This window comes from Xanthomonas campestris pv. campestris str. ATCC 33913 (genome assembly GCF_000007145.1).
Classification (GTDB): Bacteria; Pseudomonadota; Gammaproteobacteria; order Xanthomonadales; family Xanthomonadaceae; genus Xanthomonas; species Xanthomonas campestris.
This window is the reverse complement of record NC_003902.1, coordinates 3,566,114-3,796,799: the sequence shown is the minus strand read 5'-3', so window position 1 is coordinate 3,796,799 and position 230,686 is coordinate 3,566,114. Positions and strand designations below refer to the sequence as shown.

The window sequence follows — 230,686 nt, the reverse complement described above, 5'->3', positions numbered from 1 at the left end:
CGGCGTGCACCTCGATGCCGAGGTTGTTGCGCAGGAAATATTCGTAGGTGAACGACAGCGCGGGCGCGCCCTTGATTTCGCCGCGGACGCCAGCGAAGTCGCCGCTTTCGGACTTGGGCGAGACATATCCCGCGCCATAGCCGGTCGTCCAATGGCCGGCCGACTGGGCAAAAGCAGGAGTGGCCGAAGCGGCCAAAGCGATGGCGAGGGCGGTGCGGATAAGCGTGCTCATGGAATCCCCGGTAAGTCGGACAGGCGGTCGACGTGCACCTACCTGTCCGCAACTCCGGCGGTGGATTCACGTCCCTGGGCGTCAAGTGTGCCAGAGAAGCGCCACGCGCGTCGCCGTCCTCAGAACCGGTGCACGTACGCCACGCCGTAGACCAGCGGGTCGATGTTGACCGTGCCGATACGGTTGCCATTGAGGCTGGCGTCGCTGTCGATGTCGATCCAGCGCAGGTCCACGCGCAAAGCGCCGCGGTCGCTGATCTTCACGTCCAGGCCCGCATGTGCCGCCAGGCCCCAGGAGGCATCCAGGTGCAGGTCATTGCCGGCCAGTGCGCCGCTGGTTTCGGTGCTGAAAAAGCGCGTGTAGTTGATGCCCGCGCCGACAAATGGCGACACCTTGCCCTGGCTGTTGAAGTGGTACTGCAAGCTGACCACCGGCGGCAGGTGCTTGGTGCTGCCCACGCGGCCCAGGCCACGGATGTTGATGTCGTGCTCGAATGGCAGTGCCGCCAGCACCTCGATGCCCCAGTTGTCGGCGATGAAGTATTCGGCGGTGATGGTCGGGCGGATATCGGTGCCGACATCCACGTCGAGCGTACCGCCGGCCAGGCTGCCGTTGTCGGACTTGGGCGCCACCTGATGGGCGCCGACGCCCAGCAACCAGTCACCCTTGGATTGGGCCAGTGCGGGTGCGCTGACCGAGGCGGCAGCCAGGGCTGCGAACAGAAGAGTGGAACGCTTGCGCATGAGGGTCTCGTGTCGTTGTAGGAGTGAGCGAAGTCTTGAACGTGCGCGCCGTTGCTGCCTTGATCCTGATCAATCAGGTGCAGCGCATGCAGTGACGGCGCGGGTATCTGGTGCAGGAACGCAGGGCATGCGCGCTGCCTGCGCCGCGCGCAGCGTTCGGCGGGGAGGGGGCCGAACGCTGCGGCAATGACGCGGCGGGCCGCGTCGATCTGGCCGGCTTACTTGGTCTTGCTGACCGACGCGGTGGCGGTATCCACTTCCGGCATGGCCGAGCTGTGGTGGTTGATGATCAGCCACTTGCCGTCGCGCTTTTCGTACACGAAGGTGTAGCGGGCCTGCACATCGCTCTTCTTGCCGTTCTTGTCGGTGAGCGTGAAGGTGTACACACCCGCATCCACCGCGCTGTCGTCATCGAGCAGGCGCACGGTGCGGTAGTTGATGACGCCCTTCGGCTTTTTGGTCAGGAACATCTCGAAGTAGTTTTCGATCTGCTCGCGCGAGGCGCGCACTTCGTTGGAAACCGTCGGCAGCAGCACGCCGTCCGGGGCGTACAGGTCGGCCACCTTGTGCGGGTTGCCGGTGGCCAGGGCCGCGTTCCAGGTGTCGAACAGCGCAGCCACTTCGCGCGCTTCGCCATCGGCGGGCAGTGCGGCCTTGTCGGTGTAGTGCATCACGCCGCCAGCCAGCGCCGGGGTGGCAGCCAGAGCCAGAACCAGAGAGAAGAGGGTGCGACGCATGGGGTATCTCCGTTGAGTGATGGGGGTTGCCTCAGTGGGCGAGCCCAGTATCGAAATCCGCGGAGGGTGGAAATTCTGCTGTTCGGCATAGTCGTGAATATGCCGGGCGGCGTATTTTGGAGTGAGCCGTCCGTCTTGGTTGTGGGGCGAATCAGGCGGTTTCTGGGGTGTCGGTCGCAGGGTGGGCTTGGGCGTGGCGACGCGTCGGGTATGCGGCCTCAACTAAAGGACTTGGAATTGCCGCTCCCATCTGGCCTCGGCTGCCCGCACTCCCGCCGAGTCCGTTGGCGGCGCAGCGGTGCGTTCCGTCGTCCTGCGTCAGGCAATGGTGCGCACTGGGCGCGTGCCTGCCGGACCAAGGCTTGCGGCGTGCGCACCGGTGCCAGCAGAGCGTGTGTTCTGCGTGATGTGCCGCGGGTCGAACGGTGTGTCGCAGCGCCTGTCCGGGCACCGTCGCCGGTGTGGGACGCTGCTAGAATGAACGCCCCTTTCCATCCGCCGCGTTGTCGCGGCCGCAGGAGCTAGTGAACATGGCAATCAAGGTTGGCATCAACGGATTCGGTCGCATCGGACGCAACGTGCTGCGCTCTGCGGTGCAGAACTTCGCCAATGACATCGAGATCGTGGCCATCAATGACCTGCTCGAGCCCGACTACCTGGCGTACATGCTGCAGTACGACTCGGTGCACGGCCGCTTCAAGGCCGAGGTGTCGGTCGACGGCAACACGCTGATCGTCAACGGCAAGAAGATCCGCCTTACCCAGGAACGCGACCCTGCCAACCTGAAGTGGGATGCGGTCGGCGCCGAGGTGGTGATCGAGTCCACCGGCCTGTTCCTGACCAAGGAAACCGCGCAGAAGCACATCGACGCGGGCGCCAAGAAGGTGATCCTGTCGGCCCCGTCCAAGGACGACACGCCGATGTTCGTCTACGGTGTCAACGACAAGACCTACAAGGGCGAAGCGATCGTTTCCAACGCCTCGTGCACCACCAACTGCCTGGCGCCGTTGGCCAAGGTCATCAACGACAAGTGGGGCATCAAGCGTGGCCTGATGACCACCGTGCACGCCGCGACCGCGACCCAGAAGACCGTGGACGGCCCGTCGAACAAGGATTGGCGCGGTGGCCGCGGCATCCTGGAGAACATCATCCCGTCTTCCACTGGCGCGGCCAAGGCGGTTGGCGTGGTGATCCCGGAACTCAACAAGAAGCTCACCGGCATGAGCTTCCGCGTGCCGACCTCGGACGTGTCGGTGGTCGACTTGACGGTTGAACTGGAAAAGCCAGCCACCTACGCCGAGATCTGCGCCGAAGTGAAGGCGCAGAGCGAAGGCGCGCTGAAGGGCATCCTGGGCTATACCGAAGACAAGGTGGTGGCGACCGACTTCCGCGGCGAGACCTGCACCTCGGTGTTCGACGCCGACGCCGGCATCGCGCTGGATTCCACTTTCGTCAAGCTGGTGTCCTGGTACGACAACGAGTGGGGCTACTCCAACAAGTGCCTGGAAATGGTGCGGGTTGTGGCCAAGTAAGCACTCCCGTCTGATGCTGTCGCAAAGGCCCCAGCTTGCTGGGGCTTTTGTTTTTTGCATCTTTCTTTGCCGGCAGCGCTTGGTGCAGCGCACATATGTGGCCGCCCGAAGTGGACTTTATCGGCATCACGTGCGCTAATTTGCGGGCACGGCGGCCGTTCCCGTGTCGTGTTGAAGGATCGGGGAACTCCATGGATAGAGAGATACAGACATGAATAAGTTTCTTGCGGGCGCGCTGGCGTTCGGCGTTGTTATTGCGTGTGCGGTACCGTCCACCAGCTGGGCAGCCAAGAAGCAGACCGGTACGCCGGCCTGGATGAATGCCGATGGCGAAGTGATCAAGTCGTCCGATGTCGAGGCGGGCTACGGTGAGACCGTCAAGGGCGTCAACGATTACGAGGGCGAAATCACCGGTAAGCCTGCGCCGGGCAGCAAGTTCACGCAGTTGCAGATCGGCATGCCGATGAAGCAGGTCACCGATCTGATCGGTCAGCCGAACGACCAGGGTTCGTACGTGACTGGCAAGGCGTTCATTCCGTTCTTCTTCGGCGGCGACCGCTACCGGTACGAGATGGCCTACAAGGGCCAGGGCCGTCTGGTGTTTGCCGGCAAGTCGATGGATACCGGCGGCAACCTGATCTGGATCATCCATAACAAGAACGACAGCGGTTACCGCGAATAATCCTAAAAAAACGCCCGGTCATCCGGGCGTTTTTTTATGCGTGTGGCTGGCGTTTTATGGTGAGGCGCGCACTAAGACCCTGATGTCTCTACACCGCGTGCGGTGCTGCCAATGCGTGGCCGCAGCCTGTATGGTTCGCGCAGCCGGCCGGATGCCGGGGTGGGGGACAGGTGGAATCGATCATCGTAATGGTGGGCCTTGCGGTCCTGGCCCTGCCGGTTGGGCTGGTGATAGCGCTGGTGTGGGTGGGCAGACTGCAGCGGCGGGTCTGGGAGCTGGAGCAGCGGGTCGCACAGTGGCAAGGCGTTGCGGCGCCTGCAGCTGCGGCACGTGCAAGCGCGCAGGCAGCGCCCAACGCACCGGTTGACGATCAGCCGGTGCCCTCACAGGTCAGCATGCCGACAGAGGCAGTGGCGCCGGTACCGCGCGCCACCGCACCGGTCCCGTCACCGTCGCACAGCATGGATCCGTCGCTTGCCGCGCGCAGCAGTGCCAGTGTCTCCGAGGTTGCCGCGCGCACGCCGTCGCCGGTTGCTGCATCGGCGCAGCCAACACGGCCGCCATCCGCACCGACTCCACCACCGGCGCTAAATGCGATCGAGCGCGCCGCCAGTGCGCTGAAGCGCTGGTTCACCGAAGGCAATGTGCCGGTCAAGGTGGGCATGCTGGTGCTGCTGGCCGGCGTTGCGTCGCTGCTGAAATACGCCAGCGATCAGGGCTGGATGCGCATGCCGGTCGAGCTGCGCCTGGCTGGCATCAGTGCGGTGGCCTTGGCCGGCCTGGTCTTCGGTTGGCGGCAGCGCACGGTGCGGCCCGGCTTTGCGCTGGCGCTGCAGGGCGGTGCCATCGGTGGCCTGCTGTTGACCGTGTTCGCTGCGTTCAAGTTGTACGGGTTGCTCGGTGCCGGGCTTGCGATGGGCATCAGCGTGGTGTTGATTGCCGGCATGTGCGTGCTGGCCGTGCTGCAGGATTCGCGCACGTTGGCCGTTCTGGGCGTGCTGGCGGGCTTTTTGGCGCCGATCTGGTTGTCCAGTGGCAGCGGCAATCATGTTGCGTTGTTTAGTTACTACGCGGTGCTCAACGCCGGCATCGTGGCAGTTGCCTGGGTGCGCCCGTGGCGGGTGCTGAATCTGCTCGGATTCGCATTTACCTTCGGCATCGGCACGTTGTGGGGTGCGCTGCAGTACGCCCCGGTGAAGTTCGCCACGACCGAGCCGTTCCTGTTGTTGTTCTTCGCCATGTATGTGGCCATCCCGGTGCTGCACGCGCGGCGTGGCGATGGCAGTGCCGGCAAGTTGATCGATGGCAGCCTGTTGTTCGGCACGCCGCTGGTCGCGTTCGCGTTGCAGGCGCGCCTGCTGGAGGGCGACCGCCTGCCACTGGCGTTGTGCGCGCTGGCCGTGGCCGCGTTGTATGCGGCACTGGCCGCATGGTTGCTGCGCCGCCCGGCGACGCGTCTGCTGGGCGAGGCGCACGCAATGCTGGCCGTGGGCTTTGCCACGCTGGCGGTGCCGTTGGCGTTGTCGGCGCGTGCCACCGCCAGCGTGTTCGCACTGGAAGGCGTCGGCTTGCTGTGGCTGGGTTTGCGGCAGCAGCGGCGGTTCTCGCAGGTCAGCGGTGTGGGCTTGCAGATGCTGGCCGCGATCGGTGTGGCCTTCGGCGTGGATGCGTGGCGCTACGACAGCGTGGCGGTTGCCAATGCCACCTGCATGAGCACCTTGCTGCTGGCGCTGGCTGGCTGGGCCAGTGCCTGGTTCCTGCGCGATGCGGGGCACCCGCGCCGCGCGCTGGTGGCGTATCTGTGGGGCCTGGGCTGGTGGACGCTGTGCGGTGTGCACGAGATCCTGCGCTTTGCCGGCGACCTGCGTAGCGAGCCGGACCTGCTGCTGGGCTTCGTTGCGCTGACCGTCTGGCTGGCGGCCGAGGTGCATCGCCGCCGGCCTGCAGCGGCGTTGGTGTGGACGGTCATGGCCGGGCTGGCGCTGGCTGCGCCGCTGGCACTGTGGCAGAGCCATGCGCATACCCAACCGTTCGCGCACTGGGGCGCGCTGGCGTGGTTGGCGTTCGCCGTGGCCGGCGCGCGTGCGTTGTGGTGCCTGCGCATGCAGCATGGTGCCGGCGCGATCGCTGCGCAGTTCATCTGGTGGTTGCTGTGGCCCTTGGTGGTGTGGTTGGGCGCCGCCTGGTTGGCCGACGCCTTCCTGCTGGCCAATGGGTGGCGCTGCGCATTGCTCGCTGCGCCGTGGCTGATCGTGGCGGCGCTTGGCCTGCTGCATTGGTCCTGGATTGCCTGGCCGCAGGGGGCGAGCTTCGCCCCTGCCCGCACCGCACTGCTGAGTTGCGTGTTCGGCGTGCTGGGCGTTGGCTGGGTGCTGGTGCTGCTGGACCCGGTGAGCGCATCGCCGCTGCCGTGGCTGCCGCTGCTCAATCCGGCCGAATTGGCGCAGCTGGCGGTGCTGGCCTTGCTCGCACGCTGGGCCTGGTCGGCACAGTCGCCAGTGCTGCTGCAGCGTTGGCGCGTCACTGCGCTGGGCGTGCTGGGCTGGGCCTTGCTCACCGGCAGCACCTTGCACAGCGTGCATCACTGGGGCGGAGTTCCCTGGGATACGGAGCTGCTGGGCGCGACGCTGTCGCAGACCAGCCTGACCATCGTGTGGAGCGTGCTGGGCGTGCTGGGTTGGGTGATCGGCTCGCGTCGCGGGCAACGTGGCCTGTGGCTGGGTGGTGCGCTACTGATGGGACTGGTGCTGGCCAAGCTGGTGCTGGTGGACCGCCAGCATCTGGGCAATCTGCTGGGCATCGGCTCGTTCATGGCCTATGGCCTGTTGTGCACCGTGGTGGGTTATCTGGCACCGGCGCCGCCGCGTCAGGCGCCACTTGCCGAGGAGCGTGTGTGATGCGGATACGAGGGTGGCTGCCGTTGGCAGTGGCTGGCATTGCCGGGGTGGTGCAGGCCGGCGATCTGCGGAGTGATTTCGTCCAGCAATGGCCGCTGCAGGTCGCGCAGTCCGATGCCGGCATGTATCAGCTGACGCTGGATGGGGTGGTGTACCGGGCGGCGCGCGATGCGCAATTGCGCGACGTGGCCGTGCTCGATGCACGCGGCGACGAGATGCCCTCGGCGCTGCTACCCGCGGAAGTAGCGGCGCAGGCGGCGCCACGGCGGCAGCGCGTGCCGGTGTTTGCGTTGCCGGCCGGTGCCGAAGCGGCCAGGGGCGACCTGCAACTGATTGCCGAGCGCGATGCGTCCGGTGCGGTGCGCCGGCTCGAAGGCCGGGTGGCGACAGGCGCGTCCACGCGCGACGGTGCCGGCCCGGGCTGGCTGGTGGATGCCAACGGTGTGCGTGAGGCGCCACGCGCGCTGTGGCTCGACTGGGATGGCACCACGCCGGTGCAGGCGCAGCTGCGCGTGGAAGGCAGCGACGATCTGCGTGACTGGCGCGTGCTCGCAGCCGACGCCACGGTGATGGCGCTTGACAACAACGGCCAGCGTTTGCAGCAGCGGCGCATCGCGCTGGAACAGGGCGCGCGCTATCTGCGCCTGGTGCCGGTCTCCGGCGCGCTGCCTGCGTTGACGCAGGTGGAACTGGAGCTGGAAGGCGCCGCCGCGCCTGCGCAGTGGCAGCAACTCGACCTGCAGGGCACCGCGCAGGAAACGCGGGTGGTCTACACCTTGCCGGGGCGATTCCCGATTGCGCAGGTGGATGTGCAGGGCGCCCGTGCCGAGGCCGTGGAATGGGTCGTCGAAAGCCGCGATGGCGACCAGGCGCCCTGGTTGCAGCGTGCCGGGCCGTGGCTGGGCTATTGCCTGGGCAGCGCCGCGTCCGCCTCGCCGCCACAGCCAGTGTCCGGTGGCAGCGTCCGCGACCGCCAGTGGCGATTGCTTGCCGCGCAAGGCCGCCGGACCGGTGTGCCGACGCTGCGGGTGGGCTATCAGCCGGAGCGGCTAGTGTTTCTTACCCAAGGCCAAGCGCCGTACGCGCTGGTGGCCGGGAGTGCGCGTGCGCAGCGCACCGACGCGCCCTTGACCTCGATGCTTGTCGCCTTGCGCCAGGAACGCGGCGCGCAATGGCAGCCGGCCACCGCGCGCATCGCCGGCGCGGCGCAGCCACTGGCAGGCGCGGCGGCGCTGCAGCCGGCTGCGGTGCCGCGTGACTGGAAGCGCTGGCTACTGTGGGCGCTGTTGGTGGGGGGTGCCGTGGTGGTCGGTGGTTTTGCGGTGAGTCTGTTGCGCAGTGCCAGCGCCAACCGCGATGCCTGATGGCGAGGCGCCGTTGCGGGTTTGCCGCTGCGGCGCGAAGGTCCGACAATGGGCGTCCCCCGTCGCCAAGGCAGCCGCATTGCCCGTCGTGTTCGACCGACCACAGTTCGCGCCACCCGCATCTGCGGCGACGGCGTCTGTGAAACGCACCGCGCGTTCTGCGCGGTGGCGCACCGGCAGCCTGCAACGCGTCATCTGTTCCCTTGCCAGCACAGTGCGTGGTCGTCAGCGCGCTGCATGCCTGCAGCTGTTTCGATTCCCCATTCCCCATTCCCCATTCCCCATTCCCCATTCCCCCAACGACTTAGCGAGCTGAGCCCATGTCCATTGTCCGCATGACCGACCTCGATCTTTCCGGCAAGCGCGTGCTGATCCGCCAGGATCTCAACGTGCCGATCGACAACGGCCAGATCACCTCCGAACAGCGCATCACCGCCTCGGTGCCCACCATCAAGCTGGCGCTGGAAAAGGGCGCCGCGGTGATGGTGACCTCGCACCTGGGCCGCCCGAAGGAAGGCACCTGGAGCGAGGAAGATTCGCTGGCGCCGGTGGCCGCGCGACTGACCACCCTGCTGGGCTTGGACGTGCCGCTGGTGCGTGACTGGGTCGATGGCGTGGACGTGGCGCCGGGCCAGGTGGTGCTGCTGGAAAATTGCCGCATGAACGTGGGCGAGGGCAAGGATGACGAAGCGCTCGCGCGTAAGTACGCCGCGCTGTGCGATGTGTTTGTCATGGACGCCTTCGGCACCGCGCATCGTGCGCAGGCCTCCACGCATGGCGTGATCCGGTTCGCGCCGGTGGCAGCCGGTGGCCCGCTGCTGATGGCCGAGCTCGACGCGCTGGCCAAGGCGCTGGACAACCCGGCCAAGCCGCTGCTGGCGATCGTGGCCGGCAGCAAGGTTTCGACCAAGCTGGAACTGCTCTCCAACCTGGTCAACAAGGTCGACCAGTTGATCGTGGGCGGCGGCATCGCCAATACCTTCATCGCCGCGGCCGGCCACGACGTGGGCAAGTCGCTCAGCGAGCCGGACCTGATCCCGACCGCCAACCAGATCGTCGCCGATGCCAAGGCACGCGGCGCGGAGATTCCGTTGCCCACCGACGTGGTGGTGGCCAAGCAGTTCCTGCCCGATGCCGAGGCGAGCGTGAAGTCGCTCGACCAGGTGGATGCCGACGATCTGATCCTGGACATCGGCCCGCAGACCGCGGCGCACTATGCCGAACTGATTGCCAATGCCGGCACCGTGGTCTGGAACGGCCCGGTCGGCGTGTTCGAGTTCGAGCCCTTCAGCCATGGCACCGAGACCCTGGCGCGTGCCATTGCCGCGTCCAAGGCGTTCTCGATCGCCGGTGGTGGTGACACGTTGGCGGCCGTGGACAAATACGCCATCGCCAAGGACGTCACCTACATCTCCACCGGCGGCGGCGCGTTCCTGGAATTTCTGGAAGGCAAAACCTTGCCGGCGGTTGCCGCGCTCGAGGCCCGCGGGCAGTGAGTGCAGCCACACTGTTCTTTGATCTGGACGGCACGCTGGTCGACTCGGAACCCGGCATCGTTGGCAGCATCGTGCATGCCTTCGACGAGGTCGGTCAGCCTCGGCCCTCGCCGCAGACGTTGCGCGCCTGGATCGGCCCGCCGCTGCGCGACAGTTTCAGCGAGCGCTTCCCCGAGGATCCGGACCTGGTACAGCGCGCGCTTGCCGCCTATCGCGCCCGTTACGACGCGGTGGGCTGGACCGAGCTCAGCGTGTTCGACGGCATCGGCGATGTGGTCACCGGCCTGCACCGTGCCGGCCATCGACTGGCCGTAGTGACCTCCAAGAACGAGCGCTACGCGCGCCGCATCGTCGAGCACCTGCCGTTCGGGGTGTGTTTCGAAGACGTCATCGGTGCCAGCGAAGATGGTGCGCGCCGCTTCAAGCCGGACCTGATCGCCGAAGCGCTGCGTCGCCTGCAGATCGACAAGACCGGCTGCGTGATGATCGGCGACCGTCGCATGGATATCGACGGTGCCAACCACCACGGCATCCACAGCATCGGCGTGTTGTGGGGCTTCGGCGACGAAGCCGAACTGCGCGCTGCCGGCGCCGGTGCGCTTGCGCACACACCAGCCGAGTTGAGCGGGCTGATCCGCGCCTAGCGCGGCGCGTCTTCACTGCCACCGGCGTACGGTGGCGACCCGCAGTGTGCTGCCGTCCGCGGCAACACGCTGCGAAAGCGTACGTACTGTCCCGCACTGTCTGTAAGACATGCCGGAAAAGGAGGGAGGCTATGCCGCAATGCCATCCTCGGTACGTGACGCGTGTGTTAAGTTTCGCGGCTTTTACAGGGAGGCCATCATGAAAGAACGTCAACGCCGCACCAAGATCCTCGCCACGCTGGGACCGGCCACGGATCCGCCTGGTGTGCTGGACGCCTTGTTCAAGGCGGGCGTCAACGTGGTGCGCCTCAACTTCAGCCACGGCGACCCGTCCGGCCAGGCCAAGCGCGCTGCCGAAGTGCGTGCCGCCGCCGTCCGCGTCGGCGCCGAAGTGGGCATCCTGGCCGACCTGCCGGGCCCGAAGATCCGCATCGAGCGCTTTGCCGGAGGCAAGATCAAGCTGACCATGGGCGATCGTTTCGACCTGGTGGCCGATATCAATGCGCCGGCCGGCGATCAGCATCAGGTGGGCGTGAGCTACCTGGGCCTGCCGCAGGATGTCACCGCCGGTGACGTGCTGCTGCTCGACGATGGCCTGGTGCAGCTGCAGGTCACCGACGTGCAGGGCGCGCGCATCGTCACCACCGTGCTCAACGATGGTGTGTTGTCCGACCGCAAGGGCCTCAACAAGCAGGGCGGCGGTCTGTCGCTGGGCGCGTTGACCGAGCGCGACAAGGAGCTGATCGGCATCGTGGCCAAGATCGGCGTGGACTTCATCGCGGTGTCGTTCTGCCGTAACGCGCAGGACATGCACGACGCCCGCCAGATCGCCCAGCAGCACGGCTGCGATGCGCAGTTGGTGTCCAAGATCGAGCGCACCGAAGCGATCGAGAACCTGGTCGAAATCGTCGAAGCCTCCGACGTGGTGATGGTGGCGCGTGGCGATCTGGGCGTGGAAATCGGCGATGCCGAATTGCCGGGCCTGCAGAAGAAGATCATTCGCGAGTCGCTGGCGCAGAACAAGGTGGTGATCACGGCCACCCAGATGCTGCAGTCGATGGTGGAAAGCCCGATCCCGACCCGCGCCGAAGTACTCGACGTGGCCAACGCGGTCATCGACGGCACCGATGCGGTGATGCTCTCGGCCGAAACCGCTGCCGGTGCGTATCCGGTGCGTGCAGTGGAAGCGATGGCGCGCATCTGCCTGGGCGCCGAGCACCAGTTCGAGTTCGATACCGACTTCGAAGCGGCGCAACGCAACCTGCAGCGCGCCGACCAGGCGATCGCAATGGCGACCATGTTCCTGTCCGAGCACATCGGTCTGGGCGGCGTGGTGGCGTTGACCGAATCCGGCGGCACGCCGCGTTACCTGTCGCGCTTCCGTTCCAATATGCCGATCTATGCATTCACCCGTCATGACGGCGCGCGTCGCCAGATGGCGATGATGCGTGGCGTGTTCCCGATCGGTTTCGACAGCCGTGGCCTGACCCCACGCGAAGCCGCGCGCGCAGCGATCCGCCTGCTGGTGGAGAACGAGCGCATGGGGCCTGGCGACCGCGTGGTGTTCACCAGCGGCGAGCACATGGAAACCCATGGCGCCACCAACACGCTGCGTCTGCTGGAAGTGGGCGAAGACGGCCGCGCCAGCGGTCTGGGCGAGCTGTAGAACACCTGGCGGTGTAGGCGTCGTGCATGCAGACATGTGCGACGCGCCCCACGCAGCCTGCAGTGACACGACGGCGGCCATGTGCCGCCGTCGTGCTGTGTGGCCGATGCGCATGGCTCGCTTCCCATGCCGCACCCTGCGCTGTACGTCCCCGCAGCGTGGCTGACGGACATGTGCATGCAATCTCGCGGCCCAGCTGTGGTGAGGCTGCACACGGCATGGGCCGATCAGACGTAAACGCCGCGTTTAATACCCTTCCAGGCCATTGGCGTTTGCATGCCGCGCCCGCCGCATCGACGTGAGATGCGGCATGTGGCCAAAGCGCTGCACGCCACGATGCGAGCCCTGCCACAGATCGCGCAGCACGCTGCAAGGTGTAATCGGTTGCAGGCATTCCGTGAAGGAATGTCTACGACTTTCGTCGCTATACTTTCGTTCTCCCCCGCAGCTGCCACAGGAACTACATGAGCATCGAACAGCTTGCCGAAACCGCCCAGGCCATGGTCGCCCCGGGCAAGGGCATCATCGCCATCGACGAATCGACCAGCACGATCGCCAAGCGCTTTTCCGGCGTCGGCATCGAGAACACCGAAGAAAACCGTCGTGCCTACCGCGAACTGCTGCTGACCACGCCCAAGCTGAGCGATTACATCTCCGGCGCCATCCTGTTCGACGAAACCATCCGTCAGAAGACCAAGGACGGCGTGCCGTTTGCCAAGTACATGGCCGACCACGGCATCATCCCGGGCATCAAGGTCGACAAGGGCGCGCAGCCGCTGGCCGGCATGCCGGGCGAGCTGGTGACCGAAGGTCTGGACGGCCTGCGTGCGCGTCTGGAGGAGTACTACACCCTGGGTGCGCGCTTCGCCAAGTGGCGTGCGGTCATCAACATCGGCGAAGACATTCCGTCCGGCACCTGCATCGAGGCCAATGCGCATGCGCTGGCCCGCTATGCCGCGCTGTGCCAGGAACAAGGCCTGGTGCCGATGGTGGAGCCGGAAGTGATCATGGATGGCGACCACGACATCGAGACCTGCTACGAAGTCACCGAAGCCACGTTGCGTTCGCTGTTCGGTGCGCTGTATGAGCAGAACGTCGTGCTCGAAGGCACCATCCTGAAGGCCTCGATGGTCATCTCCGGCAAGGGCTGCGAAGAGCAGGCCAGCGTCGAAGAAGTGGCCGAGTCCACCGTGATGTGCCTGAAGTCGACCGTGCCGGCAATCCTGCCGGGCATCGTGTTCCTGTCCGGCGGCCAGACCGACGAGCAGTCCACCGCGCACCTCAACGAGATGCACCAGCTGGGCAACCTGCCGTGGCCGCTGAGCTTCTCGTATGGCCGCGCGATGCAGCAGGCCGCACTGAAGCTGTGGTCCAAGGACATGACCGGCAACTACGCCAAGGCGCAGCAGATCATTTACGAGCGCGCCAAGGAAAACGGCTTGGCTGCACTGGGCAAGTGGAAGGGCTGATCCGCCGCTGAGGCTGCATCACGCATACAAGACGCCGGCCGCGAGGCCGGCGTCTTGCGTTTGGGTTCGCCAGTTTGGATGGCCGGCAGCTTTTGTCGCGACGTTTGCATGTGCAGCGTGCGCCCGTCGTTGACGCGCGACCGTTGTCCGTACTGACAGACACGCGTGCGAACTACGGCACCTGCACGTGCACCTGCACATGCGCGCAAGGTACGTCTCAAGTAAGAAGGCGCCTGCACGACGCAAGACACACCACCGTGGCCCATCTTTGGGAAGCAGCTCGCTTGCACTCGTATCGCTCACGCTGCAGCTGTTTCCTGCACGCATGTGCATGGGCAGCACAAAGTGCATCACAAGCAAGACTGTGCCGTGCACAAAGCAAGACAGGCGCCCTGTGGCGCCTGTCTGAAAACCATCACGCTTGCAGTCGTTCAACTCAGGCAGCAGCGGTTTCCTGCGTGGCGAGCGCCTGGTGATAGGCCTTGTAGGTCGCTTCGTTATAGGCCACCAGCACGATGTGCTTGGGCACCTTGTGCGAGCGCTGCCAGTCGCGGGTTTCAGTGACGGCAATGCGTGCCGCCTGGTAAAGCGGATAACCGTAGATACCGCAGCTGATGGCCGGAAACGCAATCGAGTGCAGCATCATCTGCTCGGCCAACTTCAGCGACTGCCAATAGCAGTTGGCGAGCTGTTCCGGTTCGTTGTGCTTGCCGTCGCGCCATACCGGTCCCACTGTGTGGAAGATGTGCCGTGCTTTCAGGTCGAAGCCATCGGTGATGCGGATTTCGCCGGTGGGGCAACGCACGCCTGGGCGCACTTCCGGCAACGCCTCGCAGGCCTCCAACAGGCGCGGGCCTGCGGCGCGATGGATCGCGCCATCGACGCCACCACCGCCCAGCAGTGATTCGTTGGCCGCGTTGACGATGACGTCAACGTCGAGTTGGGTAATGTCGCCTTGCCAGACTTCGATTCTCATAGCGCGATAGTTATGGGATTTGCATGATGAGCGCGTGATGGATCAGGCGCTGCGGGACGCTCACGCTACGGGCCATTCATCTCACACGATGCGACCACATGGCGGGCTGCGCCGAAGGACCTGCAGCGTGCCAAACGCGCTGTCTGCAACGTGTCGCGATGACGATTGGTCTGGCCTATGACAGGCATCGAAGCGGCATGCTGAAAGGTGCCAAATACGACGGAAGGCAGGCTTTCAATGCGCCATGGGAACGTGCGAAGTTCAGGCGCTGAAAGCGTCCGATGCCGGAGGGCTTGTCGCGCGTCGACGGTCATCGCCGTCGCAAACAGCGCTGGCAATCGGTTCGCTCAATCGGAACCGGTTTGGCGTGCGCCCGCAGGTTCAAGGCCAATGGCGAATGCATGCGCAGTAATCGCCACAGACGCGGCCGAACTCGTCGCGTACGCGCGCCTCTTCGAATGGGATGACAACCACGCGAAGCCGCCGCGGCAACGTGTACCGTTAGGCTCAAAGCCAGCGGCGTACGCGGGCGCAATAATCGCTGTAGGCGCGACCGAATTCGTCGCGCAGGCGCGCTTTTTCGAACGGGATGACCAACCACTGCAAGGCCAGCCAAGGCAGCGGCACCAGCGCCACCGCCCACAGCAGGCCCAGTTGCAGGCACAGGCCGATGTAGCTGAGGACCAGCGCCAGATACATCGGGTTGCGGGTGAAGCGGTACGGGCCGTCCAGCACCAGCCGCGAGGGATGGCCGCTGGGCATGATGGTGGTGCGTCGGCGCGCGAACAGGATGAAGCAGCTCACCGCCAGCGCGAGCCCGGCGCAGGCGATGACGCCGCCGGCCAGTTCGATCCACGCCAGCGGTGTGGGGCCAGGCAGCGGCAGCGCAAAGGCCTGCTGTAGCCAGGCGCCCGCGCCCAGGGCAAGCGCGAAATGCGCCGGGGAGGTCATCTTCACCAGCCATGGCGCCCGCCCGCTGCGGGTATCGCTGTGTCCATACGGCCGGTTACTCACGCCTTCTCTCCCTGCAGAACAACCGCCATCGTAACGTTTCCTTGACATCGGCGGGAGGCGGCAGCGCCGCAGCGCGCCGCAAATCGCAGGACACTTCATGCCAAAGGCCGCGCTGGCGGGCGCGGCCTTTGGGAAGAAACGCTGACGTCACGCTGCCTGCGATCAGGGCAGGCCGGCCAGCCAATCGTCGTCCGAGCCTTCGTTGATGTCGGCGAACAATGGCGTGGAGAAGTAGCGCTCGCCGGTATCCGGCAGCATCGCAAGGATCACCGCGCCCGGCACCGCGGTTTCGGCCACCCGCAGGGCAGTGGAGACGGTGCCGCCGCCGGAGATGCCGGTGAAGATGCCTTCTTCCGCGGCAAGCCGCCGAGCCACGCTGATCGCGTCGGTGTCTTCCACGCTGAGGATTTCGTGGGCGACCTCGCGGTTGAGCACCTCCGGCACGAAGTCCGGCGTCCAGCCCTGGATCTTGTGCGGCTTCCAGTCCTGGCCTTGCAGCAGCGCAGCGCCGGCCGGCTCGGTGGCGGTGATGCGCACTTCCGGGCGGGCCACGCGCAGTACTTCGCCCACGCCGGTGAGGGTGCCGCCGGTGCCCCAGCCGGTGACGAAATGGTCCAGCCGGTGGCCGGCGAAGTCGCGCAGGATCTCGGCGGCGGTGGTGTTGCGGTGGTAGGCCGGATTGGCGGGGTTGGCGAACTGGCTGGCCAGGAACCAGCCGTGTTGTTCGGCCAGTTCCTTGGCCTTGCGCACCATGCCGCTGCCGCGCTCGGCGGCCGGGGTCAGGATCACCTTGGCGCCGTAGGCGCGCATGAGCTTGCGGCGCTCGATCGAGAAGGTTTCCACCATGGTGGCGACGAACTTGTAGCCACGCGCGGCAGCGACCATGGCCAGCGCCACGCCGGTGTTGCCGGAGGTGGCTTCCACGATGGTGTCGCCGGGCTTGAGCAGGCCGCGTTGTTCGGCGTCCAGGATGATGGCCAGCGCCAGCCGGTCCTTGACCGATCCGCCCGGGTTGAACGACTCGACCTTGACGTACAGGGACACGTGGTCCGGGGCGAGGCGGTTGAGTTTGACCACCGGGGTGCGGCCGATGGTGTCGAGGATGTTGTCGTACAGGGCCATGGGGTCTCCGTCGGAATCAGGCTGCGTGGGCGAGTGTGGGCGCGTGGGGCGTTGCGATGGGTGAGTGCGCGGGCTGGCCGGTGAGCGGCGCGGCGCCGAACCAGTGCAGCGACTGCGACAGCGCGGCGACGTCGCCCAGGATCAACAGTGCGGGCGAGCGCACCGCATGCAAGCGCGCGGTGGCGGCCAGCTGCGACAAGGTGCCGGTGACCACGCGCTGTTCCGGGCGCGAGCCATTTTCGACCAGCGCAAATGGCGTGTCCGCGGCGCGGCCGGCCTGCAGCAGGCGCTGCTGGATGCTATCCAGGCCGGCCACGCCCATGTAGAAGGCCAGCGTCTGCCGCTCCTGGCCCAATGCGTGCCAGTCCAGCGTGTCCAGCGAATCCTTGCAGTGCGCGGTGATCAGGCGCAGCGATTGCGCATGGTCGCGGTGGGTGAGCGGGATACCGGCGTAGGCGGCACAGGCCACTGCGGCAGTGATGCCGGGCACCACCTGGAAACCGATGCCGTGCGCGTGCAGGAATTCGAGCTCTTCGCCGCCGCGGCCAAACACGAACGGGTCGCCACCTTTCAGGCGCACCACGCGCCGCCCGGCGCGCGCATGTTCGAGCATCAGCGCATGGATCTGCTCCTGGCGCGTGCTGTGGCCTTGGGCGGATTTGCCCACTTCGATGCAGCGCGCTGCGCGCTGGGCCAGACGCAGGATCTGCGGGCTGACCAGGCGGTCGTACAGGATCACCTCGGCCTGCCGCAGCGCGCGCACCGCATTGCGGGTGAGCAGGCCGGGGTCGCCCGGGCCGGCACCGACCAGCGCCACGCTGCCGGGCGTGAGGGTGAGGCGGCTTGCTGGTGGCGGTGGTTCGCTGGCGATGGGCGGCAATGCTGCCGCTGCGGGAGCGGCCTCATGGGTCAGCAGCCGTTGTGCGCCGGCGACGCTGCGCAAGGCAGCGTTCACGGCCGGCACATCGCTGGCCGCAATGGTCAGCCAGACCGGCTGGTCCGGCAGCGCCAGCCACTGCGGGTCAAAGCTGCCCACCAGCCAGCGCACCTGACCGGACTGCGCCCAGCCGCGCAACGCCGGTGTCAGTTCCGGCGCGCCCACCAGCGGCACCGCGCCGGCCTGCAGCAGGCTGGCGGTGGCGCTTTCGGCAGCGCGGCCGCCGCCGACCACCAGGACGGCACGGCCACGCAGATCGGCAAGGAGCGGGAACAGGGCAGTCACGGACCGGGGCTTCGAGGGGAGGGCCAGACCGTAACGCCGGGCTTATAGCCGTCGGAAATGACTTCATGCGTCCTAAAAATAGCGTTCGGTTATAAGCTGGCCCGCCGAACTCCTCTACAGTCGAAGCCCTTGTAGCGCCTCGCGCTTTTTTGGACATAAGCCCATGACGCTGACCCAACTTCGCTACCTGGTGGCCATCGCCGATGCCGAGCTGAACATCACGCTGGCCGCGGCGCGTGTGCACGCGACCCAGCCGGGCCTGTCCAAACAGCTCAAACAGCTGGAGGACGAGCTGGGCTTTTTGCTGTTCGTGCGCAAGGGGCGCAGCCTGGATGCGGTGACCCCGGCCGGCGTGGAAGTGATCGAACGTGCCCGCGCGGTGCTGTCCGAAGCCAACAACATCCGCACCTACGCCGCCAACCAGCGCCGCGAAAGCCAGGGCCAGCTGACCTTGACCACCACCCATACCCAGGCGCGCTTCGTGTTGCCGCCTGCGGTGGCACAGATCAAGCAGGCCTACCCTCAGGTCAGCGTGCATCTGCAGCAGGCGGCCGAGAGCGCGGCGCTGGATCTGCTCAGCCAGGGCGATGCGGACATTGCCGTGGTCAGCACCGCGGGCGGCGAGCCCACGGCCGGCATCGCGGTGCCGCTGTACCGCTGGCGCCGGTTGGTAGTCGTGCCGCGCGGGCATGCACTGGACACGCGCGTGGCGCCGGACATGCAGGCGCTGTCTGCGCACCCGCTGATCAGTTACGAATCCTCCACGCGCGCCGGCTCCTCGCTGCAACGGGCGTTTGCGCAGGTGGGCCTGGAGCCGAGCATTGCGCTGACCGCGCTGGATGCGGACCTGATCAAGACCTACGTGCGTGCTGGCCTGGGCGTGGGGCTGGTGGCCGAAATGGCCGTCAGTGCCAACGACGAGGATCTGCGCGCGTGGCCGGCCCCGGCGCCGATCGCCGAGTGCATCGCCTGGGCGGTGCTGCCGCGCGACCGCGTGTTGCGCGATTACGCATTGGACCTGGTGCATGTGTTGGCACCACAGATCGACAAGCGCGACCTGCGCCGGGTGCTGGACGGCAACCAGGCGCCGAACTGGCCGCTGCCGCCGACCTGGGAAGCGCTGACCCAGACCATCACCAGCTGATGCTGGAACAAGGCCGTGTCGCTGCACGCGAACGCAGTGCGGCAGACGCGCGCGGCCGGTGGCATGCTGGCTGCCTCAACCAACGAGGTGCGCCATGACAGCAGTGCTTCGCCCGGCGCTCAGCCGTGTGTGGTCACCCGATGCGGACGGCGGCATGCAGCTGGAGCTGTGGGCCCACGTGGAAGGCCGCGACCAGACCGTGCTGACGGTGTTGGCCGATCCGCAGGACGAATCGCTGTGGGTGGGCGTGCAACTGAGCGAGACGCGCCTGCAACTGCCGTTGGTGGTCCTGCGCCAGGCACTGGAGGCCGCCGATGCCGAGGTGCATTCGGCGGCGTGGTTCGCACGCCAGGATGAGGGCGTGTCGGAGATCTAGCCGGCAAGCAGGAGGCGTTGCCTGCGGGTGTCGCGGCAGCGGGTGGAGTGATTGCGCGGCCAGTTGGCGACGATCGCATCAGGCCGCGGCGGTCCTTACGAATGCTGCACTGCAGCGCACTGGCGGATCGTAATGGCTTTCTAAATCAATGGCCTGCAAACACCGCGCTGGATCAGCACAGCCTTACTGTCGGTGATTTCCCCTCGCGCTGTCAGGGCCGCCAAGGCGGCGTCGGCCAGAGCCATCAAGTTGGGCCTGGCGATGTCGTAAACCCTTATAGCAACCATGCACGACACTCCAGGACGTCTAGGGGTGGACGGCGCAGGGCCGGCCCGGCATCCATCGCTTGGCCGGTCTGTTCGGAAGGTCGTAGAGGTTGCTGGCGCTGTCGTTCGCCATCGCGTGTTGCGCGACTTGAACGACTGGCGCACCCGGGTCCCTGGGGAGAGGCCTGGCGTGCTTGGTGGCGGATTCGGGACGGGAGCCCGGGTCCGCCATTTTTTGTTCAGGCCAGCGGAATGGTGACCGAAAAGCGCGTGCCGCCACTCGGGCGCGGGCGCACTTCGACCTGGCAGCCCAGCGTTTCGGCGGTGCGATGCACGATCCACAAGCCGATGCCCAGGCCGTCGCTGCCCGGGTCGGCCTGGCGGAACGCCTGGAACACGTCTTCGGGGTGCTCCAGATTCAAGCCGATGCCGCTGTCGATGACTTCCACCACCGCGTGGCCGGGACGGCGCCGGCAGCCCACCAGCACCTGGCCGCGTTCGGTGTACTTGACTGCATTGCCGACCAGATTGCCGATCAAGGTGGTCAGCAAGGTGGAATGGCTGCGCACGCGCAGGGAGGTGGGCACATGCCGCAGCGACAGGCACTTGTCCCTGGCCGGCTGGCGCCACACGCCGAGCACCGCGTGGATCACGTCTTCCAGCGCCAGCGGCTGCAGATCCGGGCTGGCCGACTTGCTGGCCGCCGCCAATGCGGCCAGTTCGTCCAGGCTGCGCGCCACGGTGCCGATCGCATCACGTGCGGTGACCAGGGTGGGAATGGTGTCCACGTTGGCATGCCGGCGCATCTTGTCGATGGCATAGGCGGCCGTGCGCAGGGGGGTCTTGAGATCGTGGCCGGCGATGGCCATCAGACGGCTGCGGTAACGGTTGGACTCTTCGGCGATCAACAACGCGCGGCGCAACTCCAGCTGGGCCATGGTCTGGCGCGCCAGCGCGCGCAGTGCATCGACCTGTTCGTCGGTGAGCTGGCGTGGTTGCCGGTCCAGCACGCAGACCGTGCCCAGCGGCAGGCCGTCCGGAGTCTTGAGCAGCGCACCGGCATAGAAATACAGCGGCGATTCGCCGGTCACCAGCGGGTTGCGCGAAAAGCGCGCGTCTTCGCGGGTGTCGGGCACCACCAGTACGTCGTTATCGAGCAGGGCGTGCGCGCACATCGACTTGAACAACGGTGTCTCGCGTTCGCCCATGCCACGCTCGCTCTTGAACCACTGCCGGTCCGCATCCACCAGGCTGATCAGCGCGATCGGGGTCTGGCAGATGATCGAGGCCAGCTTGGTGATGTCCTCGAAGGCGGCCTCGCGCGGGGTGTCGAGGATGCCGTAGCTGCGCAGGGCCTGCAGGCGCAAGGCCTCGCTCGGCGGCTTGGGCGCACACGGCAGGGGCTCGGCCGCTGGATCGGACAGGACAGTACTCATGCGCGCACGGGTCAAAGTGATAGGCGCCAAGCATAGGCTATGGCTGTGCCCGGATTGTGTGCACCGCAGCCCGTCCAGGCGATCGCTGCCGGTGGCGGCCGTGTGTGAAGGGTGCGACATCGCGTCGCGCACCGGCCGCGACCATCGCCGGTTGTGATGCACCGGCTTACACTCGCCGGATGCTCCGTTTTCTCCACCACCACCGCGTGTTGCAGTCGCTTGCCGTGCTGGCGGTTGCGCTGATGTTGGTGGCGCCGCTGATCAGCCGCTGGTGCCAGCTGCCACTGGCGCAGCCGATGTGCACCAGCCAGGCCGGTGACGCTGCGGCATCTGTGCATGGCGCGCACCACCCGATGCCGGGCATGGGCGCAGCGCAGCACCACGCCATGGACGCGCCCGCGTCTCATCACGCGGCGCCTGCGCAGGACGCCGGTGCGCATGCGGACGCGTGTGACTACTGCGTGCTGGCAGCGCGTCTGTTGGGCGCGCTCGCGCTGGTGGTGCTATGCCTGTTGCAACTGCGGCCAAGCAAACCCGCTGCCCCGACGCGGACGCATGCATGGCGCGCGCTGCGCTGGCCGGCGCTGGGCGCACGCGGGCCGCCGCTGCCCGCCTGAGGCTGGGCAACGCGCGAGCGCCCGCTGTTCTTTCCGTATTGGCGTGCGCCACCTGCTGGCGTGCGCGAGGCGTGCTGTGCACGCGATGGCGGCTGCCGCGCTTTCTCTTCCGTTGACCGTGCGGCCCTTGCGGGTGTCGCGTGCGGTGGCGTTGTCCGTGCACGCACGGCAAAGGGTGTGACATGCGAGTGTGGTGGTTGAAAGCGATGTGGTCCGCGCCGTCGTTGGCGATGGCATGCGGGATGGCGGGTCATGCACAGGCGCAGGACGCCGCATTGACCCTGGGCAAGGTGCAGGTGAACGCGCAGACCACGCGCGGGCAGAGTGCGGCGAGCGTGTTGAGTTCGGTGGACGTGATCGGCGGCGCGTTGCTGCACGATCAGCATGTGGACTACAGCTGGGAGCTGCTCATGCGTGCGCCCGGCGTACAGGTCACCCCGTTCCGCATGGGCACCGACGCAGGGCGGTTTTCGTTCCGCGGCTTCAATGGCGAGGGGCGGATCAATGCGGTCAAGCTGCTGATCGACGGGATTCCCAGTAACGACAATGCCGGCGGCATGCCGTACCTGGATGCGGTGTTTCCGCAGGATATTTCGGCTATCGAGATCGTGCGCGGCACCAACGATGCGCGCTACGGGCTGCATGCCATCGCCGGCAGTGTGGACGTGCTGACCCGCACCGGTGGCAACGACGGGCGACTGAGCGTGACCGCCGGCAGCTTCGGCGCGCGCGAAGTGCAGCTCGGCAAGGGTATCGAGCATGGCGCCTGGAGCCAGAATTACGTGCTGGCCTGGCGCGATTCCGACGGTTACCGCGATCACGCCGATGCACGCAAACGCAGCGTGGCCGGTAAATGGTTCTACACCGACCCGGGCGGCGCGTTTCGTGCCGGGCTGACCACCCGTTATTACGACAACCACGCACTGGAGGCCGGATATCTGGATGCGGCCAGCGCACGCGCCGCACCACGCAGCTCGCCCGCGTATGCGCAGGACGATCGCAGCGAGCGCACGTTGCGCCAGACCGCGCTGCATGCGGACGGCACGCTCGGCAGTGATGCGCAGTGGAGCGCCAAGGCCTACCGCAACGAATACCACAACCAGCGCTGGGTGCGTTTTTCCGAAGCCGGCCAGCAACAGGAACGCGACACCGACGAGACCCACCAGGGCATGCTGCTGCGCGGCAACTGGCAGCCGGGCTGGCAGGCGCTACCGACCACGCTGGAGGCCGGCCTGGACGCGCAATGGCAGGACAACCAGTCGCAGCGCTACCGCACCGTGGCACGCGTGCGCAGCGCGCAGTTGCGCGACTGGGATTACGACCTGCGCATGCGCGGCGCCTACGTGCAGGCGGTGCTGAAACCGACCGAGCGATTGCAGTTGGTGCCCGGCTACCGCATCGACCGCGTCGATGGCGAGCTGCGGGATCTGCGCGCCGGCATCACTGCGCCAAGCTACGACTACGGCACCATCAAGCAGCCCAAATTCAGTGCCAGTTACCGGCTTGCCGGGCAGAGCAGCGCCTATGCGAATTGGGGGCGCACCTTCCAGATCGGCACCGGTGATGGGGCGTACCGCCGGCAGCCGGGCAACCTGGGTCCGTCGATCAACGATGGCTGGGAAGCGGGCTTCAAGTTCGCGCCCACCGCCGTGCTCGATGGCCGGCTGGCGTATTGGGAACAACGCGCGTCCGGCGAGGTGGCCACCATTCTGGGTGTGAATGGTGTGGCCGGCGTGGGCGATGTGGCCAATGTCGGGCGTACGCTGCGGCGCGGCTGGGATGCGCAGCTCAACCTGCAGCCGGCCGAGCACTGGCGTGCGTGGTTGTCGTATTCGCGGCAGAAGGCGAGCATCGCCACGCCCGATCCCAGCGCGCCAGCCACGCGCGGCCGCGAGATCGAAAACGTGCCGCATTGGCTGGCCACCGCGGGCGTGGAGTGGCAGCTCACTCCGGCGGTGCAACTCAGTGCCTGGGGCAATGCGCAGGGCGACTATTACCTGGAGCGCACCAACACGCTGGGGCGCACTGGTGGCTATGCCCTGCTCAATCTCGGCGCGCGCTGGGCCGTGGATGCGCGCAATACGGTGTCGCTGCAACTGCGCAATGCCACCGACCGCAGCTATGTCTATGCCTGGTACGACAGCGGCAGTTCGGGCTATTCGCCGGGTGACGGCCGTGCACTGTCGCTGTCCTGGGATTGGAGTTTCTGATGTCGGTCTCTGCGACCCAGCACGTTGCCCCCGTGGCCGCTGCCGGCGAGATCGCGCAAGGGCGTCGTTGGCGCTTGTATCGCGCGGTGTGGCGCTGGCATTTCTATGCGGGATTGCTGGTGCTGCCGTTCATTGCCTGGCTGGCGCTGACCGGTGCGGCATTCCTGTATCACGATGCTATCGACCGCACGGCCCATCACGCATTGAAAGTGGTGCCGGTGGGCCCGGCGCGGTTGCCGGCGCAGCAGTTGGTGGATGCCGCGCAGCGTGCGCAGGCGGGGACGGTGTTTCGCTACACCACGCCCGACCGTGCCGATGCCAGCGCCGAGATCGGCGTGCTACGCACCGATGGTGCGCGCGAGGTGGTGTACGTGGACCCGTACAGCGGGCGTGCGCTGGGCATGCTGCCCGAGCATGGCACGCTGGCCTGGACCATTCGCCGGCTGCACAGCCTGGATCTGCTCGGTCCCCTCGCGCGTGGCCTGATCGAAATGGCCGCGGGGTGGGCGATTGTGCTGGTGCTGACCGGCGTGTACCTGTGGTGGCCGCGCGGCCGCCGCAGCGGGGTGGTGAGCGTGCGTGGCCGTCCCGCGCAGCGGGTGTTCTGGCGCGACCTGCACGCGGTCACCGGTGCCGGGGTTGGAGCGGTGCTGCTGTTTCTGGCCCTGACCGGCATGCCGTGGTCGTGGCTGTGGGGCGCACAGGTCAATCGCTGGGTCAACGGACACGACTTCGGTTACCCGGCCGGGCTGCGCGTGCAGTTGCCGATGTCGCAACAGCGGCTCACCGACAGCGGCGAGCCGAGCTGGTCATTGCGCCAGGCACGGCTGCCGCAATCGACGCTGCCACCTGACAGGCCGATGCCAATGCCGATGGCCATGGGCGCAGCGGATGCCATGGCACCGGCGATGGCGCATGCCGCTCATGCCGCGCATTCCGAACACAACGAACACGCTGCACATGCCGCACACGTTGCGCGTGCCTCACAAACCGATACCGCGCATGCCGAGCACGCCGCGCATGGTGGCGGCAGCGGTTTGGGCGAAGCGCCAGGTGTCGGTGCACTGGGGCTGGATGCGGCGCTGGCGCGTTTCGATGCGCGTGGCATCGCGGCCGGCTATAGCGTGGCGCTGCCGCGTGGTGCCAGCGGTGTGTATACCGCTTCGGTGTATCCGGACGATCTGCAGCGGCAGCGGGTGATCCACCTGGATCAATACAGCGGCGCGGTGTTGCTGGACATGCGCTACCGCGATTACGGACCGCTGGCGCAGGCGCTGGAATGGGGCATCAACGTGCACCTGGGCCAGCAATACGGCACCGCCAATCAACTGCTTTTGCTGCTGGCGTGTGCGGCCATCGTGTTGCTGTGTGTCAGCGCGGCGGTGATGTGGTGGAAGCGCCGCCCGGTTGGCGGTCTCGGTGTGCCGCCATTGCCGGCCGATCCGCGCACGCTGCGCGGCGTACTGGCGCTGTTGGTGCTGTGCGGGCTGCTGTTCCCGCTGATGGGCGCATCGTTACTGCTGTTGTGGGCGTTCGATCATTACTGGAGCGTGCGCAGGCTGCGGCGGTGAGGCGCTGGCCTGCGCACTGCTGCGCGCGGCTCAGATGTCTTCGTGGATGCCGCACTCGCGCTTGAGCCCAAAGAAGCGCGTGTCTTCTTCGCGCATGCCCGGCTCCCAGCGACGGGTGGTGTGGAAGTCACCAATCGACACATAGCCCTGTTCCCACAGCGGGTGATACGGCAGTGCGTGCGCCTGCAGGTATTGCCAGACGTCGCGGTCGGTCCAGTCGGCGATCGGGCTGATCTTGTAGCGGTCCCCGCGCTTCTGCACGATCGGCGTCTGCGCACGCCCACCGGACTGGCTGCGGCGTAGGCCGGTGAACCAGGTGCCGACGTTGAGTTCGTCCAGTGCGCGGCGCATCGGTTCGACCTTGCGCAGGTTGTTGTACTGGTCGATGCCCACCATGCCCTGTTCCCACAGACGGCCATGGCGTGCCTCCATCCAGGCGCGGCTGACCAGCGGGCGATACACCTGCAGGTTGAGCGAAAGGCGTTCGGTCAATGCATCGGCAAAGCGGTAGGTCTCCGGGAACAGGTAGCCGGTGTCGATCAGGATCACCGGGATGTCCGGGCGCTGCTGGGTGAGCAGGTGCAGCGTCACCGCCGACTGCGCGCCGAAGCTGGACGACAGCGCCGCCTGCTGCGGGCCGTGCTGCAGCGCCCAGGCAACGCGTTCGTCGGCGCGCAGCGTCTCCAGGTGCGCGTTGAGCGCGTCCAGGTCGTCCAGCGAAGGAGCGGCGATCGATGTGGCAGGCAGCGCGGTCATGCGAGCAATTCCAGGTCGAGATGACGGTGGGTGGGGTAGGGCGGCAGGGCGATCAGGCCGCTGCGATGCAGGAAGTCGCCGAAGCCTTCATCGGTGTGTCGGTCGCGCTCTGCTGCGTAACGGGCCAGCAGTGGCTCGAGCGCGGCGAGGATGTCGGCCTCGTTGATGTTTTCGCGGTACAGCGTGTTCAGGCGTTGGCCGCGGCGGTCGCCACCCAGCATGAGGTTGTAGCGGCCCGGTGCCTTGCCGACCAATGCGATTTCAGCCAGATACGGCCGCGAACAGCCGTTCGGGCAACCGGACAGGCGCAGCACGATCGGCGTCTGCGCCAGCCCGTGACGCTCCAGCAGCGGCTGCAGCGCTGCACTGAAATCCGGCAGATAGCGCTCGGCCTCGGCCATGGCCAGCCCGCAGGTTGGCAAGGCCACACAGGCCATCGCGCCGCGCGCCAACGCGGTGGGCGCCAGGTTGCCGGCATCCAGGCCGTACTGCGCCACCAGTTGGTCGATCTGCGCGCGCTGTTCGGCCGGGACGCCGGCAATCACCAGGTTCTGATTGGGCGTCATGCGGAACTCGCCCATCTGCAACTGCGCGATGGCGCGCAGCCCGCTCAGGTGCGCGGCGGTGTCGGTGTCGGCAATGCGCCCGGCCGGCAGCGACAGCGTCAGATGCCAATCGCCCTGTTCGCCCTCCACCCAGCCGTAGCGGTCGCCGTTATGCGCGAATGCAAACGGCTGCGCAGGTTGCAAGCTGAATCCCGCGCGGCGTTCGATCTCCGCCACGATGGTGTCCAGGCCGTGGTCGTCGATGGTGTACTTGAAGCGCGCGCGCTTACGCACGGCGCGATTGCCGAGGTCGCGCTGGGTGGTGACCACGGCCGTGGCGATATCCAGCAACTGATCGCCGGTGACGAAGCCGATCACGTTGGCCACGCGCGGCCAGGTCTCCGCATCGCCGTGGCTGGCGCCCATGCCGCCGCCGATGCTGACGTTGTAGCCGAGCAACTGGCCCTCGCGCAGGATGGCGATGAAGCCCAGGTCGTTGGCGAACACGTCCACATCGTTATGGGGTGGCGCGGCAAAGCCGATCTTGAATTTGCGCGGCAGGTAGCGGTCGCCATAGATCGGTTCGTCCTCGGCGCCCGAACCGGACACGCGCTCTTCATCCAGCCAGATCTCGTAATAGGCACGCGTGTTGGGCAGCAGATGCTCGGACACGCGCGCGGCATCGGCATACAGCGTGGCATGCGCCTGCGACCGCAGCGGGTTGGCCGCCACCTGCACATTGCGATTCACATCGCCGCAGGCGGCCAGCGTGTCGATCAAGGTGGCGTTGATCGCCTGCATCGTGGCCTTGAGCTCGCGCTTGATCACACCATGGAACTGGAACGCCTGGCGCGTGGTGATGCGCAGCGAATGGTTGGCATAGCGCGTGGCGATGCCATCCAGTGCCAGCCACTGGCTGGGCGAAATCACTCCACCTGGCGTGCGCGTGCGGATCATGAACTGATATGCCGGCTCGAGCTTTTGCCGCCGCCGCTCATCGCGGATGTCGCGGTCGTCCTGCTGGTAGCTGCCGTGGTATTTGATCAGCGTCTGATCGTCCTCGCGCAACGCCCCGGTGACCGGATCGGCCAGGCTCTGCTCCAGCGACCCGCGCAAGCGGCGGCTGGTGGATTTGATGTCTTCGACGGAGTGGGTCATGGGAATCGGGAATCGGGAAAGGGGAATCGTGAAAAGCGGCGTGGTCGCTCGCGACAATTCGGGTGCAGGCCGTACCCATTCCCGATTCCCCACTCCCGATTCCCGGCACTAGTAGACATCGCGCGCATAGCGTCCCTCCACCTGCAGGCGGGTGAGATACGCCGCGGCCGCTTCGGCATCGAGTGCGCCGTGGGTGGCGACGATGTCCAGCAGCGCGGCGTGCACGTCCTTGCCCATGCCGATCGCGCCGCACACATACACGTGCGCGCCGCCTTGCAGCCAGGCATAGACCTCGGCGCCGCGGGCGCGCAGGCGGTGTTGCACGTACATCTTCTCTGCCGCGTCGCGCGAGAACGCCAGTTCCAGTGCATGCAGCTCGCCGCGCTGCAGCGCCTGCTGCCATTCGGCCTGATACAGGAAGTCGGTGTTGAAATGCTGCGCGCCGAAGAACAGCCAGTTGCGTCCCTTGGCGCCGGTTTCGGCACGTTCCTGCACGAATGCGCGGAACGGTGCCACGCCGGTGCCCGGGCCGATCATCAGGATGTCGCGATCCGGATCTGCCGGCACGCGGAAGCGCTCGTTCGGTTCGATATACACCGGCGCGGTGTCGCCTTCGGCCAGTGCCGCCAGAAATCCGCTGGCCGAACCCACGTGCCCATGGCCGTGCGCCTGGTAATGCAGTTCATCCACCACCAGGTGTACTTCCTCGCCCACGCGCTTGCGGCTGGAGGCGATGGAATACAGGCGTGGGGTGAGCGGACGCAGGGCGGCCAGCAGGCCGCCGTGGTCCCAATCCGCCGGCCAGCGTCGCAACACGTCGATCAACTGGTGATCGGAGAGCAGCGACGCCAGGCCGGCAGTCTGGGTCTGGGTGAGCAGCGCCTGCAGATCGTCTGCATGGGCACGTTCGGCGTGCGCAGCCAGGAAGGGCCGCGAGAGCTTGGTCAGCTCGCGCCGCGTGGCAAGCCACTCGTTCAAGGCCAGAGTGTCCTCGCCGATGGTGACCGACGCATGACCATCCAGGCGCAGGCTTTCCAGCACCGCATCGACCAAGGCAGGCGGGTTGCGGTGACGGATGCCGAGCGCATCGCCGGGCTCGTAGCTGAGCCCGCTGCCGTCCAACGAGAACTCCAGGTGGCGCACCCGCTTGATCGCCGGGCCATAGACACGGAAGCCCGGGCCCTTGAAATCGCGCCCGCTGATGATCTGGTTGGCCAGCAACTCGGCGGCGAACGGGTGCTGCTGCGACCACACCGGCGCGGCCGGCTGGCTGCGCAGCGGCGTGACCGTGGCCGATGGCTGGGCACTCTTGAGCTGCTCGCGCGCATGCCGCAGCGCATGCGTGCGCCAGGGAGTGGCGACGCTGTCGATGTCCAGGTCGGCTTCGCCGCGCGGTTGCACGCGGCTGCCGCCGAGTTCGGCCAGGCGTTCGTCGATCCGCCGCGCAATGCCGCAGAAATCGGCGTAGCTGGAATCGCCCAGGCCCAGCACCGCGTACTTGAGCTCCGGCAGCTTGGGCGCGCGGCGCCCGCTCAGGAACTCGACCAGGCCAATCGCATCATCCGGCGGATCGCCTTCGCCCTGGGTGCTGATCACCACGTACAACAGGCGTTCGCTGGCCAGCTCGCGGGTGGGGTAGGCATCGGCACGCAGCAGGCGCACGCTCACTCCGGCGGCCTCGGCCTCGGCGGCCAGTTGCTCGGCCTGCCGCCGGGCATTGCCGGTCTGGCTGCCGTACAACACGGTCAGGCGCTGGCTCTCGTGCGCTACCGCATGCACCTGGCCACCCGGCAGTACCGCCAGCGAGCGCGGCGGGTGACCCTGCGCCAAGCCGGCGGTATACCCGGACAGCCACCACAGGGACGGGGCATCCAGACCGTCGACCAGACGCTCCAGCAGCGCCTTGCGCTCGTCGGGCAAGGGGCTGGGCGGCACGGCGGGGCTGGCGGCGGTCATTCGGTTCCAGGGAGGGCAATGGATGAACGATGTTAGGGAAGCGTTCGCTCCGCCAGAAAGGATCAGCCGTTATCGCGTTATGCCGGGTGCTTATTTCGGCCCGGCATGGGCCTGCCACACACTGCGCTGCCTTGCCCTTCCATCGGCTGGTCTCGCCGCCGATGCCAACGACACGCTGATGACCCTGCCACCCCTTTCCCATCTCGACCGTCTCGAGGCCGAGAGCATCCACATCCTGCGCGAGGTCGCCGCCGAGTTCCGTGCGCCGGTGATGCTGTATTCGGTCGGCAAGGACAGCTCGGTGCTGCTGCACCTGCTGCTCAAGGCCTTTGCCCCCTCGCCACCGCCGATCCCGCTGCTGCACGTGGATACGCGCTGGAAATTCCGCGAGATGATCGCCTTCCGCGACCGTCGCGCGGCCGAGACCGCGGTGGACCTGCGCGTGCACATCAACCCGGAAGGCGTCGCGCAGGACATCGGCCCGATCAGCCATGGCGCGGCGGTGCACACCGACGTGATGAAGACCCAGGGCCTGAAGCAGGCGCTGGAGCAGGGCGGCTTCGATGCGGCGATCGGCGGGGCGCGCCGGGACGAAGAGAAATCGCGCGCCAAGGAGCGCGTGTTCTCGTTCCGCAATGCACGCCATCGCTGGGACCCGAAGAATCAGCGCCCGGAGCTGTGGAATCTCTACAACGCGCGCACCAAGCCTGGCGAAAGCGTGCGCGTGTTTCCGCTGTCCAACTGGACCGAGCTGGATATCTGGCTGTACATCTACCGCGAACGCATTCCGGTGGTGCCGTTGTACTTCGCCGCGCCGCGCCCGGTGGTGCAGCGCGACGGCGCCTGGATCATGGTCGACGACGACCGCTTGCCGCTGCACCCCGGCGAAACCCCGCAACTGCGCTCGGTGCGCTTTCGCACGCTGGGCTGCTACCCGCTGACCGGCGCGATTGAATCCACCGCCGACACGCTGGAAGCGGTGATCGCCGAGATGCTGGTCAGCACCAGCTCCGAACGCCAGGGCCGCATGATCGACCACGCACCAGGCGCATCGATGGAGCAGAAGAAACTCGAGGGGTATTTCTGATGGGCAGTGAATCGGGAATCGGGAATGGGGAATCGCAACAGCAGTTCGCCGGGAACGAGATGAGGGAGGAGACCGCTTTTGCGATTCCCGATTCCCCACTCCCCAATCCCAGCGCCATCAGCACCTACCTCCAGCAGCACGAATCCAAACCGTTGCTGCGCTTCATCACCTGCGGCAGCGTGGACGATGGCAAGAGCACGCTTATCGGGCGGTTGTTGTACGACAGCAAGCGGCTGTTCGATGACCAGCTGGCCGCGCTGGAAAGCGACAGCAAGCGCCATGGCACGCAGGGCGAAGGCATCGATTACGCCTTGCTGGTGGATGGGCTGGCCGCCGAGCGTGAGCAGGGCATCACCATCGATGTGGCGTACCGCTACTTCGATACCGACCAACGCAAGTTCATCGTTGCCGATTGCCCCGGGCATGAGCAGTACACGCGCAATATGGCCACCGGCGCCTCCACCGCCGATGTGGCGGTGGTGCTGGTGGATGCGCGCAAGGGCGTGCTGGTGCAGACGCGGCGGCACAGCTACATCGTCTCGTTGCTGGGCATTCGCCACGTGGTGCTGGCGGTCAACAAGATGGACCTGGTGGACTACGACGCGCAGGTGTTCGCCACCATCGTCGACAGCTACCGCGCCCTGGCGGCGCAGTTGGGCATTGCCGATGTGCAGTGCATTCCGCTGTCTGCACTGGCCGGCGACAACCTGTCCAGCGCGTCCACGCGCATGCCGTGGTACCAGGGGCCGCATCTGCTGCAGCACCTGGACAGCGTGCAGCTGGAGACGCCCGACGCAGTGAGTGGATTGCGCCTGCCGGTGCAGTGGGTCAATCGGCCCAACGCGCAGTTCCGTGGCTATGCCGGCACCATTGCTGCCGGCCAGGTACGCAGCGGCGATGTGGTGGTGGTGGTGCCGTCCGGGCGCCGCGCGCATGTGGCGAGCGTGCTGGATGCCAATGGCGTGGTCGACAGCGCACGCGCCGGGCAGGCCGTGACGCTGACCTTGCGCGAAGAGATCGACATCAGCCGCGGCGACATCATCGCCGCCGTGGACGACCCGCCGGAAGTGGCCGACCAGTTCGCCGCGCACGTGCTGTGGATGGACGATGCCGCGTTGCTGCCGGGCCGCCCGTACTGGCTCAAGATCGGCACCCGCACCGTCGCCGCCAGCATCAGCGAGATCAAGCACAAGGTCGATGTGAACACGCAGGAGCGGCTGGCCGCCAAGCGGCTGGAGCTCAACGAGGTGGGCTACTGCAACCTGTCGCTGGACGAGCCGATCGCGTTTGCCCCGTATGCGCGCAACCGGGTGTTGGGCGGCTTCATCCTGATCGACCGGCAGACCAATGCCACGGTCGCGGCCGGTGCGCTGGAGTTCGCGTTGCGCCGCGCCGGCAATGTGCATTGGCAGCACCTGGATGTGGACCGCGCCGCGCGTGCGCGCATCAAGGGCCAGGCGCCACGTGTGCTGTGGTTCACAGGCCTGTCCGGTGCGGGCAAGTCCACGGTGGCCAACCTGGTGGACAAGCGCCTGCATGCGCTGGGCTATCACACCTTCATCCTGGACGGCGACAACGTGCGCCACGGGCTCAACCGCGATCTGGGCTTCACCGACGAGGACCGCGTGGAGAACATCCGCCGCGTGGCCGAGGTCGCACGGCTGATGGCCGATGCCGGGCTGATCGTGCTGGTGAGCTTCATTTCCCCGTTCCGTGCCGAACGCCAGCTGGCACGCGAGCGTTTTGACTCGGGTGAATTCGTCGAAGTGTTTGTGGACGTGCCTCTGGCGGTCGCCGAGGCACGCGACGTGAAAGGCCTCTACCGCAAGGCCCGCGCCGGGCAGATTCCCAATTTCACCGGGATCGATTCGCCGTACGAGGCGCCCGAGCGCCCGGAAATCCATCTTCACGCCGATGGTGAGAACGTAGAGGCGCTGGCGCGGCATGTCCTGGAATACCTGGGCCTGGAGCGCTGAGGGCAGGCTGCAACAACGCATTAAGCGGTGGTCAGACAGGGCAGCAGCAGGTGCATGGGCGCCGGCACGTACGCAGGTACGGGCCGCTCCGGTACCGGTGATGCCGGTCTGAGCGACGTGCGCGCGCTGTGGTGGCTGCCTGAGCACCGCATCGTGGCGACGAGGACAAGGGTCTTTGGTCATGGTGCAAAGCACGCCCTTTTCGTCAACCGCATGGCGGCTGGGTCGTTAAACTTTCGCCGTACCCCGCCAGGATGTTCTGATGCTTGTTCGACCCAGCGCACGTTTTTGCGTGGCGCTTTTGTTGGCCGTCGGGCTGACCAGTTGCGCCCGCCAGACCAGTGCGCCCGCCGCCAGCAAACCGATTCCGGTCGTCGTGCAAACGGTGAGCGTGCAGCCATGGAATTCGACCGTGCAGTCGATCGCGACCGTGCGTGCGCGCGAGTCGGTGGCGCTGACCGCCGCGGTGAGCGATGTGGTGGAGCAGGTGAACTTCGACAGTGGCGACGAGGTCAAGGCCGGGCAGCTGCTGCTGCGCCTGCGTGGCAATTCGCAGCAGGCCGCGTTGACCGCCGCCCAGGCCACCTTCGAGGAAACCGAGCAGCTGTATCGGCGCCAGCTGAGCCTGGTCGGCCAGCAACTGGTGGCCAAGTCCACCGTGGACACCCAACGCGCGCTGCGCGACGCCGCCGAGGCGCGCGTGCAGCAGATGCGCGCGGAGATCACCGACCGCGAGGTGCGCGCGCCGTTCTCCGGCGTGCTCGGCATCCGTCAGGTCAGCCCCGGGTCGCTGATCACCGCCAGCACCGTGATCACCACGCTCGATGATGTCGAGCGCATGTATGTGGATTTCCAGGTGCCCGAGTCGCAGCTCGGCCTGGTCGAGCTTGGCAACGCGGTCAACGGCAGTGCCGCCGCCTACCCGGGCGCGCAGTTCGAAGGTGAAGTGGCGGCGATCGATTCGCGCATCGATGAGACCACGCGGTCGGTCACCGTGCGGGCGGATTTCCCCAACGACGACCGCCGGCTGCGCCCGGGCATGTTGCTGGATGTGCGGCTGTTCCAGCCGGCGCGGCAGGCGCTGGTGATCCCGGAGATTGCGGTGGTGCAGGTGGGGCGCGAGTCGTATGTGTTCCGGGTCAAGCCGGACAGCAGCGTGGAGCGCGCCGACGTGCGGCTGGGCGAGCGCCGCGATGGCAAGGTGGAAATCCTCGAAGGCGTCAAAGCCGGTGAGCGCATCGTGGTGGATGGCGCCGGCAAGTTGCGCCCGGGCCTGAAGATCGACGCGCAGGCCGCGCCGGCAAACGCCAATGCGACCGCCACCGCCGGCAAGCAGGCCGTGCAATGAAGCTCTCCGACCTGTCCATTACCCGCCCGGTGATGGCGGTGGTGATGAGCCTGTTGCTGATCGTGCTGGGCGTGATGTCCTTCACCCGGCTCACGCTGCGTGAATTGCCGGCGATCGACCCGCCCATCGTCTCGGTGGACGTGGAGTACACCGGCGCCTCGGCGGCAGTGGTGGAAAGCCGCATCACCCAGGTGCTGGAAGACGCATTGGCCGGCATCGAGGGGATCGAAACCATCGAGGCACGCAGCCGCAATGGTTCGTCGGACATCAGCATCGAGTTCGTGCCGACGCGCGATGTGGAAGCGGCTGCCAACGACGTGCGCGACGCGGTCAGCCGCGTGTCCGACCGCATGCCGGATCAGGCGCGCCCGCCGGAGATTTCCAAGGTCGAATCCGACGCCGACCCCATTCTGTGGCTCAACATGAGCTCCAGCACGATGGACACGCTGCAGCTGTCCGACTACGCCGAACGCTATGTCGTTGACCGCTTCTCCAGCCTGGACGGCGTGGCGCAGGTGCGCATCGGCGGGCGGCAGCGCTACGCGATGCGCATCTGGCTGGACCGCGACCAATTGGCCGCGCGCGCACTCACCGTGGCCGATGTGGAAACCGCGCTGCAAAACGAAAACGTGGAGTTGCCGGCCGGCAGCATCGAATCGGCGCAGCGCGACTTCACCTTGCGCGTGGAGCGCAGCTATCTCAAACCGGAGGACTTCGCCAAGCTGCCGCTGAGCAAGGGCGAGGGCGGCTATGTGGTGCGGCTGGGCGACGTGGCCAAGGTGGAGCTCACCTCGGCCGAACGGCGCGCGTATTTCCAGAGCAATGGCGTACCCAACGTGGGCCTGGGCATCGTGCGCAACTCCACCGCCAACGCGCTGGACGTAGCACGCGAAGCACGCGCGCAGGCCGAAGAAATCCAGAAGACCCTGCCGCAGGGCACCAACATCTTCGTTGCCTTCGACACCACCACCTTCATCGATGCGGCGGTGGAGCGCGTCTATCACACGCTGATCGAAGCGGTGGTGCTGGTGCTGGTGGTGATCTGGGTGTTCTTGGGCAGCGCACGCGCGGCCTTGATTCCGGCCGTTACCGTGCCGGTGTGTCTGATCGCTGCGTTCATTGCGCTATACGCGTTCGACTTCTCGATCAACCTGCTCACCCTGCTCGCGTTGGTGCTGTGTATCGGCCTGGTGGTCGACGATGCGATTGTGGTGGTGGAAAACATCCAGCGCCGCATCGACCTCGGCGAGCCGCCGCTGGTGGCCGCCAAGCGCGGTACCGGCCAGGTGGCGTTCGCGGTGATTGCGACCACCGCGGTGCTGGTGGCGGTGTTTTTGCCGGTGGGCTTTCTGGAAGGCAATACCGGGCGGCTGTTCCGTGAGCTGGCGGTGGCACTGGCGGCAGCGGTGGCGATTTCGGCCTTCGTGGCGCTGACGCTCACGCCGATGATGTCGTCCAAGCTATTGCGCGCGCACGACCAGGCCAAGCCCAATCGTTTCCATCAGTGGTTCAACAGGCGCATGCAAGCGGTGTCGGCCGCCTACGGGCGATCGCTGGAGCGGCATGTGCAGCGCACCTGGATCTTCGCGCTACTGATGCTGTTGGCGCTGGGCGCCAGCGCGTGGTTGATGAGCCGCATTCCGTCCGAACTGGCTCCGGCCGAGGACCGCGGCAACTTCCAGATCATGATCGACGGCCCGGAAGGTGCGGGCTTCGATTACACGGTTGGCCAGATGCATCAGGTGGAAGACATCCTGCGCCCGTACGTGGGCGCGGACAAACCCATCGTGCGTGCCAATCCGCGCGTGCCCGGCGGGTTTGGCAGCAGCGAGGAAATGCACACCGGCCGCGTGAGTGTGTTCCTGCAGGATTGGGAAAAACGTGACCGCCCCACCACCGAGGTTGCCGACGAGCTGCAGCAGAAACTCAACGTGCTGACCGGCGTGCGTGCGCGCACCCAGGTGAGCGGCGGGCTGGTACGCAGCCGCGGCCAACCGTTCCAGATGGTGCTGGGCTGCCCGGATTACGCGGAGATCGCGCAATGGCGCGACCGCATCCTGCAGCGCATGGAATCCAATCCCGGCCTGGTGGGCGCGGATTCGGACTACAAGGAAACCCGCCCGCAGATGCGTGTGAATATCGATCGCCTGCGCGCGGCGGATCTGGGCGTGTCGGTCACTGCGATTGGCGGCGCGCTGGAAGCGTTGATGGGCTCGCGCCGCGTGACCACCTTCGTCGACAACGGCGAAGAATACGACGTGATGCTGCAGGCCGGCCGCGAAGGCCGCATGTCGCCCGAAGACCTCACCGCCATCCGCGTGCGCTCGATCCGTGGCGAGCTGATTCCGCTGTCCAACCTGGTCACGCTCAGCGAAGTGGCTGAAGCCGGTACGTTGAACCGCTTCAATCGGCTGCGCGCAATCACCATCAGTGCCGGCCTGGCGCCGGGCTATCCGCTGGGCGATGCCATCGCCTGGGCGCAGCAGACTGCGCAGGAAGAGTTGCCCGAGTACGCGCAGGTGGAATGGAAGGGCGAATCGCGTGAGTACCAGCAATCCGGCAGTGCGGTGCTGCTCACCTTCGGCATGGCCTTGCTGGTGGTGTATCTGGTGCTGGCCGCGCAGTTCGAGAGCTTCGCCCATCCGCTGGTGATCATGCTGACGGTGCCGCTGGCAGTGCTGGGCGCGCTGGTCGGCCTGTGGCTCACCGGCGGCACGCTCAATCTGTTCAGTCAGATCGGCATCGTGATGTTGGTGGGTTTGGCGGCCAAGAACGGCATTCTGATCGTGGAGTTTGCCAATCAGCTGCGCGACGAAGGCCGCAGTGTGCACGCGGCCATCGTCGAATCGGCATCGGTGCGCCTGCGCCCGATCCTGATGACCTCCATCGCCACGGTGGTCGGCGCGATTCCGTTAGTGGTGGCCGGCGGGCCCGGTTCGGCCAGCCGCGCCACCATCGGCGTGGTGGTGATCTTTGGTGTGTCGTTGTCCACGCTGCTGTCGCTGTACGTGGTGCCGGCGTTCTACAGCCTGATTGCCCCGTACACCAAGTCACCGGAAGCGCTGGCGCGCGAGCTGGATGCCTTGGAGGCACGCACGCCTTCGGTGGGTGGACACGCGTAATCCAGGTGCCGGCAGCGGTTTCGCTGCCGGCAACAACTGCGCTGCCGAGCGATCGTTTCGGCATCCTGTGACGTAACCGAACCAGTGACTGCGTATAGCCTGCTGCGCCGCGTGCGAGCAGGCGGCACGCGTGGTGCGCGCAGGCGCCCTGCAATGCATGCCATCCCATGCATGTGGCCAAGCTGCATGCAATGACTCATGAGCTGCGGCACTGCCCCGCGTGTGATGCACAACCGGCGCTGTGTCGCCCCCAGCCATCAGCCAACATGCCGACTTTGGCGGTGCGTGGCCGCGATTGCCTGCACCGCCCGTGCAATGACTATGGCCACATGACAGCACTGCCTGGCTGTGGTCGACTTCGGCGGTTACCTTGACCGGAATCGCCCATGCGTCGTCTTGCCTGCCTGCTTGCTCCCTCCGTCCTTGCGCTGTGCTGCGGGAGTGCCCTGGCGCAATCCGCCGGCGAGCTGGTGCCCAATGGCCGCCTGCCCACCTGGGCGGTGCCCGAGCACTACAGTCTGGCGATCAAGGTGGATCCGGAGCAGGCGCAGTTCAGCGGCCGCACCACCATCCGCGTGCAGCTCAAGCAGGCATCGGACCATCTCTGGCTGCACGGCAAGGAGCTGAAGGTCAGCAAGGCCACTGTGAAGCCGGCCAAGGGCAAGGCGCTCACCGCACGCTACGTCGATGCCGATGCGCAGGCCGGCGTGGTGCGCCTGGACTTCGGCCGCACGCTCAAACCGCAGACGCTCACCGTGGACATCACCTACAGCGCGCCGCTCAATCAGCAACTGCAGGGCCTGTATCAGGTGAAGTACCAGGGCAAGGCATATGCGATGACGCAGATGGAGCCGATCAGTGCGCGCTACGCGTTCCCCAGTTTCGATGAGCCCGCGTTCAAGACGCCCTTCGACCTGAGCCTGACCGTGCCCGCCGACGATCAGGCCTTGGCCAACACCATCGCCACCTCCACCAAGCCGGCTGGCAAGGGCTGGAAGACGGTGAGCTTCGCACCGACGCTGCCGCTGCCCACCTATCTGGTGGCCTACGCGGCCGGCCCGTGGGATGTGGTGGATGTGCCGGCCATGCCGGCCACCCCACAGCGCCCCACGTCCACACCGCTACGTGGCATCGCCGCCCAGGGCCAGGGCCCGCGCATCACCCCCGCGCTGGATCAGACTCCGGCGATTATTGCGGCGCTGGAGGACTACTACGCCTTCGGTTACCCGTTCGACAAACTCGACCTGGTTGCCGCACCGGACTTCAGCGCCGGCGCCATGGAAAACCCGGGGTTTGTGACCTTCCGCGACTGGCTGTTGCTGCTGGACAAGGACTCGCCGGCCGAAAACGTGCAGCGCTCCTTCAACACCAACGCGCACGAGCTGGCGCACCAATGGACCGGCGACACCGTCACCATGGCGTGGTGGGACGATTTGTGGTTGAACGAAGCGTTCGCCACCTGGATGCAGCAGAAGATCACCATGCAGCTGCACCCGGAATACCGCGCCAATCTGGATCGCATCGGCGGTGCGCAGCACGCGATGGATAACGACAGCCTGGTCAGCGCACGCAAGATCCGCCAGCCGATCACCGGCAATGGCGACATCGAAACCGCCTTCGACGGCATCACCTACCAGAAGGGCGCGGCGGTGCTGGCGATGTTCGAAGGCTTCGTCGGCGAGGACGTGTTCCGCGAGGGCATGCGCGCCTACATCGCCAAGCACAAGTTTGGCAGCGCCACCGCCGATGGCCTGGTCGATGCGATCGCCGAAGCCGCCGGCAAGGGCGAAAATTTCAAGGCCGCGTTCCGCAGCTTCCTGAATCAGCCGGGCGTGCCGTACCTGCAGACGCAGGTGGCGCGCGAAGGCGGCAAGACCGTGGTCAAACTGCAACAGCAGCGCTACCTGCCGCTGGGCTCATCCGGTTCCACCGCGCAGCAGTGGGGCGTGCCGGTGTGCGTGAAGTACGGCAAGGGCAAGAATCAGGTGGGCACCGCCTGCCAACTGCTGGAAAGCGGCAGCGGCAGCATCGTGCTGGAAGGTGCCGGCAAGAACACCTGGGTGTTCCCGAATGCGCGTGGCGCCGGCTACTACCGTTTCAGCCTGCCGAAGAAACAGCTGGCCGCGCTCGGCAAGCAGGTCGCCCAGCTCGACGACAACGAAAAGCTCTCCTACGCCGACGCCATCGATGCGGCGTATCGCCACGGCGATGCCGACACCGAGGTGGTGCTGGCGGCGATGAAGCAACTGGCCGGCGCCGAGTCTGCCGATGTGTCCACCGCGTTGGTGGACCGCTTTGTCTGGATCTGGCGCCACCAGGCCACCACCGATGCGCAGCGCGCCACCCTGCGCAAGGCGGCCGAGCAGGCCTACCTGCCGCGTCTGCGTCAGCTCGGCTACACCCGCCGCGCCAAGGAGTCGATCGACGAAACCACATTGCGTGCGTCCCTGGCCGGCCTGTTCGGCCTGCGGCTACAAACCCCGGAGGTGCGCAGCGCGCTGCTGGCCCAGGGCGATGCGGTGCTGGCAGGTGGCGGCAATGGCCTGAACTTCGCCGCGGCCAATCCCGACCTGCTCGGCACCGTGCTGGCGGTGACCGCGCAGGAGCGCGGCGCCGCGGCCGTGCAGACGCTGATCCAGGCGCTGCGCACGCATGCCGACCCGGCGCAGCGCAACGCGATGATCGCCGCGCTCGGCGCGGTGCAGGATCCGGCGCTGCTCACCCAGGTGCGCGACTTTGCATTGACCGATGCGATCAAGGTCGGCGAGATGAAGAGCCTGCTGACGCGTGGGCATAGCTATGACGCCTCGCATGCCTCGATGTGGCCGTGGTTCACCGCCAACTTCGACCGCATCGTGCAGCGCAGTGGCTCGTTCGATGGTGGCGGCCTGCCGTCGCTGGGCGCGTCCAACGGCTGCAGCGTGGAGGAAGCCGATCGTCTGGATGCGTTCTTCAAGCCGCGCCTGGCCACGCTCAGCGGCGCCGACCGCGGCCTGGCCCAGACCGGCGAGGCGATCCGCCTGTGCGCCGCGCTCAAGCAGGCGCAGACCGCCAAGCGCTGAGCCTGGCGTGCGGTAATGGTGCAGCAGCGTTGCGGCGCTGCTGCACGGCGAGGCCAGTGCATGTTCGATGATCTGCAATTGCAGGGCGAAGGGTTCGTGCTGCGACGCTGGCGCCAGGACGACCTGGACGCCTTGTTGATGCATGCCAACGACCCGTGGGTGCCGCGCGGGCTGAGCACGCGCTTTCCGCACCCGTATACGCGTGCCGATGGCGAGGCGTTTCTGGCCGGCAAAGTGGTGGATCTGCGCGACCCGGTGCTGGCCATCGTGATCGACGGCCAGGCCTGCGGCAGCATCGCGCTGCGTCGTGCGGGCGGTGGTGCAGACGCTGTCGCTGAACTGGGGTACTGGCTGGGCCGCGCGTATTGGGGGCGCGGCTGGATGACCCGCAGCGTGCAGACCTACCTCGCGTGGGCCTTGCACGCGTTGCCGCTCACACGCATCGATGCGACCGTACTGGACAGCAACCCGGCCTCTGCCCAGGTATTGCGCAAGAACGGGTTCGTGGCCCAGGGCGTGCGGCGCGGCGCACTGCTGCGCCCCGATGGCACGCACGATCTGCACGTTTTCAGCCGGTTCGCGGCCACACGCTGAGCCTGTGGCGCGTGCACGTCGCATCGTGCAGCGCTTTCGGCCAGAATCGGGGCACTCCCCACCTCGCTGGGGTCAACGGTCGGCGCGTCGGGGAGATTGCGTGGAAGCACTCATCAATGGCATCAACGGTATCGTCTGGAGCAAGGCACTGATCTTCATGTGTCTGGGCGCCGGCGTGTACTTCACCATCCGCACCCGCTTCATGCAGGTGCGCGGATTCGTGGAAATGGTCCGCCTCACCGTGGGCGGGCAGAAATCCGATGCCGGCGTGTCGTCGTTCCAGGCCCTGGCGATGTCGATGGCCGGGCGCATTGGCATTGGCAATATTGCCGGCGTGGCCACCGCCATCGCCTTCGGCGGGCCGGGCGCGATCTTCTGGATGTGGGTGATGGGCTTTCTGGGCGCATCCACCTCGTATGTGGAATCGACGCTGGCGCAGATCTACAAGATCAAGGATGCCGATGGCCGCTATCGCGGTGGCCCGGCCTACTACATCGAAAAGGCCATGGGCCTGAAGTGGTACGCGCTCACCTTCGCAGTGGCCACCATCATCGCCACCGGCTTTTTGATGCCCGGCGTGCAGGCCAATGCCATCGCCGATAGCGCCATCAACGCCTGCCGCGGCACCAGCCTGTGCGGCGCGATGGATGGGCAGTGGATGGGCCTGCCGATGCGCGATGCCGCCAAGCTGGGCATCGGCATCCTGGTGGCCTGCATGCTGGCGGTGATCATCTTCGGCGGCGTCAAGCGCATCGCCAACTTCGCCGAGGTCGTGGTGCCGTTCATGGCCATGGGCTACATCCTGATGGCGCTGGTCATCATGGTGCTCAACGCCGAACGCGTGCCGGACATGTTTGCCACCATCTTCAGCAGCGCCTTCGGCAGCCATGCCGCGTTCGGTGCGTTGCTGGGCCTGGCGGTGGAATGGGGCGTCAAGCGCGGCATCTACGCCAACGAAGCCGGGCAGGGCACCGGCCCGCACGCCGCCGCCGCGGCCGAGGTCTCGCACCCGGCCAAGCAGGGCTACGTACAGGCGTTTGCGATCTACTTCGACACCATGATGGTGTGCACCGCCACCGCCTTCCTGATCCTCACCACCGGCAAGTACAACGTGTATTCGCCCGATGGCGCCAAGCCGGGGCTGTATGCGGGCCTGGTCGGCGTGGAAGAGGGCCCGGGCTATGCGCAGGCCGCGGTGGAATCGGTGCTGCCGGGCTGGGGTGCGGGCTTCGTGGCGATCGCGCTGTTCTTCTTCGCCTTCACGACGATCATGGCCTATTACTACATGGCCGAAACCAATCTGAGCTACATCAACGGCAACCGCCGGCGTCCGCTCACCGTGCTGCTGCTGCGCCTGGGCATCCTGGGCATGGTGATCTTCGGCGCGTTTCATAATGCGCAGCTGGCATGGGCGCTGGGCGACATCGGCGTCGGCGTCATGGCCTGGCTCAACATCATCGCCATCCTGATCCTGCACAAGCCGGCGATGCTGGCCTTGAAGGATTACGAACGGCAGAAACGCCAGGGGCTGGATCCCGTGTTCGATCCTGTCTCGCTCGGCATCAAGAACGCGGATTTCTGGACACAACGATGAAACAGCATGATGGGCGTGGCGCACGGCCGCCGCGCGACACCGCCGGCAGCGGCGCAGCGCCGCTCAATCCGTGGGGCCGTGCGGCGCCACGCGCACCCGCGCCGTCTGCACCGGCGCCACGCACCAGCGCTGCGGCGCCGGCCGCGGCCAGCGCCAACAATGCGCGCGAGCTGCGGCTGTACGGCATCAATGCGATCCAGGCGGTGTTCAAGGCGCGCCCGCAGGCGCTGCGCAAGATCTACCTGACCGAAGCGCGTATCCCGCAGTTCAAGGCCTTGCTGGCCTGGTGCGTGGCGCAGCGCCTGGGCTACCGCGTGGTGGAAGAGGCCGACCTCACCAAGCTGGCGTCCAGCACGCATCACGAAGGCATCGTGGCCGAGGTGTTGCGGGTGCCGCCGCAGCCGCTGCAGGACTGGCTGGCGGCCTTGCCGCAAGGCCCGGTGCTGGCGCTGTGGCTGGATGGGGTGGGCAACCCGCACAACTTCGGCGCCATCCTGCGCTCGTCGGCGCACTTCGGTGTGGCCGGCCTGTTGTTGCCGGCCGGCTCCACGCTGGGGTTGTCCGGTGCCGCCGCGCGCGTGGCCGAGGGCGGCGCTGAAGCGGTGCCGCTGGTGCAGCTTCCCGACAACGCGCAGGCGATGGCGCAGCTGCGGCAGGCCGGCTTTGCGGTGGCCGCCACGCTGGTGGACGGCGGGCAGGATGTGTTTGCCACCGCGTTGCCGCAGCGCCTCGTCTACGTGATGGGGGCGGAAAGCGAAGGCATGGACCGGCAGTTCGCCAGCGCCTGCGATCTGCAGTTATCCATCCACGGCAGCGGCCTGGTGGAAAGCCTCAACGTGGCCTCCGCCACCGCTGTCTTCCAAGCCGCCTGGCGCGCACGCGCGCTGACAGGAGCGTAAGCATGCGCACGCGTGTCTGGATGTTTGCCGCAAGTTGCGCGTTGGCCGTTGCCGGCAACGCCGCTGCCCTCTCGCCGGTCGCGCCGCCGCAGGTGCAGACCGACCACGGCCCGGTGCGCGGCCAATGGCAGGACGATGGCAGCGCGGTGTTCCGCGCGATTCCGTTTGCCGCCCCGCCGTTGGGTGCGCTGCGCTGGCGGCCGCCGCAACCGGCACCGGCCTGGACAGAGGTGCGCGATGCCACAGTCGCCGCCACCCCGTGCGTGCAGCCTGCACTGGGCTGGAACAACGCCATGGCCAAGCGCGGCACCGAAGACTGCCTGTATGTAGAGGTGCAGACGCCCGCGTTGCAGCCAGCCAAACCGCTGCCGGTGTTCGTGTGGATCCATGGCGGCGCCAATGTGGCCGGTGGCGCCGATGGGCATCTGCCGACCAACCTGGTGGCGCAGGACATGCTGGTGGTGACGCTGCAATATCGCCTGGGTGCGTTCGGTTTTCTGTCGCTGCCGGAATTGCGCGATGGCGACAATGCTGCCGCCGGCAATTACGCCTTGCTCGACCAGATCGCCGCGTTGCAGTGGGTGCGCGACAACATCGCCCAGTTCGGTGGCGACCCGGCGCGTGTGACCATCGCCGGGCAATCGGCCGGCGGCCAGGACGTGGGCCTGCTGATGCTCAGCCCGTTGGCACGCGGCCTGTTTTCCGCGGCGATCGAACAGAGCGGCACCGCCGGCTTTGGCTTGCCGGCGCGGTCGCTGCAAGACAACCGCGCACTGGGTGTCAGCATCGCCGCACGTGCCGGTATCGACGATGCAGCGACGCGGCTGGCACAGCTGCGTGCGCTGCCGGCCGAGCGTGTGATCCAGGCCGCGCAAGGTGTGGACGTGCCCGCGCTGGATGACGATGGCTATCTCTGGTTGCAGGCGGTGGTGGACGGGCGCGTGTTGCCGCGTGCGCCAGCGGCGCTGCTGGCCGATGGCAAACAGGCCAAGGTGCCGCTGCTGATCGGGTATGTGGTGCAGGAGCTCACCTATGGCGGCGAGCAGGGCGCGCAGGCACGTGTACGCCGCGACTACCCGGCGCAGGCCCACGCCGTGCTGCAACGGCAGCAACGTGCGCAGGCAAAGCGCACCGCGCGCGAAGGCAGCCCCGCCGTGCAGCTGTCTACCGATCTCACCTTCCGCTGCCCTGCGGTCACCGTCGCGCAGCGGCAGGCAGCACTCGGCGCGCCGGTGTGGCATTACGTGTTCGATACCGCCGCACCCGGTGGCCAGGTGACCCATAGTGCCGAGTTGCCATTCCTGTTCAAGGGCCTGCCGATCGGTACGCCGCCGGTGAACCTGCAGCGTTATTGGGCAGCGTTCGTGCAGGGTGGCAATCCCAACGCGACCGGCTTGCCGGCCTGGCCGGCGTTCGCGCCGACACATGCGGCGCTGCGCTTCGATGCCAGCGGCGTGCAGCCCATCAAGGACGCACGCCCGGCAACGTGTGACGGGATCAATCTGCCGTAATCGGTCGCATCACCGCCTGCGCTGCGGGCGGTGATGTGCGGTTGTGCGGGTGAGGCTGCAGCCAGCCATGACGGCAAGCTGCATGTGGAACAAGACGAGCCATCGTGTTCTGCAACGTGCGGAAGCAACGATGCCACCGCGTTTTTCGCATGGTCGCAAACAGCGATCAGTGCCCACGTGTCCCGATGCGGTGTTCGTAAGCTTGCATCGGCGCCGAGGCCAATACACCGCTACAACGCTTGTCAGCGTCCGTTGCACTGAGAAAATTTCGCTCGTAGCTGACACGGCCGCGTCGCAATCCCTCGCGGCCGAAATCAGCGCGACAGCAATGCGGCCGCAATGCCGGCGCGCGCCAGCGTGCACGTGGCGAAGTGCGCACACGTGCCTGGTTCACGATAGTGCCGCGGCACGACTACTTCTTGTGCAGCCGGATCGCCGCGCCGCCGCTTGCCGCCAGCTGTAGCTGTAATGTGTCATTGCGAGTCAGCTTGCGTGTTTCGATGTTCACCTCGGTGGGCGCTGCGCCATCGGCATAGATCGTCGCTGTCCAGGTGCCCTTGTCCAGGAACGTCAACGGCACTTGCAGCGTGCGCGCCTGTTCGTTGGTCATCGCACCCACATACCAGTCCTTGCCGCTGCGGCGCGCCAGCACGATGTGCTCGCCAATCGCGCCTTCGATCGCGCGGGTTTCGTCCCAGCTGGCAGGCACATCGCGCAGAAATTGCGCTGCGGGCACGTTTTCGTATTGCTCGGGGCTGTCGGACACCACCGCAAACGGACTCTCGTACACCACATACATCGCCAGCTGCTGCGCGCGCGTGGTCATCACCTGTGGCGCGATGTGCTGCGGCTTGAACGCGGCCGGGCGCACGTTGCGGAAGCCGCCAGGGGTGTAGTCCATCGGCCCGAGCAACATGCGGGTGAAGGGCAGGGTGAGGTTGTGGGTGGCGGTGATGCGCGTGGTCCACTTGTTGTACTCGGCACCGAGCACGCCTTCCTGCGTAAGGTAGTTGGGATAGGTGCGGATGAGGCCGGTGGGGTGGTAGGCACCATGCAGATCCACCAGCAGTTTGTGTTCGGCGGCCTTGGCGAGCAGGCGGTGGTAGAAGTCCACCATCTGCTGGTCGTCGCGGTCCATGAAGTCGACCTTGATGCCTTTGATGCCGAGTTGCTGATACCACGCAAGCGCCTCGTCCATGTGCGCATCCAGTGCGCGCCAATGCGCCCATAGCCACAGGCCGACACCACGTTGGCGCCCATACGTCACCAGGCCGGGCAGGTCGAGTTGTTCCACCGGGCGGCGAATGTCCGCATCGCTGTTGTATTGCCCATCGCCGGTACTGCCGTGATACCAGCCGTCATCGATCAGCATGTACTCCAGCTTCAACTGATGCGCGTGGTCGATATAGCGCTGGATGGTGGCGGTATTCATGCCCGGCTGCGCAACGCCACTGGCCAGGCTGCCCGACCACCAATCCCACGCCGATTTACCGGGGCGCACCCAACTGGCATCGAAGGCAGGTGGCGGATTCAATAGCGTGATCAGATTGGAGTCGATCAGCGATGCCGGCGTGTCGCCGAGCATGATCACGCGCCACGGTGTGGCGAAGTCGCGGCCCTGCGCATCGATGCTCACCGCCAGCGCGGGTTGATCCAGCCGTGGCGACAGCTTTGCCGACACGCCCAGCCCGCCATCGGCACGGCCGGTGAGATACAAGCCGGCGTAATCGCGCAGATTGGCCTCGCCAATCGCCAGTGTCGTGCCCTGTGCATCGGTCTGGCACACCAGTGGCAGTTCGAGCAGGTTGTGCGGGCGCAGTTTCGACGCGGCAATGGCGTCGTATTCGCCCTCGTGGCTGGTGCCGAAGCGGCCCAGGTTCAAGGTCCAGCACGGGTAATCGCGTGGAAACGCGAAGCTGGTGAGTTCGTTGCGGATCTCGAGCTTGCCCGCCTTGGGCAGCACATAACGCAGTGCGACACCGTCATCGTAGGCGCGTAGTTCGATCTCAAGCCGGTGTTGTGCGGCGTCGACCAACTGCACACGCAGCTGCCGATAGTGGTCGCGTGCCTGGCGGGTTTTTCCCACCGTCAGCGTCACGCGGCTGTCGTGATCTTCGCTGCTGCTGCCCTGCACGGTCATGCCGTGGCCGAGCTTGTTGTTGCGGCCGAGATCCAGTCCAAGCGGTGCATCGTCGAGCACTACTTTGTTGCGATACAGCACGCGATAGGTGGGAACGCCGCCCTCGCTCAGCGTGAACTCCACTTGCGTGCGTGCAGTGGGTGATTGCACGCGCAATGGCTGCGCAACAGCAGGAATAACGCTCAAAGACAGCAGCAGCGCCGCTGCCGGTAATGCGGACTGGATCAGGTTTCGCATGATTCCCTCCTCCTGGGTGCGCCAACCCTAACGCAGAACGGTTGTTGTCGATATCCTCCTGGGGTAACGTTACCTCGCACCGTGGCAACCAAAACAGGGGCGGCAGTTACGGGCAACATCGCGTCAGCGATGTTCACCGTTGCTTGGCAGTAGAGCTTGGGAGAGGCCTCTAATGCTGATGGTTCGCAAGGCGTTCCGCCGTGGAGCGCTGTGGCTGTTGTGTGGTTGCGTGGGCTGGACTGCAGTGGAGGCTGCACCCGCCAAGGTCGATCCGCCCGGTCCTTATGACGTGCGCGTGCTCGCAGGCGGCGTTGGCTTGAGCAAGACGCTGGCCGCTGATGCACCGATGCTGGCGGCCGACGCAGACTGGAGTGTGTCCGGTTGGGTGCGTCCTGCCATGGACGTGCCCGGTACCGTGCGCATTGCAGGTCTAGGTGATGCGCGCGGCGACGGGCGCTTCTTCGTGATCGACAACGGCCGTCTTGGTTTTGCCCAAGGCGATAGCGTGCTGCGCAGCAAACAGGCGCTGCCGGTAGCTACGTGGACGCAGATTGCAGCGGTGGCGCAAGGTGCACGGCTGACGCTGTATGCCAATGGACGCCAGGTGGCCAGTGGCACGCGCGTGTCACGTGCGGTGGCGCCGGCGCTGGTCTTTGGCCCACGTGTGCCGGCCGATGCCGCGTCGCTGCACTTCGGTGGCGACATCGCCAATTTCACTGCGCGCGCCGGTGCGCTCGATGCAGCAGCTATTGCGCAGCAGGCACGGCACGCGCCGAATGAAATATTGCAGCGCTTCGAAGATGCGTCGCCAGGCTGGCGCGTGCAGACCAAACAGATGGCTGGGCAGCTCGAACCGCAACCGGCCGCCACGCTGCCACGCAGCGCCGCACCGTTCTCCGCACCGGTGGCCAAGCCCGTCACCAATGCGCCCGCATTGCAGCCGCTGGATGCGCTGTCATGGCGCGTGGGCGGCTGGCAGCTGGCCGCTGCGCCTGACCTCGGCACGCGTGGTGGTGCCGAGCTGTCGCGTGGCGCTGCACCTTCCAGTAGCGCATGGCATGTGGCCACCGTGCCGGGCACGGTACTCACCACGCTGGTCGATCGCGGTGTGTATCCAGATCCGGATATCGGCCTCAACAACATGGCCATTCCCGAATCGCTGAGCCGCCAGGACTGGTGGTACCGCAGCACCTTTGAGCTGCCTGCCAGCACACAGGGCAAGCGCCTGGAACTGGTGTTCAACGGCATCAATTACGCCGGCGAGATCTGGGTCAACGGCGTGCAGGTGGGGCGTACGCGTGGCGCATTCGCGCGTGGGCGGTTCGATGTCAGCAGCTACCTCACGCCCGGCCGCAATGCGATTGCCGTGCGTGTTTCGCCGCCGCCGCATCCGGGCATTGCGCACGAGCAGTCGATGACCGCCGGCGTTGGCGAGAACGGTGGCATGCAGGCACTGGATGGGCCCACCTTCATTGCCAGCGAAGGCTGGGACTGGATCCCGGCGGTGCGCGACCGTAATGCCGGGCTCTGGCAGGATGTACAGCTGCATGCCACCGGCCCGCTCGCGGTCGGCGACACGCACGTGGTCACCGCCAAACTGGCGCCCGGCCATCGCCGCGCCGAGCTGGAAATTGCCGTGCCATTGCGCAACACCAGCGGCACTGCGGTGCAGGGCACAGTGCAGCTTGCCTTCGGTGATGTGCGTATCCAGCGTGAGGTCAACGTGCCTGCGGGCGGCACCACGCTCACACTCACTGCCGCCGACACGCCGGAGCTGGTGGTGACCAATCCACGGCTGTGGTGGCCGAATGGGTATGGCGAGCCCTCGCTGTACACCTTGCAGGTCGGTGTCGCAGCGGGCGGTGTGCAGTCGGATCTGCAGCAACTGCGGTTCGGTATTCGCGAGGTCACTTACGAGCTGTCGTTGTTCGACGAACGTGGCGCACTGCGTCGTGTGCTGGTGGATCTCAATCAGGCCCGGCAGCGTGGCGAGCGCATCGTCGATGTGCGGCACGCCGCCATTCGCCCGGTGCCCGGTGGCAATGCGCAATCGCTGTATCCCGGCGCACTCGCGTCGCCAGCGGTGACGCAGCTGGATGACAGTACGTTGGCCCCGCATCTGGTGCTGCGCATCAACGGTGTGCGGATTGCGATCAAGGGCGGTAATTGGGGTATGGACGATTGGCGCAAGCGCGTCTCACGCGAGCGCCTGGAGCCGTACTTCCGCCTGCAGCGCGATGCGCACTTCAACGTGGTGCGCAATTGGGTGGGGCAGAACACCGGAGCGAGCTTCTTCGACCTGGCCGACGAATACGGCATGTTGGTGTTGAACGACTTCTGGCAATCCACGCAGAACTACAACATGGAGCCGGCCGACGCGGCGCTGTTCCTGGCCAATGCCGCCGAGGTCATCACGCGCTTCCGCAACCACCCTTCGATTGTGCTGTGGTTCGGCCGCAACGAAGGCGTTCCCGCGCCGATCCTCAACGAGGGCCTGGACGCGCTGGTCGCCGCGCTCGATGGCACACGCTGGTACACCGCCAGTTCCAACGAAGTGAATCTGCAAGGCAGCGGCCCGTACAACTATCGCGAGCCGGTGGCGTACTTCAACAAGCTGGCACAGGGCTTCTCGGTGGAAGTGGGTACACCGTCGTTCTCCACCCTGGAGTCCTTCAAGGCGTCGGTACCTGCGGTGCAGGATCAATGGCCGATCAGTGACAGCTGGGCGTATCACGACTGGCATCAGTCCGGCAACGGCGATACCGCCAGCTTCATGCGCTCACTCAGCGACAAGCTTGGCGCACCAACCAGTCTGGACGATTTCGAACGCAAGGCGCAGCTGCTCAATTACGAAACCTACCGCGCCATCTTCGAAGGGTTCAACGCGCAGTTGTGGACGAAGAACAGCGGCCGGCTGCTGTGGATGAGCCACCCGGCGTGGCCCAGCAACATGTGGCAGATCTACAGCCACGATTACGACACCCACGCCGCGTACTACGGCGTGCGCAATGCCGCCGAGCCACTGCATGTGCAGATGAATCTGCCCGGCCACGAAGTCGTGGTGGTCAACAACACGACCACAGCCGTGCGTGGCCTGCGTGTGCGGGCTGAGACCTATGCGGCCGACGGCCGCCTGCTGCAACAGCGCGAGCAGGCGGTGGATGCAGCAGCGGTGGCGGTGTCTGCACCCGTGCTTCAGCTGACGCCACTGCTGGCGAACGCAAAGGACCTGGGCTTTGTGCGGCTGCAGTTGCTGGAGCGCGACGGCACGGTGCGCTCGCGCAATTTCTACTGGGTGGCGCGCGACGCCGCTGCCATGCGCTGCTTGGACGCATTGGCGCCGGTGCCACTGGAGCTCACCACGCAGCTGCAGGCAGGCGATGCGCCGGTGTTGAGCGCCACTGTGCGGAACCCTTCGCAGCACGTGGCCCTGGGCGCCAAGCTCACCTTGGTGGATGCGCAAGGCCAGCGCATCTTGCCGGCCTACTACAGCGACAACTATCTCAATCTTGCGCCTGGCGAGAGCCGCACCGTGGAGATTCGCGGGCCGGCCGAGGCCAGCTTGCGCGCCGCGCGCGTGCAGTTGCGCGGGTGGAATCTTGCACCGTCTTCGGGCACCGCCAGCGGCAGTCCCTAGCGGCGTCCTTGCAGTTGCTATGCCGTGCCCCGCACGGAGCTCGCACTGGCGCGTTGAACGCGTCAGACACACCGTGCCGCCCCCCGGCGGCACCATTCGAAATGGTCGTGGAGTGTTGTCATCCCTGGGAGGGGACCATGAACAAGTTGCTGTCGAATACACGTCATACACCGCTGGCCGCCGCGCTCGCGGCCGCACTGACCTTGCTGGCTGGTGGCGCGCAAGCGCAGGACGCCAGTGCCGGCGCAGGTGTCACCGAGTTGGACAAGGTCATGGTCAAGGGTGTGCGTGGCGCGCAGGCCGAAGCCATCGAGAACAAGCGCACTGCCGCGCAAATCATCGATTCAATTTCGGCTGAAGACATCGGCAAGCTGCCCGACGTCACCATCACCGATTCGCTGCAGCGTGTACCCGGCGTACAGATCCGGCGCTCCGCCGGCGAGGGCTCACAGCTCAACATCCGCGGCATGCCGCAGGTGCAGACCACGATGAATGGCGAGCTGTATCTGAGCGCAGGTGGTGGCGATCAATTCGGCCAACCGAACATCGGCCGCGCACAGCCGGATTTCGTCGACATCCCGCCGACACTATTCAGCGGCGTGGACGTAATCAAGTCGCCCACTGCCGCCGATCTGGATGGCGGCATCAGCGGCACGGTCTCGCTGAAGACGCGTCGCCCGTTCGATCTGCCCGAAGGCTGGACCTTCAGCGGTCAGGCCGAAGGTTCCTACGGCGACCGCGTGGAAGAACTCAACGAGTTGTACTCGGGCCTGGCCAGCTTCCGCACCGAACGTTGGGGCGCCCTGCTGGCGGTGTCGTATTCCGATGCCACCCTGGAAAACAAGCACCCCAGCGTGTATTCCAACGGCGCGCAAAAATCCACCGAGCAGAACGTGGGCTTCGACTTCAACGGCGATGGCCGCATCGGCAGCAATACCGATCCGTCCAACCTGCCGCGTGATTATTTCTATAACTGGGTCGCCACCGAACTGGATAACCGCAGCACCGACCGCCAACGCACCGGCGTCAACGGCTCGTTTCAGTTCAACATCAACGACTCGTGGACGGTGCTGGCCGACGCGGCCTATACCAAGCTCGAAGACCAGGACACCTCGGTGGCCGCGCAGCTGCATACCGGCTGGGCCACCAATCAGCTGCAGCCGGGATCGGTGGTCGATTCCAACGGCGTGCTCGAATACGGCCAGTTCCGCTACAACCGCTTCCAGGCACATTCGATGGCCGGCGTGGCCGATTCGGATTCGCTCAACACCAACCTGGAGCTGCGCTTCGATGACGGCGGCCCGTTCCGTGCATCGTTCCGCTGGGTGCATGGCGATGCACAGCGCACCTACGACGAAGCGCGTGCCGATGCGGTGGTGACTCGCGGCGATCAGATCACCCGCGCTGGCGGCGTGACGCAATGGGCAAACGCCAATGGCTTGCCAACCGTGGATGCCTCGGTGGATTTCCGCGGCACCTACCCGGCGGTCAACCTCGGCACCGATGTGTCCAACCCGGACAACTGGCAGCTGATGTCGACCTGGGCGCAGGGCAACAAGATCGAAGCGACGATGGATGCATTCCGTGCCGATGGCACCTTCGAGTTCGACGAAGGTGTGGTACGCGGCTTCCAGTTCGGCATCCGCTACGGCGAGCGCGAGGTCAAGCTGGACACCTATCGCTACCTGTCGCCGGTGTCGACCACATGCGCAGACCCCAACCGCTCGCTGTACTACTTCAAGGACCCGCTGATCTCCGACACCTGCAGCGGCGTGTCCGAAGCGCGCCTGCTGCCGTTTAATTCCATCCCCGGCTACTGGGCGTACTTCAACGACTTCGATCCGCTCAAGGTTACCGGCCTGGGCAGCCAGGGGTTGCCGGCGATCAATCCGCAGGTCATGAAGGACCCGGTGGGGTATATCAACAGCCTGTATCCGGGCAACGTGGCCTACCAGCAGGCTGCCGATTCGTACAAGGTCACCGAAAAAAGCACGGCGGCGTATTTCCTGGCGAATCTGGAAGGCGGCACCGGCAGTGCGGTGCCGTGGACGGCCAATATCGGCGCACGCATCGTGCAGACCAAGCTGGCGATCGATCAGTATCTGAGCAGCGGCAACGTGTTTATCGGCAATGTCGAATGGAACGGTGTCAGCCCGGCGATTGGTACCAACCGTTTGAATCGCCAATACACCGACGTGCTGCCCACCGCCAACCTGTCGCTGGACATCACCGACGCGCAGAAACTGCGTTTCGCCTACAACAAGGCGGTGGCACGTCAGGATCTACCCGATCTCGGCCGCGGTCTGGTGAGCTTCTATGCGGTCAATGGCACGCCACCGCGTAACCCTGCGCTGCCCCCCGATGCGGTGCTGTTCCTCAATGGCCGTTCCGGCAACCCGGATCTGGATCCGTACCGCGCCACCAACTACAACGCGTCGTGGGAATGGTATTTCTCCGATGCGTCGTTGGTCAGCGTGGGCGCGTTCCTGATCGACGTGAAGTCGTTCCCCACCACGGTGACCAACATCGAGCCGCAGCCCGATGCCGACGGTGTGGTGCGGCTTGGCGGCCCGGTGGAGAGCATCGTCAATGGCGGTGGCGGCAAGATCAAGGGTTTCGAAATCGGCTATCAACAGGCCTTCGATTTCCTGCCCGGCTGGCTGAGCGGTTTCGGCACCAACATCAACTACACCTTCTCCGATGCCGATACCGACAACACCGATATCGAAGGCAACACGCTGCCGATCGGCGACAACTCCAAGCACCAGGCCAATGCGGTGCTGTGGTATCAAAAGGACAAGTTGCAGGCGCGCGTGGCCTACAACTGGCGCAGCAAGCGTTTCAGCCAGGTCAATAGCGGTGCGTGGGGCGATGAGCTGGCGATCTGGAACGACGACGTCGGTTATCTGGATGCCTCCTTCAGCTACGACGTCAACGACCACCTGACGCTGTACGCACAGGCCACCAACCTCACCGGCGAGAGCGAGCGGCGTTACGCGCAGTGGACCAACCACTATTACGACCAGAACATCTTCGAGCGTCGTTATTACGCGGGCCTGCGTTTGCGTTTCTGATCCGGCTGCACCCCATGCGGCATGGCGCGCATCCGCGTCGTGCTGCATGTTCTTCTAGCGAGACTCTCCACGCGATCATTGCGCGTTCTTCCCGTCGCCGTTTTCATGCGGCGCTGCAGTACGCCTGACGGAAACGTCGGGCACCCTCCCATTCGGCCGCATCGTCGGGAAGCGATGTGGCCGTTTTTTGTGCGTGCTGGCACATCCATTTGTGTCGTAATGCCTGGACTGCACCGATGGGTGTAGCGGGTATTCGGATCTGTGTCCGAACGCAATCTTTGGCGATTGCGCCGCTCACAGCTGCGGCGTAGTTTGCGCATGGCGAGCTTGGTCACGCCGCTCGCAAGCACAGCAGTCAATGCTGCTCGCTCACTCGCTCCCTGGAGATCATCCACTCATCACGCAAGTGCCGGAACGCGCTTATCGGCCCGGTACCCTGCCCCTGATACACGCTGAGCGTTATGCGTTTTCGTCTGGATCAAGGCCATCTGGCCCTGCCTCCTTGCGTACGCGTTGCTGATGTCTTGCCCTCGTACGCCGTTGCGGATGTGCGCTGGCGGAGCGTGTCCGATCGCCTTCCAAGGAGTCTTCGATGGGTGCCTTTACAGGAATGGGAGTAGGCCAATACCACCACGGTCGTGCTGAAAGAACATCCGCAATCCCTGAGAACCAACCACGGAAAAAGGTGAATACCATGCGTTCCAATCAAGGCATCCGTCGCAACATCAAGCGCACACTGGCGTTGTCATTGCTGGTTGCAAACCCTTTGCTGATCGCGGCGGTGTCCGCGCAATCGCATGTCGATAATCCCTTCGTAGGCGCAACCGGCTATGTGAATCCGGATTACGCAAAGAAGGTGGATGCATCGATTGCGAAAGTGAAAGTGTGCCGCTCAAGGCGAAAATGGGTGTGGTCAAAAATACTCCCACGGCGGTCTGGCTCGATCGCATCGATGCGATTGCCGGCGGCTCAAAGAACGCCGGGCGCCTCGGTTTGCGCGCGCATCTGGACGCGGCGCTGGCGCAAAAGAAAGCCAACACACCCATCACCGCCAGCTTCGTCATTTACGATCTGCCCGGGCGCGACTGCCATGCATTGGCATCCAATGGTGAACTGCCGCTCACTCCCGCAGCGCTGGAGCGCTACAAGAAAGACTACATCGACGTGATTGCCGGCATCTTTGCCGATCCGAAGTACAAGGACATCCGCATCGTCAATGTCATCGAGCCGGATAGCCTGCCCAACCTTGTCACCAACTTGAACGACATGCGCTGCGCGTTGGCCAATTCCACCGGCATCTACGAGGCCGGCATCAAGTATGCGATCGACAAGCTGCACGCAATTCCCAATACCTACAATTATCTGGATATCGGCCATTCCGGCTGGCTGGGTTGGGATAGCAATCGCGGCCCGACCATTGCGCTGTACACGCGCGTGGTGCAGGGCACTGCCGCGGGCCTGTCCAGCGTCGATGGCTTTGTGACCAACACCGCCAATACCACGCCGTTGAACGAGCCCAATTTGCCCAACCCCGAGTTGAGCGTGAATGGCCAGCCGATTAAATCGGCCAAGTACTACGAATGGAATCCGTATTTCGACGAGACCGATTTCACCCAGGCGCTGTATAGCGGATTCGTCGGTGCGGGCTGGCCGGGCACGATCGGCTTCATCATCGATACCGGGCGCAATGGCTGGGGCGGGCCGAATCGTCCGACTGCGGCAGTCGGCAGCGACATCACGACCTATGTGAATTCCGGGCGCATCGATCGCCGGCTCCATCGTGGCAATTGGTGCAATCAGAGCAACGCAGGGATCGGTATGCCGCCCGCTGCAGCGCCCGGTGCGCATCTGGATGCCTACGCATGGGTCAAGCCACCGGGTGAGTCGGATGGTTCCAGCACGCTGATTCCGAATAATGAAGGCAAGGGCTTCGACCGGATGTGCGACCCCACCTACACCACGGCCGACGGCGTGCTCAGTGGTGCGATGCCGGGCGCGCCGATTTCCGGCGCCTGGTTCCACAACCAGTTCGTTGCGCTGGTCAACAACGCCTATCCGGACATCGCGACCGCCAGCGCCGCATCTGTTGCACTGCCACCGCGCCAGGTACCGGCTGCAACCCGTGGGCTCACCGCTACGGTGGGAGATAGCACTGTCAAGCTGAGCTGGTCAGCCGTGAGCGGCGCAGCTAGCTACACGGTGCAGCGCCGCGCCGGCACCACGGGCGCATTGACGACGGTGAGCAGCAACGTCATCTCAACCGCCTATGTAGACCGCGCGGTCGTCAATGGTGCCGTGTACGTGGTGACGGCCAACAACGCGGCAGGTGCGAGCGCGCCATCGGCTTTGGTGATCGCCCGGCCGAACAAGTAGCCGTCTTGCTCTTCTCAGTGCAATGAGTTGATCGCAACGCAGTCTGCGGTGATGGCGGTCGTGAACACGACGGCCGCCATCAGTGAGCCCCGCAGCCCTACACATCGTGTCATGCAGCTGTTTTCGCGCTTTGCCTGCATGGGCGTCGTGTGTCAGTACGAAATTGCGAACTTCGCTCTGATCGTCTGAGCCGGATTGCTGTGCTTCCCATCACTGGCATAGGCCGGTGGCTGCAGTTCGCCCGGTCGCAAGCCCGGGCACCCTCCCATTTGGCCGCATCGGCGGGAAGCGATGCGGTTTTTTTTTGTGCGTTGCACGTGCAGCCATACGTTTGCAACCATCACCACATCACACCACCGGCGCCGCCGTCGAACCGCGTTTCACCAGCGTGTACTTCATCACCTGATGCACGCCTTGCACTGGTGCGCCCTTGCGTCGTTCGCGAATGGCTTCGGCCAGCAGTGAGACCGCTGCGCGGCCCATGGCGGTGACTGGCTGATGCACGGTGGTGAGTTCGGGCCAGATGGTGGTCGCCACCGGCGTGTCGTCGAAGCCCGCCACCGACACATCCTCGGGCACGCGTAGGCCCAGCCCGTGCGCCACCGCTACGGTGGCTGCTGCCATGTCGTCGTTGCTGCAGAAGATCGCCGTGGGCGGTGCGGGTTCTGCGAGCAATACGCGCGCGGCGAGCAGGCCCGAGTGATAGGTGAACAACCCCTCGGCGATCAGCGCCTCATCGATCTCCAGCCCCGCCGCTTGCAGGCTGTCGGCGTAGCCACTGGCACGCAGCGCGCTGGGTGTGTGTTTGGGGTCGCCCTTGATCAAGGCGATGCGGCGATGGCCAAGCGCGATCAGATGATCGACGAGCGCGCGCGCGGCCTGGTAGTCGTCGATGCGCACCGAGCTGATCTGCGCCATCGGTGCGCCACTGGCCACCGCCACCACCGGGATGCCGCGTGCATCGAGTTCGGCAATGGTCTGGCGTGAATCGCACAACGGTGGCGGCAGGATCACGCCATCCACGCCGGCGGCGAGCAGGCGTTCGGTGGCAGCGCGCTGGCTGCGGATGGCGCCGCATTTCTCCACCAGCACCTGGCTGCCATTGAGACTGCTCTGTTCGAGCAGGCCGAGCATGAATTGATTGAGGTACGCCGCACTCGGGTTGCTGTACAGCACGCCGATGCGCAGCAATCCACTGGTGCGCAGCGAGCGGCCGGCCAGATTCGGCCGGTAGCCCAAGGCCTGCACGGAGGCCTCCACCCGCACCCGCATGTCTTCGCCCACATGCGGGTGGCGGTTGATGACGCGCGAGGCCGTCATCGGCGAGACGCCTGCGTGTTTGGCGACATCCAGCAGGGTTGCTGCCGTGGTCGCAGTGCGTTGCCGCTTGGCCGCCATCGTGTGTGCTCGTCCTGGAGTTGAAGCGCACCGCTGGCAGTGCGCCTCAGCTTACTCGTTCGGCGGCTGCACAGACTTTGCGCGGCTGCCGAAATCGCCATCGGCTTCGGCGGCCAGATACGCGAACACGGTGTAGGCGGCCACGTTCTGCGCGAGCGCCTTCGGATCGATCTTGTCCAGCGTGTCGTCTGCGGTGTGGTGCAGATCGAAGTAGTCGGTGCCGTCCTGCGCCAGCCACGCCCAGGCACCGCCCTTGGCAGAGATCGGCCCCACATCCGGGCCAGGGCCGCCCTTGCTGGGCTCATACGCGATGCCCAGCGGCTTCAGCACTTCGGCAATCTGCTAGGTGGCCGCGCGCGATTGTTCCGGCGCCGCCGAACCGGTGTTGAAGGCGTAGATGCGCCCGGCACCGAAGTCGCTTTCAGCGCCAATCTGATGCAGCGCCATGTCCTTGGCGTCCTTGCCATGCGCAGCCGCATACGCCTTGCCGCCGTACAGGCCCTGCTCTTCGTTGGCGAAGGCCACCACGCGAATCGTGCGCTTGGGCGCCTGCTTGAGCTGGCCGATCAGATGGCCGGCGGCCATGGTGATCGCCACGCCCGCGCCGTCGTCAATGGCGCCGGTGCCCAGGTCCCACGAATCCAGATGCCCGCCGATCACCACCACTTCCTTCGGCTTGCTACGCCCGGTGATCTCACCGATCACGTTGTACGAAGTGGCCGTGCCATCCCAGCCGCAATCCAGCGCCAGCCGCACGCGGGTGCTACCCAGGGCTGCCAGGCGTGCCAACTGGTTGGCATCGGGCACTGACAATGCCGCTGCGGGTACCGGGGTCAGGCCTTCATCGAAACGGGTGATGCCGGTGTGCGGTACGCGATGCGAGTCGGTGCCGGCCGAGCGCATCACAAAGCCGATGGCGCCTTTGCGGATTGCTTCGGAAGGGCCCTTGCTGCGCACTGCGCCGCCGTTGCCGTAGTCCTTGCCGTCGCGCGCCTTGACCATCTGGTAGTCGACAAAGGCAATCTTGCCGGCCAGGGAACCCGCCGGCGCCGCCTGCAGTGCAGCCAGATTCTCGAAGCGCACGATCTCGCCTTCCACGGTGCCGCCCGGGCTGCCGCCCAGCGCAGTGATATGCAAGGGCTGCGCATGTGCGCCGATGACGGCGGCCTGCTCGCTGCGGCGCTCCCACTTGGGGAAAGTGACCGGCTCGGTCCAGACCTTGTCAAAGCCCAAGGACTTGAACTTCGCCTTGGCCCAGGCCACCGCGCGTGGATCCGCTTCACCGCCGGCAATGCGCGGGCCCACTTCGGTGGTCAACGATTCCACCACTGCAAAGCCGGTGCTGTCGGCCAGCGCCTGCTCGCGCAACTGCGCGGCGGTGCGCAACGCGCTATCGGGAATGCTGGTGGGCGCGGCAAGCGCTGCGGAGGTGGCAAGCAGGGCGGAGATGGCGACAGCGAGGCGACGCATGCAGGACGGCTCCAACGACAAGGGGGACTCCGAGCTTATCAGCGCGAGGTCCCCCGTCTGCGTGCGAAAAGTCATCCTCGTGTGCGAAGTGCGCGCAAGGATGTGGCCGCTTGTTTACGGCACGGTCGGATTCTTGAGCGTGTCGTTCTTGAGCGAGTCGCGGATCTCGCGCAGCAGCAGCACTTCTTCGCTCGGGCCCTTGGGAGCATCCGGCTTGCGCTGGCTGAGGCGGTTGATCAGTTTGACCACCAGGAAGATCGCAAAGGCAATGATCACGAACTGCACGACGGTGTTGATGAAGTCACCGTAGCCGATCACCACGGCAGGAATTTCCTTGCCGGTGGCATCCACGCCCGCCGGTTTGAGCACCCACGCCAGCCGCGAAAAATCCACGTTGCCGATGGCCCAGCCGATCGGCGGCATGATGATCTTTTCCACCAGCGCGGTGACGATCTTGCCGAACGCCGCGCCGATGACCACACCGACCGCCAGGTCGATGACATTGCCACGCATCGCGAATTGCTTGAATTCGCTGACCATTCCCATAGTGCACTCCAGATGGGGGACGCGGACCCACTGCCGCTGCAGCGATCGTAGCCCGGCCGATGTCAGTCCGCGATGATGCCGTGGCGTTCGGCCACGTTTTCCAGGCGCGCACTGAAGTGATCGCCCGGCAACAACGGGCCGACGCCGGCCGGCGTGCCCATGAAGATCAGATCGCCCGCGCGCAATGCATAGAGCTTGGACAGCTCATGCAGGATCTCCGGCACGTTCCAGATCATCTGGTCCAGCAACGATTGCTGGCGCACTTCGCCGTTGACTTCCAGCGACAGGTTCAATGCATCCAGTGCACCCACTTCGCCGGCATGCACCAGCTCGCTGATCGGTGCGGAATGATCGAAGCCCTTGGCGATGTCCCAGGGCAGGCCTTTGGCCTTGGCCGCGGCCTGCAGATCACGACGGGTCAGGTCCAGGCCCACGCCGTAGCCATAGATCAGGGCCTCGGCCTGGTCCACAGGCAGTTCACCGGCGGGTGCATCGCTGCCCAAGGCCACCACCAGCTCCACCTCGTGGTGCAGCTCCTTGGTGCCGGGCGGGTAGGGGATGTGGTCGCCATGACCCACCACGATGGCGTCGGCCGGTTTCATGAAGAACGTGGGCTGGCCACGTTCGGCCTTGGACGCCGGCGCGGTGGCACCCATTTCTCGGGCGTGATCTGCAAAGTTGCGGCCGACGCAGTAGATGCGGTGCACCGGAAAACTGCCGCCACCCACCACCGGAATGCGCGGGACATCGGCAGCGGGAATCACATCGTGGGTCATGCACGCATCCTCAAAGACAGGACGCGTGAGTCTAGCTGCTTGGCGGTGCAGGCGAAAACAACGCTCGCCTCAGGCGCGCTGCAGCGTGCGGCTCAGTGCGAGAGCGGAAGGGCCGGCTTGCGCACTACGTGGTACTCGGCCTCCACCACGCGGGCGTGCTGCGGCGCGCGGCGGTTGGACTTGCTCAACAATTTCCAGGCCACGCCACCAAGGATCATTGCAGCGCCCACGAACACGCTGAAGAAGATCAGCACGGCCAGGATAGCCAGGCCGGCGAGGCCAGCGGCAACGCGCACCAACGGGTGACGCGGCTTGCGCGGCGCAAACAGGTGGTGGAGGTTGCCGAATTGGAAGATGCGTGCGGGCATGGCGGTGGGCTGCCGGAGGAAACGAGGGGGCAGTATCGTTGCGGTTTCATGTCATTGAGTGAAAAGTTCGTTAAATCGAGTGCCGTTCTGTTAAGCCCATCACATTGGTTGTGTTGGGAACCACGCGCTTCGCGTGTTGTTGTTGGGCCTGCACGCGGTTGTGTCTGCTAACTGCGATGGCTTAGCTGTGATCGGCTAGTTGCAGTTGGTTGCGGAAGTTGCAGCGTGTAGTGGGGAAGTTGCCTTGCGGTCTGTCTGATAGCCAGGCGCGTTGGTTGTTAGGAATGCGCGATGGCCGAAGCCGCGCGGAGCCGCAGTGACGCGGACGCCGCCGCCTTGAAATGGCGCAATGCGCCTGGGCGCAGTCCCCAGGGAGCGGCATGGCACAATCAGGTCTGTTCGCAGCGATCGATCCCATGTCGTCACTACCGCCCACCGCGCCGATTCCGTTGGCGCAGATTCCCGATGCCGGATTTCTAGAAGTCGAAGCACTGTGGGATGGCGGGCCGGAATCGGTGGTGTTGTACCGCGACGGTGCACAGGTCCGCGCCTGGTTGAACGTGTGCCCGCACGCTGGCCGCCGGCTGGATTGGGCGCCCGGCCAGTTTCTCAAGACCAAGGAAGGCCAGCTGGTGTGCGCCGCGCACGGCGCGGCGTTCGAGCTGGATGCCGGCGAATGCGTCAGCGGGCCGTGTCGCGGTCAATCGCTGGTGGCGGTGCCGGTGCGCATCGATGGCGAGCAGGTGCTGCTGGGGTGAGCTGGCGTGGGCGTAGATGGGCTTCATGCGGCATCGCGAGGGCAGTCGTCGCTATGCTGCAGACCGCACGTTTCAAGACTGTTGGACTGCAAGACTGCTGGAGGTAGTGCGCGCAGTGCACCGGCATCCGCCACGCACTGCCAGTGCCAGTCACGCCTATCCGCGTGTTGCGATGCCGCCGCCGGTCAGATGCTCACTGCAAAGAGTGCCCATTGATCGCAGCGCCACTGCAATGGATTGCATGCATCGACCGCAGCGCACCGCACGTATTCGTAAAGTCGGCACGACGGCGCGCCATCACTCAGCGCAGAGGCGCGACGCTCCCCCTCTACCGCCACAACGCGCTCAGCGCGCCGCCCACCAGAACATCAGGTTGATCATCGTCACCATCACCACGATGTAGATCAGTGACAGCGGTGCGCCCACGCGCCACAGCTCGCGCGGCTGGTAGTTGGCCGGGCCGGTCACCATCGAGATCACCGGGTTGGAGGCGGTCATCAGGTTGTTGGATGCCGACAACGCTACGATCAAGGCGAACGCCGTGGGGTTGCCGTTGGCCGCGAGCGCCAGGTTGACCGCGATCGGCACCATCACGATGGTCGCGCCGACATGGCTGATCACCAGTGAAAAAGCGGTCGTCAACAAGGCCAGGCTGATCTCCAGCGCCCACACCGGCATGCCTTCCGGCAGGCGGTCGATGGTGTGGCCGGCCACCCACGCCGCGGTGCCGCTGCTGTCCATCGCCCAGCCGAGCGGAATCAGCCCGGCCATCATGAAGATGGTCTTCCAGTTGATCGAGGCGTAGGCCTCGTCCATGCGCAGCACGCCGGTCACCAGCATGCAGGCCACGCCGGTCATCAAGGTCAGTGCCACCGGCAACTTGGAGGTCAGCGCAATCAGGATGGTGAAGGCGAAGATCGCCATCGCGATCTTGAACTTGTGCGGGCGCTGTTCGCCCTTCGGGAAGTCGGTGACCGGCACGAAGTCGCGGCTTTCCGCGGCCTGCGCCAGGTCCTGCCAGATGCTGTGAAACACCAGCATGTCGCCGGCGCGCAGTGCCACGTTGCGCACGTCCTCGCGAATCACCTGCTTGTCGCGGTTGATCGCCAGCAGGCTGATGCCGCTTTGCTTGCGCAGCCGCAGCTCGGCGGCGTTCTTGCCGATCAGGCGCGAGTTGGGCGGAATCACCGCCTCGGAAATGCCGGCCAGGCTTGGGTTGAACAGATCGCCCAGGTTGCGCAGGCGCGAGGACATGCGCAGGAAATGGTTCTGCGCAAAGTCGGTCACGTCCTGGCGCTTGCCCATCGCACCCAGCACGCTGCCGACCCAGATGCGCATGTCGGCCGGCGGGGCCAGGCGGGTGTCGTTGCCGGTCTTCAGCGCCAACAGCAGCGGCGCATCGTGAATGGCTTCGGCCTCGCCCAGGGTCATGCCCACCAGTGGGCTTTCGGCGGTGACGGTGAGCTCGAACACATCGCCGTCGATGCCGTAGGTCTTGGCGAAATAGCTCTCGGTGCGCGAAGGCGTGACGCCCTCATTGATCAGGCGCTCTTCCTCGATCAACTTGCGGTCGCCGTAAAACCGGAAATACAGCAAGGCGGCAACCAGCAGCGCCAGGCCGATCGGCAGCGGCGCAAACATGGTCAACGGCTCGATGCTGGCCATGCCCGAGGGCAGATTGTTGTTGGCCGACACCAACAAATCGTTGAGCAGGATCAGCGGCGAATTGCCCACCATGGTGAGCGCACCGCCCATCACGATCGCCGCGGCGATCGGCAACAGCATGCGTTGCAAGGTGAGCCCGGTGCGTGCGGCCAGCCGCGAGGCGACCGGCAGGTAGAGCGCCATCACCGAGGGGTTCTGCATGAAAGACGAATTCAGGCCGGAGATCCCCAGCGTCATCATCATCAGCCTCTGCTCGCTGCCGTGCGAACGCCGCAGCAACCAGGTGGCCAGGCGGTTCAAGGCGCCGGTGCGCTCCAGCCCCGCACCCAGGATGGTGGTGGCGATGATGCTCATCACCGCGTTACCGGAGAAGCCGCCAAACAGTTCCTCCGGCGCCACCAGCCCGGTGACGCCCAACACCACCAACACGATCAACGCCACCACGTCGGCGCGGATGCGCTCGAACAGGAACATCGCCATCGTAAAGCCGACCAGCCCGAGGACGAGCTTCATGTCGTTGGTCAGCGTTAGCGCGGTGTCCATGAGGTGCCGGGAATGGGGAGTCGGGAATGGGGAATGGCAAGAACGGATGGCGCTGACGCGTGCAGGTTATCCGGGCGCCGCTGGCGCCTGCCCTGGCGATTCCCGATTCTCCATTCCCGATTCCCGGTCATACAGCAAATCCCACACGCCATGGCCCAGCTTCTGGCCACGGGTCTCGAAATGGGTTTGTGGGCGCCAGGCGGGGCGTGCGACGTGGCCGCGTGGGCCGGCGCGATTCACCAGGCCTTCTGTGGCGTCGAGCACGTCCCACATCTGTTCGGCGTAGTCGGCCCAGTCGGTGGCCGCGTGCAAGCGGCCGCCATCGCGCAGCTTGCGCACCAGCAACTGCGCGAACGCCGGCTGCACCAGGCGGCGCTTGTTGTGGCGCTTCTTGTGCCACGGGTCCGGGAAATAGATGCGCACTTCATCCAGCGCGCCGTCGGCGATCTCGCGCTCGAGCACTTCCACTGCATCGTGGTGATACAGGCGCACATGCGTGGCGCCGTCATCGTCCAGCGCATTGAGCAGCCGCCCGACACCGGGGGCATGCACCTCGATGCCGATGTAGTCGCGCGCAGGGTCGTGCTGGGCTGCGAAGCGCAAGGCCGCACCATTGCCGAAACCGATCTCCAGCACCTTGGGTGCGGGGCGGCCGAACACGGCGTCCAGGTCACGCGGGGCGCCGGTGTAGTCCAGACCGAAGCGCGGCCACAGCTCGTCGAACGCGCGCTGCTGCGCCGGCGTAAAGCGGCCCTGGCGCAACACGAAGCTGCGCACCTGGCGGCGACCTTCTTCGATGGTGAAGGGCTTGGGCGGCATCTTGGCGCCGTCGCTGGTGAAAGGATCAGTCATGAAAATCAGCCATCGGCAAACAACGCCACTGTCCCGCGGGGAGAGGGGCGTGAGTAAAGGAAAAATGGAAGCCAAGCAGGCGTCGCGCGCCGTGGCCCGCGCCAGGCGCAGGCCGCGCATGCAAGGCCATCTCGGCGCGCCTGCTCATCCGATCACGCCATCGACCGGGCTCGATGCCGAGGCGTAGCGCTTGCGTGGAATCCGGCCAGCCAGGAACGCCTCGCGGCCGGCTTCGATCGCCTTGCGCATCGCGCTGGCCATCAGGATCGGGTCGCGTGCACCGGCAATGGCGGTGTTCATCAGCACGCCGTCGCAGCCCAGTTCCATCGCAATGGCGGCATCGGAGGCGGTGCCCACGCCGGCGTCGACGATGATCGGCACCTTGGCGTTTTCGATGATTTCCAGCAGGTTGTACTTGTTCTGGATGCCCAGGCCCGAGCCGATCGGCGCGGCCAGCGGCATCACCGCCACGCAGCCGATTTCTTCCAGCCGCTTGGCCAGGATCGGGTCATCGGAGGTGTACACCATGACCTCGAAACCGTCGGCGACCAGTTGTTCGGCGGCCTTGAGCGTCTGCACCACGTCCGGATAGAGCGTGCGCTCGTCGCCCAGCACTTCCAGCTTGGTGAGGTTGTGGCCATCCAGCAGCTCACGGGCCAGCCGGCAGGTGCGCACCGCGTCTTCGGCGGTGTAGCAGCCGGCGGTATTGGGGAGCAGGGTGTAGCGGTCCGGCGGCAGCACATCGAGCAGGCTGGGCGCGTTGGGGTCCTGGCCAATGTTCACCCGGCGAATGGCCACGGTGACGATCTGCGCGGCAGCGGCCTCGGTGGCCAGGCGGGTTTCGTCCAGGTCCTTGAACTTGCCGGTGCCGGTCAGCAGGCGCGAACGGTAGGGCTTGCCGGCGATCACCAGCGCATCGGAGGGGGCGGAAAGTGTCATGCGGCGATTATCACCGATCGGGCGTGGATGCGCCGGCCATCACCGCGATCAACCGCCGCCCAGTGCATGCACGATTTCCACCACGTCGCCCTCGCGCAGCGCATGGGTGGCGTGCAACCCGCGCGAGACGATTTCGCCATTGACCTCCACCGCAACGCGGCGCTGCGACAGACCTTCAAGTTCCAGCAGCGCGGACAACAGCACGTCGTCGGGAAGCGTGCGTGGAGTGCCGTTGAGTTGAATGTTCATGTCATCATTGTTGCATCGCGTGCCGCCAGGGCGCGCGTTTTGCGTTATGCGGCAATGCAGCGTGAGCGTGGACGGCGAGGGTGAAACGATGTGCCATTCGCCGGCGTACGTATGCAGGCCGGTCCGGTTCCACTCTACCTTGAGCAGGCATTCCCATGGCTTCAACCCTTCGCCCGATCCGTTCCCTGATGGCCGTGGCCATCGCGCTGGCGGCCAGCCCGGCCATGGCCGACTCGGCCTTCGATCAAACCGTGTTCTTCGGTGACAGCCTCACCGACAGCGGTTACTACAACCCGCTGCTGCCGGCCGCCTCGCGCGCGGTCACCGGCAAGTTCACCACCAACCCGGGCTGGGTGTGGGCCGAATACGTGGGCGACCACTTCGGCACCAATGCGGCGCCCAACGGCAATGGCCAGACCGGCGACAACTACGCTGCCGGCGGCGCGCGCATCCAGGCCAGTTCGGTCAGCGCGCTCGGCGCAGCACCGTCGGTGACCAGCCAGGTCAATACCTATTTGGTGGCCAACGGTGGTCAGGCCAACCCGAATGCGCTGTACACCGTGTGGGGCGGCGCCAATGACCTGCTCGCTGCAGCCACCGCGCCTGCCCAGGCGCAGGCCATCATCGGCAGCGCCGTGACCGCGCAGGTGGGCGCGGTTGGCGCGCTGCAGGCCGCTGGCGCACGTTATGTGATGGTGCCGACCATTCCGGATGTGGGCATCACCCCGCGCTTCCGCGCCGGCGGTGCCGCCGCCATGGCGCAGGGCACGGCCGCTGCCACCGCCTACAACACCGCACTGTTCAACGGCCTGCAGTCGGCCGGCCTGCGGGTGATCCCGGTCGATACCTTCCACATCCTGCAGGAAGTGGTTGCCGACCCGGGCATCTACGGTTTCAGCAACGTCACCGGTACCGCCTGCAACCCGGCGCTCGCGCTGCCGGCCTGCAACCCGACCAGCCTGGTCGCCGCGAACGCGCCCAACACCTATGTGTTCGCCGACGGCATCCACCCCACCACGGCCACCCACCAGATCCTGGGCCAGTACGCCATCTCGCTGTTGGAAGCGCCGCGCCTGCAGCAGGTGCTGACGCGCTCCGCCCAGGCCGGCGGCCGCGCACGTGCCGACCAGGTGGCTTGGCACCTTGATGGGAAGCCCGAGGCCGATGGCCTGCGTTGGTGGGGGAGCGTGCGTGGCGACATTCAGCGTTATGACGATGCGGACCTGTACGACGGCATGGCGCCGGCCGGCCTGTTCGGCGTGGATTGGACCGCCGGTGACCTGGTGTTCGGCGGCTTTGCCGGCTTCGGCCGCATGGATGCCGACTTCGGCAACCGCAACGGCAGCTTCAAGCAGGATGACACCACGCTGGGCGGCTTCGTCGGCTGGTACACCGGCCCGGTCTGGGTCAACGCCCAGGTCAGCTACAGCTGGCTGAGCTACGACGTGGACCGCGAAGTCCAGCTGGGGCCAGCCACCCGCGTGCACAGTGGCTCGCCGGACGGCAGTAACCTCACTGCCGCGGTCAATGCCGGCTATTCGCTGGGCGAAGGCAACGTCAAGTACGGCCCGGTGGTCGGCCTGACCTGGCAGAAGCTCAAGCTCGACGGCTACACCGAAAGCAACGCAAGCTCCACCGCGCTGGGCTATGCCGACCAGGACATCGACTCGCTGGTGGGCCGCATCGGCTTCCAGGTGCGCCTGGATGGCGCGCCGGTCAAGCCGTACCTGCAGGCCACCTACGACCACGAGTTCAAGGACGGCACCGAAGCCAGCGCCTGGCTGCAGTCGATGCCGGAAGTGGGCATGTACACCGTCCCGGGCCAGAACTTCGACCGCAACTACGCGACCGTTGTGCTGGGCGCCCGCACCGGCATCTGGGGCCTGCAGAGCAACATCGGCCTGAGCACCACCACCGCCCAGCGCAGCGCCCGCGACGCCACCGTGTTCGTGAACTTCAGCGGCAACTTCTAACCGTACCCGCTGCACCCGCAGCGCTAAGGCTGTCTACGACAAGGGCCGGGTAACCGGCCCTTGTCATGTGCGCCACGCATTGCGCCCAAGGCCTGCCGGCGCATAAACTCTGCCCACGCCACGCGGGCGTAGCTCAATGGTAGAGCTGTAGCTTCCCAAGCTACTGACGTGGGTTCGATTCCCATCGCCCGCTCCACTTCGACTTTCCACTGACGTCCACCCAGCGCCAAGGAACGTTGTAAGTGACTGATCTGGTTCTGAATTACCCCTCTTCTTCAGTCCAGTGACGTCCAGCGAAATCCACTGACTACCGGTACAAATCGGTACGTTTTGCGGTACAAAATGCGGTGAACACCCGTTCCGCATTGTTGCTGGAAGAGCAGGCCACCTGAGAACAAACATCGCATCCAACTCGCAGCATCAGGAGTTGGTACGCATGCTCACAGATATGGTCGTCCGGCAAGCAAAGGCTTCCGACAAGCCCTACACCCTCGCAGACTTCGACGGTTTGTTCCTCTACGTCTCCCCTGTTGGCGGCAAAGCCTGGCACTTCCGCTACACCTGGGTTGGACAACGTGCCCGAATTTCGCTTGGCAGCTATCCCGAACTCTCTCTGCGCGACGCGCGCGAATTTCGTGACCAGGCCCGTGCCCTCGTCGCCAAGGGCATCAACCCGCGCACCGACCGAAAGCAAAAACGCCAAGCCATCCGGTTGGCTGGCGAAAACACCTTCATGGCGGTCTACGAAAAGTGGATGGAACACCGGCAACTGACCCTGGAAGAAGGTCGTCAAAGTTCGCTGGAACAGATCCGCCGCGTGTTCAAAAAAGATGTATTCCCTTACCTCAAACGCTACACCATCTACGAGATCACCCGTCCGGTGCTACTGGAGGTGATCGGCCGGATCGAGAAACGCGAGTCACTGTCCGTCGCCGAAAAGGTGCGCACCTGGCTCAAGCAACTCGCCGACTACGCCATGGTGGTCATTCCGGGCATGGTCGAGCACCCCGCCATCGATCTACACGTGGTCGCTGTTCCGTTGCCGCCCGTTGAGCACAACCCATTCCTGCGTATGCCCGAGCTCCCCCTGTTTCTGCAGACACTTCGCAAGTACCGCGGCATGCAGATGACCCAATTGGCCATTCGCCTGTTGCTGCTGACGGGTGTACGCACAGGCGAACTACGTTTGGCCACGCCGGACCAATTCGATCTGGAACAAGGTTTATGGATCATCCCGGTGATGTCGCTCAAGCAGCGCAAGATGCTGACCAAGAAGAAGCGAAAACGCGTAACTGACATCCCGCCCTACATCGTGCCGCTGCCCGTGCAAGCCATCGAGATCGTGCGGCACATGCTCGACCTGTTCAAACCAGCGCAGACCTACCTTTTCCCAGGCGTGAAGCGAATCACTGCCCGCATGAGCGAAAACACGGTCAACCGTGCGATCAAGCGGCTGGGCTATGACGGTCGTCTCACCGGTCACGGCATCAGGGCGACGATTTCAACCGCCCTCAATGAGCTGGGTTACCCCAAGGTCTGGGTCGACGCGCAACTCTCACATGCTGACCCCAATCGCATCAGCGCCACCTACAACCATGCCGAGTACGTTGAACAGCGTCGGCTAATGATGCAGGACTGGGCTGATCGGCTGGATCTGTTCGAGCAAAATCAGGTTCAGATTGCCAGCACGCACCTCACCATCCACCTTCAGGGCGTTCCCACAATTGCCGGTCAGAAAGTCACGCCGCTGCCGGCGTTGGGCCAACACGCTCCCATCATGCTGGTAGCACCCAATGAGCAAACGATGCCAGCTGTCGGCACCGGGACTCAGCGGCTCTCTGCAGTGCAAATGCCTGAATACGCTCTACCGAAGATCTCTGAGGTCCAGCGAGAGCGATTGGAGGTACTGGACATTTTTGAAGGGCCCGACAACCTGGTCGTCGCGGACTATGCCAAGCTCGCGGGCAAATCGCGGCGGTGGATTACTTACGAGATCCAGGCCCGCAACCTACTTTCAATTCAGTTGGGCAACAAGGGGCAGCGGGTTCCGGTGTGGCAACTCAACATGTTCAAGCGCCGCTTGGTGCAGGCGGTACTCAAGCGTCTGCACCGTGGCGTTGATACATGGGATATCTACTACGCCTTGACGCGACCTCGCGAGGAACTTGATGGCAAGTCGCCTATTGAGGCGCTCACTTCGGACAATCAGCAAGCGATGGTTGAGGCGGTTTGCCGGGCCGTATCTGAAGCAACGACGCCAGTCGTTGAGAAGCGAGTCCCCATAAACAGGATTGCCGAATGCATGTCTGAATTTTGAGGCGGGGATGAACGCCGAGCAAGGCGAATGGGGCTTCAAAAGTCATGTCTAAGTGCGAGGCCCCAAGTGCTCCTCTAATGGGTAGTCAAACCAACAAGCCTTACTGTTCCACTTACACTGGTGTTCCGTCACTCTCGCAGCATCGTCGAAGTGTGATGCGTTAAGCGCTTATCAGGAGAGCCACATGAAACCTCGGCTGAAAGTTTTCACTATCATTAGCTTGGCGATCTCCTCGCTGGGTGGATGCAACGCGTTCCTAGCCACCGGGAAGATCCCAACAGCTTCCGATCACTTGGCAATACCTCGTGATCTTCCGAACCAACGTCTGTTTGACTGCGCCGAACTCAGCATCAGCAAACTCTCCGCAACCGATAGTTCTTGGAGAGAAATCACGCGTAAGGACAGCATCAATGGTGTGCTTGAATCTGGGACCTTTGACGATAAGAACCGCACTGGTTTCCGCATGCGCATCGAACGTGCGCAAGGAGCTAACCAGGCGGATATAACGCTGAGAGGTGGCGGTCCCTACTTTATTGACCTAGGGGTGGCACAGGCGATGACCAACCTCAAGAGCTTGCTAGACTCGTGCGTCTCTAGCAAGTAGCAATAGCAAAGCATTCATGGATTGAACAGAGCATGCCGAAGTATACGATTGAAGCAAGATCACTCAATGTTCTTGGTGTAGCTGGACACGATTTCTGGGTTTTGCGCGATGAGCAGGGTAAAGCTCTAGCTGAGTTACACGGCCTGGCCACTGATCGACAAACCGGCGAAGCACTCACAATAGGTACTGACGAGGCTAGGCACTCCCTTCGTGCTTGGAACCTTGCGCTCGATGGTGCCTATGCAGCCTCAGTTGGCACCGACGTGAGTCGAAGTACCTTCATTGAGGATAACCAGCAATCACGCACCGTCGTCATCGGCGATAAGGATGAGATCCTGGCGCGTTGGAACACTGCAGTTAAAGCGATGCCAGAACTCAACGCACTGAATCTGAACTATCCCAAGTATGGCTTCAAGGTGTTTGGTGACACCGTTAATAGCAATTCCGCCTTCCGAACCTTTGGCGAATTGATGAGTTTACCGGTAGAGGGTTTCCCTGGCAGGGTCGAGCCGGGCCTTGGCAACCGTATGCTGTCAGAGGAACGTATAGAGGAACTGCGCTACCGCGAGCAACCAGCCCAGAACCGGGAGCTAGAACGTACCCCGGCCAACGATCCAATTCGCCAGGGTCATCCGGATCACGCTTTGATGCAGCAGATACGCGAGAAGATCGAAGGACTAAAAAATTCCGGTCACGTGCAAGCTGCAGACAGCGCCCGCATTACCGCCAGTGTGTATGCGCTCGCCAAGCAAAACAACTTCAGTAGCGTTGACGAAATCGCACTGAGCAAGCAGACCAATGCCGCAGCGCCCGGCGAAAAAATCTTCATTCTGCAGGGCGCTTCAGACAACCCTGCAACCCTGCGCGCATACATGCCGACTCAGGAGGCGATACAGACGCCAGTTGAGCAATCTTTCGAAAAGGTGCGAAAACTGCAAAGCAGTGAGTCGGTAACGGAGCGCGCGCAGCAGCAGCCTCCACACCAGATTCCGGAGCAAGAAGCTCGGCAGCGGCCGACTGTGCCCTCTCTGTAGCCTCTTTTTTGCCGATAGCAGCGATGCACGACAACGCCATAAACGGTCTATCAAAATCCCGCTCCAGTTTTCACCTGAAACGCTTGTTTTCCGTGGATATCGCTACCCGTGACGCTCGCTCGACAAACCTTTCAACTGCAGGTGAGAGAGCATTAGCCGATCGAAAAAGACAGGTGTAAACCCAACGAGGAGTGCCGAGGATCTGGCGCATGACGATACCTCGATTACGGGCACTGACTATGTAGCTCTTCGGCGCAATACCGATGCCATAGCCAGCCGCAACGAGTACCGTAAGCAGATCGAAGGATGTGACTGCAACCCGGCATAGATGAGCGCTTCGATCATCCGTTTCTGCCTCCGTATCAAGCCCTTCAACACAAGGATTCGGATGCCAACAAATCAATGGGTAACTGAGTGTTACCTGTAATGAAATAGCACGCTTTGCCAGCAGTGGGGAACGAGCGGGCAAAGCGACGGCTAATTGGTCGCGCCACAGTGGCAGGACGGCTAGGGCATCGGTGGCTACCGGCCAACCGATGCCTAGATCGTAGGTTCCTCCGAGGATGCTAGTCGTGAGCACGTCCTGGGTGACCTCTTGCAATAGCACAGGTGTTTCAGGCTCTTCTGTTCGCTGAAGCGCAAGGAGATCAGCCAACTCTGGGGACAGCACTGCTGGAGCGGCGGCAACTCTGATCAATCGCGAGCAACAATCCTGGTTCATGGTCTGCCCCTCCGGACTATGTAAGGGAAAAGTCACCAAACATCATGCAAAGAGTTAAGTTTAACGTGGTTTAGTTAAGCTTAATGCGTGACGCTTTTGCCGATGCAGAAGCGCACAATGAAACCAGGACGCCCAATGGGCGCCACCACCTATGAAGCTGAGCCAGCGATTGCGTTCGGGAAGGCTGTACGTGCCGCACGGACTGCGCGCGACATATCTCAAGAAGAGCTGGCAACCCTCGCCGGCATTGAGCGCTCTCACATGGGAAAGATCGAGCGGGGGCAACACATGCCTACACTAGCGTTGATTTTGCGGGTATCCATCGCATTAAACGACAGTGCAGCCAACCTGATGACTGCTACTGAAAGCATTCTTTACTCTGACTCAGAAGGGTGAAGTGTTCGATTTGATTGCAGCGATTATCTAATTTCTATCTTTCAAACGTGTTGTGAAGCGATCCACAGAGATTGAAGGCGCAGCATTGGCAGCTGTCAGCATGTACGTCGTAATCACCGCTGATTGATTTGCCAATGGACGGATGACGATATCAGAATGCTTGCACGGTTCCAGCTTCGCGCCAGATGCGAGGCCAATCCCGTAACCAGCCGCAACGAGAGCTAGCATAACGTCGAGCGAAGCTGCGCGCTCGATGACGTTTGGTTTCTCATCCAAGCCTCGCAACAGCTTGGTAAAGGCCTTATCGTAGCCCTCATAGGCTTGGTGGTTCCACATGATCAATGGGGCGCGGAGAAGTTCTTCGATAGGCACTTCTTTGAAAGCGAGTAGCGGATGACGGGCTGGTATCACTGCAACCATTCGTGCATGCCAAATGGGTTCAGCAACAATGCCATCGCCAACCTCTTCTGTGTGTGTGAACCCAATGGTGAAGTCTCCCGACCTTAGTCCATGGAGGAGCTCAGAGAGCGTGACTTCTGTGAGGCGAATTTCAACATCAGGCTCCTCCTCGCGACAACGTGCAAGAAGATCAGATAATCTGGAATCGATCGCTCCGTCTGATACTGCAATCCGCATACTTACCCGGAAGCCCGCGGAAACCGCCTTCACATTTTCTCGGGCTTGATCCAAAGTGGTAAATAAACGGCGTACGTCCAGAAGAAATGCTTTGCCGGCATCGGTCAGCCGCGTTCCTCTTCGATCACGGTTGAACAGTAAAGCGCCCAAGTCGTCTTCCAGTTCCTTGATAGTCCTGGATAAAGGAGATTGTTCGATATGGAGGCGTTCAGCTGCTCTTGTGAAGTGCAGTTCCTCGGCCAAAACCACAAAGCAGCGCAGATGTCGCAGCTCCATCCGCAAGACTCCTTAACAGTCACAATCATCTGTGCCAACAGCAGAGGGCAAGGCTGGTTCGGTTGCTGGCTCCTATAATCGCGTAGCTTAGCGATGAATTTCCTGACGCAATTCATGATATGTCGACGAAATGCGCATCAACTCAAGATAGGATATCTAGTATAAATACCATTGAAATGCTGGCACTGAGCAATCAAGCAAGTCGACATGCAAACTGCGCATTTCTCAATGTCTTCTAAACCCACTCACTTCGGAAGCTGAACTGCTTGATTAACATAGAGGGCTTGGCTCATGCTGCCCATAGCACATCCGTACTATTGAATCCAGCAAATCAGGTGGCTATTCTTTCGAAGATCCCGAGTTAAAAAAGTCACTGTGACACATGCGATGAGTCAGCTAAATTATGGATTATCAAAACAACCATTAGTGCTCATCGTACCGCCTAAGTTACTCTGCTGATATAAAGGAATGACTGTGTAAAAAATAGTGAACGCCGCTATCAAAAAAATTGCAACTTGACCAACTAACGTGGCGCGCTGCAAACAAACATCAAACTATTCATATCTGAGGCTCACCTGCTAGTTTAAAGCTATAGAGATCTCAGTAACGTTGAAGAGCCGATTACACAATCACCGCGAGCGCTTACTTTGGACCATTAGCCATTCATAAGTAGCAGCTAATGGCTCAAAGTGTACTGGATAGCGGGGTTAGTTCCGACATCAGAAGACTGACCCCGCACAGCTCAAGCCCACTCAGTGCCGAAGGCGTCGCCGAATACCTGCCTCCGCATCCTGCCGCTCCGCCTCATACTCGTAGGTCTCAACCATGGATGTAAGAAGAGACGAAGAAACGAACGGGTGGGAAAAGTTCAGGGCCTCTGCCCATCTGCGATACTTAGCTGCGAGCTCCCTCTCCTGACTTCCTCCTTCGCCTCGCCAATGCGCACCACGGGAGTTGTAGAGTCCAGTATGAGAGCCACGGGATATTTCTTCGGATTCCAGATCCTCCATAACATCGCGAACAACCTCATTAGGCCACACTCCATCCTTCCCCACAGGAGCGCATGCCAGAAACTTGCCAAGGCAAACGTCGGCTATCTCTGCGCGGTCGAGTTCGGAACAACGCCTTCGAACGATAGCTATCCACTCGGTCAGCTTCTGACGGGCCAGCTCTTCTGTGACCTCATCCTGTCCGGGAATGCGCTCTAGAGCATCTAACAAGCGATGGCCCTGTATAGCCAACCGCTCCCTAGCTTCTCCCGTACTGAACTCTGCAGGATCATCCCCGGGTGTCTTGCGCTTGTACGTCCAAACTATTGCCTGCACGAACATTTCGGGATGATCCTCGACGTAGCGTTCGAGGTTCGGAATTTGGTGCCCATCACCACCACGGTGCGAACGAGCTAAGACATCAATAAACATAAACTCCAACCCTGCCTTCTCCTCGAAAAGCACATCAGGATTCCGGTTTAAGAGCTTGAAAGCTTGCTGGATTTCGTAGCTTTGAAACTGGTATTCACCTTCCTTATCATTACTGTCTTTTGGTATTTCGGAAAGCATCCGAACCAGAAGTTCGGGACGCACCTCATCAAGCTTGAAGTGCACCGAGGAGAAGGCGGCACGCGGTCTTCCCACGCTAAGCAGATGTCCGATACTCTCGTTATTCTGGTCTGGCGCATCAAATATGAACTCTGGGGAGACATCGCGCCAATAGCTACGATTGGCCTCAGCTGAAAGCTGCCCTGCGAGTGCCCACGTCGCTCTACAATAGGGTGAGAGAAGAAGCATGCGAAGAGCATCCTGCTCAGACATTTGGTTGCGCAAGCTCATAAAGAGCGCGTTGTGCTGCTCTTGATCAAGCGCCCCCAAAACACCACTTGCGATGCTGTTATGAATGATATTCTCGTTGCCTTTGCTAAGGCACTGCAGTATCAACTCTTCGAGTTGCTGAGTGTTCAAGATTCCACGCGCCAGATACCAGCCGATTTGCCGGTGAGAGTTGCCCTTCATGGCAAGATTAAAAATTCCATTTAAACCATTGTTGGCGGCGATCTCGGTCAAGGCTTCGAATCGGAGTTTTTCAATCCGGCGTTCGCGAGCCTGAAAATCAAGCTCTTCACCCGAGAGTTCATCTGCAGACTCTTCGACCCAGCCCTGCCGGAACAACCATTCGTGCTTATTAACGGCGTCGGTCGGCTCCATCGACGCGTAAACTGCCCTTGCGATTTTCGAAAGGGTGGCTTGTTCGCACTCGTTAGCAGCTTTCCGGCCGCGTCGTGACAGTACGGTCACACGGATTTTTTCACGCACACGGGAGATGTCGGCGTCACTTGCTCCAGCCTTCCGCCATTCGTCGATGATCTTCCAGACTTTTTCTTGATCTTTGACAGACAGCGCATGGAGCCGCGCGATAAGATCGCAAATCATATTGACTGTGTAGAACGGCATCGTCAGCGCCATCTCTACCATTTCGCGAACAAAGTTGTTGATAGGTCCCCACGTGGAGAGGGGCTCGCCAAAGCCGTATCCATCTGGCCTCCATTTAGGCTTTTGGGTGTAATGGCCGATGCCGCGCCCAAAGTCGCCGAACTGCTGGAGGCAGATCTCCCAGCCTATTGGTGGATGCTTCTCCATTAGCATCCGCATGGCCTTCAACCGCGAGTCATGATCAGCTGCCGTCTGCGGCATCCATGCTCTGAAGATCGACTCCAGTGAGTTAACGGGCTTATTAGCCCAGTTGTCGTCAATCTTGACTTCGGAGAGTCGCCCCAGAATTTTGACAACGCGAGGAAAAGTTGAGGGATTCCAAGCCAGCCCTTCAAGCGCCCAGAGAAGACCTGTTCGTTTAGGTGAGGCAAAGACGCCTGCGGCGACAGGGCGCAGTAATCCCAGTGTGCAAGGACTCTCTGATCTGAGGTCACGCTCAATAATGCTCAAGAACTCCTTTGGGGCAGCTTCCGCATATAGAGGAAGATCGCGATCGTTCGCTTCCAGCTTCCGTGTTTCAAGCGGCTCTAGAAGTTCCCCTACCAGGCGGCCAGCAGCGAGTTCGCCATCAAAACCAAGACGTTTCCCAAAAAGATGCTTCCCATGAACTGCGAGCAAAACTAATGTTTCAGAAATGCCTTCGCGGAGAGCTGAGGAGAACTCGCGCTTCTTACCATGAATGGTCGCCGCCCAACGCTCTTTCTCTGGAAGATCAAGAGCGGGGTCGTCCTCGCCCAAAACGCTCTTTGCGATGTCGAAAAAGTGGTTGAGGTCACCTAGGGTGACAGCCCCAGCAATCGCAAATAAAGAGTCAATCTTGGAAATCACTCCGCGATAGTTGCCCAGGGACCACACGGGTGAATCGTTAAACTGTAGCAGTTCCTGCACTCGTCTTTCTAGCGCATCAAAGGAAAGGCCACCCGCAAGCAGCGAAAGAGTTGCCTGGTCCGCATTGTTACGCGTATCCCAAGTTCCTAAAAGTGCGAGCGGGACAAGGCTGGAAGCAGCTTGATGATTGGCCGCCCACACGGGAGTTTTGATTGCTGGGATTGTCGAAAGTATACGCCGCAGTACAGTGAGAGAGCGCCCTGAGGCATTGGCAAGCCTAGTTATTTCGTCGCGCCCCTTATCCATCGCCTCAAGTGCTTTGCCGAAAACCTCATAACCGAGTGGTTCTAAGATGATGTCTGGATTAGCATTAGAGGCGTTGCGCGGATAGACCACGATTGTACGCAACGACCTGCTATAGGACCCAAACTCCCGCTCGACATCTCTCGTATGAGCAACGGCAATGAAATTGGTTGTACTCTGGGCGAGTTTTGGTAGCACACCGCACTCGTCGAATACAAGCACGCGGTCTTTATGATGGCCAAGCTCCGGCTCGTTGAATACCTGGCTCAAGAACGCAACGGCTTCTTCTACTGAGTCGGCCGTTATAATGAGCGGCTCTGAATCACACTTCGACAAGAACAATTTTATACGGCTGCGCCAGACTTCGTTCGCGGTGCTGAAGAGCGACGGATGAAGGGGTGGTTCTGCAACATTCGCCCAATCAGTCCAGCATTTTTCTAGAGTTCGAACGCCCCTCGATGGCCGCTCAGTTTGATTAGCAAACCATGTCTGCGCTGCAATTGATGTCTCCATCCATTGCTCCAAGTCACTAACGTCGTAAGCGCGAACGTCCTTCCAAAGCCCCTTTGCTTGCATGGTGCTAAGCCACGTAGTCTTTCCAGGCCATCGTCGAGGAGTAACGAACACAAACGTGATATTTTGACGATCAGCCTTACTAGTCGCTTTCACACTTTTCGCAAAATCGCCGTCAGCTTTAGCTTTGATGTCAGCATTGACTCCAAACTCCCAGCCCGATACACCTGCAGGAATCCATGGCGTGCCTAAGGTACCTTCAATGAAGCCATCCCAACCAGGTCGCTCCGCATCGTCGTTTCCGGGGAAGTCAACTCTCTCCAGATTCTCTCCCGTCGAATTGATGAGCGTACGAAGGAGAACCGATAACCGGGTGCGGGCCAAGATTGTCTTTGTAAACCAATCAGTGATTTCATTGCCTGAAATGCCAAGAAACGGCGTTACGTAGGCACGCACACTTACAGAGGCAACTTCGGTCTTGGCAACTTGTGATTCAAAAAGGCTTTGGAGGTTGAGAATATCTTTCGCTGGTACACCAAACACTCGCTCCAGCCGCGCCGCCATATCAGGCGTCGCTGACACCTTTGCGTTGAGAAAATTTGAGACCCCGGGACGGCTTATGCCGATAAGCTTTGCCGCTTCGGTCACAGTGAGATTTCGGGGTTGAGGATGTTTTCTCGGACCCAATATCCTGGGTGCAAGGTATTAATTTCCTTTTCCATTCTATGGGCCCACCCTGTGTAATGTGTAATGTGTAAGGCTACACCTTACACCTCCATCACGGCTATTTCAATGCCCCGCTACTAAAAGAATACATCCAGGTTTTCGAAAGGGTTTAAAACGTGCATTGGCTATAAATTCGTTGATAGCTTTGAATGACTACTTTGGCTGATTCTGTTGAAAACAGTCGGCTTGCCCAAACGCTCAAATATTGATGGTGACCTGCCCCCACCGGCCATACCAGTGATTACTGATAAAGCCCGGGGTTGAAGGGTACTGCGTTGTTGCCGGTTTGTGCTCGGTGGTTGGAGGCAAACTGCGCTGGCGGGATGCGACCACAGCTGCTGTGCGGACGTACCTCGTTGAAGTCACGCCGCCAATCGGCGATGACCTCGCGAGCCTGGATCAGCGACGTGAACCAGTGTTCGTTGAGACATTCGTCGCGGAACTTGCCGTTGAAGCTCTCGATGTAGCCGTTCTGCATGGGTTTGCCGGGTTCGATCAGGATGTGTTCGATGCCACGCTGCTGTGCCCAAGTGATGAAGGCGCGGCTGGTGAACTCCGGGCCGTTGTCCGTGCGACGCCCCCCCGCCCTGAGTAGCGGCCTGGTTTAGAGTCCGGGGTTGATGATATCGGTGTTTGCCAGATGTTGGGCATACGCAGCCGGCGTCATGCCGCCGATTGCTTTCTTGGGTCGGTCCTCGTTGTATTCGCGTCGCCAGCGTTCGATTTCGGTGCGCGCGTGCAGTAACGTCGGGAACCAGTGCTCGTTGAGGCATTCGTCGCGCAGTCGGCCGTTGAAGGATTCAACATAGGCGTTCTGGTTCGGTTTGCCTGGCTGGATGAGCCGTAGTTGCACATTACGGGCATGCGCCCAAGCGACCATCGCCTTACCGCAAAACTCCTTGCCGTTGTCAGTGCGGATCACCTTCGGCAAACCGCGACTGTGCGCCAGTCGGTCCAGCACGCGCGTCACCCCGTGCCCGGAGATCGCGCGCTCCACTTCGATGGCGACCGCTTCGTGGGTTGCATCGTCCACGATCACCAGACACTTGATCACCCGGCCTTCCGCGGTGCGGTCGAACACAAAGTCCATCGACCACACCTGGTTGGCCTGCGATGGCCGCAGCAGCGGTTGACGCTCGCCTATTGGGACCTTCTTGCGCTTGCGGCGGCGCACTTGCAGCTGCTGCTCGCGATACAACCGTTCCACACGCTTGTAGTTCACGATGCGCCCTTCTTGCCGCAATTTGAGATAGATCATTCCCACGCCATAGCGGCGATGGCGATGTGCCAACGCACAGATGCGTTCGCGCAGTTCGCCATTGCGATCTTCGCGCGGGCAATACCGCAGTGCACTGGCGCTCATGCCGATCACTGCCAACGCACGACGCTCGCTGGCACCACGCCCGATCCATTCGCGCACCAGCGTACGACGCGCCGGTGCGCTTACCACTTTTTTCGCAGTGCATCCTTGATCAGGTCGTTCTCGAACAACTGCTCGGCCAGCAACTTCTTCAGCCGCGCGTTCTCGGACTCGAGGTCCTTGAGCCGCTTGGCATCGGGCACGCTCATCCCACCGAACTTGCTGCGCCACAGGTAGTACGAGGCCTCGCTGAAGCCATGCCGCCGGCACAGATCCTTGATGGCGACGCCGCTTTCGGCTTCGCGCAGAAAGCCGATGACCTGCTCGTCAGTAAAACGTTTCTTCACGTCCAATCTCCTCGGGGTAGGGAATTGGACTCCAAACTGAGGCGCTACTCAAAATTGGGGGGACGTCGCGTGCGCACCGCGCGGGGATAGCCGCGGAAGCAGGCGATCTGCTCCAGCACACGCACCACGTAAGCCCCGCTGATACCATGGTCCACCGCGATGTCCACGCATTCATGGGTGAAGTCGTCGGCGACGGTCAGGCATTTGATGCGGCGGCCACTGGCCAACTGATCAAAGACGAAGTCCATGCTGATTACCTCGTTGGGATGCCGCGCTGGCCGTAACGGCTGCCGCTGTGCCGCCGGGAACTTGGCCTTCTTGCGCCGGCGCACGCTCAGCTTCGCCTCGCGGTACAGACGGTAGATCTTCTTATGGTTCACCTGCGGAAACTCCGGGCGCAGCAGTGTCAGCCTCCCGTAAATTGATCCAGCCATAACTAGAGGTCTCCGGCACACTAGCCACCAAGGAGACCACCAATGCGCAAGAGCAAGTTCACCGAGAGCCAGATCGTCGCCACGCTGAAGCAGGTCGAGGGCGGTCGCCAGGTCAAGGATGTCTGTCGCGAGCTGGGCATTTCCGATGCGACGTACTACGTCTGGAAGTCCAAGTACGGCGGCATGGAGGCCGCTGACGTGCAACGCCTCCGCGACCTGGAGACTGAGCACAACAAGCTCAAACGCATGTACGCCGAGCTCGCGATGGAAAACCATGCATTGAAGGATGTCATCGCAAAAAAGCTGTAGACCCGGCGCATAAGCGCCCGCTTCTTGCCTGGCTCATCGAGCAGCATGGCTGGAGCGAGCGCCGGGCTTGTGCGGTGGTTGGCGTGGCTCGCTCGACAGCACGTTATCGGCGCCGTCCCGATCGGGATGAGGAGGTTATTGCGCTGTTGTCCGAGTTGGCCGAGCGTTTTCCCGAGCGCGGATTTGGAAAGCTTTTTCAGATCATCCGTCGTCGCGGACATCTGTGGAATCACAAGAGGGTCTGGCGCGTGTACTGCCTGATGAAACTCAATCAACGTCGCCGCAGCAAGCGCCGGGTACCGACGCGTCATCCACAGCCGCTGGCATGCGGTGATCGACCCAACGCTGGATGGTCGATCGATTTCATGTCTGATGCGCTATGGGATGGTCGACGGTTCCGCACGTTCAATATCATCGACGATTTCAGTCGGGAAGCCTTGGCCATCGATGTGGACCTGAATCTTCCGGCTGCCCGCGTCATCCGCACGTTGGAACGTATCGCAGCTTGGCGCGGCTATCCGAACAAGCTGCGTTTGGACAATGGCCCGGAATTTGTTGCATTGGCCTTGGCCGAGTGGGCTGAGCGCAAGGGTATCGCGTTGGATTTCATCGAGCCGGGGCGTCCGATGCAGAACGGTTTTATCGAACGCTTCAACGGCAGCTACCGGCGTGGCGTATTGGATATGCACATATTCCGCACGCTGAGCGAGGTCCGCGAACAGACCGAACAGTGGCTGGCCGACTACAACCAACAAATACCGCACGACAGCCTGGGCGGGCTAACGCCCGCCGAGTTCCGTGAGCAACATCAACCGCAGACCTCTAGCTTTATCTGGCATTGAATTGCGGGGAGTCGACAGCAGGTCGTGCAGGCGGCGATAGCCGAAGCGGCGACGCGCCTGCGCCAGTTCCACCAGTCTGGCCGACAGGGTTTGCGTCGCCGGCGTGGGTGTCGGCGCGTGGCGGAAAGCATCGCGGGAGATCCCCGCAAGGCGACAAGCCCGGCGCTCGCTGATCGACGTCAGCTCGCACATGCGCCGGATTGCCTCGCGCTTGCGTTGCGGGGCTAGCGTTTTACCCCGAACCCGACCTTCAGCGCCTCGATGTCCAGGTGCGCCTCGGCCAGCAACCGCTTGAGGCGGTTGTTCTCCTGCTCCAGCTCCTTCAGGCGCTTCGCGTCTTCGGCCTCCATGCCGCCGTACTTGGCCCGCCACTGGTAGAAGCTGGCCGGGCTGAAACCGTGCTGGCGGCACAGCTCAGCCACCGCCATCCCGGCATCCGCCTGCTTGATGAATCCGATGATCTGCTCGGTGGTGAAACGACTCTTCTTCATGTCCGTCCTCGTGGTTGACGGACTTTACAGCTTCACGTGGTACGGCTCAGCGGGGGCAGGTCAATGGATGAAAACATCTCGTTTGTACGCTGCTACCCCAAATCAGACTCTTGAACCTTCTGCGCAAAACTCAGATTTCAATCTCAGGCGTGTACTTTTCTGCCGTGGAATTCGAAGCCGACTCTTTCAACAGGCTCGGCCGATTTCTGCCGGTTAGGTTCGGCCAGCGGACTGGTCAAGTCGAATGCAAATGGGTGGTCAAGTCCATGCATTTACTCACAGTAAAGCGAAAAGTCCATCCCGCTATGCTGCTGTGAAAGCCCATTACTCGTGGGGCCGAATATCCTGAATCGGCAGTAGATCCATGACATCGCAAAACAGTGGTCGATGCTTCCAGTCATTTCTGTCGCCAATCACATAGAGGCGCCGCTTGGCGCGCGTCGCCGCCACGTTCAGCAGGTTTGGTTCCGAAACAGCCCAGTTGCGAGCGCCAGATCCTGCCGTGTTGCCCCCCAGTATGACTATGACGACCGATGCCTCTTTGCCCTGCATAGTGTGGATGGTGCCGGACACCATTTTGCCTGGGAGCATGCGCTTGAGGTTCTGCTGCACAGCCTTGAAAGGAGTGATGACCGAAATATCTTTCGCCTCTACGCCATCGCCATGTAGCCGCTTGAGCAGGTCTCGTAAGACTTGGCCTTCTGCAGGCACCCAATTTCCTTCGGATGTGCCACTGATATGTATCCACCCTGTCAGCAGACTGGCGCGGGTTTCTTTGTCGGCGCGCGGCGCGATCGTTCCATACACCATCGCTCCGTCGTAGGCGATACGGTTGGCGAGTGCATACATGGGCCTGTCGCAGCGGCGATGCACGACCAGTGGCAATCCTACCCAAGACTTGCCGCCGGCAGGCCCAGCCATGCGCCCCCAAGGGGTGGCTTCGTCGGCCAGTACCTGTGCAGATTTTTGGTTGGGAATCCAGTGCGCATCAACGCCGTAACGTGTACGCATGTGTTCTAGCACTGCATCGGAGACGGTGACTATGGGCTTGAGTTGCAGAGGGTCTCCAACCAGCAACGCACGCCTGGACCGCCATAGCGCACCGACTGCAGCTTGAGGTGCGGCCTGACCAGCCTCATCCACGAGTAACCAGCCAATTTCACTTGCGCCCAATGAGCCAAACGAACGAGCGAATGATGCAAAAGTGCTGCTTAACACTGGAACGACCATGAACAAAGAAGCCCATGCCGAACGGATTGCGGCGCGCGACATCCCTTGAAAGCGTGAGCCACCCAACATCCCGTTAATCATGAACAAATTAGAGCGCAGTCTTGAAGCTTCCAGCTCGAAGAACGTCCGGTGGAGCTTCAATGCCTGGATGAAAACCCGCGCCCGTGCCTTCCGCCAGCCTTCAATGCGCCAGGGCTCGGCCAGTTCAATGACATCCCCACGCCCGATAGCATTGTCTTTCAACCAAGCGAGCAGATGGTCAGCCTGATGAGTGGTTGCGAGTTCCAAGGCATCGCTCGTAAGCGTTTTGTCCTGCTGCTGCGATCCCTGAAGCACTCGACGCGCTTCAGCGATTTTTCCTTCCACCTGGGCCTTATCGCTATCAAGTTGTTGGGTGAGGCGCGTGATCCGCGCGAACTCAGCCTTAGCGATGTCATGCTGGCTTTCTAGCAGTTTCCGAGCGGTCCTCCAATCGCGTCGAGCATTTCCGAGACTGAATAAATTTGACCAGAAACCGGGCTTTTTTGGCAGCTTCTCAAGCGCGTCAATACACTTCTTGAGCGCCATGTTGGCGGGGCCACCTTCCTCGTTATCCAAGCGCGAGAGTTTATTTGCTACCTCAATCAGCGACTGTTCGAATGCTCGGAGTTTTTCGGAGTCTTCGGCAATCGTCTTCCTGATTTTGAGAATAGCCAAGATCAGCTCACGAATTCGACTGGCGTCATTGCATGCTTTGCGTTCTTCCGCCTTGACCGCCTCGTAATCAGAGACAGCTTGCTGCCACAACGCTTGACGTTGCTCTGGGGAGCGGTCCGCATTCGCTTCTACACTCACATTGAGCCAGCCCAAAAAACCCTTCGGGCCCTTGTCCTCCTCGGGTGGTGCATCTTCGTTCTGGTTCTCGCTATCGTCAGCGTGTTCCGTCTCAGCAGAGGGAGTCGAAAAGAGTGCCTCCACAATGTTGTCGACTTCCTCATCAGGCTCTACCTCAGTCTCGTCTTCTACCTCCGCAGCAGCCTTGTCTTCGCTGCCAAACGGGAGCTGACCATAGAAGTAACGATCGACGAACTTGTTGCGTCGTGCCTTGCTCCCCAATGCCCCAGAAATCAATCCCCACGCAGGTTTGCCCGAGACCAGCTCCCCCAGCTCGGCGAAGTACTCTGCTTCTGGCAACCAGCTTTCATCAATCCTGTCTCGCTGAGGCAGTTCGAGCGTGACATTTTCCACAGCACCGTTGTTGGATGAAGCGACCACGATTTCAAAGCCATAAAGTGCAGGATTTAGCTTGTAACTGTATTGCTGCTTACCACCGTCGTTGGCAGCTTCGCGTCCATCGCTCGCGAATGCATCTGATGCGCGACATAGCTTGGCAAGCGTATCGGCGCGGCTGGTAATAATCGCTGCGATCAGGTCGCGTAATAGCGTCGTCTTGCCCGTACCAGGTGGGCCGTTGACGCCAAGCAGCCCGTGACCATCGGCAAGAGTGGACTGGATTGTGTTGACTGCTAGCTGTTGGGAATGAACTAGACCCAAATGGTGTTCTGTAGGCCAACAGCTACTGGCATACGCATCCGGCATCAGTCGTCCCATCAATGGCAGCGACGCACGCTGATCGTCCATATGCAGGCGAGGCTTTGGATCGTGATGACGCAGGTACTGATCCAGTGGTTCGCTTTTCACCCCTCTGGAGATCGCATCGACGACATCTGCAAGATCGTCCAGCAAAAAGCTGTTCAGCGGATCGTCTTCCGACTCGGGTTTGTCGGGCTTGATTGGTTGTGAGCGAAAGCGAAAAAGATGGTGGTCCATCTCACCAAAAAAGTCCCCCAACCCCAGGAACTGGAGGGTCCAGTGAGTCAGTTCGCGCAAGCCTTCGCTTGATACCTCCCCCTCGAACTGACTGTTAGCGCGCTCCCTGAGGGTCTTTTGGTCGGTCTCGAACCCTCTAGTCCAATCTTTGCCGGTCAACACCCGCCCAAGAAACCACGCTTCGCTTGATAGAACGAAACTGTCATCGACCAGTCGCCCTCCCGCCGTAAATTTTGCCGCAAACACGGCTGACTCGCGAAACTTGGGTTCCTGGTAGCCCTGATCGGCGCCGTACATTGCATCGAGCTTCTCGGCAACGAGACGACTGTCGTAAAGATGAGCATAGAGCGTGTGGCTCCATATGCGCTTTTTGGGCAGCTTCTGCTTACTGACGATACTTTCCGGGGTCCACGGAAGCAGCGGGCGCTGAATTGGCGTGTCATGGATAAACGCTTCGTATCGATTACTGCGTTTTTTCAGCTTGGGTGCTGATTGCGGTTGCAACAACTCGACCGCGTGCCAGTACCGGATGATGCTTTCTTGATCCATCAAAATGATTTCCCCTGGAGCGTGTTATGAACTTTGCCCTTGTCACACTAACGTATACGGATGAAGCCTCGTAAGCCTCATCCAACCGACATTTCCGAAGAAGAATGGGCCTTTGCTGCGCCGTATTTGACACTAATGGATGCGCAGGCGCCACAGCGTAAGTAAGAGCTACGCGCGATGTTCAACGCACTGCGCTGGATCGCACGGGCCGGCGCACCATAGTGATTTCTTGCCAACGATTTCCGCCTTGGGAGGCGGTGTATCAGCAAACTCAAAGTTGGCTGCAGAGTTCACTTTCCTGCGGGCGAACATACAAAGGTTGCGGGTTCACTTCCCACTGGCCGATGCGTAGGAACCCATTCGCACAGAAAGGCAATGCGCGATCCACATCGCGAACAGGGGCGTGGTGGTATTCCCGCAAAGTCTCAGAAGCATGTTTCTGAGTCAGCAGGCTTGCCCGTCAAGGTCTATAGCCCCACTTCGCGATGATGGCTTCCAAGATGGCTTGATTCGGTGCAGTCGCGCCTGGACATGTCGTCAGATATACCCGGCGTGCCGCCGCCGTGGCCGGCGGGTTGAAGGCCGGGCTCCATACCTGGATGGCGTGGAAGGTTGCGATCGGCGCTGCACATTCAGGAGACGGAGTGCCGAAGCCGGACATGCTGGACATGCAAAGAAAGACCGAGCAAGGATCAGGCGCCTGGGCGCGAGCTGGGGCGCTCAGGCCAAGGCCTAAAGCCGCAGCCAGTGCGAAAGTGGCGGCAGTGGTGCGTGGCTTCATGACAAGTACCTCCCTGGTAGTGGTTGAAATGACGTGCTCGCTTAGATGTGGTGATGATGGCACGCTTTGACTTTGGCTGGGACGCCGTGCCTGGCGGCAGCGCTCTTTCCCAGCGTGACAGGGTGCCGTCCTCGTCACCGAAGAACACTGCTCATCGCGTGACCAAGCCGAATTGCATTCCAGGGCTCCCGCCAACTCCACGCTCCCCGCCACGGCCTCTGTCCATCTGATCAAGCCGAGGGGGCAAGGACGTCCATGTTTGTGCAGCAGGCTCTCTACATACCTGCCGCGCATCTGTGGCGTACCCGTTTCACTGGGCTGTAGGGGCATGTACCGGTCTTGGTCACCCACACCGTTACGGCTCCCGCTCAGGTATGCTCTGGCGTCGTCAAAACTCAAGGTATTCCCATGGAAGGGCTGAAAAGTGTGACGCAGGGCCTGTTAACCGCTACGGCCTACTGCTTGGCGTTTCAACTGTCTTGGCACTGCTCACTGGATCAGTGGTACCTGCCAGCTGGCCTTCGGATCGCAGCGTTGCTGCTCGCCCCTTCTCGCTTGCTACCTTGGATACTGATGGGCGATGTCGCGGCGTTGCTCATGATTCGGGTTCCCGCGATCAGCAGTGTCGGTGTCAATCCTACCTGGGCCTACGCAAGCCCCTGGATCCTAGTCCCGGCCATTGCTCTGGTCCCTATTGCTATTCGGGCAAGGTATGGGGCAGTACATCGCGCAGGAGCGTCACTGATTCCGATGCTTCTGGTCACGGCAGTCTGGGGCGCGCTCTGCACTCTGGGGACCAACATCATGCTCGACGGACCTTCGTCGGCAATAAGCGGCGTCAAGTTCGCCCGTTTCGCTGTAGGTGACTACCTCGGAATGTTGATGGTGGTCCTGCCGGTGCTTCTATGGATGCGCCGCCACGACGAAGAGACGCCCAGCCGCCTGACGCCTCATTGCGCACTGGCGGTTCTGGCGACTGCATTGATCTTTGCATTAGCAACACTGCCGCAAAGCAATGTTGCACGGTTGGGCTTAATGTCGTTGCTGATCGTTCCTGCCGTTCTACTCACCTGGCTGCATGGCTGGCGGGGCGCGGCCATCGGCGTTGTGCTGGCGAATACCGCTCTGGCATTTTCACTGCGAAATACGGGTGTGCTGGGAGCCTATGACTCAATAGGCTTTGTTGTGCAGGTGATGCTCGCAACAACGGCTACGGGACTATTCGTGCTGGGCGCGCGTATCTCCAGCACCCTTGCCGAAGTGCGCCTGCGTCTGCGAGGCGAGCAACAGGCATTGGATACGGCAAAACTGAGCTACCTATGGGCTGAGCGGGAATTGCGCGAGCACGTGATCGAGTACGTCGACATCGAGGTACAGATGAACCGACTACGCCGCGACATCGAAAGTCATCTCAAGTCACGCGGACAACATGAAGCCGCCATGCGGATGATTCGTACGGGCTCTATCCAATCGAAGATGCTGCACGAGTACATCAATGCTTTGTACCCGCTGGAGATCGAGACGCATGGGCTCTATCACGTTTTCCGTTCGCCAGGCTTCGCCAGTTCCAGTCACACAGAAATCCACCCAGTCATGCTTCGCGGCAATCCCATGCAACTGTCTGTTGGGCTGCAGCTTGCCGTCTACAGATGCACCCAGCAGGCGATTGCCTGTCTGCCTCCAGCAAGGCGTCATACCATCAAGGCCAGGGTCGGAAAACTGCGCGGGCTCCAGGGCATTGCTGTATCTATTTACGGGGATAAGCCAGAGAGCAAGCCTGCCAGTCGGACCACTCTTGAGAACACAGCAAGCAGGGTGCGCCCGTATGGTGGCACCTGCCGGCGCCACCATACGGGCAAGATCAGCTTCTTTGTTTCCGAACCAACAGGGACACGATCAATTTTTAGGTACGATGAGCCAGCTGTTACCACGCGGGAGTGTCTGTAGCAGCACCGTCATACCATCTCCTTCATATACGACTGTACCGCTCGGGCGTGAACCCGCCGCCAGGATCGTGGTGCGGTCTGCATCGATACCAACCGGCATGACCCAACGGGTACCGTCGATCCACCCGATTGCAGTTCGGACATCGCCACTAGGGCCATTGACTTGCAGATAGCGGATTCCGTCTCGCTCGAACGTATACACGTGCAAGGTGCTGACAGCCGAGAGATCAGTAGCAGAGGGACGACTGGCCCCCAGCCCTGTTGTCGCAGCAGCAGGGCTATGACCGACATCCGGACAGCATGCCGCCGCACTGTATGACAGTGCCAGTCCTAGCAGTCCCACAGCCACTTTTGCCGTACGTTGGAAGTTACGCATCACATGTCCTTTCCCCTCGAAGAGGGAGTGCTCGCCTGCGGTCCAGGCAGCTGCGACGGTACGCGATCCAGAGCTTTCCTCGGTTGACAAATATCGTGCGGACTCGACCGGGCACGCCATTGCAGAGGGTGAGGAATTGCCGTTCCCTGATGTCAGATTTTTCCTACCCAGGCAACCTTGTCCCTTGAGGTGGCGGCCGCTAGACGATGAGAGGACGGTCTGGAGGGGGAGCAGGTAGTGGCAATCTGCCTTGACCTATGCCAGAGTTCGACCCAACCTGCCTCAATAGCACATAAGGATAATGGCCCTAGCAGGCGCTCATCTCCGCACCCCCGGCGGCGTCTTTCTCGTCGCTGTGCCTGTGTCTGAACAAAAATTCTCTCGCTTCATGATTGCGTTACGCGCTTGACTCCCCACCACCTGCCTGGGCTGCCTATCGCCTTCCGGGCTGTGCCCTCTATATCCCTCGTTTTGCTATCCCCGCCATCCATCTGCACCAACAAGACCGACGAGTCCCGCCATGAATGACCGCTCACGCCGCTCACGCCTTTCATTTTCACGCCTCGCCGCAGGCTTGTTGCTTGCGGCCGGTCTTAGTGTTGGGCCCGCGAATGCAGTGGGAGTGATTGTCAATGACCCAACATCGATGGCGAAGGCCTTACAGGAGTACGCAGAGCAGGCTAAGCGATGGACCGAGACGCTCAAGCAGTATCAGCAGCAGCTGGATCACTATCAGCAGCAGCTCATCAAGCTTCAGCGGCTGAACCTAGGGACGTCCACCATGGCTGACAACTTTGCCGAACGTCCAGAAGACTATGGCCTGGAAGACGACTGTCCGGGTGCCCCAAAGACTGGCCTCGCAGGGGTGCTCCAGCAATTCAAGTCTCTCGCCCCCAACATGAAAGGAAATATGGTGGAGGAGCAAATGAAGGTCTGCACACGCATGGTGCTGGCAAAAAATGCCAAGTACAACGAGTCGGTACGCATGCTCAAGCGCCTCATAGAACGCAACAACCAGTTTAAAGCGATTGAGGCGCAGCGCGACCGAGGTGGCACCAGCCAAGGGGCACTTGCTGCCAACGATAACGAAGTTCAGCGTTTCGTAGCACAAAACGCCATGGACCTGGACTACTGGCAGGCCCAGATGACGGCATATGACAGCTATATCGTCGGGCTCAAGGAAGATCAGTCGCGATTGGCCAGAAAAGCTTTGGATGGCGACCAAAATAGCTGGCTCAAACCGCTGGGACAGCTCGTGCAGGCCGCAACGCTGAAAGCCGCGTTATCCAATTGATCGCTACACCACGACAGACAGGCAGAAGGTAATGGACGCAATTCTCCACGGAGCGATGAACTGGTTGCAGCCTTTGGCGGATATCGGCCTCGGTGAGTTCGTTTTCTTCAAACTGGTCAACGACTACTTCAGCAACGAGATTCAAGAGTTCGGCATGGAGTTGATGAGCCGCGCTATGAGGTGGGTCAGTACGATCGCTTTGACAGTGACCACTCTGTGGGTACTGATTCTGGGCTATCGCATCGCAACCGGGCAGTCGCGTGAAAGTGCAATGGCGACCATGATCAAAGCCGGCAAGGTCGCGATCATCATCAGCCTTGCTTCAGCTGTCGGGGTTAACGGGGCAATGCTGCACCAGACCATGACCCAAAACCTGGACAAAGAGATCCATGGTCTTTTTACGGGTGATGAAGACAGCACCGCCTCCGATGCTATTGACGAAAATCTTGCCTACACGCAGGTGGCGCTGACCGCGCTGGATGCGGTGCGCGTCGACCCAACCGATCCGGAGGCGATAGAGAAGAAAGGCCGCGCTGTATTGATGGCGGGCTTCGGCACCGCCAGTCCGCCTATGGCAGCTGGAGCGATGCTGCTGTTGTTCAAGTTCACTATGGCGTTCCTGATCGGGATCGGGCCAATCTTCATCCTGGCACTGATCTTCGACCAGACCAAAGACCTGTTCAAGAAGTGGCTGTTCTACGTGATCGGCACGCTGTTCTCGATGGCAATGCTATCGGTAGTCACGGCGATGGTACTGAAATTCACAGCAAAAGTGGCCGCAGCTTACTGGGCTGCGCAACTCATCACATTGGGCAATGCGGAAGGACTGTCTAGCCAAGCCCTGCAGCAGGGCGGCATCGGACTGATCATGACCATGCTGATAATCAGCGTGCCAACTTTGGCCGCTGCGATTTGGCAGGGTAATATGAGCACCTTCTTGACGTATACAGCATTTGGTGGAGGCAGTGCAGCTAGTCCAGGGCCACAGGGTCAGCCAGCTGGATCGTATCCTGCACCTGCAAAAAATTCTGATACCTCGCGCAGTTCCGAAAGTCTTGCTGGACTGAGCAATCCTGGGGTGTCATCTGGATACTCCCCCCCGGTGGTACAGCAGCCCTCGGGTTATCGAGGCATAGCGGGTCAAGACAGCAATGACCGCCTTTCTTCTTGACATGCAAATCTGTGGTCACCGATAGTCTCTTGCAAACTCAAATAGGACCGTAGGTGAGATCGCGAGGTATGTCCATAATGAAGCTAAGACTTGCCAATTTCTTATTTTTAATTACGGCAATCGCAGCCGTAGACAATGCATTGGCGGAGGGCAACTGCCCTCCAGGGCAATATCCCATTGGTGGCCAAGGGGTTGCTGCATGCGCGCCCATCCCACAAGGTCAGTCTGAGCAACCCGATTCGCGCCCACGTGGTAAATGGATAAAAACGTGGGGGGCAGTAGCGATTGGCACGTTCAACAACACTCCCTACTATGGTGTGCCAACGGGCAGACTAACCAAGTCTGAGGCTAAGGCCGACGCATTAGCGCTTTGCGCTAAAAAGGGGCCAACTAACTGCAAATTAACTTTAACTTACTTCAATCAATGCGCAGCTATCGCAGAGCCTCAAACGCCTTCTGGAGAAATTAATTTAAACGGAAACGTAATGTCTGTCGGGAAGGCTTCTGTTGAGGAAGCGGAAAGTTATGCAAACGAAGAATGCCGCAGGGATAATAATGGCGCTCAATGCAAGGTCATATACAAAGAATGCTCAGAGCCTATTTTTAAACCACTTTAGTGGCAATTATTTACTTCCGCCCATTTCCAACATAAATCACAGAAAAAACTACCCGACTGAGAGATTAATGTCATGAACAAACGTGGATTGTTTGCTGCTCTCCTAGTGTATGCCGTCGCTCTAGAGTCTACCGGCCCAGAATGGCGGATACTGTGAGTTCATAACCTGTTGCAACAACGATCCGTTTACTTTCTGCACGCTCTGCGTCCCACCGACTGTTGGTTGCCAGTAGCCCCTGCGACGGAAGCTTACGTAGTGACTTATCCAATGTGTTACCACCCTCTCTCGGCCCAGATGTTTGCTCGCATCTGCCCCATTGCTTACCGCCAAGGCATGCCGCAGAGCCCGTCAGTCGGCAACTCGCAGTAGTTGAATCCAAAGCCGCAGGAACAGTGTGATGAATAGGGTACTTGCCCCTTACGAAGTACGTTGGTACCGGTCAGTTAGAGGGTTTCGTCATATGTTGACGATTCTCTTATTGACGACCTTGCTCACCGCTAGTCTAGTTGTCCTAGGCTATCGCACGTCATTTGTCGCTTTATTAGAAATCGCGAAATATGTAGCCATCATCGGTGCTGTTTTGCATTTCGTCGTGGTGTCGATGCTGGTGGGACTCATAGCGCACGCACTTACTGTCTGGAAGAAGCTGCGAGTAGAAGAAAAAAAAACCTATGAATTAAAACAGCTGCGTCAGGGCATCGTCAGTGCAGCCGGGGTGACGGCGTTGATGTTTCTTCTGGCAGTGGGAGCAGCGTGCGTCCCCGCAGTGATGAAGATAATCAGGGAAATCCCAGAGTTCGGGATGGTATTCGCTCTTATGATCATTGCCTTGCTGATACATGGCATCAACATCAACCGTGCCTGTCGGCGACTTACCGACTCAGTGACGGCCGCAAAGCATGCTGCCCATCGCACGATGGCGGCATGAACGGATATCTGAGAGTCAAGATTGTTGGCTGGTTTTTCCTGGTTCTCCTGGCAGGATGCAATCCTATGAATGCTGCTTCTGAAAGGCATGGCAGCGGCGAGACCACTGCCGACGGCGACCCGATCTACGAGAAGAACCCGCATCCGACACAGGCGTACCGGATCACGATGACCATCGAGGATGCGCCGGGGCCGTTTGAGTGGATATCAGGAACTGCGTTCTATGAAATGACCAACCACAAGCAATGCACGCCAATCGAGCCTATTGCAGGTGTCTGGAGCAAATCTAAAGAAGATGGAATACCCATCCATTTTAAGAAGATAAACGAATCTACATATGTGGCGACGATCTACGCAGATGGAATGGTGGATTCGGACTACTACGGCAAGGGCGTCTGCCGATGGGAGCTAACTAGTGTAGATGTTTCGTTAAGAGCTACCGGCAAGCATGAAGAAACACGATTTCAGCCAGGGATTTATAAAGATAAATTGCTTAGTGGCGAGCCGGGGGTGACATATTTCTGGTCTGGTGGATATCCGAAAGATGAAATGGATAACTATCCCGACTCTGGCCATTCGGACCCCACTCAGTTCAAAGAAAGTTTGCGCAACCAGTTGTTCAAAGTGACCCTGCTTTCCACCAAGGAAACGCCATGACTCTGACTGCGCAACAATATGCTGCTTTGGCGAGCGATGTTTATGAAGAGCCACGCGAAACTGGTGAAAATAGTCGAACGGTAGATATCGGTGGTGCTCCATACAAGCGGCTGGAATACGTTGATAGGCCTTCTGGCTATCAGGGCATGATCTACAGGAGGGTCGACACAGGCGAACTTGTTGTCGCACATCGCGGCACCGAGTTTGAGCGGCAACTCCAGCAGGATGGTGTGTCCGCGGATGGCGGGATGGTTTGACCTGCCCCCGCTGAGCCGTACCACGTGAAGCTGTAAAGTCCGTCAACCACGAGGACGGACATGAAGAAGAGTCGTTTCAGCACCGAGCAGATCATCGGATTCATCAAGCAGGCGGATGCCGGGATGGCGGTGGCTGAGCTGTGCCGCCAGCACGGTTTCAGCCCGGCCAGCTTCTACCAGTGGCGGGCCAAGTACGGCGGCATGGAGGCCGAAGACGCGAAGCGCCTGAAGGAGCTGGAGCAGGAGAACAACCGCCTGAAGCGGTTGCTGGCCGAGGCGCACCTGGACATCGAGGCGCTGAAGGTCGGGTTCGGGGTAAAACGCTAGCCCCGCAACGCAAGCGCGAGGCAATCCGGCGCATGTGCGAGCTGACGTCGATCAGCGAGCGCCGGGCTTGTCGCCTTGCGGGGATCTCCCGCGATGCTTTCCGCCACGCGCCGACACCCACGCCGGCGACGCAAACCCTGTCGGCCAGACTGGTGGAACTGGCGCAGGCGCGTCGCCGCTTCGGCTATCGCCGCCTGCACGACCTGCTGCGCCCGGAGTTTCCGCAGGTGAACCATAAGAAGATCTACCGTCTGTACCGCGAGGCGAAGCTGAGCGTGCGCCGGCGCAAGAAGGCCAAGTTCCCGGCGGCACAGCGGCAGCCGTTACGGCCAGCGCGGCATCCCAACGAGGTAATCAGCATGGACTTCGTCTTTGATCAGTTGGCCAGTGGCCGCCGCATCAAATGCCTGACCGTCGCCGACGACTTCACCCATGAATGCGTGGACATCGCGGTGGACCATGGTATCAGCGGGGCTTACGTGGTGCGTGTGCTGGAGCAGATCGCCTGCTTCCGCGGCTATCCCCGCGCGGTGCGCACGGACAACGGCCCGGAGTTCACCAGCCGCGCTGTCGACTCCCCGCAATTCAATGCCAGATAAAGCTAGAGGTCTGCGGTTGATGTTGCTCACGGAACTCGGCGGGCGTTAGCCCGCCCAGGCTGTCGTGCGGTATTTGTTGGTTGTAGTCGGCCAGCCACTGTTCGGTCTGTTCGCGGACCTCGCTCAGCGTGCGGAATATGTGCATATCCAATACGCCACGCCGGTAGCTGCCGTTGAAGCGTTCGATAAAACCGTTCTGCATCGGACGCCCCGGCTCGATGAAATCCAACGCGATACCCTTGCGCTCAGCCCACTCGGCCAAGGCCAATGCAACAAATTCCGGGCCATTGTCCAAACGCAGCTTGTTCGGATAGCCGCGCCAAGCTGCGATACGTTCCAACGTGCGGATGACGCGGGCAGCCGGAAGATTCAGGTCCACATCGATGGCCAAGGCTTCCCGACTGAAATCGTCGATGATATTGAACGTGCGGAACCGTCGACCATCCCATAGCGCATCAGACATGAAATCGATCGACCATCCAGCGTTGGGTCGATCACCGCATGCCAGCGGCTGTGGATGACGCGTCGGTACCCGGCGCTTGCTGCGGCGACGTTGATTGAGTTTCATCAGGCAGTACACGCGCCAGACCCTCTTGTGATTCCACAGATGTCCGCGACGACGGATGATCTGAAAAAGCTTTCCAAATCCGCGCTCGGGAAAACGCTCGGCCAACTCGGACAACAGCGCAATAACCTCCTCATCCCGATCGGGACGGCGCCGATAACGTGCTGTCGAGCGAGCCACGCCAACCACCGCACAAGCCCGGCGCTCGCTCCAGCCATGCTGCTCGATGAGCCAGGCAAGAAGCGGGCGCTTATGCGCCGGGTCTACAGCTTTTTTGCGATGACATCCTTCAATGCATGGTTTTCCATCGCGAGCTCGGCGTACATGCGTTTGAGCTTGTTGTGCTCAGTCTCCAGGTCGCGGAGGCGTTGCACGTCAGCGGCCTCCATGCCGCCGTACTTGGACTTCCAGACGTAGTACGTCGCATCGGAAATGCCCAGCTCGCGACAGACATCCTTGACCTGGCGACCGCCCTCGACCTGCTTCAGCGTGGCGACGATCTGGCTCTCGGTGAACTTGCTCTTGCGCATTGGTGGTCTCCTTGGTGGCTAGTGTGCCGGAGACCTCTAGTTAGTCGCCCCTGAAAAACCCCCAATCACCCAACGCCCGCAAGGCCTTGATGTCTGCAGTGGCGTGCCAGAACTACCAGTTTTCGCTACGCTGAAGGCTGGTTTCTGGCAATTTCCACTCATGCATACACGCCGTCCTGCTGCCGAGCACATGCCTGCCGAGGAGTTGTTTCGTTCGCGCCTGGAGAACCAGATCGATCTGCGGCATCCGCTGGCGCAGCTGAGCCAACGGATGCCGTGGACGGCGTTGGAGCAAGCACTTTCATCGCGCTTGCCGGCCACCCAGGCTGGTGGCGGTCGGCCGGCATTGCCGGTGCGGCTGATCGCCGGTTTGCTCTACCTCAAACACGCCTACGACCTGTCCGATGAGGCGGTGTGCGAGCGTTGGCTGGAAAATCCGTATTGGCAGTTTTTCACTGGCGAGGTCGTGTTCCAGACGCGCTTGCCGTGCGATGCCAGCTCGCTGACGCGCTGGCGTCAGCGGCTTGACGAAGCGGGGATGGAAGAGTTGCTGGCACACACCATCAACGCTGCACATGCCATGCAGGCGGTGGACGCACGCGAGTTGTCGCGGGTGATCGTGGACACCACGGTGCAGGAAAAGGCGATTGCCTATCCGACCGATAGTCGGTTGCTGGAGGTGGCACGCAAGAAACTGGTGCTGCTGGCCAAGCGTTACGGCATCGGGTTGCGGCAGAGCTACGCACGGCAAGGTCCGGCCCTGAGCCGCAAGGCGGGCCGCTATGCGCATGCACGCCAGTTCAAGCGCATGCAGCGCGTGCTGCGACGTCAACGCACGGTCTTGGGGCGGGTGTTGCGCGATATCGCGCGCAAGCTGGACCAGGTGGAACCCGGCGTGCGCGAGCGCATCGCGGTCTGGCTGGAACGTGCGCAACGGCTGTACACGCAGCGTCCGAAGGACAAACAAAAACTGTACGCATTGCATGCCCCGGAAGTGGAATGCATCGGTAAGGGCAAGGCGCGTCAAGCGTACGAATTCGGCGTCAAGGTCGGCATTGCGGTCACCGCCTGCAAGGGATTGGTCGTGGGTGCGCGTAGCTTCCCGGGCAACCCGTACGACGGCGACACCTTGGCCGAGCAGCTGGAGCAGACACGCGGGTTGCTGCAGGATCTGAGCGTAGAACCGACGGTGGCGATCGTGGACCTGGGCTATCGCGGGCGCGAGGTCGATGGCGTGCAGGTGCTCCATCGTGGCAAGGCCAAGACGCTGACGCGACGGCAATGGCGCTGGATCAAACGACGGCAGGCGGTGGAACCGGTGATCGGACATCTGAAAGACGACTGCAGGTTGCGTCGCTGCAGGCTGAAAGGTGCACAAGGCGATGCGCTGCACGTACTCGGCTGCGCCGCCGGCTACAACCTGCGCTGGCTGCTGCGCTGGATCGCGTTTTTGCGTGCCTGGATGCGGGCGATGGGATGGCCATCCTTTAGCGCCGTGCCGCTGTCGCCGATGACACTTGGTGCTTGAAGGGGGTTTTTCAGGGGCGACTAGTTATGGCTGGATCAATTTACGGGAGGCTGACAGCGCCTTCATCACTTGGGCACAGCAGCGTGGCATCGAACACATCCTGATCGAACCCGGCAAACCCATGCAGAACGGCTACATCGAGAGCTTCAACGGCAAGTTCCGCGACGAATGTCTCAACGAACACTGGTTCACGTCGCTGATCCAGGCTCGCGAGGTCATCGCCGATTGGCGGCGTGACTTCAACGAGGTACGTCCGCACAGCAGCTGTGGTCGCATCCCGCCAGCGCAGTTTGCCTCCAACCACCGAGCACAAACCGGCAACAACGCAGTACCCTTCAACCCCGGGCTTTATCAGTAATCACTGGTATGGCCGGTGGGGGCAGGTCAGCTGGAGCATGCTGTGCTCTTGAAGAACGTTGAACACAGCCGAATTACTCGCTGGGATGCCGTCTATGCCTTGCGATAACAGGTGGGCACGCAACTTGTCCGAAACAGTCTTGCTCACCAGCCATAGCGCATCCTCCGTGAGCCAGCCATCTGATGCCTCTGGCTGGTTCAGCTTCAGCTGCTCTTTTAGCAGGTAGCGCAGCCCCTCAAGCAGCTTGCGTTGCAATGCGTGCTTTGGTGCGGCCATCACCTTCGCCGGATCTCCACCAAGCTCCTGCGCAACCGAGGCGCGATCGGCCTGGACCACCAATTCGCCAAGCATGTCAGCATGCTCATATTGGCCAGACAGCACGTAAAGCAACTGGGACCATAGGGCTGGATAGCCGCTGAGCCAGTCAAGCGCGGCGCTATCGAGTATCCGGCTGTAGAGCAATCCAGTCGCTGCCCCATGCAAGCGATATTCGCGACCCTCACGATGGCGAAAACGATACGGCTGACTCAGTGGTCCATGCCAGGGGTGCCAGATCCTCCCCCCCTGCAGCTCTACATGCAGATCGACAGCGATCTTGCCGATATCGTGTAGAAGCGCGGCATACGCAACAGCTGCAGTCCAAGCTTCCGCTTGCGCCGCTTGGTCCTCAGGCGAAGCTCCTGCGGGAAGCAGGTGCGACTGTCGCAACTTCAACGCGAACGCGACGATTTCAAGGCCATGATCCAGCATGCCTCCCAAGTACGCGTGGTGATGGCTTTCAGACGCTGGGAATTGCTGCACAAGATCCGCATAGCGCTCAAGCGGGACTCGATAGAGCGTGTGGAACTGCTTGCGGGATAGAGAGGTACGCTGCCAGATATGTTCCAGAAGCTTCTGGCGTCGAGGTGTGGCCAGTAGTTCCGCTGCCGGCTTGGGCTGCAACAGCCCTTTGCTAAGCGCCGTCTCGGTCACTGCCGCAACAGGTGGCAGGACGGCGGACTTTCGTTGAAACAATCTGAGCATGCCTACTCCCAGTGATGATGCAGGGCAGGGATGGCCTTTTTCCTTTTCCAGGTAGCCCCATTTCCCTTGGGCACCATTCCCTTAGCACCGCCCTTGTACCCTTCTGCCTTTGGGTTACACCATTTCCGCCAATCACTAGCGAGCATCAATCGGATGTGGGCGCTCCCCTTTTGCGCCTTTACCCGACCTATCGGCTCAAGCACGCTGGCCGCAACCAGACCTCCTATGACTGAAAGCAGCTAAAGCCATGCTGGCATCAACGCTGCCGAGGCCTGGTCAGCATTGTTTCAATGAGTTAAAAATAACCCATAATGGATAGGCACGGATCAATGCATTGGACTGCAGCGGGCCGATGGCCACGGGCGATACCACGATGCAGATTTGCCACACATCGAGGCCTGGAGCATCAGCAGCAATGCCCCGATGCGCTTGGAGGAAAGGAGCAAGGACATGATGGTTCAGCATGAGGACGAACTACGCACCCCACCAAAGGCGAGCACCCTGCTGCGAGTGCTGAGCGCTCTTCCGTTCGGCATCGCGTGGGCCAGCTTTCCTGATGGAAAAATTCAGTACTGCAATGCGGAGTTCGTTCGTCTATTCGGCCACGACGCCAGCCACTTCCGTACAGTCGATCAATTCGTGGACAGCCTCTATCTTCATGAACGGCAGCGCGAGATGGTACGCAAGCGCTGGCTAGACATCGAACTGCATCACTCGGCACATCCTGTTGCGACCGGTGATATGGAGATTGATGTCGTGACCAGCGGAGGGTCAATCCGCACGGTGTTGCACTCGGGCTTGATACTTCACGACGAGAAGCTGGCGGTAGCGATCTTCAAAGATTTTTCTGGTGTGCAGTCCAATCGGCGGCAGCTTTTGGAGCTGATCTATCGAGACGATCTGACTGGTGTTTCCAATCGGCGTGGCCTTCGCGAGCGTTGGCATGCGGAGGTCTCCGAAGATCCGCAGCGTCGTCTTGCATTCCTCATGCTGGATCTTGATGACTTCAAACCCATCAACGATTCCTATGGGCACGCGGTAGGTGACACCGTGCTTCAGATCATCGCAGAGCGACTGAAAGGGGCTGTGCGAGAGACAGACTTGGTATGCCGCCTCGGTGGCGATGAGTTCGGTATCTTGCTTGTTGCACCAAGTGACCTGTCTCATATCGAAATGGTCTGCAGCCGCATACTGGAGTCGGTGAATACGCCGCTTCTGGTGGACAACCTAAAACTTAGCATCGGCGTCAGCATTGGCGCCTGCCTCTATCCAGATCAAGCTGCAGATAAGCACGAACTACTGCGGCGCGCTGACCGGGCCCTGTATCAAATCAAAAGGACCGGGGGAAAAGGCTCCTGGCGCTGGTTCCAAGGAGAGCATCCGGTCGAAGGTATGGCTATTTCTTGAGAGAAATACAGTCGTCATACGTAGCGGTTAACGCAGTATCTACGCACAAGTTCTGAGTCAAATTTTGAGAGCAACTGGCGAACCAAAGGCTAAGGGGGCCGACATGAACCTTCCGAATGACAGCAGCTTAATTTCCGTGCCCGCAAGTAAGTCTTGCGAGCTCATCATACGGGGTGTGGCAGAATTTAAGGGGTTGAAAGATCAACGCATCTTTCTTGACTCACTGATGTTTCAGTGCGCTCTGTTGACCCGCATGACTGGCGGAGACAAGGAATATCACGCGTTTCTGGATCGTCTGCGAGACATGAGTTTCGAAGAGCTAGAGCACATTACCCATCCTCGCACGAAGCAGTCGCCTTCAGAGCACGAGGATGACATGTCCTTGCCAGCCTGATCGACTGTCTGCGATCAAGCCCCCACATTGATCATTCTGGGGCATCGCGACATGTACCCGTGTCGCGATGCCGGACAAGTACAATGCCTAGCCTCCAGAAGCCTTTACCCGCTGCGGCCATGCTGATCTGGCGTGGTCTTTCAGCCGGACTAACCTCAGGTCCTGGATGTAGCGAGCGCAGCATCCAGGGCATCGGCCTGGGCCGCGAAATCACTAGGCCGACGCTGCTTGAACGTCCTTAGGTTGGTGAGCTTCCAACGTAATGCTGGCAACTGTTCGACGTACGTACACTGCAGCAATGACCACTCTGGCTCTCCCCTCGCCAGTCCACTCAGGAAACCTCGGTGTGCCTCAGACAGGCGTACGGGCAACTCTTGCCTTAGCCGAGCGCGAGTCTCCAGCAGCACATCCAGCGGGCAAGGTGTTTCCGTCATGCCCTGAAAGGCGCGCTCGTACTCCCCGGCGATGTCTTTGTCATTGCCGAACAGTACTTCGTGCGTAGGGCGGTTGTGGCCAGCCAGATAGACCACGAAGCATTCGATCATTTCATCGGTGATCCCGCCCGTTTCATACATCTGCCACGCGTCGAACAGATCACGCGGATGCTGACGATCCATTGCGGCTACCAACTTCCCTGCATAAAGCTCATCCGGGGCTAGGGTGGGGACGTCGAACTCGACTCCGAAACGATCGCGCGTCCTGGCACTCAATGGCAGTCGGGTGATCGGAAGGACGGATCCGCGAAACACCACGTTGACCTCAACCTTTACCTGAGTGCTGTCATTCTCAGCAATCAGCTTCGTGTCGCCCAAATCTTTGCTGTGTATCAGTCGTGTTTTCACACCCATGGGCGCAACACGCTCTGCGATCGCAGCCAGCTCTTGGTTGATTGCTTGAAGTGCTTGATCACGGGGAACTTGCCAGGGCAGGTACACCACATCGATGTCGACGGAAAGGCGCGGCATATCCTGTACAAAGAGGTTGATGGCGGTGCCGCCCTTCATGGCGAAGATGTCATTGGCGAATACAGCAGGAGCAATGTCCAACAGAAGCCGAACAGTGTCAGCGTAGTGCTTATCCATGGGGGTTTAGGCTCAGCAAGGTGCCATCGTCCAGCCGGCTCATCCAGCGCCTGCTACTTCCGGTTCTGACCTGGTTGTGCTCAAGCAATAGGTCGACGTCGACGACACCTGACTCTCGTGCCCATGTCAGAAACAATCGCACGGCTTTTACACTGGTACAGCAGGAAAGCAGCTGTCCAAGCAGATCCTTACGCGGTGATCGAAGGCCATCAAAAATGTTGCGGCACTCCTCAAGGCTTTGCCTCGTGCCGGCGTCATAGAGCAGCTCCAGAACGGCTCGTTCTGGCACAGCTACCTGCAGGCCCTCGGGCTGTCCTGGGGGAGTGTGCAGGGTCTTTCCGGCGAGAGTATCGTCTGGCCAGTCGAAGAGCTTGGCCCCGACATAACGCGCCGGAAAACGCTCGGTGAACCAGGTAGGTATGACGAAACGGGCATCGCCCCAAAGAACGAGGATGTCCCACGATGCCAGGTTGTGGCGGACCCCCTGAAGCGCCAACGCGCTTTTCCCTCCGACGTGCAGACCAGCCACTTGGCCTTGAAGGAAGCGCAGCGCGCCATTGACATCAAAGTCGTCGTTCGGGAATGCGTAGACGCCATGGGCGAGGCGTACGAGCCAGCCTCCCTCCACATAGCGGGCAGCCAGCTGTGGTGACACGCCAAACAATTCGAGCGTAGCTAGACCGAACGGCGCACCACGTGGGAGCTCAGCCTGAAGGCGTTTGATTAGTTGATGTCGTATAGTTCTACTCATATGTTAAATGTAAAACACAATCTAATCACCTGTCATCCCAATGCACACTTATCTGGAAAAAATAGCCTCATAGTTGAATTTCATGTGTAGATCTAATCATACTCGGCTGGTATGCATTGCCTAACCAGCTGAATAATGTGTCGGCCGAAGCTCATTGTTGGCCCCCATGCCCGGGGAAAAGGCAAACTGGACCGTACACATATCCCCCAAGATAGGTGACAGCTATGAAGACGAACCCTCAAAGCAGCAATCCGGAGAAGCTAGGTCGCTGGCTTGGCAACGCCTGGCGTTCCTATGCCATGGGCGAGCGGCGGTTGTTTGATCAGTTGGTATGCAAGGGTATGAGTCCAGCGGTCCTCAAGATCCTGTTCTGGACAGTAAAGCTAACCGTAATCGCTCTGCTGCTCTACTTCGTATTCTGGGTCGCCCTTCTACTGGTGGTATTGGTGGGCGCTGCGCGGTTGGCGAGTAACGCTGACTTAGGCGAGATTCCTGAGCCCGAATGGAAGAATGGACCGGCAGGTTTTGGGCTTTACACCTACGACGGCTTCCGTATAGACCCTCATGTCTCTGACGAGGATTGAGAGGATCTGGCTCACTTTTTCGAAATTGCGCCCAACACCGTACTGGCACCCTTCCCACCCGCTGCTTTGGCATCGCCAGTTGCACCGGCGAGTCCCTGGAGCACATTCCCTGCGCGAACGCCCGCCCAGCTCAGTGCCATGATCCAGAAGGTGGGGAGCACGATAAACATCGTCCCCATCACGAACATCAGCAGCAGATCGCCAAACGCATTGTTCAGGCCTGCAAGCGGGTCGAAGTTTGCATGCGGACGGTTGTAGCCAAAGCCCCACCCGTAAAGCGCGTCCAGAATAGTGCTGTCGATCCAACGGGCGAGCTGGAACCAGAAATCTACAAAGAACAATGCGAACTGCACGATGCTGACAGTCACCAACGTCTTCAGGTCGTAAGTCCCCACCACCAAGACCAGCGGTATGCAGATCACCAAGGCCATCTTCAACAGCGAAAGCACCATCGGCAAAGCCTGGCGCACCACATCCATTGCCGGGAAAGCTGCAAGCGAACCGACTGCAAGACCGACATCGCTGGCTGCACGGTTGACGACGTTGGGCAAAGTCTTGTCAATCTGACCGCCATAGTCGGTGTAGACGGAGCCTTGATTAAGCTTCTGCTGCCGTGGTGAAGCGATGGCTCGAATCACCGAGTCATCGACCTCCTGGCGACTCAAGAAACCAGCCCATCCAGCGACTCGGTTGAGCAGGCTTGGGTCGACTTGAGACAGCAATCGAGCGCGTAATCCGTTGCTGCTATCGCTCCACCACTGGCGACATGTTGGGTAACCCGCACCGCTAGGCACCTGCGCAAGCCCCGCATCCCGATTGCTCTCGTAAGCCCAGCCGTCTCGCGGCGTCTTGGCGTGATAGGTGTCGTAGAAGCCGCTGGTATCAACGAAATAAGACGAGCCGATCCAAGACACATCATGCATTTGCGTGTCATCGAGCTGCGGGCGGTTCATGAACAACTTGGCACGCGCCGGCCCGTAACAATCGTGCGTAAAGTCAGCAACTTCCTGAGCCAGGACCGGATCGTCAATGCGCGTGGCGTTGATATCCATCCGAATCTGGCGCACGTCGGTACCGCATGGAATTGCAGCGACTGAGGCACCAGTGATTGCGCGCGATACTGCGTGTATGAAAGCCCACCAGACCGGCAACTTGGCACTCTGATTGTTGAGCGTGCTGAACGACTGTGACCAACCGGTTGCTGCGGGTTCGGGCATGTTGACCTGACACTGCGTTGAACGTGTTTGGTCATACTTGATGGTGTTGAGGTCGACGTCGATAAATGGAATGCCGGCGAACATCACCACGACGATGGCAACCCATACCCGGTTCTCGATTCGCAACGAAGACAGGACGCCCTTGTTGCCTTCATCAGCCCCTTCGGCCTTCGCCTTCAGCCATTCTTGGACAATGATGGCCAAGAAAGGAATTGCAAACACACCACTGGAAACCAGCACAGCCCAGATTCCATTGTTGACGATCCAGCCTACGAGGGTGAGGTAGTACTCAAGGTAGTCAGTCGTGAAAAGCGTCATCGGCTGGATCTCCAATTACGGCTGAAGCAATAAACTGATTTCCAGAGCGACGATGACTGCAACGCCGGCGACTTCGGTGCGGATCAGCCGGTAACGCGCTTCGGGGTCTGGCTCGCGAGCGAGCAGCCGACGGCGCATCCAAAGCCAGCCGCGGGCCGTAGCTGCATAGAGAGCCAGCCGCCACACCAAAAAGTAACCGGAAGCAGCAGCCATCCAACTCTGCCAAGCCGTGACGCTGCCCACGAGATAGATACCGACCACGTTGGCTAGCAATGCCATAGCGAGCAATACCATGGCCCATAGCAGCACATGTGCCGTCTTCCGATTGAAAAGCCAGCGAAAGCGCAGCCACTCGAAATTCATTGCACCCGCCCTGGCGATGGCCGCTGCAATTGGTCGAGGCGGTCAGGGACAGGATCACCTTCGTAGACCCCACGCGAACCCGATGCCCTTGTACCGTGGCGCTGGATGATCGCCATCGGCGAGTTGTTAGCGAGCTCACGGCGTAGTTCAAGTTCGGTCTTCAAATTCTGGATCTCACGATCCAGCGTATTGCTCTCGTGGTTGATAGCCTCAACCGCAAGCTGATTGGCTGAAACATTGGGCTCTTTCTGCCCAGTCAGAAGCGTGCGTTGCAACAGCAATGCCTTCTCTAAAACAGAAGACAGCGCCACCTCTGAGGCCAGTCGGCGCGCGAGGATGTCTTGGTCCGGTTCATCTCGCAGCGCTTCAATAACACCCCGGGTGATCGGCAAAGACGTGCTGCCGGCCGCGCGCAAATTTTCGAACGTGGTATTGCGGGTTCCGTCGATCAGCTCCTGCAGGGACTGCAATTTGGCTTCGTATTCTTCCTGGATAAGTGGCGTCAAACCCACACCCGGCATGGTTTGAGTCTTGGTACAGTCTTCGCAAGTACGCTGCTCCTGCTCCCCCAAGACACGGGTTGCCCATTCAGTTGCTGCTTGCGGGGTAGGCCATGTCTGGCAAGCCAAGCTGTTGCAGCTAGTTGCATCTATCGACGAGGTATCGGTAACGCTGCGGCCATTGACCAGGTTGTAGCCCGCGCGGGTCACATCGGCGACCACCTTGATCGAGGACTGACCCGCACCACCAGCGTTATTGCCGCCAACCCAAGGAACACCGTCATTGCCACGCGTTGTTTCAGCCTTCTCGATAGCGGACACTGCATCGGTACTGGTCACAGCCTGGCGAAGAGCCATGCCCTCTGCTATCTGGTTCCAACCGAGTTGGCCACCAGCCGTCTGGGCCATCCGTTCGGCCATGGCGCGACAGGTGAGTTTGGAACGGTCAAAGTCCAGGCGGGCCTGTAGCACGCCATTGGTCAACAGGTTGTACAGACCATGGTCTGCGCGCTGGATGATCAAGGCGGGCAGCGACGCGACGGCACTCGTCGCGCTCTGAATCACGTTACCCATGATGTTCTGAAATCCATTCGTCAGCCCATTGAGCTGGTTCTGAATCGTCGTGCTGATATTCATATCCCCACAGACCAAATTGCTGTTCCAGCCGGCGCCCACGCCTATCGAGCGCATACCAGCAGCGCCGCTCATGGAGACGGCGTTGCCGCCACCGATTGAATACATGACCTCATCGCCGATCACGCTTCCACTGTTCTGGAAGCCACCGCTCTGAGCCCAGACAAATCCACTTGCAAGGCCAAGTGCACACGTCAGCAAAACAAGGCGCGAATGTCCCTGTCGACGGCGGTGAAGTGGGGAAATTTCACGAGAGAATTTCATTGACGTGCCCTTAGTTGAAATCGACGCTGCCCAGGAAGACCTGACCTTGACGCTGGCAGCAGCTGTAAGGGCGCCATAAAGCCCACGCGTAGTCGCCCTGCGCTGCCTGAGGCAGCGAGCCGCTTTGGGGGAATACCGCACAAGTAGAGGACAGGCGCGGTGTGAGCTGCTGCCACTTACCTGTTGAGGCATCGCTTTCTACCAGCGCGCCAGCCGGCCAATAACCGTCTCGACTACTGGCGAGCAGGGGCTGATAGACGTGAAGTTGGCCTCGGCGCGTCACGATGTCGCCTGCGCGCTGCGCAACCACAGCGCCGGCCTTGTGGTCATCGGTCTGATGCATAAATCCTCCGCGGGGGTAGACGGCGCCCCACAGATTCATGTCTGTACGAGAGCCTATCTCTCGCAAGCCAGGGATGAGCGCTTCGGGGTAAACGACTTCTGGCAAGTTGTAGCGCCATGCAATCGTATCCAAGGTGCTGAGCAAGTAGGGCATGAAAGCAGTACCAGCACCTTCGCATGCGTATCCCGATGCGCTGGCAAATTGACTGAATACCTGCCCACCGGGGTGGCCGATCACATCTGCGTTTTTGAACTTGATCAGGTTGTTTTCGTTGTCATGATTGGTTGTTCCATCTCCTCCAGAGCGAGCAGTCGCGTTGGGCTTACTCATCGCACGCACTTCAACCCAGGGATTTTCACCGACGTTGGAATAGCTGGAGACCACAGCATCTGGAACGTAATGACGTACTTTGATTGAGGTGCGAACCGTGCACCCCGTCAACGTGCAATAAAGCCAATAGCAAATGCCCACCACCCGATACTCCAGGCAGTCTGGCGAAAGCGTTGATGACACGATGCTGGCCGTATTCAGAGCGAAGCTCGACGTAGCACCGCACAGCAGCGCTGCAGCGGCACCCATTCGTAGTCGACGTGGAACACGAGCCATCATGGAGTTTTCCTGCGGTACTGCGCTACGCGCGCAAGTGCCTTGTCCAGGTTGGGCTCCCCATACTGATACGCCCAGGGTTCCGTAGACACTCAAGACCCTCGTTGCGCGTAGCGCCGTTCAAACTCTACAGGTGACAGGTCGCCAGTTGAACCGTGGCGGCGGTTGGGGTTGTAGAACATCTCGATGTAGTCGAATACCTCGGCGCGAGCGGCGTCCTTGGTGGGATAGGTCCGCCGCCTGATCCGCTCGCGTTTGAGCAGGCCGAAGAAGCTCTCCACGGGTGCGTTGTCGTGGCAGTTGCCACGCCGACTCATGCTGCACACCAAGCCATGGGACGCCAGGAAACTGCGCCAGTCATCGCTGGTGTAGACAGACCCTTGGTCCGAATGAACCAAGCAACCAGCGTTGGGTTTGCGCCGCCACACCGCAGACAACACCGCCTGCACGACCAACTCGGTGTCGGCCCGATCGCGCATCGCCCAGCCGACGACCTGCCTGGAAAACAGATCGATCACAACAGCCAAATACATCCAGCCTTCATGCGTGCGGATGAAGGTGAAATCGCTCGCCCAGGCCGTGTCCGGCTCCGTCACGTCGAACTGTCGGTCAAGCAGGTTGGCCGCCGCCTTGCACTGCATTCCTCCATGGAAGCGCGGTTTGCGACCATAGCCCACCTGGGCACGCAGTCCCTCGGTGCGCATCAGCCGATGCACCCGATGACGACTACAACGCTCACCCAGATCGCGCAGATCCGTGGTGATCTTGCGATGCCCATAGACACTGCCGCTGGCCAGCCAGTGGTGCTTGATTAGTCCAAGCAAGCGATCATCTTCCTTGGCGCGCTCACTGTTGGGCGAGCACAACCAGGCGTAATAACCCGACCGGTTGACCCGCAATACCCGGCACATTGCACACACCCTGAATTCCCCGCAGTGGGCTTGCATGAAGGCGTACTTTGCCTTTACCCCTTGGCAAAGTACGCGGCGGCCTTTTTTAGGATGTCGCGCTCCTCGGTCACTCGACGCAACTCTGCCTTCAGCCGCCGAACCTCGGCGCTCTGGTCCACCTCGGCGCGATGCACCACGCCAGACTTGCCGAACGTGCGCAGCCAGGCGTACAGGCTGTGCGTCGTGACACCCAGCCGCTCGGCGACTTCTGCCACCTTGAACCCACGATCAGTCACTTGCCGGACCGCCTCGATCTTGAACTCATCCGTATATCGCTTGCTGCTCATAGACACCTCCGAATCGACCATTTTCCATGGCCTTGAGATGTCTAGGAAACCCTGGGCGTATCAAAGATAGTGCGGCAGATCCATTGGAAGCGGCAGCAAGATGGATAAGCCTAAGGTTCGAAACTAGCTAATTCCACTGCCTCTCTAGTGCAGTACTCGTTACCTGACTGCTATACCGCTCAACGCTCCAGAGCGCATCGATGTGATCGCACAGCTGCGCGAAGATAGGTTGATGGATGCGCCGCAAGAAACCCCACGCACTGTTGCGGCATCAGCTGCATGGGTGCTGGCGCGCCTCGCCATTCTGCACGGCCGGACACAATCAGGAGAGGCGTCTGTGTCACCGGCGCTGCGCCGTTTTCAGCGGCTCAGCGGCTCAGCAGCTTGCCGAAGGCCGCTTCGTTTGATTCAAGGGTGTGCTTGCGAAGGCGCGATGCATCTGAGAGTTGAAATGCCCGGCTTGGGTATGTGCTTCATCCGCTCACTGCGTGACATCTGCGATTCGAACGAAAAGCTCAAACACGCCATGCGTACCTCCGCCTAACGGCCGGGCCGTCATGGCGCAGTCGATCGCACTCGCGCGCAGCGGATCAATCACACGTCAGGCTCACGCACCCTGAGCGACGGTGGGCAGGTGGCACTGTTGCCCTGGGAGAAACGCATGAGCACCGACAACGACACCAATCGAGGCCCCTCCGATCCAAACCCGCCGGATGGCGTCAAGGCGCCGGGCAAGCCGCATGCCCCTGTGCAGGAAGGCCCGGCACAAGACAGCGAGATCGATGATGACGACAGCATCGAGGACGACGACGTTTGAGCACGCCGTCCTATCAGACGGATGCCGGGCAGGTGTGTAGACCGCTGCGGGCGCCCCTTGTTGGCGAAGCGGCCGCGCAGTTCGCTTCGCTATTTCCTTCCCCGCCGTCAGGAAGCTCCTGATTGAGCGGGGTCGAGCGTACGCCCATAGTGGCAACATCCTTCGACACACGCGCCATGGCCACCACGCACACCCAATTGGTTGGAGCACTCCTCAAAGGCATGCGGCGCGCCGAATATGCGCGGGCCGCGTCGGTCGCCTATGCCGCCGGCATGGCGGACCAGATGAACAGCGGCTTCGGCACCCTGGACGATGCCGGCAAGGTGCTGGAGATGTTCGGGCTGGATGCCGAGCAAATTCAAGAGCTTGGCTTGATCGGTGTGGAGGAGCTCGGGGAGACGGTGTTCCATGCCTGGTCGATCAATGCCGGCGAAGTGGAGCGCGTCAGGCAGTGGTTTTGCGCGCCACGGGTCGAATTCGTCGGCAAGCACTGCAGCGAGCTGATCCGTACCGGGCGCATCGGCCCGGTTTTGACCATGGCGCGCGAGCAGGCGCTGCTGCGGCCACGCTGAGCGGGCCTGCAACTGCCGTGCTGCAGCCGCTTTACGCTGGGCGGTGCAACGGCAATACTCGCTGACCTGTCCAAGAATTTTGCTTCGCCCATGCGCCAAGGTTCGCCCGCGTCACCCTCCGCCGCCGCCAAAGCCCAACTGCTGGAAGAGCTGCGCAAGCTCGAGCAGGAAGAGGCGCAATTGAAATACGCTCAGACCCTGGAAGCGTTCGACCAGGTGATCGAGACGCTGACCCAGTTCGGTGGCCGCTTCAACACCAAGCAAAAAGCCCAGATCGCTTCGCTGGCCACGACCGGCAAGGTCAAGGGCCCGCTGACCTCGAGCGGCGAGGTGGCCGCCAAATACTGGCTGCCGCATTCGGGCGAGACCTGGTCCGGCCGTGGTCGCACGCCGCGCGCGTTCAAGGCGTGGGAGGGCACCAGCTCCTATAAGGAATGGAAGGCCAAGCACCCGGACAAGCGCTTTCCGTTGTATCCGGGCTGAGCTGCGGTCGATCGCTACTTGTGGCACACACGCATAGAGATGGAAATCAAACGGCCGCGCGGGCGAGATCGACAGCCTCTCACTTGGTAGCGCGGCCGCGCGCTTGGGGAAAGGTCAACACAGTCTGGCGGCCTCCGGCGTGACCCTTTGTAGGAAGTGATGCTAGCGCTCGGCTACGCGATAACCGATGCCGTTTGCAAGCGCATCGCGATTACTGTCGAACATCAGCCGCGCACGTGGACAAGAGGCTTACGCAAGCGCGACGCTGCAGGCGGGTATGGCACCCTGCATGCCGATGGCTGATAGGTCATCGCCTTCCTACACCAGCCGGACAGCGGCGCGTGCTGCGGCATGTTGCGCAAGCCGGCCGTTATCGGCGGTGTGCCGGCTTGGCTACGCAGCCAAATCGATAAAGCCGCAATTGCGTCGGCTGCGCCCGCGCTGCAGGCTGCCAGATATCTGCATACAAACAAGTAGCCACAAAAAAGCCCGCCTTCCATCCAATGAAAGGCGGGCTTGCTAACGCACGCTCAGGCAATCAGCCCACCTTGCACTCGAACACCGTGATGCTGCGCGGCGGTGCCAGGAACTCGCTGGCGCCGGCCGGCATGCTGTCCACTTCCAGCGCTTCGTCGGTAGACAGCGCGAGCTTCCAGTGCACCGGTTCGTCGGAGGAGGGCAGGGTGAAGGTCACGCCCTCGTGGTACGCATTGATGACGATCAGCAAGGTGGCGTCGTTGCCGCGTTCCTTGACGCCAGAGGTCTGCGCCTTGCCTTCCAGCAGCAGTCCTACCGAGCGCGCGCCGGCATCGGTCCAGTGCGCGTCGTCCATCTCGGTGCCGCCCGGATTGAGCCAGGTCAGATCGCGCAGGCCGGCTTCTTCGTTGTACTGCCCATTGAGGAAGCGGCCACGCGACAGGATCGGGTAGCGCTTACGTAGCGCGGTCAGTGATTTGACGAAGTCGGTCAGGCGGCCGTCGGTGGGGTCGTTCTCCCATTCGAGCCAGGTGATCTCGTTGTCCTGGCAATAGGTGTTGTTGTTGCCGCCCTGCGACTGCGCCCGCTCGTCGCCGGCCAGTATCATCGGCGTGCCTTGCGACAGCAGCAGCGTGGCGAGCAGGTTCTTCATCTGCCGCTCGCGAAGTTGCAGGATTTCGGCGTTGTCGGTCTCGCCTTCTTCGCCGTAGTTGCACGAGCCGTCGTTGGAGGAACCGTCGCGGTTGTCCTCGCCGTTGTCGATGTTGTGCTTCTCGTTGTAGCTCACCAGATCGCGCAGCGTAAAACCGTCGTGCGCGGTGATGAAGTTTACCGATGCCCAGGGGCGGCGACCGCTGCGGTCAAACAGGTCCGCAGAGCCCGTGAAGCGGGTAGCAAACTCTGCCAGCTTGCCGTCCTCGCCCTTCCAGAACTCGCGCGCGTTGTCGCGGAATTTGTCATTCCACTCCGACCAACCCGGCGGGAAATGCCCCACCTGATAGCCGCCCGGGCCGCAATCCCATGGTTCGGCAATGAGCTTGACTTCCGACAGCAGCGGATCCTGGTTGCAGGCATCCAGGAAGCCACCGCGTTGATCGAAGCCGCTCGGCTCGCGGCCCAGGATCGTGGCCAGGTCGAAGCGGAACCCGTCCACGTGCATTTCGCCGGCCCAGTAGCGCAGCGAATCGTTGACGAACTGGATCACCCGCGAGTTGCTCAGGTTAAGCGTATTGCCGGTGCCGGTGTCGTTGATGTAGTAACGCTTGTCTTCGGCAAGACGGTAATAGCTGGCGTTGTCGATGCCCTTGAACGAGAGCGTCGGCCCCAGTTCGCTGCCTTCGGCAGTGTGGTTGTAGACCACGTCCAGGATCACTTCCAGGCCTTGCTTGTGCATCGCCTTGACCATGTCGCGGAACTCGTCGCGATGGCCGCTGGAAAGGTAGCGCGACTTGAGCGCGAAGAAACTGATGGTGTTGTAGCCCCAATAGTTGCGCAGGCCCTTGTCCAGCAGATGCTGATCGTCCAGATACGCATGCACCGGCAGCAGTTCCACCGCCGTAATGCCCAGGTCCTTGATGTACTGCAGCACCGATGGCTGCGCCAGGCCGGCGAAGGTGCCGCGCACGGCTTCAGGCACCTGCGCGTTGCGCATGGTGTAGCCACGTACGTGGGTCTCGTAGATCACCGTCTCGTTCCACGGCTTGAGCAGGCGCGCATCGTCTTCCCAGTCGTAGGTGTCTTCAACCACCACGCACTTGGGCATGAACGGCGCGCTGTCGCGCTCGTCGAAGCTCAGGTCGCCATCAGGATGCCCGACCGTGTAGCCATACAACTCATCGGCCCACACCAGGTCGCCATCGAGTTCGCGCGCATACGGATCCAGCAACAGCTTGTTGTGGTTGAACCGGTGTCCCTCGGTGGGTGCATAGGGACCGTGCACGCGGTAGCCGTAGCGCTGGCCGGGCTTTACGTCGGGCAGATAGCCATGCCAGATCTCGTTGGTGTACTCGGGCAGGTCGACACGGCTCTCGTTGCCCTGTTCGTCGAACAGGCACAGCTCCACACGCGTGGCGTGCGCGGAAAACAGCGCAAAGTTGGTGCCCTTGCCATCGAAGATGGCGCCGCGTGGGAACGGGCGGCCTTGGCGGATGCGGGAGGGGGTGGCGTAAGCCGCGCTGGCGGGATGTCGCATTGGGCAGGATCTCGTGAACCGGCACGCCGGCATTAGGGGGCTCAAGCATTGCTGGTGAGGCTGTGCAAGACACGTCACGGCCGCAGTGGGGCGGCGTGAGGGTGGCTGCGCATGCGTCGTTGGGTGATCAATCAACCATGCACGGTCAGCAACCGGCATCGTGATGCGTTGGTGCTTCGGCTCGATATCGCGCGTCATGTCGCGTCCGCTCCGTGTCACAAAACGCGGCGTTGCCATCACCCTTTGCTTGAGCAGCGCGCTGGCGCCCTGCTAGCATCGATCCCGGCTGAGGTCGCGCGGTTTGCGTTGCCACTTCCTCGCTGAGTCGCTTTCGCTTCCCATTCCTTGGGGCCGTCGCATACCAGTCGGATCGACGCGTGCAAGGCGCATGGCAGCCTGGCAACGATCGGCTCATTGGCAGCGGAACGGGCTTGGGGCTTTCGTCGCCATCAGATCCCGACCATGACCAGGCCGCGCCGCGCGAATGCCGCGATGAAAATCGCCATCCTCTCCCGCAACAGCAAGCTGTATTCGACCCGCCGCCTGATCGAGGCCGGCCGCACGCGCGGGCACACCGTGCGCATCCTCGACCCGCTGCGCTGCTACATGCGCATTGCCGCGGACGGTTTCAGCCTGCACTACAAGGGCAAGCCGATCACCGGGTTCGACGCGGTGATTCCGCGCATTGGCGCATCGGTCACCCGGTACGGTACCGCGGTGCTGCGGCAGCTCGAATTCATGGGCACGTATACGCCCAACCCCTCCGACGCCATCCTGCGTTCGCGCGACAAACTGCGCGCGCATCAGCTGCTGGCGTCGCAGGGTATCGATATGCCGGTGACTGTCTTCGGCGACAACCCCGACGACACCCAGGACCTGCTGTCCATGCTCGGCCCCCCGCCGCACGTGGTGAAGTTGAACGAAGGCGCCCAGGGGGCTGGCGTCATCCTGACCGAGAAGGCCAGCGCCTCGCGCGGCGTGGTCGAAGCGCTGCGCGGGCTGTACGCCAATTTCATCGTGCAGGAATTCATCGGTGAGGCCGAAGGCGCGGACCTGCGCTGCTTCGTGGTGGGTGACCGCGTGGTGGCGGCGATGCGGCGCCAAGCCGCCGACGGTGACTTCCGCTCCAATCTGCATCTGGGTGGCACCGCCGCCATGGCCGAGGCCTCCCCGCAGGAGCAGGATGTCGCGGTGCGCTCGGCACGCGCGCTGGGCCTGGCCGTGGCCGGGGTTGACCTGATCCGCTCGCAGCGCGGGCCTTTGGTGCTGGAGGTCAACTCCACCCCGGGCCTGGAGGGCGTGGAGGGCGTCTGCGGCGTGGATGTGGCCGGCACCATCATCCAGCATCTGGAGCAGGCCATCCGTTGATCGGGACGCCCGCTGTTTTAGCAGAAAGTTAACGAAACTCTAATCCTTGCCCCGCTAACGTCTGCCGACCGTAGCTCCGCTCTCGGCAGTGACGGTGATCGGGATGAACATTTGGCCCAGGTGCCTAGCCGCACCTGGGCCTTTTTGTGACGGCTTGCCGGCCCTCAGGTTCAGGTCTACATTCAGCAACAACTGCAATGGATCAGCGGACAACACGCATGACGCAACAGGGGGCGAGACCAACATGGAGAGAGGCGCCCGCACTCGGCGGCACGATCACCATTGCCCGCCAGGTTGCGCTTGGCCAGCGTGGGCATCTGCAGCGCGCCCTGCCCGCAGCCATCGTTGATCCCGCTGGCGTAGGTGTCCGGCAGTGGCGTCCGCGCTGCAACTTTCCAGCCCCATTGCCTGTCACAGCAGACGCTGTGCGTGCTTCAGCACATGCAGGCTGTTCAATGCGGTATGACCGGGCAGCGGGCCTGATGCATGTGGACCGCCTGCACGCGTTAGGCTACCGGCCCAGGCGCATGACGAACGACGGCAGCCGAATGGCGCCGGATGCAGAATGCCAACCAGAAAACAATAAGGCGCGGCGGCAACGGCAGATCGCCAACCGCCGCGTCAGTGACTCAAAACAATCGAGGTTCCAGTGCGAATTCTAGTAATCGAAGACAACAGCGACATCGCCGCCAATCTGGGTGACTACCTGGAAGACCGTGGCCACACGGTGGACTTTGCCGCTGACGGCGTTACCGGCCTGCATCTGGCGGTGGTGCACGAGTTCGACGCCATCGTGCTCGACCTCAACCTGCCGGGCATGGACGGCATCGAGGTCTGCCGCAAGCTGCGCAATGAAGCGCGCAAGCAGACGCCGGTGCTGATGCTCACCGCACGCGACTCGCTGGACAACAAGCTGGCCGGTTTCGATTCCGGCGCCGACGACTACCTGATCAAGCCGTTCGCGTTGCAGGAAGTGGAAGTGCGGCTCAACGCGTTGTCGCGTCGCGGCAAGGGCGTGCACACCCGCGTGCTGGAAACCGGCGACCTGGAATACAACCTGGACACGCTGGAAGTGCGCCGCCGCGGCAAGCTGCTGCAACTCAACCCCACCGCGCTGAAGATCCTGCAGGCGTTGATGGAAGCGTCACCGGCCGTGGTCACGCGCCAGGAACTGGAAACCCGCGTCTGGGGCGAAGAACTGCCCGACTCGGATTCGTTACGCGTGCATATTCATGGCCTGCGTGCGGTGGTGGACAAGCCGTTCGACGTACCGATGATCCAGACCCGTCACGGCATCGGCTACCGCATCGCCTCGCCCGATGCCTGAGAGCTCCAGCGGAACGCGGCCCGCCCGCAGGCGTGGCCGCTACCGGCGGCGCCTGCGCAGCCGCATCATTCTCTCGTTCGTGTTGCTGGGCTTCTGCCTGACGACGCTGTTCGCCTTCGCCACCACCTGGGCGCGCTCGCGCGTGGAAAACCAGCTGGTGGAGGACGTGATGAACCGCAATATCGACGCGTTCGCACAGCGGTTCTATTCCGATCCGCTGCGTAACCCCGACCTGCCGGTGCAGCAGATGCGCGGCCGCGTGGTGAAGAGCGACAAGTTCGAAGCGCTGCGTCGCGAGCAGCCCGAGTGGTACCAGCTACGCGATGGCATTCACACCATCTCCGGCGTGGACGAAGGCGGCAACGCGTATTCGTACAAGCTTGCGGTGCGCAAGACGCCCAGCGAGTGGTTCTTCCTCGCGTACGACATGACCCAGACGCTCAAGGGCGAGATCCAGCTCAAGCGCACCTTGACGTTGTCGGTGCTGGTTTTCAGCGGGCTGTCGCTGCTGATCGGCTGGTGGTCCGCATCCAAGGTCATGCGCCCGGTGTCTGACCTGGCCGCGCGCCTGCGCGCCTACCGCGGCGGCACCAGCGAACCGAAGCCGTTGGCCGCACATTTCCCTGATGACGAAGTGGGCCAGCTCGCCGAAGCGCTGGACGATTACTCCGCGCGGCTTACCGAGGTGGTTCAACGCGACCGCGAATTCAATGCCGACGTCAGCCACGAACTGCGTACCCCGCTGGCGGTGATCCGTGGCGCCACCGAGCTGCTGCTGACCAAACCCAACCTGGATGAAAAGGTGCTGCAGCGGCTGCAACGCATCCAGCGTGCCGAACAGCAATGCAGCGATCTGATCGGCTCGCTGCTGCTGCTGTCGCGCAACGAGCGCGGGCAGGGCAGCAGCAACGTGGCCAAGGTGGCCGAGCAACTGATCGACTCACACCGCGCCCAGCTCGGCGGAAAACCGCTGGAACTGCTGCTGGAAGGCGTGCGCGACCTGGTCATCGACGCACCCGAATCCGCGCTCTCCGTGGCGCTCGGCAACCTGATCGGTAACGCCGTCAAATACACCCAGGATGGCCAGGTACGGGTACGCGTGCTGGCAGACGCGGTAGAAGTCATCGACTCCGGCCCGGGCTTGAGCGAAGAAGACGCCGCCAAGCTGTTCCAGCGCGGCTATCGCGGCACCCACGCCGGCCACTCGCAAGGCGGCGGCATCGGCCTGTCGATCGTCAGCCGGTTGTGCGACCTATACGGCTGGCGCGTCAGCGTGCGTCCAGGCCAGGAGCGCGGCGTCATCGCAACACTGGCGTTCCATCGCTAACCAAGCCGCGTGGTAGGAGCGCACTCGTGCGCGAGGGCCTTACCGGCAATGCTTCACCCGGCGATTGGTGGCAGTCCTGGAATCATGAAGCGCACCACCTTCCGCGACTGTCTCCCACCTTCTACCGCGTCACTCGACCAGATCACAGACTGGCTTTCAGGTCTTCCAGCGTGACGACCAGCACCATGGGATCCAGCGGGGAAGGTTCGAAGCCGATGCGCTCGTAAAACGCCTTGGCGTCCGCCGAGAGCGCATGCACGAGCAGCCCGCGAATGCCGATGGTGTCGGCCGCATGCAAGATGCGCTTGCCAGCATCCTGCATCAGGGCGCGGCCAAAACCTCTGCCATGCAGGGATTGGTCAACAGCAAGCCTCCCAAGCACCACCACGGGGATCGGGTCCGGCATGTTGCGACGGAAGCGGCCGGGCGTCGCGTCCACGGCGACCGCACTCGACGCCAGGGCGTAATAGGCCACCACGCGGTCATCCTCGCAGGCAACGAAGGTCCGTGACGCACCGGTTGCCTGATTTTTCAGGGCGCGGCGCTTGAGCCAGTGATCCAGGCTCTCCACGCCCGATGCGAACGGTTCGACCCGGTGATGCGCTGTCAGCGGTTCCGGCGCCGATACCGTCATGCCTTCTCCCAAGGAGCGGGCGTCTGCATCGTCTTGCGCAGGCGCGCGTTCGGCTGCGGCGGCATGTCCAGCCGTGCCAAAAAGGCGGCGTAGGCGTCCGGGCTGGCCGTGATGAGGGTCTGGTCCAGCAAGGCTTCCTCGGCCGCCGAGCGCGCTGCGTCCAGCATGAAATCGGTGCGGTTCTTCCCGCGCGCCTTGGCGGCCCGGTCGATCAGGCTGCGCTCCTCCGGCTTGATGCGGAGATTCAAGGTTTCGCGCTTGCCAGGCGTAGTGTTGGGTGTGGACATGGCGTTGGCTCCTGCTAGTTGGCGCAGTGTAGCGCTTCCGTAATGTCGATGTCATTACGAAGGCGTGTCACTGTTCATTGCGAGGGCGCGCGCTCCACCGTCACCACCAACTCGCCCTTGCGCGCAGTGATCTGCAGCTTGCAACCAACCGCAAACCCCAACTGCTCCAGCCACAGCCCGCGCAAGCGCACGCTGGGAATCCGCTGGCTGTGCGGCCGGCCAGGCTCCGCCTCGTAGAACGCATAACCCACCGTGCAGCTCGTGGGCGTGCGCGCCTTGCGCGGTGGGCGCGGCGGCAGATCGTCCACGCGGCGCCTGGGGCGACGGTCGAAGTTGAGGTTGTCCACGTCGAACGTGGGCGAGGGCACCAACCGCACGGGCTGTGCATCGATCGCGCGCTTAGGCTGCTTGGCGGTAGCGGTGCGTTTGGCATCCGGCTTGGACCGCTTGGAGCTTGGAGACTGCCCCCGGCTCATCCCCTCACCTCGGCCAGTACCAAGGAGCGACAACGCTCACCCATCTGCACTATCGATACATTTGCCATGACAACGCCTCCTTCGAAAAACAGGCACCGTCGCCGGCCGGCGACGGGATGTCGGGAGGTTAGAAACCGTGCATAGTCGGCGGGCGTATTCCTCCCGAAGGAGTGTTGTATTAGCCGCCCTCCCGACGCAGGCATCGCGTCGGCTTGCACCTGCAGGCAGGCACAAAAAACCCACCGGTTTGACGGAGGTGGGTACCGCTATGCATGGAGTTTCTACGCTCCTTGAGGCAGAGGTTGCTACTGGTTGCTTGCAATGTCAATTGCAGGAAAGTACGTCAGGCGAAAGGAGAGTTCCTTGATTCCGGCTTGGAGTACATCACGCTGTGAGTGGCGCATGCCACATGTGCCGGCAGGCCTGCTGTGCAGGAATAGTGGATTCCGTGCATTGCATCCAAATCATTTTTAACCGATGTGATGGTGGCCGTGCGGCCGTGGCGCATATCGCATACGGGAGTATCAAACGTTAGTTTTCGATTCGATGGGTTTGAAGCGCCGCTCTGTAAGTCGCATCCAGCCGTTGCGCCTGTTGCGCCAACTGGTCCGTATTGCCCTCATTACTGACAACATCATCGGCGATGGCCAGTCGCTGTGCGCGAGAGGCCTGCGCGGCAATCATCTGACCGGCAAGGGCCGACGTACTGCCGTCGCGTTGCATCAGGCGGGCGTGTTGAAGCGCAACCGGTACGTCGACGACCAGGATGCGGTCGAGCCAGGGATAGGTCGCCCGTGCCCCTGCTTCAGCGAGTAATGGGATTGCCACGATAGCGTAGGGGTGATTGGCCGCTTTCGCCGCGCGCTGCAATTCGGTGCGAATGGCAGGATGGGTGATCGCTTCGAGCGCTCTCCGCTCGGTTGGATCCGCGAAGACGATCTTGCGTAAGGCCTGTCGATCCAGCGTGCCATCCGGCAACAAGATGCCTTGGCCAAAGCGGTTCGTGATGGCATCAAGTATGAGACCAGGCGCCACCACTTGCCGCGCAACGACATCGGCATCGACCACCGGCACGCCCAACTTCTCGAACTCAGCGGCAAGTGCGCTTTTGCCGGAGGCGATGCCGCCGGTGAGGCCGACGATGAAGTTGCTCATCGTCGTGGCTTGCTCAACGCAGGCCTGCGAAACGCAGGTAGCCATCCACCAGGTCGTTACCCCAGAAGAACACTACCCAGCCGGCGATGGCCAGATAAGGTCCGAACGGGATCGGCGTGGCGCGGTCGCGCCCCTTGGCGAACAGCCAGATCGAACCGAGCACGGCGCCGACCAGCGAGGAGATCAGGATGATCGGCAGAATGCCCTTCAACCCGCACCACGCCCCCAGCGCAGCCAGCAACTTGAAGTCGCCGTGGCCCATCCCTTCCTTGCCGGTGAGCTGCTTGAACAGCCACCACACCGTCCAGAGCGAGACATAGCCGACCGCCGCACCCAGCAGGGCGGGCTTGGCTGGCATGTAGAGGTTGTCCATCGAACCGACCAAGCCCAACCACATCAGCGGCAAGGTCAGCTGGTCCGGCAGCAGCTTGTGGCGCAGGTCGATACCCGACATCGCCACCAGAAAGCAGCTCAGCACGATCGCACCGAAGCCCTGCCAGCCGAAGCCGAAGCGCCAGACGCTGGCCACGCACAGGATCGAGGTCAACAGCTCCACCAGCGGGTACTGGATGGAGATCGGCTTGCCGCTGTAGCGCGACTTGCCGCGCAGCATCAGCCAGCTGAACAGCGGAATGTTCTCCCACCACTTGAGCTTGTCGCCGGTGACCGGATCGTGCGATGGCTCCACCACAATGCCCGGCGGCGGCGGCTCGTAGATGTCGGGCAGTTCCAGGATTTCGCGCGCATCGCGCCGCCACTGCCACTCCATGCGCTTGGGCAAGCGCAGGATCACTACATTCAGGAAGCTGCCGATCAGCAGTCCCAGTCCGGCCGCGGCGGGAAAGCCGAGACCGGGATGCTGGTCGAGAAATGCCATTACGTTTTAGACCACTGAGCCAAGTTTGAAGATGGGAAGATACATGCCAATGACCATGCCGCCCACAATTGTGCCAATAAAAACCATGATCAATGGTTCCAGTAAGCTGCTCAATGCATCCACGGCGTTATTAACTTCTTGCTCGAAATATTCAGCCACTTTGAACAACATGGCATCCAGGGCGCCAGCTTCTTCGCCGATCGAGGTCATCTGAACCACCATGTGTGGGAAAAGATTGACCTGCTTCATCGCCATGTTGACAGGGTAGCCTACCGAGACATCATCGCGCATACGAAGCACAGCTTCCTCATAAACTTTATTACCGGTGGCGCCAGCCACAATGCTCAAGGCTTCAACTAAAGGAACGCCAGCTTTGAACGTAACGGCAGTGGTTCGCGCAAATCGGGCGATAGAGCTATTATGCATGATCTGGCCAATGACTGGGACCTTCAAGACCAATCTATCCATTCCATGTCGCATGCGAGGCGAGCGCTTGTAAGCAAAAATGAATCCTGCAATTGCTGCGATGCTACCAAGTAGCATAAGCCACCAATAAGACACCATGAAACGCGACGCCGCGACGATCATCTGAGTGAAAGCTGGTAGTTCTGCTCCGAATCCTTTGAATACGTCTTCAAATTGCGGGACAACAAATACAAGTAATATTCCGCTCACAATAATTGCAACGGCCATTACCATTGCAGGATAAAATAAAGCTTTCTTTATTTTTCCCTTCAGTGCTTCAATGTTTTCTTTGTAATTTGCAACTGTGTCTAAAACGGTTTCTAGAACGCCGGCACCTTCGCCTGCTCGTACCAAATTTCGATAGAGGTCGTCGAATTGGACTGGATGCCTAGAAATTGCTTCATGGAGTGAAGACCCTCCTTCAATGTCGGTCCTAATTTGACCAACCATTTTTTTCATGCGGGGATTTTTGTGCCCCTCTCCGATGATTTCAAGCGATCCAACAATAGGTACGCCCGACTTCATCATTGTTGCCATCTGGCGACTGAAAAATGCGATATCTTTTGAAGAAATTTTCTTGCCAGCGGCGCCGAAAAGCGGCTTAGGCTTCGTCTTTACAACTAAAGGTGTGATGCCCTGCCGCCGAAGCTCAGCGCGGAGCATGTTCGCGTTGCGAGCAGGTTGTTCCCCCTTCATCTTGATGCCGCGCTTGTCCGTACCCTCCCAGACAAATGGGACCATCTCGTTTACGTTCCGGTCTATCGGCTGCTTCTTCATGCTGCTACGAGCGATTGACATAACTATTCCCCGCGACCATCCCCAGGCCGGTGCTCGCCAATAGTAGCTTGTTTGCAAGATCTCAGCATGCTCCCAAAGGGCCTGTCTTAGGCCAGGAAGGGGTCCAAAACTGACCCGTAGCGTCACTTGCGTCTGGGCCTCGCACTTCTCAGCTTGTGTACTTCCCTTGAGCGCTTGTCTCTGCAACTATTCCCACGGGGCGCATTGATGTGGGCCAACTTGGCACGGAATGTGCTTGAGTCCATTCGGCGGCAAGCTGCAAATGTGCTTTACTTCAGCAAAGCGGTTAGCAACTGAATCATTCAACTCTCTAGGGGATGTAGACAATGAAAAAGCAAAATGGTTTTACACTGATCGAACTCATGATCGTCGTTGCGATCATCGCTATTCTGGCCGCTATCGCTTTGCCGGCGTACCAGGATTACCTCGCTCGTTCGCAGGTTTCGGAAGGCTTGTCTTTGGCGTCGGGTGCAAAGACAGCTGTCGCTGAAACTTATGCTAACACCGGTGCCTTCCCGGCGACCAATGCCGCCGCTGGCCTTGAGGCTGCTGCGAACATCAAGGGTAAGTACGTTACGTCTGTGACGGTGGGGGCGGGTGGGATCATCACCGCGGCATTCAATACTGCTAATGCAAAGTTGAGTGGCAAGAATCTGGTCCTGACCCCGACTGACAATAACGGTTCGATCAGCTGGGGGTGCACCAACGGCACCACGATTGATCAGAAGTATCTGCCGACCTCTTGCCGCACTGCGGCGGCTCCGTAATCAAAGCTCATGTTGAAAGGCCCCGGCTCGCCCGGGGCTTTTTTACTTCTGACTGAGTGTTAAGCTCAAAGGGGGCAAAGTGAGGGTCCGAGGATTCACTTTGATTGAGTTGATGATCGTGGTTGCGGTTATCGCTATTCTGGCAGCGATAGCATTGCCTGCCTACCAAGACTACCTCGTTAGAGCTCAGGTGTCAGAGGGTCTAAGTCTGGCCTCAGGCGCAAAGGTGGCTGTCGAAGAGTTCCACTGGGCTAAGAGTGCGTCACCAAGCACAAATATTGAGGCTGGATTGGGGAGTCCTGAAAGCATTAAAGGGAAGTATGTCTCCTCAGTCACGGTTGAGGTCGATGGAGTTATTACTGTCGCCTTTTCTAGCGGGGATGCTAGTCGAAGCATACGAACGTCACATTTGCAATTGGTGCCTGACTGGTCGGGAGCAGGTTCGACCGTATGGCGATGCAACGGCTCCGGGACTACTATTCAGTCAAAGTATCTTCCTCAAGCATGTAGATGATTTTCGCGGTTGTGCTTGAAATCGGCTTAGAAAAATCAAATGCTTGTCCTTTCGTAGGTGCGTAATGAGCGTTGTGCTAACGGCTAATCTTGTTGGAATCACGGGCATTGCTCGACGTCTTGTGCAAGACGGTGCGCTCGAAGAGGCGGTTGCTCGTGGTGCGATGGATCAGGCAGCACTCGCCAAAGTGCCTTTACCCCAGTGGTTTGCTGAAAAAAAGCTAGTCTCTGCTGCGCAGCTCGCCTCTGCCAATGCAGTTGAGTTCGGTATGCCGCTGATGGATGTGTCGGTGTTCGACGCCAGCCAGAACGCGGTCAAGCTGGTCAGTGAGGAGTTGCTTCAGAAGCATCAGGTACTGCCGCTGTTCAAGCGCGGCAACCGGTTGTTCGTGGGGGTGAGCAATCCGACGCAGACCAGGGCGCTGGACGATATCAAGTTCCACACCAATCTGGTGGTCGAGCCGATCCTGGTAGACGAAGACCAGATCCGTCGCACATTGGAGCAGTGGCAGGCCAGCAATGCGGCGCTCGGCTCTTCGCTCGGCGACGACGATGATGAGATGGGGGATCTGGACGTCTCTACCGGGGACGAGGACATGGGCGCCGGCGGGGATTCCGGGGTCGATGCCAAGGGCGATGACACGCCGGTGGTGAAGTTCGTCAACAAGGTGCTGGTGGATGCGATCCGGCGGGGAGCCTCGGACATCCATTTCGAGCCGTATGAAGACGACTACCGGGTGCGGTTGCGGATCGATGGGCTGTTGAAGAACGTGGCCAAGGCGCCGGTGAAGCTCAACCAGCGCATCGCGGCGCGCCTGAAGGTGATGTCGCAGCTGGACATCGCCGAGAAGCGGGTGCCGCAGGACGGGCGCATCAAGCTCAACCTGTCCAAGACCAAGCAGATCGACTTCCGTGTGAGCACCTTGCCAACCCTGTTCGGCGAGAAGGTGGTACTGCGTATCCTGGACGCCAGTGCGGCCAAGCTTGGTATCGAGAAGCTGGGCTATGAGGCGGACCAACAGAAGCTGTTCCTGGATGCGATACACAAGCCCTACGGCATGGTGCTGGTGACCGGGCCGACCGGTTCGGGCAAGACGGTGTCGCTGTATACCGCGCTCGGGATTCTCAACGACGAGACGCGCAATATTTCCACGGCCGAGGATCCGGTTGAAATCCGCTTGCCTGGTGTGAATCAGGTGCAGCAGAACGTCAAGCGCGGTATGACCTTCGCGGCGGCGCTGCGCTCGTTCCTGCGCCAGGATCCGGACATCATCATGGTCGGCGAAATCCGCGACCTGGAGACGGCCGAGATTGCGATCAAGGCGGCGCAGACCGGCCACATGGTTCTGTCGACACTGCACACCAACGATGCGCCGCAAACCATTGCGCGCCTGATGAACATGGGCATCGCGCCGTACAACATCACCTCGTCGGTGACTCTGGTCATCGCGCAGCGCTTGGCGCGGCGCTTGTGCAACAACTGCAAGCGCAAGTCGACGCTGCCGGAACATGCGCTGCTGGCGGAAGGCTTTACGCCGGAGCAGGTTGCGAACATCGAGCTCTATGAAGCGGTCGGTTGCGATGAGTGCACGGAAGGCTACAAGGGCCGTACCGGCATCTATCAGGTGATGCCGATGACGGACGAAATCGGCGCGATCGTGCTGGAAGGCGGCAATGCGATGCAGATCGCCGAGGCCGCACAGAAGATCGGTATCCGCGACCTGCGCCAGTCGGCGTTGATGAAGGCTTCGCACGGGGTGACCAGCCTGGCCGAAATCAATCGTGTGACCAAGGACTGACAGGCCGGGAATTGGGAATCGGGAGTGGGGAATCGGAAAGGCCCACTCCGGATATAGCGATTTAGCTCTTGATCTATAGGCTTGCGAGCAGGGCAGTCGCAAGGCCTTGCCGAAACGGCGCTTCCTCCGGGCGGGGGAGCGCCGTTTCTTTTGGTGTAGTTATTGAAACGCGTGCGTCGCAACGGGCTGGCGCGGCCGGTGCTCGTTAGTCCTCATGCACCCTCGTGCACTCCGGTTCCTCAGTGCCGCCCGCCTTGCGCGACGGTTGTTAGCGACGTTTCGCAGCCGCTCTGAGTTGAGCACAGCAGCGTGCAAAAGATGCCGCATCCAGTAGCGATGGACGGCGGGGCCAGAGCAAGCGAAACCAACCAACCCGCTTTTACGATTCCCGATTCCCCACTCCCAATTCCCGGCCCCTCTACTCCATCCCCAATTTCTTCAGCTTGTAGCGCAACGCACGAAACGTGATGCCGAGCTGGGCGGCGGTCTTGGTCTTGTTCCAGCGGTTTTCTTCCAGCGCCTTCTGGATCGCGGCGCGTTCCAGTTGCTCGATGTAGGAGGGCAGGGCAGAGGAGGCCGGATCGATGTCGACGACCGCTTCGCGCGGTTCGATGGCGGCGCTGCCGGGGCTGGCGGCAAGGCGATGGCCGCCGTGGGCGGGTAGGCGCAGATCGCTGGCGCTGATCTGGTCGTCTTCGGCCAGGGCCAGGGCGCGTTCGAGGATGTTTTCCAGTTCGCGCACGTTGCCCGGAAAGCCGTAAGTATCCAATGCATCCAGGGCTGACTGGGTCAGCAGCGGGATCGGGCGGCCATGGCTGCGGGCCAGGCGCGCAATGATGGCGGCGGCCAGTTGCGGCAGGTCGCCACTGCGCTCGCGCAGCGGTGGCACACGCAGCTCGATCACGTTGATGCGGTAATACAGATCGTGACGAAAGCGGCCGTCGGAGACCAGGTCGCCCAGGTCCTTGTGTGTGGCCGACAGAATGCGCACGTCCACCAGCGTCTCGCCCGAGGCGCCGACCGGGCGCACTGATTTTTCCTGGATGGCGCGCAGCAGCTTGACCTGCATCTGCAGCGGCAGCTCGGCCACTTCGTCCAGAAACAGCGTGCCGCCATGCGCGGCCTGAAACAGACCCGGTTTGTCGGCATGCGCGCCGGTAAAGCTGCCCTTCTTATGGCCGAAGAACTCGCTCTCCATCAGCTCGGCGGGGATCGCGCCGCAGTTGACCGGAATGAACGGCCCGGCCGCGCGCGCGCCCTGCTCGTGGATGGTGCGGGCCACCAGTTCCTTGCCCACGCCGGATTCGCCAACGATGTAGACCGGCGCCTGGCTGCGCGCGACCTTGCCGATGGTGGAGCGCAGGCTCTCCATGGCGGTCGAATCGCCGAGCAGGCGGCTGGCCTGTTCCAGCGGAGGCGGTGGCGGCGCCGGCCGGTCGCGGTTGTTCAATTCCAGTGCGTGCTTGACCAGGCCGCGCAGCACGCTGATGTCCACCGGCTTGCTGACGAAGTCGAACGCGCCGGCTTTCAGCGCTTCCACCGCCAGGTCCATGCTGCCGAACGCGGTGATCATGGCCACCGGCGTCTGCGGGTATTGGCGCGCGATCTCGGTCACCAGCTCGATGCCGTTGCCGTCGGGCAACCGCATGTCGGTCAGGCACAGGTCGTACGGGTTGCTGGCCAGCAATTCGCGTGCTTCGGCCAGGTTGGCGGCGGTGCTGATGCGCAGCCCCATGCGGCCCAGGGTGAGAACAAGCAATTCGCGGATGTCACGCTCGTCATCGACGACCAGGGCACTTTTCGTTTCGTTCATGTTGCGCACGATAGCCCAGCGTGATGACAGTCGACAATTACCGGCGCTGCTGGACCTGAAGCGTCATGTGTTGGGCGTGCGGGGCTGCTACCGATGTTCGTCCCACGTTCGGTGCCACAAGGCCTCGCGCGCGCGGAGATCGCTGCTGATTGCGAGCCGATTGCTGCCCGGGCAGGACAGCCGGCCTGCGCAGATTTGCTCTGCTCGCCTACTTGCCGAATAGCCCATTCGGGCCCTGTAGCAGGATGCGGAAACACGCGCCGCCGCCGGGGACGGAGACGTAATCCAGTTGCGCCTGGTTGGCGCGGCACAGTTCCTGGGCGATATACAGGCCGAGCCCGGTGCCGTGTTCGGAGGTGGTGTAGAACGGTCGGAACAGCTGCGCTGCCACGGTTTCAGGAATGCCGGGGCCACGGTCGATGACGTCGATGGCCACCATGCGCTCGCGCCGCTCCACCCGCAGCTTCACCCGTGCCGGCTCGTCCAGGATGCGGCCGTACTTGAGTGCGTTGTGTACCAGCGCGGTCAGGACCTGGTGCAGGTGCTTGGGGTCGATCAAGGCGTGCACCGAGGCGCCCTCGATGCTGGCTTCCAGGATGTCGGTCTCCATCGACAAGGTCTGCCGGTATTCCACGACGAAGCGGCGCACGAACGCGGCCAGGTCCAGGTTTTCCGGGCTGGCGCGCTCGCGCCGGGCCAGGCCGAGCACGCTTTCGACGATGCCGTTGGTGCGCTGGCATTGCTGGTGGATGATCTGCAGCAGGCGGCGGTCGGCATCGCCGATGTCCGGCGATTCTTCCAGCAGCTGCGAGGCGTAGTTGATGGCCGCCAGCGGGTTGCGGATCTCGTGGGCCAGGCTGGCCGAGAACCGGCCCATGGCCGAGAGGGTCAGCGATTCGGCGCGCCGCGAGACCACGCTGGCATCGTCCAGGAAGATCAGCACCAGGTCGCTGTCGGCGAGCAGGCGCACGAAGCGCGGCTGCACTTCGGGGCGGTCCGCGCCCAGCTGCAGCGGGGATTCTTCCTGGCGCCAGCCGCTGCGCCAGCGCTGCAGCCGGCGCGCCAGTTCCGGGGTGAGCGCGGCCAGGGCCAGGTCGGCCGGGGCGTTGCGCTGGTCGCCGTCGCCGAGCAGTGCCAGGGCGGCTTCGTTGGCCAGGGTGATGCGGTTGTGGGTATCGACCACCAGCACGCCGGTGCGCATGCGGCGGATGATCAGCTCGTTGATTTCGTAAAGGTTGGCGACCTGCGCGCCGCGTTGTTCGGCCAGCGCCTGGTTGCTGCGCGCGCGCGAGGCGATCTGCTGGCAGATGTAGGCCACCGCCACGTAGCTGGTGGCGAACATGGCCAGCTCGGCCACCGGGCGGGTGGTGCCGCCTTCCAGTAGCGTCCACAGGTACTCCAGCACGATCGCGGTGCTGGCCACCACCGCGACACTCATGCCGTAGCGCAGCCGCAGCAGGATCGAGCCGGCCGCCACGTTGAACAGCAGCATCATCGCGATACCGTCGCTGGCGCCGGGCAGGGCGTGCGTGGCCAGGGTCGCGGCCAGGATGTCGGCCAGCACCGCGCACAGCACGGTGGCGGTGAGGCGGCGCTCGCTGCGGCCCCAGAACAGCAGCGGGATGGCCATCGACAGATAGCCGATCGCCACCCCGGCGGCCAACCGCGGGTAGCGCGGCTCGGGGATGGCGTCGGACAACGGGCTGAACACCAGCGCGGCGATCAGGCCGGCCACCAGCACGCGGTACAGCGAGAAGAAATACAGCTCGCGCTGCGGCGCCGACTGGATCCGGTCGATGAGCGATACGCTGGATGCCACGCCTGAACCCCCTGCTGAAACGAGCCGCGAGTATAGGCAGCTGCGCCGCCCACGGCCGCTTGCGCATGCATTCGCGCATTGCGCAAGCGCACAGATCTGGCTGCCAATGCCGGCGAATTTTGCGCCGCAGGGCGTGGTCGGCCACAATAGGCGGCCCGCTCGCGTCTCCCGACGTGACCGCCCCGTCGGTCTGCGTTGCGCGCAGCGGTCGTTTCCTTTTCCCACGGTGACGCATGAATTTCCACGAATACCAGTCAAAACAGCTGCTTGCCGAGTACGGCATCCCCGTCCCGGCCGGTAAGGTCGCGTCCACGCCGGACGAAGCGGTTGAAGTCGCCAACTCCTTGGGCAAGGGCCCCTGGATGGTCAAGGCGCAGATCCACGCGGGCGGCCGCGGCAAGGCTGGCGGCGTCAAGTTCTGCAAGACCACCGACGACGTGAAGGCCGCAGCAGACAAGATGCTCGGCACCAAGATGTCCACCTACCAGACCGCAGGCGTCGAGTTGCCGGTCAACCTGGTGCTGGTGACCACCGCCGGCGAGATCGTCAAGGAGCTGTACCTGTCGATCCTGGTCGACCGCGGCACCAAGACCATCACCTATATCGCCTCGAGCGAAGGTGGCGTGGAGATCGAACAGGTCGCCGCCGAGACGCCGGAGCTGATCCACTCGCTCAACGTCGATTTCGTCGAAGGCGTGCAGGGCTACCACGGCCGCGATTTCGGCTTCAAGCTCGGCCTCAATGCCAAGCAGGCCGGCCAGTTCGCCAGCATCATGGTGAACCTGTATCGCCTGTTCAACGACAAGGACCTGGCGCTGGTTGAAATCAACCCGCTGGCGATCCTGGACGACGGCAACCTGTACGCGCTGGACGGCAAGTTCGACAGCGACGACAACGCCGCATTCCGTCAGAAGGCGCTGGTCGCCATGCGCGACAAGACCCAGGAAGACGAGACCGAAGTGACTGCTTCGGAGCTGGACATCAACTACGTCACCATGGACGGCAACATCGGTTGCATGGTCAACGGCGCTGGCCTGGCCATGGCCACCATGGACGTCATCAAGCTCAACGGCGGCGAGCCGGCGAACTTCCTGGACGTGGGCGGCGGTGCCAACAAGCAGCGCGTCATCGAGGCGTTCAAGCTGATCCTGTCCTCGGACAAGGTCGAAGGCATTTTCGTCAACATCTTCGGCGGCATCGTCCGCTGCGACATGATCGCCGAAGGCATCATTGCCGCGGTCAAGGAAGTGGGCGTCAAGGTGCCGGTCGTGGTGCGCCTGGAAGGCACCAACGTGGAAGAAGGCAAGCAACTGCTGCGTGACAGCGGCATGGCCATCATCCCGGCCGACAACATCAACGACGGCGCCAAGAAGGTCGTTGAAGCTGTCAAGAACGCTGCCTGATCCACGACACCGAAGGAACTATCCATGTCCGTTTTGATTAACAAGAACACCAAGGTGATCGTGCAGGGCTTCACCGGCCAGCAGGGCACCTTCCACGCCACTCAGATGATCGAGTACGGCACCCAGGTCGTTGGCGGCGTGACGCCGGGCAAGGGCGGCACCACGCATATCGATCTGCCGGTGTTCAACACCGTGGCCGACGCCGTGCAGAGCACCGGCGCCGACGCGTCGGTCATCTACGTGCCGCCGCCGTATGCGGCCGATGCGATCCTGGAAGCGGCTGCGGCCGGCATCAAGGTCATCGTCTGCATCACCGAAGGCATTCCGGTGCTGGACATGCTGCGCGTCAAGAACGTGCTGACCCGCTCGCATCCGGACACCGTGCTGATCGGGCCGAACTGCCCCGGCGTGATCACCCCGGGCGAGTGCAAGATCGGCATCATGCCGGGCCACATCCACAAGCCGGGCAAGATCGGCATCGTGTCGCGTTCGGGCACCCTGACCTATGAAGCGGTCAAGCAGACCACCGAAGTGGGCCTGGGCCAGAGCACCTGCATCGGGATCGGTGGCGACCCGATCAACGGCCTGAACTTCGTCGACTGCCTCAAGCTGTTCAACGAAGACCCGCAGACCGAAGGCATCATCATGGTTGGCGAGATCGGCGGCGACGCCGAGGAAGCCGGTGCCGAGTACATCAAGCAGTTCGTGAAGAAGCCGGTGGTCGGCTTCATCGCCGGTGCCTCGGCGCCGGCCGGCAAGCGCATGGGCCACGCCGGTGCGATCGCATCGGGCGGCAAGGGCACCGCCGAAGGCAAGTTCGCGGCGATGGAAGCTGCTGGCGTCAAGACCGTCCGTTCGCCGGGCGATCTGGGTGCGGCGATTGCTGCGCTGGTGAAGTAAGTCTCACCGGTGTGGTGTCGTGGAAAGCCGCCTTCGGGCGGCTTTCTGCGTTTTGGGCGATGTCTTACCTGGATGGCGGGAATTGCTGACTGCCCCGCGCGCGTTGGGCCGACTGCCCGGCTCCCTGCTTGCAGCGATGCTGAGCTCTGAATCGCACAAGGAGCGTGTCATGCAAAGTGTGTCACAAGTGTGCTACTGTGAGCCTGTCATCCGGTCTTCCGAGGTTGCCATGTCCACGACCACAATCCGTTTGCCTGACGAACTGAAAGCGCGTGTCGCCAGGGCGGCGAAAGATGCCGGAACTACGGCGCACGGCTTTATCGTCGACGCCATTGCGGAAAAAATCGAGGCGCACGAGCGCCGCACTGCATTCCATGCCGAAGCGCAGCAACGCTGGGCTGCTATCGAAGGCGGCGACAACACGCTGTCCTGGGCGGACGTACGCCAGTACATGCAGCAGCTTGCTGACGGAGAGAACCCCGCGCCACCGGTCGCCAGCGCCGTCGAGCGCTGACAGGTGACCAGGATCGCGCTTGCCGCGCGCGTCGCCGACGATGCGCGCCGTTTAGTCGCTTATCTGCTGGAACACGATGCAGCCAGTGTGCAGCGAAAGCTCGCTGGCATCTTCCAGGCGATCGACGCATTGGCGGACAATCCACTGATGGGGCGCGCAGTGCATGGCGGATTTCGCGAACTGGTCATAGGCCGCGATGCCAGCGGCTATCTGGCGCTCTATCGTTACGCACCGTTGGACGACACCGTGTATGTGCTGGCGATCCGTTCGCAGCGCGAAGCGGGTTACCTTGAAAGCCTGTTTTGATGGAGTCAGCAGTGACAGCACACACCCTTCGCATCGCCATGGCCCAGTTCGACTTCCCGGTCGGTGCCGTGACGCAGAACACCGATCGCATCATCGAGTACATCGCTGCGGCACGCGACGAGTTCGAAGCCGATATCGTGCTGTTCCCGGAATTGGCGATCAGCGGCTATCCGCCGGAAGACCTGCTGTTGCGCCCCGGGTTTCTTGCCCACTGCGAGCAGGCGCTGGCGCGGATTGCCGCAGCCACGCGTGGCATCGTGGCGGTGGTCGGCTGGCCGCAGAGCGCCGGCAGCGTGGTCTACAACGCCGCCAGCGTCTTGCGCGAGGGGCGCATCGAAGCGACCTACCGCAAGCGCGAATTGCCCAACTACGCGGTGTTCGATGAGCGCCGCTACTTCGACGTGGACCCGGACGGCGACAACTGCGTGGTGACCGTCAAGGGCGTGCAGGTGGGCGTGGTGATCTGCGAAGACCTGTGGTTTGCCGAGCCGCTGGCCAAGACCGTGCAGGCCGGCGCCGAACTGGTGCTGGTGCCCAACGCCTCGCCGTACGAGCGCGGCAAGCATGCGCAGCGCGATGCCTTGCTGGCCGAGCGCACCCGCGAGAGCGGGGCGGCGATTGCCTATCTCAATGTGGTCGGTGGCCAGGATGCGCTGGTGTTCGACGGCGCCTCGGTCGTGGCCGACGGTGATGGCACCGTGCATCCGGCCGCAGCAGCGTTCGTGGACCAGTGGCTGGTGGTGGACTATGCCGCCGGCGAGCGCAGCTTCACCCCGGTGGTGTGGGTGGACGATGGCGACGAAAGCATGGACGCGCTGGCCTGGCGCGCGGTGGTGCGCGGGCTCAAGGATTACTGCGGCAAGAATGGTTTTCGCAAGGTGTGGCTGGGGCTGTCCGGCGGCATCGACTCGGCGTTGGTGCTGGCGATGGCGGTGGATGCGCTGGGGGGCGAGAACGTCACCGCAGTGCGCCTGCCGTCGCGCTACACCGCCGGGCTGTCGAACGATCTGGCCGACGAACAATGCCGCGCGCTGGGCGTGAAACTGGAAACGATCGCGATCGAGCCGGCGTTCGAAGGCCTGCTCGCGGCACTGGGGCCGCTGTTTGCAGACACCCAGCCCGACATCACCGAAGAAAACCTGCAGTCGCGCAGCCGCGGCGTGATCCTGATGGCGTTGTCCAACAAGTTCGGCGGGCTGGTGCTCACCACCGGCAACAAGAGCGAATACGCAGTGGGCTACGCCACCATCTATGGCGATATGTGCGGTGGCTACGCACCGCTCAAGGACCTGTACAAGACAGAGGTCTTCGGACTGGCCAAGTGGCGCAACACCGTGGGCGGCGCGCCGGTGATTCCGCCGGCGGTGATTTCGCGCCCGCCCTCGGCGGAACTGCGCGACAACCAGACCGACCAGGACTCGCTGCCGCCCTACGACGTGCTCGACGGCATCCTGTACCGCTACGTCGACCAGGAGCAGTCGCGTGATGACATCGTCGCTGCCGGCTACGCGGCCGACACCGTGGAGCACGTGCTGCGGCTGGTGCGCCTGAACGAGTGGAAGCGCCATCAGGCAGCACCCGGGCCGAAGGTGTCGCGGCGCGCGTTCGGGCGCGAGCGGCGTTACCCGATCACCAATGGCTATTCGGGTCAGTAACCGGGGGCACCGGGCGTCGTGCGCGCTGGCGCCGACGCCGGAGGCTGGGCGAAACCGGTGAGCAGCTCCAGCGTGGGCTTGGGGCGCGTCAGGTCGTACATCAGGCCGAAATGGCCTTCGACGCCCGAAATGGTGGTCTGGTCCAGCAGCTCGTAGACGTTCACCTCGGCCACCACGTCGGCATAGTGGTCGCGCACGGTGCGTAACAGCTGGGCCAGGCTGTCGTAACAGCCGCCATCGCCCTGGGCGCCGCCGCTGACATTGCCGGTATACACCTCGGCGCAGTTGAGTTCGTTGAAGAACACCGGCGTGTTGTAGGTCTGCGCGGCGGTGCGCAACTGCCCCAGATACAGGTCGGTCCAATAGCCGGCATCGTGGGGGAACGCGTAGTAGTGGAAGCTGATGTGGTCGAACGCAAAGCCGGCCGCCCGGGCCTTGGCCAGAAACCAGAGGGAGCCATTGCGATCGCCGGGGCAGCGCGCGGTGGCACTGTGGTCGTCGCTATTGCAGGCGGTGATGTTGATGGTGAAGCGCAGCCCTGCGCCCAGCTCGTTGGACGCCTGCCGCATGCCCTGGTACATCGTGGTCATCGCCGCGATCCTGGCATCGGCCTCGGCACGCACCAGATCCTGTTCGTTACCGATCTCCCACACCTTGATGTCGGCGGCATAGCGGCGCGCCAGCTGGTAGCCGATCTCGCGGGTCATCGGGTAGACCATCGGGCGCAAGGTGATGCCGTATTTGCGCGCGAGCGGAACCAGCGTGTCGAGCGTGGCGTAATCGCGCGGGTCCACGTCGAAGCGATAGCTGCGCAGGTTACGCGCGGCCAAAAGTTTGAAGCGGGCCTCGGCCTGTGTCATGGCGTAGGCGGGGCGGTTGTCGTGGGCGTTGACGCCGTAGACGATGGGGGCGGCATGGGCGGTGGCCATCGACAGCAGCAGCCCGAGCGCAAACAGGATCCGCTGACCGGACATCGACATACAGCCTCCTTGGCGTGCGCCGGCAGGATGTCGTCCCTGCCTTATGCCTGGAGTATAGGAATCCTCGCCAGGCCATTCGGTGACCTGGTGCCGGGTCTCGGGCGCCCGCGCTGGCGATGTGGCCCGGATCCGGTTCGCGATGCATGAGCTTGCCCGGGCAGGCCGCGATTGCCGGCCAGGACTCGTGCGCATGCAGCTGGCGGCCGGACACACGGTGGCTCAGGGTGAGCATGGCAGCGAAGTCGATGGCGATATCCGCCTCGCGTGACACCCAGGAAGACCACGCCACGGACTGCAGCCGGCGCTGGCCCGTACCAACGTGTCGCCGCGCGAGCACGTCCTGCCAAGGGAGCGCCTTGTCGCGCTGCCAGTTGGCGCTGCGGCAATAAAGCGTTGCGGCAATAAAAAAGGGGCCTTGCGGCCCCTTTCATCTCATCGCCGATCGATCTCTCAATCGCGACTCATCTGTGCATTGCGCTGGCCGGTGGCGGCGGATTTCTCGCCAGCGAACGGGTTGAGCTTGCGCACGGCCCACGGATACTTCGGCCAGTCGCCGGTCAGCCACGGGTGCTGCGGGCTGTTGAGCTCCAGCACGCGGCGCGCGTCGGCGGCCAGGGTCTTGTTGCCCAGGTGGGTGTAGGCCTCGGCCAGCACGGCGACTGCGTCGTACTGGAACGCGCTCTGCGGGTAGGTTTCCAGCAGGTAGTTGGCACGCCCTGCAGCCGACACCCAGGCGTCGCGGCGCAGGTAATACAGCGCGTTGTCCAGTTCGTGCTGGGCGAAGATGTCGCGCAGCTCGATCATTCGCTTGCGCGCGTCCGGCGCGTAGCGGCTGTTGGGATAGCGGTCGGTGACGGTGTTGAAGTCGTTGTAGGCCTGCTGCGGCGAGGACAGGTCGCGGCGGCTCGGGTCCAGCGACCATACGCGGCGCAGGAACACCGTGTCCCGGTTGCTGTTGGCCAGCCCGCGCAGGTAATACAGATACGAGATGTTGCGGTGCGTCGGATAGGTACGGATGAAGCGGTCGACGCTGGACACCGTGTCGTCGTGCTTGCCGGCCTTGTACTGGGCGTAGGCGGTTTCGATCATCGCCTGCTCGGTGTACGGGCCATACGGGTACTGGGCGATCAGGCGCTTGTAGCTGGCTTCGGCGCCGGCCCAGTTGCCTTTCTCCATCAGGCCGTGGCCCTTGCCGTAGAGCTGCTCGACCGGCATGCCCTCGTCGGGATTCTTGTCCTTGGCGCCGCGGTGGCAGCCGGTGACGACAAACGCCATGACCAGCATGAGGGCAATCAGGCGCGCAGGCGCGGAAAACGTGGACCGTCGGATCATGGGGTCTGGGCAGGACGCGTCAGGAAAACGAAAGGGCGATGATAGCCTAGTGGCCTGTCCGGCGACTGACTCCCGCCGCCCGGACCCCAAATTCCTTGGTTTTTGCCTGAGTACCCGCGTCCATGTCCGACCAATCCTCCGAACCCCTCGATTCCTCCCTGCGCCAGGCTGTCGTGCCGGACAGCGCCGCCGGGCGTCGCTTCGATGCGGTGCTGGCCGAGCTGTTTCCCGAATTCTCGCGCTCGCGGCTGTCGGAGTGGATCAAGTCCGGCGATGCGCTGCTGGACGGCGAGACCGCCCGCCCGCGCGACACCTTGCGCGGCGGCGAAACCGTCCAGGTGCAGGTGGTGCTGGAAACCCAGACCCACGCCGCGCCGCAGGACATCCCGCTGAACGTGTTGTACGAAGACGACCATGTGCTGGTCATCGACAAGCCGGCGGGCCTGGTGGTGCATCCGGGTGCCGGTAACCCGGACGGCACCCTGGTCAATGCGCTGCTGTTCCGCGACCCGAACCTGGCTGCGGTGCCGCGTGCCGGCGTGGTACATCGCCTGGACAAGGACACCAGCGGTGTGATGGTGGTGGCGCGCACGCTGCAGGCGCAGACCGCGCTGGTGGAGCAGCTCTCCGCGCGCGATGTGCACCGCCAGTACCTGGCAGTGGTGGTGGGGGCGCTGGTCTCCGGCGGCACCGCCGATGCGCCGATCGACCGCCACCCGCGTGACCGGCTCAAGATGGCGGTGCGCGACGACGGCCGCGACGCCGTCACCCATTACCGTCTGCGCGAGCGCTTCCGCGCGCACACCGCGCTGGAATGCCGCCTGGAGACCGGGCGGACCCATCAGATCCGTGTGCACATGGCGCACCTGAAATCGCCGATCGTCGGCGACCCGCTGTACGGCGGCGCGCTCAAGCTACCCAAGGGCGCCACCGACACACTGGTGGCGGAGCTGCGCGGCTTCAAGCGCCAGGCCCTGCATGCCGAAACGCTGGAATTCCTGCACCCGGTCAGTGGCGAGCCGATCCGCGCCAGCGCGCCGGTGCCGGAAGATCTGCAGCGGCTGATGAGCGCCCTGCGCGAAGACAGCGCACGCGCCGCCGAGTTGGCGCGGCGCTGAGGTGAGCGCCGTGCCGTCGTTTGTGTTGCCGGCGCAGTGGCCGGCGCCGCCGCGCATCCACGTATTGACCACGCTGCGGCACGGCCTGGGCGTGTCGCCGGCACCGTTCGACACCCTGAATCTCGGCAACCGCAGCAGCCCGCAGGGTGACCTGCTGGCAAACGTGGAACGTAACCGGGCGCTGCTGACACAGGCGCTGGGCCTGCCAGGCGCGCCGCATTGGCTGCGGCAGGTGCACGGGGTGGAGGTGGTGCGCGTGGATGCGCCGCGTTCTGCGGATGCGGTGCACACGCAGCCGCGGGAGCTGGACGAGCCGGTGGCCGATGCCGCCGTCACCAGCGTGCCCGGCGTGGTGCTGGCCATCCTCACCGCCGACTGCCTGCCGGTGGTGCTCGCCGCCGCCGATGGCAGCGAAGTGGCGGCCGCGCATGCAGGCTGGCGCGGGCTGGCCGACGGCATGCTGGAACGCAGCGTGGCCGCGATGCGGAGCCCGCCGCAGCGGTTGGTCGCCTGGCTGGGGCCGGCCGCAGGGCCGCAGGCGTACGAAATTGGCGCGGATGTCTTCGAGGCGTTTGTGACGCGTGATCCGCAGGCGGCCAGTGCGTTCGTGGCCACGCGCCCGGGCCACTGGCGGGTGGATCTGTACGCGTTGGCGCGGCTGCGCTTGTGCAGTGCGGGCGTGCCGGCCGAGGCCATCCATGGCGGCGAGCTGTGCACCATTTCCGACCCGACGCGGTTTTTTTCGCACCGCCGTGATCGTCGCAGTGGGCGCATGGCCACGCTGGCCTGGATCGCGCCCTGAGCCCGCCGCTGTTTGCGCAGGTGCTGGGCACGGCAGCCTTTGCCCAATTGCCGGCGCCGGTGCGCGCGCTGCACGCGGTGCAGCAGCGGCAGCGCTTCGTTGGCCGTGCGCTGGTGCGCCGCGGTGCGCATCCGCTGGTGCCGCTGCTGGCATGGCTGAGCCGCTTGCCGCACAGCGGACAGGTGGCGGTGGAGGTGGAGTTCCTGGTCGATGCGAACGTCGAGCGCTGGCATCGGCGCTTTGCTGGCCTGCCGATGCACTCACGGATGTGGCGTCACGGCGCATGGTTGCGCGAACACCTGGGCGCAGTGCGTTTTGAGTTCGCACTGCGCGCCGATGCCACCGCGCTGTACTGGCAGGCGCGGCGGGTGTGGGCATTCGGCTGGCTGCCCTTGCCGGCGCGCTGGTTCGAGCAGGTGCGTTGCCGTGAGCATGCCGACGAGGGCCGCTATGGCTTCCTGGTCGACGTGCATCTACCGTGGGTGGGGCCATTCATTCGCTACGAGGGTTGGCTTGAACCGCACTGAGCACGCCGCGCCGCCTGCCACCATCGTGTTCGATGGCGTGTGCCTGCTGTGCAATGGCTGGGTCAGGTTCCTGTTGCGCCACGACCACCGCAGGCGCTATCGCTATGCCGCCATGCAGGGCACGGCCGGGCGCGCATTGCTGGTCCAGCACGGGCTGGACCCGGACGACCCGCTTTCGTTCCTGCTGGTGGACGCGGCAGGTGCCTGGACCGATACCGATGCAATCGTGCGGGTACTGAGCGGGCTTGGTGGCCTGTGGCGCGTGGCGGCAGTGCTGCGCCTGGTGCCGCGTTCGTTGCGCGACATCGGCTATCGCGTGGTGGCACGCAACCGCTACCGCTGGTTTGGCCGCAGCACGCACTGCATGTTGCCCACGCCTGAGCAACGCGCGCTGTTTCTGGATTGATGCCGCCGCATGTGGAATGCGGTGCTGGGTAGGAGCGCGCTTGCGCGCGATGGGGCGTTATCGGCGAGGCCACGTCGCGCGCAAGCACGCTCCTACGCGTGCTGTGATTTCTAGTGCTTTGGTGATGCCGCCGCGTTGTCGATACGTGCGCAAAACCTAGTCCGCAATGTCTGCCGATATCGGCTGGCACACGCGTGCACGCACCGCAGCTGGTTACGCAGTAGCTGCTTTCGATTGCAGTGCACAGATGGGGATTCGCGCCGCCGTTTTTTAACGACACACATGAGCGTAGGAGCGCGCTTGCGCGCGATGGGGCTTTACCGGTGAGGCCCCATCGCGCGCAAGCGCGCTCCTACGCGGATTGCGATTTCTAGCGCTTTGGTGATGCCGCCGCGTTGTCGATAGGCGCGCAAAACCTAGTCCGCAATGTCTGCCGATATCGGCTGGCACACGCGTGCACGCACCGCGCGCCGGTCACACAGAGGCTGCTTTCGATTGCGGTGCACAGATGGGGATTCGCGCCGCCGTTTTTTAACGACACACATGACGTAGGAGGCTTGCGCGCGATGGGGCGTTACCGGCGAGGCCCCATCGCGCGCAAGCGCGCTCCTACGAATGCGGGTGGTGTGCGGGGTTACGCCGCCGCGCTTCCAAAACTGCCGCGTACCACGTTCGAGCTACCGCGGGTGTCTGATTGCAGGCGGAAGATGGACACCGCATCGGCCAGTTCCACTGCCTGTTCTTCCAGGCTGCGCGCGGCGGCGGTGGCTTCTTCCACCAGGGCGGCGTTGCGCTGGGTCACTTCGTCCAGCTGCGCCACGGTGCGGTTCACCTGCTCGATGCCGCTGGACTGTTCGGCGCTGGCCGAGGTGATCTCGCTCATGATGTCGGTGACGTGCTTCACCGAGCCGACGATCTCGCGCATGGTCGCGCCGGCGCGGTGCACCAGACCCGAGCCCAGTTCCACCTTGTCGGTGGAGTCGGCGATCAACGATTTGATCTCCTTGGCTGCATCGGCCGAACGTCGCGCCAGGGCGCGCACTTCCGAGGCCACCACCGCGAAGCCGCGGCCCTGTTCGCCGGCGCGCGCTGCTTCCACCGCGGCGTTGAGCGCCAGGATGTTGGTCTGGAACGCGATGCCGTCGATGACGCCGATGATCTCGCCGATCCTGCGCGAGGCAGTGCTGATCTGGCTCATGGTGGACACCACATCGTCCATCACCTGGCCACCGTTCTGCGCCACTTCGCCGGTGCCCAGCACCAGCTTGTTGGCCTGCTGCGCGCTGTCGGCATTCTGCTTCACGGTGGAGGTGAGTTCTTCCATGGAGCTGGCGGTTTCTTCCAGGCTCGCGGCCTGTTGCTCGGTGCGTTCGGACAGATCGGTGTTGCCGGCAGCGATTTCCACCGCAGCGCGGCGAATGGTGTCCGACGCGGTCTGGATGCCGCCGATGATTTCGGTCAGGCGGATCACGGTCTGGTTGGTGTCGTCACGCAGGCGCGCGAAAATGCCATGCGCATCGCCATCCACGCGCTGGGTGAGGTCGCCCTCGGCCAGCGCGCTGATCACGCGCGCCAATGCAGCCAGATGCGTTTCCACCGAGTCGTAAATGCGGTTGATGCCTTGCGCCAGCGACAGCAGCACGCCGTCCATGCCGTCCATCTGCATGCGGCGGCTGAAATCGCCAGCGGCAGCGGCATCGATGATCTCGATCAGCGCCTGCTCGGCGTTGACCTGCGCGGTGACGTCCATCCACTGCGCGATGGTGCCGAGCTTGGTGCCGTCGGCGGCGATGATCGGGCTGTAGACGAAGTCGATCTGGCGGCCGAAGAACGGCGCACGCACGGCCTTGGAGGCGGTGAGCGCACGCATACGGTCGATGGCGGCCTGGCTGTCCGGATAGATGTCGCCGATGCTGCCGCCGACGAAACCTTCGGCATGGAAGCTGGGGCGGAAGCTCTGCACGTCCGGCTCGATCAGCTTGAGCATCTTGAGCAGTTTGCGGTTGGCGAACAGCACCTGGCCGTCGTCATCGGCGATGCGGATCATGGTGTCCAGATCGTCCAGCGCCTTGATCACGAACTGGCCGTGGCGCAAGCCTTGCTCCATCACGTCGAGGCGGAGGGCGAGCTTGTCCTGGGTGGCTTGCAGGGTGCGCAGCAACGGCGCGAGTTCGCCGCTGGCGCTGCGCGCGTCCAGGCGCTGGAAGCGGCCTTCGCCGATGGCGGCAATGGCGGTGACTGCCTGGTCGAGCTGGGTGGCAGTGCGCCGGCGCGACCACCACCACAGCCCCGCACTGGCGGCGCCGAGCACCAGTAATGCCGGTAGCAGCGTGCCCAGGGTGTGCCAGAAGCCGCCGGGCATGGCCGTGGCGGCGTAGACGGCAAGCAGGATCAGCAACGCGGCCTGCGCCGCGGCCGGCAACCAGGCTGTCCAGGTGGCACGCGCAACGTTCCGGCCGGTGGGCGGAGGAGAGGCGGGTGCGGCATCGAGGGTAGGCAACATAGGCTGGTGTCCGACTGGTGTTCTGGGTGGGGAGCGCGTCCGGCAGTGTGTAGCTGCAAGGGGGTATCGGCGGCCGGGCCCGAATCATGACGGTGTGAAGGCGCCGTTCGTCGGAATCAGCACGCCGGTACCCTAAAAATGCCGATGTGCTTGATTTGGAAGCGGTTTTCAGTCCTGAGGCAGGGTTGGGCGCTCCCGGCGATTTCCTGACGAAGCGCACATTTATTTTGTTATTGAAATGTGAACTTTCGGCCTGCCCGACAGTGCATGGGGTTCAAGACGAAGGGTGCAGCCTGCGCTCCGTACCCCAGGCAGGAACCCCCCCCGCGATGGCGAGGCTGGGCCGATCGCCGCTGCCGCATCGCAGCTCGCCCCGCGGGCAATGGCGTGCGCTAACTCGCTGTGATTCGCTTGCGGCCGCACGCACGACGCGGCGGAAAGTGCCCCTCGGAGCGCGGCGCTCTTCAGGCACGCACAAAAAAACCGGCCGTCTTGCGACGGCCGGTTCAACGTCACTGCACAACCTCAGACGTTATTTGGCGCTGGCGGCCGCGTCGTCGGGCAGTGCCCAGGCAATGACGCTGTCGCCGGACTTGGTTTCCATGCGGTCATGGCCACCCACCGCGGCAACGATGTACTGCTTGCCATCGATGGTGTAGCTCAGCGGCGCGGCCTGCGGGCCCGCAGGCACGCGGGTCTCCCAGACCTGCTTGCCGGTGCGGGTGTCAAAGCCGCGGATGAAGTTGTCCAGGCTGGCACCGATGAAGGTGACGCCGCCGGCAGTGGCCAGCGAGCCGCTGTTGTTCGGGGTGCCGATCTCGAACTTGGTCTTGGACGGGATGCCCATTGGGCCCTGGTCGTAACCGGTGCCCAGCGGACGGCGCCAGATCACCTGCTGCGTGCGCAGATCCACGCCGGAGATATAGCCCCACGGCGGTGCCACGCACGGCGTGTTGAGCGGCGACATCCACGGCTCCTTGCGCGCGCCATAGGCCAGGCCTTCCTGCGCCATGTAGCCCTTGGTCTTGCTGCTGCCGTTGAACACCGACACCACGCCCAGCTCGTTCATCACCGTGCGCGGGTAGACGTGCTCGGTATAGGGCAGGCGATTGCTGTTCATCACCATGATGCCGCGCTGCAGATCGACCGACACGCCGCCCCAGTTGATGCCGCCATGGTTGCCGGTGAACGACAGCGAGCCCTGCAGGCTTGGCGGGGTGAACATGCCTTCGTACCGCAGCTTCTTGAACTCGATGCGGCAAGCGAGCTGGTCGAACGGGGTCATGCCCCACGCGTCAGATTCAACGATGGTCTCGTAGTCACGGCTGGGCGCACCCACGGTGTTGGGCATGCCCGGCGACACCGGCTGGGTGGATGCGGTCCAGTCGCCATGGTCGGTGCCCTGCGGCACGGCGATCTGCTTGACAGGCATGATCGGCTGGCCGGTGGCGCGGTCGAGCACGAACACCTGGCCGGACTTGGTGGCCTGGATCACGGCGGGGCGGGTGCCACCGCCGGCAACCGGCCAATCAACCAGGTTCGGCTGCGGGCCGATGTCGTAGTCCCACAGATCGTGATTGACGGTACGGAAGTGCCAGCGCTCCTTGCCGGTTGCCGCATCCACGGCCACCAGCGAGGCGGTGTATTCCTCTTCCTGCGGGGTGCGGCCCTTGCCGAAGAAGTCGCCGGCAGCGTTGCCGGTGGGCAGATACACCAGCCCCAGCTCGTCATCGGCGGCCATCAGCGACCACACGTTCGGGGTGGAGCGGGTATAGGTCTGGCCGGCCGGCGGTTCGGCGGTGATGGCCGGGTTGCCCAGATCCCAGGCCCAGCGCAGCTGGCCGGTGAGCGCGTCGAAGCCGCGCACCACGCCGGACGGCGCATCGCGTTCCTGACCGTCGCGCACCTGCCCGGTGGGCTGGATCACCACACCGCGCATGACCACCGGCGGCGAGGTCGGGCCGACGAAGCCCGGCTTGGTGTTGCCGGTGCCGGCATTGAGGTCCACATAGCCGTTGTTACCGAAGCTGGCGCAGAGCTTGCCGGTCTGCGCATCCAGCGCACCCAGGCGGCCATCGACCATCGGCCAGAAGATCCGCGTCGGGCACTCGGCAGTGCCTTCCGGCGCCTGGTAGTACGACACGCCGCGGCATGTGGTGGCGGCCACGCCGGCCATCGCCTTCGGATTGGTCTGCGGGTCGAAGCGCCAGCGCTCCTTGCCGTTGGCCGCCTCCACCGCAATCACCTTCTGGGTCGGGGTGCAGATGTAGAGCAGGTCGCCGACCTTGAGCGGGGTGTTCTGGAACGCATAGCCCAGCTTGGAATCCTTCGGCTTGAGATCGCCGGTATGGAATTCCCAGGCCACCTTGAGGCCCTTGACGTTCTCCGGCGTGATCTGCGCGCCGGGGGTGTAATGGTTGGACAGGTTGGAACCGGCGTAGGCGGTCCAGTTACTGGCATCGTGGTTGGCCGCCACGTTCCCGTCCGGGCTGGGCACGCTGCCACGGCTGAACGGCGTTGCCGCATCGGCCGGCTGCTTGGATGCATCGGCCAGTTCCACATTGCGCGGCACCAGCAGCGGCCACAGGATCAGCGCCGCACCCAGCACCGGCAGCACGCCGGTGACCACGACATAGCCGAGCCCGGACAACGGCTGCATGCGCCGCCGCGCCACGCCCCAGAACGGCAACAGCACCAGGCCGAGCACCGAGATCCAGGCCAGACGTGGGATCAGGCCCCAGCCATCCAGGCCCACTTCCCACAGCGCCCACACGATGGTGGCCGCCAACGTAGCGCCAAACAGCCACAGGCCAGCGCGTTTGCCCAGTGCCAGCAGCACACCGGCCACCAGCACGGCGATACCGGCCAGCACGTAATACCAGGAGCCGCCAACGGCCACCAGGCGCCCGCCTTCATAGGCGAGCGCCGCACCAAGCACGGCGAGCACCACGGCATAGGCTACCAACAGCCAAGTGCCGAGCCCGCGTTTAGAGGATTGATCAGTCATTTTGAGTTATCAGGAAGGACCCGGGCACCAAACAAACGGTGCAGGTCGTGGAGGGAGAGAGGCAGCGGACTGGCGAAAGCGGCCGCACCTGGATATGAACGCGCCGCCCCTCCCAGGGTCCTCGGCGCTAATCATGTGAATATTTTAGACCCATCCTTATCCCGTGTCCGTGACGGAATAGGAACCATCGGTCCAACCTGCACACCTGAAGCACACGAAGTAGGCAAAAACTAAACGCAATTGCTGATTCGTTGACTGATAGTCGTTAGTCGCCGGTCGCCTGTGCTGATTGCCGATACTAGTGACGGTGCCGATTCTTGAATTTCTCTAATCAGCTTCGGTGACGCACACGTAGCTCATATCCGTAGCCTCGCTGTCGCTGTCGCTGTCGCTGTCGCTGTCGCTGTCGCTGTCGCTGTCGCTGTCGCTGTCGCTGTCGCTGTCGCTGTATTGCCCTATTTGCGATTAACACAGCGATCCGTCGCCTGCCAAGCCTGAAACCTTGCTTCGGCAGCGCTGTTCCGCTCTTGCTCTTGCTTCACCCAGTCGCCTTAAAGCAAGCCGAGCACCGCAGTCACGCGTGGCCGAAGAGGCGCCCTTGTCTGAGCGTAGCGAGTTTGGGCGCCGTGCCACGCGTGGCGAGGAGCGCAGGGCACCGGTGCGGCTTCACCGCACCGGATTGCGTCGGCGACAGCGGTTTTGGTTCCTTTTGCCAAGACAAAAGGAACTCGCGCCGCAGGCGCGAAAGCTCTGCACTTGCATTGTTTTGCCGTGAAGTGCCTTGCATCGAAAGACGCTATCAACAACTCAGCAGCTGAACCCCTGCGCGCAGTCATCTAGGCAACGCTTTCTCATGCTCACGGCGAGAAAATTGCATCAACGCAGTGACGCGAAACGCGACACCGCGCATGAAACAGCCAGACTCAGATATCGGCCAACGCCTGCAAATACCGCTGCCGCCAATGATTGATGTTGTTCTTGCGCAAGTGATCCATCATCGCGTGCCAACGCTCCACCCGCGTTGCCAACGGCATGCTCGCCGCCGTCGCAATTGCATCGGCCACACCATCCAGATCATGCGGATTGACCAACAGCGCCTCTTTCATCTCATCGGCCGCACCGGCCAGCAACGACAACACCAGCACACCCGGATTCTCCGGATCCTGCGCTGCCACAAATTCCTTGGCGACCAGATTCATGCCGTCGCGCAATGGTGTCACCAAACCCACGGCCGCAGCGCGATAAAATCCGGTCAACGTGGCATGGCTGAAGTTCTGGTTGACGTAACGCAGCGGCGTCCAATCCGGCTCCGCATGACCACCGTTGATGTGGCCTGCGATCTGCTCAAGCTGCCCGCGCAGCTGGCGATATTCGTTGACGTCGCCGCGCGAGACCGGTGCAATCTGCAGATAGGTGAGGCTGCCGGATTGATCCGGGTAGCGCTCCAGATAGCGCTCAAAGCCCTGGAAGCGCTCGGGCAGACCCTTGGAATAATCCAGGCGATCCACGCCGATCGCGAGCTGGCGCCCGCGCAGGCTTTCGCGAAGATCGCGCACTGCCTGCTTGGAGACCGACGCCTTGGCCTGATTGGCAATCAGATCGGTGTCGATGCCGATCGGGAACGCAGCAGCGCTGAAGCGGCGCCCACCCGGGCCTTCCACCAGATCGCCCTCCAGCACGCGCCCACCACCGAACAGGCGCACATACGCCTTGAAGCGTTCGGCATCGCGCTGGGTCTGGAAGCCAACCAGGTCGTACGCGTAGAACGTGCTGAACAAGCGCGCGTGATCCGGCATCGCCTGCATCAGGTCGGCCGACGGCATCGGCACATGCAGGAAGAAGCCCATCTTGCAGCCCACACCGAGCTCGCGCAGCATCGCGCCGAGCGGAATCATGTGGTAATCGTGGATCCACAGCGTGTCGCTGTCCTTGAGCAAGGGCGCCAGCTTCTCGGCGAACAGGCGATTGACGCGCAGGTAGCCTTCGCGCGTGGCGCGGTCGTAATCGACCAGGTCCAGGCGGAAGTGCAGCAGCGGCCACAGCGTGCGGTTGGCAAAGCCGTTGTAGTAGGAATCGATGTCGCGCTTGTTGAGGTCCATGGTGACGAACTTGATGTCACCGTCGGTCTGCTCGTGCATGCCGCCGCTGTCGCCGCGCACGGTCTTGCCGCTCCAGCCGAACCACACCCCGCCGCGCTCCTTCAACGCCGCCAACAAGCCCACTGCCAGGCCGCCGGCACGGCTTTCACCAGGCACGGCCACACGATTGGATACTACCACCAGACGACTCATGACGCCTCCTGCCAACTCCGCGACAAGCGCATTGCTGCAATGATCAAGCCCACATGCGAATAGGTCTGGGGGAAATTGCCCCAGGCTTCGCCGTTTTCAAACGATAGGTCTTCAGAGAGCAAGCCGAGGTGATTACGGCGCGAAAGGATGCGCTCGAACAATTCACGCGCCTCGTCCTTGCGCCCGATCGCGGCCAGCGCGTCGATGTACCAGAACGTGCAGATGGTGAAGCTGGTTTCCGGCTCACCGAAGTCATCCGGTGCGATGTAGCGGTACAGTGCATCGCCATGCTTGAGCACGCGCCCGACTGCCTCGACCGTGTGCACAAAGCGCGGGTCGTCGTTGGCCACGATGCCGATGTCGGCCAGTAGCAACAGCGAGGCGTCCAGGCGATGGCCACCCAGGGTGTCGGTGAAATGGCCGTGTTCGTCGCTCCACGCCTCTGCCAGCACGCGTTCGCGGATGGTGTCGGCGCGCTCGCGCCAGTACACGCTGCGATCGTCCAGCGCGAGCCGTTCGGCGATCTTCGACAACCGGTCGCAGGCCGCCCAGCACATCGCCGCAGTGTAAGTGTGCACCTCGGCGCGGCCGCGGAATTCCCACAGGCCGGCATCCGGCACGTTGTGCAGGGCAAAGGCACGCTCGCCCAAGGGTTCGAGCTTGCGGAACGTGGACGCGTCGCCTTGATCTTTGAGGCGCAGGTCGAAGAACAACTGCGTGGAGGCCAGCACCACGCTACCGTAAACATCGTGCTGCTGCTGGATCCAGGCCAGGTTGCCGCGACGCACCGGGCCCATGCCGCGGTAGCCGTCCATGGTGTCGACTTCGTGCTCTTCCAGCTGCGATTCGAAGCCGATGCCGTACAGCGGCTGCATGGTGCCGTCGGTAGTGGCGATGTTGAAGATGTAGCCGATGAACTGCTCCATCGTGCGCGTGGCGCCCAGGCGATTGAGCGCACGCACCACGAAGGCGGCATCGCGCAGCCAGCAATAGCGGTAGTCCCAGTTGCGCGGTGTGTTGGGCGCTTCCGGGATGGAGGTGGTCATCGCCGCAATGATTGCGCCGCTGTCTTCGTACTGGCAGAGCTTGAGCGTGATCGCACTGCGGATCACCGCTTCCTGCCAGTCCAGCGGAATCGACAGATAGCGCACCCATTCGCGCCAGTACTCTTCGGTGCGTTCCTGCGCTTCCTGTACATAGCCGGTGAGCGAGCGGGTGAGCGATTCGTCCACGCCCAGCACCAGGCTGACCGGATGGCTGAGCACGAACGGCAGGCCATCGCGGACAAAGCGCACCGGCACATCGGTGGTCAGGCGCAGGGTGAAGTCCGGCAGCACCCAGCGGATGTGGTTGCTGCCCCAGGTGGTATCCGGCGTGCGTCCGCCCCAATCAGCCAGCGGGCGTGCGCGCACCACGATGCGCGGGTTGCCGGCCAACGGGCGGATCTGCCGGATAATGCTCACCGGCCGATAGAAGCGGCCGTTGTTGCGCCAGCGCGGCGCGAAGTCGATCACCTCGACTTCGCCGCCCTTGCTGTCGCGCAGCACCGTGCGCAGCACCGCGGTATTGGGCAGGTAGTGTTGTTCGCTGCTCTCGAAATCCTCGAGTTCCACCGCGAAGTCGCCACCTTCGCCCTTGGGCGAGAGCAGCGAGCAAAACGCAGGGTCACCGTCGAACGCCGGCAGGCAGCTCCACACCACACGTGCCTGGCGGTCCACCAGTGCACCAAAACTGCAATTGCCGATGACGCCCAGATCCAGAGAAGACTCGGTCATGAAATGCGTAACGTCTTGGGGGAAAAACGATGGGGAGCGCGTAACGCGCTCACGCGGTGTGCGCGCTGCGCTGCAACCAGGCATGCACGGCGGCGGTGCCCGACACGCGGAAGCGTGCGTCGGTCTGGGCGCGGTCGCCGACCAGCACGCTCCAGCCGCCGAGGCGATTGGCCGCCTGGAAACCGAATTCGTCGGTGAGGTCGTCGCCGACAAACACCGGCGTGCGGCCCGCAAATGCCGGCTGCTGCATCAGCTGCTCGACCGCCAGGCCCTTGTTGCTGCCTTCGGGAACAAATTCAACGACGTGATCGCCGGGCTGTAGGCGGTAACCCGACAGCGCCGCGATTTCCTGCTGTGCGAAGGCGAGTACGTCGGGGCCGGCAAGTGGTTGCGCGCGCCAATGCAGAGCGACGCTGACGCCTTTGTCTTCGACCAGCACGCCAGGATGTTGATGCGTGAGTGCAGCGGCGCGTTTATGCAAGCCGTGCAACCATTCGGAGGTGTCTTGCGGCATTGCCGCGCGTGCGGCTGCGTCGCTGCGCAACTCGTGCCCGTGCAGGCCGGCGGCCGGCAGCAGCAGGGGTGCGAACAGGGCGTCCAGTTGGGATAGCGGCCGCCCGCTGACCAGGGCGACGGCGCCGCCAAGGCGCTCGCTAAGGCGCGCGATTGCGTCGCGTACCTCCGGCAGCAACTGCACTGCTTCGGGGGTGTGCGCAAAGTCGATCAGGGTGCCGTCCACGTCCAGGAACAATGCGCAGGCATCGTCCAGCAATGGCGGCGACGGAAGGGGGGAATGCAAGTCTGCCATCGCGCTAGTGTGCGCAAAGCGATGTGATATTCAGGTTATGCAACGGCGACTGCCATCCCTTCTCCCGTCGGGAGAAGGTGCCCCGCAGGGGCGGATGAGGGTACGGGCAAAGCCTCGTGCAGTTGGAACGCCACGAGGGCTTCGCTCCGTACCCTCACCCCAACCCCTCTCCCGCAGGAGAGGGGCTAAAGCGGTAGCCTCGGTGTTCTCCCTTCTCCCCTCGGGAGAAGGTGCCCCGCAGGGGCGGATGCGGGTACGGGCAAAGCCTCGTGCGGTTGGAATGCCACGAAGGCTTCGCTCCGTACCCTCACCCCAACCCCTCTCCCGCAGGAGAGGGGCTAAAGCGGTAGCCTCGGTGTTCTTCCCTTCTCCCATCGGGAGAAGGTGCCCCGAAGGGGCGGATGAGGGCACGAGCGAAGCTTCGTGCAGTTGGAACGCCACGAGGGCTTCGCTCCGTACCCTCACCCCAACCCCTCTCCCGCAGGAGAGGGGCTAAAGCGGTAGCCTCGGTGTTCTTCCCTTCTTCCCTCGGGAGAAGGTGCCCAGCAGGGGCGGATGAGGGTACGGGCAAAGCCTCGTGCAGTTGGAACGCCACGAGGGCTTCGCTCCTTACCCTCACCCCAACCCCTCTCCCGTAGGAGAGGGGCTAAAGCAGTCTCTCTGAGGAGAGAGGTCTCAAGCTCTTCGCTTTCGCTCAGAAGCTATACCGCACCCGTCCATACCAGTACGCGCCATTGCTGCCGATCGGCGATAGCACGTCGTAGGGCAGGTTGCCGAAGTAGGCGATGTCGTCGATGGAGCGGTCCGAGTAGTTGTCCAGGATGTTCTGGCCGCCGATCGCCAGCGTCCATTGCGTGCCCAGGCGGTATTCGGCTTCCAGGTCCAACTGCCATTCCGCACCGTAGGTCTGGCGCGGCACGAAGCCGGCACCGAAGTCGAACACGCGGGTGGCGCTGCCGTAGCGGTTGATGCGGCTCTGCAGGTTCCAGTGCTCGTTGCTCCAGTTGGCGGCGAGCGATGCGCGGGTGCGCGGGGCTGCATCGGTGAGCGTGTTGCTCTCTTCCACGCCGAACAGCACGTAGTCCGGATCCAGCGCCAGCAGTTGCGACGGCGTGGCGATGACGTTCTTCAACTCGGTCTTGGCATAGCTGTAGGTGCCGGTCAGCAGCAGGTCGCCGCCGAAGGCGTACTGGCGCCAGTTGGCGACCAGCTCGGCGCCGCGGGTGCGGGTGTCGGCGGCGTTGAGGAAGTAGCTGGCGCTCTGCACGCCGGTGACGCCGAAGTTCTGCTGCACGAAATCGGTGAGGCTGCTGCCGGTGATGTCTTCGGACAGCGCGATGCGGTCGTCGATGTCGATCTGGAAAAAGTCCAGCGACAGGTCGAAGTGATCGCCCAGCTTGCTGGTGAAACCCAGGCTGGCGTTGATCGACTTTTCCGGCTTCAGATCGGTGGCACCGAGCGCGCGGGCGATCGGGTTGTTGACCGACAGCAGGCGGCCCTGGGTCAGGCGGCCCGCGGCGTCGTAGCCGGTGGAGGTGGCTTCGTAGCCGATCTGGCTCAGCGAGGGCGCACGCACGTTGTTGGAGACCGCACCGCGCAGCGCGAATGCCGGTGCGAACGCGTAGCGTGCGGCCAGCTTGCCGGTCCACTGGCTGCCGAAATCCTGGTAGTGCTCGTAGCGGCCGGCCAGGTCGGTGGAGAACTTGTCGCCGAACTGGCTGGACACGTTGGCGTAGACGCTGGCCACATTGCGCGACAGATCGGCCTCGTCCTGCGGGGTGAGCCCGCCGCCGGCCTGCGAGCCGGTGGGGCGATCGGTGAACGGGCCGGCCGCGTAGCTGGCCGGGTCGCCGGCATGCGTGCGGTACTGCTCACGGCGGAATTCGGCGCCGGTGCCGAAGGTGTGGGTGGCATCGGCCGCATCGAACACGCGGGTCAAATCGAAATTGCCCACGGTCTGCGCAAAGGCGAAATCACCGGTCTTGAAGCGCGTGGTGCTGCCCGGGCCGAGCGAGGCGTTGAGCGAGTTGCGCAGCCGGTAGGTGAAGTCGTTGCGGCCGTAATCCAGGCTGGCGTCGTAGTCCCAGTCGCCCCATTGCCCGCGGGCGCCGGCCACGATCTGCAGGTCGCGGTTTTCGCCTTCGGAAATCGGGCGGTAGCCGTTGGGGTAGATCTCGCGCCAGTTGGCGCTGCTGTCCGGGTAACGGAAGTAATTGGCGCCTTCGGTGTCGCGCTGGTTGTAGGTACCGAAGGCGTAGAACTCGCCGGTGGCACTGAACGGAATCTTGGTGTTGAGCCAGGCGTTCAGGCCCTTGGTGGCGCCATCGCCGAGCACGTAGTTGCGCTGGCCGGCCAGGGCCAGGTTGGCGGGGGTCTGTTCTTCGAACGGCGGAATCTGATCGAAGCCGGCGCGGTTGGTGGCCTCGCGGTTCTTCAGCTCCAGGCCCACCTTGAAGAAGCCACCGTCGTCGCCCAGCAGCGTGCCGACCTTGGCGCTGGCGTAGCTGGTCTGGCCATCGGTGACGCGCCGATTGATCGGCTCCACATCGGTGTTGTACGCACCGAAGCTGGCTTCCAGTTCACCGCGCTCGGGGTTGTCGTCCAGGATGACATTGATGACCCCGGCGATGGCATCGGAGCCGTATTGCGCGCCGGCGCCGTCGCGCAGCACTTCGATGCGCTTGATGGCGTTGATCGGGATGGAATTGAAATCCACCGGCGTGGTGCCCTTGCCGATCTTGCTGTCGGTATTGACCAGCGCCGAGGTATGCCGGCGCTTGCCGTTGACCAGCACCAGCACCTGATCGGGCGAGAGCCCACGCAGCTGTGCGGCGCGGATGTGGTCGGCACCACCGGAGTTGGACTGGCGCGGGAAGTTGAAGGATGGCAGCAGCGCCTGCAGCGCGCTGCCCAGTTCACCGTTGACCACGCCGGCCTTGCGGATGTCCTCGGCGGTGAGCACGTCCACCGGCACCGTGGATTCGAGCACGGTGCGGTCGCTGGCACGGGTGCCGGTGACGATCACCGTGTCCAGCGTGGTGGCGCCGGGCGCGGCTTGCTGGGCCTGGGCGTTGGCGCTGAGGACGGCGGCCACGGCCAGGCCGATAACCGAAAGGGTGGGGCGGGTCATGCTGTCTCCTGAAATACGGCAGGCCGCCGCGCGTCGGCATCCGGCCGCGCTGGCGTGCAAGGTGGGGGCCGGGAGTGTTCCACTTCCATCCGGATGGAGAGATATTATCGTGTTGTTCAGGCCGGCGCGAGATGGCACAGTGCCCCCGCGCCGGCATGAGCTGATATCCCGCCTGCATGAGCCGGCCCCCGCCTGGAGAGATTGATGAAGTTGTTGCCGTCCTGCCTGTTCGCCGCCGTGTTGGCGTTGTCTGCCTGCGCCACCACGCCGGGGCACGCGCCGGCCTCCACCACCGCCAGCCTGCAGGGCGATGCCGCGCGCCCGGCGGCAGCGCGGGGTTGGGTGCGGAGCGAACTGTATTTTGGAGTGGGCGAGGAAACCGGCCCGGCTGACCGACCGCAGACCCGCACCATCAGCGACGCGCAGTGGCGCGCGTTTTTGGACAAGGAAGTGACCCCGCGCTTTCCGGACGGGCTCACCGTGTTCGACGCCTACGGCCAGTGGCTGTTCCGCGGCGCCAAGGAACCGAACCGGCTCGGCACCAAGGTGCTGGTGATCCTGCACGAAGACAGCCCGCAGCGGCGCAACGACATCGAGGCGATCCGCCTGGCGTGGAAGCAGGCCACCGGTCACCAGTCGGTGCTGTGGGCGCGGCAGCCGGTGGACGTGTCGTTCTGAGCCGGATCTCTGCGGGCAGCCGCATGCGCCGCCGCTGGCAGGCGCCACACCTCCGCACCGTGGCGAGCAGCAGTGTGCTCGCCGCAGCCGCGCTGCTCATGTGCGCCGCGTCGGCACGCGACACCCACGTGCAACTGACGCTCGATGCGCACACCCGCGCCACTGCCAGCCTGGTGGGCACGCGCCTGCATGTGGTGCTGGCGCCCGGCGGCCAGGAACAATGGCTGGACGCGGACCTGGACGAAGGCGAAGCCACCGGCAGCGTGCGTAGCGACGATTACAACTTCGATGGCCATCCGGATCTGGCGGTGACCGTGATGCTCGGGCAGGTCAACGAGGCCACCCGGGTCTTCCTGTATGACCCGGCGCAGCGGCAGTTTTGCCTGCTGACCGCGCCCACGCGCCCGCAGGTGCAATGCGCAGGGTTCTGGAATCTCACCCCGGACCCGCAGCAACGCAGCATGAGCAGCTCCTGCCGCAGCGGGCCGATGTGGTACGCGGACGTGTACCGCTACGACGCCGCTGGGCGCCTGTATGTGTCCACCACCCAGCAGCCGATTGCCGCGCAGGCGATCCTGGACGTGCTGGGCCCGGGTACCGAAGAGGGCATGCCGTTTTCGGTGTGGCCGCGTTTCGATGCGCAGGGCAGGGTGATCGGCACGGAGATCGGCCAGAGCCTGGAAGCGCCCCGGCCTGCCACATTTCAGGTGCAGGTGCCGCGCTTGCCGCTGTATGCCACGCCCACCGCGACCACCACGCGGCGCTATCTGATCGAGGGCGATCGCCTCGAAGCGCTGGACGTGAGCACGGACCAGACCCGCCTGCAGGTGCGGTTTCGCAGTGCCGGCCATGCGGAGAGCACTGGCTGGATCCGCGCCGACCAGGCCATGCCCTGAGTCGTCGCGTGCATCGGGATGCCGCCGCAGGCGGTCCTCAGCGGCGGCGCTGCAGCAGCACGCTCTGATCCACCGCGCCGCTGTCGCGCATGCGGGGCAGCGGCTACCATCGCCTGTCCCCACGCATCCTGGCTCCCATGTCGGCCCCTTCCTCGCGTACTGCGGCATCGCCGCGCTGGTTCGTCTCCGGCGACCTCAATGGCTTCTTCGGCCTGGTGGTCGACAATCTTTCTATCCTTGGCTTCATCGCGATGGCGTTGATCGGCCTGTTCCAGTTCCCGCCCGACGTGGTGTACGGCCGCATGTTCCCCGGCACCGCATTCGGCGTGCTGGTGGGCAATTTGCTCTACACCCTGATGGCGCGCCGCCTGGCCCGGCGCACTGGTCGCGGTGACGTCACCGCCATGCCGCTGGGCCTGGATGCGCCCACCAGCATCGGCATGGCGCTATTGGTGCTGGGCCCGGCGTTTGCCGGCTTCAAGGCGCAGGGACTGGACCCGCAGGCCGCGGCGATCGCCACCTGGAAACTGGGCATGGCCGCGCTGGTGGTGATGGGGCTGCTCAAGCTGGTGCTGTCGTTTGTTGGCGAAGCGGTTACGCGCGCGCTGCCACGCGCCGCATTGCTGGGTTCCATCGCCGGCATCGCGCTGGTGCTGATGGGCCTGTTGCCGCTGCTGGAAACCCTGCGCTCGCCGGTGGCCGGCTTCGTCACCCTGGGCTTGTTGCTATATGTGCTGCTGGCCAAGGGCCGCCTGCCGATCAAGTTGCCCGGCGTGCTGGTGGCTTTCGTGGTCGGCACGGCGCTGTATTACGGCCTGGGGCTGGCCGGCCTGGGTGCGCCTGGATTCGCAGTTCCGGCCTGGGTGGCGCCCCAGGTGGTGTTGCCGCTGCCGAATCTGGGCTTTATCGATGGCTTGCCGTCCACCTTGCCGTATCTGCCGTTGCTGCTGCCGTTTGGCCTGTTGATGGTGGTGGGCGGGATCAACGTGAGCGAAAGCGCGCGTGCGGCCGGCGATGATTACCGCACCCGCGACATCCTGCTGGTGGAAGCACTGGCCACGTTGGTGGCCGGCGTCTGCGGCGGTGTGGCGCAGACCACGCCGTACATTGGCCAACCTGCTTACAAGCATATGGGCGCACGCACTGGCTATACGCTGCTGACCGGGTTGTTCGTCGGCATCGGCGGCATGCTCGGCATCATCAGCGGGTTGGTGCAGTGGCTGCCGTTGGCGGTGCTGGCGCCGATCATCGTGTACGTGTCGATCGACATCACCACGCAGGCCTTCCAGGCCACGCCGAAGCAGCACGCCGGTGCGATGGTGCTGGGCTTTTTGCCATCGGTGGCCTACCTGCTGGCAATCAAGGCGCCGATCTGGATCGCGCCGGAGCAACTGGTGGCGCTGACCACCAAGGTCGACAGCCATGGCCTGCCGGAACTGGCCGTGGTCTTCGCGCTGGGCAATGGCTTCATCATCACCGCGATGTTGTGGATTGCGGCGGTGGTGGCGATGATCGACGGCAGGCTGCGGCGCGGCGCGGTGTTCCTGCTGGTCGCGGCCGGGCTGACTTTGTTCGGGTTGATCCACTCGGTGGACCCGCGCGGCGGCATCTATCTGCCCTGGTCGCTGCAGGGCCTGGCGCGTGTGATCAGCTGGCAATTCGTGGGTGCGTATGTGGCGATGGCGGCAACGCTGCTGCTGCTGTCGCTGCTGCCGGCACGTAAAGAGACGCTGGCATGAATCGGCGCGCGCACGCGCTGCGGGTGGTGCTGGCCGGTGCGGCGTTGCTGGCCAGCGGTGGCGCGTGGTCTGCATCGTTCGACTGTGCGCGCGCAAGCACGGCGGTGGAACAACGCCTGTGTGCGGTGAAGGCGCTGGGCCTGCTCGACGAACGCCTGGATGCGTCCTATCAGGAACTGCTGCAGACCACGCCGCGCAGCGCGGTGGCCGCTGTGCGCGAGCAGCAACGCGCCTGGCTGCGGCAGCGCAATGCCTGCGCGCAGAACGCCACGCCGGACGACTGCCTGCAGCGCAGCCTCACTGCCAGGGCCGATGCGCTGGACAAGGCGCTGGCCGCGCAACAACAGGCCCTGGACCGCATCATTGCCAGCATCCCGAGCGCACCGGCGGCCGCGGCGCGCCAATTGCAGGCCTACGACACGCCGCTGGCGTCGGCGTGGTTGGTGTACCTGCATCAATTCGTGCCGGCCGCGGGTGTCGATGCAGCGCTGTCTGCGGCGCGTTTTCAGAGTGCGCGCGCGGCATTGCGCAAGGTCGACAGCTTTGCCGATTCGGTGCTGAACGATGAGGCCACCGGTCCTGACGTGCAGGAACCGGACAAGACACTGACGCTGTTGCGCATGTGGATCGAACGCAACGACAGCACGCGCCCGTATGTGCATTGCTTCATCTTCAGCACGCTTGGCGAGCCGGCGTACGAGGCATTCGGCCCGCTGTACGGTTCCACCCGCGACAGCTTCGCGCCGTTGTGCGAGCCGCCGGGCGGCCTGTTCGCGCTGCCGGCCTGGACCCAGCTCGATGCGGCGTTTGCGTCGTTGATCGAATCGATCAGCAAGGACGCCGGCACCATTCGCTACGCCAGCTACGCCGAGTGGGAGGTCATCGCGCTGCGTGCGTCGGTGTCGCCATTGCTGTATCTGCAGCCGGCCTTGCGCAAGCGCTATAGCGGCGATCCTGACCAGGCGTTGGCTGCCTGGACCGGCGACGCCAGCGCATGGCCGGCCGACGACCGCAAGGCCGCACGTGCACTGCTGCCGAAGGTGCGTGCCGACACCGCCGCCTGGCTGGTGCGCGAGAAGCACTTGCCGGCCGCACAGGCGCAGCAAGTGGCTGCTGCGATTGTCACTGCCTGGGTGGACGCCCGCCTGGACTTCGACAGCTGAGGCAGCGGCGGCCTGCAACCGCGACTGCATGGCAGTTGCGGATGCGCTGGTTGGCCGCGCGCTTTCGTTGCTTGCGGTGACGCACGTGTTTGCGGCGAGGCGTAAACGCGGGGCTCGTTTGTTATTTGCGAAAACCGACTATCGCTGGCGTGCTGCCGCGCTTGGAGGCCGCATGTAGCCTGCGTGTGCTGCAGCTTCCCTGCGGCGTTCGCAGTCTCTCGCACCTATTCACACGATTGAGCAGCCGCGCTTTGCTGCGCATGGCGGCGGCTGCGCTGCGCCGATGCGCATGCAGCAGCCCGGACGCGTGCAGCAATCGATGGAACCACCGCGCGATCGCATGGTCACACCTTGGTGTGTTGTCGATTTCTAGGAGTTCCCTGATGCAATCCAGACCTTCGCGCTGGCCGTGGCTGCTGGCGATTCCGGTCGTGATCGGTGCCGGATGGTGGCTGTTCCGCGGCACTGTCGAGGCGCCCAATGCGGCTTCCACGCCCAAGCCCACAGCCGTGGCGGCTGCGGCGCCCACACCGCCCGCGCCCGCTGCCCCCAGCGCGCCACAGCACCCGCTGCCGGCGCACCCGGCCGATGCCGCCGATGCGGCAATTCCACCGCTGGCGAAAAGCGATAGCGCCGCCTGGGAGGCCCTGCGCGCGCTGGTGCCCGACGAGGCTGCGCTAGCCATCGTGCTGCGCGATCACCTGATCCAGCGTGCGGTGGTGATGATCGACAACCTCACCCAGCCCAGCATGAGCCGACGTGCCTCGGTGTTGCAGCCGGTGCCCGGTGAGTTGCAGGTGGCCGAGGCCGACGGGCGCAGCGTGATCGACACCCCCAACGCCACACGTTACGCACCCTACGTGGCCGCGTTCACCGCGCTGGATGCACAGGCGCTGGTCGCCACGTATGTGCGCTTCTATCCACTGATCCAACAGGCGTATGCGGAGCTGGGCGCGCCGGACCGTTATTTCAATGATCGCCTGATCGCGGTGATCGATCACCTGCTGCTGACCCCGGAAGCGGCGCAGCCGATCGTGGTGGTGAAAGACGAGCGCGGGCGTTACCGCTACGCGGATCCGGCGCTGGAGTCGCTTTCGGTGGGCCAGAAGGCCCTGCTGCGGCTTGGTCCGACCCAGGCGGCCGCGGTAAAGGCGCAGTTGCAGCGAATCCGTGCGGCGGTGCTGCGCGGGCGGTGAGCGGTATCTAGTCAGGCAGCGCGTCGATCACGCTGCCGAAGACCTGTGCTTAAACACGACCGCCATCGGCCACATCGGTCGCAGCACGCGATGGCGCGCGGCGACCGGTGGCGTGCTGGCCTGCTTCAGTGCGCCTCTGTGCTGTGCACACAGCGACGCACACGCGCAACGCGGCGCGATCGCCGCGACAGCATCACGCCGCATCCAACTCCGGGTAATGCCGGAAGATGCCGTTGGTGTTGAAGGCGACGCGGCGTTCCGAGGCCAGATACGCGGCAATGCGCGGCCGTTGCGCAACGCGCTGCTGCAGTGCCTTCAAGCCCGTAATATCGGTGGCGAGTGTCGCCATCCGCTTGGGGAACATGTATTCCAGGCCGCTGACCAGCTGGAACAACGATAGATCCACATACGAGTGCTCGCGCAGGATGTGGTTGCCGCCGGCGTGTTGCAACACCTGCTCGAAGTAGCCCAGGAACTTCGGCAGCCGATTTTCGCGCAGGTCCTTGGCGCGTTGCCTGGCGGCGTCCTTCTGGTCTTCGTAATACTGCATGCTGGCGATCGGATGGTGCGTGTCGTGCACCTCGGCCACCAGGTCGGCGATGGTCATCTGCAATTGCAGCGCCTGCAGGCGGCGGGCTTCTGATTCCGGCACCAGCTGCAGCTGCGGGCCGAGGAAATGCAAAATCGCCGCCACCTGTGCCACCACCGTGCGGCCGGCCTTGAGGAAGGGCGGTGCAAACGGGCGCGCGCCGTCTGCGCTGCCGTCCAGGAATGTGTTCATGACCTCGTCGCCTTCCACGCGGGCCACATCGGTGTAGTCGGCACCGGCGTCTTCCAGGGCCAGGCGGACAAATTCGCCGCGGCCCTGCAGGCCGGTCCAATAATAGAGCTGGTAATGCATGCGCTGCTCCAGGAGAAGGCAGGGCAGGCTAGGCAATCAACGGCTAGGCGGGCGTGAGCGGCGTGTCGTCGGGCCGTGACTCGGCAGGCAGCAGGCCCTGTGCCTGCAACCAGGCCAGCTTGCGTGCGCGCGGCTGCTGCTTGAGCAACCACTCCGCGCGTGAAGCGGTGGCCCGGTCCGGATAGGGATGGCTGGCCAGCACCTGCAGTGGCGGGTTCGCACGTGTGTAGCGGGCGCCGGTGCCACGCAGATGCGCCTGGAAGCGCCGCTCCAGATCGTTGGTGATCCCGGCGTAGTAGCTGCCATTGCGACAGAGCAGCAGATAGAGGTGCCAGGGCTTGGGTGCATCCATCGGCGCATTATCGCCGCTTCGTGCGCGCTGCACAGCCGCGCGCGCATTGCGTGCGCCGGCTGCAACACAGACGGTTGCGTGCGTGAGCGAATAACCACCAAGCCATTGGTTATTTGACGCCTGTGGTGGTGGCAAACAGCATGCAGGCATCGCGCTGCGCGGCCGAGTCGGCTTGCGCGCCATCGCTGCCGCCATGCCTGGCATGGCGCATCCACAAGGAACTGCATGTCCGTGCGCTACCGGTCCCCGGCCGACTCCACTGCTGCCTCCAGCGTGTTCCCGGCAGCAGCTGATCGCGCAGCTCTGGCGGCAGCATGGCTTCACCCTGGTGCTGGTGACCCACGACGTGGCCGAGGCCAGCGCACTGGCTGACCGCATCGTGGTGATCGAGCACGGCCAGGTCGGTCTGGAGGTGGCGGTGCCCGCGCCACATCCGCGCCTGCCCGGTACGCCAGCGATAGCGGCGATCCAGGCACAGGTGTTGTCGCGTCTGCTGGGGCCGCCGTCGCCCGGTGCCGCGGCGGCGGCAGAGGCGCAACCTGGCGCTGCCGCGCAGGTCGGTAAACCGTTGCGGCGGTTCGCCTAGCGGCCCTCTGCAGACCCACGCCAGGCCAACAGCGGCGGCGTCACCGCCCGCTGCCAGGGGCGTGGACACAGCGCCCAGCCTTGAAACGCCGCCCGCCAGCCGCATCTGCACGGTATCGCCGGAAACGCCGGCCACCAGTTCAGAGGATTTCTCATGCGGATGGACAAGCTCACCTCGCGGTTCCAGCAGGCGCTGGCCGACGCGCAATCGCTGGCCGTGGGCCGCGACCACAACATCATCGAACCCGTGCACGTGCTGGCCGCCTTGCTCGACCAGAGCGGCGGCAGCACGCGCCCGCTGCTGTCGCAGTCCGGCGTCAACGTGCCGGCACTGCGCGAGCGCCTGGGCGAAGCGCTGGACACCCTGCCCAAGGTGTCCGGGCAGGAAGGCAACCTGTCGATCGGCAACGATCTCAATCGCCTGCTCAACCAGACCGACAAGCTCGCCCAGCAACATGGCGATGCCTTCATCGCCAGCGAGTGGTTCGTGCTGGCCGCTGCCGACGATGCCAGCCCGCTGGGCGTGGCCTTGCGCGCGGCCGGTGGCGACAAGAAGAAGATCGAAGCGGCCATCGATAAATTGCGCGGTGGCGAAACGGTGCAATCGGAAAATGCCGAGGAGCAGCGCCAGGCGCTGGAGAAGTACACCATCGACCTGACCGCGCGCGCGGAGAGCGGCAAGCTCGATCCGGTGATCGGCCGCGACGAAGAAATCCGCCGCACCATCCAGGTGTTGCAGCGACGCACCAAAAACAACCCGGTGCTGATCGGCGAACCGGGCGTGGGCAAGACCGCCATTGTCGAAGGCCTGGCGCAACGCATCATCAACGGCGAGGTGCCCGAAGGCCTGCGCGGCAAGCGCGTGCTGTCGCTGGACATGGGCGCGCTGATTGCCGGTGCCAAATTCCGCGGCGAATTCGAAGAACGCCTGAAGGCGGTGCTCAGCGACCTGTCCAAGAACGAAGGCCAGATCATCCTGTTCATCGATGAGCTGCACACCATGGTCGGCGCCGGCAAGGCCGATGGCGCGATGGATGCCGGCAACATGCTCAAGCCGGCGCTGGCGCGCGGCGAGCTGCATTGCATCGGCGCCACCACGCTGGACGAATACCGCAAGTACATCGAAAAAGACGCTGCGCTGGAGCGCCGTTTCCAGAAAGTTTTCGTGGGCGAGCCGACGGTGGAAGACACCATCGCCATCCTGCGCGGCTTGAAGGAGCGCTACGCGGTGCATCACGGCGTGGAGATCACCGACCCGGCGATCGTGGCCGCGGCCACCTTGTCCAACCGCTACATCACCGACCGTCAGTTGCCGGACAAGGCCATCGACCTGATGGACGAAGCCGCATCGCGCATCCGCATGGAGATCGATTCCAAGCCTGAAGAGCTCGACCGCCTGGAGCGCCGCCTGATCCAGCTCAAGATCCAGCGCGAGATGCTCAAGAAGGAAAAGGACGAGGCCTCGCGGCAACGTCTGGCCGATCTGGAAAGCGACATCGACAAGCTCGAGCGCGAATTCTCCGACCTCAACGAAGTGTGGAAGTCGGAGAAGGCCGCGCTGCAGGGCACCACCAAGATCAAGGAGCAGATCGAGCACGCCAAGCTGGAGCTGGAAGCGGCGCAGCGGCGCCAGGACTACGCCAAGATGAGCGAGATCCAGTACGGCGTATTGCCGCAGCTGGAAAAGCAGATGCTGCTGGCCAACGAAGTGGAGCATCACGACTTCAAGCTGGTGCAGGACCGCGTGACCGCCGAAGAAATCGCCGAGGTGGTGTCGCGTTGGACCGGTATCCCGGTCAACAAGATGCTCGAAGGCGAGCGCGACAAACTGCTGCGCATGGAAGACGAACTGCACCGCCGCGTGGTGGGGCAGGAAGAGGCGATCAAGGTGGTGTCCGATGCGGTGCGCCGCTCGCGTGCCGGCCTGTCCGATCCCAATCGTCCGAGCGGTTCGTTCCTGTTCCTGGGCCCGACCGGCGTGGGCAAGACCGAGCTGTGCAAGGCGTTGGCGGATTTCCTGTTCGACAGCACCGAGGCCATGATCCGCATCGACATGAGCGAGTTCATGGAGAAGCATTCGGTCTCGCGCCTGATCGGTGCGCCTCCGGGCTATGTGGGCTACGAGGAGGGCGGTTACCTCACCGAGGCGGTGCGGCGGCGCCCGTATTCGCTGATCCTGCTCGACGAAGTGGAGAAGGCGCACGCCGATGTCTTCAACATCCTGTTGCAGGTGCTCGACGATGGCCGCCTCACCGACGGCCAGGGACGTACCGTGGACTTCCGCAATACCGTCATCGTGATGACCTCCAACCTGGGCTCGCACCAGATCCAGGAGTTGTCCGGCGACGGCAGCGCCGAGGCCTACACGCAGATGAAGGCGGCGGTGATGGGCGTGGTGCAGGCGCACTTCCGCCCAGAATTCATCAACCGGCTCGACGACATCGTGGTGTTCCATCCGCTGGACAAGGCGCAGATCAAGTCGATCGCGCGCATCCAGTTGCAGGGCCTGGAAAAGCGCCTGGCCGAACGCGGCCTCAAGCTGGACCTGGACGACCCGGCGCTGGAATTGCTGGGCAATGTCGGCTTCGACCCGGTGTATGGCGCGCGCCCGCTGAAGCGTGCGATCCAGTCGCAGGTGGAAAACCCGCTGGCCCAGCAGATTCTCTCCGGCCAGTACACCAGCGGCGACACCGTGCGTGTACGCACCGAAGGTGGACATCTGGCGTTTACCAAGGGCTGATCCTGAGGTTCACGCAGTCACGATCGCCCCGCTGATGCGGGGCGATGTGTTTGGCGGAGGATCATTGGTAGCGGTGGGTGCGCGCCGCATCGGCACGGCGCTATGATCGTGGCAGGCACTCAGGCAAGGAATGCAGATGCGCATCTGTCATCTGCTTTTTGGCTTCTGCATGTCGATCACGTTGGCAGTTGCGGCTCACGCGGACGCACAGCCCGATTTCAAGGCAGCTGTCGATGCGTATCAGGCGCAAGACTACGCGCGCTGCGCGGAGATCCTGGGTGCGCTGCAAGGTGCCGTCATTCCGTTTCCCAGCAATGGCGAGCTTCTGTATGCCGAATGCCTGGCGGCGGCCGGGCAGACCGATCAAGCATTACGGTATCTCGATAATGAAATGCCGAGCAGATGTATTGCGGTGGAGGATCTGCGCAGCAAGGATCGTCCTGGGCTCAATCGGCTGCGCACGACGGCTGGATGGCCCGCGTTGCTAGCGAAAGCGGAGCATCTCAGTGCGCAGCAGACTGCAGCAGTGGATCAGCCATTGCGCAACGAGCTGCTGGCACGGGTTGAACAGGATCAAAGAGTCCGCCATGCCGCGATTGCTGTCGGCGGCAAGCCGGAAGACTGGGTACGTACCGCGCCAGTCGATCGCGACAATACGGCTTGGTTGAAGCAGGTGATTGCTCGCAAGGGCTGGCCAGGTCGTTCGCTGGTTGGTGAGGACGGCGCCAATGCTGCATGGACGCTGGTTCAGCATGCCGACGCGGACCTCGCCTTTCAGGAGCAGGCATTGAAGCTGATGGAGGCTGCGCTCACCAGACGCGATGTGGCGCCTAGCGAGGTCGCGCTGCTGACAGACCGCGTGTTGGTTGGACAGAATAGGCCGCAGCGCTACGGCACGCAGTTCAGGGCAGAGGCCGATGGCAGCATGGCGTTGCGGCCCACCGAAGATATCGCGGGACTGGAGGGCGCGGCGTCGCGCCGTTGGGTTGCCGCCCATGGCCGAGTACAGACAAACCTTGCGTGAGGGGTATCGCGTGCCGGTGCGTTGATGGCATGCGTGCACGCGGTTGTATCCTGTTCGAACTTGGTGCGACTTCGATTCTGCGTTAGCGAACCTGCGCGCTGGCAATCTGCTCATAGCCGGTCGTCATGAGGCAGGCGCGGCAGGCCGGGTATCGTTGGGCCTCCTCCTGAGCGAGCCGCGCCATGACCGATCCGCAGTGGAAGCCTGAAACCATCGCCGTGCACGGTGGCTACCGTCCTGATCCCACCACCCGCGCGGTGGCGGTGCCGATCTATCAGACCGTGGCGTATGCCTTCGACGACACCCAGCATGGCGCGGATCTGTTCGACCTGAAAGTGCAGGGCAACATCTACAGCCGCATCATGAATCCCACCAACGACGTGCTGGAACAGCGCGTGGCTGCGCTGGAAGGCGGCATCGGTGCGCTGGCACTGGCGTCGGGGCAGGCGGCGGTGACCTATGCGATCCAGACCATTGCCGAGGCTGGCGACAACATCGTCTCCTCCAGCGCGTTGTATGGCGGCACCTACAATCTGTTCGCGCACACGCTGCCGCAGTTCGGTATCACCACGCGCTTTGCCGATTACCGCGATCCGCAGGCGTTTGCCGGCTTGATCGACGAGCGCACCAAGGCGGTGTTCGTCGAGTCGATCGGCAACCCGCGCGGCAACATCACCGACATCGAAGCGGTGGCGGCAGTGGCGCATGCGCACGGTGTGCCGCTGATCGTGGACAACACCGTCGCCACGCCGTCGCTGCTGCGCCCGATCGACTTCGGCGCGGATATCGTGGTGCATTCGCTGACCAAATACCTGGGCGGGCACGGCAACAGCATCGGCGGTGCGATCGTGGACAGCGGGCGCTTCCCGTGGGCGGCGCACAAGGCGCGCTTTGCGTGTCTCAACGAGCCGGACGTGAGTTACCACGGCGTGGTCTATACCGAAGCCCTGGGCGAGGCCGCCTATATCGGTCGTGCGCGCGTGGTGCCGCTGCGCAATACCGGTGCGGCGTTGTCGCCGTTCAATGCATTCCTCATTTTGCAAGGCATCGAGACCCTGCCGCTGCGCATGGAGCGCATCAATGCCAACACGTTGGCGATTGCCCGGTATCTGCAGGAACACGCGCGCGTGGCCTGGGTCAATTACGCCGCATTGCTGGATCACCCCGAGCATGCGTTGGCGCAGAAGTATCTGGGCGGGCATGGCTCGGGCGTGTTGACCTTCGGACTGCCGGGTGGACGCGCGGCGGGTGCGCGGTTTCTGGATGCACTGCAGCTGTTCACACGGTTGGTCAACATTGGCGACGCCAAATCGCTGGCCACGCATCCGGCCTCCACCACGCACCGTCAGCTCGGCCCGGCCGAACTGGAGCATGCCGGCGTCAGCGAGGACACCGTGCGGTTGTCGATTGGGATCGAGCACATCGATGATCTGCTGGCGGATCTGGAGCAGGCGCTGCAGGGCGCGTGATGCTTTTTTAGCCCATCTCCTGTCGGGGCGCGGAGCGGGGTTGGGGGTGAGGCCTAGCGAAGCACGATGCCTGCCGGGACTGGCTTCGGTAATGGGCGCCAGCGCGGCCGGGGATCGGCTCTTCGGCTCGGTCAGACATCCTGTCTGACTCGCCGCGCGGCACATCCGTGTGCCGCTCTCCGCCAATCCCCGGCCACGCTGCCGCCTCGGCACGTTGCGTCCATGACCTGGAAATCTTGAACAAGCCAAGATGCGTGCTTGAGCCCCCTCTCCTCGGCAACGGCTAGCCCCTCTCCCGCTGGGAGAGGGGTTGGGGTGAGGGTACGGGGCAAAGCCCACTCCTATGTGCGAGATGAAGCTCAGTCGCGGACGTGCTGGCAACCCCGGCATGCGGCTCCATACATGGTATGCGGCTTCGCCCCGTACCCTCATCCGCCCCTTCGGGGCACCTTCTCCCGGTGGGAGAAGGAATCGGCAATTCACCGCCCCGGCGCGAGGCGTCGCGCTGCGCTTGGCCGGTTGCCGGAGACTGCCGAGGCGCCCCAGCCAATCCTGCTACCATGCGCGCCCCTGAGGTGACTGCCGGAATTCCGGTGGTTTAAACGGGAATCCGGTGCGCGCATCGCCTTGGCGAGACGCAAGTCCGGAGCTGCCCCCGCAACGGTGGGCGAGGTCAGGTGCCGCAACAGGCCACTGTGCACACGCATGGGAAGGCGCGGTACCGGAAGCGCAGGCTTCCACTCGCGAGCCCGGAGACCGGCCTGAGGGATTGACCCGGCACGCGGTGGGCGTGGCCTTGTGCGTCTGGTGCTTGCGCGCCGGACGCCTGGCCCGTGCTGCCTGCCGCCCCCATTGCCCCCGCGCGGGTTGGCGCGGTTCCTGGAGCAGCAGTTGATGTCCCTTTCTTCCGTTTCGCCGTGCCGTGCCGTGCTGGCCGTGTGCCTGTCGATGTGCGTGGCCGCGCTGGCCCAGGCCGAGGCCGCTGTCGATCTCGACCAGGTGGTGGTCACCGCGACGCGCACCGCGCAGACCCAGGACCAGACCCTGGCGCCGGTGACGGTGATCGACCGTGCGCAGATCGAGCGCCGCCAGATCAATTCGCTGCAGGACCTGTTGCGCGGCGAAGCCGGCGTGTCGCTGGCCAATAACGGCGGCCCCGGCAAGCAGACCTCGTTGTTCCTGCGCGGCACCGAGGCCGACCACCTGGTGGTGCTGGTGGACGGCGTGCGTGTCGGCTCGGCCACCGCCGGCGGCGCGGCGTTGCAGGACATCCCGTTCGAGCAGATCGAACGGATCGAGATCGTGCGTGGCCCGTTCTCCAGCCTGTACGGCTCCGAGGCACTTGGCGGCGTCATCCAGCTGTTTACCCGGCGCCCGGAAGGCCGCTTCGTGCCGACCTTCGGCGCTGCTGCTGGCAGCGACAACGCGCGCCGCTACAGCGCCGGCGTGGCCGGGCGCAGCGATGGCGATCTGGGCGAGCGCGGCGGTTGGTATTCGGTCAACGCGGTGCACGACGAGACCGACGGCATCAACGCCTATCTGGACACCCGCTCCAGCAGCTACGACCCGGACCGCGACGGCTACCGCAACGATTCGTTGAATGTGCAGGGCGGTTGGCGCTTCAACCGCCAGTGGGATGCCGACGTGCACGCCTTGCGCGCGCAGAGCCGCAACGAATACGACGGCTCGGCCTTTGGCGGCAACCTGTCCAAGGGTGTGCAGCAAGCCGTGGGCGGCCGCGTGCGGTATGCGCCGACCGACGCGTTCAAGCTCACTGCCAGCCTCGGGAGCAGCGTGGATTTTAGCGATGCGTATTTTGACGGCACCTACGTGTCCACCTACGACACGCGGCGCAAGCAGGGTTCGTTGCAGGCCGATGTGGATGCCGGCCCGGGCTTGCTGACGGTGGGGTTTGACTGGCAGCGCGATGCGATTGCCAGCAGCGACACCTACGATGCCGACAGCCGCATTGACCGCGCCGCATTCGCGCAGTGGCAGCAGAGCTTCGGCACGCAGTCGCTGCAGGCCAGCTTGCGTCGCAACGACAACAGCCAGTTCGGTGGCAAAACCACCGGCAGCCTGCTGTGGGGCTGGGATATTGCCGCGCATCTGCGTGTGACCGCCAGCTATGGCACCGCGTTCAAGGCGCCCACGTTCAACGAGTTGTATTACCCGGACTACGGCAATCCGCTGCTGGGGCCGGAAACCTCCAGGAGCGCCGAGCTGGGCCTGCGTGGCAACTACGACTGGGGCACCTGGACGCTGAGCGCGTTCCAGACCCGCATCGATGATCTGATTGCCTACGACGCCGGGCTGGTGGATGCCACGCATCCGTTCGGCCAGCCAAACAATATCGACCAGGCGCGCATCCGCGGCGTGGAAGCCGGCTACGACACCGAACTGGCCGGCTGGACCGTGCGTAGCGCGCTGACCTGGCTGGACCCGCGTGCCGATGGCGACGTCAACCATGGCAACTGGCTGCCGCGGCGTGCACGCCAGAGCGGGCGCATCGATGCGGACCGCAGCTTCGGCGCGTACGGCGTGGGCGCCAGCCTGTTCGGCGCCGGCAAGCGCTACGACGACCTGGCCAACAGCGACCGCCTGGCCGGTTACGGCCTGCTCGATCTGCGCGTGAGCTATGCGGTGAACGCAGACTGGAAGGTGTCGCTGAGCGCCAACAACGTGTTCGACCGCCAGTACGAAACCGCGCGCTGGTACAACCAGCCGGGGCGCGCCTACCTGCTGACGTTGCGTTATCACCCGGCGCAGTGACCCTGCGCCGTACAGCGTGCAGGTGGGCCACGGCGGCAACCGGAATTGCCACGCACGCGGCGATTCCGGCGCTCGCGTCGCCGCCACCTGCAGTTGATGTCACGCCCCGAAGGAGATTGCCGATGCTGCCGCTATCCCGTCCTGCCGAACGCGCGGTGTTCATTGCCGCGCTGCTGGTGATGACCGCTACGCGCTTTCACCACACCAGCGATTGGCTGCATCTGCCGGATGCGTCCATGGCGCTGTTCTTTCTCGGTGGCCTGGCGCTGCGGCGACATCGGTATTTCATCGGACTGCTGCTGATGTCGGTGCTGATCGATTGGGCGGCGGTGACGCTGGCCGGTGTCAGTGACTTCTGCATCACCGCGGCCTACGCCGCGTTGCCGTTCGCCTATGGCGTGCTGTGGTACGCCGGCAGTGCGTTGCACGCGCGCGTGGGCCGCAGTGCAGTGGCCCTGGGCGGTGTGTGGTGCGTGGGCGTGCTGGCTGCGGCCGTGTCGTTTCTGATCTCCAATGCAGCGTTCTACTGGTGGGGCGGGCGTTATGCCGATCCGCATTGGGGCCAGTATCTGGCGCGTGCCTGGCAGTGGGGGCCGCTGTTCGTGCGCACCACTGCACTGTATCTGGCGGTGGCGCTGCCAGCGGGGTGGTGCGTGTTGCGCTGGCGTACCACGCGACGCAGTGCGGCCAGTGCATCTGCGCTGGAGCCGTCGTGAGCGCGGTGCGCTTGCCCTGGCGCGGCAGTGACGGGCTCACTGTGCACGGTGCCGCGGCCTGGGCCGGCGGCCTACTGTTGGCCGCGTTGATGGTATGCACGCGCGGCCAGCATGTGGCCAGTCTGGATGGCTTGCCGAGCGCGTCCTGGGCGGTGTTCTTCCTGGCCGGCGCCTTATTGCGGCCGGTGTGGATGCTGCCGCTGTTGTTCGGGCTGGCCTCGGCGCTGGACCTGGCCGGCATGGCCGCCGGCAGCCTCTCCGATTGGTGCGTGTCGCCGGCGTATTGGGTCTTGGCGCTGGCCTACGCGGCGTTGTGGTGTGGCGGCCGCGTGTATGCGATGCGGCTGCACCGTGGTGGATGGCGCGATCTGCCGCGCCTGTTGCTGGCGCTGGTGCTCAGTGGCAGCGTGGCCTATCTGTTATCGAAGGGCGGGTTCTATGTCTTTTCCGGGCGCTACCCGCAGGCCTCGCTGGCAGGGTTCATTGCGCGGGTGCCGCAGTATTACCCGCCGGCGCTCGGTGGCCTGGCCGCTTATGTGGGCGCCGTGCTGGCCGTACGTGCAAGCGTGCATGCTGCGATACCGCGTTCCACCCTTGGAGTTGGCACATGAGTACACCCGAGCACGACGACGCGCATTACCGCGAACGCGCGCAACGCAAGAAGGAACTGGTGGACCGGCGCATCGCACGTGCGGTGATCGATCGCGGCGTGTTGCTGGTCAATACCGGTAACGGCAAGGGCAAGAGTTCGTCCGGCTTCGGCATGCTGGCGCGCTCGCTGGGCCACGGGCTGTATTGCGGCGTGGTGCAGTTCATCAAGGGCACATTTTCTACTGGCGAAGAAGCGTTTTTCCGACGCTTTCCGGATCTGCTCGACTATCACGTGATGGGCGAAGGGTTTACCTGGGAAACCCAGGACCGCGAACGCGACATCGTCGCTGCACAGGCGGCCTGGCAGCTGGCGCGCGGCATGCTGGCCGACCCGCGCTACGACTTCGTGCTGTTGGACGAGCTCAACATCGCGCTGGTTAAGGAGTACGTTGCGCTGGAGGAGGTGCTGGCGGCAGTCGCTGCACGGCCGCCACGCCAGCACGTGGTGATCACCGGGCGCGGCGCGCCGGCCGGCCTGATCGAGGCGGCCGATACGGTCACCGAAATGCGCCTGATCAAGCACGCCTTCAACGCCGGCATCAAGGCACAGCTCGGCGTCGAGCTATAGCCGTGACACTGCCCGCGTACTGCCCCGCGTTACTGGTGTCTGCGCCTGCCTCCGGGCAGGGCAAGACCAGCGTGACTGCTGCGTTGGCGCGCTGGCATACGCGGCAGGGGCGGCGCGTGCGGGTGTTCAAGACCGGGCCGGATTTTCTCGACCCACTGCTGCTCGAACGCGCCAGCGGCGCGCCGGTGTTTCAGCTGGATCTGTGGATGACCGGCGAGGCGGACATCCGTCAGCGCCTGCATGCCGCCGCGTGCGACGCCGACCTGCTGTTGATCGAAGGCGTGATGGGGCTGTTCGATGGCGCGCCCTCCAGCGCCGATCTGGCCGTGCACTTCGGCATTCCGGTGCTGGCGGTGATCGATGGCGCCGCCATGGCGCAAACCTTCGGCGCGTTGGCGCTTGGGCTGGCCCGCTATCGCGACGATCTGCCGCTGTATGGCGTGGCCGCCAATCGCATCGGCAGCGCGCATCACGCCCGCCTGCTGCGCGACAGCGTGCCGCCTCCGCTGCAGTGGCTGGGTGCATTGCCGCGTGCGCCGGCGTTGCAGTTGCCGGAGCGGCACCTGGGCCTGGTGGCCGCTGCCGAAGTGGCCGACCTGGAGCAGCGCCTGGACGCGCTGGCCGATGCCTGGGCCGCGCATGCGTCCACCGCGTTGCCGCCACCACTGCAGTTCGCGCCGCCGGACGCTCACGCAGCGATTGCACCCGTGCTGCAGGGCGTGCGCATTGCCATCGCCCGCGATGCGGCGTTCTGCTTTGTGTATCCGGCCAATCTGGAACTGCTGGCGGCAGCCGGCGCGCACCTGCAGTTCTTTTCGCCGATCGCCGGTGATGCGCTGCCGGACTGCGATGCGGTGTGGTTGCCGGGCGGGTACCCGGAACTGCATCTGCAGGCCTTGTCGCAGCGGCGCGATCTGGCTGTGGCATTGCGTGCGCACTGCGCACAAGGCAAGCCGCTGCTGGCCGAATGCGGCGGCATGCTGTTCCTGCTGGAAGCATTGACCGGCAAGGACGGCGTCAGCGCATCGATGGCGGGCCTGCTGCCCGGCACGGCCGCGTTGCAGGCACGCTCGGTGGCGCTGGGCTTGCAGGAGGTCGCATTGCCGGAAGGCACGCTGCGTGGGCATACCTTCCACTACGCACGCGCCAGCATCGCGCTCAGCCCCTTGGTGCATGCGCGCAATCCCAACACCGGGCCCAGTGCCGAGCCGGTGTACCGGCAATGGCGGATGACGGCGAGCTTCGTGCATTTCTATTTCCCGTCCAATCCGGGCGCAGCCATGGCGTTGTTTCTGCCATGACGCGCTGTTACGCCATCGCATCATGCTGCTGCTGATCGCCACCGCCGCGGTGTTGCTGGATCTGCTGCTGGGCGAACCCGCGCGCGCGCATCCGCTGGTGCTGTTCGGCGGCTGGGCGCAGCGCATCGAAGCGCGGCTGCACCGCGACATGCGCGCAGCCGGTGTGCTGGCCTGGTGCGTGGCGGTGCTGCCGTGGGCCGCCGTGGCCGCGCTGGTGCAACTCGCGCTGTGGTGGTGGTCGGCCTGGGCCGGCGCGGCATTCGCGGCGGTGGCGCTGTATCTGGCACTCGGCCTGCGTAGCCTGGGCGAACATGCGGTGCCGGTGGCACAGGCGTTGCGCGCGGGCGACCTGCCTGCGGCGCGCGCGGCAGTGGGGCGCATCGTCAGCCGCGACACTGCTACCCTCGATGAGGCGCAAGTGGCCGCAGCCGCCACCGAATCGGTGCTGGAAAATGGCAGCGACGCGGTGTTTGCCGCGTTGTTCTGGGGCGTGCTGCTAGGCGCGCCGGGTGCGGTGCTGTATCGCCTGTCCAACACCCTGGATGCGATGTGGGGCTATCGCACGCCGCGCTATCAGCGCTTCGGCTGGGCGGCCGCGCGCATGGATGATGCGCTCAACTGGCTGCCGGCGCGCATGACCGCGCTCACCTACGCCGTGCTCGGGCAGACCCGTGCCGGTGTGCGTTGCGCGTGGCGGCAAGGGCGCGGCTGGAAGAGCCCCAACGCCGGCCCGGTGATGGCGGCCGGCGCCGGTGCGCTGCAGGTGCAACTGGGTGGCCCGGCGCCGTACCACGGGCAGTGGCAACACCGCCCGTCCCTGGGCGAGGGCGCTGCCGCCGATGCAGGCAGCGTGTTGCGTGCACTCTGGCTGGTCCGCGCTGGTGTGGCGCTGTGGCTGTTGCTGGCGGGCCTGGCAACGGCGGTGCTGCGATGACCGCGTATTTCCAACGCGGTGTGCGATTGCATCTTCGCCATGCGTCCTACACGTCGCCGGTGCGCCGGCCAGTGCACACAATCGGTTGTGCGTCTGGCAAGCCGTGTTGCGATTCCCATCGGATGACTGGAGCCAAGCATGCTTGAACACGGTGGACGCCTGCGCCGCGCTGCGCAGAGCTACGGCATTGCGCTGGAACACTGGCTGGATCTGTCCACCGGCATCAGCCCGTTCGCCTGGCTGGTGCCGGCCATTCCGGCGCAGCACTGGCAACGCCTGCCCGAGGACGACGATGGCCTGGCCGCATCTGCCGCCGCCTATTACGGCGCGCCGCAGCTGCTGCCGGTGGCCGGCTCGCAGGCCGCGATCCAGGCACTGCCGACGCTGCGCGCACCCAGCCGCGTGGGCGTGCTGGCACCGGGCTACGCGGAGCACGCACAGGCCTGGCAGCGCGCCGGTCACACCGTGCTGCCGTTGCCGGCACAGCCGCTGTTGCAGGCGGACGCGCACTGCGACGTCATCGTCTTGATCCATCCGAACAATCCCTGCGCCGACACCTTCGACGGCGCCGCACTGCTGCAGCTGCATGCGCGGCTGGCTGCACGTGGTGGCTGGCTGGTGGTGGACGAAGCCTTCATGGATGCCACGCCGCAGCACAGCCTGTGCGCACACACCCACTTGCCCGGGCTGGTGGTGTTGCGCTCGGTGGGCAAGTTCTTCGGCATGGCCGGGGCGCGTGCCGGATTCGTGTGTGCGCATGCCACGTTGCTGGAGGCGCTGCGCGAGCAGCTCGGGCCATGGACGCTGGCCGGCCCCACGCGCTGGGCCGTGCAGCAGGCGTTGATGGATACGCACTGGCAGGCGCAGGCGCGCGCACGCCTGCACGGTGCCTCGCAACGCCTGGCCGCGCTGTTGACCACGCACGGGCTGGTGCCAGCCGCCGGCACGGCGTTCTTCCAGTGGTGCCGCCGCGACGATGCGCCTGCACTGCACACCGCGCTGGCGCAGCGCGGCATTCTCACCCGCCTGTTCGAGACGCCCGCCAGCCTGCGCTTTGGGGCTGCCGCCGGATGCCGCCGGCGAAGCGCGCCTGGCCGCTGCCCTGCAGGAATTGCAGGCATGAGTGCGCGCGTGCTGATGGTGCAGGGCTGCACCTCCGATGCGGGCAAGAGCACGTTGGTGGCCGCGCTGTGCCGCTGGCTGCATCGCCAAGGCGTTGCGGTGGCCCCGTTCAAGCCGCAGAACATGGCGCTCAATTCCGCGGTCACCGTGGATGGCGGCGAAATCGGCCGGGCCCAGGCAGTGCAGGCGCAGGCCTGCGGGTTGCCGCCGCACACCGATTTCAACCCGGTGCTGCTCAAGCCCAACAGCGACACTGGCGCGCAGGTCATCGTGCACGGGCATCCGGTGGCCACGCTGGATGCGGTGGGGTACCACGCCTACAAACGCACTGCGCGCACGGCGGTGCTGGCCTCGCACGCGCGGCTGGTGGAACGCTTCGACGTGCTGCTGGTGGAAGGCGCCGGCAGCCCGGCGGAAATCAACCTGCGTGAACACGACATCGCCAATATGGGTTACGCCGAGGCGGTGGATTGCGCAGTGATCCTGATCGCCGACATCGACCGCGGCGGCGTGTTCGCCCATCTGGTCGGTACGCTGGCGTTGCTGTCGCCGAGCGAGCGCGCACGGGTGGCCGGTTTCGTGATCAATCGCTTCCGTGGCGACCTTGCCTTGCTGCAGCCCGGCCTTGAGTGGCTGGAGCGCGAAACCGGCAAGCCGGTGCTCGGCGTGCTGCCGTATCTGCATGGCCTGCAGCTCGATGCCGAGGATGCGTTGCCGCGCGGCCCGGTGCACAAGCCGCAGGCGCGCCTGCGCGTGGTGGTGCCGGTGTTGCCGCGGATCAGCAACCACACCGATCTGGACGCCTTGCTGGCGCACCCGCAGGTGGACGTGCAGCTGATCGGGCCAGGCCAGTCACCACCGCCGTGCGACCTGATCGTGCTGCCGGGCAGCAAGTCCACCCGCCAGGATCTGGCCTGGCTGCGCGCGCAGGGCTGGGAAGCGGCGATCGCGCGGCATCTGCGCTACGGCGGCAAGCTGCTCGGCATCTGCGGCGGCCTGCAGATGCTGGGCGAACAGGTGCACGACCCGCACGGCATCGAAGGCGCGCCCGGCAGCAGCGCCGGGCTGGGCTGGCTGGCACTGCAAACCGCATTGCAGCCGCACAAGCAATTGCACCGCGTCGGTGGCCGGCTGCTGCCCAGTGGCGCAGCGGTCAGCGGCTACGAAATCCATTGCGGCCTCAGCACCGGTACGGCGCTGGCGCGGCCGCTGCTGCAGCTGGACGATGGCCGTAGTGACGGTGCAGTGTCCGAGGATGGTCAGGTCATGGGCACCTATCTGCACGGCATCTTCGACCACCCCGCGGCGCTGGCCGCACTGCTCGCCTGGGCCGGGCTTGCCGACGCTGCACCGCTGGATCTGGCCAGCCTGCGCGAAGCGACACTCGAACGCCTGGCCGATACCGTGCACGCCCATCTGGACATCGCCGCATTGACGCGGCTCACCCTGGGGGAGCCGGCATGCGCCAATTGATCCTGGGCGGCGCGCGCTCGGGCAAGAGCGCGTTCGCCGAGCGCATTGCTGCCGCCTCCGGGCTGGAGGTGGTGTATCTGGCCACCGCGCAGGCCTTCGATGGCGAAATGGCCGCGCGCATCGCCCATCACCGTGGCAGCCGCCCGGCGCACTGGCAGTGCGTGGAAGAACCCATCGCGTTGGCCGCCAGCCTGCAGGCGGTGGCCGCACCGGGCCGCTGCGTGCTGGTGGACTGCCTCACGCTGTGGCTGAGCAACCTGTTGGGCCACCCGGACAGCGCGGTGTTCGCACGTGAGCGCGAGGCGCTGCTGGCCACGCTTGGCCAGTTGCCCGGGCAACTTGTGCTGGTCAGCAACGAGGTGGGGCAGGGCATCGTTCCGCTGGGCGAACTGACGCGCCGGTTTGTCGACGAAGCCGGCCGGCTGCACCAGGCATTGGCGCTACAGTGCGAGCGGGTCGTGTTCGTGGTGGCCGGCCTGCCCATGGTGTTGAAAGGAGAGGCGGTGTGAGTATCGAGTGGATCCAGGGCGCCTGCGCGGTGCCGGATGCGCGGGTGCAGGCAGCGTCGCTGGCGCGACAGGAACAATTGACCAAGCCGCCCGGTGCGCTGGGCCGGCTGGAGCAACTGGCGGTGCAATTTGCCGCCTGGCAACGCAATGAACAACCCACCGTGCAACGCATCTGGATTGCGGTGTATGCCGCCGACCACGGCGTGGCCGCCGAAGGCGTGTCGATGTTTCCGCAGGCGGTGACCGGCGAGATGGTGCGCAACTTCGCGCGTGGCGGTGCGGCCATTGCGGTGCTGGCGCGCGAACTCGGCGCCCGGCTGGAAGTGGTGAACCTGGGCGTGGTCAACGACCCCGGCGAGTTGCCGCGGGTCCGCCGCGCCTGGATCGCGCCGGCGTGCGCCAATATCTGCGAGCAGGCGGCGATGACGCCAGCGCAATTGCGCGACGCACTGGCGGCCGGCGCAGAGAGCATCGCGCAGGCACGCACCTGCGGGACGCAGCTGTTTGTCGGCGGCGAAATGGGCATCGGCAACAGCACCGCCGCTGCCGCGCTGAGCTGCGCGCTGCTCTCGCAATTTCCGCAGGCCATGGCCGGCGCCGGCACCGGGCTGGATGCCGAAGGCATTGCGCACAAGGCCACCGTGATCACCCGCGCGCTGGCCGTGCATGCCGACGCCGCCACACCGCTGGAGCGGCTGCGCCGGCTTGGCGGTTTCGAAATCGCCGCGCTGGTCGGGGCCTATATCGCGGCCGCGCAGGCCGGCATCCCGGTGCTGGTGGATGGCTTCATCAGCACTGCCGCGGCGCTGGTGGCGGTGCATCTGAATCCCGGCGTGCGCGAATGGCTGTTGTTCGGCCATCGCTCGCAGGAGCGCGGCCATGCCGCCTTGCTCCGCGCGCTGGAGGCCGAGCCGCTGCTGCAACTGGACCTGCGCCTGGGCGAAGCCAGCGGCGCGGCGGTGGCCATCCCGCTGCTGCGCACCGCCTGCGCCCTGCACAACGGCATGGCGACCTTCGCCGAGGCCGGGGTTTCCGACGCATGAGCGCGCAGATCACCTTGCTGCGGCATGGCGACACCGGCCAGCGCAGCTACCGCGGCCAGCTCGACGACCCGCTCACCGCCACCGGCTGGCAGCAGCTGCGCGAGGCCACCGCCGCGGGCGAATGGGATGTGGTGGTGGCCTCCACGCTGCAGCGCTGCGCCTTGTTTGCCGCTGAATTCGCCACGGCGCGCGGCCTGCCGCTGCAGCTGGATCCCCGCCTGCGCGAATACCATTTTGGTCGCTGGCAGGGCGTACCGGTGGCCGAGATCGATCGCGATGAAGGCGCGGCGCTGGGGCGCTTCTGGTCGGACCCGCTGCGGTATCCGCCACCGGAGGCCGAGCCGTTCGAGGCGTTCTGCGCGCGGCTGGCTGCGGCGCTGGATGCGATCGTGGCCACTTACCCTGCGCAGCGCGTGCTGGTGGTGACCCATGGCGGTGCGATCCGCGCGTTGCGCTGCCTGGTTGCGGGCGATGGCTTCGGCCACATGACCGAGCTGGCAGTTCCGCATGCCTCGCTGCATCCGCTGCGCTGGCCGCCGATGACTGTGGCCACCGCGCAGGCATGATCGATGGGCTGCTTGCGGCGGTTGGCTTCCTGACCCGCATTCCGGTGCCGGCCTGGGCATTTGCCCGCCCCGGCGCGCAGGCGCGTTCGCTGCCGTGGTACCCGCTGGTCGGGCTGCTGCTGGGCGTCCTGCTGCTGGCGCTGACGTGGTGCCTGCGCGGCGCCGCTCCGCTGCTGGCCGCCGCCATCGTGCTGAGCAGCTGGGTCTGGCTGACCGGCGCGCTGCACGTGGATGGGCTGGCCGACAGCACCGATGCCTGGGTGGTGGCATGGGCGACCGCGCCACGCACCCCTGGCATTATGAAAGACCCCACCAGTGGCCCGATGGCGGTGACTGCGGTGGTGCTGATGCTGTTGCTCAAGTGCGCCGCGCTGACGACGTTGTTGCCGGCTGCGCCAGCGGCGCTGTGGCTGGCGCCGCTGTTGGCGCGCGCCGCGGTGGTGGCGGCATTTGCGAGCACGCCGTACGTGCGCGCCGGCGGCCTGGGAAGCGCGCTGGCGGGCGCCAGCCGCACCGTCTGCGTGCTGGCCGTGGCCGCTGCAGTGGGGGTTGCCTGTGTGGCGGGCCCTGCACGTGCGGCGCTGGCCTGCGGGATCGCTGCGCTGGTGTTTGCGTTGTGGCGGCGCGCCTGCCTGCAACGGCTCGGCGGCATGACCGGCGACACCTGTGGCGCACTGATCGAACTCAGCGAGACCGCCGTGCTGGCAGGCCTGGCGTTGTACGCCGGCTAGGCGGTGCCATGCGGCGTGGTTGAGCACGCTGCCCGTTGGCATGCTGCGCAAGATCGGGACCGCACACGCCCGCGTGTTCGGCGATGCTGGGTGCACAGACGAGGACCCACCCATGCATGACGCAGCCACCGCGCACCGCCACCGCAACGTCGAACGTGTCGTGGCCCATTTGCAGGACAGCATCCGCGCAGGCAGCCCGCTGCCGGATCTGGCCGCGCTGGCCGCGGTGGCGCATCAATCGCCGCATCACTTCCACCGGGTCTACCGCGCGCTGGCCGGGGAAACGCTGGGCCAGACCACCGCCCGCCTGCGCCTGAGCCAGGCCGTGCATCTGCTCGGCGAGCCAGGCCGCAGCATTACCGACGTAGCGCTGGCAGTGGGCTACCAGACCCCGCAGGCGCTGGCGCGTGCGTTCCGCGCGCTGCTGCAGGTGAGCCCGAGCAGCCTGCGGCAGGCGCCGGCGATACGCGCCCAGACCCTGCAGCAGCTCGCCACGCCCGCGCTGGCACCGCACGCTGCGCCCGCGCCGCTGCAGGTCACCGTGCAATGGCTGGAGCCGCTGGAAGTGGTGGTGCTGCGCCAGCGCGGCGCCTTCGATGACCTGGATCGTGGCTTTGGCCGCATCGCCGCCTGGGCCGAGCGTGCAGGCGTGATCGAGCACCTGCACGCACTGATCGGCGTGCCACTCAGCGACCACCGCGACGTGCCAGCGCAGCAGCATCTGTTCGAGTGCGGCATCGCCTTCGCCACCGCTGTTGCGCCGCCGGCGCCGCTGCACGTGCGTGTGCTCGGCGAGGGCGCACATGCCGTGCTGCGCCACACCGGCAGCTATGCCGGGCTGGAAGACGCGCTCGACCGCCTGCTCGCCGACTGGCTGCCCGGCAGCGGTCACGCACTGCGCGACGCACCCCTGCACTACCTCTACCTCGACGACCCCGAGACCGTGGCCGAAGCCGACCTGCGCGCCGACATCCGCGTGCCGGTGGTGGCGGTTGCCTGAGCGTGTACCGGCAAAAACACCATCTGCGGTGGCGGGTGCATCAGGAACTGCTGATGCGAAATATTCCACGCATACGCACCCGCCAGCGGGAAGGCCAGGCAGTCGCCGGGAGCGAGCGCTGCAACGCGCTGATTGCGGGCCAGTACATCCTTGGGCGTGCAGAGCTGGCCGACCAGGGTGACCGGGGTGTCGCGCAGCACCGGTGCATGTGTGCCGCGTACCACCACGCAGGGATGGTCGTGGCCTTGCGCGGCCGGCGTGCGGAAGTGATGGGTGCCGCCACGGGCAATCGCAAACCACGCGCCGTGGCTGCGCTTGATGTCCAGCACCTCCATCAGGTACCAGCCGCAGCTGGCGCTGACATAGCGGCCCGGTTCCAGGCGCAGTTGCAGGCCGTCGCCGTGCGCGTGCAGCACCGCGGGCAGCCCGGCGCAGAAGCCTGCCCAGTCGAACGAGGCCTCTGGCGTCAGATAGTCCACGCCGAAGCCGCCGCCGGCATTGACCAGCAGCGGGCCCAGGCCATGGCGCTGCCGCCAGTGCTGCACGGTGCGCAGATACGCCGCGATCAGGTGCAGCTGCGCGGCGGCGTCGCGTTGGTGCGACATCAGGTGGAAATGGAAGCCGCGCAACTCCAGTGCCGGGCTGGCGCGTAGCTGCAGCAGCGCAGCATCCAGGTCGTCCGGGTCCAGCCCGAATGGCGATGGTTGGCCGCCCATCATCAAACGCGTGGTCTGTGCACCGGGCACGGCGATGTTCATGCGCAGGAACACCGGGATGCGCCGGCGGTCGGGCTGGGCGATCTGTCGCGCAATGGCCGCCAGCCGCTGCAATTCGCCCAGGCTTTCCACATGCACGGTGCAGTCGGGCAGGCGCACGGCCTGCGCCAGTTCGCTCTCCAGTTTGCCCGGCCCACCAAACAGCAACGCCGCATCCGGTTGCTGCTGGTGCAGCCAGGCGAGCTCGCCACCGGATGCGGCTTCGAACCCATCCACGTACGGCGCCAGCGTCTGCAGGATCTGCGGTTCGGCATTGGCCTTGGCGGCGTAGAACAGCGTGCAGCCGGGCGGCAGCTGCGCACGCATCCATGCTGCGTGCGCATCCAGTGCGGCCAGGTCGTAGACGTACGCACATAGCGGGGCGTCGCTGTGCGCACGTAACTGCGCCACCGCTGCGCGCACCGCCGTGGCATCGATCTGCAGACTCATGCGGCCACCTGCTGCACGGCATGCATTGGCGCGATGGGGTTGGGCAGGGCGGTGTAGTCCGATTGACGATCTGCACGTTGCAACAGCCGCGTGCCCAGGTTGTTCTTGCCGGGCAGCGGTGCGCCGTCGATCAGGCCTTGCAGCGCCGGCTGCGCGCCATTGCGCTGCTGCCAGCGTGCGGCAATCTCGGCCACGCACTGCCACAGGCGTGCTTCCAGGACCGCATCGCCATCGCTCAGGTGGAAGATCGCTTCGGCCAGATTATTGACCAGCGCGCAGTAGGCCACGCGGTTCCAGGCCTGCTCGGGTGTGTAGTACAGCGACTGCCGTGCGCGCTCGCCCACGCCATGCAGGCGGGCAGCCGGCCAGCGTTGCGCGAGCAGCTTGGTGCCTTCCAGATCGCGGATCCACACGCGCGTGGGCCAGCCATCGCTGAAGCCGATCACGGTGTTCTGCAGATGCGGTTCCAGCGCAATGCCGTGCTGGAATAGCGCACTCCACACACCATCCAGCAGCAGCCCGGCATATGCGCGAAACCACAGCACGGTGGCGGTGCGCCGGTCCAGGCGGCGGACGCTGTGCGCACGCAGCGCAGCGGCGGCCACGCTGTGGCCCTGCGCATCGCAGGTGAACAGTGCGGCCGCTACTTGCGGGCGCCAGCGTGCACGTTGTGCAGCGGTGGGCGCCTGCCGATACAGGATGCCGAAGCTCTCGGCCAACGCACGCGTAGCCAGCGGATCTGCTGCGGCCAATGCCGGGTCGAACTGGGTGACATCCAGCGAGGTGGCGGCCGGCTCCAGCATCACGTCGAAGCCGGGCACCTGCGCGGCCAGTGCCTGCCAGCTCGGTGCCAGCAGGTGGGTCAGCGCCACCGCGCTTTCCAGCTCATACCAGGCGTTCTTGCGCACGCAGTTGGTCAAGCGCACATGTACCGAACACTTGAGGAAATACGCCAGCGCCGGGTGGTACAGCGTGCGCACCGACGAGGTGGGCCGCAGTGGCTCGCCCAACACGCCCACGGGTGTGATCGCGCCGCGTGCCTGCAATTCCTGCAGCAGTGGATCATCGCGCAGGCGTTGCACTTCCCACGGGTGGCAGGGGTAGAAATCGTCGTGGCCGCTGAGCTGTTGCAAGGTGGCACGCACATCGCGGCCCTGCACGCGCAGCAGGCGCCGGTCGATGCGGAACCAGTACAACGCAAACGCCGCACGTGCTTCCGGTGCGCAGGCCAGGACCTGCGCCAGCGCCACACCTTCGCGGCTTTTGGGCGTGGGGTGCAGTGCGTGGCCCCACAGCAAGGCCTGTTCGGCATCGATCAACGTATCGCCGGTGGGCGTGGCGGCCTGTGCCTGGCGCAGTAACGCGGCGGTGATCGCCACGCTGTTGTCGCTTTGCGCCAACAGTTCCGGGTTGACCGCATGCGTGCTGCCCAGCGCCTGTAGCAGACTGCGCGCCAATGCATGCCCGTCCAGGCTTTGCCAGGGCTGCCCGGCGGCCTTGAGGAACGGCGTGGACACGAACCGGCAGCGCCCCAGCCGGTCAGCATGGGCAATGCGCACGCACAGCACGCCCGCGTCCCCCAATGCGATCCGCAGCCAGCGGTCGTCGGCGGTGCGTGCGCCGGGGCGATCCGGGCCGGTGTAGTCGAAGTCGGCAGTACCACGCGGGATGGCGAACTCGCGCAGGTAGCAATTCAACCAGCAGGCGCAGGCCTGTGCATCGGCCATGCTGTCGAACCAGGGGTCAGGCATCGTGTGCGGCGACATCGGCAATTCTCCTCGAGGGAAAGCGCACCAGGACGGTGAGCGCAGCAGCGGCGGCCGCCAGGGCGGCGGCCAGGAACGGTGTGGTCGGGCCCCAGCGCTGGGTCAGCGCACCGGCGGCGACGCCGGCCAGCACGCCGGCCCATTTGCCGCAGGCATCGAAGCGGCCGAACAGACGCCCGGCGCCCTGGCCAGTGGCCACGGCAGCCAGGCTGCGGTTGAGCCCACGCAGGCCGAACAACATGCCCAGCCCGAACAGCAGGCGCGCACCCGCCAATGCCACGGTGTCGTCGAGAAACGCCTGCCATGCGCAGGCCAGTGCAAACAGCAGCAAGCCCGGCACCAGCCAGGCCGCGCCATCGCCGCGCCGCCACCACGGCAGCACCACCAGATAAACCAGATGCGGCAGGCTGTAGAGCAGCCCGGCCAACGCGTCGTGCCCGGCGCCGCGCGCCAGCGCATACGGAATGAAATACGGAAACGTCACCACCATCGCGAAGCAGAACAGGAACTGCGCCACCATCAATGCCGGCCACGCCGCGTTGGCCACTGAGGGCAGTGCCTGGGTGGCGCGTGGCGATGCGGTGCGCGGGCTGTGGGCGGGCGGAGCCGGTTGGTCGCCCGGCAAGCGCCAGGTCAGCGCGAAGGCCACCAGCGGGAGTAGCGCCAACGCGCGGTACAAGGCTTGCGCCGGCCCCAGCGCCACCGCAAGCCCGAGCAAGGCCGGTGCACTGACCATCGCCAACCGCGCCGAGTACTGGGTCCAGTCCAGTGCACGCGCCAATGGCCCGGCCTGCGGCTGGCTGGCCAGGTACGCGTTGGCCGCCGCCAATGAGCCGCCGCAGGTGCCCTGCACGATCAGCCCGACCACCAGCCAGGGCAGGGTGGGTGCGAAGCCGGCGATTGCAAAGCCCAGCGCCAGCCCGAGTTGGGCACGCAGCAGCGAGCGCTTGCGTCCATAGCGATCGGCCAGCCGCCCCCAGGTGCTCGCGGTGAGCGCAGTGCACAGGGTTGGCAGCACATACAGCACGCCGCTCCAACCGATTGCCGCCGACGGTGCCAGTTCGGCCAGCACCTGCGGCAGAAACAGCGGCATGCCCAGTGCGGTGAAGGCGGCCAGGTAATGCGCAGCCAGCACCGGGCCGAGGATGCGCTTCATCGCTGCGCCACCTGCCGGCGCAGTGCCGCGTCCTCGGCATCGGCAAAGGCCGCGCCAAACGGGTTGGGTGCGCTGTCGCCGTAGAACTTGTTGATATCGCGTGCTCCGGTGTGCTGTTTGCTCAGCAGGCTGCCGGCGCTGAGCAGGTACTTCACCGGGAGCTGCGGTGCGGCGAGCAAGCGCGGCGCCGGTGCGGTGTCGATGCGCTCGGCGTCCAGCTGCGCCAGCGTCTGCGCCAGTTGCGCCTGCAGCTGCGCATACAGCGGTGCCCGCAACGCGGGTTGCCATTCGGCCAGGCCCTCGAGCACGGCCTGCAGATCCAGCTGCAACACGATCGTGCAGAACATCTGCGCCAGTGCCTGCGCATCGTCCACCGCAATGCGTGCATCGTGCAGCGGGCCGAGCGTGTCGATCTCGGGCAGCTGCGCGCGCAGCTGCGGCAGCGCGATGCGTGCGGCGTCGTTGTCCTTCATCAGCAGGCGCGTGGGCTGGCCGGGTGCATACACCAGCACGCTGTTTTGCTGGTTGGCTTCCAGCGCGATGCCATAGCGCAGCCATAGCCGCAGATGCACGGCAAGCAGCAGTTCGGTGTAGTCGCGCCACCAGGCCAGCAGGTCGCCACCGCTGAAGGTCTCGGCCAGATGGATCGCCATCGGCCGGCCATCGGGCATCAGGGCGCACAGCGCAGCCACGGGCACCAGGGTGGCGGTGTCCAGCGGTGGGTAGCGCCGCAGCAGGTAGGCCAGATGCCGGGTCTGCCCGACGTGCCCACCGTGGGATTCGTCAACGAACACGCAGCGCCCGCGCAGCGCGGCATCGTGCGCATCGATGCGACGCAGCGCCTGCTCCAGCCAATGGCCGTCGTACAACGTGGAAGGCTTGATCAGGCGCAGGTTCAATGCGCCGAGCGTGCGCATCGGGATCGGCAGTTTGAGATGCAGGTGCGGATGCTGCAGCGGCACCAGCGTGCGCACCGACAGCGTCGGGCGCACCGGCAGGTACGTCAGCGGTGCACGCACGCTACCGGCAGGAAGTGCAAACCCGTCCTGTTCCAGCCGCGCCCACACCAGCGGATGCACTGGCCAGAGCTGGTGTGTCTGCGCGAGTTCGGCCGGCAACCCCACGCGCGCAAGGTCCGGCCATAGCTCCGCAGGCGGCGTGCTGGTGCAACTCACCTGCGCCTGCGGAATGGCCAGCCACTGCAGTGCAAACGTTGGTGCGAATTCCGGTGCATAGGCGCGCAGTTCGGCGGGCGCCAAGCCGGCCTTGGCGCGTGCGGTGGGATAGAACGGATGGTCGCGGTAGCTGGCCAGCTGGTCGCAGCGGTACGCGCGCTCGGCCGCATCCGCTGCGCGCAGGGCCTGCGCCAGGTGCGGTGCCTGGGCGGCATACGCGTCGCGTGCCAGGCCGCGATGTGCGGCGGCGCACGCGGCTTCATCGGCGTAGGCGCGGTGCAACTGTTGCGTGTCCGGATCCAGCCCCTGGCTGAGGCGTTGCAGCCAGGCGGCTGCGCCGTGTTCCAGCTGCACCACCGTGCCGCGCTGCACCAGCCAGCGATCGCTGCACGCGCTGATCCGCTGCAGGTAACCGCCGTGGTGAATCGGCAGCCACACGATGCCATCGGGCAGGTGTGTGATGCGCCACCACTGGGTGGGCGGCTGCGGCGCGGCCCAGTGCGCCAGCAGCGCGGCGTCGGGCATTGCCGCGCTGCCGCGGCTGGCGATGCCGCGCAGATCTTCGCGCAGGCAGGCATCGATGATGCGCGTGGTGATGTAGTGCTGATCGGTCGCGTTGCTCATGCGCGCAGCTCCGGTGGGTCGATCCGCCACTGCAGGCCGGCTTCGGCCTGGTGCACGGCCTGCTGCAATGCATCGGCATCGCGCGCCAGTGCGCTCAGCACGCCGAGGTAATCCTTGTTGGAATGGCTGAGCCGGATCTGCTCGCCGGGCACGCGCATGCGGCGGTACTGCACATCGCTGTGCGCGCTGCGATGGTTGCGGTCGTCGCTGGCACTGACCAGCTCGCCGGCATGTTCGGCCACGTAATAGCGCAGCAAGGCGTGCGTGCGCTCGCTGTGCAGCAGTGGCAGCGGCTGGCCCAGGTGCGGTGCCAGCGCGGCGGCAAACCACTGCTGGCCGAACATTGCATCGAGCAGGAATTCGCGCCGGTCGCCGATGCTGCGGTAGTTGATCTCCACCAGCACCGGCCCGTCGCGGGTGAGGATGAATTCGCTATGGCATAGCCCGAAGCCCACGCCGAACGCCCGCAATTGCGCCAACGCCTGCGCGATCACCGGCGTGTCCACCTGCGCGTCCCATTGCGCCTCGCATTCGACAAAATGCGGTGGCGGCGACAGCCGCACCTTGAACCCGCCGATGGCCTGCAGGTGCTGCCCGTCGCCCAGCGTTTCCAGCGTGAAAAGGTCACCTTCCAGCAAGCCTTCCAGCAACACCGTGCGTTGCGGGTGGCGTTGCCACACATCGTCCAGATACGCCTGCAATTGCGCGGCATCGGCGCACTGGCGCACATCCAGGCTGGCCACGCCCTCGCGCGGTTTGGCCACCACCGGCCACGGGATCTGCGCAGGCAAGGCCGCGCCCGGCGCCAGCGTGCAAAACCAGGGCGATGGCATCCCACGCGCCTGCAGGCGCTGGCGCATCGCCGCCTTGTTCTTGGCGGCGTAGCACACCTGCCAGTCCTTGCCGGGCAGCCCCAGGCCGGCAGCCACCAGCGCGGTGCTGGTCTGCAGGTGATCGCTGTTGCTGAACACCGCGCGTGGGTGCACGCCGGCGTCGTGCAGCACGTCCAGCACGCCCAGCGGATTGAACACATCGCAGGCGATCACCCGCTGCGGCGCGTGTGCCGGATGCGCGTTGAAGTGCGCAAGATGCTCCAGGCGATGGTCGGTCAGCAGCCACACCGGCAGACCCTGCGCGTGTGCTGCAGGCAGGAAGCCATCGGTGATTGCCGGGTGGCAGACGTGGGTCAGGATCACCAGCGGTGCATCGGGCGTTGCGTTCATGGCAGCTCTCGTTCGACAGGACGGTGGGTCAACCGGTGTAGAGCGGGCTGCCTGGCATCGCACACGCGACACGGGGTGGCCTACGACGCAGCAGGTCGCATCGCCGCAGCGCGGCGCGAAGTGCGCTTCATGCGCACTGTCTTCGGTAGTGCGGCAGCGTGATGCGGCTGCCGCGTGGCGCAACTCAGAACGTGTATTCGAGTCCTGCAGTCACGGTGCGCCCGGGCGCGGCCTGGCGGCCCCAGGGGCTGGTATCCACGCCGCGGAACCAGTACTGCCGGTCGAACAGGTTGTTGATCGCCAATGATGCGCTCAGCTTCTGCCCGCCGCGTTCCAGCAAGGTGTGGCTCACTTGCGTATTCCACACCCAGTACGACGGCAGTTCGCCAACCGAGGCAATGGCATTTTCCTGCACCGTGTTGGCGGCATCGCTATAGGCCTTGCTGAAGTAGTAACTCGACAGCGCGACAGTGGTGTGACCGAGCGCGTAGGTGCCGCCCAAGGTGATCTGGTTGCGCGAGGTGTAAGGCACGCGCAGGCCATCGAACGCACCCGATTCCTGCCGTGCATCCAGATACGCGTAGCCGGCGTTGAGGGTCAGTGCACGCAGTTGTTCCGGGCTCCATTGCAGTTCCAGCTCGCCGCCTTGATGGCGTGTCTTGCCGAGGTTGCGGAACACCCGCGTGGTGTTGTCCAGCTGGATCTGCTGATCAAAATCAATGAGGTAGGCGCCCACCTGGATGCGGGTGCGCTCATTGGGTTGATAGCGTGTACCGAGCTCGTAATTCCAGGCCAGCTCCGCGTCCAGATTGTTGCCAAAGATGATCTGGGTCACCTGCGGCGCGCGCATCGAGCGTTGCCCATCCGCATACACAAACCACTGGTCGTTGGCCTGGAAGCCAACCGTCAGGCCCGGCAGCACATCGCGGGTCTGGTTGAGCGTACTCACGCCGGTGGTGCGGTTGAAATAGCGCGAATCCAGCCGCTCATAGCGTAGGCCCGGGGTGATGGTCAGGCGTGCATCCGGCAGCGTGATGGCGTTGCTGACATAGGCCGCCAACGCACGGTCTTCGAACTGCCAATCGCGCACGCTGGTGAACAGGCCATCGCGCAGGCGCAGATTGCCGACCAGAAAATCGATGTCTTCATGCACCGCACGTACGCCGGCGGTCCATTGTTGCTGCACGCCGCCGACATCGCCCATGCGCCAGGTCAGGCGCGGCTCACTGCCAACCACACGAAAATCCCGTGGCGCCGTCTGGCGCAGTTGCGGTGGCAGATCCGAACGCCAGGTTTCGGTGGCAGCCTGGCGCATGCCGACAATGAAGTTGCGGCTGCTGCGCGCGCTGAAGTTGGTCCATGACAGCCGCACGTCCTGCAGCGGGCCCCAGTCACCAACCACCTGCTCGTAGCTCAACGATGCACGCGTGGTGCGGCCGTTGAAACTGTCCAGCGGCCGAGTGGATTGGCGTGGATCGCGGCGGTAATCCTCCGGGCTCAGTGCACCGGCCAGATCCATGTCCACCAGATACCGCTGCACGCTGGCCTTGAGCAGCTTGGTGTCGTCGATCCACCACTCCGCACGCACGCGCAGATTGCTGATGTCGGTGTCGCTGTGCGCGCGCCAGTACTCGCCGTAGGTGCGGTTGGCATCCACCTGCAGGCCAACGTTGTCGGTGACGTAGCCACCGCTGCTCAGCGCACTGTCCTGCAGGAACTGGCCCTGGCCACCGGCGGTGATCTTGTGCGCCAGGGTGGTGGTCCAGTCGCTGGGAATCTCCTTGCTGACCAGGTTGATCACGCCGCCCACGTTGTTGGGCCCGTATTGCACGGCCGCGCCGCCGCGCACGATGTCGATGCGGTCGATCTGGTTCAAGCCGACCGGGAACAGCGACAGGCTGGTTTGCCCGTACGGCGCCAGTGCGAGCGGAATGCCGTCTTCCAGCACCTGCACGCGCCCGCTGCGGCTCTCGTACAGGCCGCGCAGCATGAGTTGCGGCAGGGCGCCGGTGCCGGTTTCATCGAAGATCTTGATGCCGGGCACGCGCTGCAGGGCATCGTCCAATGAGCGATTGCCGCCATTGCGCAGTTGTTCGCGGTCGATCACCTGGCGGCTGCCGGCGTAGCGCTGCACGTCTTCGGGCTTGGAGCGGCCCAGCAGGCTGCCTTGCACCTGCACCGCATCAAGCGCGCGAATCGAAGTATCGGTCTCTACCGCAGTGCCGTCGGTCTCGCCGGCCCGCGCCAGCGGTGCAGCGCTCAAGGTGGTGGCGGCGATGGCAATGGCCAGGGCGTGGAAACGGAACGTCGGCATCTACGGCGTGCTCCTGCAGGCGGGTGATGAAAGGGGTGCGGCAAAGGTGGCCAACTGGCCGCGCAATGCGCGTTGGATCAGGGCACGGTCTTCGCCGGCAAGCAGCCAGCGCGGATCCGGTTGCTGCAACCAGTGTGCGCGTTGCGCGTCAGTGCGCGGGTTGGGGCAGAACGGAACCGCAGCGCTGCGGCATTGCGCGTCCATTTGCAGCAGCAAGGCCCACACCTGTGGATGCGTGGGCTGTGGCCCAAGGCCCAGATCCAGCGCAAGATCGAGCGCGCCTTCCATCACCAGGGTCACGCCGGGCACGGCCAGAATCTGCGGCAACGCCGCAATGCCGGCCGCGCTTTCGATCATCGGCACAATGCGGATGTCGCGGTTGGCCTGCGCGATATAGGTGGGCAGATCGACGTTGCCGAAGCCGGTGACGCGGCCCCCGGTGATGCCGCGCCGGCCCAGCGGCGGAAAGCGTGCCGCGGCAATCGCACTAGCGATCTGCGCAGCCGATTCGGCGCGCGGAACCACGATGCCACGCGCGCCGGCGTCCAGCACGCGGCCGATCAGTTTCTCGTCCACCTCCGGCACCCGCACCCAGGCCTCGCAGCCGGACAGCTCGCAGGCGCGGATGGCGTGTTCCAGTTCGTCCGGCGCGCGCAGCATATGTTCCAGGTCCAGCACCACAAACCCGTAGCCGATCCGGCCCAGCAGTTCGCACAGCTGCACGCTCGGCAGTGCATTCAGAACGCCAACACGCAGTGACATGGATGAGGCCGCCAGGGGAACGGGCGCTCATCCTGCGCTTGATGGGAATGATTATCAAGTGTGTTGAAGGGTGTTTTTCTGGATCGCGAGTCGCATTTTCGCATGGCGGCGCAGTGGAACTTGCACGGCAAAACGCCCGCATACAGTGCGTGTTGGCGGGCGTCTTTTTGAAAGGCGATGTGTTGTCGCCAATTACGACGCCGGCACACGCAATGCGCGATACGGCGGGGTGGACATCACCATCTCGGCCAGCGAGTACGCCAGCTCGCGTTCGGCCAGCACGGCGCCGTCGGCGCCGTGTTCGAGCAGGTGCTTCACTTCTGCATCGCTGTGTGCGCGGGCCAGCAAGGTCAGTGACGGGTTGAGTGCGCGCAGCTTGGCCAGCGCTTCACCGGCTTCCAGCGGCTGCGGAATGGCCAGGATCGCAATCTTGGCCTGCTCCGGGCGCGCTTCGGCCAGCACGCGGTCGGCCGCGGCGCTGCCGCGGATACCGGGAATGCCCGCCGCGTGTGCTTTGGCGACATGGTCGCCGTTGTCGTCGATCACCAGCACCGGGACGCCGCGGCTACGCAGCAGTTGCGCCAGCGCGCTGCCTACGCGGCCGTAGCCGATCACGATGGCGTGGCCGTCCAGTTGCAGCGGCGGGCCGGGCGGCAGTTCCGGCTCCACCGTCGCCGGGGCGTCCTGCGCCTGCTTGGCCTGCCAACGGTCCAGCCACGAGAACAGGAATGGGTTAGCCACGATCGACAGCAACGCCCCGGCCAGGATCAGGTCGCGCCCGGTTTCAGGCAGGATCGCCAACTGCACGCCGAGCCCGGCCAGGATGAAAGAAAATTCGCCGATCTGCGCCAGGCTGGTGGAAATGGTGAGCGCGGTGCCGGTGGGGTGGCCGAAGGCACGCACGATCACGAACGCCGCCAGCGACTTGCCCACGGTCACGGTCAGGAAGGTGGCCAGCACCTGCCAGGGATGGGCGATCAGGATCATTGGGTCGAACAACATGCCCACCGACACGAAGAACAGCACCGCGAATGCATCACGCAGCGGCAGCGAATCGCTGGCCGCCTTGTGGCTGAGCTCGGACTCCTTGAGCAACATGCCGGCGAAGAACGCCCCCAGCGCGAACGACACGCCGAACAACTTCGCCGACCCGAACGCCACTCCCAGCGCAATGCCGAGCACGGCCAGGGTGAACAACTCGCGCGAGCCGGTGGCGGCGACCTTTTCCAGCGACCATTGGATCACCCGGCGCCCAACCACCAGCATCACCGCGACGAAGGCCACCATCTTCAGCAGCGTCCAGCCCAGTGCGGCCAGTAGCGAGGTCGACTCGCCGGCATGTTCGGCAGCGCCGGCGCTGCCGCCGAGCACATTGGCCAGCGCCGGCAACAGCACCAACGCGATCACCATCACCAGGTCTTCGACAATCAACCAGCCCACCGCGATCCGGCCGCGCTGGGTTTCCAGCAGGCGGCGTTCTTCCAGCGCACGCAGCAGGACCACGGTGCTCGCCACCGACAAGGCCAGGCCAAACACCAGCCCCTGCATCAACGGCCAGCCCATGCTCCATGCCAGCGCCCAACCCAGCAGCGTGGCCACCACGATCTGCGCCAGCGCACCGGGCACTGCGATCCACTTCACTTCCATCAGGTCGTCGAGCGAGAAGTGCAGACCCACCCCGAACATCAGCAGCATCACGCCCAGCTCGGAGAGCTGGTTGGCCATGGTCTGATCGGCCACGAAGCCCGGCGTAAATGGCCCGACGCATACGCCGGCCAATAAATAGCCAACCAGCGGCGACAGCTTGACCTTTTGTGCGAGCGTGCCCAGCACGAAGGCGACCGCGAGGCCGACGGCGATGATGTCGATGAGGCTGGTGTCGTGATGCATTCCAATCCGTTGTGAGAGTGTCCGGGAGACGGCGAGTTGCAGCCAGCCAACGGCACTGCGCCGGGCATCGCCTGCGGGCATGCAACCTGTTTGCTGGAGTCCGGAGCGAGGGGAACAGGACCGCGGGGCGGTCCGGTTCGCCGGACACCCATAGTACACAGCGCTCGATTAACGCGATGCGACACGCGTGGAGGTCTTTGCGTGGCTGCTGGCAGCGCGTGCGGCGGCAAGCAGCCTGTGCACGCGTCGCGTGGTCATCGTGGCGTGCTGATGCGCGCAGAGGCCGATGCCGGCGCGGGCACTCGGCACTGCTTTGCGTGGCTGTGGCACAGCCTGGGCTGTTGACCCACCGTGATGCGATGAGGCAGCGGCAAAGCGGTGATCGCGTAGGCCGTCAGTAGCAATCGTGGGCATCGCTTGCCTTGCGTGTTGCGCCTCGCTCTGCAGGTGCAGATGCAGGTGCGGTTGCAGTTTGCAGTTGAACCTGCATTCGTAGTTCAGGGCAGCCGCAGTTCGGGACGGTTGCAGTTGGCGCGTTACATGTGGGGGCGACTCCGCATCAGCGAGCCCCGCAGCTCCGCTTTAGTGCACGTGCAGCGCCGTTGCCGCGGCGCAGCGTCAACGCCACACGCACCGCGATGCTAGCGAGCCCGACGCAGCCTTCCCGGCTTGTTCGCTCCACGAACAACAGCTGCGCCACGCCCGGCGGCAGCACATCGCGCAGCGCAAGAGCCTGCTTGCCTGCACGCCGCCGCAGCGGCGAAGACCGCAATCCACACCGCGCGGGGTTGTTGCCAGCGGAGCAGACACAGCGCCCATCGTCCCGCCGCGCAGTAGCCGCTGCGCCGGCCAACCTCTCCCAATAGCAGGTGACCGCCGAGTAGCCACTTCCAGCACGTGGCGCACCTCAATGCTCCGATCTCCTCGACTTTCCGGACACCGCTTCGCCCTGCGGCAGGGCATGCGCCGATGAGAACCCAACACTGGGCGCGGTCGATGTGTGCGGCGCCTGGCCGCACACGCGCCATACCGCCTTCGCGGCTGCGAAGGCAGGCATTGCACGGAACCACTATGCAGCTCAGCGACTTTGCAACACCGGCTTTTCGGCAAGACCCATACCCCATGTATGCGCGTTTGCGCGCAGCTGGCCCGCTGGTGCAGATCAGCGACAACGGCTGGGTGTCTGGCCACTACACCGTGGTCGATGCACTGCTCAGCGACCGCCGGGTGGGCCGCAACTACCTGGACAGCATCCGTGTGCGTTATGGCGCGAACGCAGCGGAGATGCCGCTTTTCCAGGGCATGAGCCGCATGTTTCTGCTGCTCAATCCGCCGGTCCACACCCAGCAGCGCGCATTGATGACCAAAGCCTTCGGGGCGCGCCAACTTGAGGCGCTACGTGAGGTGGCCGTCGACACTGCCGATGCGTTGCTCGATCAGCATGAAGACAGACGTAGCTGCGATCTGCTCAATGACTTCGCGATGCCGATGACGATCTCGCTGATCTGCCGGATGTTGGGGCTGGCGGTGACCGATGTGGCGGCGCTGGGGCAGGCGAGCAGTGCGCTGGCCAAGGTCTTCGACCCATTGATGCGTCCGGAAGACATGGCACAGGCCACCGCGGCATACACGACGTTGGAGCAGTATTTTCGCGCGATCGTGCTGCAGCGTCGGGATACGCAGGAGGATGATCTGATCGCGCGCCTCATTGCCGCCGAAGACCATGGCCAGCGCATGCCTGTGGATGACATCGTCTCCAATGTGATCATGCTGTTCACGGCCGGCCACGAAACCACCGCCAACATGATCTGCAATGCGCTCATCGCCTTGCACCGGCATCCCGAACAACTGCAGTTGCTGCGCGATACCCCCACACTGATGCCCAACGCGGTGCTGGAATGCATGCGCTACGACAGCTCGGTGCAGGTGGCCATGCGTTCGGTGTTGCAGCCCCTGCAGGTTGAGGGAACGACCCTGCCCGTTGGCGCCATCCTGTACCTGATGCTGGGCTCCGCCAATCACGACGCGGAGCAGTTCACCGCACCGCAGCAGCTGGATCTACGCCGCCAGCAAGGACGTGCACTGTCCTTTGGCGGTGGCGTCCACCATTGCCTGGGCAACCGGCTCGCATTGATCGAACTGGAAACCGCGCTGGAGCGCTTGCTGCAACGCGCGCCCGCATTGCGCCTGCCCGAGTTGGACAATTTGAGCTGGAACGAACGTGCCAATCTGCGCGGCATCCAGGCGTTGCACGCCACTTGGTAAGACGTTCGCTAACACCGGGATGACGCCGGTGGGCGATGTGCCGCGGGCAAAAAAAACGGGCCATCGCGGATACCGCGATGGCCCGGATCTCGCCGCAGTGGATCAGAACCGGTAGGTCACCCGGCCATACCAGTAACGGCCGTTGAAGCCGAACGGGGACAGCGAGGAATACTGCAGGCCGCCAGCACGGTCGTCGTAGGCGGTGGTCAGCTGCGCCTTGGTCGGGTACTGGTTGGTGAGGTTGTCCGCGCCCACGGTGAAGGTGAAGGCGTTCCAGGTCTGGCTGGCGGACAGGTTCAGGATCCAGCGTGCGTCATAGGTCTGGTCCTGGCTGCCGTCGACCGGGTCGCTGATGCGCTTGATCGAGCCGTAACGCGTGGCGTTGCCGTTGAGCGTGAATCCACCGATCGCCCAATCCGCCGAGGCCATGTACTTGGTGCGCGGCGTGGCATCGGTGAGCAGGCCCTGGCTGGCGCGGCCGAAGTTGGGGTTGGACAACTCCAGGATGGTGGTCTTGTTGTAGTTGGCGCTGGCACCCAGGGTCAGCTGGCCCAGCTCGCCCAGATCGGCGATGTAGCTGTTGACCCAGTCCACGCCGCGCGTGCGGCTGGTGGCGCCGTTGACGAAGAACTGCACCGCGGCCACCTGGCCGATCGGCTGCGCCAACTGCAACTGGTCCGAATACAGGATCTGGTCCCAGATGCGGATTTGGTACACGTCCAGGCTGGAGGTGAAGTTGGCAGTTGGCTGCCAGACGCCGCCCAGGCCGTAGTTGCTGGATTTTTCCGGGCTCAGCGGGCGTGCGCCCAGCGCCAGTGCCACCGGGTCGGAGGTGCGGTAGGTGCCCACCTGCACCAGCTCGCCGTTCTGGATCAGCGTCACCACCGAGGCGTAGTTCTGCTGGGCCAGCGACGGCGCGCGGAAGCCGTTGGAGATCGTGCCGCGCAGCGAGAAGGTGTCGGTGAAGGCATAACGCGCCGACAGCTTGCCCGAACGCGTGGCGCCGGCATCGCTGTAGTTTTCATAGCGCCCGGCGATACCGCCGGAGAGCTTCTCGGTGAGGTTGGCTTCCAGGTTGGCGTAGACCGCGTTGCTATGCCGGCCGAACTTGCCTGCCACCGACGGCTCCAACCCGGAGAACACCTGTGCGCCACCGGGATACGGCGCGCCATCGGCCGGATTGATGGTGTTGGGATCGAAGAAATACGAGTCCGGCGAGCCGGCGGTGATGCGGTAGCGGTCCTGGCGATGCTCGGCGCCGAAAGCGACATTGACCGGATACGCCAGGCCCCAATCGAAGGCGCGGCTGATGTCCAGATTCACCGTGCCCTGCTGGGTTTCAAAGCCGCCGGAGTTGAAGTTGGTGGGCGATGCACCGGTGGTGTAGAACAGGTTGGTGTTGATGCTGTTGAGGATGTTGAAGCTCATGTCGTTCTTGCCGTACGACGCCGACAGATCCCAGTTCCACTCGCTCTCGGTGCTGCCCTTGATGCCGAGCACTGCCGAGCGGTCGTTGACCGGGTTGTAGATCTGCGGCAGGAAGCCGTTCGGATAGATCGAGGGCACATTGCGCGCGGGGTTGTCGGCGGCGCGGTAATAGCCGTTGGAAGTCACCTCGCGGCGGCTGGCACTGAAGTGGCCGTACAGTTCCAGGTTCGGCGAGAACTCGTAGCCGAACGCGGCCAGGCCCTGGTAGAACGTGGACTTCGGGTCGCCGTGGCGCTGGTACGGCACGCCACCTGGATTGGGCGTGCCGGGCACGGTGGTGGCGCGGTTGGTGTTTTCGCCGCGGTTGGTGCTCATGGTGTTCTGGTAGTTCCACGACAGCCGCACCCAGCCCGGCGTGGTATCGCCGCCGGTGCCGCCGAAGCCCATGCCGACCGAGCCGTCGATGCCGTTCTGCTCGCCGTCGCCCTTGTCCATGAAACCACCGTTGACCGACACGCTGTTGTCGCCGGTCTTGGCACCGTGCTTGAGCACGATGTTGACCACGCCGGCGATCGCATCGGAGCCGTATTGCGCCGAGGCGCCATCACGCAGCACTTCGATGCGCGCCACCGCCGACATCGGCAGCGAGTTGAGGTCGGCCGGCGCCGAGCCGCGCCCCACATACGGGTTGTAGTTGATCAGCGCAGAGGTGTGATAGCGCTTGCCATCCACCAGCACCAGCACCGCATCCGGCGACAGGCCGCGCAGCGTGGCCGGGCGCGCGGCATCGTTACCGTCGGAAATGGCCGGGCGCGGGAAGTTCAGGGACGGCAGCAGCTTGCCGAGCGCGGTGGCGATATCGGTCGCACCGGTCGCCTGCAACGACTGCTCGGTGATGATGTCGATCGGCGATTCGGATTCGGCCACGGTGCGGTCGGCCACGCGCGTGCCGGTAACGATCAAGGTGTCGAGGGTTTTCTGTGGGGGCGGCTGCTGTGCCTGCGCGGTACCGGCGAACGCGTTGGCGGCCAGCGCGATGGAAACCGCAATCGAAAGAGACGTGGACGTGTGCATGGGATGAGGCGCTCAGGAGGAAAGGGAAGCAGGGGGAAAGGGATGGAGCAGCAAACGCACGGCCATGCGGCATGCAGGAGCGCGACAGCGGCGGGCAGTTGCACTGACCGCAGCGATGGCGCCGTTCGTCCTTGCGTGGGGCAGGTGCAGTCAATGCAGGTGTGCTGGTCGCCGCAGTGGCCGCGCCTGCAAACAGCGCGGCTTTAGGCCGATCAATGCACCGAATGAGGAGTCACCCCGGCGCGTCGTTGCCCGAGGCGCCGGGGTGGATGCCGCGATGGAGCACCGGCAACGCCACCGCGAGGAGGCGTTGCCGGCTGTCCTAGTGACTTACCACTTGTAGTTCACGTTGGCGTACACCAAGGCGCCGTTGAAACCGAACGGCGAGGCGCTGCTGTAGGGCAGGTAGGTCCGCGTGCCCAGGCCGGCTTCCTGACGGTCCGGATATTCGTTGAGCACGTTGTCGCCACCGACGGTGAAGTTCCAGCTGCCCAGCTTGTAGGAGGCGGCCAGGTCCAGCGTCCATTTCGCGGCATAGGTCTGGTCGCTGCCGGCGTTGGTGCCGAAGGTGGTGAATTCGCCCCAGCGCGTAGCGGTGCCGGTGAACGACCAGTTGCCCGGCGACCAGGTGCCGCCCAGGAAGAACTTGTCGCGCGGCGTGCCTTCGGTGATGCGGCCGAGCTCTGCACGGCCGATACGCACCGCGCCCGGATCGATGGCTTCCAGCGCGGGCGGATTGGCCGCGATCTGTTCGACCTCGGTCTTGTTGTAGTTGTAGCCGGTGGTCAGCTCCACGCTGCCGCTGTCCAGGTTCCAGCGATAGGTGCCGACCCCGTCCACGCCCTGGGTCTTGGTGTCCACCGCATTGGTGAAGTAGCGCCCGCCGCCGATCCCCGGGAAGCCATTGGCCTGCAGGTAGTTACGCGCCGCGATGGAGGTGAGGTTCTCCGACAGCACGATGCGGTCATCGATATCGATGCGGTACGCATCGACGGTGATATAGAGATTCTCCACCGGCTGCAACACCACGCCCAGGCCGTAGTTCTTGGACTCTTCGGCCTTGAGCGGTTCGGCACCGAGCGCGATGGCGGCCGGGTTGTCGGTACGGAAGGTGCCGATCTCGAACGGAATCGCCGACACGCCGCCATTGGGCTGCGCCACGTTGAGGAACTGCGTGGCAATCGACTGGAAGTTCTGCTGCTGCAGCGACGGTGCGCGGAAACCGGTGGAGGCGGTGGCACGCAGCGCCACCTTGTCGGTTAACGCGTAGCGCAGCGACAGCTTGCCGGTGGCGGTGTCGCCGAAGTCGCTGTACTTCTCGTAGCGCCCGGCCAAGCCGGCCGACAGCTTTTCGGTGAGATCCGCTTCCAGGTCCACATAGGCCGAGTGGCTGTTGCGGTTGTAGTAGCCGGCATCGGAGAGCTTGAAGCCCGGGAACACCTGCGCACCAGGAATCAGCGCGCCGTTGGCCGAGGGAATGCCGCCATTGGCCGAGGACGCCGCATCACCGGGCGATTGGTTGAACTTTTCGCCGCGCCATTCCGCGCCGAATGCCAAGGCAACCGGGTAGGCCAAACCCCAGTCGAGCGTCTTGGTGAAGTCGGCATTGAGCACGTTCTGGGTGACCTCCAGCGTACCGGCATGGAAGTCGGTGGGGCTGGCCAGCCCTAAGCTGTTGTTCAAGCTGTTGCGCACATCGAAGGTGAGGTTGTTCTGGCCGTAGTTGTAGCTCAGATCGATGTTCAGGCCGCCTTCGGTGGAGGTCTTCAAACCGCCCACCCAGGAGACGTCCTTGCTGACGTTGTAGATCTGCGGCAGGAAACCGTCCGGGTAGATTTCCGGACGGTTGCGGTTGTCGCCGGCAAAGCGGAAGTAGCCGTTGGAGAGCACTTCGCGCCGGCTGACCATGCCGAACGAATAGAAGGTCAGGTAATCGGTGGGGCTGTATTCGCCGTTGAACGACACCGCGCCCTGATCGATTTCGGGATCGCCGTAGCGCTGCTCCACGCGGCCCTGGAACGGCAGCGCGCGGTTGGTCTGATCCGAATGCCCGGCCTGCGCGGCCAGGTGCACCTTGCCGGTACCGGCAAAGCTGAAGCCTGCATCGCCGGACAACTGATACTGCTCGCCGTCGCCGGCGCTGTACTTGCCGTAGCGGCCATTGACGCTGCCGCCTTCGCCGCTGCCCTTGAGCACGATGTTGATCACGCCGGCAATCGCGTCCGAGCCGTATTGCGCCGATGCGCCATCGCGCAGTACTTCGATGCGCTCCACGGCGGCGATCGGAATGGTGTTGAGGTCGGCGGGCGAGGAGCCGCGGCCCTGGGTGTCGTTGAGGTTGATCAGCGCGGTGCTGTGATAGCGCTTGCCGTTGACCAGCACCAGCACCTGATCGGGCGACAGGCCGCGCAACTGCGCAGGGCGCACCGCATCCGAGCCATCGGAGATGGCCGGGCGGGGGAAATTCAGCGAGGGGATCGCGCGCGACAGCGCGGTGGCCAGCTCGGTGGTGCCGGTGGATTCCAGTGCCTGCGGCGAAATGATGTCGATCGGCGAGGCCGATTCGGCCACGGTGCGATCGGCCACGCGCGTACCGGTCACGATCAGCGTATCGAGGGTCTTCTGGGTAGGCGCCTGCGACTGTGCGACAGCAGTTGAAGCGGAAAACGAGAGTGCAAGAACAACGGCAACAGCGAGTGGACTGGTCTTGCAATTCATGCGGTGACAACTCCGAGTGGGGAACGGATGCATCGCAGGGGCCCCCTTCCCGGGCCGCGTCCGTTGCGGCAGCTGCGGTGCGTTCCCAACCATTAACCACGCGTAACCACATGTCAAATTTTGGTTACGTTGCGCAAGTAACTGTCATCAATGACGTGCTAGTGCCATCGTTGTCATCGTGCACCAAAGTGATGCGTTGCTTGCACCACACCTGCAATGGTGCGGCCTGGTTTGCACCATGTTGGACACTGAATACCAGTTATGAAACTTCGGCATCAGTAGGTGATTTGCACCGCCTCCGCACTGCGTTGCGCAGGACCATGGAAGACCGCCTCGATGTTGTTGCCATCCGGGTCGAGCACAAACGCCGCGTAATAACTCGGGTGATACGGGCGCACGCCCGGCGCGCCGTTGTCACGGCCACCGTGTGCAAGTGCGGCGGCATGGAAGGCGTGCACCATCGCCACATCGTGTGCCTGGAAGGCCAGGTGATGGCGGCCGGTGAGTTCGCCCTGGGCAACGGTGTGGCGGTCGGACACGAACAGCTCGTCGGCCCAGAAGAATCCCTCGCCTTCGCCGCCCAGCGGCACGCCGAGCACATCGAGCACGGCGCCGTAAAAGCGCCGGCTCGCCTTCAGGTCCTGCACCACCAGATGCAGGTGATCGATCAAGCGTCCACGCGACAACTGTGCTGTTTCCATCGGAGCGCTCCACATGACAGGAGCGCACGTGATAGCACTGCCGAGGCGGGAAACCCTTCACCCGGCGTTGAGGCCTCCGGCAGCCACGCCATGCCGCAAACAAGGCCGCAGGGAGTAGCCGCCAGCGGCCCAAAACGCATACGCCCCGGGCAGGCCGGGGCGTGTGGACTTGCAGTATGGCAAGGCTTACCAGCGGTAGTTGATGCGGCCGTACACGTAGGCACCGTTGAAACCGAACGGCGACAGATTGCTGTACGGGAATTGCCCGCTGGTGGAGTTGGCGAAGTTGTTCTCGTCCGGGTACTCGTCCAGCAGGTTGTCCGCGCCCAGGGTGAGCGTCCAGCGGTCGATCTTGTAGCTGGCCGAGGCATCCACAACCCACTTGGCGCCGAAGGTCTGATCGTTGATCGCCGCGGCCGGGCGCGTGGTGTATTCACCGTAACGCGTGGCACCCAACGCCAGTGTCCAGTGGTCCAGATTCCAGCTGCCGTTGATCAGGAACTTGTCGCGCGGGAAGCCTTCTTCGATGCGGCCACGTTCGGTGCGGTCGATACGCTCCAGGCTCAACCCGTTGGCTGACAACGCGGCCGGGTTGGCGGCCACGCTGCGCACTTCGGTTTCTGAATAGTTGTAGCCGGCGGTCAGGTCGATGCTGCTGGCGGCGAGCTGCCAGCGGTAGCTGCCCACCACGTCGACACCGCGGGTGCGCGTGTCCACCGCATTGGTGAAGTAACGGCCGCCGTTGATGCCGAAGATGCCTTGCGATTCCAGCAGCGAACGCACGCCGGTACCGGTGAGGTTGGACGACAGCACGATGCGGTCGTCTACATCGATCTGGTACGCATCCACGGTGACGTACAGCGCGTCGGTCGGCTGCAATACCAGGCCCAGGCTGTAGGAGAGTGAGGTCTCCGCATCCAGCGGCTCGGCGCCGAGCGCGCGTGCCACCGTGCTGTCGGCCGGGAAGGTACGGATCTCGAACGGGTTCGGATTGCCGGCCAGGAAGGTGGTGCTGGTGGACTGGAAATACTGCTGCGCCAGCGACGGTGCGCGGAAGCCCGACGACACCGTACCGCGCAAGGCGACCTTGTCGGTGAACGCATAGCGCGCCGACAACTTGCCCGATGCCTGGCTGCCGAAATCGCTGTAGTCCTCGTAGCGCCCGGCCAGGCCGGCGGAGAACTTGTCGGTGAAGTCGGCTTCGATGTCGGCATACAGCGCGTAGCTGTCGCGCGAGTACTGCCCGGACACACTCGGTGCAAACCCACCGAAGCCCTGCGCGCCACCGGCCAGCGTGCCGCTCTGGAAATAGGAGCCCACTTCGCCCGGCGACTGGTTCCACTTCTCGTTGCGGTATTCGGCGCCGAACGCCACCGTGACCGGATACGCCAGGCCCCAATCGAACCCGCGCTTGACGTCGAGGTTGACGATGTTCTGCGTGGTTTCCAGCGCGCCGTCATAGAACGACGTGGGCGAGGTCGGCCCCAGGCTCACATTGAGCGTGTTGCGGGTGTGGAAATCGATCTTGTTGTAGCCGTAGTTGTAGCTGGCATCCCAGTCCCAGCCGCTGGCGGTGGAGCCGCGCACGCCGGCGACCACCGAGCGGTCCTTGGCGTAGGTCTGGATTTCCGGCAGGAAGCCCTGCGGATAGATCGACAGGATGTTCTGCGCGGTGCTGCCCGGCGCGCGGTAGAACGCGAACGAGGTGATGTCGCGGTTGCTCGCGGTGGCGAATGCGTAGCCGGTGATGCTGTCGCTGAAGTTGAATTCGGTGTTGGCCGACAACGCCTGTGCGTTGACGTCGGGGTCGCCGATCTTGAAGGCCTTCTGGCCAACGGCGGGCTGCGAGGCGCTGGGTGCGCCGGCGTAGGCGCGGGCGCGGTCGGTCGGGTCCTGCTGGTTGAGCTGGGCGGCCACGTGCAGCCAGCCGCGGTCGCCGCCGTAGGCCACGCCGGTGTCGCCGGACAGCTCATAGTTGCTGCCGTCGCCGGCCGAATACTGGCCGAACCCGGCTTGCAGGCTGCCGCCCTTTTCCGCGCCCTTGAGCACGATGTTGACCACACCGGCGATGGCGTCGGAGCCGTATTGCGCCGACGCGCCGTCACGCAGCACTTCCACGCGCGCGATGGCCGCTACCGGAATGGTGTTCAGATCCACTGCCGCAGCGCCGCGGCCGATGGTGCCGTTGAGGTTGAGCAGCGACGAGGTGTGGCGGCGCTTGCCATTGACCAGCACCAGCACCTGGTCGGGCGAGAGCCCGCGCAGCTGGGCGGGGCGGATCGCGCTGGTGCCATCGCTCAGCGCCGGACGCGGGAAGTTCAGCGAGGGCAGCGCACGCGCCAGCGCAGTGGCCAGCTCGGAGGTGCCGGTGGCCTGCAGCGACTCGGCGCTGATGATGTCGATAGGCGATTGCGACTCGGCCACGGTGCGGTCGGACACGCGGGTACCGGTGACGATGACCGTGTCCAGGGTGTTGGCGGTGGCCGCCGGGGCGTTCTGGGCGAGGGCGGGGGAGGCAAGCAGCGCGGCGACGATGGCGGTCGCAAGCGTGGACAGCGGGGTATTCATGACAACTCCAAAACGAGGGCCCTGGCGGGACCAGCAAGGCTAGGCAGGCCGGGGTCGCGGCAAGGCGAAGACTGCCGCAGCCAACCTGAAGGCGCTAATTATTTGTTAACGCTAGAATGGCGTCGCAGGAATGCTGCTCATCTGCTCATTCCTTTTCGTTCTATCGGACTGTCCATCAATGATTTCCCTGCGCAACTTCTCCATGCGACGCGGCGAGCGTCTGCTGCTGTCCAACGTCGACCTGACCATGCATGCCGGCTACCGCGTCGGTGTGGTGGGCCGCAACGGCACTGGCAAGTCCAGCCTGTTTGCCGCGGTCAAGGGCGAGCTGGAAGCCGACAAGGGCGACGTCGACCTGCCCGGCAAGGTGCGCACCGCCAGTGTCTCGCAGGAAACCCCGTCCTTGCCCGACCCGGCGCTGTCGTTCGTGCTCGGCGGCGACATCGAGGTGTCCGCCATCCTGCAGAAGGAAGCCGAGGCGACCGCACGCGAGGACTGGGAAGCGGTGGCCAATGCGCACCAGACCATGGCCGAGCTGGGCGCGTACGACGCCGAAGCGCGCGCTGGCAAGCTGCTGCACGGCCTGGGCTTCCCGGCCGATACCCACCATCGCGCGGTGTCCTCGTTCTCCGGCGGCTGGCGGGTGCGGCTGAACCTGGCGCGCGCGCTGATGATGCCCAGCGACCTGCTGCTGCTGGACGAACCGACCAACCACTTGGACATGGACGCGGTGCTGTGGCTGGAGCAATGGCTGCTCAAGTACCCGGGCACCTTGCTGCTGATCAGCCATGACCGCGAGTTCCTGGACAACGTCGCTACCCACACGCTGCACCTGCACGGCGGCACCGCCAAGCTGTACGTCGGCGGCTACACCGATTTCGAGCGCCAGCGCATCGAGCACCTGCGTCAGCAGCAGATTGCGCACGACAAGGAACAGGCCGAGCGCGCGCATCTGCAGAGCTTCATCGACCGCTTCAAGGCGCAGGCCAGCAAGGCCACCCAGGCGCAGAGCCGCATGAAGCGCCTGGCCAAGATGGCCGGCACCGAGGCGGTGCGCGCCGAGCGCGAATTCCGCATCCAGTTCGCCCAGCCCAATCGGCTGCCGTTTTCGTTGATCCGGCTGAATCATCTGGATGCCGGGTATGCGGCTTCGCCGCGGGAATCGGGAATCGGGGATGGGGAATCGCAAAAGCGTGGGTCCAGCGATGCGATTACCGTGCTGCACGATGTTGGATTCGGGCTGGAGGCGGGCGACCGGATCGGGTTGCTGGGGCCCAATGGCGCGGGTAAGTCGACGCTGGTCAAAACACTGGTGGGTGAGCTTGCACCGCTGTCGGGCGAGCGCAGTGCGCACCCGGACCTGCGCATCGGCTACTTCGCCCAGCACACGGTGGAATCGCTGCATGAAGGCCAGTCGCCGATGGACCATTTCCGCGATCTGTCGCCGGACGGTTCCAATCAGGCGTTCCGCGATTTCCTGGGTAAATGGAATTTCGCCGGCGACCGCGCGTTTGAAGTGGTGGATGGCTTCTCCGGGGGCGAGCGCGCGCGCCTGGCGCTGGCGCTGATCGCCTGGCAGCAGCCGAACGTGCTGCTGCTCGACGAACCGACCAACCATTTGGATCTGGAAATGCGCGAGGCGCTGGCCGAGGCGCTGAGCGACTTTGAAGGCGCCATCGTGATGGTCTCGCACGACCGCCATCTGATCGGCCTGGTCTGCGACAGTTTCTGGCGCGTGGCCGATGGCGTGGTCGAGCCGTTCGACGGCGACCTGGACGAATACGCCGCCTGGTTGCGCAGCCGCCCGGCCGCGCAGGGCACCAAGCAGAAGATGGCCGAAGTGGCACCGACCCCGCCACCGCCGACCAAGCCACTGCCGCCGAAAAAGGCAGTCAACCCGCACAGGTTGGCCAGCGCCGAAAAGCGCGTGGGCGAACTGGAAGCCGCGTTGGCGGACCTGGACCGGCAGCTCGCCAACCCGGCCAACTATCCAGATGCCGACAAGACGGCGGTATTGGGCCGCGAGCGCGAAACCACCGCGCAGCAGCTGGCCGCTGCCGAAGCGGCCTGGATGGAGTTGCTGGACGGCGCGTAATGCGCAGGCGTTACGATGCGCAGCGAGCCAACTACACGGATGTCGCGAACATGATCAACGCCACCATCAGCCTGGAAGACCATCTGGCCGCGCAGCGCCTGCATGCGCGGCATACGGCCAAGCGGTTGATCGTGGTGCTGGTGGTCCTGCTGCTGATCGGGATGGGTTTGCTTCAACTGATCGGGGCCGGCGACATCATCGGCCCGGTGCTGATCGGCGCGGGCGGCGGCGGCTTGATCGGCCTGGCGGTGTTGCACGTCTGGGGCTTGCCACGAAAGATCAAGCGCCTGCATGCGCAGCAGGCCGCGCTGCGGCACACCTACACCTATGCGTGGGACGACACCGGGCTGGAAATCACCTGGGCAGACGGGCATCTGCGCCGTCCCTGGTCCGATTACATCCGCTGCCGCGAAAACGAGCGCGTGCTGTTGCTGTATCACAACGACCGGTTATTCGAGCTGTTCGCTCCGCACTGGTTCGCCGACAGGGCGCAGTACGAAGCGTTTCGCCACTTTGCGTTGCAGGTGGGGAAGGCGTCCGCGCGCCGTTGAACGTGGCACGCGGCGACGCTGCTCAATCGGCGCGCTGCTGTTCGGCCAGCAGCCAGGCGCGCAGCCGGGCTTCGGCGTCGCTTTCCGGGCGCGAGCGCAACCGGGTCAACCAGTAGCGCCCCGCATCGATCTCGATCGGGAATGGGCAGGCCAATCGCCCCGCGCCCAGGTCCTGGGCAAACAAGCGCAGCGGCAACAACGCCACACCAGCGCCAGCCGCGGCCGCACTGGCCAGTGCCAGCGACGAATCGAACATCGCGCCACGCGCAGGCACCTCCGAGGTGCCGGCAGCACGAAACCACTGTGCCCATTCGTCCGGCCGGTACGAACGCAGCAACGGCACGTGGGCCAGATCGGCAGGCGTGTGCAAGGCACGCGCCATCGCCGGGGCGCATACCGGCGCAAACGGTGCCTCCATCACGGCATGCGCAATCTGCCCCTGCCAGTCGCCGTCGCCGAAGCGGATTGCCAGATCCAGCCCTTCGCCGGCCAGATCCACCCGATTGTTGTGGGTCGACAGGCGCAGTTCGATGTCCGGATGTGCCGCGTGGAAGGCGGCCACGCGCGGCAGCAACCAGCCGGTGGCAAACGTGGCCACCACGCCCAAGCTGAGCACTTCGCGATAGCGGCCGCCGGCAAAGCGCTCCAGCGTGGCGGCAATGCGGTCGAATGCGTCGCCCAGCACCGGCGCCAGCGCGGCGCCCTCGTCGGTGAGCGCGACCCCGCGCGGCAGGCGGTGGAACAGGCTGGTGCCCAGCTGTTGCTCCAATGCCTTGATCTGGTGGCTGAGCGCGGCCTGGCTGACGCACAGCTCGCCGGCCGCGCGGGTCAGGTTCTGATGGCGTGCGGCGGCCTCGAACGCGCGCAGGGCATTGAGCGGGAGACGCGGTCTGGGCATGCCAGGAGATTAGTTCAATTCATGCCAGGGATCGAAACATTGCGGTGGTCGGCCAGCGCGCCGGCCCCGATACTGCGGGCTCTCTCAAGGAGGCAGCGCCATGTTGAACCGACGGCAGTTCCTGTCCATGACCGGCGCAAGCGTGCTGATTGCGGCGTCCCGTCCCGCATGGGCGCTCTCCCCGGTGGTGAACGTGGACGATATGTTGCGTGCGCGCTGGGCCGAGATCCAACGCGGCACCGGCGGCCGCCTGGGGACGTGCCTGCTCGACAGCGGCTCCGGATGGCGCATCGGCCAGCGCGAGAACGAGCGCTTTCCAATGTGCAGCACCTTCAAATTTGTATTGGCTGCGGCGGTGCTGCAGCGGGTGGACAAGGGGGAGCTGCGGTTGACGCAGCAGATCAAGATCCGCGCCTCCGACATGCTCGAACATGCGCCGGTCACCGAGCGCCATGTCGGCGGCTCACTGAGCGTGGCCGAGCTGTGCCAGGCCACGATGATCCATAGCGACAACCCGGCCGCCAACCTGCTGTTTCCGTTGATCGGTGACCCGCCGGGCCTGACCCGCTTCCTGCGCGGGATCGGTGATACGAAGACCCGCAGTGACCGCCTCGAGCCGGCGATGAACGGGTTCGCCCCAGGCGAGCCGCGCGACACCACCACGCCGGCGGCGATGGCCGCGACCCTGCGCACGCTGCTGCTTGGCGATGCGCTGCAACCGGCGTCGCGCAAACAGCTCACCGCCTGGATGATCGACAACCGCACCGGCGACGATTGCCTGCGCGCCGGCCTGCCGCGCGACTGGAAGATCGGCGACAAGACCGGCAGCAATGGCACCGACACCCGTAACGACATCGCGATCATCTGGCCGCCCGGGCGCGCGGCGCCGTTGCTGCTGACCGCGTATCTCAACGGTGCCACCGTCGATGCGGCCGCCCGCGACGCCGCGTTGAAGGCGGTGGCGGAAGCGGTACGCGACCTCGTGGGTTGAGCGCGGCGGCCAGCGCAGCCGCTGCGGCGTGGTGCACCTGCTGCGCGTGATGCGTCCGCGCCGCGCGTCGACTGCAACACACGCCATCGCGGCGTGGGAAGCGGCGCGCGCCTGAGGCGGTCCGCAGCGCGTGCGCGAGACGCCGAAGGCATCGAGCACCATGTCAGCGAAGCCACCTTCGCCACGTTTCTGGAGCGGCAGGGTGACAGCACACCGTGAGCCAGGATGTTTCCGCTCAACTTCAATTTCGGAGGTCGACAATGCACTGGCTTCGTGTTGCCCGGACTGCGGCGCTGGCGTTGCTGCTCGCTCCCGCCGTGGCGCCGGCGCGCGCCTGGCTGCCGCCACCTGGTCACGTCCAGATGCCGCTCTGGCCGACCGTGGTGCCTGACGCGTTGCCTCACCCACGCCCCGAATCGGTCGGCACCGGCGAGGGCAAGCGCCCCTGGACCAAGGTGGGCGATGTCAGTCGCCCGACGATCACGTTCTATGCCCCCAAGGGGCAGAACACCGGCGCGGCGGCGGTGGTGTTTCCCGGTGGCGGCTACCAGGTGCTGGCCATGGACCTGGAAGGCACCGACATATGCGATTGGTTGAGTGGGCGCGGCATCACCTGCGTGCTGCTCAAGTACCGCGTCCCGAATTCGGGGCCGACCTGGACCAATGGTGGCCGCTATTACCCCAAGGTGCAGACGGCCTTGCAGGATGCGCAGCGCGCACTGGGCCTGGTGCGCCAGCATGCCGACGACTGGGGCGTGGACCCGCACAGGGTCGGCGTCATCGGGTTTTCCGCCGGTGGCCACCTCGTGGCTGCGATGAGTACGCATTTCACCCGGCGCACGTACCCATCGGTCGACGCGGCCGATGCACAGTCCTGCCGCCCGGACTTTGCCATTGCCGTCTATCCGGGCCATCTGTGGGCGCACGAGGATGAGGATCGTGCCAAGCGTGATCCAACGCATCTGCCGCTGCGGCCGGACATCACCGTGACCGCCGACACGCCACCCACCTTCCTGCTGCAGGCCGAGGACGACGAGGTGGATGGCGTCAGCCAGTCACTGGCCTACTACGTGGCCCTCAAGCAGGCTGGCGTGCCGGCGGAAATGCATCTGTACGCCGAAGGTGGGCATGCGTTCGGTCTGCGTGCAGGCAAGCTGCCGATCGCGCAGTGGCCGCACCTGGTGGAAACCTGGCTGGGGACGATCGGCATGCTGGGCACGGCCAGCGCGCCGTGAGCGATGCGGGGCGCGGCAGCGTGGCGCTACCGCGCGGACGACCGCGTGCGTCGGGCTGCGTCTTCGTGTGTGGCCAACGCGCGACAGAAAGCCGCAGCGCTCAGCCGAGCGCGCCGATCGCGCCCGGGTCGTCCTGATACAAGCGTGCCGCCCCGCCCATGGCCGGGTCGCTGACGCTGTCTGCTCCGGTTTCCACGCGGCCGGCCAAGCGTTGGTGTGCGCCGTCGTGCTCGATCCACAGGTCGTACCAGCCGCCGGTGGCCACGGCGCTCCAACTGCGCTGATGACGCTGCCCGGGTGCGATGGTGACACCCTCGCGCGGTTGCGCGTTGGCATACGCGGCCGGTTGCAGCGTGACCGCGACCGGCACGCTGCCGGGGTTGTATAGCGTCAGGCGGAGCGCCTGTGCATCATCGGGATCTTGCGCGATCTCGGCGACTAGGGGCGCTGCGCCCACATTGCCGCGGTAATGGCGATGGAACCCGTTCGGCCCGAGAACCCACAGGTCGTAGCGGCCGTCGTAGGTGGTCCAGGTGCCGTCCAGCGGCGCATCGGCGCCGACGGTGTAGCGGCGCGGAATCGCGGCCAGGTCGTAGCGGTCGTAGACGTGCAGCACGGCCGCCGCGCCGGCATTGGCCATGCGCAACTCCACTTCGCCGCGGGCCTGTACGACATCGAGTTGCACACGGGGGCGATACGGCACCGCGCGCGAACGCCGGAGGCCGAAAGCTTGCTCCGGTGGCTGCAAGGTGGGCGGCAGCGGTGGCAACGTGTGTTGGTGCAGGGCGGCGGCGCGCGTGGCGGTGGCGCTAATATCCGGCAGCGTGCCGACGAACGGGCGCGTGTCCGTGCGGCTGAAATCGAACGCCGCGGTGAGATCGCCACACACCGCGCGCCGCCACGGGGTAATTGCAGTGCATGGCACGCCGAAGCGCCGCTCCAGCAGGCGCAGCACCGAGGTGTGGTCGTAGACCTGCGAATCCACCCAGCCGCCGCGGCTCCAGGGCGAGAGTACGTACAGCGGCACGCGCGGGCCCAGGCCGTACGGGCGCCCGCGCAACTCCGGCAGGTCCACCTTCTGCTCGCCCGGCGCCGGGTGGCGGTGATACTCGTCGTCGGTGGCGATGCTCGACGCACCGGCAAAGCCGCCGGCCGCACGTGGGTCCGGCGAAGGCGGCGCCGGCGGCGGCATGTGATCGAAGAAGCCATCGTTCTCGTCGAACATCAGCAGCAAGGCCGTGCGGCTCCACACCTGCGGATCGGCGGTGAGCGCATCCAGCACGCGCGCGGTATAGGCCGCGCCCTGGGCCGGGCTGGAGGGGTCTGGATGCTCGCTGCCGGCGGCATCGGCAAGGATGAAACTCACCGACGGCAGGCGCCCGCCGATGACGTCTTCGCGCAGTTGCTCCACGCCACGCGTACTCACCCCACGCGCGCGCAGCTGCGCATCGTGGCCGGGCGTCTGGCTGTAGGCCTGGCGGAAGACGTCGAAGCCGGCCAGCGGGTTGTCGGTGAAGTTGTCGCGCATGTCCTGGTAGATCTGCCAGGACACGCCGGCACGCTGCAATTGCTCCACATACGTGGTCCAGCGATAGGGCTCGGCGAACCCGCCCAGGGCGGGAAAGTTGTCGTGCGAGTTGCCGATCACCGGCCCACCGGCGCGCGCCTGCGGATCGTTGCCGCCGGTCCACAGGAACACGCGGTTGGAGTTGGTGCCGGTCTGGATCGCGGCGTGGTACGCATCGCAGACGGTGAACGCATCGGCCAGCGCGAACTGGAACGGAATGTCCGCGCGGCGGTAATACCCCAGCGCGTGGTTGTGCTTGGCCGCCGGCCAGTTGCCGAGCCGGCCGTGATCCCAGGCGCGCTGCGCGTCCACCCAGCTGTGTGGCGTGCCCTGCACACGCATGTAGCCGAACTGCGCTGCGGTATCCAGCGCGAACGGTGCCAGCCATTGGCGGCCGTCCTCGCTGGGTTGCAGCCACACGGTGCGCGCAGGCGCGCCCGGCAGCGGTGGCGCGGGAATCGGAAAGCGGTCGCCGAAGCCACGGACGCCCGGCAGGCTGCCGAAGTAATGATCGAACGCGCGGTTTTCCTGCATCAGGATCACCACATGCTGCAGGTCTTCCAGCGTGCCGCTGCGGCGATCCGGTGCGATGGCCGCTGCCCGCGCGATGCTCGGCAGCAAGGTGGAAGCGCCACCGGCAAGGCCGGCCTGCAGCATGCGGCGGCGAGGAAGATCGATCATTGCGTCACCTGCTGGGTTGGTCCTTGGAGGGCGATTGCTGCATCAGTGAATGCGGCCGCTGCGCGCGGCTGAGCAGCGATGGTGCCCGAGTGGGAAGGCGAATGCTTGCCCTCGCACGCTGCGGCAGCGGCCCGATCCTGCAGGAGTGCGTGCGCAGCAATTCGACGTCTCGGTGATGCGTCGTTGCGCGTGTTGCATGCGGACGAACGGTGCCAGCAGCGAGTGGTCTCATGCCACTAACCAAGCCTTCCGCGATCCGGAAGGCCGCCACCCCTGCAGGCAGCCACGGGTGACGCCGTTACTCCGTGACACCGGCTGAGTGACGATCCCGCCATCAACCCGCATGTCCGGAACACTGCCAGGCGCGAACGCACGACGCGCCCGGCATCTATTCCAGCGCAGTGCTTCGACCTCAAAGATCCAGCGTCAAGGTCAGCCCCAACGTGCGCGGTGCGGCAATGAACGCGCTGTCGCTGCCATCCACGCCTTCCAGGTAGCGCTTGTCGGTGAGGTTGCTGACATTGAGCGCCACCTGCATGCCCTTGAGCTGCGCGGAAAGTTGCGACAGTTCCAGGCCGAGATTGGCATCGAAGGTGGTCACGCCATTGAGCGCGGCGCGGTTGGAGGCATCCAGATAGCGCTTGCCCAGATAGCGGCCGGAGACGCCGAAACGCCAGGCATCGCCGCGCCAATCGGCCGACACCACCAGCGTGTTGCGCGGTTGGCCGATGACCTGCGCACCGGGGGTGATCTCCACCGCGGTGTCGCGCGCGGCATCGCCGCTGCCCAGGTAATCGGCCTTGTTGTAGGTGTAGGCACCGTTGAGGCGCCAGCCGTTGTCCCAGCCGTAGCCCAGGGCTGCTTCCACGCCGCGCGCATGCACGCCGCCGAAGTTTTCGTAAACGCCATCGGTTTCGCCCAGGTAGTCGATGCCGCTGACGAAGTTGGCCGGCACGTAGACAATGCGGTTGTCGAAGCGGATGTCGTACAGCGTGACGCTGCCGGTCAACGGCCAGCGGCTGATGCGCAGGCCCAGTTCGATGTTGTCGGCGGTTTCCGGTTGCACGCGGCTGAGCGCGACCGGGTCGGTCTCGCCCAGCACGCCGGACGGAATCGCCGCGAAGTTCTGCGAATAGCCGGCGAAGGCTTCCAGCCCTTGCACCGGCGTGGTCCAGGTCAGGCCGGCCGAGAGCAGCGCGTCCGAATGCGCGTCCGATTCCACATGCTGCGCATCGCCGATGCGGCGGTCGCGGGTCTGGTCGACGAAGAACTGCTTGACGCCCACGCGCCAGGCAAACGCACCGTAGCGCATCACATCTTCGACGTAATACATCTGTTCGTCGGTCTGGTAGTTGTCCTTGAACTGCACCCAGTACGGCTGATGGTCGAAGCTGATGTTGGTGCCGACATTGAGCAGGCGATGCCAGTCGCGGGTGACGCTGCGGTCGTAGCGCTCCAGCCAGGCGCCGGCACGTACGGTGTTGTCGATCGGGCCCAGGTCGTGGCGCCATTCCACATCGGCCATGGCACCGGCGCGGTGATTGTCGTAATGGCTATGGCGATACGACTGCACCGGTACCGACCCTGCCGGATAGCAGGCCGGGTTGGATTCGGCCGGCACCGCATCGCTGCCGGTGCAGCCGGCCAGCTGCGTCGCCGCCGCGCCGCCCGGTGTGAGGTAATACAGCTTGCCCAGGTCGCTGCCGGCATACACCGTGTTGCCGCCGCGCGCCTCCGATTCCGGCGCGCCCGCGCCGTCGTTGGTGACGTCCACCAGATACGGCGGAATCCAGTCGCCGCGGCCTTGCATGCGATGCGCGTAGCCGGTGAGCGTGGTCTTGAAGCCGTTGCCGCCATCGAAGGCGCCGCGCAGATAGCCGAAGGTGTTCTCGCGCAATGCGCGGGAGCCGGAGCGGTAGTTTTGGTCCAGATACGGAATGCCGGTGAGCGTGCCGGTCAGCAGGTCGTGCTCCGGGTCGCGTGCGAACTGCGCCGGAGTCACGCTGGTGTATTCGGATTCGTCGGCATCGTCGTAGGACAGATAGCCGCTCAAGGTCCACTTGTCCAAGCTGCTGACGAACTTGCCAGCCAGATGATCGCGGCGGGTGTGGCCGCTGCCGTCGATCCAGTCGTCATTGCGTGCCGATGAGCCGCTGACCCAGGCGCGGGTATGGCCGCCGAGCAGGCCGGTGTCGTAGCGCGCGTAATACTTGCGCGCCTGGTTGTCGCCAATGCCGCCGATCACGCGCACGCGCTGTTCTGCGAGCGGCTCGCCGGTGAGGTAGTTCAAGGTGCCGCCCAGCGCTTCGTTGGAGCGCGAGGCGATATCGGCAGTGCCCTGGCTCACCTCGACGGTTTCAAGATCCGGCATGTCGATGAAACGATTCGCCTTGGAGCCGCCGCCGTAGGCCGAGCCGCCGTTGGGCACGCCGTCGATGGTGGTGCCAATCTGCTGCGTATCGCGGTTGCTGACGAAGCCGCGCATGCTGATCTGCGTGCCCCAGTCCGAGGAGCCGAACGCATCGGCTTCGGTGACCACCACGCCGGGCAGTTCGTTGAGCGCATCGTTGACGCTGCCCAGCACGAACTGGCGGTCCAGCATTTCCTTGCTCACCGTGGTCTTGGAATACGTCATCGCCTGCCCGACAACCTGCACCTGGTCCAGCGTGGACACCTGCGCGCCGCCGTCTGGTTCGGCGGCTGCCGGTGTCGACGCGGCGCCGTCGGGCGTTTGCTGGGCGTACGCGGGCAGGGCGAGCGGAACCAGCAGCAGGGCCAGCGTGGCCGGGTGGCGCACGCGCGAGGAGGACGTCGAATCCATTGCAATCCACGGGCAGGGGGGAGAACCCCCAGCCTGCCGCGCTTGCATTGCGTGATCATGACCGCGCTGCCGATGGGCCAGCGTCACGCTTGTCTCCACACAGCAACGCCCGGAGAGCCCGGGCGTTGCTGTGTGACTGTGCGTGTTGCAGCGCGCTCGTCGGCGCGTGCCTAGGCGACCGGCTCGGCCACCGTGCTGGCCGCCGCCAAGGGCACACGGGCATGCGCGCCACGGCTACGTGCCACCGCGTCCAGGAAGTCGCGCCCCCAGTGGTCGATGTTGTAGTACTCCACGCTGTCGTACAGCTGCCGCAGGCGCCCGGCCGCCTCGTCATCGGGCATCGCCAGTGCCTGCAACAGGCCGGCCGCCAGATCGGCCGGGTCGTGCGGGTTGGTCAGTACCGCGCCTTTGAGTTCTGCAGCCGCGCCGGCAAATTCGCTCAGCACCAGCACGCCGCTGCCGCCTTCGATGCCTTGCACCGCCACGAACTCCTTGGCCACCAGATTCAAGCCATCGCGCAGCGGCGTGATCCACATCACCTGCGCGGCGGCGTAATGCGCCACCACCTGCTCGAACGGCAGGGCCTGTGCGAAGAAGCGCACCGGCGTCCAGTCCAGCCGCGAGAACCGCCCGTTGATGCGGCCCACCGCCTGTTCGATCTGCGTCTGCAAGGTGCGGTAGATGGTCATCTCGCGCGCCGCCGGCACGCACACCATCAGCAAGGTGACCTTGCCCAGCAGCTGCCGCTGGCTGTCGAGCAGGCGCTCGAACGCCTCCAGTTTCGCCAGCGTGCCCTTGGTGTAATCCAGCCGCTCCACCGACAACACCAGCTTGCGCGCACCGATCTCGCGGCGCAGCTTGAAGATGTCGTTGCGCACGTCCGGCTTGCTCAGCGCGGCGCGAATGCGGCGCAGGTCGGTGCCCACCGGATGCGCGCCCAGCGCCACGTCGCGATCGGCAACACGCAGGCAGGTGGTCATGGTGTCCAGGCCCACCGCGCAGCCATAGGTGAGAAACCGTGGCGCGCAGCTTTCCTGCGCCAGTCGTTCCACCGGCATCACGCCGCGCACCACGTCCACGAAGTTCTCCACCTGGCGCGGGATATGGAAGCCCACGTAATCGCAGCACATCAGGCTACCGATGATCTCGCGGCGCCATGGCACCACATTGAACACGTCAGCCGAGGGGAAGTAGGTGTGATGGAAGAACGCGATCTTCAGATCCGGGCGCAGCTCGCGCAGGTACGCCGGCACCATCCACAGGTTGTAGTCATGGATCCAGACCGTGGCGCCGTGCGCGGCCTCGGCCGAGGTGGCCTGTGCAAACTTGCGGTTGACTGCAAGAAATACCTGCCAGTCGTCCTCGCGGAAGCGCGCGCGTTCCCAGAACACATGCAGCATCGGCCAGAACGCTTCCTTGGAAAACCGCTTGTAGAAGATGTCCACCTCGCTCTTGCTCAGCGGCACGCGTGCGGCGGTGAGCGTCGGGTAGCGCTGCGCATCCACCTCGGTGTGGGTCTGGAACGGCCCGCGCTTGGGGTCGTCCACGCTCCAGGCCACCCACGAGCCGCGCTGGCCACCTTCGAAGAAGCTCAGCAGCGAGGGAATGATGCCGTTGGGCGAGCGCGGCGCGCGGCGCACCAGCTCGCCGTGCTCGACCACTTCGTCATACGGCAGGCGGTGATAGACCATCACCAGCTCGGCGCCGCCCTTGCGCGGGGCCTGCACCGCCGGCACGTGCGGGTCGTCGTCGGCAAGCAGGCCGAAGTGCGCAATCGCCTCCAGGATGCCGCCGCACCCGGGCGCACTGGCGTGATAGGTCGCATCCAACTGCGCAGTGGCCTGCGTCAAGGCCGCTTCCGAATCGCCCACGCAGACGCCGCGGAAACCGGCCAGATACATGGAGAGATCGTTGAGCGTGTCGCCGGCCACCAGGATGCGCTCGCGCGGCAGCTCCAGCTGGCGTGCCAACGCGCCCAGGGTGCGGCCCTTGTCGGTATCGGGCGGCAGAATGTCCAGATAGCGGTCGGCCGAATACAGCACGTCGCAACCAAGCGCGCGCGCGGTCTGCTCGATCTGCGCACGCAGCGGCGCCAGCGTGTGCGGATCGCAGAAATACGAGCAGCGGCGCTCCTGCGGCATGTCCTGGCGCTGCAATTGCGGGAATGCGCGCATCGCCTGCGCCACCACCTGCTCGCCGGGCCAGTGCGCGTCGATCATCGATTGCAGGGGCTGCAACGGTTGCAGCGTGTGGCCGTCCACCACGGTGGCACCCACGTCGCACACCACATAGTCGGGCCGGGGAATGGTGGGGTCGGTGAGCAAGGGCATCACCGCTTCGAGTCCGCGCCCGGTAATGAAGATCAGGCGGATTTCGGGATGCTGGTCGACCAGGCGATACAGCTGGTGACGGTGTTCTGCAGAGCCGGCCAGGAAGGTGCCATCCAGGTCGGTGGCCAGGATCACGGCAGGATCCGGGCGGGGGTGGGTCAGGGATGAGGTGTTCGGGAGTCTGGTTTGATCAGTCAATGTGTTTCCTTGTGAGGAGGGGAGGGTGAATCGGTTTCCGGCATCAGCTCCAGCGCCGATGGCGTGGTCCGCAACATCGGGCGGAACGCAATGGGATGGGTGCGCAGGCGCTGGAAGCGCAACAGGCGCGCCAGCGTGAAGCCGGCCAGGGCCAGCAGCATCAGCGCGAAATACGCAGGCAACGCCGCCGGGCCGAATTTCTGCATGGCCCCGCCGGCCAGCGCCGGGCCAATCGCCGCGCCCACGCCATGCACCAGCAGCAGGCTGCTGCAGCCGGACAACAAATCCTCGCGCGGCAGGTAATCGAGCATGTGCGCCACCGCGAACGGATACAGCGAGAACGCCAGCCCGCCATACACGAAGAACAGCAGGAACAGCACCTGCGTCTGCGCCTGCACCATCGGCAGCGCAGCGGCGATGGCGATGCCGGCGGCCAGCACGCTCACCGTGACCAGGCCAATGCGGCGGTCGTGGCCATCGCTGATGCGCCCGATCGGCCACTGCAACACCGCGCCACCCACGATGGCGGTGAGCATGAACATCGCCACGCCGTCGGCATCCAGCCCGATGCGGTCGGCATACACCGGCAGCAGCCCCCAGAACGCCCCCATCGCCAACCCGGACAGGCCGGCGCCGATGGTCGCCACCGGCGCCAGCGCATACAGCGTGACCAGCCGCAGCCGCGACACGTGCGGCACCTCGGGCGGAATCAGCCGCGTGGTCACCACCGGCATCACCGCCGCGCAGATCAGGATGGCAGTGAGCGTAAACATCGCCGGCGCCGTGGCATCGCCCGCACTGAGCAATACCTGGCCGAGCGCCAGTGCCGACAGGTTGATCGCCATATAGACCGAAAACACCCGGCTGCGGCGGCGCGCGTCCGGCTCGGCGTTGAGCCAACTTTCGATCACCGTGTACAGGCCCACCAGCGCGGCGCCGGTGACCAGGCGCAACAGGCCCCAGCCCCACGGATCGAGCCAGATCGGATGCAACAGCACCGCGATTGCGGCCAGCGCGGCATAAAACGCAAACGCGCGGATATGCCCGATCCGGCGGATCAGCGGCGGTGCGAAGAAGGTGCCCAGAAAGAACCCGGCAAAGTAGCCGGACATGATCAACCCCAATGCACGCGCATCGAAGCCGGCTTGGCCACCGCGTACGGCAAGCAAGGTGCCCAGCAGCCCGCTGCCGGTCAGCAACAAGGCCACGCCAAGCAACAGCGCAGTCAGCCGCAACACGAATGCGGCCCTCGTGGGGGAAAAGGCGCGTCGGTCACGTGCCCAAGTGTACCAGCTCGATGGCAGTGGCCTGTTTCACCTGGGACTGTGTGATGGCTGTCGCGCGCTGTTTTTGCGGTGTTTGCACACCTGCACGGGCGTGTTTTTGGCGGTGATCCGCTAGGTAAGTGGCTGGCTGGATGGAGGCGCGTTGCGCGTCATGTGCGGATATTGCGCTGCGGGAATGTGGAGCATTGTTCTGTTTGAGGCTGCATGTGTACCGCGGTACCTGTGCGCTGGGCAGTGTAGATGAAGAGTAGCGGAGGCGAGGTATGGCGGGCGCTGCCGCGGCGCCAACCGTAGCGAGCGATGGCTGCAAAGTGCGATGCAGGCCGCGCATATTGGCGTTCGTGGGGAACTAGGTAGAACGCTTCTGGCTTGTCTTTGCATCGGGCGAGGTGCAAAGGCGAATTCGGGCGCTGACCTTTCACTGCAGTGGCAAACAGTCGCAGCGGCAGGGCGCTGCAGCATGTAATGCCTGGCGTGCACGGCGGCCTTCGCAGGGCCTCGGCAGAACGCTCTCAGGTACTCCGCTCCGTCGAGCGACTACGGACAGACGAATCCGTCTGCCGATCACTCGGTCCTGCTGCGGCCAAACACGGCCCAAGCACGCAAAGCGCCGCTGCCTGCGGTACGGAAATGCCGTCACGCCGCCATCCGTCTCCCGCAGTCCAGCCCAGGTGACGATGCACGCGGCCCCAAGTCACGACCAGCCGGCAACGCTGCTGCCATGCGCGTCGGTGACCACATCTGCGCCGGGCCGTCCACGAGATGCCCGCAGCGCCGGCCCACGCGCGCAGCGGTCCGCGGCGGTCTAGAATCTGCGCCCTCGCGTTCTCTTTCCGCTGACTCACCATGCCTATCTACGCCTTCCAGTGCACCGCCTGCGACCATCAATTCGATCGGCTGCTGAAAATGTCCGACCCGGTGCCGGAAAGCTGCCCCGCCTGCAGCGCCAACGCCATCAAGCGTCAGGTCACCGCGCCGTCGTTCCGCCTCTCGGGCAGCGGCTGGTACGAGACCGATTTCAAATCCGCCGGCGAGAAAAAGAAGAACCTCACCGAAAGTAGCAGTAGCAGCAGCGGTGGCGATGCGAAGCCGGCCGCGGCCAGCGAGAGCAAGCCGGCCAGCAAGCCCGCGTCCGACCCGGCGTGATCTCTCTGGCGCGGCGGTGGCCTGGTCGCATCCGCGCCGGTCTGTGTCTGGTGGCGCTGGTCGCCGGCCTGGCCGGCTGCGCCACACCGCCGCCGCCAGCATCGGCAACTACCATCGCGCCAGCCGACCAGTTTCTGGCCGCGCTTGCCGCCTACTGCGGGCAGGCCTTTGCCGGGCGCGTGCTGATCGACACGCCAGCGTCCAAGGCGCCCAGCCCATTTGCGGGGCAAGCGCTGGTGATGCATGTGCGCGGCTGCGATGCGCCCACCCGCGAACTGCGCGTGCCGTTCCATGTCGGCAACGACCACGCGCGCACCTGGGTGTTGACGCGCACTGCCACCGGGCTGCGCCTCAAGCACGCGCATCGCCATGCCGACGGCAGCGCGGACGCACTGACCAATTACGGCGGCCACACCGTCAGCGCTGGCGCTGCCACGCGCCAGGAATTCCCGCTCGATGCCGACTCGCGCGCGCTGTTCCAGCAGCAAGGCGCGGCGGCGTCCCTGCACAACACCTGGGCCATGGAGGTCCACCCGGGGCGGAGTGTGGTCTACGAACTGAGCCGCCCGGACGGGCGCCTGTTCCGGGTGGAATTCGACCTTACCCGGCCGGTGGCGCTGCCGCCGGCACCCTGGGGCGGCTAAGAACGGCTAACAAAACGTAGCGAGCAGTCGTCAGGTGGGTGCGCACTGCGCATGGGAACCGGAGTCTACGTAGGGACATGTTGATTTCGACCACCGGCTGCGCCCGTCGGGCGGCTGCGTAGTCGTTTTGATAGCAGCTCCAAGCCAGCGCACCGGCAGTCGCCTGCGACCAACTCCGCATTGCCAAGTCGTCTGCGTTGAAACAGTTCTGTCGCAGCCTCGCTGCGTATCAAGCCGCAGCGACGCCAACCCGCGCTGGAATGCGCAGGCGCAAAGACACTTACCGCTCAGATTCCGACGCAGGCCTCAGCGCGCCTCGAAGCGTGCGCGGCAGCCGTCGTTGACCCACACGGTGGCGCGACGCGGGTCGTAACCCCAGCTGTGGCCTTCTTCGCAGCGGGTATCGGACAGCTGGCGGGTCAGCACCGGCCGGCCATACCGGCCATCCCAGCCGCAGGTGCGCAGGCGGCGGTCGTCGCTGCTGCAGGTGATGGTGTAATCGTTGCGCGGGCGGTCGTCGCGGCCACCGTAGCCGCCGTCACCACGGTCCCAGCCGCCGCCGCGTGCCTGCGCAAACTCGCCCCGGCAGCCGTCGTCCACCCAGATCCGGCCACCGTCCTGCCGCCAGTTGCGGCCTTCCACGCAGGGCGTGTTGGACAGCTGGCGCACCAGGATGGCGCGGCGCCAGCCGGTGTCGCAGATCTTCTGGCGCTTGTCGTTGCTCTCGCAGCGCACCGTGCCGGCAACCCCGCCTGGGCCACCATCGCCGCCCCATCCGCCGCCATTCCCGCTGCGGCCTTCGACGAAGCGCCCCCGGCAGCCGTTGTCCACCCAGACCCGGCCGCGGTCGCTGCCCCAGTTACGGCCCTCGATGCAGCGGGTGCCGGAGATGTTCTCCACCAGCACCGCGCGGCCGCGGAACGGCGTATCGCATTCGCGGCGGCGGTTGTCGTTGCTGGCACAGGTGATGCTGGGGCCATTCCAGCCGCGGTCCTGCGCGGCGGCCGGGCGGCTGCCCACCGCGCCGGTCACGGTGATGAGGCAAAAGCCGGAGATCAGCAGGGCGGTGCGCAGCATCGTGGCGTCCTTGGGTATACGAGAGAGGCGTGGTGCCTATTCAGCCGGGCGCTCACTTAAGCGACCGTGACCGCCTCCGCATTTGCTCCCGCCGCCCGCCGGCCCCAGAATATCGGGCTCTCCGGCGCCGTCCTGTGCCGGGTTTTCAGCGGAGCTTTCGATGCGTACCCACTTTTGCGGCCTGGTCGATGAGACCTTGATCGGCCAAACCGTCACTCTCGCCGGCTGGACCGACGTGGCCCGCAATTTGGGTGGGGTGTGTTTCATCGACCTGCGCGACCACGAAGGCATCGTGCAGGTGACCGTGGAGCCCGCTGAAGGCGACGCCAACTCCGCGGAAGTGTTCAAGGTGGCCGCCAGCCTGGGCTACGAAGACGTGTTGCAGGTCGAAGGCGTGGTGCGCGCGCGCCACGCGGTCAACGACAAGATCCGTACCGGCAAGGTGGAAGTGATCGCCACCCGCATCACCATCCTCAACAAAGCCGCGCCGCTGCCGTTCCATGCGCACGAGAACCCGGGCGAAGACACCCGCCTGAAGTACCGCTATCTGGATCTGCGTCGCCCGGAAATGCAGCGCATGCAGCGCACCCGCATCAAGCTGGTGCAGGCGCTGCGCCGGCATCTGGATGCACGCGACTTCCAGGACATCGAAACCCCGATCCTGACCAAGGCCACCCCGGAAGGCGCACGCGACTTCCTGGTGCCGGCGCGCATGCATCCGGGCGAGTTCTATGCGTTGCCGCAGAGCCCGCAGCTGTTCAAGCAGATCCTGATGGTGGCCGGCTTCGACCGCTACTACCAGATCGCGCGCTGCTTCCGCGACGAAGCGCTGCGCGCCGATCGCCAGCTGGAGTTCACCCAGCTCGATATGGAATTTGCCTTCGTGCGCGAGCGCGACGTGCAGGATTTCGTGGAAGACATGATCCGCGCCATCTTCAAGGAAGTGGTCGATGTGGAGCTGGCCGCGCAGTTCCCGCGCATGACCTGGGCCGAGGCGATGCGTCGCTATGGTTCGGACAAGCCGGACCTGCGCATCGCGCTGGAATTGGTCGACGTGGCCGAGCTGGTCAAGACCAGCGAATTCCCGGTGTTCGCCGCCGCCGCCAACGATGCCGACGGCCGCGTGGCTGCGCTGCGCATCCCCGGTGGTGCCACGCTGAGCCGCAAGCAGATCGACGACTACGCCGCACACGCCGCCAAGTACGGTGCCAAGGGCCTGGCCTACAGCAAGCTGTCGGAGACCGGCGAGGTGAGCTCGCCGATCGCCAAATTCTTCGGCGAAGAGGCCTTTGCAGCGCTGCTGGCCCATGTGGGCGCGGCCAATGGCGACATCGTGTTCTTCGGTGCCGGCAGCTACAACAAGGTGTCCGACTTCATGGGCGCGCTGCGCCTGAAGGCCGGCAAGGACTTTGGCCTGGTCGCCGCCGGCTGGGCGCCGTTGTGGGTCACCGACTTCCCGATGTTCGAATGGGACGAGGAGGCGCAGCGCTACGTGGCCCTGCATCACCCCTTCACCGCGCCGGCTGTGGACGACATCGCCGACCTGCGTGCCAACGCCCGCACCGCGGTGTCGCGTGGCTACGACATGGTGCTCAACGGCAATGAAATCGGCGGCGGCTCGATCCGTATCCACCGCCCGGATATGCAGAGCGCGGTGTTCGAGCTGCTCGGCATCGGCGCCGAGGAAGCGCGCGCCAAGTTCGGCTTCCTGCTGGATGCGCTGAACTACGGCGCGCCGCCGCATGGCGGCATTGCGTTCGGTATCGACCGCATCGCCGCGCTGATGGCAGGTACCGAGTCCATCCGCGACGTGATCCCGTTCCCCAAGACCACCGGCGCGCAGGACCTGATGACCGACGCCCCGTCGCCGATCGCGGCCGAGCAGCTGGCCGAAGTGCACGTGCAGGTGCGGCCCAAGCAGGCCTGACCTGCCGCAGTGCACGGCCATGCAGTGGCATGGCCGTGCCTGGTTGATCAGTCGGCGTTGACGGCTTTGGGTGAGTTGTCTTGGTCAGTAGGGCGCGGCTGCTGATCGGGCCGGTCTTCATCGGCAAGCATCATCCACCCGGTGCTTGCTCGGAGTGCATCAGTTGCCGCTCCGACATGCTGTCGTTGAGGACCACCGCGCCGGTGCAAACAGATCCCTGCGTCATGCAGGGCTCACGGCCCTGGCATGCACCGCGCTGATCCCGCAGACCACCGTCCCGACCCAGGCTTGCGGGAGCGCGGCCGCATGCGAGAAGCTGCAACGTCACCCTGCACGAGACGCCCCGCATGACCCGCATCCGCCGCGCCACGCCCGACGATGCCGAAGCGCTGTCGCTCCTGGCCGCGCGGACGTTTACCGAAACCTTCGGCCATCTGTATCCCGAAGAGGACCTGCGCGGTTTCCTGGAAGAAACCTATGCGGTCGAGCGCGCGCGCATCGTGCTGGCGCATCCCGACTACGCGATCTGGCTGCTGGAAATGGACGGCCTGCTGGTCGGCCATGCCGCGGCCGGCCCCTGCGGGCTGCCGCACGCAGACGTGCAACCGGGCGATGGGGAGCTCAAGCGGCTCTATTTGCTGAAGGACTACCAGAACACCGGCTGGGGCAGCCGGCTGTTCGAGACCGCGCTGCAATGGCTGGAACGCGACGGGCCCGGCACGCTCTGGATCGGCGTGTGGTCGGAGAACTTCGGCGCGCAGCGTTTCTATGCTCGCTACGGCTTCGAAAAGGTCGGCGAGTACGAATTCCCGGTCGGCCGCATCCTGGATCGCGAATACATCCTGCGCCGCGCGCCGGTGGTCGCGGAACCGTAGTGCCGGGCTCGGTGGCTGCGCGCGGCGTGGTCGTGCGCGCCAGCACATTGAATGCGGGCTGCGGTGGTCCATGTGTGGCTCCCGCGGTAATTCGCGCGGGGCCATCCGTCTGGAGCGTTCATCCATGAGCGGCGGCGACGACCAGCAGACACAGAGCGGGCATCCCGAGGCTGCCTCCGCCGATGTGTTGCTCGTGCATGGCATCTGGAACACCGCGCACTGGTTGCTGCCGCTGGCAAGGCGTCTGCGTACGGCCGGCATGACGCCGGCGCTGTTCGGCTATGCCAGCGTGCGCGGCGGCCCGGCGCAGGCGGTGCCCCAGCTGATCGCCCGCCTGCGCGCCACACGCGCACCGTTACTGGTCTGCCACAGCCTGGGCGGGTTGATGGCCTTGCAAGCCTTGCAGCAGGCGCCGGAGCTGCCGGTGCAACGCGTGGTCTGCCTGGGCTCGCCGTTGTGCGGCAGCGCGGCTGCACGTGGGCTGGCGCGGCGTGGTGGCCACTGGGCGATGGGGCGCAGTGCGGCGCTGCTGCTGCGCGGGTTTACGCATTGGGACGGCGCTGCCCAGGTGGGTCAGATTGCCGGTTGCGTGCCACGCGGCCTGGGCCGCTGGCTGGCGCCGCTGCAGGCCGGCTCGGACGGCACGGTGGGGCTGGACGAAACCGGTCTGCCCGGCCTGCACGACCATTGCGTGGTGCAGGCCAGCCATAGCGGCCTGTTGCGCTCGCCCGCCGCCGCGCAGCAGGTGCTGGCATTCCTGCGCGATGGCCGTTTTACGCACTGAACGGCCTCACCCCGGTGCGGGCGGGCAATCAGGTAAAATCCGCGCCCTGTCATCCAAGCCAGTCTGGAAACACTCATGGGTAGAGGCCCCTCCATCGAAGGCCGCAAGAACGCGTCCGACGCCAAACGCGGCAAGATCTTCACCAAGATCATCCGTGAGATCAGTGTGGCGGCGCGCGCCGGCGGCGGCGACCCGTCCAACAACCCGCGCCTGCGCACCGCCATGGACAAGGGCCTGTCGTCGAACATGTCCAAGGACGTGATCGAGCGCGCCATCAAGAAGGCGACCGGCGAGCTGGAAGGCGTGGAATACGAAGAAGTGCGCTACGAGGGCTACGCCCCCGGCGGCGTGGCGGTGATCGTGGATTGCCTCACCGACAACCGCGTGCGCGCGGTGGCCGACGTGCGCCATGCTTTCAGCAAGTGCGGCGGCAACATGGGCACCGACGGCTCGGTCGCCTTCATGTTCAAGCGCCTGGGCGTGCTCAGCTTCGCCGCCGGTGCCGATGAGGACGCCGTCACCGAGGCCGCCATCGAAGCAGGCGCCGACGACGTGGTGGTGTACCCGGAAGACGGCGCCATCGACGTGCTGACCGCCCCGGACACCTTCGCCCAGGTCAAGCAGGCCCTCGCCACCGCCGGCTTTGAACCGGCCCACGCCGAGATCACCTTCCGCGCCGAAAACGACATCGCCGTCGACGGCGACACCGCCGTGCAGGTGCGCAAGCTGCTGGACATGCTCGAAGACCTGGACGACGTGCAGGACGTGTATTCGAACGTCGACCAGGCCAGTCTCGGCGCGTAAGCGCCGGGAATCGGGAATGGAGAATCGGGAATCGAAACAGCTGCACCCTGCATTGCTCGGCAGCGTCCGAGACTGCAGCAGGCCGCTCTACCCATTCCCGATTCCCGATTCCCCACTCCCGGCCCACAGATGACCCGCATCCTCGGCATCGATCCCGGTTCGCAGCGCACCGGCATCGGCATCATCGACGTCGACGAGAGCGGTCGCAGCCGGCATGTGTTCCATGCGCCGCTGGTGCTGCTGGGCGAGGGCGACTTCGCCCAGCGCCTGAAACGCCTGCTGCACGGGCTGGGTGAGCTGATCGAGACCTACCAGCCGCAGGAAGTGGCGATCGAGAAGGTATTCATGGGCAAGAGTGCCGATTCGGCGCTCAAGCTCGGCCACGCGCGCGGGGCGGCGATCTGCGCGGTGGTGCTGCGCGACCTGCCGGTGCACGAGTACGCTGCCACCGAGATCAAGCTCGCGCTGGTCGGCAAGGGCGGCGCGGACAAGGTCCAGGTGCAGCACATGGTCGGGATCATGCTCAATCTCAAAGGCAAGCTGCAGGCCGACGCCGCCGACGCGCTGGCGGTCGCCATCACTCACGCCCACGTGCGCGCCACCGCGCAGCGCCTGGGCGTCAATACCCAACAGGCGTGGAGCCGGAAAAGATGAGAATCGGGAATCGGGAATCGGGAATCGGGAATCGCAACGGCACACGCGGAGTCAGCTCTGACGATTCCCCATTCCCGATTCCCGATTCCCGGCGCCCCGCAGGCGGTGCCCAATGATCGGCCGTCTGCGCGGGATCCTGGCCTACAAGCAGCCGCCGTGGCTGGTGATCGACGTGGGCGGGGTGGGCTATGAACTGGAGGCGCCGATGAGCACCTTCTACGACCTGCCCGATGTCGGCCGCGACGTCATCCTGTTCACCCATTACGCGCAGAAGGAAGACAGCGTGTCGCTGTACGGCTTCCTGCGCGAGGGCGAGCGCCGGCTGTTCCGCGACGTGCAGAAGGTCACCGGCATCGGTGCCAAGATTGCGCTGGCGGTGCTGTCCGGGGTCACCGTGGACGAATTCGCGCGGCTGATCACCAGTGGCGACATCACTGCGCTGACCCGCATCCCCGGCATCGGCAAAAAGACCGCCGAGCGCATGGTGGTGGAGCTGCGCGACCGCGCGGCCGACTTCAGCAGCGGCGCGCCGATCACCGGCCAGCTGGGCCCGGATGCGGTGTCCGAGGCCACCGTGGCGTTGCAGCAGCTGGGCTACAAGCCCGCCGAGGCCGCGCGCATGGCACGCGAGGCCGGGGCCGAAGGCGACGAGGTCGCCACCGTTATTCGCAAGGCCCTCCAGGCCGCGCTGCGCTAGGCGCGGCGATCCAAAACCACCGCGCCGCCGCCAAGCGGGCGCGGCCAGTGCTCGGCATCGGCGGGTTGGCCCCGTACACTGCGCATCCCGAGCGCACTGCCCGGCCTCACCTGGCATTTACCCGCTAGGCCCGCGGCGGTGCCCCGGTAGCACGCCGTCTTCCTCTTCTTCACGCTGTCTGGCGAAAACTCCTCACCTCATGTCCCACACCCCCACTCCCGCAGCCGGCTCCGGCCATGCGCCCGCCAATGGCCACATGGCCCTGGTCATCGGCGCGATCGGCGTCGTCTTCGGCGATATCGGCACCAGTCCGCTGTACACCCTCAAGGAGGCGTTCTCGCCGCACTACGGGTTGACCAGCGATCACGACACCGTGCTGGGCGTGCTGTCGCTGGCGTTCTGGGCGCTGATGATCACGGTGACGCTCAAGTACGTCACCATCATCATGCGCGCCGACAACGAGGGCGAGGGCGGCATCATGGCGCTGATGGCGCTGACCCAGCGCACCCTCAAGCAGGGCTCGCGCTCGGCGTATGTGGTGGGCATCCTGGGCATCTTCGGCGCCTCGCTGTTCTTCGGCGACGGCGTAATCACCCCGGCCATCTCGGTGATGGGTGCGGTCGAAGGCCTGGAGATCGCCGCGCCCAGCCTGCATCCCTTCATCGTGCCGATCACCGTGGTGGTGCTGCTGGTGGTGTTCATGGTGCAGCGCTTCGGCACGGAGAAAGTGGGCAAAGTGTTCGGCCCGATCACCTGCCTGTGGTTCCTGTCGCTGGGCGCGATCGGCATCTGGAACATCGTCGACGCACCCGAGGTGCTCAAGGCCTTCAACCCCTGGTGGGCGATCCGCTTCTTCATGGAGCACGGCTGGCACGGGGTCTTCATCCTCGGCGCGGTGGTGCTGGCGGTGACCGGCGGCGAAGCGCTGTATGCCGACATGGGCCATTTCGGTGCGCGCCCGATCCGCCACGGCTGGTATTTCTTCGTCCTGCCGATGCTGTTGCTCAACTACCTGGGGCAGGGCGCGCTGGTGTTGAACCACCCGGCCGCGCTGAAGAACCCGTTCTTCGAAGCGGTGCCGAGCTGGGCGCTGTACCCGATGATCATCCTTGCCACGCTGGCGGCGGTGATCGCCTCGCAGGCGGTCATTACCGGTGCGTACTCGGTGGCCCGCCAGGCCATGCAGCTGGGCTACATCCCGCGCATGCTGATCAAGCACACCTCGCGCGACACCATCGGGCAGATCTACGTGCCCGGCATCAACTGGCTGTTGATGGTGATGGTGATCGCGTTGGTGTTGATCTTCCGCAGCTCCACCAACCTGGCGGTGGCCTACGGCATCTCGGTCTCGATGACCATGCTGATCGACACGCTGCTGCTGGCCCTGGTGGCCCGCTCGCTGTGGCCGCGCTGGCGCAACTGGGTACTGCCGCTGTGCGTGGTGTTCTTCATCATCGAACTGGCGTTCGTGATCGCCAATGGTGCCAAGCTGCTGCAGGGCGCCTGGTTCCCGCTGGCGCTGGGCATCGTGGTGTTTACCCTGATGCGCACCTGGCGCCGCGGCCGCGCGCTGCTGCGCGAGGAAATCCGCAAGGACGGCATCCGCATCGACAGCTTCCTGCCCGGCCTGATGCTTGCGCCGCCAGCGCGCGTGCCCGGCATGGCGGTGTTCCTCACCGCCGACCCGATGGTCGTGCCGCATGCGCTGATGCACAACCTCAAGCACAACAAGGTGCTGCACGAGCGCAATATCTTCCTCAACGTCGACACCTTGCCGATCCCTTACGCACCGGCCGACAAACGCCTGCAGATCGAATCGATCGGCGACGAGTTTTACCGCGTGTACGTGCGCTTCGGCTTCATGGAAACGCCCGACGTACCGCTGGCACTGATGCGCTCCTGCGACCAGGGCGGCATCCATTTCGACCCGATGGACACCACCTTCTTCGCCAGCCGCGAGACCATCGTGGCCAGCGCCAACCGCGGCATGCCGATCTGGCGCGACAAGTTGTTCGCACTGATGCATCGCAACGCCGCCCCCGCCACCGGCTTCTTCCGCATTCCCGGCAACCGCCTGGTGGAACTCGGCGCGCAAGTGGAGATCTGAGCGTGGCCGGCCTGGAATGGAAGGTCTACGGTCGCGCGCCGACCCTGGACACCTTCTGGGACGAAGCACTGAACCTTGGACGATCTCCGGCCACGGATGCGTCCATCGCCGCGGCGCAGGCGCGGCTCGGTGTCCGCCTGCCGGACTGGTTGCGGCATCTCTATGCACGCTACGACGGTGGCGCGGTGCAGATGGCGCGTGGTCAGTCGCTGCAACAACCGGACAATTGGCTTGCCGCCGAATGGCTGATTCCGCGAGCGCGCCTGTTGGGTGCGGAAGCGCTATTTTCGTTCGCGCAGGTGCGCGCCCGCGAGGACTACCGTGACGATGCCTACGCCGGCCTGGCCGCCAGTGGCGATGACCGCTGGTTGATCGCCATCGCCGCCGATGCCCGCGCGCCCAGCCGGGCGCTCTGCCTGGACTACGCAGCGCCCGACACCGAGCCGACCTTGGTCTACGTCGATGCGGGCAGCGGGCAGCGGTTGATCGTGTTCGAGGGGGTGGAGGATCTGCTCGCGCAGCTGGTCGATGTCGTGTACTGGTCGCCCGCGTTGCAGGCGAAATACGACGACAACGAGCGCGTGCAGTGGCAGCCGCAGCCGCCTGCACTGGAGACGTTCTGGAGCGGCCCCGGGCACTGGAGCGACGCACTAACGGTTGCGGACACCAAGGCCCTGGCAGCGGCCGAAGCGCGGCTGGGCGTGCGCTTGCCGGCATTGTTCAAGCGTCTGTACGGCGTCCAGGACGGCGGTGATACCGGCTGGTGCTGGGTGCCACGTACCCGTTTCCCTTCGGACCGCTACGTGGATTGGGAGTGCGTGCTGGTCGACCGCTACTTATCGCCGCTGGCCCAGATCGGCAGCGTGCTGGACTTCGCCGCCGCGTTCGAAGACCCACAGGATTTCAGCGCAGTCGCAACTCTGCATGCCGGTCTGGACCAGGTCCTGGTGCTGTCGAGCCACAACGTCGATTGCCTGCTGTGCCTGGACTATCGGGGCCGCGGGCCGCACTACGCGCCCGAGGTGGTCTACTTCGAACGCTGGGAAGGACTGCATCCGACTTGGCGCGCGCCGAGCTTCGAGGCGTTTTTCAGCACGCTGCGGCAGGCCGACCTTGATTTCTAGATGCTGCGCCGGCCGCGCGCGGCATGAGAAGATGGCGGGATGACTGAACAGCGCACCATCGCCAGCAGCGCCACCCGTGAGGACGAGGCCGCCGATGCGAGCATCCGCCCCAAGCGCCTGGCCGATTACCTCGGCCAGCAGCCGGTGCGCGACCAGATGGAGATCTACATCCAGGCGGCCAAGGCGCGCGGCGAGGCGATGGATCACGTGCTCATCTTCGGGCCGCCCGGCCTGGGCAAGACCACGCTCAGCCACGTCATCGCCAACGAACTGGGCGTGAGCCTGCGCGTCACCTCCGGCCCGGTGATCGAAAAGGCCGGTGATCTGGCCGCGCTGCTGACTAACCTACAGCCGCACGATGTGTTGTTCATCGACGAGATCCATCGCCTTTCGCCGGTGGTGGAAGAAGTGCTGTATCCGGCGATGGAAGACTTCCAGATCGACATCATGATCGGCGACGGCCCGGCCGCGCGTTCGATCAAGATCGACCTGCCGCCGTTTACGCTGATTGGCGCGACCACCCGCGCGGGCCTGCTGACCGCGCCGTTGCGCGACCGCTTTGGCATCGTGCAGCGCCTGGAGTTCTACTCGCCGCAGGAGCTGACCCGTATCGTGATCCGCTCGGCAGCGATCCTGGGCATCGACTGCACGCCCGATGGCGCCGCCGAGATCGCGCGCCGCGCGCGCGGCACGCCGCGCATTGCCAACCGGCTGTTGCGGCGGGTGCGCGATTTCGCCCAGGTCAAGGCCGCCGGCCACATCGACCTGACGGTGGCGCAGGCCGCCATGCAGATGTTGAAGGTGGATCCGGAGGGCTTTGACGAGCTCGACCGCCGCATGCTGCGCACCATCGTCGATCACTTCGACGGCGGGCCGGTGGGCGTGGAGTCGCTGGCCGCATCGTTGTCCGAGGAGCGCGGCACGCTGGAAGACGTGATCGAGCCGTATCTGATCCAGCAGGGCTTCCTGATCCGCACCGCGCGCGGCCGCATGGTCACGCCGAAAGCCTATCTGCACCTTGGGCTGAAGCCGCCGCGCGACAGTGCGCCCGCAATCGGCGAACCCGGAGACCTGTTCTGATGGCTGCCCGCTTTAGGCGCGTGTGGGCTGTCTCGACTAGAAGCATGCTCCCATGACCGCCGATTCCCGACTCCCGATTCCCCAATCCCCGCCTGTATTCAGTTGGCCGACACGCGTGTACTGGGAAGATACGGACGCCGGGGGCGTGGTCTACCACGCGCGCTATGTTGCTTTCATGGAACGGGCGCGCACGGAATGGATGCGGGCGCTGGGCTTTGGGCAGGAACGCCTGCGCCAGCAGCACGATCTGGTGTTCGCGGTCCGCTCCATGCAACTGGATTTCCTCAAGCCGGCTCGGCTGGATGATGCACTGTCGGTCTCGGCGGTGCTCACCCGGTGCAAGCGGGCCAGCCTGATATTTGCGCAGTCGGTCAGGCGCGAGGGCGAAGTTCTGCTGACCGCCGAGGTGCGCATTGCCGCACTCGGTGGCAGCGACTTCCGCCCACGCGGCATGGACGATGCGCTGTTTGACGCGTTGAAAGCTCTAGAAACCACAGAATCCGATTACTAAGGAACCAACGGATGTCGATCGCATTGCTCCTGGCCCTGCAGGACACGGTAGTGGAAGCGCTGCCGCAGGAAGTCACCGCCGCTGCGGCGCAGACCGCCAGCGTGGCGCACAACAGCAGCATCAACTACGCCGAGTTGATCCTGCGGGCCAGCATCCCGGTGAAGATCATCGTGCTGCTGCTGCTGATCGGCTCGTTCATCAGCTGGGTCATCATTTTCCGCAAGGCGCGTGCCTTCAAGCAGGCCAACCGTGAGGCGGACGAGTTCGAAAACCGCTTCTGGTCCGGTGCGGACCTGGCCAAGCTCTACGCCTCGGCAACCGATCGCAACCGCACCGTCGGTGGTCTGGAGTCGATGTTCGAAAGTGGCTTCCGCGAGTTCTCGCGGCTGCGCGACCGCCGTCGCCTGGATGCGCGCGTGCAGCTGGAAGGTGCCCAGCGCGCCATGCGGACCGCCTTTACGCGGGAAGTGGACCAGCTTGAGCGCAATCTCGAATTGCTGGCCAACATCGGCTCCACCGCACCGTACGTGGGTTTGGTCGGCACCGTGTTCGGCATCATGGTGACCATGCACGACATGGTCAGCAGCGGCGAGCAGGCCGGTATTGCTGCGGTGGCGCCGGGTATTTCCGAAGCCTTGTTCGCCACCGCCATCGGCCTGTTCGTGGCGATTCCGGCGGTGTGGGCTTACAACCGTTTCACCACCCGCGTGGAACGGCTGTCGGTGCGCTATGAGACCTTCGCCGACGAGTTCAGCTCGATCCTGCAGCGCCAGGCCGGCGCGGACGAATAATGCGCGCCGCTGGCAGGTGCCAGCAGACAGGCGAGTCCCTCGCAAACACCCGCACCTGCATGTGCGGGGCCTCCCTTAGGAACGTTCCGCGATGATGTCCGGTATTTCCCGCCGCAAGAAGCACAAGCTCAAATCCGAGATCAACGTCGTGCCGTACATCGACGTGATGCTGGTGCTGCTGATCATCTTCATGGTCACCGCGCCGCTGCTCACGCTGAGCACCGACGTGACCCTGCCGAGTTCGCGCGCCAAGGCGCTGGAGAGCAAGCAGGATCCGATCGTGGTGGTGGTGGCCGCCGACGGCCAGCTGGCGCTGCAGTTGCCCAAGGGCAAGCCGCAGGCAATGGACGTGGCCGGGTTGCAGGCGCAGCTGGCCGCGATCGTGGCGCAGGACAAAGAGGCTCGCGTGGTGGTGGCCGGCGACCGCGCCGCGCCGTACCAGAAGATCATGGACGCCATCGACGTCCTCAAGCAGGCCAAGGTCGAGAAGGTCGGCCTGATCTC

The 230,686-nt window shown here is 64.3% G+C and carries 167 protein-coding genes, 1 tRNA gene, 2 other RNA genes, 15 pseudogenes and 1 riboswitch (2 of these 186 cut by a window edge); of the genes and pseudogenes, 108 read left to right on the top strand and 77 right to left on the bottom strand.

The genetic code is table 11. The annotated features are described in order from the left end of the window. The 3 genes from XCC_RS16575 to XCC_RS16565 all read right to left on the bottom strand — a co-directional run. On the bottom strand, positions 1–232 hold the beginning of the coding sequence (locus XCC_RS16575; protein ID WP_011038302.1) for an OmpW/AlkL family protein. It extends 383 nt beyond the left edge of the window; 232 of the gene's 615 nt are visible here — the first part of the coding sequence; its start codon is at positions 230–232; its stop codon lies beyond the left edge, outside the window. Positions 233–351: 119 nt separating this feature from the next. Further along, positions 352–975 carry an OmpW/AlkL family protein gene (locus XCC_RS16570; protein ID WP_011038301.1) on the bottom strand — a complete coding sequence of 208 codons (624 nt, stop codon included), beginning with the start codon at positions 973–975 and terminating at the stop codon, positions 352–354. 218 nt (positions 976–1,193) lie between these two features. Next, the gene (locus XCC_RS16565) at positions 1,194–1,712 is read right to left on the bottom strand and encodes an SgcJ/EcaC family oxidoreductase (RefSeq protein WP_011038300.1); all 519 of its coding nucleotides are present in this window, start codon (positions 1,710–1,712) and stop codon (positions 1,194–1,196) included. A gap of 530 nt (positions 1,713–2,242) precedes the next feature. Here XCC_RS16565 and gap point away from each other — a divergent pair. The 8 genes from gap (at position 2,243) to XCC_RS16525 (ending at position 13,462) form a co-directional block, all read left to right on the top strand. Continuing rightward, positions 2,243–3,244 (top strand): type I glyceraldehyde-3-phosphate dehydrogenase, encoded by a 1,002-nt coding sequence (gap, locus tag XCC_RS16560; protein WP_011038299.1) that lies wholly within the window; start codon positions 2,243–2,245, stop codon positions 3,242–3,244. Positions 3,245–3,455: 211 nt separating this feature from the next. After that, entirely contained in the window at positions 3,456–3,926 is a 471-nt protein-coding gene (locus XCC_RS16555) for a hypothetical protein (RefSeq protein ID WP_011038298.1), read from the top strand. A gap of 170 nt (positions 3,927–4,096) precedes the next feature. Beyond that, a complete protein-coding gene (locus XCC_RS16550; RefSeq protein ID WP_011038297.1) occupies positions 4,097–6,823 on the top strand; it encodes a DUF2339 domain-containing protein in 2,727 nt (908 codons plus the stop codon). Beyond that, on the top strand, positions 6,823–8,187 hold the full coding sequence (locus XCC_RS16545) for a DUF3999 domain-containing protein (RefSeq protein ID WP_011038296.1): 1,365 nt from the start codon (positions 6,823–6,825) through the stop codon (positions 8,185–8,187). Before XCC_RS16550 ends, XCC_RS16545 begins: the two co-directional genes overlap by 1 nt. A gap of 320 nt (positions 8,188–8,507) precedes the next feature. Beyond that, positions 8,508–9,683 (top strand): phosphoglycerate kinase, encoded by a 1,176-nt coding sequence (locus tag XCC_RS16540; RefSeq protein ID WP_011038295.1) that lies wholly within the window; start codon positions 8,508–8,510, stop codon positions 9,681–9,683. Beyond that, complete coding sequence (locus XCC_RS16535; RefSeq protein WP_011038294.1) at positions 9,680–10,327, top strand: HAD family hydrolase; 648 nt, start codon at positions 9,680–9,682, stop codon at positions 10,325–10,327. The genes XCC_RS16540 and XCC_RS16535 overlap by 4 nt, the downstream gene beginning before the upstream one ends. A 199-nt stretch (positions 10,328–10,526) precedes the next feature. Next, positions 10,527–11,993 (top strand): pyruvate kinase, encoded by a 1,467-nt coding sequence (gene pyk / locus XCC_RS16530; protein ID WP_011038293.1) that lies wholly within the window; start codon positions 10,527–10,529, stop codon positions 11,991–11,993. 464 nt (positions 11,994–12,457) lie between these two features. After that, positions 12,458–13,462 (top strand): class I fructose-bisphosphate aldolase, encoded by a 1,005-nt coding sequence (locus XCC_RS16525; protein WP_011038292.1) that lies wholly within the window; start codon positions 12,458–12,460, stop codon positions 13,460–13,462. Between the two features lie 436 nt (positions 13,463–13,898). Here the strand turns inward: XCC_RS16525 and XCC_RS16520 are convergent, their stop codons facing one another. The 4 genes from XCC_RS16520 to cobA all read right to left on the bottom strand — a co-directional run bounded on the left by XCC_RS16520 (position 13,899) and on the right by cobA (position 17,796). Continuing rightward, the gene (locus XCC_RS16520; protein WP_011038291.1) at positions 13,899–14,438 is read right to left on the bottom strand and encodes an O-acetyl-ADP-ribose deacetylase; all 540 of its coding nucleotides are present in this window, start codon (positions 14,436–14,438) and stop codon (positions 13,899–13,901) included. A gap of 507 nt (positions 14,439–14,945) precedes the next feature. Continuing rightward, positions 14,946–15,452: a methyltransferase family protein gene (locus XCC_RS16515; protein ID WP_011038290.1), complete on the bottom strand. Its 507-nt coding sequence runs from the start codon at positions 15,450–15,452 to the stop codon at positions 14,946–14,948. A gap of 162 nt (positions 15,453–15,614) precedes the next feature. Beyond that, positions 15,615–16,574 carry a cysteine synthase A gene (gene cysK, locus XCC_RS16510; protein ID WP_011038289.1) on the bottom strand — a complete coding sequence of 320 codons (960 nt, stop codon included), beginning with the start codon at positions 16,572–16,574 and terminating at the stop codon, positions 15,615–15,617. Between the two features lie 16 nt (positions 16,575–16,590). Beyond that, positions 16,591–17,796 carry a uroporphyrinogen-III C-methyltransferase gene (gene cobA / locus XCC_RS16505; protein ID WP_011038288.1) on the bottom strand — a complete coding sequence of 402 codons (1,206 nt, stop codon included), beginning with the start codon at positions 17,794–17,796 and terminating at the stop codon, positions 16,591–16,593. Between the two features lie 163 nt (positions 17,797–17,959). On the opposite strand from cobA, the gene XCC_RS16500 reads away from it, so the two are divergent. Together XCC_RS16500 and XCC_RS16495 are read left to right on the top strand one after the other, a co-directional pair. After that, entirely contained in the window at positions 17,960–18,940 is a 981-nt protein-coding gene (locus XCC_RS16500; RefSeq protein ID WP_011038287.1) for a LysR family transcriptional regulator, read from the top strand. 94 nt (positions 18,941–19,034) lie between these two features. Beyond that, the gene (locus XCC_RS16495) at positions 19,035–19,316 is read left to right on the top strand and encodes a hypothetical protein (RefSeq protein ID WP_011038286.1); all 282 of its coding nucleotides are present in this window, start codon (positions 19,035–19,037) and stop codon (positions 19,314–19,316) included. Between the two features lie 505 nt (positions 19,317–19,821). On the opposite strand, the gene XCC_RS16490 is transcribed toward XCC_RS16495, so the two are convergent. After that, positions 19,822–21,018 (bottom strand): GAF domain-containing sensor histidine kinase, encoded by a 1,197-nt coding sequence (locus XCC_RS16490; RefSeq protein ID WP_029628869.1) that lies wholly within the window; start codon positions 21,016–21,018, stop codon positions 19,822–19,824. Between the two features lie 179 nt (positions 21,019–21,197). Between XCC_RS16490 and XCC_RS16485 the strand changes: the two genes are divergently transcribed. The 3 genes from XCC_RS16485 (at position 21,198) to XCC_RS16475 (ending at position 25,416) form a co-directional block, all read left to right on the top strand. Then, positions 21,198–21,635, top strand: coding sequence for a DUF2946 family protein (locus XCC_RS16485; protein WP_019237325.1), 438 nt, complete (start codon positions 21,198–21,200; stop codon positions 21,633–21,635). Positions 21,636–21,841: 206 nt separating this feature from the next. Then, complete coding sequence (locus XCC_RS16480; RefSeq protein WP_019237326.1) at positions 21,842–23,845, top strand: TonB-dependent receptor; 2,004 nt, start codon at positions 21,842–21,844, stop codon at positions 23,843–23,845. Beyond that, the gene (locus tag XCC_RS16475) at positions 23,845–25,416 is read left to right on the top strand and encodes a PepSY-associated TM helix domain-containing protein (protein ID WP_043877720.1); all 1,572 of its coding nucleotides are present in this window, start codon (positions 23,845–23,847) and stop codon (positions 25,414–25,416) included. The genes XCC_RS16480 and XCC_RS16475 overlap by 1 nt, the downstream gene beginning before the upstream one ends. A gap of 30 nt (positions 25,417–25,446) precedes the next feature. On the opposite strand, the gene XCC_RS16470 is transcribed toward XCC_RS16475, so the two are convergent. From XCC_RS16470 to XCC_RS16460, 3 genes are all read right to left on the bottom strand, one after another. Next, positions 25,447–26,172, bottom strand: coding sequence for a phosphoadenylyl-sulfate reductase (locus XCC_RS16470; RefSeq protein WP_011038282.1), 726 nt, complete (start codon positions 26,170–26,172; stop codon positions 25,447–25,449). Further along, complete coding sequence (cysI, locus tag XCC_RS16465) at positions 26,169–27,875, bottom strand: assimilatory sulfite reductase (NADPH) hemoprotein subunit (protein WP_011038281.1); 1,707 nt, start codon at positions 27,873–27,875, stop codon at positions 26,169–26,171. Before cysI ends, XCC_RS16470 begins: the two co-directional genes overlap by 4 nt. Before the next feature lie 108 nt (positions 27,876–27,983). Then, positions 27,984–29,831: an assimilatory sulfite reductase (NADPH) flavoprotein subunit gene (locus XCC_RS16460; RefSeq protein ID WP_011038280.1), complete on the bottom strand. Its 1,848-nt coding sequence runs from the start codon at positions 29,829–29,831 to the stop codon at positions 27,984–27,986. A gap of 178 nt (positions 29,832–30,009) precedes the next feature. Here XCC_RS16460 and cysD point away from each other — a divergent pair, with 178 nt between their 5' ends. The 9 genes from cysD to XCC_RS16415 all read left to right on the top strand — a co-directional run bounded on the left by cysD (position 30,010) and on the right by XCC_RS16415 (position 45,024). After that, complete coding sequence (cysD, locus tag XCC_RS16455; RefSeq protein ID WP_011038279.1) at positions 30,010–30,918, top strand: sulfate adenylyltransferase subunit CysD; 909 nt, start codon at positions 30,010–30,012, stop codon at positions 30,916–30,918. 59 nt (positions 30,919–30,977) lie between these two features. Beyond that, positions 30,978–32,894 (top strand): sulfate adenylyltransferase subunit CysN, encoded by a 1,917-nt coding sequence (cysN, locus tag XCC_RS16450; RefSeq protein ID WP_170873843.1) that lies wholly within the window; start codon positions 30,978–30,980, stop codon positions 32,892–32,894. Positions 32,895–33,156: 262 nt separating this feature from the next. After that, complete coding sequence (locus XCC_RS16445) at positions 33,157–34,242, top strand: efflux RND transporter periplasmic adaptor subunit (protein WP_011038277.1); 1,086 nt, start codon at positions 33,157–33,159, stop codon at positions 34,240–34,242. Then, positions 34,239–37,364, top strand: a complete 3,126-nt coding sequence (locus XCC_RS16440) for an efflux RND transporter permease subunit (protein WP_011038276.1) — start codon at positions 34,239–34,241, stop codon at positions 37,362–37,364. Before XCC_RS16445 ends, XCC_RS16440 begins: the two co-directional genes overlap by 4 nt. Before the next feature lie 386 nt (positions 37,365–37,750). After that, positions 37,751–40,426 (top strand): M1 family metallopeptidase, encoded by a 2,676-nt coding sequence (locus XCC_RS16435; protein ID WP_011038275.1) that lies wholly within the window; start codon positions 37,751–37,753, stop codon positions 40,424–40,426. Between the two features lie 60 nt (positions 40,427–40,486). Next, complete coding sequence (locus XCC_RS16430) at positions 40,487–41,020, top strand: GNAT family N-acetyltransferase (RefSeq protein WP_016944626.1); 534 nt, start codon at positions 40,487–40,489, stop codon at positions 41,018–41,020. 100 nt (positions 41,021–41,120) lie between these two features. Then, entirely contained in the window at positions 41,121–42,614 is a 1,494-nt protein-coding gene (locus tag XCC_RS16425) for an alanine/glycine:cation symporter family protein (protein WP_011038273.1), read from the top strand. Beyond that, positions 42,611–43,513 (top strand): tRNA/rRNA methyltransferase, encoded by a 903-nt coding sequence (locus XCC_RS16420; protein ID WP_011038272.1) that lies wholly within the window; start codon positions 42,611–42,613, stop codon positions 43,511–43,513. Before XCC_RS16425 ends, XCC_RS16420 begins: the two co-directional genes overlap by 4 nt. A 20-nt stretch (positions 43,514–43,533) precedes the next feature. Next, complete coding sequence (locus XCC_RS16415) at positions 43,534–45,024, top strand: carboxylesterase/lipase family protein (RefSeq protein ID WP_372363227.1); 1,491 nt, start codon at positions 43,534–43,536, stop codon at positions 45,022–45,024. A gap of 412 nt (positions 45,025–45,436) precedes the next feature. Here XCC_RS16415 and XCC_RS16410 read toward each other — a convergent pair whose 3' ends face one another. Continuing rightward, the gene (locus XCC_RS16410) at positions 45,437–47,401 is read right to left on the bottom strand and encodes a glycoside hydrolase family 97 protein (RefSeq protein WP_011038270.1); all 1,965 of its coding nucleotides are present in this window, start codon (positions 47,399–47,401) and stop codon (positions 45,437–45,439) included. A gap of 172 nt (positions 47,402–47,573) precedes the next feature. On the opposite strand from XCC_RS16410, the gene XCC_RS16405 reads away from it, so the two are divergent. The 3 genes and pseudogenes from XCC_RS16405 (at position 47,574) to XCC_RS16395 (ending at position 56,485) form a co-directional block, all read left to right on the top strand. After that, entirely contained in the window at positions 47,574–51,038 is a 3,465-nt protein-coding gene (locus XCC_RS16405) for a glycoside hydrolase family 2 (protein ID WP_012437538.1), read from the top strand. Positions 51,039–51,175: 137 nt separating this feature from the next. Next, positions 51,176–54,112 (top strand): TonB-dependent receptor, encoded by a 2,937-nt coding sequence (locus XCC_RS16400; RefSeq protein ID WP_011038268.1) that lies wholly within the window; start codon positions 51,176–51,178, stop codon positions 54,110–54,112. 748 nt (positions 54,113–54,860) lie between these two features. Further along, positions 54,861–56,485, top strand: a pseudogene (locus XCC_RS16395) (glycoside hydrolase family 6 protein). A 348-nt stretch (positions 56,486–56,833) separates the two neighbouring features. Here XCC_RS16395 and XCC_RS16390 read toward each other — a convergent pair. The 5 genes and pseudogenes from XCC_RS16390 to XCC_RS16365 all read right to left on the bottom strand — a co-directional run bounded on the left by XCC_RS16390 (position 56,834) and on the right by XCC_RS16365 (position 61,043). Further along, positions 56,834–57,883, bottom strand: a complete 1,050-nt coding sequence (locus XCC_RS16390) for a LacI family DNA-binding transcriptional regulator (RefSeq protein WP_011038266.1) — start codon at positions 57,881–57,883, stop codon at positions 56,834–56,836. A gap of 51 nt (positions 57,884–57,934) precedes the next feature. Further along, positions 57,935–59,353, bottom strand: a pseudogene (locus tag XCC_RS16380) (M20/M25/M40 family metallo-hydrolase). A 114-nt stretch (positions 59,354–59,467) separates the two neighbouring features. Beyond that, positions 59,468–59,899: a large-conductance mechanosensitive channel protein MscL gene (mscL, locus tag XCC_RS16375; RefSeq protein ID WP_011038263.1), complete on the bottom strand. Its 432-nt coding sequence runs from the start codon at positions 59,897–59,899 to the stop codon at positions 59,468–59,470. Between the two features lie 62 nt (positions 59,900–59,961). Then, on the bottom strand, positions 59,962–60,675 hold the full coding sequence (locus XCC_RS16370; protein ID WP_011038262.1) for a fumarylacetoacetate hydrolase family protein: 714 nt from the start codon (positions 60,673–60,675) through the stop codon (positions 59,962–59,964). Positions 60,676–60,767: 92 nt separating this feature from the next. Beyond that, positions 60,768–61,043, bottom strand: coding sequence for a hypothetical protein (locus tag XCC_RS16365; protein WP_011038261.1), 276 nt, complete (start codon positions 61,041–61,043; stop codon positions 60,768–60,770). Positions 61,044–61,459: 416 nt separating this feature from the next. On the opposite strand from XCC_RS16365, the gene XCC_RS16360 reads away from it, so the two are divergent. Next, on the top strand, positions 61,460–61,801 hold the full coding sequence (locus XCC_RS16360) for a Rieske (2Fe-2S) protein (protein WP_011038260.1): 342 nt from the start codon (positions 61,460–61,462) through the stop codon (positions 61,799–61,801). A 345-nt stretch (positions 61,802–62,146) separates the two neighbouring features. Here the strand turns inward: XCC_RS16360 and XCC_RS16355 are convergent, their stop codons facing one another. The 4 genes from XCC_RS16355 to thiS all read right to left on the bottom strand — a co-directional run bounded on the left by XCC_RS16355 (position 62,147) and on the right by thiS (position 66,049). Beyond that, complete coding sequence (locus XCC_RS16355; protein ID WP_011038259.1) at positions 62,147–64,009, bottom strand: SLC13 family permease; 1,863 nt, start codon at positions 64,007–64,009, stop codon at positions 62,147–62,149. Positions 64,010–64,075: 66 nt separating this feature from the next. After that, positions 64,076–64,861: a tRNA (guanosine(46)-N7)-methyltransferase TrmB gene (gene trmB / locus XCC_RS16350; protein ID WP_011038258.1), complete on the bottom strand. Its 786-nt coding sequence runs from the start codon at positions 64,859–64,861 to the stop codon at positions 64,076–64,078. A 144-nt stretch (positions 64,862–65,005) separates the two neighbouring features. Further along, the gene (locus XCC_RS16345) at positions 65,006–65,800 is read right to left on the bottom strand and encodes a thiazole synthase (RefSeq protein WP_011038257.1); all 795 of its coding nucleotides are present in this window, start codon (positions 65,798–65,800) and stop codon (positions 65,006–65,008) included. Positions 65,801–65,848: 48 nt separating this feature from the next. After that, on the bottom strand, positions 65,849–66,049 hold the full coding sequence (gene thiS / locus XCC_RS16340; RefSeq protein WP_011038256.1) for a sulfur carrier protein ThiS: 201 nt from the start codon (positions 66,047–66,049) through the stop codon (positions 65,849–65,851). A gap of 188 nt (positions 66,050–66,237) precedes the next feature. Here thiS and XCC_RS16335 point away from each other — a divergent pair, with 188 nt between their 5' ends. The 5 genes from XCC_RS16335 (at position 66,238) to XCC_RS16315 (ending at position 71,977) form a co-directional block, all read left to right on the top strand. After that, a complete protein-coding gene (locus tag XCC_RS16335) occupies positions 66,238–68,022 on the top strand; it encodes an autotransporter outer membrane beta-barrel domain-containing protein (RefSeq protein ID WP_011038255.1) in 1,785 nt (594 codons plus the stop codon). Between the two features lie 122 nt (positions 68,023–68,144). Further along, positions 68,145–68,218: transfer RNA gene (locus XCC_RS16330), tRNA-Gly, on the top strand. A 240-nt stretch (positions 68,219–68,458) separates the two neighbouring features. Then, a complete protein-coding gene (locus tag XCC_RS16325; protein WP_019237331.1) occupies positions 68,459–70,339 on the top strand; it encodes a tyrosine-type recombinase/integrase in 1,881 nt (626 codons plus the stop codon). Positions 70,340–70,523: 184 nt separating this feature from the next. Then, the gene (locus XCC_RS16320) at positions 70,524–70,943 is read left to right on the top strand and encodes a hypothetical protein (protein WP_019237332.1); all 420 of its coding nucleotides are present in this window, start codon (positions 70,524–70,526) and stop codon (positions 70,941–70,943) included. 32 nt (positions 70,944–70,975) lie between these two features. Beyond that, complete coding sequence (locus tag XCC_RS16315; RefSeq protein WP_011038253.1) at positions 70,976–71,977, top strand: XVIPCD domain-containing protein; 1,002 nt, start codon at positions 70,976–70,978, stop codon at positions 71,975–71,977. 70 nt (positions 71,978–72,047) lie between these two features. Here XCC_RS16315 and XCC_RS16310 read toward each other — a convergent pair whose 3' ends face one another. Next, positions 72,048–72,698: a LysR substrate-binding domain-containing protein gene (locus tag XCC_RS16310; protein ID WP_011038252.1), complete on the bottom strand. Its 651-nt coding sequence runs from the start codon at positions 72,696–72,698 to the stop codon at positions 72,048–72,050. A gap of 102 nt (positions 72,699–72,800) precedes the next feature. On the opposite strand from XCC_RS16310, the gene XCC_RS16305 reads away from it, so the two are divergent. Next, positions 72,801–73,094: a helix-turn-helix domain-containing protein gene (locus XCC_RS16305; protein ID WP_011038251.1), complete on the top strand. Its 294-nt coding sequence runs from the start codon at positions 72,801–72,803 to the stop codon at positions 73,092–73,094. Positions 73,095–73,121: 27 nt separating this feature from the next. On the opposite strand, the gene XCC_RS16300 is transcribed toward XCC_RS16305, so the two are convergent. The 6 genes and pseudogenes from XCC_RS16300 to XCC_RS16280 all read right to left on the bottom strand — a co-directional run. Then, entirely contained in the window at positions 73,122–74,006 is an 885-nt protein-coding gene (locus tag XCC_RS16300) for a LysR family transcriptional regulator (RefSeq protein WP_011038250.1), read from the bottom strand. 752 nt (positions 74,007–74,758) lie between these two features. Continuing rightward, positions 74,759–78,784, bottom strand: coding sequence for a helix-turn-helix transcriptional regulator (locus XCC_RS16295; protein ID WP_075287146.1), 4,026 nt, complete (start codon positions 78,782–78,784; stop codon positions 74,759–74,761). A 319-nt stretch (positions 78,785–79,103) separates the two neighbouring features. Beyond that, positions 79,104–79,436: pseudogene (locus tag XCC_RS16290) on the bottom strand (integrase core domain-containing protein); the annotation flags it as partial. A gap of 30 nt (positions 79,437–79,466) precedes the next feature. After that, positions 79,467–80,324 (bottom strand): annotated as a pseudogene (locus tag XCC_RS16285) (IS3-like element IS1404 family transposase); the annotation flags it as partial. After that, positions 80,312–80,569, bottom strand: a pseudogene (locus XCC_RS22815) (transposase); the annotation flags it as partial. The pseudogenes XCC_RS22815 and XCC_RS16285, both read right to left, overlap by 13 nt. A 50-nt stretch (positions 80,570–80,619) precedes the next feature. Beyond that, positions 80,620–80,988: pseudogene (locus XCC_RS16280) on the bottom strand (DDE-type integrase/transposase/recombinase); the annotation flags it as partial. 57 nt (positions 80,989–81,045) lie between these two features. Between XCC_RS16280 and XCC_RS16275 the strand changes: the two are divergent. Beyond that, positions 81,046–82,154 (top strand): IS3 family transposase gene (locus XCC_RS16275; protein ID WP_087942070.1). Its coding sequence is split into 2 segments (ribosomal slippage): positions 81,046–81,307 and positions 81,307–82,154, totalling 1,110 coding nucleotides; the frame shifts between segments, so codons are not numbered across the junction. A gap of 15 nt (positions 82,155–82,169) precedes the next feature. On the opposite strand, the pseudogene XCC_RS16270 reads toward XCC_RS16275, so the two are convergent. After that, a pseudogene (locus tag XCC_RS16270) lies at positions 82,170–82,645 on the bottom strand (IS3-like element ISXca1 family transposase); the annotation flags it as partial. Positions 82,646–82,969: 324 nt separating this feature from the next. Continuing rightward, a complete protein-coding gene (locus tag XCC_RS16265; protein WP_011038245.1) occupies positions 82,970–86,233 on the bottom strand; it encodes a DEAD/DEAH box helicase in 3,264 nt (1,087 codons plus the stop codon). A gap of 60 nt (positions 86,234–86,293) precedes the next feature. Between XCC_RS16265 and XCC_RS16260 the strand changes: the two are divergent. From XCC_RS16260 to XCC_RS16220, 9 genes and pseudogenes are all read left to right on the top strand, one after another. Next, positions 86,294–86,514 (top strand): annotated as a pseudogene (locus XCC_RS16260) (transposase); the annotation flags it as partial. Positions 86,515–87,422: 908 nt separating this feature from the next. Beyond that, positions 87,423–88,961 carry an MASE1 domain-containing protein gene (locus XCC_RS16255; RefSeq protein WP_011038243.1) on the top strand — a complete coding sequence of 513 codons (1,539 nt, stop codon included), beginning with the start codon at positions 87,423–87,425 and terminating at the stop codon, positions 88,959–88,961. A 1,021-nt stretch (positions 88,962–89,982) separates the two neighbouring features. Further along, positions 89,983–90,630, top strand: coding sequence for a hypothetical protein (locus tag XCC_RS16250; protein ID WP_016848927.1), 648 nt, complete (start codon positions 89,983–89,985; stop codon positions 90,628–90,630). Between the two features lie 31 nt (positions 90,631–90,661). After that, positions 90,662–91,801 carry a type IV secretion system protein gene (locus XCC_RS16245; RefSeq protein ID WP_011038241.1) on the top strand — a complete coding sequence of 380 codons (1,140 nt, stop codon included), beginning with the start codon at positions 90,662–90,664 and terminating at the stop codon, positions 91,799–91,801. A gap of 77 nt (positions 91,802–91,878) precedes the next feature. Then, the gene (locus tag XCC_RS16240) at positions 91,879–92,418 is read left to right on the top strand and encodes a DUF4189 domain-containing protein (protein WP_228442278.1); all 540 of its coding nucleotides are present in this window, start codon (positions 91,879–91,881) and stop codon (positions 92,416–92,418) included. Between the two features lie 397 nt (positions 92,419–92,815). Then, positions 92,816–93,346 carry a hypothetical protein gene (locus XCC_RS16235; protein ID WP_011038239.1) on the top strand — a complete coding sequence of 177 codons (531 nt, stop codon included), beginning with the start codon at positions 92,816–92,818 and terminating at the stop codon, positions 93,344–93,346. Further along, positions 93,343–94,002, top strand: coding sequence for a hypothetical protein (locus tag XCC_RS16230; protein ID WP_011038238.1), 660 nt, complete (start codon positions 93,343–93,345; stop codon positions 94,000–94,002). Before XCC_RS16235 ends, XCC_RS16230 begins: the two co-directional genes overlap by 4 nt. Further along, positions 93,999–94,256: pseudogene (locus XCC_RS16225) on the top strand (hypothetical protein); the annotation flags it as partial. The gene XCC_RS16230 and the pseudogene XCC_RS16225, both read left to right, overlap by 4 nt. A 63-nt stretch (positions 94,257–94,319) precedes the next feature. Further along, positions 94,320–95,155: pseudogene (locus tag XCC_RS16220) on the top strand (IS3-like element ISXca1 family transposase); the annotation flags it as partial. A 16-nt stretch (positions 95,156–95,171) separates the two neighbouring features. Here XCC_RS16220 and XCC_RS16215 read toward each other — a convergent pair. Beyond that, a protein-coding gene (locus XCC_RS16215; protein ID WP_087942070.1) for an IS3 family transposase occupies positions 95,172–96,280 on the bottom strand; the annotation gives its coding sequence in 2 pieces (ribosomal slippage) (positions 95,172–96,019 and positions 96,019–96,280; 1,110 coding nt in all). A gap of 160 nt (positions 96,281–96,440) precedes the next feature. Here XCC_RS16215 and XCC_RS16210 point away from each other — a divergent pair. Further along, positions 96,441–97,808 (top strand): IS5-like element IS1478 family transposase, encoded by a 1,368-nt coding sequence (locus tag XCC_RS16210; protein ID WP_011035783.1) that lies wholly within the window; start codon positions 96,441–96,443, stop codon positions 97,806–97,808. A 58-nt stretch (positions 97,809–97,866) separates the two neighbouring features. Continuing rightward, positions 97,867–98,166: pseudogene (locus XCC_RS16205) on the top strand (integrase core domain-containing protein); the annotation flags it as partial. 30 nt (positions 98,167–98,196) lie between these two features. Here XCC_RS16205 and mobH read toward each other — a convergent pair. Next, positions 98,197–99,189, bottom strand: a pseudogene (gene mobH, locus XCC_RS16200) (MobH family relaxase); the annotation flags it as partial. Between the two features lie 450 nt (positions 99,190–99,639). Here mobH and XCC_RS16195 point away from each other — a divergent pair. Then, positions 99,640–100,596, top strand: coding sequence for a GGDEF domain-containing protein (locus XCC_RS16195; protein WP_228442279.1), 957 nt, complete (start codon positions 99,640–99,642; stop codon positions 100,594–100,596). Positions 100,597–101,145: 549 nt separating this feature from the next. Here XCC_RS16195 and XCC_RS16185 read toward each other — a convergent pair. Both XCC_RS16185 and XCC_RS16180 read right to left on the bottom strand, forming a co-directional pair. After that, entirely contained in the window at positions 101,146–102,072 is a 927-nt protein-coding gene (locus XCC_RS16185) for a nucleotidyl transferase AbiEii/AbiGii toxin family protein (RefSeq protein WP_011038232.1), read from the bottom strand. After that, positions 102,065–102,823 carry a type IV toxin-antitoxin system AbiEi family antitoxin domain-containing protein gene (locus XCC_RS16180; RefSeq protein WP_011038231.1) on the bottom strand — a complete coding sequence of 253 codons (759 nt, stop codon included), beginning with the start codon at positions 102,821–102,823 and terminating at the stop codon, positions 102,065–102,067. The genes XCC_RS16185 and XCC_RS16180 overlap by 8 nt, the downstream gene beginning before the upstream one ends. Before the next feature lie 224 nt (positions 102,824–103,047). Here XCC_RS16180 and XCC_RS16175 point away from each other — a divergent pair, with 224 nt between their 5' ends. Further along, on the top strand, positions 103,048–103,407 hold the full coding sequence (locus tag XCC_RS16175) for a DUF3742 family protein (protein WP_029628872.1): 360 nt from the start codon (positions 103,048–103,050) through the stop codon (positions 103,405–103,407). Positions 103,408–103,418: 11 nt separating this feature from the next. Here XCC_RS16175 and XCC_RS16170 read toward each other — a convergent pair whose 3' ends face one another. The 5 genes from XCC_RS16170 to XCC_RS16150 form a co-directional block, all read right to left on the bottom strand. Next, the gene (locus tag XCC_RS16170; RefSeq protein ID WP_029628873.1) at positions 103,419–104,942 is read right to left on the bottom strand and encodes a conjugal transfer protein TraG N-terminal domain-containing protein; all 1,524 of its coding nucleotides are present in this window, start codon (positions 104,940–104,942) and stop codon (positions 103,419–103,421) included. Positions 104,943–104,957: 15 nt separating this feature from the next. Continuing rightward, entirely contained in the window at positions 104,958–105,305 is a 348-nt protein-coding gene (locus XCC_RS16165) for a hypothetical protein (RefSeq protein WP_011269554.1), read from the bottom strand. Next, a complete protein-coding gene (locus tag XCC_RS16160; protein ID WP_029628874.1) occupies positions 105,302–106,702 on the bottom strand; it encodes an integrating conjugative element protein in 1,401 nt (466 codons plus the stop codon). Before XCC_RS16160 ends, XCC_RS16165 begins: the two co-directional genes overlap by 4 nt. A gap of 10 nt (positions 106,703–106,712) precedes the next feature. Then, positions 106,713–107,651 (bottom strand): TIGR03756 family integrating conjugative element protein, encoded by a 939-nt coding sequence (locus XCC_RS16155; protein ID WP_011038228.1) that lies wholly within the window; start codon positions 107,649–107,651, stop codon positions 106,713–106,715. A 92-nt stretch (positions 107,652–107,743) separates the two neighbouring features. Beyond that, positions 107,744–108,888 (bottom strand): IS3 family transposase gene (locus tag XCC_RS16150; protein WP_087942071.1). Its coding sequence is split into 2 segments (ribosomal slippage): positions 107,744–108,651 and positions 108,651–108,888, totalling 1,146 coding nucleotides; the frame shifts between segments, so codons are not numbered across the junction. Between the two features lie 232 nt (positions 108,889–109,120). On the opposite strand from XCC_RS16150, the gene XCC_RS22465 reads away from it, so the two are divergent. The 4 genes from XCC_RS22465 (at position 109,121) to XCC_RS16135 (ending at position 110,760) form a co-directional block, all read left to right on the top strand. Next, on the top strand, positions 109,121–109,432 hold the full coding sequence (locus XCC_RS22465) for a hypothetical protein (RefSeq protein ID WP_228428745.1): 312 nt from the start codon (positions 109,121–109,123) through the stop codon (positions 109,430–109,432). Between the two features lie 117 nt (positions 109,433–109,549). Then, on the top strand, positions 109,550–109,705 hold the full coding sequence (locus tag XCC_RS22140) for a hypothetical protein (RefSeq protein ID WP_011038226.1): 156 nt from the start codon (positions 109,550–109,552) through the stop codon (positions 109,703–109,705). A gap of 176 nt (positions 109,706–109,881) precedes the next feature. Continuing rightward, positions 109,882–110,277: a hypothetical protein gene (locus XCC_RS16140; RefSeq protein WP_011038225.1), complete on the top strand. Its 396-nt coding sequence runs from the start codon at positions 109,882–109,884 to the stop codon at positions 110,275–110,277. 90 nt (positions 110,278–110,367) lie between these two features. Then, on the top strand, positions 110,368–110,760 hold the full coding sequence (locus tag XCC_RS16135; protein WP_011038224.1) for an H-NS family nucleoid-associated regulatory protein: 393 nt from the start codon (positions 110,368–110,370) through the stop codon (positions 110,758–110,760). Between the two features lie 538 nt (positions 110,761–111,298). Here XCC_RS16135 and glgX read toward each other — a convergent pair. Next, positions 111,299–113,428, bottom strand: coding sequence for a glycogen debranching protein GlgX (gene glgX, locus XCC_RS16130; RefSeq protein ID WP_011038223.1), 2,130 nt, complete (start codon positions 113,426–113,428; stop codon positions 111,299–111,301). Positions 113,429–113,920: 492 nt separating this feature from the next. Between glgX and rimK the strand changes: the two genes are divergently transcribed. The 3 genes from rimK to XCC_RS16115 all read left to right on the top strand — a co-directional run bounded on the left by rimK (position 113,921) and on the right by XCC_RS16115 (position 117,450). Beyond that, positions 113,921–114,796 carry a 30S ribosomal protein S6--L-glutamate ligase gene (gene rimK / locus XCC_RS16125; protein ID WP_011038222.1) on the top strand — a complete coding sequence of 292 codons (876 nt, stop codon included), beginning with the start codon at positions 113,921–113,923 and terminating at the stop codon, positions 114,794–114,796. A gap of 649 nt (positions 114,797–115,445) precedes the next feature. Continuing rightward, a complete protein-coding gene (locus tag XCC_RS16120) occupies positions 115,446–116,123 on the top strand; it encodes a response regulator transcription factor (protein WP_003490678.1) in 678 nt (225 codons plus the stop codon). Further along, positions 116,116–117,450, top strand: a complete 1,335-nt coding sequence (locus tag XCC_RS16115) for a sensor histidine kinase (protein WP_019237347.1) — start codon at positions 116,116–116,118, stop codon at positions 117,448–117,450. Before XCC_RS16120 ends, XCC_RS16115 begins: the two co-directional genes overlap by 8 nt. Positions 117,451–117,592: 142 nt before the next feature. Here XCC_RS16115 and XCC_RS16110 read toward each other — a convergent pair whose 3' ends face one another. The 6 genes from XCC_RS16110 to XCC_RS16085 form a co-directional block, all read right to left on the bottom strand. Next, positions 117,593–118,084 (bottom strand): GNAT family N-acetyltransferase, encoded by a 492-nt coding sequence (locus XCC_RS16110; RefSeq protein ID WP_011038220.1) that lies wholly within the window; start codon positions 118,082–118,084, stop codon positions 117,593–117,595. Beyond that, the gene (locus XCC_RS16105; protein ID WP_011038219.1) at positions 118,081–118,371 is read right to left on the bottom strand and encodes a DUF1778 domain-containing protein; all 291 of its coding nucleotides are present in this window, start codon (positions 118,369–118,371) and stop codon (positions 118,081–118,083) included. The genes XCC_RS16110 and XCC_RS16105 overlap by 4 nt, the downstream gene beginning before the upstream one ends. 74 nt (positions 118,372–118,445) lie before the next feature. Further along, the gene (locus tag XCC_RS16100; protein ID WP_019237348.1) at positions 118,446–118,847 is read right to left on the bottom strand and encodes a SymE family type I addiction module toxin; all 402 of its coding nucleotides are present in this window, start codon (positions 118,845–118,847) and stop codon (positions 118,446–118,448) included. Positions 118,848–119,378: 531 nt separating this feature from the next. Continuing rightward, a complete protein-coding gene (gene coaE, locus XCC_RS16095) occupies positions 119,379–120,002 on the bottom strand; it encodes a dephospho-CoA kinase (protein ID WP_011038217.1) in 624 nt (207 codons plus the stop codon). A gap of 13 nt (positions 120,003–120,015) precedes the next feature. Next, positions 120,016–120,879, bottom strand: a complete 864-nt coding sequence (locus XCC_RS16090) for a prepilin peptidase (protein ID WP_011038216.1) — start codon at positions 120,877–120,879, stop codon at positions 120,016–120,018. Positions 120,880–120,885: 6 nt separating this feature from the next. Continuing rightward, on the bottom strand, positions 120,886–122,142 hold the full coding sequence (locus XCC_RS16085) for a type II secretion system F family protein (protein ID WP_011038215.1): 1,257 nt from the start codon (positions 122,140–122,142) through the stop codon (positions 120,886–120,888). Positions 122,143–122,468: 326 nt separating this feature from the next. Here XCC_RS16085 and XCC_RS16080 point away from each other — a divergent pair, with 326 nt between their 5' ends. The 4 genes from XCC_RS16080 (at position 122,469) to XCC_RS16065 (ending at position 125,508) form a co-directional block, all read left to right on the top strand. Next, the gene (locus XCC_RS16080; protein WP_011038214.1) at positions 122,469–122,909 is read left to right on the top strand and encodes a pilin; all 441 of its coding nucleotides are present in this window, start codon (positions 122,469–122,471) and stop codon (positions 122,907–122,909) included. 112 nt (positions 122,910–123,021) lie between these two features. Next, the gene (locus tag XCC_RS16075; protein ID WP_194734302.1) at positions 123,022–123,423 is read left to right on the top strand and encodes a pilin; all 402 of its coding nucleotides are present in this window, start codon (positions 123,022–123,024) and stop codon (positions 123,421–123,423) included. Positions 123,424–123,487: 64 nt separating this feature from the next. Continuing rightward, complete coding sequence (gene pilB / locus XCC_RS16070) at positions 123,488–125,221, top strand: type IV-A pilus assembly ATPase PilB (protein ID WP_011038212.1); 1,734 nt, start codon at positions 123,488–123,490, stop codon at positions 125,219–125,221. A gap of 214 nt (positions 125,222–125,435) precedes the next feature. Further along, positions 125,436–125,508, top strand: a non-coding RNA gene (locus XCC_RS16065) — sX9 sRNA. Positions 125,509–125,639: 131 nt separating this feature from the next. On the opposite strand, the gene XCC_RS16060 is transcribed toward XCC_RS16065, so the two are convergent. After that, the gene (locus XCC_RS16060) at positions 125,640–127,034 is read right to left on the bottom strand and encodes a sigma-54-dependent transcriptional regulator (protein WP_043877723.1); all 1,395 of its coding nucleotides are present in this window, start codon (positions 127,032–127,034) and stop codon (positions 125,640–125,642) included. 208 nt (positions 127,035–127,242) lie between these two features. After that, on the bottom strand, positions 127,243–128,853 hold the full coding sequence (locus XCC_RS16055) for a sensor histidine kinase (RefSeq protein ID WP_011038210.1): 1,611 nt from the start codon (positions 128,851–128,853) through the stop codon (positions 127,243–127,245). 233 nt (positions 128,854–129,086) lie between these two features. Here XCC_RS16055 and sucC point away from each other — a divergent pair, with 233 nt between their 5' ends. The 5 genes from sucC to XCC_RS16030 all read left to right on the top strand — a co-directional run bounded on the left by sucC (position 129,087) and on the right by XCC_RS16030 (position 133,631). After that, positions 129,087–130,256 carry an ADP-forming succinate--CoA ligase subunit beta gene (sucC, locus tag XCC_RS16050; RefSeq protein ID WP_011038209.1) on the top strand — a complete coding sequence of 390 codons (1,170 nt, stop codon included), beginning with the start codon at positions 129,087–129,089 and terminating at the stop codon, positions 130,254–130,256. A 24-nt stretch (positions 130,257–130,280) separates the two neighbouring features. Then, entirely contained in the window at positions 130,281–131,156 is an 876-nt protein-coding gene (gene sucD / locus XCC_RS16045; RefSeq protein ID WP_011038208.1) for a succinate--CoA ligase subunit alpha, read from the top strand. Positions 131,157–131,259: 103 nt separating this feature from the next. After that, positions 131,260–131,670 (top strand): CopG family ribbon-helix-helix protein, encoded by a 411-nt coding sequence (locus XCC_RS16040; RefSeq protein ID WP_029628876.1) that lies wholly within the window; start codon positions 131,260–131,262, stop codon positions 131,668–131,670. A 3-nt stretch (positions 131,671–131,673) separates the two neighbouring features. Beyond that, positions 131,674–131,976, top strand: a complete 303-nt coding sequence (locus tag XCC_RS16035) for a type II toxin-antitoxin system RelE/ParE family toxin (RefSeq protein WP_011038207.1) — start codon at positions 131,674–131,676, stop codon at positions 131,974–131,976. After that, on the top strand, positions 131,976–133,631 hold the full coding sequence (locus XCC_RS16030; RefSeq protein WP_019237353.1) for an NAD+ synthase: 1,656 nt from the start codon (positions 131,976–131,978) through the stop codon (positions 133,629–133,631). The genes XCC_RS16035 and XCC_RS16030 overlap by 1 nt, the downstream gene beginning before the upstream one ends. Here the strand turns inward: XCC_RS16030 and XCC_RS16025 are convergent. Both XCC_RS16025 and XCC_RS16020 read right to left on the bottom strand, forming a co-directional pair. Further along, positions 133,625–134,611, bottom strand: a complete 987-nt coding sequence (locus tag XCC_RS16025; protein WP_011038205.1) for a hypothetical protein — start codon at positions 134,609–134,611, stop codon at positions 133,625–133,627. The two genes, XCC_RS16030 and XCC_RS16025, sit on opposite strands and share 7 nt — an antisense overlap. 450 nt (positions 134,612–135,061) lie before the next feature. After that, the gene (locus tag XCC_RS16020) at positions 135,062–135,943 is read right to left on the bottom strand and encodes an outer membrane protein assembly factor BamD (protein WP_011038204.1); all 882 of its coding nucleotides are present in this window, start codon (positions 135,941–135,943) and stop codon (positions 135,062–135,064) included. 122 nt (positions 135,944–136,065) lie between these two features. On the opposite strand from XCC_RS16020, the gene rluD reads away from it, so the two are divergent. The 4 genes from rluD to XCC_RS16000 are packed head-to-tail and all read left to right on the top strand — an operon-like array spanning position 136,066 to position 138,796. Further along, a complete protein-coding gene (rluD, locus tag XCC_RS16015) occupies positions 136,066–137,061 on the top strand; it encodes a 23S rRNA pseudouridine(1911/1915/1917) synthase RluD (RefSeq protein ID WP_011038203.1) in 996 nt (331 codons plus the stop codon). A gap of 1 nt (position 137,062) precedes the next feature. Then, on the top strand, positions 137,063–137,863 hold the full coding sequence (gene pgeF / locus XCC_RS16010; protein WP_011038202.1) for a peptidoglycan editing factor PgeF: 801 nt from the start codon (positions 137,063–137,065) through the stop codon (positions 137,861–137,863). Positions 137,864–137,883: 20 nt separating this feature from the next. After that, positions 137,884–138,390: a DUF4166 domain-containing protein gene (locus XCC_RS16005; RefSeq protein WP_011038201.1), complete on the top strand. Its 507-nt coding sequence runs from the start codon at positions 137,884–137,886 to the stop codon at positions 138,388–138,390. Then, the gene (locus XCC_RS16000) at positions 138,377–138,796 is read left to right on the top strand and encodes a thiol-disulfide oxidoreductase DCC family protein (RefSeq protein ID WP_011038200.1); all 420 of its coding nucleotides are present in this window, start codon (positions 138,377–138,379) and stop codon (positions 138,794–138,796) included. The genes XCC_RS16005 and XCC_RS16000 overlap by 14 nt, the downstream gene beginning before the upstream one ends. A 634-nt stretch (positions 138,797–139,430) precedes the next feature. Here XCC_RS16000 and XCC_RS15995 read toward each other — a convergent pair. The 6 genes from XCC_RS15995 to XCC_RS15970 form a co-directional block, all read right to left on the bottom strand. After that, positions 139,431–141,299, bottom strand: a complete 1,869-nt coding sequence (locus tag XCC_RS15995; RefSeq protein WP_011038199.1) for a methyl-accepting chemotaxis protein — start codon at positions 141,297–141,299, stop codon at positions 139,431–139,433. 532 nt (positions 141,300–141,831) lie between these two features. Beyond that, positions 141,832–144,267: a glucose/quinate/shikimate family membrane-bound PQQ-dependent dehydrogenase gene (locus XCC_RS15990; RefSeq protein ID WP_029628877.1), complete on the bottom strand. Its 2,436-nt coding sequence runs from the start codon at positions 144,265–144,267 to the stop codon at positions 141,832–141,834. A gap of 962 nt (positions 144,268–145,229) precedes the next feature. Further along, positions 145,230–146,597: an alpha,alpha-trehalose-phosphate synthase (UDP-forming) gene (gene otsA / locus XCC_RS15985; RefSeq protein ID WP_011038197.1), complete on the bottom strand. Its 1,368-nt coding sequence runs from the start codon at positions 146,595–146,597 to the stop codon at positions 145,230–145,232. Beyond that, positions 146,594–148,372, bottom strand: coding sequence for a glycoside hydrolase family 15 protein (locus tag XCC_RS15980; RefSeq protein ID WP_011038196.1), 1,779 nt, complete (start codon positions 148,370–148,372; stop codon positions 146,594–146,596). The genes otsA and XCC_RS15980 overlap by 4 nt, the downstream gene beginning before the upstream one ends. 49 nt (positions 148,373–148,421) lie before the next feature. After that, positions 148,422–149,180 (bottom strand): trehalose-phosphatase, encoded by a 759-nt coding sequence (gene otsB / locus XCC_RS15975; protein ID WP_011038195.1) that lies wholly within the window; start codon positions 149,178–149,180, stop codon positions 148,422–148,424. Between the two features lie 694 nt (positions 149,181–149,874). Then, entirely contained in the window at positions 149,875–152,310 is a 2,436-nt protein-coding gene (locus XCC_RS15970) for a TonB-dependent receptor plug domain-containing protein (RefSeq protein WP_011038194.1), read from the bottom strand. 204 nt (positions 152,311–152,514) lie between these two features. Here XCC_RS15970 and XCC_RS15965 point away from each other — a divergent pair, with 204 nt between their 5' ends. The 5 genes from XCC_RS15965 to XCC_RS15945 all read left to right on the top strand — a co-directional run bounded on the left by XCC_RS15965 (position 152,515) and on the right by XCC_RS15945 (position 157,982). Further along, on the top strand, positions 152,515–152,988 hold the full coding sequence (locus XCC_RS15965; RefSeq protein WP_012437623.1) for a DUF3574 domain-containing protein: 474 nt from the start codon (positions 152,515–152,517) through the stop codon (positions 152,986–152,988). A gap of 23 nt (positions 152,989–153,011) precedes the next feature. Beyond that, the gene (locus XCC_RS15960) at positions 153,012–153,884 is read left to right on the top strand and encodes an FG-GAP repeat protein (protein WP_019237372.1); all 873 of its coding nucleotides are present in this window, start codon (positions 153,012–153,014) and stop codon (positions 153,882–153,884) included. A 137-nt stretch (positions 153,885–154,021) separates the two neighbouring features. Continuing rightward, positions 154,022–155,623, top strand: coding sequence for a hypothetical protein (locus XCC_RS15955; protein WP_011038191.1), 1,602 nt, complete (start codon positions 154,022–154,024; stop codon positions 155,621–155,623). Further along, positions 155,620–156,786, top strand: a complete 1,167-nt coding sequence (locus XCC_RS15950; protein ID WP_011038190.1) for a lysozyme inhibitor LprI family protein — start codon at positions 155,620–155,622, stop codon at positions 156,784–156,786. Before XCC_RS15955 ends, XCC_RS15950 begins: the two co-directional genes overlap by 4 nt. Before the next feature lie 383 nt (positions 156,787–157,169). After that, entirely contained in the window at positions 157,170–157,982 is an 813-nt protein-coding gene (locus XCC_RS15945) for a DUF3014 domain-containing protein (RefSeq protein ID WP_019237374.1), read from the top strand. A gap of 193 nt (positions 157,983–158,175) precedes the next feature. On the opposite strand, the gene XCC_RS15940 is transcribed toward XCC_RS15945, so the two are convergent. Both XCC_RS15940 and XCC_RS15935 read right to left on the bottom strand, forming a co-directional pair. Further along, positions 158,176–158,883 (bottom strand): glutathione S-transferase, encoded by a 708-nt coding sequence (locus XCC_RS15940; RefSeq protein WP_012437628.1) that lies wholly within the window; start codon positions 158,881–158,883, stop codon positions 158,176–158,178. A gap of 43 nt (positions 158,884–158,926) precedes the next feature. Next, positions 158,927–159,235 carry a GIY-YIG nuclease family protein gene (locus tag XCC_RS15935; RefSeq protein WP_011038187.1) on the bottom strand — a complete coding sequence of 103 codons (309 nt, stop codon included), beginning with the start codon at positions 159,233–159,235 and terminating at the stop codon, positions 158,927–158,929. A 283-nt stretch (positions 159,236–159,518) separates the two neighbouring features. Between XCC_RS15935 and XCC_RS22275 the strand changes: the two are divergent. The 17 genes and pseudogenes from XCC_RS22275 to XCC_RS15850 form a co-directional block, all read left to right on the top strand. Further along, positions 159,519–159,821 (top strand): annotated as a pseudogene (locus XCC_RS22275) (ABC transporter ATP-binding protein); the annotation flags it as partial. Between the two features lie 153 nt (positions 159,822–159,974). Continuing rightward, positions 159,975–162,560, top strand: coding sequence for an ATP-dependent chaperone ClpB (gene clpB / locus XCC_RS15925; RefSeq protein ID WP_011038185.1), 2,586 nt, complete (start codon positions 159,975–159,977; stop codon positions 162,558–162,560). Positions 162,561–162,690: 130 nt separating this feature from the next. Further along, complete coding sequence (locus XCC_RS15920) at positions 162,691–163,584, top strand: DUF6624 domain-containing protein (RefSeq protein ID WP_011038184.1); 894 nt, start codon at positions 162,691–162,693, stop codon at positions 163,582–163,584. Positions 163,585–163,766: 182 nt separating this feature from the next. Next, complete coding sequence (locus tag XCC_RS15915; protein ID WP_011038183.1) at positions 163,767–165,053, top strand: O-acetylhomoserine aminocarboxypropyltransferase/cysteine synthase family protein; 1,287 nt, start codon at positions 163,767–163,769, stop codon at positions 165,051–165,053. A 556-nt stretch (positions 165,054–165,609) separates the two neighbouring features. Next, positions 165,610–165,832, top strand: a riboswitch (cobalamin riboswitch). Positions 165,833–165,947: 115 nt separating this feature from the next. Further along, a complete protein-coding gene (gene btuB / locus XCC_RS15910) occupies positions 165,948–167,825 on the top strand; it encodes a TonB-dependent vitamin B12 receptor (protein WP_043877881.1) in 1,878 nt (625 codons plus the stop codon). A 122-nt stretch (positions 167,826–167,947) separates the two neighbouring features. Beyond that, positions 167,948–168,541: a hypothetical protein gene (locus tag XCC_RS15905; RefSeq protein ID WP_011038181.1), complete on the top strand. Its 594-nt coding sequence runs from the start codon at positions 167,948–167,950 to the stop codon at positions 168,539–168,541. Between the two features lie 89 nt (positions 168,542–168,630). After that, entirely contained in the window at positions 168,631–169,152 is a 522-nt protein-coding gene (locus XCC_RS15900) for a hypothetical protein (RefSeq protein ID WP_228442165.1), read from the top strand. Then, positions 169,149–169,760, top strand: coding sequence for a cob(I)yrinic acid a,c-diamide adenosyltransferase (gene cobO, locus XCC_RS15895; RefSeq protein ID WP_011038179.1), 612 nt, complete (start codon positions 169,149–169,151; stop codon positions 169,758–169,760). The genes XCC_RS15900 and cobO overlap by 4 nt, the downstream gene beginning before the upstream one ends. Before the next feature lie 2 nt (positions 169,761–169,762). Then, positions 169,763–171,061 carry a cobyrinate a,c-diamide synthase gene (locus XCC_RS15890; protein WP_011038178.1) on the top strand — a complete coding sequence of 433 codons (1,299 nt, stop codon included), beginning with the start codon at positions 169,763–169,765 and terminating at the stop codon, positions 171,059–171,061. 22 nt (positions 171,062–171,083) lie between these two features. After that, entirely contained in the window at positions 171,084–171,995 is a 912-nt protein-coding gene (cbiB, locus tag XCC_RS15885) for an adenosylcobinamide-phosphate synthase CbiB (RefSeq protein WP_011038177.1), read from the top strand. Positions 171,996–172,133: 138 nt separating this feature from the next. Further along, positions 172,134–173,118 (top strand): annotated as a pseudogene (gene cobD / locus XCC_RS15880) (threonine-phosphate decarboxylase CobD). Next, positions 173,115–174,590, top strand: coding sequence for a cobyric acid synthase (locus tag XCC_RS15875; protein ID WP_011038176.1), 1,476 nt, complete (start codon positions 173,115–173,117; stop codon positions 174,588–174,590). Before cobD ends, XCC_RS15875 begins: the two are co-directional and overlap by 4 nt. Then, the gene (gene cobU / locus XCC_RS15870; RefSeq protein WP_011038175.1) at positions 174,578–175,099 is read left to right on the top strand and encodes a bifunctional adenosylcobinamide kinase/adenosylcobinamide-phosphate guanylyltransferase; all 522 of its coding nucleotides are present in this window, start codon (positions 174,578–174,580) and stop codon (positions 175,097–175,099) included. The genes XCC_RS15875 and cobU overlap by 13 nt, the downstream gene beginning before the upstream one ends. Continuing rightward, on the top strand, positions 175,096–176,142 hold the full coding sequence (gene cobT / locus XCC_RS15865; protein WP_011038174.1) for a nicotinate-nucleotide--dimethylbenzimidazole phosphoribosyltransferase: 1,047 nt from the start codon (positions 175,096–175,098) through the stop codon (positions 176,140–176,142). Before cobU ends, cobT begins: the two co-directional genes overlap by 4 nt. Further along, positions 176,139–176,708: a histidine phosphatase family protein gene (locus XCC_RS15860; RefSeq protein ID WP_011038173.1), complete on the top strand. Its 570-nt coding sequence runs from the start codon at positions 176,139–176,141 to the stop codon at positions 176,706–176,708. The genes cobT and XCC_RS15860 overlap by 4 nt, the downstream gene beginning before the upstream one ends. Beyond that, positions 176,705–177,439: an adenosylcobinamide-GDP ribazoletransferase gene (locus tag XCC_RS15855; protein WP_011038172.1), complete on the top strand. Its 735-nt coding sequence runs from the start codon at positions 176,705–176,707 to the stop codon at positions 177,437–177,439. The genes XCC_RS15860 and XCC_RS15855 overlap by 4 nt, the downstream gene beginning before the upstream one ends. 40 nt (positions 177,440–177,479) lie before the next feature. Further along, positions 177,480–178,439, top strand: a complete 960-nt coding sequence (locus XCC_RS15850) for an AraC family transcriptional regulator (RefSeq protein WP_011038171.1) — start codon at positions 177,480–177,482, stop codon at positions 178,437–178,439. Here the strand turns inward: XCC_RS15850 and XCC_RS15845 are convergent. The 8 genes from XCC_RS15845 to ybaL all read right to left on the bottom strand — a co-directional run bounded on the left by XCC_RS15845 (position 178,361) and on the right by ybaL (position 190,554). Beyond that, a complete protein-coding gene (locus XCC_RS15845; RefSeq protein ID WP_011038170.1) occupies positions 178,361–179,644 on the bottom strand; it encodes a type III PLP-dependent enzyme in 1,284 nt (427 codons plus the stop codon). The genes XCC_RS15850 and XCC_RS15845 overlap by 79 nt on opposite strands. Continuing rightward, positions 179,641–181,410, bottom strand: a complete 1,770-nt coding sequence (locus XCC_RS15840; RefSeq protein WP_011038169.1) for an IucA/IucC family protein — start codon at positions 181,408–181,410, stop codon at positions 179,641–179,643. Before XCC_RS15840 ends, XCC_RS15845 begins: the two co-directional genes overlap by 4 nt. Beyond that, complete coding sequence (locus XCC_RS15835; protein WP_011038168.1) at positions 181,388–182,566, bottom strand: MFS transporter; 1,179 nt, start codon at positions 182,564–182,566, stop codon at positions 181,388–181,390. Before XCC_RS15835 ends, XCC_RS15840 begins: the two co-directional genes overlap by 23 nt. Next, positions 182,563–184,365, bottom strand: a complete 1,803-nt coding sequence (locus XCC_RS15830; protein ID WP_011038167.1) for an IucA/IucC family protein — start codon at positions 184,363–184,365, stop codon at positions 182,563–182,565. Before XCC_RS15830 ends, XCC_RS15835 begins: the two co-directional genes overlap by 4 nt. Next, a complete protein-coding gene (locus XCC_RS15825) occupies positions 184,362–185,588 on the bottom strand; it encodes a siderophore biosynthesis protein PvsA (protein WP_012437645.1) in 1,227 nt (408 codons plus the stop codon). The genes XCC_RS15830 and XCC_RS15825 overlap by 4 nt, the downstream gene beginning before the upstream one ends. A gap of 184 nt (positions 185,589–185,772) precedes the next feature. Continuing rightward, positions 185,773–187,902 (bottom strand): TonB-dependent receptor family protein, encoded by a 2,130-nt coding sequence (locus XCC_RS15820; RefSeq protein WP_011038165.1) that lies wholly within the window; start codon positions 187,900–187,902, stop codon positions 185,773–185,775. Further along, positions 187,903–188,664 (bottom strand): HpcH/HpaI aldolase family protein, encoded by a 762-nt coding sequence (locus XCC_RS15815; protein WP_011038164.1) that lies wholly within the window; start codon positions 188,662–188,664, stop codon positions 187,903–187,905. It abuts the gene before it with no gap. 192 nt (positions 188,665–188,856) lie between these two features. Then, positions 188,857–190,554: a YbaL family putative K(+) efflux transporter gene (gene ybaL, locus XCC_RS15810; protein WP_011038163.1), complete on the bottom strand. Its 1,698-nt coding sequence runs from the start codon at positions 190,552–190,554 to the stop codon at positions 188,857–188,859. Positions 190,555–191,625: 1,071 nt separating this feature from the next. Between ybaL and XCC_RS15805 the strand changes: the two genes are divergently transcribed. Further along, positions 191,626–192,819: a cytochrome P450 gene (locus tag XCC_RS15805; RefSeq protein ID WP_011038162.1), complete on the top strand. Its 1,194-nt coding sequence runs from the start codon at positions 191,626–191,628 to the stop codon at positions 192,817–192,819. Between the two features lie 102 nt (positions 192,820–192,921). Here XCC_RS15805 and XCC_RS15800 read toward each other — a convergent pair whose 3' ends face one another. From XCC_RS15800 to XCC_RS15785, 4 genes are all read right to left on the bottom strand, one after another. Continuing rightward, positions 192,922–195,321, bottom strand: coding sequence for a TonB-dependent receptor plug domain-containing protein (locus XCC_RS15800; RefSeq protein ID WP_011038161.1), 2,400 nt, complete (start codon positions 195,319–195,321; stop codon positions 192,922–192,924). A gap of 330 nt (positions 195,322–195,651) precedes the next feature. Next, positions 195,652–198,039, bottom strand: a complete 2,388-nt coding sequence (locus XCC_RS15795; RefSeq protein ID WP_011038160.1) for a TonB-dependent receptor plug domain-containing protein — start codon at positions 198,037–198,039, stop codon at positions 195,652–195,654. A 275-nt stretch (positions 198,040–198,314) separates the two neighbouring features. Beyond that, on the bottom strand, positions 198,315–198,740 hold the full coding sequence (locus tag XCC_RS15790) for a VOC family protein (protein WP_043877724.1): 426 nt from the start codon (positions 198,738–198,740) through the stop codon (positions 198,315–198,317). Positions 198,741–198,926: 186 nt separating this feature from the next. Continuing rightward, on the bottom strand, positions 198,927–201,308 hold the full coding sequence (locus XCC_RS15785; RefSeq protein WP_011038158.1) for a TonB-dependent receptor plug domain-containing protein: 2,382 nt from the start codon (positions 201,306–201,308) through the stop codon (positions 198,927–198,929). Between the two features lie 178 nt (positions 201,309–201,486). Here XCC_RS15785 and XCC_RS15780 point away from each other — a divergent pair, with 178 nt between their 5' ends. Then, positions 201,487–203,403, top strand: coding sequence for an ABC-F family ATP-binding cassette domain-containing protein (locus XCC_RS15780; RefSeq protein WP_011038157.1), 1,917 nt, complete (start codon positions 201,487–201,489; stop codon positions 203,401–203,403). A gap of 50 nt (positions 203,404–203,453) precedes the next feature. After that, positions 203,454–203,954, top strand: a complete 501-nt coding sequence (locus tag XCC_RS15775) for a YcxB family protein (RefSeq protein ID WP_011038156.1) — start codon at positions 203,454–203,456, stop codon at positions 203,952–203,954. A gap of 22 nt (positions 203,955–203,976) precedes the next feature. On the opposite strand, the gene ampR is transcribed toward XCC_RS15775, so the two are convergent. Then, positions 203,977–204,852 carry a LysR family transcriptional regulator AmpR gene (ampR, locus tag XCC_RS15770; RefSeq protein WP_011038155.1) on the bottom strand — a complete coding sequence of 292 codons (876 nt, stop codon included), beginning with the start codon at positions 204,850–204,852 and terminating at the stop codon, positions 203,977–203,979. Positions 204,853–204,952: 100 nt separating this feature from the next. Here ampR and bla point away from each other — a divergent pair, with 100 nt between their 5' ends. The 3 genes and pseudogenes from bla to XCC_RS15755 all read left to right on the top strand — a co-directional run bounded on the left by bla (position 204,953) and on the right by XCC_RS15755 (position 207,078). Beyond that, complete coding sequence (gene bla / locus XCC_RS15765) at positions 204,953–205,843, top strand: class A beta-lactamase (protein ID WP_011038154.1); 891 nt, start codon at positions 204,953–204,955, stop codon at positions 205,841–205,843. A 123-nt stretch (positions 205,844–205,966) separates the two neighbouring features. Further along, positions 205,967–206,062: pseudogene (locus tag XCC_RS15760) on the top strand (iron dependent repressor); the annotation flags it as partial. Positions 206,063–206,103: 41 nt separating this feature from the next. Further along, complete coding sequence (locus XCC_RS15755) at positions 206,104–207,078, top strand: alpha/beta hydrolase (protein WP_019237388.1); 975 nt, start codon at positions 206,104–206,106, stop codon at positions 207,076–207,078. Between the two features lie 100 nt (positions 207,079–207,178). Here XCC_RS15755 and XCC_RS15750 read toward each other — a convergent pair whose 3' ends face one another. From XCC_RS15750 to XCC_RS15735, 4 genes are all read right to left on the bottom strand, one after another. Further along, the gene (locus XCC_RS15750) at positions 207,179–209,326 is read right to left on the bottom strand and encodes a phosphocholine-specific phospholipase C (protein ID WP_011038152.1); all 2,148 of its coding nucleotides are present in this window, start codon (positions 209,324–209,326) and stop codon (positions 207,179–207,181) included. 412 nt (positions 209,327–209,738) lie between these two features. Further along, positions 209,739–212,147, bottom strand: coding sequence for a TonB-dependent receptor (locus XCC_RS15745; RefSeq protein ID WP_011038151.1), 2,409 nt, complete (start codon positions 212,145–212,147; stop codon positions 209,739–209,741). 170 nt (positions 212,148–212,317) lie between these two features. After that, the gene (gene ggpS, locus XCC_RS15740; RefSeq protein WP_011038150.1) at positions 212,318–214,612 is read right to left on the bottom strand and encodes a glucosylglycerol-phosphate synthase; all 2,295 of its coding nucleotides are present in this window, start codon (positions 214,610–214,612) and stop codon (positions 212,318–212,320) included. A gap of 59 nt (positions 214,613–214,671) precedes the next feature. After that, positions 214,672–215,913: an MFS transporter gene (locus XCC_RS15735; RefSeq protein ID WP_011038149.1), complete on the bottom strand. Its 1,242-nt coding sequence runs from the start codon at positions 215,911–215,913 to the stop codon at positions 214,672–214,674. An 894-nt stretch (positions 215,914–216,807) separates the two neighbouring features. On the opposite strand from XCC_RS15735, the gene XCC_RS15730 reads away from it, so the two are divergent. Together XCC_RS15730 and XCC_RS15725 are read left to right on the top strand one after the other, a co-directional pair. Continuing rightward, positions 216,808–217,107 carry an FmdB family zinc ribbon protein gene (locus tag XCC_RS15730; RefSeq protein ID WP_011038148.1) on the top strand — a complete coding sequence of 100 codons (300 nt, stop codon included), beginning with the start codon at positions 216,808–216,810 and terminating at the stop codon, positions 217,105–217,107. After that, positions 217,104–217,751 (top strand): hypothetical protein, encoded by a 648-nt coding sequence (locus XCC_RS15725; RefSeq protein ID WP_011038147.1) that lies wholly within the window; start codon positions 217,104–217,106, stop codon positions 217,749–217,751. Before XCC_RS15730 ends, XCC_RS15725 begins: the two co-directional genes overlap by 4 nt. Before the next feature lie 4 nt (positions 217,752–217,755). On the opposite strand, the gene XCC_RS15720 is transcribed toward XCC_RS15725, so the two are convergent. Next, a non-coding RNA gene (locus tag XCC_RS15720) (sX9 sRNA) lies at positions 217,756–217,830 on the bottom strand. A 227-nt stretch (positions 217,831–218,057) separates the two neighbouring features. Then, positions 218,058–218,828 (bottom strand): DUF3011 domain-containing protein, encoded by a 771-nt coding sequence (locus XCC_RS15715; RefSeq protein ID WP_011038146.1) that lies wholly within the window; start codon positions 218,826–218,828, stop codon positions 218,058–218,060. Positions 218,829–218,988: 160 nt separating this feature from the next. Here XCC_RS15715 and aspS point away from each other — a divergent pair, with 160 nt between their 5' ends. From aspS to tolR, 12 genes are all read left to right on the top strand, one after another. After that, complete coding sequence (gene aspS / locus XCC_RS15710; protein WP_011038145.1) at positions 218,989–220,755, top strand: aspartate--tRNA ligase; 1,767 nt, start codon at positions 218,989–218,991, stop codon at positions 220,753–220,755. Positions 220,756–221,102: 347 nt separating this feature from the next. Continuing rightward, positions 221,103–221,630 (top strand): GNAT family N-acetyltransferase, encoded by a 528-nt coding sequence (locus tag XCC_RS15705; protein WP_011038144.1) that lies wholly within the window; start codon positions 221,103–221,105, stop codon positions 221,628–221,630. A gap of 124 nt (positions 221,631–221,754) precedes the next feature. Further along, the gene (locus XCC_RS15700; protein ID WP_012437666.1) at positions 221,755–222,414 is read left to right on the top strand and encodes an alpha/beta hydrolase; all 660 of its coding nucleotides are present in this window, start codon (positions 221,755–221,757) and stop codon (positions 222,412–222,414) included. A 75-nt stretch (positions 222,415–222,489) separates the two neighbouring features. Continuing rightward, a complete protein-coding gene (locus tag XCC_RS15695; RefSeq protein ID WP_011038142.1) occupies positions 222,490–223,218 on the top strand; it encodes a YebC/PmpR family DNA-binding transcriptional regulator in 729 nt (242 codons plus the stop codon). A gap of 129 nt (positions 223,219–223,347) precedes the next feature. Then, complete coding sequence (gene ruvC, locus XCC_RS15690; RefSeq protein ID WP_011038141.1) at positions 223,348–223,872, top strand: crossover junction endodeoxyribonuclease RuvC; 525 nt, start codon at positions 223,348–223,350, stop codon at positions 223,870–223,872. 112 nt (positions 223,873–223,984) lie between these two features. Then, positions 223,985–224,569 carry a Holliday junction branch migration protein RuvA gene (gene ruvA / locus XCC_RS15685; RefSeq protein WP_006450983.1) on the top strand — a complete coding sequence of 195 codons (585 nt, stop codon included), beginning with the start codon at positions 223,985–223,987 and terminating at the stop codon, positions 224,567–224,569. Positions 224,570–224,768: 199 nt separating this feature from the next. Next, a complete protein-coding gene (locus XCC_RS15680; RefSeq protein WP_011038140.1) occupies positions 224,769–226,676 on the top strand; it encodes a potassium transporter Kup in 1,908 nt (635 codons plus the stop codon). Positions 226,677–226,678: 2 nt separating this feature from the next. Beyond that, positions 226,679–227,800 carry an SMI1/KNR4 family protein gene (locus tag XCC_RS15675; RefSeq protein WP_057671711.1) on the top strand — a complete coding sequence of 374 codons (1,122 nt, stop codon included), beginning with the start codon at positions 226,679–226,681 and terminating at the stop codon, positions 227,798–227,800. 39 nt (positions 227,801–227,839) lie between these two features. Further along, positions 227,840–228,880 (top strand): Holliday junction branch migration DNA helicase RuvB, encoded by a 1,041-nt coding sequence (gene ruvB, locus XCC_RS15670; protein ID WP_011038139.1) that lies wholly within the window; start codon positions 227,840–227,842, stop codon positions 228,878–228,880. A 52-nt stretch (positions 228,881–228,932) separates the two neighbouring features. After that, positions 228,933–229,391: a tol-pal system-associated acyl-CoA thioesterase gene (gene ybgC, locus XCC_RS15665; RefSeq protein WP_011038138.1), complete on the top strand. Its 459-nt coding sequence runs from the start codon at positions 228,933–228,935 to the stop codon at positions 229,389–229,391. Between the two features lie 11 nt (positions 229,392–229,402). Next, positions 229,403–230,182, top strand: coding sequence for a protein TolQ (gene tolQ, locus XCC_RS15660; RefSeq protein ID WP_011038137.1), 780 nt, complete (start codon positions 229,403–229,405; stop codon positions 230,180–230,182). A gap of 91 nt (positions 230,183–230,273) precedes the next feature. Next, positions 230,274–230,686, top strand: the 5' portion of a protein-coding gene (gene tolR, locus XCC_RS15655) for a protein TolR (RefSeq protein WP_011038136.1). 37 nt of this gene lie beyond the right edge of the window; the window shows 413 of its 450 coding nt (coding positions 1–413); the start codon lies at positions 230,274–230,276; its stop codon lies off the right edge, out of view.

What these genes read in the sequence shown, in the direction of transcription:
- XCC_RS16570 (WP_011038301.1), bottom strand. Translation starts at nt 975, where the DNA reads ATGCGCAAGCGTTCCACTCTTCTGTTCGCAGCCCTGGCTGCCGCCTCG.
- XCC_RS16565 (WP_011038300.1), bottom strand. Translation starts at nt 1,712, where the DNA reads ATGCGTCGCACCCTCTTCTCTCTGGTTCTGGCTCTGGCTGCCACCCCG.
- gap (WP_011038299.1), top strand. Translation starts at nt 2,243, where the DNA reads ATGGCAATCAAGGTTGGCATCAACGGATTCGGTCGCATCGGACGCAAC.
- XCC_RS16555 (WP_011038298.1), top strand. Translation starts at nt 3,456, where the DNA reads ATGAATAAGTTTCTTGCGGGCGCGCTGGCGTTCGGCGTTGTTATTGCG.
- XCC_RS16545 (WP_011038296.1), top strand. Translation starts at nt 6,823, where the DNA reads ATGCGGATACGAGGGTGGCTGCCGTTGGCAGTGGCTGGCATTGCCGGG.
- XCC_RS16540 (WP_011038295.1), top strand. Translation starts at nt 8,508, where the DNA reads ATGTCCATTGTCCGCATGACCGACCTCGATCTTTCCGGCAAGCGCGTG.
- pyk (WP_011038293.1), top strand. Translation starts at nt 10,527, where the DNA reads ATGAAAGAACGTCAACGCCGCACCAAGATCCTCGCCACGCTGGGACCG.
- XCC_RS16525 (WP_011038292.1), top strand. Translation starts at nt 12,458, where the DNA reads ATGAGCATCGAACAGCTTGCCGAAACCGCCCAGGCCATGGTCGCCCCG.
- XCC_RS16520 (WP_011038291.1), bottom strand. Translation starts at nt 14,438, where the DNA reads ATGAGAATCGAAGTCTGGCAAGGCGACATTACCCAACTCGACGTTGAC.
- cysK (WP_011038289.1), bottom strand. Translation starts at nt 16,574, where the DNA reads ATGGCCCTGTACGACAACATCCTCGACACCATCGGCCGCACCCCGGTG.
- XCC_RS16500 (WP_011038287.1), top strand. Translation starts at nt 17,960, where the DNA reads ATGACGCTGACCCAACTTCGCTACCTGGTGGCCATCGCCGATGCCGAG.
- XCC_RS16495 (WP_011038286.1), top strand. Translation starts at nt 19,035, where the DNA reads ATGACAGCAGTGCTTCGCCCGGCGCTCAGCCGTGTGTGGTCACCCGAT.
- XCC_RS16490 (WP_029628869.1), bottom strand. Translation starts at nt 21,018, where the DNA reads ATGAGTACTGTCCTGTCCGATCCAGCGGCCGAGCCCCTGCCGTGTGCG.
- XCC_RS16485 (WP_019237325.1), top strand. Translation starts at nt 21,198, where the DNA reads ATGCTCCGTTTTCTCCACCACCACCGCGTGTTGCAGTCGCTTGCCGTG.
- XCC_RS16480 (WP_019237326.1), top strand. Translation starts at nt 21,842, where the DNA reads ATGTGGTCCGCGCCGTCGTTGGCGATGGCATGCGGGATGGCGGGTCAT.
- XCC_RS16475 (WP_043877720.1), top strand. Translation starts at nt 23,845, where the DNA reads ATGTCGGTCTCTGCGACCCAGCACGTTGCCCCCGTGGCCGCTGCCGGC.
- XCC_RS16470 (WP_011038282.1), bottom strand. Translation starts at nt 26,172, where the DNA reads ATGACCGCGCTGCCTGCCACATCGATCGCCGCTCCTTCGCTGGACGAC.
- cysI (WP_011038281.1), bottom strand. Translation starts at nt 27,875, where the DNA reads ATGACCCACTCCGTCGAAGACATCAAATCCACCAGCCGCCGCTTGCGC.
- XCC_RS16460 (WP_011038280.1), bottom strand. Translation starts at nt 29,831, where the DNA reads ATGACCGCCGCCAGCCCCGCCGTGCCGCCCAGCCCCTTGCCCGACGAG.
- cysD (WP_011038279.1), top strand. Translation starts at nt 30,010, where the DNA reads ATGACCCTGCCACCCCTTTCCCATCTCGACCGTCTCGAGGCCGAGAGC.
- cysN (WP_170873843.1), top strand. Translation starts at nt 30,978, where the DNA reads ATGAGGGAGGAGACCGCTTTTGCGATTCCCGATTCCCCACTCCCCAAT.
- XCC_RS16445 (WP_011038277.1), top strand. Translation starts at nt 33,157, where the DNA reads ATGCTTGTTCGACCCAGCGCACGTTTTTGCGTGGCGCTTTTGTTGGCC.
- XCC_RS16440 (WP_011038276.1), top strand. Translation starts at nt 34,239, where the DNA reads ATGAAGCTCTCCGACCTGTCCATTACCCGCCCGGTGATGGCGGTGGTG.
- XCC_RS16435 (WP_011038275.1), top strand. Translation starts at nt 37,751, where the DNA reads ATGCGTCGTCTTGCCTGCCTGCTTGCTCCCTCCGTCCTTGCGCTGTGC.
- XCC_RS16430 (WP_016944626.1), top strand. Translation starts at nt 40,487, where the DNA reads ATGTTCGATGATCTGCAATTGCAGGGCGAAGGGTTCGTGCTGCGACGC.
- XCC_RS16420 (WP_011038272.1), top strand. Translation starts at nt 42,611, where the DNA reads ATGAAACAGCATGATGGGCGTGGCGCACGGCCGCCGCGCGACACCGCC.
- XCC_RS16415 (WP_372363227.1), top strand. Translation starts at nt 43,534, where the DNA reads ATGTTTGCCGCAAGTTGCGCGTTGGCCGTTGCCGGCAACGCCGCTGCC.
- XCC_RS16410 (WP_011038270.1), bottom strand. Translation starts at nt 47,401, where the DNA reads ATGCGAAACCTGATCCAGTCCGCATTACCGGCAGCGGCGCTGCTGCTG.
- XCC_RS16405 (WP_012437538.1), top strand. Translation starts at nt 47,574, where the DNA reads ATGCTGATGGTTCGCAAGGCGTTCCGCCGTGGAGCGCTGTGGCTGTTG.
- XCC_RS16400 (WP_011038268.1), top strand. Translation starts at nt 51,176, where the DNA reads ATGAACAAGTTGCTGTCGAATACACGTCATACACCGCTGGCCGCCGCG.
- XCC_RS16390 (WP_011038266.1), bottom strand. Translation starts at nt 57,883, where the DNA reads ATGGCGGCCAAGCGGCAACGCACTGCGACCACGGCAGCAACCCTGCTG.
- mscL (WP_011038263.1), bottom strand. Translation starts at nt 59,899, where the DNA reads ATGGGAATGGTCAGCGAATTCAAGCAATTCGCGATGCGTGGCAATGTC.
- XCC_RS16370 (WP_011038262.1), bottom strand. Translation starts at nt 60,675, where the DNA reads ATGACCCACGATGTGATTCCCGCTGCCGATGTCCCGCGCATTCCGGTG.
- XCC_RS16365 (WP_011038261.1), bottom strand. Translation starts at nt 61,043, where the DNA reads ATGCCCGCACGCATCTTCCAATTCGGCAACCTCCACCACCTGTTTGCG.
- XCC_RS16360 (WP_011038260.1), top strand. Translation starts at nt 61,460, where the DNA reads ATGTCGTCACTACCGCCCACCGCGCCGATTCCGTTGGCGCAGATTCCC.
- XCC_RS16355 (WP_011038259.1), bottom strand. Translation starts at nt 64,009, where the DNA reads ATGGACACCGCGCTAACGCTGACCAACGACATGAAGCTCGTCCTCGGG.
- trmB (WP_011038258.1), bottom strand. Translation starts at nt 64,861, where the DNA reads ATGACTGATCCTTTCACCAGCGACGGCGCCAAGATGCCGCCCAAGCCC.
- XCC_RS16345 (WP_011038257.1), bottom strand. Translation starts at nt 65,800, where the DNA reads ATGACACTTTCCGCCCCCTCCGATGCGCTGGTGATCGCCGGCAAGCCC.
- thiS (WP_011038256.1), bottom strand. Translation starts at nt 66,049, where the DNA reads ATGAACATTCAACTCAACGGCACTCCACGCACGCTTCCCGACGACGTG.
- XCC_RS16335 (WP_011038255.1), top strand. Translation starts at nt 66,238, where the DNA reads ATGGCCGTGGCCATCGCGCTGGCGGCCAGCCCGGCCATGGCCGACTCG.
- XCC_RS16325 (WP_019237331.1), top strand. Translation starts at nt 68,459, where the DNA reads ATGCTCACAGATATGGTCGTCCGGCAAGCAAAGGCTTCCGACAAGCCC.
- XCC_RS16320 (WP_019237332.1), top strand. Translation starts at nt 70,524, where the DNA reads ATGAAACCTCGGCTGAAAGTTTTCACTATCATTAGCTTGGCGATCTCC.
- XCC_RS16315 (WP_011038253.1), top strand. Translation starts at nt 70,976, where the DNA reads ATGCCGAAGTATACGATTGAAGCAAGATCACTCAATGTTCTTGGTGTA.
- XCC_RS16310 (WP_011038252.1), bottom strand. Translation starts at nt 72,698, where the DNA reads ATGAACCAGGATTGTTGCTCGCGATTGATCAGAGTTGCCGCCGCTCCA.
- XCC_RS16305 (WP_011038251.1), top strand. Translation starts at nt 72,801, where the DNA reads ATGCAGAAGCGCACAATGAAACCAGGACGCCCAATGGGCGCCACCACC.
- XCC_RS16300 (WP_011038250.1), bottom strand. Translation starts at nt 74,006, where the DNA reads ATGGAGCTGCGACATCTGCGCTGCTTTGTGGTTTTGGCCGAGGAACTG.
- XCC_RS16265 (WP_011038245.1), bottom strand. Translation starts at nt 86,233, where the DNA reads ATGGATCAAGAAAGCATCATCCGGTACTGGCACGCGGTCGAGTTGTTG.
- XCC_RS16255 (WP_011038243.1), top strand. Translation starts at nt 87,423, where the DNA reads ATGGAAGGGCTGAAAAGTGTGACGCAGGGCCTGTTAACCGCTACGGCC.
- XCC_RS16250 (WP_016848927.1), top strand. Translation starts at nt 89,983, where the DNA reads ATGGCGAAGGCCTTACAGGAGTACGCAGAGCAGGCTAAGCGATGGACC.
- XCC_RS16245 (WP_011038241.1), top strand. Translation starts at nt 90,662, where the DNA reads ATGGACGCAATTCTCCACGGAGCGATGAACTGGTTGCAGCCTTTGGCG.
- XCC_RS16240 (WP_228442278.1), top strand. Translation starts at nt 91,879, where the DNA reads ATGAAGCTAAGACTTGCCAATTTCTTATTTTTAATTACGGCAATCGCA.
- XCC_RS16235 (WP_011038239.1), top strand. Translation starts at nt 92,816, where the DNA reads ATGAATAGGGTACTTGCCCCTTACGAAGTACGTTGGTACCGGTCAGTT.
- XCC_RS16230 (WP_011038238.1), top strand. Translation starts at nt 93,343, where the DNA reads ATGAACGGATATCTGAGAGTCAAGATTGTTGGCTGGTTTTTCCTGGTT.
- XCC_RS16210 (WP_011035783.1), top strand. Translation starts at nt 96,441, where the DNA reads ATGCATACACGCCGTCCTGCTGCCGAGCACATGCCTGCCGAGGAGTTG.
- XCC_RS16195 (WP_228442279.1), top strand. Translation starts at nt 99,640, where the DNA reads ATGATGGTTCAGCATGAGGACGAACTACGCACCCCACCAAAGGCGAGC.
- XCC_RS16185 (WP_011038232.1), bottom strand. Translation starts at nt 102,072, where the DNA reads ATGGATAAGCACTACGCTGACACTGTTCGGCTTCTGTTGGACATTGCT.
- XCC_RS16180 (WP_011038231.1), bottom strand. Translation starts at nt 102,823, where the DNA reads ATGAGTAGAACTATACGACATCAACTAATCAAACGCCTTCAGGCTGAG.
- XCC_RS16175 (WP_029628872.1), top strand. Translation starts at nt 103,048, where the DNA reads ATGAAGACGAACCCTCAAAGCAGCAATCCGGAGAAGCTAGGTCGCTGG.
- XCC_RS16170 (WP_029628873.1), bottom strand. Translation starts at nt 104,942, where the DNA reads ATGACGCTTTTCACGACTGACTACCTTGAGTACTACCTCACCCTCGTA.
- XCC_RS16165 (WP_011269554.1), bottom strand. Translation starts at nt 105,305, where the DNA reads ATGAATTTCGAGTGGCTGCGCTTTCGCTGGCTTTTCAATCGGAAGACG.
- XCC_RS16160 (WP_029628874.1), bottom strand. Translation starts at nt 106,702, where the DNA reads ATGAAATTCTCTCGTGAAATTTCCCCACTTCACCGCCGTCGACAGGGA.
- XCC_RS16155 (WP_011038228.1), bottom strand. Translation starts at nt 107,651, where the DNA reads ATGGCTCGTGTTCCACGTCGACTACGAATGGGTGCCGCTGCAGCGCTG.
- XCC_RS22465 (WP_228428745.1), top strand. Translation starts at nt 109,121, where the DNA reads ATGGATGCGCCGCAAGAAACCCCACGCACTGTTGCGGCATCAGCTGCA.
- XCC_RS22140 (WP_011038226.1), top strand. Translation starts at nt 109,550, where the DNA reads ATGAGCACCGACAACGACACCAATCGAGGCCCCTCCGATCCAAACCCG.
- XCC_RS16140 (WP_011038225.1), top strand. Translation starts at nt 109,882, where the DNA reads ATGGCCACCACGCACACCCAATTGGTTGGAGCACTCCTCAAAGGCATG.
- XCC_RS16135 (WP_011038224.1), top strand. Translation starts at nt 110,368, where the DNA reads ATGCGCCAAGGTTCGCCCGCGTCACCCTCCGCCGCCGCCAAAGCCCAA.
- glgX (WP_011038223.1), bottom strand. Translation starts at nt 113,428, where the DNA reads ATGCGACATCCCGCCAGCGCGGCTTACGCCACCCCCTCCCGCATCCGC.
- rimK (WP_011038222.1), top strand. Translation starts at nt 113,921, where the DNA reads ATGAAAATCGCCATCCTCTCCCGCAACAGCAAGCTGTATTCGACCCGC.
- XCC_RS16115 (WP_019237347.1), top strand. Translation starts at nt 116,116, where the DNA reads ATGCCTGAGAGCTCCAGCGGAACGCGGCCCGCCCGCAGGCGTGGCCGC.
- XCC_RS16110 (WP_011038220.1), bottom strand. Translation starts at nt 118,084, where the DNA reads ATGACGGTATCGGCGCCGGAACCGCTGACAGCGCATCACCGGGTCGAA.
- XCC_RS16105 (WP_011038219.1), bottom strand. Translation starts at nt 118,371, where the DNA reads ATGTCCACACCCAACACTACGCCTGGCAAGCGCGAAACCTTGAATCTC.
- XCC_RS16100 (WP_019237348.1), bottom strand. Translation starts at nt 118,847, where the DNA reads ATGAGCCGGGGGCAGTCTCCAAGCTCCAAGCGGTCCAAGCCGGATGCC.
- coaE (WP_011038217.1), bottom strand. Translation starts at nt 120,002, where the DNA reads ATGAGCAACTTCATCGTCGGCCTCACCGGCGGCATCGCCTCCGGCAAA.
- XCC_RS16090 (WP_011038216.1), bottom strand. Translation starts at nt 120,879, where the DNA reads ATGGCATTTCTCGACCAGCATCCCGGTCTCGGCTTTCCCGCCGCGGCC.
- XCC_RS16085 (WP_011038215.1), bottom strand. Translation starts at nt 122,142, where the DNA reads ATGTCAATCGCTCGTAGCAGCATGAAGAAGCAGCCGATAGACCGGAAC.
- XCC_RS16080 (WP_011038214.1), top strand. Translation starts at nt 122,469, where the DNA reads ATGAAAAAGCAAAATGGTTTTACACTGATCGAACTCATGATCGTCGTT.
- XCC_RS16075 (WP_194734302.1), top strand. Translation starts at nt 123,022, where the DNA reads ATGATCGTGGTTGCGGTTATCGCTATTCTGGCAGCGATAGCATTGCCT.
- pilB (WP_011038212.1), top strand. Translation starts at nt 123,488, where the DNA reads ATGAGCGTTGTGCTAACGGCTAATCTTGTTGGAATCACGGGCATTGCT.
- XCC_RS16060 (WP_043877723.1), bottom strand. Translation starts at nt 127,034, where the DNA reads ATGAACGAAACGAAAAGTGCCCTGGTCGTCGATGACGAGCGTGACATC.
- sucC (WP_011038209.1), top strand. Translation starts at nt 129,087, where the DNA reads ATGAATTTCCACGAATACCAGTCAAAACAGCTGCTTGCCGAGTACGGC.
- sucD (WP_011038208.1), top strand. Translation starts at nt 130,281, where the DNA reads ATGTCCGTTTTGATTAACAAGAACACCAAGGTGATCGTGCAGGGCTTC.
- XCC_RS16030 (WP_019237353.1), top strand. Translation starts at nt 131,976, where the DNA reads ATGGAGTCAGCAGTGACAGCACACACCCTTCGCATCGCCATGGCCCAG.
- XCC_RS16025 (WP_011038205.1), bottom strand. Translation starts at nt 134,611, where the DNA reads ATGTCGATGTCCGGTCAGCGGATCCTGTTTGCGCTCGGGCTGCTGCTG.
- XCC_RS16020 (WP_011038204.1), bottom strand. Translation starts at nt 135,943, where the DNA reads ATGATCCGACGGTCCACGTTTTCCGCGCCTGCGCGCCTGATTGCCCTC.
- rluD (WP_011038203.1), top strand. Translation starts at nt 136,066, where the DNA reads ATGTCCGACCAATCCTCCGAACCCCTCGATTCCTCCCTGCGCCAGGCT.
- XCC_RS15995 (WP_011038199.1), bottom strand. Translation starts at nt 141,299, where the DNA reads ATGTTGCCTACCCTCGATGCCGCACCCGCCTCTCCTCCGCCCACCGGC.
- otsA (WP_011038197.1), bottom strand. Translation starts at nt 146,597, where the DNA reads ATGAGTCGTCTGGTGGTAGTATCCAATCGTGTGGCCGTGCCTGGTGAA.
- XCC_RS15980 (WP_011038196.1), bottom strand. Translation starts at nt 148,372, where the DNA reads ATGACCGAGTCTTCTCTGGATCTGGGCGTCATCGGCAATTGCAGTTTT.
- otsB (WP_011038195.1), bottom strand. Translation starts at nt 149,180, where the DNA reads ATGGCAGACTTGCATTCCCCCCTTCCGTCGCCGCCATTGCTGGACGAT.
- XCC_RS15970 (WP_011038194.1), bottom strand. Translation starts at nt 152,310, where the DNA reads ATGACCCGCCCCACCCTTTCGGTTATCGGCCTGGCCGTGGCCGCCGTC.
- XCC_RS15965 (WP_012437623.1), top strand. Translation starts at nt 152,515, where the DNA reads ATGAAGTTGTTGCCGTCCTGCCTGTTCGCCGCCGTGTTGGCGTTGTCT.
- XCC_RS15960 (WP_019237372.1), top strand. Translation starts at nt 153,012, where the DNA reads ATGCGCCGCCGCTGGCAGGCGCCACACCTCCGCACCGTGGCGAGCAGC.
- XCC_RS15955 (WP_011038191.1), top strand. Translation starts at nt 154,022, where the DNA reads ATGTCGGCCCCTTCCTCGCGTACTGCGGCATCGCCGCGCTGGTTCGTC.
- XCC_RS15950 (WP_011038190.1), top strand. Translation starts at nt 155,620, where the DNA reads ATGAATCGGCGCGCGCACGCGCTGCGGGTGGTGCTGGCCGGTGCGGCG.
- XCC_RS15945 (WP_019237374.1), top strand. Translation starts at nt 157,170, where the DNA reads ATGCAATCCAGACCTTCGCGCTGGCCGTGGCTGCTGGCGATTCCGGTC.
- XCC_RS15940 (WP_012437628.1), bottom strand. Translation starts at nt 158,883, where the DNA reads ATGCATTACCAGCTCTATTATTGGACCGGCCTGCAGGGCCGCGGCGAA.
- XCC_RS15935 (WP_011038187.1), bottom strand. Translation starts at nt 159,235, where the DNA reads ATGGATGCACCCAAGCCCTGGCACCTCTATCTGCTGCTCTGTCGCAAT.
- clpB (WP_011038185.1), top strand. Translation starts at nt 159,975, where the DNA reads ATGCGGATGGACAAGCTCACCTCGCGGTTCCAGCAGGCGCTGGCCGAC.
- XCC_RS15920 (WP_011038184.1), top strand. Translation starts at nt 162,691, where the DNA reads ATGCAGATGCGCATCTGTCATCTGCTTTTTGGCTTCTGCATGTCGATC.
- XCC_RS15915 (WP_011038183.1), top strand. Translation starts at nt 163,767, where the DNA reads ATGACCGATCCGCAGTGGAAGCCTGAAACCATCGCCGTGCACGGTGGC.
- btuB (WP_043877881.1), top strand. Translation starts at nt 165,948, where the DNA reads ATGTCCCTTTCTTCCGTTTCGCCGTGCCGTGCCGTGCTGGCCGTGTGC.
- XCC_RS15905 (WP_011038181.1), top strand. Translation starts at nt 167,948, where the DNA reads ATGCTGCCGCTATCCCGTCCTGCCGAACGCGCGGTGTTCATTGCCGCG.
- XCC_RS15900 (WP_228442165.1), top strand. Translation starts at nt 168,631, where the DNA reads ATGGTATGCACGCGCGGCCAGCATGTGGCCAGTCTGGATGGCTTGCCG.
- cobO (WP_011038179.1), top strand. Translation starts at nt 169,149, where the DNA reads ATGAGTACACCCGAGCACGACGACGCGCATTACCGCGAACGCGCGCAA.
- cbiB (WP_011038177.1), top strand. Translation starts at nt 171,084, where the DNA reads ATGCTGCTGCTGATCGCCACCGCCGCGGTGTTGCTGGATCTGCTGCTG.
- XCC_RS15875 (WP_011038176.1), top strand. Translation starts at nt 173,115, where the DNA reads ATGAGTGCGCGCGTGCTGATGGTGCAGGGCTGCACCTCCGATGCGGGC.
- cobU (WP_011038175.1), top strand. Translation starts at nt 174,578, where the DNA reads ATGCGCCAATTGATCCTGGGCGGCGCGCGCTCGGGCAAGAGCGCGTTC.
- XCC_RS15860 (WP_011038173.1), top strand. Translation starts at nt 176,139, where the DNA reads ATGAGCGCGCAGATCACCTTGCTGCGGCATGGCGACACCGGCCAGCGC.
- XCC_RS15855 (WP_011038172.1), top strand. Translation starts at nt 176,705, where the DNA reads ATGATCGATGGGCTGCTTGCGGCGGTTGGCTTCCTGACCCGCATTCCG.
- XCC_RS15850 (WP_011038171.1), top strand. Translation starts at nt 177,480, where the DNA reads ATGCTGCGCAAGATCGGGACCGCACACGCCCGCGTGTTCGGCGATGCT.
- XCC_RS15845 (WP_011038170.1), bottom strand. Translation starts at nt 179,644, where the DNA reads ATGAGTCTGCAGATCGATGCCACGGCGGTGCGCGCAGCGGTGGCGCAG.
- XCC_RS15840 (WP_011038169.1), bottom strand. Translation starts at nt 181,410, where the DNA reads ATGTCGCCGCACACGATGCCTGACCCCTGGTTCGACAGCATGGCCGAT.
- XCC_RS15835 (WP_011038168.1), bottom strand. Translation starts at nt 182,566, where the DNA reads ATGAAGCGCATCCTCGGCCCGGTGCTGGCTGCGCATTACCTGGCCGCC.
- XCC_RS15830 (WP_011038167.1), bottom strand. Translation starts at nt 184,365, where the DNA reads ATGAGCAACGCGACCGATCAGCACTACATCACCACGCGCATCATCGAT.
- XCC_RS15825 (WP_012437645.1), bottom strand. Translation starts at nt 185,588, where the DNA reads ATGAACGCAACGCCCGATGCACCGCTGGTGATCCTGACCCACGTCTGC.
- XCC_RS15820 (WP_011038165.1), bottom strand. Translation starts at nt 187,902, where the DNA reads ATGCCGACGTTCCGTTTCCACGCCCTGGCCATTGCCATCGCCGCCACC.
- XCC_RS15815 (WP_011038164.1), bottom strand. Translation starts at nt 188,664, where the DNA reads ATGTCACTGCGTGTTGGCGTTCTGAATGCACTGCCGAGCGTGCAGCTG.
- ybaL (WP_011038163.1), bottom strand. Translation starts at nt 190,554, where the DNA reads ATGCATCACGACACCAGCCTCATCGACATCATCGCCGTCGGCCTCGCG.
- XCC_RS15805 (WP_011038162.1), top strand. Translation starts at nt 191,626, where the DNA reads ATGCAGCTCAGCGACTTTGCAACACCGGCTTTTCGGCAAGACCCATAC.
- XCC_RS15800 (WP_011038161.1), bottom strand. Translation starts at nt 195,321, where the DNA reads ATGCACACGTCCACGTCTCTTTCGATTGCGGTTTCCATCGCGCTGGCC.
- XCC_RS15795 (WP_011038160.1), bottom strand. Translation starts at nt 198,039, where the DNA reads ATGAATTGCAAGACCAGTCCACTCGCTGTTGCCGTTGTTCTTGCACTC.
- XCC_RS15790 (WP_043877724.1), bottom strand. Translation starts at nt 198,740, where the DNA reads ATGGAAACAGCACAGTTGTCGCGTGGACGCTTGATCGATCACCTGCAT.
- XCC_RS15785 (WP_011038158.1), bottom strand. Translation starts at nt 201,308, where the DNA reads ATGAATACCCCGCTGTCCACGCTTGCGACCGCCATCGTCGCCGCGCTG.
- XCC_RS15780 (WP_011038157.1), top strand. Translation starts at nt 201,487, where the DNA reads ATGATTTCCCTGCGCAACTTCTCCATGCGACGCGGCGAGCGTCTGCTG.
- XCC_RS15775 (WP_011038156.1), top strand. Translation starts at nt 203,454, where the DNA reads ATGATCAACGCCACCATCAGCCTGGAAGACCATCTGGCCGCGCAGCGC.
- ampR (WP_011038155.1), bottom strand. Translation starts at nt 204,852, where the DNA reads ATGCCCAGACCGCGTCTCCCGCTCAATGCCCTGCGCGCGTTCGAGGCC.
- bla (WP_011038154.1), top strand. Translation starts at nt 204,953, where the DNA reads ATGTTGAACCGACGGCAGTTCCTGTCCATGACCGGCGCAAGCGTGCTG.
- XCC_RS15755 (WP_019237388.1), top strand. Translation starts at nt 206,104, where the DNA reads ATGCACTGGCTTCGTGTTGCCCGGACTGCGGCGCTGGCGTTGCTGCTC.
- XCC_RS15750 (WP_011038152.1), bottom strand. Translation starts at nt 209,326, where the DNA reads ATGATCGATCTTCCTCGCCGCCGCATGCTGCAGGCCGGCCTTGCCGGT.
- XCC_RS15745 (WP_011038151.1), bottom strand. Translation starts at nt 212,147, where the DNA reads ATGGATTCGACGTCCTCCTCGCGCGTGCGCCACCCGGCCACGCTGGCC.
- XCC_RS15730 (WP_011038148.1), top strand. Translation starts at nt 216,808, where the DNA reads ATGCCTATCTACGCCTTCCAGTGCACCGCCTGCGACCATCAATTCGAT.
- XCC_RS15715 (WP_011038146.1), bottom strand. Translation starts at nt 218,828, where the DNA reads ATGCTGCGCACCGCCCTGCTGATCTCCGGCTTTTGCCTCATCACCGTG.
- aspS (WP_011038145.1), top strand. Translation starts at nt 218,989, where the DNA reads ATGCGTACCCACTTTTGCGGCCTGGTCGATGAGACCTTGATCGGCCAA.
- XCC_RS15705 (WP_011038144.1), top strand. Translation starts at nt 221,103, where the DNA reads ATGACCCGCATCCGCCGCGCCACGCCCGACGATGCCGAAGCGCTGTCG.
- XCC_RS15700 (WP_012437666.1), top strand. Translation starts at nt 221,755, where the DNA reads ATGAGCGGCGGCGACGACCAGCAGACACAGAGCGGGCATCCCGAGGCT.
- XCC_RS15695 (WP_011038142.1), top strand. Translation starts at nt 222,490, where the DNA reads ATGGGTAGAGGCCCCTCCATCGAAGGCCGCAAGAACGCGTCCGACGCC.
- ruvC (WP_011038141.1), top strand. Translation starts at nt 223,348, where the DNA reads ATGACCCGCATCCTCGGCATCGATCCCGGTTCGCAGCGCACCGGCATC.
- ruvA (WP_006450983.1), top strand. Translation starts at nt 223,985, where the DNA reads ATGATCGGCCGTCTGCGCGGGATCCTGGCCTACAAGCAGCCGCCGTGG.
- XCC_RS15680 (WP_011038140.1), top strand. Translation starts at nt 224,769, where the DNA reads ATGTCCCACACCCCCACTCCCGCAGCCGGCTCCGGCCATGCGCCCGCC.
- ruvB (WP_011038139.1), top strand. Translation starts at nt 227,840, where the DNA reads ATGACTGAACAGCGCACCATCGCCAGCAGCGCCACCCGTGAGGACGAG.
- ybgC (WP_011038138.1), top strand. Translation starts at nt 228,933, where the DNA reads ATGACCGCCGATTCCCGACTCCCGATTCCCCAATCCCCGCCTGTATTC.
- tolQ (WP_011038137.1), top strand. Translation starts at nt 229,403, where the DNA reads ATGTCGATCGCATTGCTCCTGGCCCTGCAGGACACGGTAGTGGAAGCG.